General features: G+C 55.6%; 205 protein-coding genes, 1 other RNA gene, 8 pseudogenes and 1 riboswitch (1 of these 215 only partly in view). Of the genes and pseudogenes, 115 read left to right on the top strand and 99 right to left on the bottom strand.

Features of this window, described 5'->3' with window-relative positions; all coding sequences use genetic code 11:
• Positions 1-23: 23 nt before the first annotated feature.
• The 5 genes from EBA31_RS20305 to EBA31_RS20285 all read right to left on the bottom strand — a co-directional run bounded on the left by EBA31_RS20305 (position 24) and on the right by EBA31_RS20285 (position 4,594).
• On the bottom strand, positions 24-1,475 hold the full coding sequence (locus tag EBA31_RS20305; RefSeq protein ID WP_122080065.1) for an efflux transporter outer membrane subunit: 1,452 nt from the start codon (positions 1,473-1,475) through the stop codon (positions 24-26).
• 24 nt (positions 1,476-1,499) lie between these two features.
• Positions 1,500-2,021 carry a transcriptional repressor MprA gene (mprA, locus tag EBA31_RS20300; protein WP_020828318.1) on the bottom strand — a complete coding sequence of 174 codons (522 nt, stop codon included), beginning with the start codon at positions 2,019-2,021 and terminating at the stop codon, positions 1,500-1,502.
• 159 nt (positions 2,022-2,180) lie between these two features.
• Complete coding sequence (gene ygaH, locus EBA31_RS20295) at positions 2,181-2,534, bottom strand: L-valine transporter subunit YgaH (protein ID WP_116691876.1); 354 nt, start codon at positions 2,532-2,534, stop codon at positions 2,181-2,183.
• Positions 2,524-3,270, bottom strand: a complete 747-nt coding sequence (locus EBA31_RS20290) for an AzlC family ABC transporter permease (RefSeq protein ID WP_116691877.1) — start codon at positions 3,268-3,270, stop codon at positions 2,524-2,526. Before EBA31_RS20290 ends, ygaH begins: the two co-directional genes overlap by 11 nt.
• A 124-nt stretch (positions 3,271-3,394) precedes the next feature.
• Entirely contained in the window at positions 3,395-4,594 is a 1,200-nt protein-coding gene (locus tag EBA31_RS20285) for an MFS transporter (RefSeq protein WP_048761032.1), read from the bottom strand.
• Positions 4,595-4,695: 101 nt separating this feature from the next.
• Here EBA31_RS20285 and EBA31_RS20280 point away from each other — a divergent pair, with 101 nt between their 5' ends.
• The gene (locus tag EBA31_RS20280) at positions 4,696-5,574 is read left to right on the top strand and encodes a LysR family transcriptional regulator (protein WP_020828314.1); all 879 of its coding nucleotides are present in this window, start codon (positions 4,696-4,698) and stop codon (positions 5,572-5,574) included.
• Positions 5,575-5,603: 29 nt separating this feature from the next.
• Here EBA31_RS20280 and proX (EBA31_RS20275) read toward each other — a convergent pair whose 3' ends face one another.
• The 6 genes from proX (EBA31_RS20275) to EBA31_RS20250 all read right to left on the bottom strand — a co-directional run bounded on the left by proX (EBA31_RS20275) (position 5,604) and on the right by EBA31_RS20250 (position 12,731).
• Positions 5,604-6,605: a glycine betaine/L-proline ABC transporter substrate-binding protein ProX gene (gene proX, locus EBA31_RS20275; RefSeq protein WP_020828313.1), complete on the bottom strand. Its 1,002-nt coding sequence runs from the start codon at positions 6,603-6,605 to the stop codon at positions 5,604-5,606.
• A gap of 50 nt (positions 6,606-6,655) precedes the next feature.
• On the bottom strand, positions 6,656-7,651 hold the full coding sequence (gene proX, locus EBA31_RS20270; RefSeq protein ID WP_115058161.1) for a glycine betaine/L-proline ABC transporter substrate-binding protein ProX: 996 nt from the start codon (positions 7,649-7,651) through the stop codon (positions 6,656-6,658).
• A gap of 63 nt (positions 7,652-7,714) precedes the next feature.
• A complete protein-coding gene (proW, locus tag EBA31_RS20265; protein ID WP_122080064.1) occupies positions 7,715-8,833 on the bottom strand; it encodes a glycine betaine/L-proline ABC transporter permease ProW in 1,119 nt (372 codons plus the stop codon).
• Entirely contained in the window at positions 8,826-10,028 is a 1,203-nt protein-coding gene (gene proV, locus EBA31_RS20260; RefSeq protein WP_020828310.1) for a glycine betaine/L-proline ABC transporter ATP-binding protein ProV, read from the bottom strand. The genes proW and proV overlap by 8 nt, the downstream gene beginning before the upstream one ends.
• A gap of 406 nt (positions 10,029-10,434) precedes the next feature.
• The gene (locus EBA31_RS20255) at positions 10,435-11,121 is read right to left on the bottom strand and encodes a response regulator (protein ID WP_122080667.1); all 687 of its coding nucleotides are present in this window, start codon (positions 11,119-11,121) and stop codon (positions 10,435-10,437) included.
• Positions 11,122-11,132: 11 nt separating this feature from the next.
• Positions 11,133-12,731, bottom strand: a complete 1,599-nt coding sequence (locus EBA31_RS20250; RefSeq protein WP_020828308.1) for a sensor histidine kinase — start codon at positions 12,729-12,731, stop codon at positions 11,133-11,135.
• A 326-nt stretch (positions 12,732-13,057) separates the two neighbouring features.
• On the opposite strand from EBA31_RS20250, the gene EBA31_RS20245 reads away from it, so the two are divergent.
• Together EBA31_RS20245 and EBA31_RS20240 are read left to right on the top strand one after the other, a co-directional pair.
• Positions 13,058-14,413, top strand: a complete 1,356-nt coding sequence (locus tag EBA31_RS20245; protein ID WP_020828307.1) for a 2-hydroxycarboxylate transporter family protein — start codon at positions 13,058-13,060, stop codon at positions 14,411-14,413.
• A 134-nt stretch (positions 14,414-14,547) separates the two neighbouring features.
• Positions 14,548-15,492 carry an MBL fold metallo-hydrolase gene (locus tag EBA31_RS20240; RefSeq protein WP_046372793.1) on the top strand — a complete coding sequence of 315 codons (945 nt, stop codon included), beginning with the start codon at positions 14,548-14,550 and terminating at the stop codon, positions 15,490-15,492.
• Positions 15,493-15,497: 5 nt separating this feature from the next.
• On the opposite strand, the gene EBA31_RS20235 is transcribed toward EBA31_RS20240, so the two are convergent.
• On the bottom strand, positions 15,498-16,391 hold the full coding sequence (locus EBA31_RS20235) for a LysR family transcriptional regulator (protein WP_122080063.1): 894 nt from the start codon (positions 16,389-16,391) through the stop codon (positions 15,498-15,500).
• Positions 16,392-16,514: 123 nt separating this feature from the next.
• On the opposite strand from EBA31_RS20235, the gene EBA31_RS20230 reads away from it, so the two are divergent.
• Together EBA31_RS20230 and EBA31_RS20225 are read left to right on the top strand one after the other, a co-directional pair.
• On the top strand, positions 16,515-17,255 hold the full coding sequence (locus tag EBA31_RS20230) for an SDR family oxidoreductase (RefSeq protein ID WP_115058164.1): 741 nt from the start codon (positions 16,515-16,517) through the stop codon (positions 17,253-17,255).
• Positions 17,256-17,328: 73 nt separating this feature from the next.
• Positions 17,329-17,541, top strand: a complete 213-nt coding sequence (locus tag EBA31_RS20225) for a DUF1289 domain-containing protein (protein WP_122080062.1) — start codon at positions 17,329-17,331, stop codon at positions 17,539-17,541.
• A gap of 76 nt (positions 17,542-17,617) precedes the next feature.
• Here EBA31_RS20225 and nrdF read toward each other — a convergent pair whose 3' ends face one another.
• From nrdF to EBA31_RS20200, 5 genes are all read right to left on the bottom strand, one after another.
• Positions 17,618-18,589, bottom strand: coding sequence for a class 1b ribonucleoside-diphosphate reductase subunit beta (nrdF, locus tag EBA31_RS20220; protein WP_020828302.1), 972 nt, complete (start codon positions 18,587-18,589; stop codon positions 17,618-17,620).
• Between the two features lie 8 nt (positions 18,590-18,597).
• Complete coding sequence (gene nrdE / locus EBA31_RS20215) at positions 18,598-20,742, bottom strand: class 1b ribonucleoside-diphosphate reductase subunit alpha (protein ID WP_122080061.1); 2,145 nt, start codon at positions 20,740-20,742, stop codon at positions 18,598-18,600.
• Complete coding sequence (gene nrdI, locus EBA31_RS20210; RefSeq protein WP_020828300.1) at positions 20,724-21,128, bottom strand: class Ib ribonucleoside-diphosphate reductase assembly flavoprotein NrdI; 405 nt, start codon at positions 21,126-21,128, stop codon at positions 20,724-20,726. The genes nrdE and nrdI overlap by 19 nt, the downstream gene beginning before the upstream one ends.
• 8 nt (positions 21,129-21,136) lie before the next feature.
• Complete coding sequence (nrdH, locus tag EBA31_RS20205; RefSeq protein ID WP_020828299.1) at positions 21,137-21,373, bottom strand: glutaredoxin-like protein NrdH; 237 nt, start codon at positions 21,371-21,373, stop codon at positions 21,137-21,139.
• A gap of 281 nt (positions 21,374-21,654) precedes the next feature.
• Entirely contained in the window at positions 21,655-22,086 is a 432-nt protein-coding gene (locus EBA31_RS20200) for a carboxymuconolactone decarboxylase family protein (protein WP_116691886.1), read from the bottom strand.
• A gap of 96 nt (positions 22,087-22,182) precedes the next feature.
• Between EBA31_RS20200 and EBA31_RS20195 the strand changes: the two genes are divergently transcribed.
• Complete coding sequence (locus EBA31_RS20195; protein ID WP_122080060.1) at positions 22,183-23,616, top strand: PLP-dependent aminotransferase family protein; 1,434 nt, start codon at positions 22,183-22,185, stop codon at positions 23,614-23,616.
• A gap of 66 nt (positions 23,617-23,682) precedes the next feature.
• Here the strand turns inward: EBA31_RS20195 and EBA31_RS20190 are convergent, their stop codons facing one another.
• A complete protein-coding gene (locus EBA31_RS20190; protein ID WP_020828296.1) occupies positions 23,683-23,991 on the bottom strand; it encodes a YqjD family protein in 309 nt (102 codons plus the stop codon).
• Between the two features lie 231 nt (positions 23,992-24,222).
• On the opposite strand from EBA31_RS20190, the gene asr reads away from it, so the two are divergent.
• A complete protein-coding gene (asr, locus tag EBA31_RS20185) occupies positions 24,223-24,645 on the top strand; it encodes an acid resistance repetitive basic protein Asr (protein WP_122080059.1) in 423 nt (140 codons plus the stop codon).
• 196 nt (positions 24,646-24,841) lie between these two features.
• Here asr and EBA31_RS20180 read toward each other — a convergent pair whose 3' ends face one another.
• Positions 24,842-25,222, bottom strand: a complete 381-nt coding sequence (locus tag EBA31_RS20180; RefSeq protein ID WP_048761063.1) for a cytoplasmic protein — start codon at positions 25,220-25,222, stop codon at positions 24,842-24,844.
• The gene (locus EBA31_RS20175) at positions 25,219-26,601 is read right to left on the bottom strand and encodes an MFS transporter (RefSeq protein WP_122080058.1); all 1,383 of its coding nucleotides are present in this window, start codon (positions 26,599-26,601) and stop codon (positions 25,219-25,221) included. The genes EBA31_RS20180 and EBA31_RS20175 overlap by 4 nt, the downstream gene beginning before the upstream one ends.
• 106 nt (positions 26,602-26,707) lie before the next feature.
• Between EBA31_RS20175 and EBA31_RS20170 the strand changes: the two genes are divergently transcribed.
• Entirely contained in the window at positions 26,708-27,604 is an 897-nt protein-coding gene (locus EBA31_RS20170) for a LysR family transcriptional regulator (protein ID WP_116691891.1), read from the top strand.
• Here the strand turns inward: EBA31_RS20170 and EBA31_RS20165 are convergent.
• The gene (locus tag EBA31_RS20165) at positions 27,564-28,604 is read right to left on the bottom strand and encodes a dienelactone hydrolase (protein WP_122080057.1); all 1,041 of its coding nucleotides are present in this window, start codon (positions 28,602-28,604) and stop codon (positions 27,564-27,566) included. The genes EBA31_RS20170 and EBA31_RS20165 overlap by 41 nt on opposite strands.
• A gap of 138 nt (positions 28,605-28,742) precedes the next feature.
• Between EBA31_RS20165 and EBA31_RS20160 the strand changes: the two are divergent.
• Positions 28,743-29,746 (top strand): annotated as a pseudogene (locus EBA31_RS20160) (helix-turn-helix domain-containing protein).
• A 267-nt stretch (positions 29,747-30,013) separates the two neighbouring features.
• Positions 30,014-30,352 (top strand): DUF2002 family protein, encoded by a 339-nt coding sequence (locus tag EBA31_RS20155; RefSeq protein WP_020828289.1) that lies wholly within the window; start codon positions 30,014-30,016, stop codon positions 30,350-30,352.
• A gap of 27 nt (positions 30,353-30,379) precedes the next feature.
• On the opposite strand, the gene EBA31_RS20150 is transcribed toward EBA31_RS20155, so the two are convergent.
• Together EBA31_RS20150 and EBA31_RS20145 are read right to left on the bottom strand one after the other, a co-directional pair.
• A complete protein-coding gene (locus EBA31_RS20150) occupies positions 30,380-30,826 on the bottom strand; it encodes a DUF1198 family protein (protein WP_020828288.1) in 447 nt (148 codons plus the stop codon).
• 66 nt (positions 30,827-30,892) lie between these two features.
• Positions 30,893-31,231 carry an MbeD/MobD family mobilization/exclusion protein gene (locus EBA31_RS20145; RefSeq protein WP_020828287.1) on the bottom strand — a complete coding sequence of 113 codons (339 nt, stop codon included), beginning with the start codon at positions 31,229-31,231 and terminating at the stop codon, positions 30,893-30,895.
• A 173-nt stretch (positions 31,232-31,404) separates the two neighbouring features.
• On the opposite strand from EBA31_RS20145, the gene smrA reads away from it, so the two are divergent.
• On the top strand, positions 31,405-31,977 hold the full coding sequence (gene smrA / locus EBA31_RS20140; protein WP_041415633.1) for a DNA endonuclease SmrA: 573 nt from the start codon (positions 31,405-31,407) through the stop codon (positions 31,975-31,977).
• Between the two features lie 49 nt (positions 31,978-32,026).
• Here smrA and EBA31_RS20135 read toward each other — a convergent pair whose 3' ends face one another.
• On the bottom strand, positions 32,027-32,440 hold the full coding sequence (locus tag EBA31_RS20135) for a DoxX family protein (protein ID WP_020828285.1): 414 nt from the start codon (positions 32,438-32,440) through the stop codon (positions 32,027-32,029).
• Positions 32,441-32,558: 118 nt separating this feature from the next.
• Between EBA31_RS20135 and EBA31_RS20130 the strand changes: the two genes are divergently transcribed.
• Positions 32,559-32,837, top strand: a complete 279-nt coding sequence (locus tag EBA31_RS20130; protein WP_020828284.1) for a GNAT family N-acetyltransferase — start codon at positions 32,559-32,561, stop codon at positions 32,835-32,837.
• A 211-nt stretch (positions 32,838-33,048) separates the two neighbouring features.
• On the top strand, positions 33,049-33,555 hold the full coding sequence (locus tag EBA31_RS20125) for a DUF1543 domain-containing protein (RefSeq protein ID WP_046372804.1): 507 nt from the start codon (positions 33,049-33,051) through the stop codon (positions 33,553-33,555).
• Positions 33,556-33,659: 104 nt separating this feature from the next.
• On the opposite strand, the gene EBA31_RS20120 is transcribed toward EBA31_RS20125, so the two are convergent.
• Positions 33,660-34,394 (bottom strand): bifunctional 2-polyprenyl-6-hydroxyphenol methylase/3-demethylubiquinol 3-O-methyltransferase UbiG, encoded by a 735-nt coding sequence (locus EBA31_RS20120; RefSeq protein ID WP_122080056.1) that lies wholly within the window; start codon positions 34,392-34,394, stop codon positions 33,660-33,662.
• A gap of 161 nt (positions 34,395-34,555) precedes the next feature.
• Between EBA31_RS20120 and EBA31_RS20115 the strand changes: the two genes are divergently transcribed.
• On the top strand, positions 34,556-35,008 hold the full coding sequence (locus EBA31_RS20115; protein WP_020828281.1) for a GNAT family N-acetyltransferase: 453 nt from the start codon (positions 34,556-34,558) through the stop codon (positions 35,006-35,008).
• Between the two features lie 26 nt (positions 35,009-35,034).
• Here the strand turns inward: EBA31_RS20115 and EBA31_RS20110 are convergent, their stop codons facing one another.
• Positions 35,035-35,706, bottom strand: coding sequence for a winged helix-turn-helix transcriptional regulator (locus EBA31_RS20110; RefSeq protein WP_122080055.1), 672 nt, complete (start codon positions 35,704-35,706; stop codon positions 35,035-35,037).
• A gap of 264 nt (positions 35,707-35,970) precedes the next feature.
• Between EBA31_RS20110 and EBA31_RS20105 the strand changes: the two genes are divergently transcribed.
• Entirely contained in the window at positions 35,971-36,756 is a 786-nt protein-coding gene (locus EBA31_RS20105; RefSeq protein WP_052730602.1) for a MipA/OmpV family protein, read from the top strand.
• A gap of 190 nt (positions 36,757-36,946) precedes the next feature.
• Here the strand turns inward: EBA31_RS20105 and EBA31_RS20100 are convergent, their stop codons facing one another.
• Positions 36,947-37,882, bottom strand: a complete 936-nt coding sequence (locus EBA31_RS20100; RefSeq protein ID WP_020828278.1) for a LysR family transcriptional regulator — start codon at positions 37,880-37,882, stop codon at positions 36,947-36,949.
• Positions 37,883-38,018: 136 nt separating this feature from the next.
• Here EBA31_RS20100 and EBA31_RS20095 point away from each other — a divergent pair, with 136 nt between their 5' ends.
• From EBA31_RS20095 to EBA31_RS20065, 7 genes and pseudogenes are all read left to right on the top strand, one after another.
• Positions 38,019-38,672: a DUF3313 domain-containing protein gene (locus EBA31_RS20095; protein WP_115058173.1), complete on the top strand. Its 654-nt coding sequence runs from the start codon at positions 38,019-38,021 to the stop codon at positions 38,670-38,672.
• A gap of 40 nt (positions 38,673-38,712) precedes the next feature.
• Positions 38,713-39,063, top strand: coding sequence for a DUF3302 domain-containing protein (locus EBA31_RS20090; RefSeq protein ID WP_046372809.1), 351 nt, complete (start codon positions 38,713-38,715; stop codon positions 39,061-39,063).
• Between the two features lie 6 nt (positions 39,064-39,069).
• Positions 39,070-40,206: an HlyD family secretion protein gene (locus EBA31_RS20085; RefSeq protein ID WP_122080054.1), complete on the top strand. Its 1,137-nt coding sequence runs from the start codon at positions 39,070-39,072 to the stop codon at positions 40,204-40,206.
• Positions 40,207-40,691: 485 nt separating this feature from the next.
• Positions 40,692-40,898: pseudogene (locus tag EBA31_RS20080) on the top strand (helix-turn-helix domain-containing protein); the annotation flags it as partial.
• Positions 40,899-41,075: 177 nt separating this feature from the next.
• Entirely contained in the window at positions 41,076-41,750 is a 675-nt protein-coding gene (locus EBA31_RS20075; RefSeq protein WP_122080053.1) for an abortive infection system antitoxin AbiGi family protein, read from the top strand.
• A gap of 83 nt (positions 41,751-41,833) precedes the next feature.
• Positions 41,834-43,006: a hypothetical protein gene (locus EBA31_RS20070; RefSeq protein ID WP_122080052.1), complete on the top strand. Its 1,173-nt coding sequence runs from the start codon at positions 41,834-41,836 to the stop codon at positions 43,004-43,006.
• A 356-nt stretch (positions 43,007-43,362) separates the two neighbouring features.
• The gene (locus EBA31_RS20065; RefSeq protein WP_122080051.1) at positions 43,363-43,710 is read left to right on the top strand and encodes a DUF6404 family protein; all 348 of its coding nucleotides are present in this window, start codon (positions 43,363-43,365) and stop codon (positions 43,708-43,710) included.
• 402 nt (positions 43,711-44,112) lie between these two features.
• Here EBA31_RS20065 and EBA31_RS20060 read toward each other — a convergent pair whose 3' ends face one another.
• The 6 genes from EBA31_RS20060 to EBA31_RS20035 are packed head-to-tail and all read right to left on the bottom strand — an operon-like array spanning position 44,113 to position 48,107.
• The gene (locus EBA31_RS20060) at positions 44,113-46,446 is read right to left on the bottom strand and encodes a primase-helicase zinc-binding domain-containing protein (RefSeq protein WP_122080050.1); all 2,334 of its coding nucleotides are present in this window, start codon (positions 46,444-46,446) and stop codon (positions 44,113-44,115) included.
• 12 nt (positions 46,447-46,458) lie between these two features.
• On the bottom strand, positions 46,459-46,797 hold the full coding sequence (locus EBA31_RS20055; protein WP_107227513.1) for a DUF5375 family protein: 339 nt from the start codon (positions 46,795-46,797) through the stop codon (positions 46,459-46,461).
• Positions 46,794-47,057 (bottom strand): hypothetical protein, encoded by a 264-nt coding sequence (locus EBA31_RS20050; RefSeq protein ID WP_122080049.1) that lies wholly within the window; start codon positions 47,055-47,057, stop codon positions 46,794-46,796. The genes EBA31_RS20055 and EBA31_RS20050 overlap by 4 nt, the downstream gene beginning before the upstream one ends.
• Positions 47,054-47,599, bottom strand: coding sequence for a host cell division inhibitor Icd-like protein (locus tag EBA31_RS20045; RefSeq protein ID WP_122080048.1), 546 nt, complete (start codon positions 47,597-47,599; stop codon positions 47,054-47,056). Before EBA31_RS20045 ends, EBA31_RS20050 begins: the two co-directional genes overlap by 4 nt.
• A gap of 5 nt (positions 47,600-47,604) precedes the next feature.
• On the bottom strand, positions 47,605-47,850 hold the full coding sequence (locus tag EBA31_RS20040; RefSeq protein ID WP_122080047.1) for a hypothetical protein: 246 nt from the start codon (positions 47,848-47,850) through the stop codon (positions 47,605-47,607).
• Positions 47,847-48,107 carry an AlpA family transcriptional regulator gene (locus tag EBA31_RS20035; protein ID WP_122080046.1) on the bottom strand — a complete coding sequence of 87 codons (261 nt, stop codon included), beginning with the start codon at positions 48,105-48,107 and terminating at the stop codon, positions 47,847-47,849. The genes EBA31_RS20040 and EBA31_RS20035 overlap by 4 nt, the downstream gene beginning before the upstream one ends.
• 544 nt (positions 48,108-48,651) lie before the next feature.
• Here EBA31_RS20035 and EBA31_RS20030 point away from each other — a divergent pair.
• Together EBA31_RS20030 and EBA31_RS20025 are read left to right on the top strand one after the other, a co-directional pair.
• Entirely contained in the window at positions 48,652-49,377 is a 726-nt protein-coding gene (locus EBA31_RS20030; RefSeq protein WP_122080045.1) for an NAD-dependent aldehyde dehydrogenase, read from the top strand.
• Entirely contained in the window at positions 49,374-49,628 is a 255-nt protein-coding gene (locus EBA31_RS20025; protein WP_122080044.1) for an ogr/Delta-like zinc finger family protein, read from the top strand. Before EBA31_RS20030 ends, EBA31_RS20025 begins: the two co-directional genes overlap by 4 nt.
• A gap of 286 nt (positions 49,629-49,914) precedes the next feature.
• On the opposite strand, the gene EBA31_RS20020 is transcribed toward EBA31_RS20025, so the two are convergent.
• The 4 genes from EBA31_RS20020 to smpB form a co-directional block, all read right to left on the bottom strand.
• On the bottom strand, positions 49,915-51,600 hold the full coding sequence (locus EBA31_RS20020; RefSeq protein WP_122080043.1) for an AIPR family protein: 1,686 nt from the start codon (positions 51,598-51,600) through the stop codon (positions 49,915-49,917).
• Between the two features lie 3 nt (positions 51,601-51,603).
• Entirely contained in the window at positions 51,604-52,812 is a 1,209-nt protein-coding gene (locus EBA31_RS20015) for an integrase domain-containing protein (RefSeq protein WP_122080042.1), read from the bottom strand.
• Positions 52,813-53,004: 192 nt separating this feature from the next.
• Positions 53,005-53,368, bottom strand: a transfer-messenger RNA (tmRNA) gene (gene ssrA, locus EBA31_RS20010).
• A gap of 49 nt (positions 53,369-53,417) precedes the next feature.
• On the bottom strand, positions 53,418-53,900 hold the full coding sequence (gene smpB / locus EBA31_RS20005; RefSeq protein ID WP_020828274.1) for an SsrA-binding protein SmpB: 483 nt from the start codon (positions 53,898-53,900) through the stop codon (positions 53,418-53,420).
• A 161-nt stretch (positions 53,901-54,061) separates the two neighbouring features.
• Here smpB and EBA31_RS20000 point away from each other — a divergent pair, with 161 nt between their 5' ends.
• Both EBA31_RS20000 and EBA31_RS19995 read left to right on the top strand, forming a co-directional pair.
• Entirely contained in the window at positions 54,062-54,496 is a 435-nt protein-coding gene (locus tag EBA31_RS20000; RefSeq protein WP_020828273.1) for a type II toxin-antitoxin system RatA family toxin, read from the top strand.
• A complete protein-coding gene (locus EBA31_RS19995) occupies positions 54,489-54,773 on the top strand; it encodes an RnfH family protein (RefSeq protein ID WP_020828272.1) in 285 nt (94 codons plus the stop codon). The genes EBA31_RS20000 and EBA31_RS19995 overlap by 8 nt, the downstream gene beginning before the upstream one ends.
• Positions 54,774-54,887: 114 nt before the next feature.
• Here the strand turns inward: EBA31_RS19995 and bamE are convergent, their stop codons facing one another.
• The 3 genes from bamE to nadK all read right to left on the bottom strand — a co-directional run bounded on the left by bamE (position 54,888) and on the right by nadK (position 57,966).
• Positions 54,888-55,226 carry an outer membrane protein assembly factor BamE gene (bamE, locus tag EBA31_RS19990; protein ID WP_012146393.1) on the bottom strand — a complete coding sequence of 113 codons (339 nt, stop codon included), beginning with the start codon at positions 55,224-55,226 and terminating at the stop codon, positions 54,888-54,890.
• Between the two features lie 113 nt (positions 55,227-55,339).
• A complete protein-coding gene (recN, locus tag EBA31_RS19985) occupies positions 55,340-57,001 on the bottom strand; it encodes a DNA repair protein RecN (protein ID WP_020828271.1) in 1,662 nt (553 codons plus the stop codon).
• A gap of 86 nt (positions 57,002-57,087) precedes the next feature.
• Entirely contained in the window at positions 57,088-57,966 is an 879-nt protein-coding gene (gene nadK, locus EBA31_RS19980; protein ID WP_020828270.1) for an NAD(+) kinase, read from the bottom strand.
• Positions 57,967-58,090: 124 nt separating this feature from the next.
• On the opposite strand from nadK, the gene grpE reads away from it, so the two are divergent.
• Complete coding sequence (grpE, locus tag EBA31_RS19975) at positions 58,091-58,663, top strand: nucleotide exchange factor GrpE (RefSeq protein ID WP_020828269.1); 573 nt, start codon at positions 58,091-58,093, stop codon at positions 58,661-58,663.
• A gap of 51 nt (positions 58,664-58,714) precedes the next feature.
• Here the strand turns inward: grpE and ung are convergent, their stop codons facing one another.
• Complete coding sequence (ung, locus tag EBA31_RS19970; protein ID WP_020828268.1) at positions 58,715-59,398, bottom strand: uracil-DNA glycosylase; 684 nt, start codon at positions 59,396-59,398, stop codon at positions 58,715-58,717.
• 346 nt (positions 59,399-59,744) lie between these two features.
• Here ung and grcA point away from each other — a divergent pair, with 346 nt between their 5' ends.
• The 3 genes from grcA to EBA31_RS19955 all read left to right on the top strand — a co-directional run bounded on the left by grcA (position 59,745) and on the right by EBA31_RS19955 (position 62,025).
• Entirely contained in the window at positions 59,745-60,128 is a 384-nt protein-coding gene (grcA, locus tag EBA31_RS19965; protein ID WP_020828267.1) for an autonomous glycyl radical cofactor GrcA, read from the top strand.
• A gap of 186 nt (positions 60,129-60,314) precedes the next feature.
• Positions 60,315-61,277 (top strand): DUF2974 domain-containing protein, encoded by a 963-nt coding sequence (locus EBA31_RS19960; protein ID WP_122080041.1) that lies wholly within the window; start codon positions 60,315-60,317, stop codon positions 61,275-61,277.
• On the top strand, positions 61,270-62,025 hold the full coding sequence (locus EBA31_RS19955) for an ankyrin repeat domain-containing protein (protein WP_122080040.1): 756 nt from the start codon (positions 61,270-61,272) through the stop codon (positions 62,023-62,025). The genes EBA31_RS19960 and EBA31_RS19955 overlap by 8 nt, the downstream gene beginning before the upstream one ends.
• 58 nt (positions 62,026-62,083) lie before the next feature.
• On the opposite strand, the gene srmB is transcribed toward EBA31_RS19955, so the two are convergent.
• On the bottom strand, positions 62,084-63,409 hold the full coding sequence (gene srmB / locus EBA31_RS19950) for an ATP-dependent RNA helicase SrmB (protein WP_020828264.1): 1,326 nt from the start codon (positions 63,407-63,409) through the stop codon (positions 62,084-62,086).
• Positions 63,410-63,508: 99 nt separating this feature from the next.
• On the opposite strand from srmB, the gene EBA31_RS19945 reads away from it, so the two are divergent.
• Positions 63,509-64,291, top strand: a complete 783-nt coding sequence (locus EBA31_RS19945; protein WP_122080039.1) for a tRNA1(Val) (adenine(37)-N6)-methyltransferase — start codon at positions 63,509-63,511, stop codon at positions 64,289-64,291.
• A gap of 42 nt (positions 64,292-64,333) precedes the next feature.
• On the opposite strand, the gene nadB is transcribed toward EBA31_RS19945, so the two are convergent.
• Positions 64,334-65,935, bottom strand: a complete 1,602-nt coding sequence (gene nadB, locus EBA31_RS19940; protein ID WP_020828262.1) for an L-aspartate oxidase — start codon at positions 65,933-65,935, stop codon at positions 64,334-64,336.
• Between the two features lie 213 nt (positions 65,936-66,148).
• On the opposite strand from nadB, the gene rpoE reads away from it, so the two are divergent.
• From rpoE to rseC, 4 genes are read left to right on the top strand one after another with little or no spacing between them, the layout of a single operon-like run.
• Positions 66,149-66,724, top strand: a complete 576-nt coding sequence (rpoE, locus tag EBA31_RS19935) for an RNA polymerase sigma factor RpoE (protein WP_012146382.1) — start codon at positions 66,149-66,151, stop codon at positions 66,722-66,724.
• 30 nt (positions 66,725-66,754) lie between these two features.
• The gene (gene rseA / locus EBA31_RS19930) at positions 66,755-67,408 is read left to right on the top strand and encodes an anti-sigma-E factor RseA (RefSeq protein ID WP_122080038.1); all 654 of its coding nucleotides are present in this window, start codon (positions 66,755-66,757) and stop codon (positions 67,406-67,408) included.
• Complete coding sequence (gene rseB / locus EBA31_RS19925; protein WP_020828260.1) at positions 67,408-68,367, top strand: sigma-E factor regulatory protein RseB; 960 nt, start codon at positions 67,408-67,410, stop codon at positions 68,365-68,367. Before rseA ends, rseB begins: the two co-directional genes overlap by 1 nt.
• Positions 68,364-68,840: a SoxR-reducing system protein RseC gene (gene rseC / locus EBA31_RS19920; protein ID WP_046372820.1), complete on the top strand. Its 477-nt coding sequence runs from the start codon at positions 68,364-68,366 to the stop codon at positions 68,838-68,840. The genes rseB and rseC overlap by 4 nt, the downstream gene beginning before the upstream one ends.
• Here rseC and EBA31_RS19915 read toward each other — a convergent pair.
• Positions 68,837-69,675: pseudogene (locus EBA31_RS19915) on the bottom strand (hypothetical protein). The gene rseC and the pseudogene EBA31_RS19915 sit on opposite strands and share 4 nt — an antisense overlap.
• Before the next feature lie 542 nt (positions 69,676-70,217).
• On the opposite strand from EBA31_RS19915, the gene lepA reads away from it, so the two are divergent.
• The 7 genes from lepA (at position 70,218) to acpS (ending at position 76,720) form a co-directional block, all read left to right on the top strand.
• Positions 70,218-72,017 (top strand): translation elongation factor 4, encoded by a 1,800-nt coding sequence (lepA, locus tag EBA31_RS19910; RefSeq protein ID WP_020828257.1) that lies wholly within the window; start codon positions 70,218-70,220, stop codon positions 72,015-72,017.
• Between the two features lie 32 nt (positions 72,018-72,049).
• Positions 72,050-73,027, top strand: coding sequence for a signal peptidase I (gene lepB / locus EBA31_RS19905; protein ID WP_122080036.1), 978 nt, complete (start codon positions 72,050-72,052; stop codon positions 73,025-73,027).
• A 182-nt stretch (positions 73,028-73,209) separates the two neighbouring features.
• The gene (gene rnc / locus EBA31_RS19900; protein ID WP_041414862.1) at positions 73,210-73,890 is read left to right on the top strand and encodes a ribonuclease III; all 681 of its coding nucleotides are present in this window, start codon (positions 73,210-73,212) and stop codon (positions 73,888-73,890) included.
• Positions 73,887-74,795, top strand: coding sequence for a GTPase Era (gene era / locus EBA31_RS19895; protein WP_020828254.1), 909 nt, complete (start codon positions 73,887-73,889; stop codon positions 74,793-74,795). Before rnc ends, era begins: the two co-directional genes overlap by 4 nt.
• An 8-nt stretch (positions 74,796-74,803) precedes the next feature.
• Positions 74,804-75,535, top strand: a complete 732-nt coding sequence (gene recO, locus EBA31_RS19890) for a DNA repair protein RecO (protein WP_020828253.1) — start codon at positions 74,804-74,806, stop codon at positions 75,533-75,535.
• A 73-nt stretch (positions 75,536-75,608) separates the two neighbouring features.
• Positions 75,609-76,340 (top strand): pyridoxine 5'-phosphate synthase, encoded by a 732-nt coding sequence (gene pdxJ, locus EBA31_RS19885; protein WP_020828252.1) that lies wholly within the window; start codon positions 75,609-75,611, stop codon positions 76,338-76,340.
• Positions 76,340-76,720, top strand: coding sequence for a holo-ACP synthase (acpS, locus tag EBA31_RS19880; RefSeq protein ID WP_020828251.1), 381 nt, complete (start codon positions 76,340-76,342; stop codon positions 76,718-76,720). Before pdxJ ends, acpS begins: the two co-directional genes overlap by 1 nt.
• A gap of 63 nt (positions 76,721-76,783) precedes the next feature.
• Here acpS and EBA31_RS19875 read toward each other — a convergent pair whose 3' ends face one another.
• The 3 genes from EBA31_RS19875 to EBA31_RS19865 all read right to left on the bottom strand — a co-directional run bounded on the left by EBA31_RS19875 (position 76,784) and on the right by EBA31_RS19865 (position 79,694).
• Positions 76,784-77,044, bottom strand: coding sequence for a YfhL family 4Fe-4S dicluster ferredoxin (locus EBA31_RS19875; protein ID WP_044554541.1), 261 nt, complete (start codon positions 77,042-77,044; stop codon positions 76,784-76,786).
• 128 nt (positions 77,045-77,172) lie between these two features.
• On the bottom strand, positions 77,173-78,711 hold the full coding sequence (locus EBA31_RS19870; protein WP_122080035.1) for a phosphoethanolamine transferase: 1,539 nt from the start codon (positions 78,709-78,711) through the stop codon (positions 77,173-77,175).
• Between the two features lie 134 nt (positions 78,712-78,845).
• Positions 78,846-79,694, bottom strand: coding sequence for a MurR/RpiR family transcriptional regulator (locus tag EBA31_RS19865; protein WP_041414843.1), 849 nt, complete (start codon positions 79,692-79,694; stop codon positions 78,846-78,848).
• A 168-nt stretch (positions 79,695-79,862) separates the two neighbouring features.
• Between EBA31_RS19865 and murQ the strand changes: the two genes are divergently transcribed.
• The 3 genes and pseudogenes from murQ (at position 79,863) to yfhb (ending at position 82,807) form a co-directional block, all read left to right on the top strand.
• Positions 79,863-80,756 (top strand): N-acetylmuramic acid 6-phosphate etherase, encoded by an 894-nt coding sequence (gene murQ, locus EBA31_RS19860; protein ID WP_122080034.1) that lies wholly within the window; start codon positions 79,863-79,865, stop codon positions 80,754-80,756.
• Between the two features lie 18 nt (positions 80,757-80,774).
• Positions 80,775-82,147 (top strand): annotated as a pseudogene (locus EBA31_RS19855) (PTS transporter subunit EIIC).
• 3 nt (positions 82,148-82,150) lie between these two features.
• Positions 82,151-82,807: a phosphatidylglycerophosphatase C gene (gene yfhb, locus EBA31_RS19850; protein WP_020828194.1), complete on the top strand. Its 657-nt coding sequence runs from the start codon at positions 82,151-82,153 to the stop codon at positions 82,805-82,807.
• Between the two features lie 40 nt (positions 82,808-82,847).
• Here the strand turns inward: yfhb and yiaY are convergent, their stop codons facing one another.
• Positions 82,848-83,999 (bottom strand): L-threonine dehydrogenase, encoded by a 1,152-nt coding sequence (gene yiaY, locus EBA31_RS19845; RefSeq protein ID WP_122080033.1) that lies wholly within the window; start codon positions 83,997-83,999, stop codon positions 82,848-82,850.
• Positions 84,000-84,198: 199 nt separating this feature from the next.
• A pseudogene (locus EBA31_RS19840) lies at positions 84,199-85,250 on the bottom strand (DUF2157 domain-containing protein).
• 183 nt (positions 85,251-85,433) lie between these two features.
• Between EBA31_RS19840 and tadA the strand changes: the two are divergent.
• The gene (gene tadA / locus EBA31_RS19835) at positions 85,434-85,946 is read left to right on the top strand and encodes a tRNA adenosine(34) deaminase TadA (protein WP_044554547.1); all 513 of its coding nucleotides are present in this window, start codon (positions 85,434-85,436) and stop codon (positions 85,944-85,946) included.
• Here the strand turns inward: tadA and mltF are convergent, their stop codons facing one another.
• Positions 85,947-87,407, bottom strand: a complete 1,461-nt coding sequence (mltF, locus tag EBA31_RS19830; RefSeq protein WP_122080666.1) for a membrane-bound lytic murein transglycosylase MltF — start codon at positions 87,405-87,407, stop codon at positions 85,947-85,949.
• 276 nt (positions 87,408-87,683) lie between these two features.
• Here mltF and purL point away from each other — a divergent pair, with 276 nt between their 5' ends.
• The 15 genes and pseudogenes from purL (at position 87,684) to EBA31_RS19755 (ending at position 110,305) form a co-directional block, all read left to right on the top strand.
• On the top strand, positions 87,684-91,577 hold the full coding sequence (gene purL, locus EBA31_RS19825) for a phosphoribosylformylglycinamidine synthase (protein WP_202914229.1): 3,894 nt from the start codon (positions 87,684-87,686) through the stop codon (positions 91,575-91,577).
• A gap of 808 nt (positions 91,578-92,385) precedes the next feature.
• Positions 92,386-93,822: a HAMP domain-containing sensor histidine kinase gene (locus EBA31_RS19820; RefSeq protein WP_046372891.1), complete on the top strand. Its 1,437-nt coding sequence runs from the start codon at positions 92,386-92,388 to the stop codon at positions 93,820-93,822.
• 2 nt (positions 93,823-93,824) lie between these two features.
• Positions 93,825-94,694, top strand: coding sequence for a two-component system QseEF-associated lipoprotein QseG (qseG, locus tag EBA31_RS19815; RefSeq protein ID WP_020828187.1), 870 nt, complete (start codon positions 93,825-93,827; stop codon positions 94,692-94,694).
• Positions 94,691-96,028, top strand: a complete 1,338-nt coding sequence (gene glrR, locus EBA31_RS19810) for a two-component system response regulator GlrR (RefSeq protein WP_020828186.1) — start codon at positions 94,691-94,693, stop codon at positions 96,026-96,028. The genes qseG and glrR overlap by 4 nt, the downstream gene beginning before the upstream one ends.
• A gap of 128 nt (positions 96,029-96,156) precedes the next feature.
• Entirely contained in the window at positions 96,157-97,779 is a 1,623-nt protein-coding gene (locus tag EBA31_RS19805; protein WP_115058250.1) for an NAD+ synthase, read from the top strand.
• Positions 97,780-97,789: 10 nt separating this feature from the next.
• On the top strand, positions 97,790-98,128 hold the full coding sequence (gene glnB / locus EBA31_RS19800; RefSeq protein WP_004847623.1) for a nitrogen regulatory protein P-II: 339 nt from the start codon (positions 97,790-97,792) through the stop codon (positions 98,126-98,128).
• A gap of 669 nt (positions 98,129-98,797) precedes the next feature.
• A complete protein-coding gene (locus EBA31_RS19795) occupies positions 98,798-99,721 on the top strand; it encodes a LysR substrate-binding domain-containing protein (protein WP_020828183.1) in 924 nt (307 codons plus the stop codon).
• Between the two features lie 116 nt (positions 99,722-99,837).
• Complete coding sequence (locus EBA31_RS19790; RefSeq protein ID WP_020828182.1) at positions 99,838-101,301, top strand: gamma-aminobutyraldehyde dehydrogenase; 1,464 nt, start codon at positions 99,838-99,840, stop codon at positions 101,299-101,301.
• Between the two features lie 247 nt (positions 101,302-101,548).
• Positions 101,549-102,703, top strand: coding sequence for a putative ABC transporter substrate-binding protein YdcS (ydcS, locus tag EBA31_RS19785; protein ID WP_020828181.1), 1,155 nt, complete (start codon positions 101,549-101,551; stop codon positions 102,701-102,703).
• Positions 102,704-102,757: 54 nt separating this feature from the next.
• Positions 102,758-103,786 carry an ABC transporter ATP-binding protein gene (locus tag EBA31_RS19780; protein ID WP_044554556.1) on the top strand — a complete coding sequence of 343 codons (1,029 nt, stop codon included), beginning with the start codon at positions 102,758-102,760 and terminating at the stop codon, positions 103,784-103,786.
• A gap of 7 nt (positions 103,787-103,793) precedes the next feature.
• Positions 103,794-104,731 (top strand): annotated as a pseudogene (locus EBA31_RS19775) (ABC transporter permease).
• Positions 104,721-105,527: an ABC transporter permease gene (locus EBA31_RS19770; RefSeq protein WP_122080031.1), complete on the top strand. Its 807-nt coding sequence runs from the start codon at positions 104,721-104,723 to the stop codon at positions 105,525-105,527. The pseudogene EBA31_RS19775 and the gene EBA31_RS19770 overlap by 11 nt, the downstream one beginning before the upstream one ends.
• A 172-nt stretch (positions 105,528-105,699) precedes the next feature.
• Positions 105,700-107,124: an aminobutyraldehyde dehydrogenase gene (gene patD, locus EBA31_RS19765; protein ID WP_122080030.1), complete on the top strand. Its 1,425-nt coding sequence runs from the start codon at positions 105,700-105,702 to the stop codon at positions 107,122-107,124.
• A gap of 86 nt (positions 107,125-107,210) precedes the next feature.
• A complete protein-coding gene (locus EBA31_RS19760; RefSeq protein ID WP_046372897.1) occupies positions 107,211-109,121 on the top strand; it encodes an FAD/NAD(P)-binding protein in 1,911 nt (636 codons plus the stop codon).
• A complete protein-coding gene (locus tag EBA31_RS19755) occupies positions 109,118-110,305 on the top strand; it encodes a cytochrome c (protein ID WP_122080029.1) in 1,188 nt (395 codons plus the stop codon). Before EBA31_RS19760 ends, EBA31_RS19755 begins: the two co-directional genes overlap by 4 nt.
• Positions 110,306-110,468: 163 nt before the next feature.
• Here EBA31_RS19755 and hmpA read toward each other — a convergent pair whose 3' ends face one another.
• Positions 110,469-111,659 carry an NO-inducible flavohemoprotein gene (gene hmpA / locus EBA31_RS19750; protein WP_020828174.1) on the bottom strand — a complete coding sequence of 397 codons (1,191 nt, stop codon included), beginning with the start codon at positions 111,657-111,659 and terminating at the stop codon, positions 110,469-110,471.
• A gap of 373 nt (positions 111,660-112,032) precedes the next feature.
• On the opposite strand from hmpA, the gene glyA reads away from it, so the two are divergent.
• Positions 112,033-113,286, top strand: coding sequence for a serine hydroxymethyltransferase (gene glyA / locus EBA31_RS19745; RefSeq protein ID WP_044554563.1), 1,254 nt, complete (start codon positions 112,033-112,035; stop codon positions 113,284-113,286).
• 155 nt (positions 113,287-113,441) lie between these two features.
• Positions 113,442-114,593: a 3-phenylpropionate MFS transporter gene (locus EBA31_RS19740; protein WP_122080028.1), complete on the top strand. Its 1,152-nt coding sequence runs from the start codon at positions 113,442-113,444 to the stop codon at positions 114,591-114,593.
• On the opposite strand, the gene csiE is transcribed toward EBA31_RS19740, so the two are convergent.
• Positions 114,590-115,855, bottom strand: coding sequence for a stationary phase inducible protein CsiE (gene csiE, locus EBA31_RS19735; RefSeq protein ID WP_122080027.1), 1,266 nt, complete (start codon positions 115,853-115,855; stop codon positions 114,590-114,592). The two genes, EBA31_RS19740 and csiE, sit on opposite strands and share 4 nt — an antisense overlap.
• Before the next feature lie 144 nt (positions 115,856-115,999).
• Here csiE and EBA31_RS19730 point away from each other — a divergent pair, with 144 nt between their 5' ends.
• The gene (locus EBA31_RS19730) at positions 116,000-116,668 is read left to right on the top strand and encodes a DUF1007 family protein (protein WP_122080026.1); all 669 of its coding nucleotides are present in this window, start codon (positions 116,000-116,002) and stop codon (positions 116,666-116,668) included.
• A complete protein-coding gene (locus EBA31_RS19725) occupies positions 116,659-117,681 on the top strand; it encodes a nickel/cobalt transporter (protein ID WP_122080025.1) in 1,023 nt (340 codons plus the stop codon). Before EBA31_RS19730 ends, EBA31_RS19725 begins: the two co-directional genes overlap by 10 nt.
• A gap of 175 nt (positions 117,682-117,856) precedes the next feature.
• Here EBA31_RS19725 and suhB read toward each other — a convergent pair whose 3' ends face one another.
• Positions 117,857-118,660: an inositol-1-monophosphatase gene (gene suhB / locus EBA31_RS19720; RefSeq protein ID WP_020828168.1), complete on the bottom strand. Its 804-nt coding sequence runs from the start codon at positions 118,658-118,660 to the stop codon at positions 117,857-117,859.
• Between the two features lie 119 nt (positions 118,661-118,779).
• Between suhB and trmJ the strand changes: the two genes are divergently transcribed.
• The 11 genes from trmJ (at position 118,780) to sseB (ending at position 127,860) form a co-directional block, all read left to right on the top strand.
• Positions 118,780-119,514, top strand: a complete 735-nt coding sequence (trmJ, locus tag EBA31_RS19715; RefSeq protein WP_020828167.1) for a tRNA (cytosine(32)/uridine(32)-2'-O)-methyltransferase TrmJ — start codon at positions 118,780-118,782, stop codon at positions 119,512-119,514.
• A 195-nt stretch (positions 119,515-119,709) separates the two neighbouring features.
• A complete protein-coding gene (gene iscR, locus EBA31_RS19710; RefSeq protein WP_020828166.1) occupies positions 119,710-120,204 on the top strand; it encodes a Fe-S cluster assembly transcriptional regulator IscR in 495 nt (164 codons plus the stop codon).
• A 55-nt stretch (positions 120,205-120,259) separates the two neighbouring features.
• Positions 120,260-121,474: an IscS subfamily cysteine desulfurase gene (locus EBA31_RS19705; protein WP_020828165.1), complete on the top strand. Its 1,215-nt coding sequence runs from the start codon at positions 120,260-120,262 to the stop codon at positions 121,472-121,474.
• A 24-nt stretch (positions 121,475-121,498) separates the two neighbouring features.
• The gene (gene iscU / locus EBA31_RS19700; protein ID WP_020828164.1) at positions 121,499-121,885 is read left to right on the top strand and encodes a Fe-S cluster assembly scaffold IscU; all 387 of its coding nucleotides are present in this window, start codon (positions 121,499-121,501) and stop codon (positions 121,883-121,885) included.
• 125 nt (positions 121,886-122,010) lie between these two features.
• Positions 122,011-122,334 (top strand): iron-sulfur cluster assembly protein IscA, encoded by a 324-nt coding sequence (iscA, locus tag EBA31_RS19695; protein ID WP_004952089.1) that lies wholly within the window; start codon positions 122,011-122,013, stop codon positions 122,332-122,334.
• A 62-nt stretch (positions 122,335-122,396) separates the two neighbouring features.
• Positions 122,397-122,918 (top strand): co-chaperone HscB, encoded by a 522-nt coding sequence (gene hscB, locus EBA31_RS19690; protein ID WP_020828163.1) that lies wholly within the window; start codon positions 122,397-122,399, stop codon positions 122,916-122,918.
• A 219-nt stretch (positions 122,919-123,137) separates the two neighbouring features.
• A complete protein-coding gene (gene hscA / locus EBA31_RS19685; RefSeq protein ID WP_122080024.1) occupies positions 123,138-124,988 on the top strand; it encodes a Fe-S protein assembly chaperone HscA in 1,851 nt (616 codons plus the stop codon).
• Between the two features lie 2 nt (positions 124,989-124,990).
• Positions 124,991-125,326 carry an ISC system 2Fe-2S type ferredoxin gene (fdx, locus tag EBA31_RS19680; RefSeq protein ID WP_004952086.1) on the top strand — a complete coding sequence of 112 codons (336 nt, stop codon included), beginning with the start codon at positions 124,991-124,993 and terminating at the stop codon, positions 125,324-125,326.
• A 32-nt stretch (positions 125,327-125,358) separates the two neighbouring features.
• Entirely contained in the window at positions 125,359-125,559 is a 201-nt protein-coding gene (gene iscX / locus EBA31_RS19675) for a Fe-S cluster assembly protein IscX (protein ID WP_020828161.1), read from the top strand.
• 83 nt (positions 125,560-125,642) lie between these two features.
• The gene (pepB, locus tag EBA31_RS19670; RefSeq protein ID WP_162302907.1) at positions 125,643-126,938 is read left to right on the top strand and encodes an aminopeptidase PepB; all 1,296 of its coding nucleotides are present in this window, start codon (positions 125,643-125,645) and stop codon (positions 126,936-126,938) included.
• A gap of 91 nt (positions 126,939-127,029) precedes the next feature.
• A complete protein-coding gene (gene sseB / locus EBA31_RS19665) occupies positions 127,030-127,860 on the top strand; it encodes an enhanced serine sensitivity protein SseB (RefSeq protein WP_020828159.1) in 831 nt (276 codons plus the stop codon).
• Positions 127,861-127,917: 57 nt separating this feature from the next.
• Here sseB and EBA31_RS19660 read toward each other — a convergent pair whose 3' ends face one another.
• From EBA31_RS19660 to EBA31_RS19650, 3 genes are all read right to left on the bottom strand, one after another.
• Complete coding sequence (locus tag EBA31_RS19660) at positions 127,918-129,102, bottom strand: MalY/PatB family protein (RefSeq protein WP_122080023.1); 1,185 nt, start codon at positions 129,100-129,102, stop codon at positions 127,918-127,920.
• A gap of 1 nt (position 129,103) precedes the next feature.
• Positions 129,104-130,543 (bottom strand): Na+/H+ antiporter NhaC, encoded by a 1,440-nt coding sequence (gene nhaC, locus EBA31_RS19655; protein WP_020828157.1) that lies wholly within the window; start codon positions 130,541-130,543, stop codon positions 129,104-129,106.
• Between the two features lie 123 nt (positions 130,544-130,666).
• Positions 130,667-131,704, bottom strand: coding sequence for a LacI family DNA-binding transcriptional regulator (locus EBA31_RS19650; RefSeq protein WP_122080022.1), 1,038 nt, complete (start codon positions 131,702-131,704; stop codon positions 130,667-130,669).
• A gap of 370 nt (positions 131,705-132,074) precedes the next feature.
• Between EBA31_RS19650 and ndk the strand changes: the two genes are divergently transcribed.
• The 11 genes from ndk (at position 132,075) to EBA31_RS19595 (ending at position 143,190) form a co-directional block, all read left to right on the top strand.
• Positions 132,075-132,500 carry a nucleoside-diphosphate kinase gene (gene ndk, locus EBA31_RS19645; protein ID WP_004952077.1) on the top strand — a complete coding sequence of 142 codons (426 nt, stop codon included), beginning with the start codon at positions 132,075-132,077 and terminating at the stop codon, positions 132,498-132,500.
• Positions 132,501-132,737: 237 nt separating this feature from the next.
• Positions 132,738-133,934 carry a bifunctional tRNA (adenosine(37)-C2)-methyltransferase TrmG/ribosomal RNA large subunit methyltransferase RlmN gene (locus EBA31_RS19640; RefSeq protein ID WP_020828155.1) on the top strand — a complete coding sequence of 399 codons (1,197 nt, stop codon included), beginning with the start codon at positions 132,738-132,740 and terminating at the stop codon, positions 133,932-133,934.
• Positions 133,935-134,019: 85 nt separating this feature from the next.
• Positions 134,020-134,769 (top strand): type IV pilus biogenesis/stability protein PilW, encoded by a 750-nt coding sequence (pilW, locus tag EBA31_RS19635; protein ID WP_041414833.1) that lies wholly within the window; start codon positions 134,020-134,022, stop codon positions 134,767-134,769.
• Entirely contained in the window at positions 134,759-135,736 is a 978-nt protein-coding gene (gene rodZ, locus EBA31_RS19630) for a cytoskeleton protein RodZ (protein WP_020828153.1), read from the top strand. Before pilW ends, rodZ begins: the two co-directional genes overlap by 11 nt.
• Positions 135,737-135,783: 47 nt before the next feature.
• Positions 135,784-136,905, top strand: a complete 1,122-nt coding sequence (gene ispG / locus EBA31_RS19625; RefSeq protein ID WP_020828152.1) for a flavodoxin-dependent (E)-4-hydroxy-3-methylbut-2-enyl-diphosphate synthase — start codon at positions 135,784-135,786, stop codon at positions 136,903-136,905.
• 138 nt (positions 136,906-137,043) lie between these two features.
• Positions 137,044-138,318 carry a histidine--tRNA ligase gene (gene hisS / locus EBA31_RS19620; RefSeq protein WP_020828151.1) on the top strand — a complete coding sequence of 425 codons (1,275 nt, stop codon included), beginning with the start codon at positions 137,044-137,046 and terminating at the stop codon, positions 138,316-138,318.
• 13 nt (positions 138,319-138,331) lie between these two features.
• A complete protein-coding gene (locus tag EBA31_RS19615) occupies positions 138,332-138,952 on the top strand; it encodes a YfgM family protein (RefSeq protein ID WP_046372904.1) in 621 nt (206 codons plus the stop codon).
• An 11-nt stretch (positions 138,953-138,963) separates the two neighbouring features.
• Complete coding sequence (gene bamB, locus EBA31_RS19610; RefSeq protein WP_122080021.1) at positions 138,964-140,145, top strand: outer membrane protein assembly factor BamB; 1,182 nt, start codon at positions 138,964-138,966, stop codon at positions 140,143-140,145.
• A gap of 254 nt (positions 140,146-140,399) precedes the next feature.
• Entirely contained in the window at positions 140,400-141,887 is a 1,488-nt protein-coding gene (gene der / locus EBA31_RS19605) for a ribosome biogenesis GTPase Der (protein WP_020828148.1), read from the top strand.
• A gap of 99 nt (positions 141,888-141,986) precedes the next feature.
• Positions 141,987-142,943 (top strand): AEC family transporter, encoded by a 957-nt coding sequence (locus EBA31_RS19600; protein ID WP_020828147.1) that lies wholly within the window; start codon positions 141,987-141,989, stop codon positions 142,941-142,943.
• 13 nt (positions 142,944-142,956) lie between these two features.
• The gene (locus EBA31_RS19595; protein WP_122080020.1) at positions 142,957-143,190 is read left to right on the top strand and encodes a zinc ribbon domain-containing protein; all 234 of its coding nucleotides are present in this window, start codon (positions 142,957-142,959) and stop codon (positions 143,188-143,190) included.
• A gap of 46 nt (positions 143,191-143,236) precedes the next feature.
• Here the strand turns inward: EBA31_RS19595 and EBA31_RS19590 are convergent, their stop codons facing one another.
• The 3 genes from EBA31_RS19590 to EBA31_RS19580 form a co-directional block, all read right to left on the bottom strand.
• On the bottom strand, positions 143,237-143,578 hold the full coding sequence (locus EBA31_RS19590) for a protealysin inhibitor emfourin (RefSeq protein WP_046372907.1): 342 nt from the start codon (positions 143,576-143,578) through the stop codon (positions 143,237-143,239).
• Complete coding sequence (locus EBA31_RS19585; protein ID WP_115058262.1) at positions 143,578-144,603, bottom strand: M4 family metallopeptidase; 1,026 nt, start codon at positions 144,601-144,603, stop codon at positions 143,578-143,580. Before EBA31_RS19585 ends, EBA31_RS19590 begins: the two co-directional genes overlap by 1 nt.
• 82 nt (positions 144,604-144,685) lie before the next feature.
• Positions 144,686-145,768, bottom strand: a complete 1,083-nt coding sequence (locus tag EBA31_RS19580) for a LacI family DNA-binding transcriptional regulator (RefSeq protein WP_020828142.1) — start codon at positions 145,766-145,768, stop codon at positions 144,686-144,688.
• 365 nt (positions 145,769-146,133) lie between these two features.
• Between EBA31_RS19580 and EBA31_RS19575 the strand changes: the two genes are divergently transcribed.
• A complete protein-coding gene (locus tag EBA31_RS19575; RefSeq protein ID WP_122080019.1) occupies positions 146,134-147,441 on the top strand; it encodes an MFS transporter in 1,308 nt (435 codons plus the stop codon).
• A gap of 11 nt (positions 147,442-147,452) precedes the next feature.
• Positions 147,453-149,819 (top strand): TIM-barrel domain-containing protein, encoded by a 2,367-nt coding sequence (locus tag EBA31_RS19570; RefSeq protein WP_122080018.1) that lies wholly within the window; start codon positions 147,453-147,455, stop codon positions 149,817-149,819.
• 131 nt (positions 149,820-149,950) lie between these two features.
• Here the strand turns inward: EBA31_RS19570 and xseA are convergent, their stop codons facing one another.
• Positions 149,951-151,327: an exodeoxyribonuclease VII large subunit gene (xseA, locus tag EBA31_RS19565; RefSeq protein WP_122080017.1), complete on the bottom strand. Its 1,377-nt coding sequence runs from the start codon at positions 151,325-151,327 to the stop codon at positions 149,951-149,953.
• A 170-nt stretch (positions 151,328-151,497) separates the two neighbouring features.
• Between xseA and guaB the strand changes: the two genes are divergently transcribed.
• The 5 genes from guaB (at position 151,498) to EBA31_RS19535 (ending at position 158,622) form a co-directional block, all read left to right on the top strand.
• Positions 151,498-152,961 carry an IMP dehydrogenase gene (gene guaB, locus EBA31_RS19555; protein ID WP_020828138.1) on the top strand — a complete coding sequence of 488 codons (1,464 nt, stop codon included), beginning with the start codon at positions 151,498-151,500 and terminating at the stop codon, positions 152,959-152,961.
• Positions 152,962-153,137: 176 nt separating this feature from the next.
• A complete protein-coding gene (guaA, locus tag EBA31_RS19550; protein ID WP_020828137.1) occupies positions 153,138-154,715 on the top strand; it encodes a glutamine-hydrolyzing GMP synthase in 1,578 nt (525 codons plus the stop codon).
• Positions 154,716-155,113: 398 nt separating this feature from the next.
• Entirely contained in the window at positions 155,114-156,391 is a 1,278-nt protein-coding gene (locus tag EBA31_RS19545) for an MFS transporter (RefSeq protein WP_202914210.1), read from the top strand.
• A gap of 109 nt (positions 156,392-156,500) precedes the next feature.
• The gene (locus EBA31_RS19540; protein WP_122080016.1) at positions 156,501-157,637 is read left to right on the top strand and encodes an NAD(P)/FAD-dependent oxidoreductase; all 1,137 of its coding nucleotides are present in this window, start codon (positions 156,501-156,503) and stop codon (positions 157,635-157,637) included.
• Positions 157,638-157,731: 94 nt separating this feature from the next.
• Positions 157,732-158,622 carry an alpha/beta hydrolase gene (locus EBA31_RS19535; protein ID WP_122080015.1) on the top strand — a complete coding sequence of 297 codons (891 nt, stop codon included), beginning with the start codon at positions 157,732-157,734 and terminating at the stop codon, positions 158,620-158,622.
• A 93-nt stretch (positions 158,623-158,715) separates the two neighbouring features.
• On the opposite strand, the gene EBA31_RS19530 is transcribed toward EBA31_RS19535, so the two are convergent.
• A complete protein-coding gene (locus tag EBA31_RS19530; RefSeq protein ID WP_020828133.1) occupies positions 158,716-159,090 on the bottom strand; it encodes a helix-turn-helix domain-containing protein in 375 nt (124 codons plus the stop codon).
• A gap of 123 nt (positions 159,091-159,213) precedes the next feature.
• On the opposite strand from EBA31_RS19530, the gene EBA31_RS19525 reads away from it, so the two are divergent.
• Positions 159,214-160,047 carry an enoyl-CoA hydratase/isomerase family protein gene (locus tag EBA31_RS19525; RefSeq protein WP_115058269.1) on the top strand — a complete coding sequence of 278 codons (834 nt, stop codon included), beginning with the start codon at positions 159,214-159,216 and terminating at the stop codon, positions 160,045-160,047.
• An 80-nt stretch (positions 160,048-160,127) separates the two neighbouring features.
• On the opposite strand, the gene EBA31_RS19520 is transcribed toward EBA31_RS19525, so the two are convergent.
• Together EBA31_RS19520 and EBA31_RS19515 are read right to left on the bottom strand one after the other, a co-directional pair.
• The gene (locus EBA31_RS19520) at positions 160,128-161,909 is read right to left on the bottom strand and encodes a hybrid sensor histidine kinase/response regulator (protein ID WP_122080014.1); all 1,782 of its coding nucleotides are present in this window, start codon (positions 161,907-161,909) and stop codon (positions 160,128-160,130) included.
• Positions 161,906-162,538 (bottom strand): response regulator transcription factor, encoded by a 633-nt coding sequence (locus EBA31_RS19515; RefSeq protein WP_122080013.1) that lies wholly within the window; start codon positions 162,536-162,538, stop codon positions 161,906-161,908. The genes EBA31_RS19520 and EBA31_RS19515 overlap by 4 nt, the downstream gene beginning before the upstream one ends.
• A 178-nt stretch (positions 162,539-162,716) precedes the next feature.
• Between EBA31_RS19515 and EBA31_RS19510 the strand changes: the two genes are divergently transcribed.
• Together EBA31_RS19510 and EBA31_RS19505 are read left to right on the top strand one after the other, a co-directional pair.
• Positions 162,717-163,031 (top strand): lipoprotein, encoded by a 315-nt coding sequence (locus tag EBA31_RS19510; RefSeq protein ID WP_041414827.1) that lies wholly within the window; start codon positions 162,717-162,719, stop codon positions 163,029-163,031.
• 219 nt (positions 163,032-163,250) lie between these two features.
• The gene (locus EBA31_RS19505; protein ID WP_122080012.1) at positions 163,251-166,319 is read left to right on the top strand and encodes an autotransporter domain-containing protein; all 3,069 of its coding nucleotides are present in this window, start codon (positions 163,251-163,253) and stop codon (positions 166,317-166,319) included.
• Between the two features lie 94 nt (positions 166,320-166,413).
• On the opposite strand, the gene rluF is transcribed toward EBA31_RS19505, so the two are convergent.
• Positions 166,414-167,199: a 23S rRNA pseudouridine(2604) synthase RluF gene (gene rluF / locus EBA31_RS19500; protein ID WP_122080011.1), complete on the bottom strand. Its 786-nt coding sequence runs from the start codon at positions 167,197-167,199 to the stop codon at positions 166,414-166,416.
• Between the two features lie 166 nt (positions 167,200-167,365).
• Between rluF and EBA31_RS19495 the strand changes: the two genes are divergently transcribed.
• Positions 167,366-167,620 carry a type II toxin-antitoxin system Phd/YefM family antitoxin gene (locus tag EBA31_RS19495; protein WP_122080664.1) on the top strand — a complete coding sequence of 85 codons (255 nt, stop codon included), beginning with the start codon at positions 167,366-167,368 and terminating at the stop codon, positions 167,618-167,620.
• Positions 167,621-167,944: 324 nt separating this feature from the next.
• Here the strand turns inward: EBA31_RS19495 and EBA31_RS19485 are convergent, their stop codons facing one another.
• Entirely contained in the window at positions 167,945-168,394 is a 450-nt protein-coding gene (locus tag EBA31_RS19485) for a helix-turn-helix domain-containing protein (protein ID WP_122080010.1), read from the bottom strand.
• Positions 168,395-168,487: 93 nt separating this feature from the next.
• On the opposite strand from EBA31_RS19485, the gene EBA31_RS19480 reads away from it, so the two are divergent.
• The 4 genes from EBA31_RS19480 to EBA31_RS19465 all read left to right on the top strand — a co-directional run bounded on the left by EBA31_RS19480 (position 168,488) and on the right by EBA31_RS19465 (position 172,983).
• Positions 168,488-169,720: an MFS transporter gene (locus EBA31_RS19480; protein ID WP_122080009.1), complete on the top strand. Its 1,233-nt coding sequence runs from the start codon at positions 168,488-168,490 to the stop codon at positions 169,718-169,720.
• Positions 169,721-169,915: 195 nt separating this feature from the next.
• Positions 169,916-170,623, top strand: coding sequence for a GntR family transcriptional regulator (locus EBA31_RS19475; protein WP_046372922.1), 708 nt, complete (start codon positions 169,916-169,918; stop codon positions 170,621-170,623).
• A gap of 9 nt (positions 170,624-170,632) precedes the next feature.
• Positions 170,633-171,610: a sugar phosphate isomerase/epimerase gene (locus tag EBA31_RS19470; RefSeq protein ID WP_122080008.1), complete on the top strand. Its 978-nt coding sequence runs from the start codon at positions 170,633-170,635 to the stop codon at positions 171,608-171,610.
• Between the two features lie 107 nt (positions 171,611-171,717).
• Entirely contained in the window at positions 171,718-172,983 is a 1,266-nt protein-coding gene (locus EBA31_RS19465; RefSeq protein WP_122080007.1) for an MFS transporter, read from the top strand.
• Between the two features lie 46 nt (positions 172,984-173,029).
• On the opposite strand, the gene EBA31_RS19460 is transcribed toward EBA31_RS19465, so the two are convergent.
• Positions 173,030-173,455 carry a GNAT family N-acetyltransferase gene (locus tag EBA31_RS19460; protein ID WP_046372925.1) on the bottom strand — a complete coding sequence of 142 codons (426 nt, stop codon included), beginning with the start codon at positions 173,453-173,455 and terminating at the stop codon, positions 173,030-173,032.
• Positions 173,456-173,523: 68 nt separating this feature from the next.
• Positions 173,524-173,625: riboswitch (TPP riboswitch) on the top strand.
• Positions 173,626-173,661: 36 nt separating this feature from the next.
• On the opposite strand from EBA31_RS19460, the gene thiM reads away from it, so the two are divergent.
• The 4 genes from thiM to EBA31_RS19440 all read left to right on the top strand — a co-directional run bounded on the left by thiM (position 173,662) and on the right by EBA31_RS19440 (position 177,191).
• Positions 173,662-174,456, top strand: a complete 795-nt coding sequence (gene thiM, locus EBA31_RS19455) for a hydroxyethylthiazole kinase (RefSeq protein ID WP_122080006.1) — start codon at positions 173,662-173,664, stop codon at positions 174,454-174,456.
• On the top strand, positions 174,453-175,253 hold the full coding sequence (gene thiD, locus EBA31_RS19450) for a bifunctional hydroxymethylpyrimidine kinase/phosphomethylpyrimidine kinase (protein WP_122080005.1): 801 nt from the start codon (positions 174,453-174,455) through the stop codon (positions 175,251-175,253). Before thiM ends, thiD begins: the two co-directional genes overlap by 4 nt.
• 86 nt (positions 175,254-175,339) lie before the next feature.
• Positions 175,340-175,798 carry an inhibitor of vertebrate lysozyme family protein gene (locus EBA31_RS19445; RefSeq protein WP_115058278.1) on the top strand — a complete coding sequence of 153 codons (459 nt, stop codon included), beginning with the start codon at positions 175,340-175,342 and terminating at the stop codon, positions 175,796-175,798.
• A 358-nt stretch (positions 175,799-176,156) separates the two neighbouring features.
• The gene (locus tag EBA31_RS19440) at positions 176,157-177,191 is read left to right on the top strand and encodes a methyltransferase (RefSeq protein WP_061069179.1); all 1,035 of its coding nucleotides are present in this window, start codon (positions 176,157-176,159) and stop codon (positions 177,189-177,191) included.
• Positions 177,192-177,248: 57 nt separating this feature from the next.
• Here EBA31_RS19440 and gutQ read toward each other — a convergent pair whose 3' ends face one another.
• The 16 genes and pseudogenes from gutQ to EBA31_RS19360 all read right to left on the bottom strand — a co-directional run bounded on the left by gutQ (position 177,249) and on the right by EBA31_RS19360 (position 193,275).
• Positions 177,249-178,220 carry an arabinose-5-phosphate isomerase GutQ gene (gene gutQ, locus EBA31_RS19435; protein WP_020828113.1) on the bottom strand — a complete coding sequence of 324 codons (972 nt, stop codon included), beginning with the start codon at positions 178,218-178,220 and terminating at the stop codon, positions 177,249-177,251.
• A complete protein-coding gene (locus EBA31_RS19430; protein ID WP_020828112.1) occupies positions 178,213-178,986 on the bottom strand; it encodes a DNA-binding transcriptional repressor in 774 nt (257 codons plus the stop codon). The genes gutQ and EBA31_RS19430 overlap by 8 nt, the downstream gene beginning before the upstream one ends.
• 83 nt (positions 178,987-179,069) lie before the next feature.
• Positions 179,070-179,426 (bottom strand): transcriptional regulator GutM, encoded by a 357-nt coding sequence (gutM, locus tag EBA31_RS19425; RefSeq protein ID WP_122080004.1) that lies wholly within the window; start codon positions 179,424-179,426, stop codon positions 179,070-179,072.
• A gap of 52 nt (positions 179,427-179,478) precedes the next feature.
• The gene (gene srlD, locus EBA31_RS19420) at positions 179,479-180,258 is read right to left on the bottom strand and encodes a sorbitol-6-phosphate dehydrogenase (RefSeq protein WP_020828110.1); all 780 of its coding nucleotides are present in this window, start codon (positions 180,256-180,258) and stop codon (positions 179,479-179,481) included.
• A gap of 10 nt (positions 180,259-180,268) precedes the next feature.
• Positions 180,269-180,631 carry a PTS glucitol/sorbitol transporter subunit IIA gene (gene srlB, locus EBA31_RS19415; RefSeq protein WP_115058282.1) on the bottom strand — a complete coding sequence of 121 codons (363 nt, stop codon included), beginning with the start codon at positions 180,629-180,631 and terminating at the stop codon, positions 180,269-180,271.
• 22 nt (positions 180,632-180,653) lie between these two features.
• Entirely contained in the window at positions 180,654-181,631 is a 978-nt protein-coding gene (locus tag EBA31_RS19410) for a PTS glucitol/sorbitol transporter subunit IIB (RefSeq protein ID WP_020828108.1), read from the bottom strand.
• Between the two features lie 15 nt (positions 181,632-181,646).
• Complete coding sequence (locus EBA31_RS19405; RefSeq protein WP_020828107.1) at positions 181,647-182,195, bottom strand: PTS glucitol/sorbitol transporter subunit IIC; 549 nt, start codon at positions 182,193-182,195, stop codon at positions 181,647-181,649.
• 264 nt (positions 182,196-182,459) lie between these two features.
• A complete protein-coding gene (fbaB, locus tag EBA31_RS19400; protein WP_012146277.1) occupies positions 182,460-183,509 on the bottom strand; it encodes a class I fructose-bisphosphate aldolase in 1,050 nt (349 codons plus the stop codon).
• 205 nt (positions 183,510-183,714) lie between these two features.
• The gene (locus EBA31_RS19395) at positions 183,715-184,401 is read right to left on the bottom strand and encodes a GntR family transcriptional regulator (RefSeq protein ID WP_122080003.1); all 687 of its coding nucleotides are present in this window, start codon (positions 184,399-184,401) and stop codon (positions 183,715-183,717) included.
• A gap of 151 nt (positions 184,402-184,552) precedes the next feature.
• Positions 184,553-186,028 carry a mannitol dehydrogenase family protein gene (locus tag EBA31_RS19390; RefSeq protein ID WP_122080002.1) on the bottom strand — a complete coding sequence of 492 codons (1,476 nt, stop codon included), beginning with the start codon at positions 186,026-186,028 and terminating at the stop codon, positions 184,553-184,555.
• Between the two features lie 54 nt (positions 186,029-186,082).
• A complete protein-coding gene (locus EBA31_RS19385; RefSeq protein ID WP_020828104.1) occupies positions 186,083-187,372 on the bottom strand; it encodes an MFS transporter in 1,290 nt (429 codons plus the stop codon).
• 63 nt (positions 187,373-187,435) lie between these two features.
• A complete protein-coding gene (locus EBA31_RS19380; RefSeq protein WP_122080663.1) occupies positions 187,436-188,452 on the bottom strand; it encodes a Zn-dependent oxidoreductase in 1,017 nt (338 codons plus the stop codon).
• A 14-nt stretch (positions 188,453-188,466) separates the two neighbouring features.
• Positions 188,467-189,681, bottom strand: a complete 1,215-nt coding sequence (gene manD, locus EBA31_RS19375; RefSeq protein WP_020828102.1) for a D-mannonate dehydratase ManD — start codon at positions 189,679-189,681, stop codon at positions 188,467-188,469.
• A 212-nt stretch (positions 189,682-189,893) separates the two neighbouring features.
• Complete coding sequence (gene yegS, locus EBA31_RS19370) at positions 189,894-190,811, bottom strand: lipid kinase YegS (protein ID WP_020828101.1); 918 nt, start codon at positions 190,809-190,811, stop codon at positions 189,894-189,896.
• Positions 190,812-191,284: 473 nt separating this feature from the next.
• Positions 191,285-192,636: pseudogene (gene yegQ / locus EBA31_RS19365) on the bottom strand (tRNA 5-hydroxyuridine modification protein YegQ).
• 300 nt (positions 192,637-192,936) lie between these two features.
• Entirely contained in the window at positions 192,937-193,275 is a 339-nt protein-coding gene (locus EBA31_RS19360; RefSeq protein ID WP_020828098.1) for a YegP family protein, read from the bottom strand.
• 351 nt (positions 193,276-193,626) lie between these two features.
• Here EBA31_RS19360 and EBA31_RS19355 point away from each other — a divergent pair, with 351 nt between their 5' ends.
• Together EBA31_RS19355 and EBA31_RS19350 are read left to right on the top strand one after the other, a co-directional pair.
• Positions 193,627-193,890 (top strand): antitoxin, encoded by a 264-nt coding sequence (locus tag EBA31_RS19355; protein WP_020828097.1) that lies wholly within the window; start codon positions 193,627-193,629, stop codon positions 193,888-193,890.
• A 2-nt stretch (positions 193,891-193,892) separates the two neighbouring features.
• A complete protein-coding gene (locus EBA31_RS19350) occupies positions 193,893-194,279 on the top strand; it encodes a type II toxin-antitoxin system VapC family toxin (RefSeq protein WP_020828096.1) in 387 nt (128 codons plus the stop codon).
• Positions 194,280-194,285: 6 nt separating this feature from the next.
• Here the strand turns inward: EBA31_RS19350 and baeR are convergent, their stop codons facing one another.
• From baeR to EBA31_RS19320, 6 genes and pseudogenes are all read right to left on the bottom strand, one after another.
• Positions 194,286-195,002, bottom strand: coding sequence for a two-component system response regulator BaeR (gene baeR / locus EBA31_RS19345; RefSeq protein WP_020828095.1), 717 nt, complete (start codon positions 195,000-195,002; stop codon positions 194,286-194,288).
• On the bottom strand, positions 195,002-196,384 hold the full coding sequence (gene baeS, locus EBA31_RS19340) for a two-component system sensor histidine kinase BaeS (RefSeq protein WP_046372938.1): 1,383 nt from the start codon (positions 196,382-196,384) through the stop codon (positions 195,002-195,004). The genes baeR and baeS overlap by 1 nt, the downstream gene beginning before the upstream one ends.
• Positions 196,384-197,814: an MFS transporter gene (locus EBA31_RS19335; protein ID WP_020828093.1), complete on the bottom strand. Its 1,431-nt coding sequence runs from the start codon at positions 197,812-197,814 to the stop codon at positions 196,384-196,386. The genes baeS and EBA31_RS19335 overlap by 1 nt, the downstream gene beginning before the upstream one ends.
• 10 nt (positions 197,815-197,824) lie before the next feature.
• Complete coding sequence (gene mdtC, locus EBA31_RS19330) at positions 197,825-200,905, bottom strand: multidrug efflux RND transporter permease subunit MdtC (RefSeq protein ID WP_122080001.1); 3,081 nt, start codon at positions 200,903-200,905, stop codon at positions 197,825-197,827.
• A pseudogene (locus EBA31_RS19325) lies at positions 200,902-204,020 on the bottom strand (MdtB/MuxB family multidrug efflux RND transporter permease subunit). The gene mdtC and the pseudogene EBA31_RS19325 overlap by 4 nt, the downstream one beginning before the upstream one ends.
• Positions 204,020-205,267, bottom strand: coding sequence for an MdtA/MuxA family multidrug efflux RND transporter periplasmic adaptor subunit (locus tag EBA31_RS19320; protein ID WP_041415587.1), 1,248 nt, complete (start codon positions 205,265-205,267; stop codon positions 204,020-204,022). Before EBA31_RS19320 ends, EBA31_RS19325 begins: the two are co-directional and overlap by 1 nt.
• A 269-nt stretch (positions 205,268-205,536) precedes the next feature.
• On the opposite strand from EBA31_RS19320, the gene EBA31_RS19315 reads away from it, so the two are divergent.
• The gene (locus EBA31_RS19315; protein ID WP_122080000.1) at positions 205,537-206,490 is read left to right on the top strand and encodes an aldo/keto reductase; all 954 of its coding nucleotides are present in this window, start codon (positions 205,537-205,539) and stop codon (positions 206,488-206,490) included.
• Between the two features lie 5 nt (positions 206,491-206,495).
• Here EBA31_RS19315 and EBA31_RS19310 read toward each other — a convergent pair whose 3' ends face one another.
• A complete protein-coding gene (locus EBA31_RS19310) occupies positions 206,496-207,020 on the bottom strand; it encodes an AAA family ATPase (RefSeq protein ID WP_115058291.1) in 525 nt (174 codons plus the stop codon).
• 89 nt (positions 207,021-207,109) lie between these two features.
• Positions 207,110-208,462 carry a molecular chaperone gene (gene yegD, locus EBA31_RS19305; protein ID WP_020828087.1) on the bottom strand — a complete coding sequence of 451 codons (1,353 nt, stop codon included), beginning with the start codon at positions 208,460-208,462 and terminating at the stop codon, positions 207,110-207,112.
• A 166-nt stretch (positions 208,463-208,628) separates the two neighbouring features.
• Between yegD and alkA the strand changes: the two genes are divergently transcribed.
• On the top strand, positions 208,629-210,125 hold the full coding sequence (gene alkA, locus EBA31_RS19300; RefSeq protein ID WP_122079999.1) for a DNA-3-methyladenine glycosylase 2: 1,497 nt from the start codon (positions 208,629-208,631) through the stop codon (positions 210,123-210,125).
• 10 nt (positions 210,126-210,135) lie between these two features.
• On the opposite strand, the gene EBA31_RS19295 is transcribed toward alkA, so the two are convergent.
• The 4 genes from EBA31_RS19295 to EBA31_RS19280 all read right to left on the bottom strand — a co-directional run bounded on the left by EBA31_RS19295 (position 210,136) and on the right by EBA31_RS19280 (position 216,014).
• A complete protein-coding gene (locus EBA31_RS19295; protein WP_122079998.1) occupies positions 210,136-210,486 on the bottom strand; it encodes a DNA-binding protein in 351 nt (116 codons plus the stop codon).
• Positions 210,487-210,698: 212 nt separating this feature from the next.
• The gene (locus EBA31_RS19290) at positions 210,699-214,040 is read right to left on the bottom strand and encodes a diguanylate cyclase (RefSeq protein WP_122079997.1); all 3,342 of its coding nucleotides are present in this window, start codon (positions 214,038-214,040) and stop codon (positions 210,699-210,701) included.
• Between the two features lie 164 nt (positions 214,041-214,204).
• Positions 214,205-215,638, bottom strand: coding sequence for a magnesium transporter (gene mgtE / locus EBA31_RS19285; RefSeq protein ID WP_020828083.1), 1,434 nt, complete (start codon positions 215,636-215,638; stop codon positions 214,205-214,207).
• Positions 215,639-215,834: 196 nt separating this feature from the next.
• Positions 215,835-216,014, bottom strand: a complete 180-nt coding sequence (locus tag EBA31_RS19280; RefSeq protein ID WP_020828082.1) for a YfgG family protein — start codon at positions 216,012-216,014, stop codon at positions 215,835-215,837.
• 575 nt (positions 216,015-216,589) lie between these two features.
• Between EBA31_RS19280 and EBA31_RS19275 the strand changes: the two genes are divergently transcribed.
• The gene (locus tag EBA31_RS19275; RefSeq protein ID WP_238387478.1) at positions 216,590-218,809 is read left to right on the top strand and encodes an EAL domain-containing protein; all 2,220 of its coding nucleotides are present in this window, start codon (positions 216,590-216,592) and stop codon (positions 218,807-218,809) included.
• 31 nt (positions 218,810-218,840) lie between these two features.
• Here EBA31_RS19275 and ppx read toward each other — a convergent pair whose 3' ends face one another.
• Together ppx and ppk1 are read right to left on the bottom strand one after the other, a co-directional pair.
• Complete coding sequence (gene ppx / locus EBA31_RS19270) at positions 218,841-220,391, bottom strand: exopolyphosphatase (protein ID WP_020828080.1); 1,551 nt, start codon at positions 220,389-220,391, stop codon at positions 218,841-218,843.
• 10 nt (positions 220,392-220,401) lie between these two features.
• Positions 220,402-222,465: a polyphosphate kinase 1 gene (ppk1, locus tag EBA31_RS19265; protein ID WP_122079995.1), complete on the bottom strand. Its 2,064-nt coding sequence runs from the start codon at positions 222,463-222,465 to the stop codon at positions 220,402-220,404.
• A gap of 396 nt (positions 222,466-222,861) precedes the next feature.
• On the opposite strand from ppk1, the gene EBA31_RS19260 reads away from it, so the two are divergent.
• The 3 genes from EBA31_RS19260 to pstB are packed head-to-tail and all read left to right on the top strand — an operon-like array spanning position 222,862 to position 227,514.
• Entirely contained in the window at positions 222,862-225,024 is a 2,163-nt protein-coding gene (locus EBA31_RS19260; RefSeq protein ID WP_122079994.1) for an ABC transporter permease subunit, read from the top strand.
• Positions 225,021-226,673: a phosphate ABC transporter permease PstA gene (pstA, locus tag EBA31_RS19255; protein ID WP_122079993.1), complete on the top strand. Its 1,653-nt coding sequence runs from the start codon at positions 225,021-225,023 to the stop codon at positions 226,671-226,673. Before EBA31_RS19260 ends, pstA begins: the two co-directional genes overlap by 4 nt.
• A gap of 28 nt (positions 226,674-226,701) precedes the next feature.
• Positions 226,702-227,514 carry a phosphate ABC transporter ATP-binding protein PstB gene (pstB, locus tag EBA31_RS19250; protein ID WP_020828076.1) on the top strand — a complete coding sequence of 271 codons (813 nt, stop codon included), beginning with the start codon at positions 226,702-226,704 and terminating at the stop codon, positions 227,512-227,514.
• Positions 227,515-227,595: 81 nt separating this feature from the next.
• Here the strand turns inward: pstB and speG are convergent, their stop codons facing one another.
• The 3 genes from speG to purM all read right to left on the bottom strand — a co-directional run bounded on the left by speG (position 227,596) and on the right by purM (position 229,957).
• Positions 227,596-228,150 (bottom strand): spermidine N1-acetyltransferase, encoded by a 555-nt coding sequence (speG, locus tag EBA31_RS19245; RefSeq protein ID WP_020828075.1) that lies wholly within the window; start codon positions 228,148-228,150, stop codon positions 227,596-227,598.
• A gap of 131 nt (positions 228,151-228,281) precedes the next feature.
• The gene (purN, locus tag EBA31_RS19240) at positions 228,282-228,920 is read right to left on the bottom strand and encodes a phosphoribosylglycinamide formyltransferase (RefSeq protein WP_122079992.1); all 639 of its coding nucleotides are present in this window, start codon (positions 228,918-228,920) and stop codon (positions 228,282-228,284) included.
• The gene (gene purM / locus EBA31_RS19235; RefSeq protein WP_122079991.1) at positions 228,917-229,957 is read right to left on the bottom strand and encodes a phosphoribosylformylglycinamidine cyclo-ligase; all 1,041 of its coding nucleotides are present in this window, start codon (positions 229,955-229,957) and stop codon (positions 228,917-228,919) included. The genes purN and purM overlap by 4 nt, the downstream gene beginning before the upstream one ends.
• Before the next feature lie 255 nt (positions 229,958-230,212).
• On the opposite strand from purM, the gene upp reads away from it, so the two are divergent.
• Positions 230,213-230,686, top strand: partial view of a uracil phosphoribosyltransferase gene (gene upp / locus EBA31_RS19230; RefSeq protein WP_122079990.1) — the 5' portion only. 153 nt of this gene lie beyond the right edge of the window; the window shows 474 of its 627 coding nt (coding positions 1-474); the start codon lies at positions 230,213-230,215; its stop codon lies off the right edge, out of view.

Raw genomic sequence — 230,686 nt, 5'->3', positions numbered from 1 at the left:
TGTTCTCCAAGCTCTCTATTTTATTATGCTTTTGAACCCGTAGCGGCCGGGGCCTGATAGCCACCGCCCAGCGCACGGATCAGTCCTATCTTCGCCTGCAGCAAATTGCTGCTGGCATTCAGTTCCGCCTGCTGCTGCTGCAAAAGCTGCGTTTGGCTGGTCAACAACTGGTCGCGCCCGATAATCCCTGCCTGGTATCGAGCGTTAGCGACGCGGTACACCTGTTGCATCGATTCGGACGCAGATGCCGCCTGCAGCTGCTGTTGCGCAGTGCTTTGTTGGACGGTGATGGCATCGGCGGTTTCCTGCACGGCATTCAGGATGGTTTGGTTATAGGACTCCACCGCTTGGTCATACAGCGCGGACTCCTCACCCAGCTTGCTGCGCAGCGCACCGGCGTGAAAGATCGGCAATGAAATTGCCGGCATCACGTTCCAGGCCTGGCTGGCCGCTTCAAACAGATTCGGGCTGGTCCCACTGGTGTTGGTGGTGGTCAGGCCGGCAAAGGCTGAAATGGTCAGGCTGGGGTAAAATTCTTTACGGGCGGCGCTGACGCGCTGGTTATAGGACTCCACCAACTGGCGCTGTGCGGCGATATCCGGACGTTTGCCCAACAGATCGGCGGTCAGCTCACCTTTTGGCGCCATTAAATTGCTGGCGGGAAGGGCCACCGGGCGCAGGTGCTGCATGGCGTTCGGGCCCTGGCCTGCAAGCGCAGCCAGTTGGTGTCTGAGCTGTTCAATCTGCGATTGCAATTGCAGGATCTGCTGCTTGGCGCCGTCGGCTTGCGCCTGGGTTTGTTGCGGAACATCAACGCCGGTGATGCCGGCCTTGTATTGCTGTTGGCGCAAGTCCGCCAGGCGTTGGTTGTTGTCCACTTCCTGCTGCAACAGCTTTTCAAGCGCGAAATTGCTCTGCAACTGGTAATAGGCGGAGGCTACCGAACTGGTCAGCGTCAACGCGGCCTGTTCCTGCTCGGCGCGGGCCGCATCGACCTGTGCCTTGGCGGCGTTGACCTGGTTGCGGTATTTGCCCCACCAGTCGAATTCATAGGCCAGGTTTAGCCCCAGCGAGTTGGAGGTTTCGTAGATCGGTTGATGAGGATACCCCAGCCCCAGGTTCACGTTTTGCGGCACTTTTTGGCGGTTGCTGCTGGCGTTGAGATCCAGATTCGGCCCGTTGGCGGCGCTGGCTTCCCCCATTACGCTTTGTGCTTCGCGTACGCGTGCCGCTGCCTGTCGCAGCGAAGGGGAGCTTTGCAGCGTCTGGGTCATCAGCGCGTCAAGTTGCTGGTCGTTAAGCGCGCGCCACCACTGCGGGCTGACGTTCAACGAGCTGACCTTCGGCTGCGCAAGCTGCAGAGCCTGCGGATCCATCAGGGTGGATTGCGGGGCAATATTATCGGTAGACGCACACCCGGCCAGCAGTAATACGGCGAACAGTGGGGTGAATCTCCAGTTAAATGGGGATCGCATAGTATGTATGTACCTGAACAGAAATTATTGGGATAACTGTTCTGTAACTTCCATCTGGTCCAGGCGCGTCAGCAGCTTACGCGTCAGCTTTTCAAGCTGTTGCTGTTCATCATCGTTCAGCGTGGACCACAGGAAATGCAGACACTTGTGCTGCGGTGGCAGCAATTGATTGAGAAACTCTTCTCCCTGCGGCGTCATGTGCAGGTGCAGGCAGCGACGATCGTTGTCGCTTTCACGGCGTTCAATCCAACCGCGTTTCTCAAGTTCGTCGGCAATGCGCGTGGCATTGGTCCGTGACGAGCCCAGGGCAGAGCTTAGCTCAGAAGGCTGAATGCTGTGGCTTTCCTGCGCATCCAGAGTAATCAGCGCCATAAACAATGTTTCGTTAATCCCTTGTGCTTTTAGCATTTTATTGCGGTTTTCCAGCAGCTTGCTTTGCATGTGCATGCACAGGCGGGTCAGCAGGATTTCCTGGTAAGGGAAATCTTTCTGACGCTTGGCGCGGAAATTAAGCATTTGTTCAATGGGAGCAAACGAGCTTTCCATAATTTTGGGCCTCATTAGTTTCGTCCGAGATAGTAACGATAGTGATTAATAATGTAAATGTTCAGCAGGGTGATTAATTTAGCAATTCGTGTCATTTGTCAGCGGATTGTCAATAAACCCACTTTAAGCAAAAGGGTTAATGCGACGTGCTGCCTAAGATTAAAGGTTACCCTGACTGAAAATCATAAATAACTTTAATGTAATGCCAAAGGATGCCGCGCCAATCAGCGTCGACAAAATGATGCTTTTGGTTCGGTAAAAACACAGGCCCAGCGCGGCGAAACCGGCCAATGTCGGCCATAGCTTGTCCGGTTCACGCATCACTACCGGGGTGCTGGAAACCACCAGCAACGCGCAGATTGAGGCGATGCCGATGCTGTCGAGCAACAGTGCGGTTTTACCGCGTTTGATTCCCGGTTGTGCCCGCGCAGGCGCCAAACGCAAGGGTAAGTAGCGGAACAGATAATTAGCACAGCCGACCACCAGGCCGATCACCAGCACATCAGTGTTCATCAATGGACTCCGTTGCCGAGGGTTGGAACAGGGCTGCGATACAACCGGCGCTGATGCCGGCCAAAATGGCCACTGGGATAGAGAACAGCACTACGCCAAGCAGCGCACCGGCCAGCGCGGCGGCGATGGTCAGGCTTTGCGGGCGTTTGAATGCCGCCAGCAGGAAGCTGAGGAACAGCGCCGGCAACATAAAGGATAATGAGGCTTCAATCACCGGGAACTGCTCTAGTGGCCCATTGCCGAACACGGCACCCAGCGCGGTGCCTGCGACCCAAGACAGCCAGGAGCAAAGCGAGATGCCGATCATCCAGTTCTCGCTCCAACTGCGGTTATTGCGCATCAATTTAGCGGTGGCGGCGGCGAACACTTCATCAGTCAGGCCAAAGGCCCAGAGCGCAGTTTTGCCGCCCGACATGCGCGAGACGATGCGATGGCGCAAAGCAGGACCATACAACAGGTGCCGTATATCCATTGCCATCACGGTCAGCGCGGAAACCCACAGTGACATACCGGCGCTTAACAAGGCGGTGATCACGAACTGGCTGGCGCCCGCATAGATGATGCAGGAGAAGAAAATGCTCTCTAGCGGGGAGAACCCCAGCTTAACGGCGCTAAGGCCAAACGCAAAAGCCACCGGCACATAGCCGATAACGATCGGTAGACTGTCGACAATGCCGTGGGTGAAGGTGGAACTGACGGCTGGGGGATTGATACTTTCTGCAGCTTGGCTTTGCATAATGTATTTGAATCGCAGGGTATATAGGGAACCAATAGTTTATCCCCAGAACATTACCAGAGAGTAAGTAATGTTTATACCCTGCGCCGCTAATAAATTTCCGCTATGACTATTCGCGTGCTAATCAGATGGCCGCCGGTCCCTGGGGATCATGGCGCTTGCCCAACCACCAGGTGAGCAGGTTAAACAGGCACAAAATGCCCCCTGCTGCAGCGACCCCTGTCCACCCCGCGTGCTGATAGGCTGAGGCAGACAGCAGCGAACCCAGAGCGCCGCCGATAAAATAGCTGGTCATGTAGCCGGCCGTCAGGCGATTGCGCGCTTCCGGCATAATGCGATAAATCACGCTCTGGTTGGTAACGTGTACGGCCTGCACGGCCAGATCGAGGATCAGAATGCCGACGATCAGTGCCCACAGCGATTGTTTAGCGAAAGCGATAGGTATCCACGACAGCAGCAGCAGTACCAGGCCTACCGTAGTGGTTAATCCCGCCTTGCCCTGATCCGCCAAATGCCCGGCGCGGGAGGCGGCCAACGCTCCGGCGGCCCCCACCAGCCCGAACAGGCCGATGACCCCTTCGGAATAACCAAAAGGCGGGGCCGCCAACAGGAAGGCCATTGAGGTCCAGAGCACGCTGAAGTTGGCAAAGGACAGCGCACCGAGCACTGCACGGGTTCGCAGCAGCGGTGAACCGCAAAACAGGGTGAAAATAGACTTCAGCAACTGAGGGTAATTCAGTCCGGAGTGCTGTTTGTAACGTGGCAGCGCGCGCCACAAGATCAACGCCATCAGGATCATCAGCACGCTGGCCACCCAGTAAATGGTGCGCCAACCGCCGATTGATGCCAGTGCGCCCGCTACGGTACGTGCCAGCAGAATGCCGAGCAGCAGGCCGCTCATAATGATGCCAACGGTTTTTCCGCGTTTTTCCGGGTGTGCCAGCGTAGCGGCCAACGGCACCAAAATTTGCGCCACTACCGAGAACAACCCGGTGAGGGCCGTCCCCAGGATCATCATCGGCAGCGTGGTGGAGCTGGCGGTGATCAGCATGCCTCCGGCGGCCAGCAGCGTCATAAACACGATCAGCCCACGACGTTCAAACATATCGCCGAGCGGCACCAGCAGCAGCAGGCCTACGGCGTAGCCCATTTGGGCGGCGGTGACGATAAAACCGGCCTGATTGACCGATAGCCCAAAGTTTTGGGCGATGGTTTCCAGCAGTGGCTGCGCGTAGTAGTTACTGGCGACAGCCAAACCGGTGGCGATGGCGATCAGCACAATCAGTGCCGGGCTGAGGCCTGGAGGTGAATTTTGTTGGCTCATTGGTTTCAATCACAAGAAAAAGTGGTGCAAGTATCGGGCAGGACAGCGGGTTAAACCAATGTATAATTTTCATCTGATTAATCTCATTTAGAGATAAATGAATGAACCTGAAACAGATTCGTTTTGCGCTGGCGGTTGCCGAAGAGCAGAGTTTTACCCGGGCGGCGCAGCGCTGTCATACGGTGCAATCGGCGCTCAGCCACCAGATCGCCAAATTGGAAGAGGAGCTGGGCTGTGCATTGTTTGAGCGTACTTCGCGCCGGGTCAGGTTGACCACCGCCGGGCAGGCATTTATTCAACCGGCGCAGCGACTGCTGGCGGCAAAACAGATGCTGGTGGAAGAGGTTGTCGCCGCCAGCGGCACGGTTTCCGGTACCCTGACCATCGGCACAATTTCCACCATAAACGCGATTGATCTGACCGAAAAACTGGGTAACTTTCACCGCCATTATCCCGCAGTGAATATCCGGCTGTACGTGGGCATGAGTGAAGAGTTGTTGGAAGACGTTCGGCAGCAAAAGACCGATGTGGCGTTTGTCGGCCTCTGGCCGGGGGATATCGATATGCTGCCGGTGTCCCATCGGCAACTGACCGACGAGCCACTGGTGGCGTTGGTGTCACCACAACACCCGCTAGCCAGTCGGGAACGCGTGAATTTGCAAACCTTGTCGGAAGTGCCGCTGGTGGACTTTTACAGCGGGACCGGTGCCCGGCGCCAGACTGACCGCGCGTTTCAGGCTGCAGGCATCAAGCGTCACGTCAGTTTTGAGATTGACCATATCGAATGGCTGGAGAATTTGGTACGCCGTGGGTTGGCGACGGGCATTGTGCCGATTTCGACGGCGCAGCGCTTGAGCACGCTGGTGTCGATTCCGATAGAAGATGGTCCACGGCGTCAGGTGTACTGTGTTTGGCCGCAGCCGCTGCCACGGACCGCCGAGCGTTTTTTACAGTTTAGCGGGATTGAAATCAGCGAATAGGGCGCGACAGGCTGCCGCGCCCAGGGTAATTATTTCTTCGCGGCTTCCGCGGCGGTTTTCACCCAGCCGTCGAAGGTGGCCTGATGCGCCTTGATCCAGCCATTTACATGGTTTTGGATATCGGCTTCGGAGGCCTGGCCTTCATGCATCCGCAGGTTCTGCGCATTCACGTCGGCAATCGGCAGCTTCATGATGGCAAACAGCTTGGCGGCCGCCGGGTTGGCTTCGGCCCACTGCTTGTTGGCGGCGATGCGCATGGTGTTGACCGGGAAACCATAGTTGGCGCCGTTAGGCAGCTTGGTATCGAGGTTTTTCTGCTCGCCCGGCATGGCGGAGAACGGCACCTGCAACCAAACAACGTCGCGGCCCGGCACCAGCACGTCACTCACCCAGTACGGCGTCCAGGTGTAGTACAGCACCGGCTTACCTTCTTTGTAGCGAGTAATGGTATCGGCAATCATCGCCGCGTAGTTGCCCTGGTTGTGCTCGACGGTTTTCTCCAGGCCGTAGGCTTTGATGTGATGGTTAATGGCCGCCTCGCAGCCCCAGCCTGGCGTACAGCCGGTCAGGTCGGCCTTGCCGTCGCCATTGGTATCGAACAGCTTGGCAATATTGGGATCTTTCAACTGTTCAACGTTGGTGATGTGGTATTTATCGGCGGTTTTCTTGTCGATCAGATACCCCTGAGCCGCCCCGTTGACGTAAACCCCTTCACGGTAAAACTTGGCGTCGCCGCCTGCGGCTTTGTATTGATCGGCGTGCAGCGGATCCCAGTTTACCGCCAGGAAGGTCGCGTCGCCGGAGGCGATGGAAGTGTAGGCGACGTTGTAGTCCACTTCCCGGGTGTCTTTAACGTCATAGCCCAGCTTTTCCAGCGCCTTGCTGACCAGCAGCGTCTGGAAGGTCTCTTCTGAAATGGTGCTTTGCACCGGTTGAACGGTGACGCCTTTACCGGGCAAGTCGGCGGCGGAAACCGCCTGTGAGCTAATCAGTGTGGTAAGGGCAACCGCCCAGATTCCTGTAGTGCGCATAGTGAAATACCTTTTTATGTTATGAAGCCGGGATTTCCGGCACCCTGGGATTATTTCGCTGCTGCCGCAGCCGTAGTGATCCAGCCGTCAAAAGTGACCTGATGCGCTTTGATCCAGCCGTCTACGTGACGTTGTATGTCGGCGGCGCTGTTCTCGCCTTTGTGCATGCGCAGGTTCTGCGCGTTCACGTCCGCTAACGGCAGTTTCATGATGGCGAACAGTTTGGCGGCGGCCGGGTTAGCCTCGGCCCATTGCTTGTTGGCGACGATATGTTCGTTGTTGACGGAAAAACCGTAATTTTTGCCGTTCGGCAAGGCGGTATCGTTATCTTTCAACGAACCTGGGCTGGCGGAGAACGGCACGGTTAACCAAACCACATCACGACCCGGTGCCAGCTCATCGCTCACCCAGTACGGCGTCCAGGTGAAATACAGCACCGGTTTACCCTGTTTGTAGCGAGTCAGGGTGTCGGCGATGATGGCGGAGTAATTGCCCTGGTTTTGAGTGACGGTGTCGCTCAGGCCATAGGCTTTGATATGGGTGTTAATGACGTTGCCGCACACCCAGCCCGGTTCGCAGCCGGCCAGATCGGCCTTGCCGTCGCCGTCGGCATCGAACAACTTCGCCAGCTTGGGATCTTTTAACTGGGAGATATCGCTGATGTGGTATTGATCGGCGGTTTTCTTGTCGATCAAATAACCCTGGGCCGCATTGGTGATATAGGCTCCCTGACGATAGAATTTCTTGTCGCCGCCGGCGCTTTGGTACATGTCGGTTTGCAGCGGATCCCAGTTCACCGCCATGTAGGTGGCGTCGCCGGAAGCGATAGAGGTGTAGGCGATATTGTATTCCACCTCGTCGGTAGGCTGGACGTCATAGCCCAGCTTGACCAGGGCGCGGTTGACCAATTCGGTCTGGAAGCTTTCTTCGGCGAGGGTGCTTTGCAACGGTTTTACCGTGACGCCTTTGCCGGGTAATTCGACGGCGAACGCCTGTGTGCTTAGCAATGAAGTCAGGGCCAGAGCCCAAATTCCTGTCGAGCGCATAGTGGTTCCTTCGTTTTTATAAATGCTGTCGGTGCCCCCGACGTTTGGCCGGGGGCAGGGCGATTAAGGCTTTTTGATGAAGGGCCGGGTGACTAACCCGATCGGGCCGTGAGCATACCAACGGCCGATGCCTTTGCTGCGGCGATCGCGCCCCAGCGATTGGGTGAGGCGGTCGAGAATAATCGCCAGGATCACGATACCGACCCCGCCAACGGCGGCCAGCCCCATATCCAGACGACCGATACCGCGCAATACCATCTGGCCCAGGCCGCCAACGGCGATCATCGAGGCGATAACCACCATCGACAGCGCCAACATCAGCGTTTGGTTTACGCCGGCCATAATGGTCGGCATTGCCAGTGGCAGTTGCACTTTAAACAGCAGTTGGCGCGGGCTGGCACCAAAGGATTCGGCGGCTTCGATCAGATCCTCAGGCACTTGGTTAATGCCCAGAATGGTCAGTCGCACGATCGGCGGCAGCGCAAAGATAATGGTCACCACCACCCCCGGCACGTTACCGATACCGAACAGCATGACGATCGGCACCAGATAGACGAAGGCCGGCGTGGTCTGCATGGCGTCGAGCAGTGGCCGGATCACCTTGCCGGCATGTTTGCTGCGCGCCAGCCAAATGCCGAGCGGCAGACCGATGACGATACAGAAGAACAGGGCGGTCAGGACCAGCGCCAGGGTCACCATGGCTTGCGACCAGGCGCCAATCGCACCAATGGCAATCAGCGAGACCAGCGTCGCAGCACCCATACCAAGGCTGGAGAGCTGCCAGGCAATCAGCGAGAACAGCAGAATGGCGATCGGGGCAGGCATGCCGAGCAGCAGCTGCTGAAAGCCGCTGAGAATAAAATCGACCGGTACGCGAATGCCCTGAAACAGCGGGCGAAAGTGCAGCACCAGCCAGTCGATGCCGTGGGTCACCCAGGAGTCAAACGGCACCCAGGTTTTGTGGAACGGATCCAGCAGGCTGAAATGTTCCTGTTGGACCGGTGCGCTGTTAAGCCAGTCGGCACCCTGAGCGGCCTGATTGGCGGCGTCATGGGTTTCTGGTGGCGGTGTGCTGGACCAGGCATCGCCGGCGGGCGCTGTCGATGTTGCGGCGTCAGTCGCCGGTGCGGCGCTGGGGTCGGCAGGCGCAGTCGCCCATGGATCCTGTGTAGTGTCACTCATTCGCTGGGCCCTCTTTATCTAAGGCCTGCAACAGCATGGCCTTGGAAATAATTCCGATATAGTTATTTTCTTCGCAGACCACGGGGACCGCACAGGGCGCCAGGGCAACCAATGAAATCAGTTCGCTCAGCGGCATGTCGGCCGGGACCGGGGCAGGGGCTTCCAGCAGGGCGTCATCCAACGTCTGGTTGGCCGCCAGCGCCTGCTTGAGTGAATCTACCGACACCACGCCGATAAATTTCTTCCCACGTTCAATAACATAACCATAATCGCGGTCTTCATCGCGCAGCAGCTGTAGTGCTGAACGCGGACCAAAACCGGGGGTTTTGCGAATAAGGGCGACAGGACGACGCTGGGCGATATCCTTGGCGCTGAAAACGTGGCTGATATCGACGCCACGGAAGAAGGTGCGGACATAATCGTTGGCCGGATTATTTAATATTTCCTCCGGCGTACCGACCTGAATAACCTCTCCGCCTTGCATAATGGCAATACGATCGCCAATACGCATTGCCTCATCCAAATCATGGGAAATAAAGACGATGGTGCGCTGATGCTGGGCCTGTAATTTGACCAGCTCATCTTGCATCTCGGTACGGATTAATGGATCCAGCGCCGAGAAGGCTTCATCCATCAATAATATGTCCGGATTATTCGCCATGGCACGGGCTAATCCCACGCGCTGACGCATCCCGCCGGAAAGTTCATCGGGATAAGAATAGGCATAATTCTCCAGCCCGACCTGACGTAATGCCTCCAGGGCTTTTTCCTGGCGCTCCTGCGGTGGAATGCCGGCCAATTCCATACCGAACGCGGTGTTATTCAATACATTCATATGCGGCATTAAAGCGAATGATTGAAACACCATGCTGATCTTATTACGGCGTACGGCGCGCAGTGCGCTGTCGGATATTTTAGATATATCCTCGCCATCAATCAGCACCTGACCGCGGGTGGGTTCTATCAGACGATTGAGAAGGCGTACCAGGGTAGATTTTCCGGAACCGGAAAGCCCCATGATGACAAATATCTCGCCTTCTTCAATGGCCAGAGAGGCGTCTTTTACGCCCAGTGATAATCCGGTTTTTTCAAGCAATTGGTCTTTTGTCAGGCCTTTTTCAATCAGTTTGAAAGCGCGATCCGGATGTTCGCCAAATATCTTATACAGGTTCTTTACTTCGAGTTTAATTGCCATGCAATTTGCTGTTTCCTCTGATGAATTATCAAACGATAAAAATTTCCCAATAGAAAATAATAGTCCCCTATACCCTAACACAGTGAATATCTGAGACAACCCTCAATGTCCGATGAATGGGATATTGACGATTTACATCAAGTTTTCGATTAGTTATGGTAATGAGGTGAGTGCTCAATTATCAGTGACTGATATTTCCGATAAACGGTTGGTTTTAAGTAAGAATAATCCGCTCGGATTATTGCTGTTATTTGCCTGCCAAAGCCTGTTTTCGGACAATAAAAAACCCGACCAGAGGCCGGGTAAAAGTCATCAGTATTTCATCAATTTTCAACGACAGGTGCCGATATCGAGGGGATATCGCCGAAGTTATATTACCCCTTAAATATGACAGCCAGATGGCAGCTTATGCCTTGCGATACAGACGCCGCGGATGACCAATATTGCCGTACATCATTTCAACGCGCACAAACTGGGTGGCGACGCAGTATTCCAGATAACGTCGTGCCGTGGTTTTGCTGATCCCGACCTGTTCGACCACGTCTTCTACCGCATGCGCGGCTTCCGGTTGCTTGATAAACAGCGCCTGCACCAGCTCCAGCGTGTTGGTTTCAATGCCTTTGGCGCTGGGTTCGCTGGAGAACTGCTTGGATTGCAGGTTATACAGCGCGTCGACGTTGCTTTGGTCGATTACCTTGAAGGTGCGCTGGGTTTGCACAAACTGCATAAAGCGCTCCAGTGAGTTGCGCAGCCGCTTGTAGGAAACCGGTTTAATGATGTAATCGAAGGCGCCATTGCGGATCGCCTGGCTGCAGGTATTCATGTCGCTGGCGGCGGTAATAAAAATCACTGAACAGCCGGGGTTTTTCACCGCCGCTTCTTCCATCAGTTCAATGCCCTGGCCGTCAGGCAAAAAATTGTCCAGCAGGATCAGCCGTGGCTGGTGGGCATTGACTTTGACTCTGGCCTCGGCCAGCGTGGCGGCATAAGCCACCACCCGCAGAGCAAAGTTCTGCTCAATAAATTCCGCGTGCAGCGTCGCCAGCTGTGGCTCATCTTCCACGATCAAAACGTCCAGTGTTTCTGGTTGCATCATTCGGGTGCTCAAGATTGTTTAGGGATAAACAAAGAAAAAATAGCGCCGTGCGGATCGTTGTCCGACACTTCTATGCTGCCGTGCGCCTGCGCCACGTGGCTGGCAACCAGGTGCAGGCCGATGCCGTGGTCACCCTTGTCATCTTTGGTGGTGACGCCCTGTTCGAACAGCGTATCGCGCACCTCAGGGGCAATACCGGTGCCGCGATCGGCCACTTCAATCACCAGTTCATTGCTGCTGTCGCTGATATAAAGTTCTACCGCCTCATAGGGCGCACCGTAATGCAGCGTAGCGTCTACCGCATTATCCAGCAAATTGCCGATGATCGACATCAATTCGGTTTCATTCAATGCCGCAGGGATCTGCCGCAGCTGGCAGGCCGGGTCGAAGCGAAGCTCCACGCCTTTTTCCTTCGCGCTGGAGTATTTGCCCAGCAGCAGGCCGCATAATGCCGCCGAACTGAAACGCTGTGAGATAAAGTCGAGGATCTCCTGCGCACCTTCAGATTGCGCCTCCACATAACGGATGGCCTCGTCGTAGCGTTGCATATGCAACAGGCCGGCGAGGGTGGCGGTCCAGTTCAGCTGTTCGTGGCGCATGATGCGCAGGTTGTCAGCATAGCGCTTCACCTGGCTAAGCTGGCTGCTCAGGGTGTTGATGTCGTTTTTGTCGCGGAAGCTGATCACCCAGCCCTGCAGCTCTTCTTCCTGCATGATGCGTACCCGGCTGGCGATAACCCGGACATGGTTGAAGCGACAGACCTCGTCATGGGTGTCATGCCCTAACTGTGAGGCGCCGAAGAAATCCGGCTGGGATTGGATCACCTCACCGATTTCTCTGCCCATCAGGGCGGCGGCGGGCTGACGCAAATCCAGCAGTTCGCGGGCCGCGTGGTTAATGGTGATGATCCGCAACTGAGGATCGACGGCAATCACCCCTTCATAGATTGCTTCCAGCAACGCTTTCTGTTGGCGTACCAACAGGGCAATTTCTTTCGGTTCCAGCCAGAACATTTGGCGTTTTAAATTCTTCGATAACAGCCACGAAAATACGAACAGCGCGATTAATAAAAGCACTATCGATCCAAGAATTTGCGTCAGAGTTCTGGAATTTAAATTGTCGATATGTGATTTGAGATAACCCACCGAAACAATGCCGATGACGTTATTATTTTCGTCCAAAATGGGCGCTTTACTGCGCAATGAAATGCCGATGCCGCCTTTGCGAATGGAAATAATGCTTTTGCCTTCGAGAACCTCTTTATTATCGCCGCCGACCATCGGCGTGCCGATACGGTTGGCATATTCAGAGTGATAAAGATGCCGGGTTTGCTTATCGCCGATAACGATATAGCTGGCATCGCTGCTGGCGCGAATTTTCTTCATTAGCGCTGCAATTTTAACCGGGTCTTTTTTTTCCACTGCGGTGATCAGGGAAGGGATCAGGGCAATCTCTCGGGCCTGCACCTGCGCTCGCGCGCCGAGGTCGCGGTGCAGTTGCGCATCGAGCTGGTAGTAGGTGTAAGCACCAATAAACGTCAACAGCAGGCAGGAGAAGGCAACCAGGCACAGGAATAGCTTGATTTGAAATGAGAGTTTTATACGCATGACCGGGGTTCGCCCTGATAAATCCTGAAGGCTTACCCTATCATGAGTGGCCGTTAATGTAATATTGCGCCGGATCAACTTGTGATCGCAGCCACGGGATTATTCTTGTCTGGGTGGTTAATGCAGCAGCTGCAATAAAACTGATAATTCTTAAAGTAAAAATAACGTTAACACCATTAAAACCACGACAGATTTTACATAATCCTAATTAACACCATAGAAACCATAACCACCATTAAAAACCCTTTTTAACTTTGAACAAAATCACAGCAGATAATCCGTGCGTTTCTCTATGATGGCTGAACAAACTAATAAGAGGCCAGATTATGAGCACAACAGATGATTCTTTCCTCGCCGCCAAAGACAAAACCGCTGAAATACCGCTGCGGGAGAAATGGTGGCATATACTGGACAATTACAAAGTAGGAATTATTCCGTTGCCGTTCTTTGTTCTGGCCGGCGTACTTATTTTATTGGATTGCCTGGAAGGGAAATTACCGAGCGATATCGTGGTCATGGTTGCCACATTGGCGTTCTTTGGTTTTGCCTGCGGCGAGTTTGGCAAACGCCTGCCGCTGATCGGCAAAATGGGGGCCGCGGCGATCTGCGCCACCTTTATTCCTTCTGCGTTGGTGCATTACGGCTTGCTGCCGGACGTGGTGGTGGAATCGACCACCAAATTCTATAAATCGACCAATATTCTGTATCTCTACATCTGCTGCATTATCGTTGGCAGCATTATGAGCATGAACCGTCAGGTGCTGATCCAGGGCTTTCTGCGCATTTTCGCGCCGATGCTGTGCGGTGAGATTGTCGGCATGCTGGTAGGAATGGCGGTGGGCATGGCGTTGGGGCTGGAGCCGTTCCAAATCTTCTTCTTCCTGATTTTGCCGATCATGGCCGGTGGCGTCGGTGAAGGCGCGATCCCGTTGTCGATGGGGTACGCGGCGATTCTGCATATGGAGCAGGGGGTAGCCTTGGGGCGCATTCTGCCTATCGTCATGCTTGGCAGCCTGACCGCCATTGTTCTGGCCGGCTTGCTTAACCAACTGGGTAAACGTTACCCGCACCTGACCGGCGAAGGCAGCCTGATGCCGAGCAAGCAGGGCGAAAGCGAGATGAGCGCGGTGGAAAAAATCAGCGGTAAGGTGGATGTCAGCACCATCGCCTGCGGTGCGCTGCTGGCCATCCTGCTGTACATGGTAGGGATGTTGCTGCACCGCATGATTGGCCTGCCGGCACCGGTTGGCATGCTGTTCGCCGCGGTGGCGGTGAAGCTGGCACATGGCGTGTCCCCACGCATTCAGGAAGGTTCGCAGGTGGTCTATAAATTCTTCCGTACTGCGGTCACCTACCCGATTCTGTTCGCCGTCGGCGTAGCGATCACTCCGTGGCAGGAACTGGTTAACGCCTTCACCTTCCAAAATCTGGTGGTGATCGTCAGCACCGTGTCTGCACTGGTGGCGACCGGCTTCTTCGTCGGCAAGAAAATTGGCATGCACCCGATCGATGTGGCGATTGTCTCCTGCTGCCAGAGTGGGCAGGGTGGCACTGGCGATGTTGCCATCCTCACCGCCGGCAACCGTATGTCGCTGATGCCTTTTGCTCAGATAGCTACCCGTATCGGCGGCGCGATCAATGTCTCGCTCTCTTTGCTGGTACTGGCCAAATTCTTCGTATAACTCAAAAAAATCCTTAGTGTTTCTTTGCCTTTCCCCGCCCCCGCGGGGATTTTTTTATTCATTTTTTGCCTCCGGCAGGCGTCATTTCCGCTTTGGGTTAATACTTAGCGCTCAAATGACAACAAGGAGTCACCATGTTCTGGAAACGTTACCTGCTGGGGGCGGCGCTGGCCGTTATGTCGCTGCAAACCCTGGCCGCCGCACCGCAGGTGAAAACCCCCGCGCCGGGTTTTTATCGCATCATGCTGGGCAGCTATGAAGTCACAGCCTTGTCTGATGGCGTGCTCCGCTTGCCGGTTGACAGACTGCTGCTGAACAGTTCGCCAAAGCAGATAGAGACCGCTCTGGCTGAGCACCATCAGGGCCTGCCGGTCGTCACCTCTGTTAATGCCTACCTGATCAATACCGGCAGCAAGCTGATCCTGGTTGATACCGGTGCGGGTTCGCTGCTGGGGGACGGGTTGGGCAAACTGGTCGTAAACCTCAAGGCTGCCGGTTATCAGCCACAGCAGGTGGATGAAATTTACCTGACGCATATGCACCCGGATCATCTCGGCGGTTTGACGCAAAACGGTAAAGCTGCTTTTCCAAATGCAGTGGTGCGTGCCGGGCAGCAGGATGCGGATTTTTGGCTTAGCGAGAGTCGGTTGAAACAGGCGCCACCGAAGGAGAAAGCCTCGTTCGAGAATGTTATCGCCGCGCTCAAGCCTTATCAGGCCGCCGGACATTTTAAAACGTTCAGTAATGATGGTGAGCTGTCGCCGGGGATCAGTGCGTTTGCCGCCCATGGACATACGCCAGGCCACAGCATCTATCTGGTGGAAAGCCAGGGCAAAAAATTGTTGCTGCTGGGGGATTTGATCCACGTGGCGGCGGTGCAGTTCGCCCATCCGCGTGTCGCGATAAGTTTTGATAAAGATGCCAAAGCGGCAGTAGCCCAGCGGCTGCGGGTGTTTAGTGATAGCGCTCAGCGCAGTGTGCTGGTGGGCGGACCGCATCTGTCATTCCCCGGGCTGGGTTACCTGAATAAACAGGGCGAAGGCTACGACTGGGTGCCGCTGGAATATGGCGCCATGTAAGGCGTTTATCGGTTACGGGCGGCGAACACTTTGCTGAACCAGTCGATGAAGACCCGAACGCGCGGTGAAAGTTGGCGGTTGCGCGGGTAGAGCAATGAGACCGGCATCGGAGTGGAGGGGAATTGCGGCAGCAGGGGCAGCAAGCTGCCGTTGTCCAGGCTGTCGCGCAGGTGATAACGCGGCACCTGAATGATCCCCAGCCCCATGCGCGCCGCAGCAACCAGGCTTTCCGCCGCGCTGACCGACACCGTGCAAGGCAATGTCACCTGCCGCGCCTGGCCGGCCACAGTAAATTCCAGCGGCATCAGGGTGCCGCTGGCCGAGGAACGGAAGCCCACCATGCGGTGGCCTTCAAGTTCGCTGATGGAATGCGGCGTGCCAAAACGTTGCAGGTAGTCCGGGGCGGCGCAGGTAACCTCTTCAAGCTCGCCTAACCGACGCGCCACCATATCGCTGTCTTTCAGTTTGCCGACCCGCACCACGCAGTCGATACCTTCGCGCACCGGATCTACCAGCCGATCGCCCTCGCTCATAAAAAGTTCGATATCCGGATATTGCGTCAAAAAGTCGGGAAGTTCCGGCAGCAAAAAGTGCCGTGCCAACGTGCCGTGCACGTCGATGCGCAGCAGCCCACGCGGTTTGGCACCGGCAAACGCCATCTCGGCATCTTCGATATCCGCCAGAATGGTCAGGCAGCGTTGATAGTAAGCTTCGCCATCCAGGGTTGGGCTGACGTGGCGGGTAGTGCGTTGCAACAACCGCACCTGCAGCCGGGTTTCCAGTTGCTTGATGGCATCGGTCACCGTCGATCGCGGCAGGTTCAGATCCTGTGCGGCCTGGGTAAAGCTGCGTTGTTCCACCACGCGGGTAAACAAGCGCATGGCATCGATTCTGTCCATGGTTATTGTTCGCTAAATTCGGATAGTGATAACGAAGAGTAGGGGATTATTCGCCGGGGCGAAAGGTGCATGATGTTGTCACGCCGGTAAGTCGCCGGCGCATAGCCGACGAGGATAGAGAGCATGAACACCAAGACTCAGCAAGTTGCCATTGTCACCGGCGCATCGCGCGGTATAGGCGCGGCCATTGCCGAACGCCTGGCTGCCGACGGTTTTACCGTGATCGTCAACTATTCAGGCAATCAGGCATTGGCCGATGAGCTGGTGCGCAAAATTGAACAAAGCGGGGGGCGGGCGCTGAGCGCCAGGGCGGACGTCAGCGACGCCGCCGCCGTTGCCCAGCTGTTTGACCGGGCCGAGCAGGCTTTCGGCGGCGTGGATATCCTGGTGAATAACGCTGGGGTGATTGCGCTGGCTCCGGTCGCAGAAATGAGCGATGCCGATGTCGATCGGCTGATCGACATTAACCTGAAGGGGACCTTCAACACGCTGCGAGAGGCGGCGAAACGCCTGCGCGACAACGGGCGCATCATCAACTTTTCATCCAGCGTGGTCGGGCTGCTGCAGCCGAGCTACGGCATGTATGCCGCCAGCAAGGCCGCCGTCGAAGCGCTGACCAGCGTGCTGGCGAAAGAGCTGCGGGGGCGCAATATTACCGTCAACGCTATCGCGCCGGGCCCGACCGCCACCGGGCTGTTCCTGGACGGTAAAACGCCGGAGCTGATCGACCGGCTGGCGAAAATGGCCCCATTGGAGCGTCTGGGTCAGCCGCAGGATATCGCCGCGGCGGTGTCATTCCTGGCCGGTGCTGACGGTGCCTGGATCAACGGCCAAACCCTGCGGGCCAACGGCGGCATTATCTGATTTTACCGGGGCGGTTTCTCTCGCGGCAGGATCGGGTATCCTGTCGCGAGAAATCCACCGGAGGAAGCGCCTTATGGTAGGCCGCAGCAGAAGAAAAAAAACCGGCAGTCAGATTGACGATGGCGTGCGTTCACCCTGCAATAATGTTTGCCAGATCGACACCGAAAACGCGTGGTGCCGGGGCTGTTGGCGCACGCTGGAGGAAATCGCCGCCTGGTCGAGTGCCGATGACGAGGAAAAGCGGGCCATTTGGCAGCGCATCCGACAGCGTGCCGGAAATATCTAAACTGTAGGGGCGCGGTAGCCTGCGCCCGTTCAGCGGTTATGGTTTAGAGCGAAGTGATTCGCCCCCGCGATTTCACTCAGAAATCCCAGTCGTCATCTTCAGTGTTGACCGCTTTACCAATCACGTAAGACGAGCCTGAGCCGGAGAAGAAGTCGTGGTTCTCGTCGGCGTTTGGCGACAGCGCCGACAGAATGGCCGGATTGACCTGCGCCATCGACGGCGGGAACAACGCTTCGTATCCCAGATTCATCAACGCCTTGTTGGCGTTATAGTGCAGGAAGGTTTTCACGTCCTCAGTCCAGCCTACACCGTCGTACAGCTCTTCGGTGTAACGCACCTCGTTATCGTACAAATCCTGCATCAGATCGAAGGCGAAATTTTTCACCTGTTGGCGGCGCGCCGCGTCTACCTTCTCCAATCCTTTTTGGAATTTATAACCGATGTAATAACCGTGCACCGCCTCATCGCGGATGATCAGACGGATCAAATCGGCGGTGTTGGTCAACTTGGCGCGGCTCGACCAGTACATCGGCAGATAAAAGCCCGAATAGAACAGGAACGACTCCAGGAATACGCTGGCGACCTTCTTCATCAGCGGATCGTCGCTGCGGTAGTGGGCCAGAATGATGCTGGCTTTTTTCTGCAGCGCGCGGTTTTCCTCGCTCCAGCGGTAGGCATCGTCGACGTCCGGCGTCTGGCACAGCGTAGAGAAAATTGAGCTGTACGAACGAGCATGCACCGCTTCCATAAAGCTGATGTTGGAGTACACCGCCTCCTCATGCGGCGTAATCGCATCTTCGATCAGCGCCGGCGCGCCCACGGTATTTTGAATGGTGTCCAGCAGCGTCAGGCCGGTGAACACCCGAATGGTCAACTGCTGTTCCTTTGGCGTCAACGTTGCCCACGACGGAATGTCGTTCGACAGCGGCACCTTCTCCGGCAGCCAGAAGTTGGAGGTCAGGCGGTTCCACACCTCCAGATCCTTATCGTCTTCGATGATGTTCCAGTTGATCGCGCGCACCAACTGCGCCGGTTTAGGGGTATTCATAGATTGCCTCACAGTGCGCAGGACACGCAGCCCTGCACCTCGGTGCCTTCCAACGCCATCTGGCGCAGGCGGATGTAATAGATGGTTTTGATGCCTTTACGCCAGGCATAAATCTGCGCGCGGTTGATGTCGCGGGTGCTGGCGGTATCGCGGAAAAACAGCGTCAGCGACAGCCCCTGATCGACGTGCTGAGTGGCGGCGGCATAGGTATCGATAATTTTTTCCGGCCCTATGTCGTAGGCATCCTGGTAGTACTCCAGGTTGTCGTTGGTCATATAGGGCGCCGGATAATAGACGCGACCAATTTTTCCCTCTTTGCGGATCTCGATGCGTGACACGATCGGATGGATGCTGGAGGTCGAGTTATTGATGTAGGAGATGGAACCGGTGGGCGGTACCGCCTGCAGGTTCTGGTTGTACAAGCCGTGCATCATCACCGACTGACGTAGCGCCAGCCACTCTTCGCGGCCAGGGATGGCGATATTGGCGTCGGCGAACAGCGCGCGAACCCGTTCGGTTTGCGGCTGCCATTCCCGTTCGGTGTATTTGCTGAAGTATTCACCTGAAGCATAGGTCGACTCTTCGAAGCCGCCGAATGCGCTACCGCGCTCGATGGCCAACCCGTTAGAGGCGCGAATGGCGTGGTAAGCGACGGTATAGAAATAGATGTTGGTGAAATCAATCCCTTCTTCTGAGCCGTAGAAGATGCGTTCGCGAGCCAGGTAGCCGTGCAGGTTCATCTGGCCGAGGCCAATGGCATGCGAACTGCGGTTGCCTTCGGCAATCGACGGCACCGAGCGAATGTCGCTCATGTCCGCCACCGCCGTCAGCGCACGGATCGCGGTGTCGACCGCTTTGCCAAAGTCGGGGGCATCCATGGTTTTGGCGATGTTGAGCGAACCGAGGTTGCAGGAAATATCCTTGCCTACCTGGTCGTAGCTCAAGTCATCGTGATAGGTGCTGGCGCGGTTAACCTGCAAAATCTCGGAGCACAGGTTGCTCATGTTGATGCGCCCGGCGATCGGGTTTTCACGATTGACCGTATCTTCAAACATCATGTACGGATAACCGGATTCAAACTGGATCTCCGCCAGTACCTGGAAGAATTCACGCGCATTGATGCGTGATTTGCGGATGCGCTTGTCATCCACCATTTCGCGGTACTTCTCGCTGACGCTGATTTCCGAGAACGGCACGCCGTACACTTGCTCGACGTCATAGGGCGAGAACAGGTACATCTCTTCGTTATTCTTCGCCAGTTCGAAAGTGATATCCGGGATCACCACCCCCAGCGACAGCGTCTTGATGCGGATTTTCTCGTCGGCATTTTCACGCTTGGTGTCGAGGAAACGCAGAATATCCGGATGATGAGCGTTGAGATAGACCGCACCGGCACCCTGACGCGCGCCCAGTTGGTTGGCGTAAGAGAAGGCATCTTCAAGCATCTTCATGATAGGGATCACCCCTGAAGACTGGTTCTCTATGCGTTTGATCGGGGCACCGACCTCGCGAATGTTGGTCAGTAAGAACGCCACGCCGCCGCCGCGTTTTGACAGTTGCAGCGCAGAGTTCACCGCCCGACCGATGGACTCCATATTGTCTTCGATACGTAACAGAAAACAGGACACCAGTTCGCCGCGCTGCTGCTTACCGCAGTTGAGGAAAGTGGGCGTCGCCGGCTGGAAGCGGCCCGAGATCATCTCCTCCACCAAATCTTGCGCCAACGCAGTATCACCTGCCGCCAGCGTTAAGGCGACCATGCACACCCGGTCTTCGTAGCGTTCCAGGTAGCGCTTACCGTCGAAGGTTTTCAGCGTGTAGCTGGTGTAATACTTAAAGGCGCCGAGGAAGGTCTCGAAGCGGAATTTTTTCGCATAGGCCTGTTGGAACAGCTGTTTGATAAAGGCGAACTCGTACTGCGCCAACACGCTCTGTTCATAATAACCTTCCTCCACCAGATAGCGCAGCTTCTCCTCCAGGTTATGGAAGAACACGGTGTTTTGATTCACGTGCTGCAGGAAGTAGTGCCGCGCTGCTAACCGATCCTTGTCAAACTGGATACGGCCCTCGGCATCATAAAGATTGAGCATCGCGTTGAGCGAATGGTAATCCAGCGCGCTTGCGGCGGGCCGGGTCAGTTCTGTCGTTGCCAAAATGCGGTTACTCCCTGTCGAACGTTTGCAACGTCTTGTGTGGTGCCGAGCAGCTCAAAGCGGTAAAGAAAAGGCACCTGACATTTTTTGGCGATGATGTCGCCGGCAATGCCGTACGCTGCGCCGAAATTGGTATTCCCGGCGGCGATAACGCCGCGCAGGAAAGCGCGATTTTGTGGATCGTTGAGAAAGCGGATCACCTGGATCGGCACGGCTCCTACGGCGCTGCCGCCGCCATAGCTGGGCACGATCAAAATATAGGGTTTATCCATCAGCAGTTTGCTGCGGGCGCCGGCGATAGGGATACGTATCGCCGGCAATCCCAGTTTTTCAACGAACCTGTGGGTGTTCTCCGAACTGCTGGAGAAATAGACCAGCGGGTTCATGGGCAACCTCAGGACGCCAGGGCGTGGGCCAGCGCGCCGATTTTGTCCGGCCGGAAGCCAGACCAGTGATCTTCACCGGCGATAATCACCGGAACTTGCTGATAGCCAAGGGATTTGACATGGTTCAGCGCCTGCTGATCCTGGGTGAGGTCGATCACCTGATAACCAATCCCTTGTTTATCGAATGCGCGATAGGTGGCGTTGCACTGGACACAGTCTGGTTTACTGTAAATAATAATGCTCATGATTCGCATTTACCTTTTAGGCTGAAGGAAAGGCGGACAGGTCAGATAACGGAGCATTGAACGGCGTTTCTGACGGCGTTACCAACCGCTACATGTTCCCTGCGGTTGATGGGTTGAATACTATATGTGGATATTTAATTTATCAACCACGCTATATATGGTGTTTTGGCAGGATTCACGTTGAGGCCGCATCAGGGCTGGAAAAGCAGAGGGAAAAATTTTTTTTGGCGGTTGTTGGCGGGAAACCCCTCTCGGGCGAGAGGGGGATAAGTGCGGTTTCGTCATTGACGCATGCTGATGGCCAGGCGGTTAAAGGCGTTCATGATGCTGATGGCGAAGGTTAAATCGGCAATTTCCGCATCGCTAAAGTGCGTCTGCAGCGCTTCAAACGCGCTGTCCGGTGCGCCAGTTGCGGCGATCAGGGTCACGGAGTCTGCCCACTCAAGCGCCGCGCGCTCGCGGTCGCTGAACGCATGACTCACGCGCCAGCCCGCAAGTTGGTCCAGCTTGGCGTTGTCAACGCCACTTTCTCTCAGTGCTTTACCATGCATATCCAGGCAGTAGGCACAGCCGTTAATCTGCGATACGCGCATAAACATCAGCTCAATTGTCGCCTTGTCCAGCGCGCCTTTCTCCAGTGCCATCAGGGCGGTCACCATGCCTTTGTAAGGGGCGGGAGAGAGTTCGGAATATTTCAAACGTTGCTTAATCATGGTCAACCTCAGTTAGCGAACAGCAGAATAATGAGGCTACTTTAATGGCGATATGGACTATGCTATAGAGCCATAAAATGATTATTTAACCAGGCCATGATGCGTCAGTTTCTCTCCTCTTTGCGGCTGGATGCTCAGCTCGCAGATCCTTTGTACCGGCAGATTTATCTGCGAATTAAAGACGCCATTGCGCAAGGAAGCCTGCTGGCGGGCAGTCGGCTGCCTTCGGTGCGTGGGCTGGCGAGCGATCTGGGCGTGGCGCGGGCCACGGTGGAAAGCGCTTACGGCCAACTTATCGCCGAAGGTTTTCTGCAAAGCCGGGGACAGGCTGGCACTTATGTTTCGTCGCAGCTGCAGAATCTGCCGGTACGCGCAGCATTGACAACGGAAGTGTTGCTGGCGGTGGCGGCTAATCCATTGCATCCGAGTGGGGCAACGCAGCCTTTTCAATTGGGGCTGCCGGCGCTGGATGCTTTCCCGCGCGCACTATGGCAGAGGATTGTCGGTCGCCAATTGCGTACTGCTCCTTTGGCGGCCATGGCTCATCCGTCAACTCAAGGGTTGCCCGATCTGCGCGCGGCGATCGTGAATTATTTGCAGCTTTCGCGTGGTATCAATTGTCGACCGGAACAGGTTTTTATTTGTGCCGGCTATCAGGCATTGCTGGATTTGGTGATCGGCACTTTACTCAAGACCGGTGACGAGGTGTGGCTGGAAGACCCCGGCTACCCGGTGACCCTACCGCTATTTCGCGCCGCCGGCATGCAGCCAGTGGCCGTGCCGGTTGATGAGCAGGGGATGAATATCGCCGTCGGTGTTGCCGCTGCACGTCGAGCACGCATGGCGGTGCTGACGCCGACCCACCAGAGTCCCCTGGGCGTCTCGCTTAGCCTGGCGCGGCGCATGGCCTTACTGGAGTGGGCACAGCAGCAGGGGGCATGGATCCTTGAAGACGATTACGACAGCGAGGTTCGTTATCATGGTCGGCCGCTGCCGCCGTTGAAAAGTCTCGATCGTCAGGGCAGGGTGCTGTACGCCGGGACTTTCAGTAAAACCTTGTTTCCGGCACTGCGTATGGCTTATTTGGTCGTGCCGCTTGAACAGGTGGACGCTTTTGGACGCAGCAGCCGGTTACGCGGTTGCGGCTGCCCGCCACTGATGCAGGCTAGCGTGGCTGATTTTATCCATCAGGGGCATTTCTATCGCCATCTGAAACGTATGCGGCCTCTCTATCGCCAGCGCCGTGAATGGCTGGCGCAGGCGCTTGCACGACAGCTGGGGGAGTATTTGACGGTATCGTCGCAGGCCGGGGGCATTCAATTACTGGCACGATTGACGGCAAAAGGCTTGGATCGGAGGATCGCGCAAGAGGCCTGGCAACGCGGGTTGTCGATACAGGCACTTTCGGATTGGCACATAGCCAGTGCGGCGGGAGATGGCCTGCTGATGGGGTTTGCCAACTTTACCCAGCAGAGCGAGGCTGAGCGGGCAGTGGCCAGGCTAGCCGAGTTGTTTGACGCCACAAATTAAACGGCCCGCGGTTTCCCACGGGCCAGACGCACATCTGTTGTTTTATCTTTATGACTGCAAGGGGTGTTAACGCCGGGCCAGCAGAACGCCGAGGACGATGCCAACCGCGGCCCCGATCCCTACGCCCTGCCAAGGTTTGTCGCGCACGTAGCTGTCGGCTTGTTCGACGGCATCGCGGGCGTGCTGTGTCAGATTGCTGGAACCATTGAAGCGAGCACGGGCGTCGCGTAACACGCCTTTGGCTTTGCTGTGCAGCTCTTTCAGTTCCTCTTTGGTTTTGTCACCGGATGCACGTAGCACCTCATCCAATGTATCAGCCAAAAGAGTGACGTCCTGATCAATGTCGCGTTCTACTTTTTCTGATTTCTTAAACATTCGACTCTCCGTTTTTGACACATGTCTCTTAAGTGTAGACCATTTCTCAAAATGTGCCGGCGATCACGGTAAAATACCTGGTGGGATAACGTCACCGGCGATGCCTGTCTGTGTTGTACATTTGGTTACTCGGCGAAACCAATCACTCACGGAAGCGGCTCATCGATTCCTCTAGTATCTGCTTCAACGGCCCAACGGGGCTTACTGAAAAAACACTCTGAGGAATTAAAGATGAAAAAAGTATTAGCCCTGATCGTTGCTGCCACCATGGGTCTGTCTTCTGTTGCTTTCGCTGCTGATACTGCTGCAGCTCCGGCAACGGCTGCTCCGGCTGCAACCACCACTACCGCTGCGCCAGCTGCTGCTGAGAAGGCTCCTGCTAAAGCCACTCATCATAAGAAAGCGCACCACAAAGCGACCAAGAAAGCCCCAGCTCAAAAAGCTCAGGCCGCTAAAAAGCACCAAAAAGTAAGCAAAAAAGCTCCAGCACAGAAAGCTCAGGCTGCTAAAACTCACCACAAAGTAAGCAAAAAAGCGCCAGCTCAAAAAGCCCAGGCTGCTAAAAAACACCACAAAAAAGCGCCAGTGCAGAAAGCTCAGGCCGCTAAAAAACACCACAAAGCCACCAAAAAAGCAGCAACTCCAGCCGCTTAATTGAGTGAGGAATGCGGTGCCTGAGGGGGCCGCATCATCCCGACGTTATTGAGACACCCGGCTTGGCCGGGTGTCTTCTTTTGAGGGCTAGCTCATGATGATCAATCGCTATCTGTTCGAAGTGATTTTCAGCGCCGTCACCCTGTGTGGGCTGATCGTGGCCTGGGAACTGTTTCTGGCCGACGGTTTTCTCTGATTACTGCGCGATGGGCGTTTCATGCAGGTGCCGCCAGCCCAGCCCGGTTTCGGTTTGCTCAAACACCACGGTGGAATTGCGCAGCGTCGCCGCCTGTCCAGGCAGCCTCTGTTTCTCGCGATAGCTGACCACTGCCCCCGTCGGCCATTCGGCCACCAACGTCATCTCTTCTATGCTGATTGCCAACCCTGGTTTGGCGGCCCGATGCGCACGGAAAAACGCGCTCAGTGCGGCAAAATCCAGTCGGCTGCCGTTCAGCGCGATCATGCTGAAGGCGGGATCAAAACGCGCCAACAGCCCCTGTTCATCTCCGGCCCCTTTTTCCAGCCAGTTTTCAATGGCGACGTGTGCGTCGATCACTTCGGTAAAATATTGGTTCATTGGTGTTCCTGTTGAGTATTGAGACGGCGCACTATGGCGCGGTTTGCGATGCGCAGGCACAGCAGCATGGGGATCAGCGTGCTGGCGGCGGCCAGGTAAAAACAACTTTTGTAGGCGACGGCGGGGGTAAAATGTTCCAGCAGCAGGTTGAGTAATAAGCTGAGCAGGGCGACACCCAGGCAGAAGCTGAGCTGTCGGTTGATATTCCACAGCGCACTGGCGTCGGCCAATTGCTCATCGGCAATATGCAAAAATGCGCTGCTCTGCGCGGTGCTGCTGCACAGGCTGCCGCCAAAGCCCATCAGGGCGAAGGCCGCAACCTGCAATCCGTAATCCCCAGCGTGCGCAATCTGTGACAGCGCCAAAATGCCCAACCCTTGCAGCAGACAGCCGAAGATAAACAGCGGTTTCGGGCCAAAATGGTTAAATTTCCGGCCGGTCAACGTGATGGCCAGGAACGAGGCCAGCGACCAGGGCAGCATCAGGCTACCGACCTGCGCGGCACGCATGCCCAACTGATTTTGCAAATACAGCATGGCGATCAGGCTGACGCCGATAAACAGGCCGGGGATGCACTGATAAATCATCATCGACGTGCGCAACAGCGGATCCTGAACCAGGCGCAGATTCAGCAAAGGGTGGGTAATGCGCAGGCTACGGCGCAGGAAATAGGTCAAGGCGATCGCTCCTGCGGTCAACAGTAACGCGCCTTGCGCAAGGCCCCCGTTTTCCCCCAGTCGGGTGAGGCCCAGTAAGATCAGCGTCAGGGCCGTACAGGCGCTAAGCAACCCCTTGATCTCGAGCGGTCGACGTTGCGGATCGGGTTCCTGAGGACGCAGCCAGAGTGCGGCCAACAGCAGCGCCAGCGCGGCGAGCGGCAGGTTGGCAAAGAACACCCAGCGCCAGTCGAGCCGGTCGACAATAAGCCCCCCCAATGTCGGTGACAGTGCCGGGGCCAGCAGGCCTACCAGCATAATGGCGGCGGAAAGCCCCGCGCGCTCATGGCTACGGTACAGTTGGTAGGTCAGCGTTTGGCCGATCGGGATCAGCAACCCGCCGCCCATACCCTGCAGCACTCTCCAGCCAACCAGTTCGCCGATGGAATCGGCATAGCCCGCCGCCGCCGTTGCCAGCATAAACAAGGTTAACGACAGCAAAAACACCCGCCGTCCGCCAATGCGCTGCGCTAACCAGGCGCTGAGCGGGATCACCAGCGTCAGGCCGAGAATGTAGCCGTTACTGACCCAGGCCAATTCACCAACCGAAGCCTGCAGCGCATGGCCGATTGAGGGGTAAGCGACGTTGGCGATAAACATGTTGATCAGATCGACAAAAAATCCGAGCAGGTAGACGATTGCGACTTTGATGCGATAGGGCATGGTGCCTCCGGTTGAAGGCCAGCAGTGTAACGGGCGGGAAAGTGCGGATAAATCGGCTATGAGCGATTACACTGTCAAAATTATTTTGACAATAAGGGGCAACAACATGCTTAACCTGCAGCGTTTGGCTATCTTCGTGGCCGTGGTGGACGCCGGCAGTTTCACCGCAGCTGCGGTGGCGTTGGGACAAACCAAGGCGGTGGTCAGCTTCAATGTCAAACAGCTGGAGAGCGAACTGGGGGTGTCGCTGCTGGTGCGCAGCACCCGACGGCTGGCACTGACCGACGCCGGCGAACGTTTTTATCAACGTTGTCTGCGGTTGTTGCAGGATGCGGAAAACCTCTTGGATGACGTACGTCGGGATCACCATGGATTGAGCGGCGTATTGCGCATCACCACTACGCCGGAATACGGCGCTCAGGTGGTGGTACCGGCGCTGGCGGCGTTTTCCCAATTGCATCCGCGCCTGCGCATTCAGCACGTTTCCTCTTCCTATCATGCCGATTTGATTTCAGAGCGTTTCGACGTGGCCATCCGGCTGGGACAACTGGCGGATTCCAGCCTGCGGGCGGCACTGCTCGACAGCTTTGCTATTGTGCCGGTCGCCTCGCCAGCCTACCTGGCCCGCCATCCCATTGCGTCTCTGGCCCAACTGGCACAGGCACAGTGGATTGCCCACAGTCGCCTCAGTTCGCCGCTGAGTTGGCAGGTCATTACCCCTGAGCGCCAGGCGGTGCTGTTCAAGGTGGAAGATGCCGCCACGTTGATGGGCGACAGTGCCGCAGCGCTGTTGGCGTTTGCTTTGCACGGTGCCGGGGTGGCGCTGTTGCCCGAATGGCTGGTGCGGCCTGCCCTCGCCGAGGGCAAGCTGTGTCCGCTACTCACGGACCATCAGTTTCCTGCGCAGAGTATTTATGCGCTATACCCCAACACCCGCCACGTACCGGAAAAGGTGAGGGCGTTTATCGATTTCCTGCGGGCGCGGGTAGCCACGGATGAATAAATGCCATGATGGCGGCCAGCGTTTGCCGGTGTACGGTTTCGCGTTGTTCGCTGGAAGAGGCGCAAAGCACCGCCCCATCATCTTCTTCACTCGCCAGGATTTGCCGGCCTTTGGGCTGACAAACCGGCAGGAAATCGAAATGATTGCCGCTGGATAGCCTCAGTGCATGAATAGGTTGCTTTCCGTTATCCGCCGCCAGCGTGGCTCCGCCAAGCCCGGGTTCCTGGCCGTCGGGCAAAAAGTGCTGTGGCTCGACGATCAGTAACGGTGCGCTGAGCCGACGCAGGCTGGTCGGCAGCAGGTAGGGCACCATGCCGGGATCTAGAGCCACCGCAAAGCGAATGCGCGGGTCGGTGTAGTCGGCGTCAAATGCCCTGGCGGAAAGCTTCGTCAGTGCGACATTGGCTTGTGTATAAAACTGACAGTTGGGCGACTGCGGTGCTTGTCGGCAGCCATTGATGAAATCGCTCAGCCGGACTTTACCGCCGATAGCTGCAATGGTGCTGTAACCACCCTTGGAGTGGCCGATAACGCCAATCGCCTGAGGGTTGAGCATCGGCTTCCAGCGAGGGTCGGTGGTAACGCCGCTAATCAAGGCGGAAATATCGCTGGTTTGTAACCACAGCTCGGCAGATAAAGCCGGAACCGAGTTACCGGTAGTGCTGCCTGGGTGGTTGGCCGCCACCACGATCGCGCCTTGTTGGGTCAGCGCTGCCGCCAGCCAGGCCTGGCTGGCGTTATTGCCGCCGCTGCCGTGGCTGATCACGATCAGCGGAAAATGCCCACTTGCTGCCGGCGCGTCCGGCTGACTCTCAATGCCGGTAAAGACCCGGTTTGCACCGATGAGCTGCGGTTTAGCCGTTTCAGTGGTGGGGTAGTAAATTCGGCTGACTAACGAACGCGAGCCGGCCTGAAAGGTTTCATCGTGGGTGGCGACCTGATAGGGGGACGCGCTCGCAGTACCGCACCACAGCATCAATAACAACAAGGTTGTTTTCATTTTCACTCCTCAAGGTATCGAGATTGAGAGGGTGGCATTGGCGGTGCCATCCGGCGACCTCGATCGCGATCCGGGTCGTTAAATGATTGTTTTAACAGTACACTGTTGATTCCGTGTGCAAACGACAAGACCTTGATGATGCCGCTTATTCCTCTCACATTTCTGTTCGGTCTGCTGTGCCTGGGGCTGCTGTATCGCCTCGGTCGTCCAACGGCGCGGCGCTGGGTCTTTCAGCTATTGTTGTTGCTGTGCGCGTGGCAAAGCCTGCTGGTGGGTATCCGTTATGGCTACGGCATAACGCAATTCAATGGGCTGCAACCGTTCGGCGCGATGGCGATCCCTTCACTGGCTTATGTCGCGTTTTTGGTGAGTACCCAGGGCCGTTTGCGGCGGCGCGAACTGTGGCATCTGATGCCGCTGTGCCTGACGCTGTTGGCCAGCCTGACGGCGCCCTTTTTGCTGGATGCCATGATTGTCGGGGTTATCTGGGGTATGGAGCCGCATTGCTGTATGCGTTGCGGCGCGGTGAAAACGCTTTGCCGCAGGTGGCGCTGGCGGAAAGTTGGCTGAGCTATCGACTGTGGCGCGGTTTGGGGGGCTTGCTGATCATGGTGGCGGTAGCCGAAGGGGTGATTGCGCTCGACTTTTCCCTGTTTGACGGGCGGCACGCCGGTTGGCTGGCAACGATCGATAATCTGTTGGTGGCGTTGAGCCTATGCTTGGTGCTGTCGCGCAGCCGACCTGCGGAAAGCCCGGTTGAGGTCATATCGGAAACGGCGGATAGCGGGGGGGAAGATGAGGATCAACTGGCCGAGTGGTTTGAGCGGGTGCAACAACGGCTGCTGCAAGATGACTTCTACCTGGAGCCTGAGCTGAACCTGGCCCGGCTGGCGCGCAAGGTGGGCTTGCCGGCGCGACGGGTTTCGCAGGCTATCAATCGGCATACGGGAATGAATGTGTCGCAATATGTGAATCAACTGCGTATTCGTCAGGCGGCGCAGTGGTTGCTCGCCGGTGATGAGCCGGTGACTGATATTATGCAAAAGGCCGGATTCACTACCAAATCGAATTTTAACCGCGAATTCTTGCGCATTCAGGGTGTGAGCCCAAGTGAATGGCGCAGGCAACAACAGCGGCTTTAAATAATACTTTGTTATCCCTTGCCGGGTTTGGATCGGAGCTATGCTAAATGCTGTTGATGAGCCGTACGGGTGTGCCGTCAATCTCTTGATTTTGCGGTACTGAGGGTATTTCCGGGCGTGATGTTGACGCTGCGCCTGCTGTTGCAAAAACGGCAAAATACCTAGTTAAGGAATATTCCTAAACCCACATCCATACCGAAAAATTTATTGTTTCATCTCATGATTACGGTAAGGTCGCTCAGCGGTCCAGAACGAGAGGAGAAATCGATGTATTTACGGCCGGATGAAGTGGCTAGAGTGTTGGAGAATACGGGGTTTGAGCGTGATTATGTCACCGATCAAGCCTATGGTTACCGCAAGGGTGAGCACTACGTGTATGTGAATCGTGAAGCGCGGATGGGCAGAACCGCGTTGGTGATCCACCCGGCGCTGAAAGAGAAAAGCGTGCATTTCGCCACGCCGACCTCGCCGATACGCACCAGCGATCAGTACCTTGAGTTTCCCCTGGATTTAAGCAGCGATACCCCGAGTGCGCGTTATGGCATTCCCCACGGTTTCAGCTCGCGTGACGCGCTTTCGCGCTATATCTACAGCATGTTTCTGTAATGCCTCCCCCGCCTGCGGGGGACATCTTCACCAATTGGCAATGGCTTCCTGGTTAAAACGCTCGTTGTAGGCGCGGCGGAACTGTGCCAGCTCGAAAGCATCGATATCCAGATCGGCAAAATAAAACAGCGCGGCTTCGGTGTGCTCGGCATGTAACTCTGGCGACAGACCGGCACGCAGCAGGGTTTCCCGCCACAGGGCAATCTGGTGGTCGTCTGCCTGTTTGATAAAGGTCAGATAGATAAACAGCAAATAGGCCGCCTGGTGCATCTCTTCGGTGTAACCGTTATTCAGCATGCGGATAAAGGTCTGGCTGTTGCGGCTACCCATCTCCTGAATCATCGATTCAATCAGCATAGGTTTCACTTTCAACAGGTGGGCCAGAGAGTCAATGGCTTTGCGGGTATCGGAAGTCAGAATGCGGTAACCAATAATAAATACAACGATCAGGGCAGCGATGATGATCCAGGTCATTTATGATTTATTACACTCTCGGAACGCCAGTATTTGGCAGGAGGCGCTGCAGGACAGCGCCCGGTGTCAACGCTGTTCGCCGCTGAAATTGTCGGCTGCCCGCTGCTGATTGCGCAGGTGGTGGTTGAAGCTGGCGGCATCTTTGGCCAGTGCGTCCAGATGGGCGCCCAGCATTTTAATTTGCTTCACCAATGCGTGCTGCTCCGGCACTGAACTGGCGGTGCTCAGCTTGCGTACCAACTGTTCGTTCTGCATACGCAGTGCGACTTCGCGCTGTTTAGCCTCTTCCAGCAACTGCTGCAGGGCCTGATAGCTGTGCTGCCATTCACGGTGCTGCTTTTCGAAGCTGGCCTGCAACTCACTCATGGCATTTTGAAACTGGGTTTCCAGCTCGCGCATTTTCATGGGATCGATCCTTTGCGGCACTCAATAATGGTTTTGCAGTATAACGAAAACTGCACAGAACCTCACCCGTTGACGACGATTGCGGAAAATTCCCGGCTTGCAACCGGAGCTGTGGGTCTTACAATCAGGCTTATTCCGGCATGAAAGGCTTAGTGTCCAAGAGTGGCTTTGAGATGAGCAACCAAGACAAAGATTTTTTTGAACAGGCGATGGCGGATGTCATTCCGTTATCCCGCGGTCCCGAGACGTTGTACTTGAAGCCGCAGGAGACCATGGATAAGCGCGCGCGCCGTGAAGCGCAGGCGCTGCAGCAGGAAAACTTTCTCAGTACCGGCTTTCTCGAACTGATCCCCTGTGAGCAACCGTTGGAATATAAAGGCGAGGGCATTCAACAGGGCGTGCTCGACAAGCTGAGCCATGGCCGCTACCCGCCACAGGCCAGTCTGAACCTGTTGAAACAGCCGGTGGAGGCCTGTCGGCAAGCTCTGTTCCGCTTTATTGTGCAAGCGGAAAAGCAAAGTCTGCGTTCGCTGCTGATCGTTCACGGCCGTGGGCGAGATGATGAAAGCCACGCCAACGTGATCCGCAGCTATGTCGCCAAGTGGCTCGCTCAGTTTGAGCAGGTGCAGGCTTTTTGTCGGGCATTGCCGCGCGATGGCGGTGAAGGTGCCTGTTACGTGACGTTGCGCAAATCTGCACAGGCGAAAGCCGATAACTTCGAACGTCACGCCAAACGCAGTCGATAAACAGGGCAACAGAAGGCCAGCCGGTAGCGAGGCCACCGGCTGGTGGGGGTTATTTATTGAAGAATTTATAATCCAGCGAATAACGTCCGGCGCCGGTGACCGCCAGCAGCAACAGCCCGCCAATAATGCTGATGTTTTTGAAGAAGTTTATTTCATTGCCCATCATTTCCATGCCGGTCATTTTCCAGAATGGGTGGCCGATAAACGCGGTGCCGAGTACGTAAAGGGCAAAAATAACCGCGATAGGGCGGGTAAATAACCCAAGAATAAGCGCAATGCCGAAAAAGAACTCCACCACCACGGCGATAATCGCCGCTAAATAAGGCATGGGCGTGCCATACCCTTCCATTGCCGTGACGGTTGCACCAAAGCCAACCAGCTTCATCCAGCCAAATATGATAAACAGGATCATCAACAATATTCGGGATAGCAGAATAACGCCGTCTTTTGAGCTTTCACCCATTTTGAACTCCTCAGCCACTGTCACAATTATGTTGTGTTACTGATTAAAGAGTAGACTAATATTGGCTTTGTTGTAGCGACAACCGAGAGTTACGCACTTTTTTATAGGAATAAATTCTATGGATCTTAAATTTTTGGAAGATGAAAAGCGTTTCTATATAAACGATCAGCAGGGGAAGATGATTGCCGAGATATCTTTTGTGCCCAGCGGCGACAAATTAACCATCATTGATCACACCTGGGTTGACGAAGTGCTAAAAGGCCAAGGGGTAGGTAAAAAGTTGGTGGCGCTGGTGGTCGCCAAAATGCGCGCGGAAAACCGAAAAATCATTCCGTTATGCCCGTTCGCCAAACACGAATTCGACACCACGCCAGAATATCAGGATATACGCGCCTGAAACCTAGCGGGGCGTAACCACGTCCCGCTGCTCAGCGCATATCAAAGTTGCTACCACTGCGTTGGCCGGAACCTGCGGTCTTTGCGCGTAATCCATGCTGATAAGCTTTTCCCCCAATAGCGAACTCGCTCTTTGTGGCAGCGCTGGTTGCATAATAATCGCTATATAATATATTACATAACGATTATTAAAACAGAGGGATAGCAATCTAATGCCGGGATTATTGATGTTCTATGTGGGCGGCACCGCACCGGGTGCCAATATCGAATTGCACGACGTACAATTCGTTGCAGCGGAGCGGCCAGAACAGGCTTATCCCTTGCTGCGCGAGAAATGGTTTGGCGATAAGAACAAGGTGCATGTTGATGGCTATGCGCGTATTGAATGGGCGGATGGCTATGACGTGGCGCTGAGGGCTGAGCCGTTCGTCGGGCCGGAGAAGCTGTTCTTTGTTAACGTGGGCGGTTACCGCAGTGACGAGTTGGCTGAGCTGCACGAGTTTGGCCTGTTTGTCGCGCACAGTGCGGATGAAGCCAAAGAAAAAGCCAAGCAGACGTTACTGACCGGCAGCTTCAAGCAGCATAAGGATGATCTGGCTGAGGTGGACGATTGCCTGCTGTTGCAGTCACTGCAGGGTTACCATGTACATTTGCAGGCCAATGCGCAGGGTAAAGCGGCGCAACCGCTGTGGCAGGGCTATTTGCCGATCGGCGAGTAGAACGTGATAGCGGCACCGATGCCTGCAACCGCGCCCTAAGCCATTGGGGGGAGGCAGCCTCCCCAATATTGGATGTGTTCAGGATTTATTGCGGAAAAGAAGCATTAAGCAGGTTTATGAGCGGCGAGAATAAATATCATTGGGCGCTCTTTTTCTTCGTCCAGCGCCGGGTTTTCTGCGATTTGTTGAGCCGAAGGGCCCCATTCGCTCAGATAGCTAATAACGAAGCCTTGCCGGATCAGCAAGTTTACGTAGCTGCCAAGCGTGCGGTGCTGCTTGATGACCCCATCTGCCAACCAATTTGAAATCCGCTTACCTTCCTGCTGATAGCCATTAACCGGCCATGACTTCTGCCCGTTTTGATCGACCCACCATCCCTGATGCTGCGGTGCGGTATAAATGGGGTGCTCAGCGGTGAAGATAAACTGCCCGCCAGCCGTCAGCGCCTGATAAACCGTGGCGAACAACCGCGCCAGATCTTCGATGTAGTGCAGCGTCAGTGAGCTGTAGGCGATATCAAAAGACGCCTGCGGCAACTGAAGCTGCTCCAGATCCTGCTGGCGGTATTCAATGCCGGCATCCTGGGTCATCGACTGCGCTTTACCGAGCATTTTTTCTGAGACGTCCAACCCCAGTACGCTTACGGCACCTTGTTCACGAGCGCTGCGGCAGAACCACCCGTAGCCGCACCCGAGATCGACTACGCGCTTGCCGTGCAAATCTGGCAGTATGCTGCGGATAGTCGGCCATTCCGGTGCGCCGTCCAGCCCGTTCACCGAGCGGCTGAGCTGGGCATAGCCGTCGAAGAAGGCCTGATTGTCATAAATATTTTGCGTCATAATGACTCCTGTTTTGGTGAAATCGCTGCCGGTTAAGGGGCAGCGTCGCCATATTATCTGCCCACCCTGCTGATTTCCATGATAAAGGTCGTGCTAACCTCCACGGGTTACCGCATAATTTTACGCCAGAAAAAGAATGAAAAATCACCTCAGGAAAAGATATGAAGATTATTTCGGTGCGTCAGTCCCCCGAGTTTAAACAGCAAGCGATCGGTTATTTCCAACAACAATGGGCTTCGCAAGAAACGCTGATGATGTATGAGGATGCCATCACTCGTTGCATCGGTGCGGCTAATCCATTGCCGCAGTGGTATTTGCTGGTGGACAACAGTCAGATCCTGGGGTGCGCAGGATTAATCACCAATGATTTCATTAGCCGCGGTGAACTCTATCCATGGCTGTGCGCGCTGTATGTGGAGGAGGCCCACCGTAACCGCGGTTACGGCAGGTTGTTGATTAACCATGTGGCGCAGGAGACTCGTCAGCTGGGTTTCCCACAGTTGCATTTGTGTACCGATCTGGAAGGCTACTACGAGAAACAGGGGTTTGCCTTTAATGGGTTGGGTTACCATCCCTGGGGCGAGGCTTCGCGAGTGTATACGCGGGATCTGTAAGAGGATTAACGGGCTCTGATAGCCAGTTAATAACGCTTTGGCAGCCGGTTAACCGCCAGCAAAATACCTTTTTCGACGGTAATATAATCTCCCTTGCGCAGGTCAGATAATATTTTCATGATGCCACTGCGCGAGAGCTGCGTTCGTTGCTGAATATAGCGTGGGACCGTAGTGGATAAGCGAAAGGCTTCTTTTTCATTCATTAGCATCAGCAAGTGATTGCAGACAACCTCGTAGGCATCGTTGCCTGACAATAACCTGTCGCGGATGCTCAGAACTTGGATGACATAGGCTTGTATATGCACTAAGTTTTGCCAAAGGTTTTCCCGTGCCAGCGTTTCCAGCACATCACTTTCCTGGTACATCACCAGTTCAACCGGTGATTCGGCCAGGAAAAAGATCAACTCTTTAGGGAAGAAGGTTTCCGCGATACCGGCGAGCGAGGGTTCTCTAAAGTTGGCTATTTTCAAACCATCACTGTCGCGGCATGCGGACATTTCACCGGACTGGAGCAAGAACCAATGCCGAATGCCATTGTGAAATAAGCGAATTTTTTTGCCCGCTGGAAAAGAACATTTTTTACCATAGGGCATTAAGGCGTGCTTAATCGCCAAGATATGCTCTATCGGCTTATCATCTTTATTAAATAAAGTGGCTGAGTTTCTTTTCCCAAGAGTGAAGATAACGTCTGTTTCCATAATGTCATGTTCCAGGGGCGTAAATTTATTACGGTGAAGCCAGGGTCGAATTTTTCCGCATACTATATTATGCCTTGTAGCTATGCAATTATGCAGCTCTGTCTGGTGGGTGGTGGCGGGCAGTGAATGGTAAAATAGGGTGAATATGATTAAAAATCAATTTGTTGCCTGGTGTGCATTTTTGGACACTTAAGCCGCTATCAGACAATTACCCTGGTGGAGTAGTATGCACGGCGTTTGATGCTCCCACTATGGATGATAATAATGAAACCGTGCTCAGATTTTCTAACTCCTCGTATTAGGGGGAGTAAGTTTAGTATTTCGCTTTCGCTAATTTTCGCTTACCTTATTTATTCGCCTTTTTCAGTTGCAGCGAGCTGGTCCTTAGGGGCAGCTGCGATGGTGAATGATTATGGTTATGTTGATACCGATGCTAAAACCCAGGGATTGCCCACGTTAAACTATGAGAAAGGGAACTTTTATATTCACTCTTTGGCGGCGGGATATTATCTGCTGAATATGCCAAAGGATCAGATTTCGATCATCACCTATTATTCCCCCCTAGGTTTTGATCCGGATGATAGCAATAACAGCCAAATGAAAAAACTGGATAAGCGCGATGGCACAGTAATGGCCGGGATGGCCTTCACCCATAAAGAAAAATGGGGGGTTATTCGCGCATCGCTGGCTGGTGATACCCTTGATAACAGTAACGGTGTGGTAGGGGACGTGGCCTTCCTGTATCCAATCAAGGCGGGCAAGCTACGCCTTGTTCCCGGTATTGGCGCGGTCTACAACAACGGTAACCAGAACGATTACTACTATGGCATTGGCCATGCGGAGGCAAAAAGCAGCGGTTTCTCAACGTATTCGGCCGGAGAGAGCTGGAGCCCTTATGTGGAGCTGAGCGCCAACTACCAGTTTAACGAACATTGGTATGCCTTGGCGTCAGTGCGTGCCGTGCAGCTGAGCAGTGAAATCACCGATAGCCCAATGGTGGATAAAGATATCTCCAGCCAGGCTTTACTGGGCGGTGGATACCGATTTTAAGCTACATGTTAGTAAGCCTGTGCCGCCTTCAGGGCATGCGTGCCTGTCTGCTCTGGCGACGCGACCAGGTTGCGAGCGAAGTGACGATCGGGAAAGACCGGTAAACGAGTAACTGTCGACGATTCGGAAAGACGAACAGCATCACCTCGCTTCGGCGGGGTTTTGCTTTTAGTGTTTGTGGCCGTTATCGCTAAATCAGGCGCTGCTCATGCAATTTCATATTATGCATGATGCTGTCCATCATCACCTGAACCCTGTGGGGTAACACCCCACGCTGGCGATAAATAAGAAAGGCTTGCATATCGATACAGCGCTCACGTTCAATGCAAGGCATCAGTGACCCCGATTCCAGCGCAGAAGCGACGGAGTAATAAGGGGCATAGACGATGCCAAGCCCCTGTTTTGCCAGCTCGATGGCCGGCAGAATATTGTCGCATATGCTGCTGCCAGTGACTGCAACCTGCATCAATTGGCCCTGAGAACTATAACAGCTCCAGGTATTGTGGCTCCCTCCCAGCACCCGCAAGGTAATGCAGCGATGCGCTGTCAGCTCCTCTGGCTCGACAAGAGGGGCGTTTGCGATATAGTCCGGTGAGGCAAATAACCCGACGCGAAAACGGGTCAAGGGCCTGGCGATCAGGCTTTCATTTTGCGGCTGGAAGAAACTGATCAACAGATCGCAGTCACTGTCGAATACCGCACCGTACTTCTTCTCACGTTCATCCGGATTGCGGGTAACCAAATCGACGATCAGCTCCGGCGATTCGCGTAACAGCGGCGGCAGCAGATAACGGGTCAGGAATGAATGGATACCAATAGGTGCGCCCAGCGTCACCATGCCATTCAGACTGCGTTTATAGGTACCTGATATATCGAGCAGATCGTTATGCTCATCTAAAAGCTGAGTGGCTCGGCGTAAAAATTGTTCGCCAAACTCGGTTAGCGACAAGCTGCGCGGGGTGCGTAAGAAGATCTCCAGGCCAAGCCGGCGCTCCAGCGCCGTCAGGGTGCGCGACACATTTGACTGTGGCATGTCTAGCCGCTGAGCGGCCTTGCTGACGCTGGCCGTTTCGGCAATGCAGCGAACGATCCTGAGTTCGTCGATCTTGAAGTCTTTTGATTTCACTCTACGCGCCAGTCTGATTTTGTATATCAAAAATGATATACATTTTTGCCTGTATTGTCATATGACTTATCAGTCACTAGCGGGTACTATTTCGATTAATTATTTATTGCTTATTAAATTAATATTGGAAGTTATGATGAGAAAAAAACGTGCGGCCATTTTGCCCTTGGTATTCATTCTGGCCGCTTGTTCATCCAAGGTCACCGAAAAAGAAAAGTATTCTACGTTCCTGAATAATTACAATGATATTACCCAGGGGAAATCGGCCTCCGGTAAGGACGTTTTATATTGGAAACAAACTAACGTTGACTATTCTAAATATAAATATTTGGTTTATCAGCCGATGATCTATTTCCCGCGTCCGAAACCCACTGAGATGGTAAGCCAGCGCGCACTTGATAATATCCTGAACTACACCAACCAGCAGTTTAAGCAGTCCATGGCATCCCATTTTATCTTGGAGGATGTGCCACGTGAAAATACGCTTATTTTCCGAGGGGCTATAACGGCTATCGATACCCATAAAAAAGGGCTTCAGGTGTATGAGGTATTGCCAATCACGCTACTGGTGGCGGCAACACAGAGCGTAACCGGTCACCGCACCATGGAGAGCTCTGTGTATATGGAAGGCGAGTTTATCGATGCTTCGACTAATCAGCCGGTTATCAAAGTGGTGCGCAAAGCGTCCGGAAATAATTTGAATAATGAAAAGGCAAAACTCACCGTAGACGATGTTAAAAATGCCATTGATATCATTGCCAAAGATATCAAAGAGTATAAGACAACATAAGCCTCGATGTGTTATTTAGCGTTACCAGCCAGGGTGTAGCATGTTTCTAGATTATTTTGCTTTAGGCGTATTGATCGCCGTGTTTTTGATTTTATTTTACGGCGTGATAATTATTCACGACATTCCTTATTTGCTGGCCAAAAAACGGCAACATCCCCATCAGGATGCCATTCACGTGGCAGGCTGGGTAAGCCTGTTTACCCTGCATGCTATTTGGCCACTGCTGTGGATCTGGGCGACGTTATATCGGCCAGAGCGGGGATGGGGCATGAGCGAGAAGGCCGAACACCCTGAAGTGCTGCAAGCGCGAATTCATCAGTTACAAAGCGAGTTACAGCGAATGCAGATGCCCGTTGCAGATGAAAGCTCGTCGTCCAATAAAGGGTGTTGAAAGGGTATGGATCTCTTAATTATTCTCAGCTACGTAGCGCTGAGCTACGGCGTTTTCAAACTGTTCCGTATCCCCATCAATAAATGGACCGTGCCGACCGCAGTATTGGGCGGCATTTTTATCGTAGGAGCTTTGATTCTGGGGATGAATTACAACCATCCTTATACCTACCGGGCGCAGAAAATCGCTGTTTCGGTGCCCATTGTTCCCCAGGTATCGGGAGTGATTGTCGAGGTTACGGATAAGACCAATGTGCTATTGCATAAGGGCGATGTGCTGTTTCGCCTGGATGATACCCGCTACCGTGCCCGGCTGAACAAGCTGCAGGCAGATCTTGCCAGCGCGCAGGCGGATGTCAGAACACGACAGGCTACGCTAAATGAGTCCTCGGCCAATGTGCAGCGGGTTTATGCCGAGTATGAACGCACGCGCCAGGATTATCAGCGTTACGCCAAAGGCGCGGCAATGGCAGTTAACCCTTTCTCGGAACAAGACATCAGTCATGCCCGGCAGCAGTATCAAGCGCAATCTGCAGCGCTGCAGGCTGCCAAAGCTCAGCATCAGCAGGCGCAGGAGCGGCTTTCGGGCCACTACAATGGTGAGGACGCCCGCATTGCCAGCCTGAAATCACAGATTGCGGAAGCGACCTACAATTTGGAACAAACAACCATTCGAGCACCCAGCGAGGGTTATGTTACCCAGGTGCTGGCTCGGCCTGGCACCACCGCAGTGCGCTTGCCGTTCAAGCCGGTGATGATTTTTATTCCGCAGCAAAAACGGCAGGTGGTGGCGGTATTCCGTCAAAACTCGATCCTGCGTTTAACCCAGGGCGATAAAGCCGAGGTGGTATTTAACGGCTTGCCGGGGAAAATCTATGGCGGCTCGGTCACGCGGGTGCTGCCGGTAGTCCCCGACGGCAGCTATCAGGCCAGTGGTGTTATGCAAGGGCTAAACGTTGGCGCTCAGCAGGAGGGTGTTTACGTGATGATCGATTTAGACCCTGTTCCCGCGTTGGACAAATTGCCCGATGGCGTTACCGCACAGGCTGCGGTCTACACCGAGCACTTTGAGCATCTTTCCATCATGCGCAAAGTCCTGCTGCGCATGACCAGCTGGCTGCATTATCTCTATCTGGATCACTAACGACCAGTCTGCGCTACAGACACAAAAAAGCCCGCAACGTGAATTGCGGGCTTTTTCGTTATTGCCACCGGATCTATCTGGGGTCACCGGTGACCTATTTGGGCTGGGGGAGTCTGAATAACTAGATTAGCTTATTGTAATCATTGATAAAAAATGAGTTCAGACTTGTGAGATATACCTAAACGTATACCAATGCAGAAAAGTGACATCGATTTAGAGGGCGATTTTAGAATCCGGCATCAGCAGCTATCCCGCAGATGAGCCTGTTTTTGGATCTGCCCCATGATAGATCCAATCCGTCATCTCGCTCAGAAAAAAAAGATTTATAGAAAAACTAGTCACACTATTCACTTTTTATTTTTTTTGTTTAAAAACAATAAATTAATCGGTGGTTAGTTGATGATGAGTTCACCCCAACTGGTCACTTCCCGTGAACAGTCAGCCCAAACCGGCCTGAGCCGATTATTGAGTTGCTTCTCACTATGATGTCGGTGATTTCTGCCGTGGCGGAATTTGAGCGGGATCTGTTGCTTGAGCGCACGCACTCAGATGTTGCGAGGGCAAAAACAGCTGGAAAGCGATTTGGTCGTCTTTCGGCACTGAATGAAGAACAACAACTTGCTGTGATTACACGTATAAGCGCCGGGATCAGTATCAGCGCCATTTCACGGGGATTTAATATAACCCGGTAAACAATACTCCGGGTTGACAATTTGCTTTGTGCTAAAAGAGGACACCTGACCTTCCAATATGTCACTTAACTATTTATTACTTTAAATACTATTATCGAGTGAGTATCTTGCTAGGTACATAAAAGGGCATATAATAGTCTAAGCTAGGGGCTGACATTAAGTATAGGTGACAACATTATGATAACGCACTTCACTAGCGAATTTGAAAAGTTACTATGTATCATTTCATCCAATTCATTTATATTAGGGTATTGTGGCGAATATTTTGGTGACAAGAATGATAAGGTGGTTTCTAATGCTGCTCACCCCATGGTTTCATTCAGCGGTTATGATATTTGCGAGTTACCAACAAAAATAATAACATATGGTGGATATGGAATATCTCTTCACAAAAGTTGGGCCTTGAAAAACGGAATAACACCTGTGAACTATATAGAGAAAAATTCTCCAGTGGCATTGGGACTCATAGCCTTGTTAAGGTCACGTCAGTTGAAACAATTGCCTAATAATCTCAGATTGCCAGTCATTCAGTTGAAGTGTTTTACAAAGCATGTCTATGGATATAACAGCTATTTTAATCTTAATAATTATAATTTCGAGTATGAAAAAGAGTGGCGATATGTCCCAACGACTGAGCAAATCAAAAAGAATTTAATTTCCATTAATTTTTCAGCATACAAAAGACGGAAGGATTTTTATAATGCGAAAATAAAGAAGTTCCCTCTTGAATTCTCACGTGAGGATGTTAGATGCATATATATACAAAGTGAAAATGAGAGAGACAAGATAATGTCGATTTTTAGTTTCACTGAGGATAAAGTGATCATGGCACCTTGGAAAAAAGAAAAATAAAAGCATGCCTATTTTTACTCATCTAGAATATTTGGATGTTTTAGATTATTTCATTGGCCTATAAATAACTAGAGGTAATAATAATGGATCTTTTTTCAACAAAAATAGCCAAAAATAAGCTTAATGATAGTTTCAAACGTATTTACAAAGATCCGAAATTTTCCCCTGTAAGGGAAGTAATCCAATCTTGGGGGAACGGGCTGCAGCAACGCAGTGGTGAGAAAACTAAATTTGTTAATGAGTTTCAGACCACCTTCAACTCTGCATTTTGGGAGTTGTATCTGAATGAGATGTTTATTCGCCTCGGTTATTCAGTTGATTATACAAAAGATAGCCCTGATTTTAATGTTACCACTCCATCTGGTTACAATTTTAATGTAGAAGCAATGGTCTCTGACAAACCTCACAAACCTCCAATTGGTGATATTTTCAGCGAATCGAAGTTCAAGCATCAATCCACGCTAAAACTTCTCGGAAAGATTAAAGACAAGCATGAGCTTTTTACCGGTGTTAAGGGTAAGAAGTTCCCGTATTCAACAATGGAACACGTAGTCGGTAAACCATTCGTTCTAGCGCTTGCTCCATTTGATTCAGACTTATCACTAACTCAGAACAATACGATCATTAATCGAGTTTTATTTGGTATCGAAGAGCCTACGATGAGGGATCTTGCGATAGGTCAGCAGCGAAAAATCTTCTCGATTCAAAAAAATGAGCATAGCGAAATACCATTAGGTATTTTTACAAATGACTCATATAAAGAAATTAGTGCTGTTGTATTCTCAACAACGGGTACTTTCGGAAAGGCTGTTGTTCAAAGTGGAGTTGAACGATATATAAGGTCAACAAGATACCGTGCTCTTGATATAAATCATTTCATTGCCTCTGAAGGTATGAGGAATGAAGGGGTTCATACGAAAAAACTTGGTGTCGAGCATTATTTAACGACGCATCGGAATTTTTACAATAATGAAGTTGTTGGCGCGGATGTTGAGTTGTGTCATTCCAGCGAGTATACAGAAACACATTTTGATGGCCTGCACGTTTATTACAACCCAAATGCGATAGTGCCTTTGGATAAAGGCATTTTCTTCCCTCCAGAAATAACGCATAATTTTTATGACATGGCAAGTGATTCGCCTGTGCAGAATCATCCTGATAGAGCGCTGGTGTCGCGGCAGGTTTTTGAACCGTCTAAGGCCAATCTGAGATATATTGTTAAACACTGGTTCCCTGAGCATATCGGAGATCTGTAAGTCGGTCAGGGAGTCAGTCTAATAACCTGCTTTTGCATATATAAATATACAGGTATTTATTATGATTTACGGAAGCAGGTCTTTAGATATCTCACTTCCCAGAACAACTCGCTCTCGTTTTTACTTACCAAAACTTTAAGTATCCCGCTTAACTGAATCAGCTACTTTTTGCCTTTCCTACAACTCAGTTCAGTCAACGTCCGCTCCTCGCTAAAGCTGCCTGTCAGAACCTGTTTGCCTAAAAATTCTTAGAGTGGGATTTTTTCCGTTTTCCAAACAGCTCCCTCTATGGCTGACTCTGGATAAGGCATATTATTAGACAGTCTTTATAGATACCCAATGAAAGGATTCGGATGATGGCATTTGAAGATAAGAAGAAAAAGGCAATAGCCCTGATGGAAGATAAAAAGATGTGGCGGAGCAATTATGCGCCACCGATCTTGCGCCTGTTTTGGAAGTTGGGGGGTAAAATGCCACCGCCACCGTTTGCCCCCTTCTGGCTGAATACTCTGTTTTTCGCCGTCTGGTTTGGCCCTCTATGGGGCATTCTCATGTGGTTTAGTAGCTGGAAAAATGAAGGTGTCAGCGTACCAATCGCGGCGTTAAACGCCCTCATTGCCGGTTTGCTGTTTGGTTTATTCATGGCGTTAATCCACTATTGGCGCAAGCGTGCCAACAAACTGCCTGACTGGAAGAGTTTCTAACACGGCAATGCTCTAAACGGCAGAAAAAAAGATTTATAGAAAAACTGGTCACACTGTTCACTTTTGTTTTTAGTTGATTAAAAACAATTAATTAACCGGTGATTAGTTGGTGATGAGTTTGCCCTGACTGGTCACTCACCGTGAACAGTCAGCCCTATAAATGCAAAATACCGGCCTGAGCCGGTTGTTTATTGTGCTGTGGGTGAGCGGCAGGGAAAGATTTCAGGCAGAGAAAAGGCCTGCAATGCAGGCCTGAGTAGTCACCGCTACGGGTTTCCCTGGTGTTGGGTGTATGCGGTTTGTACCGCTCGACTATAAGCGGCCCCGCGCAACAGCGTCCAATGGGTTCGGCAGATCAATAACCGCGTATTGATCGGCAGAAACGATCGTGGCGCTATTCGCTTAACGCATTTCACACTTGGGGAGCCAGTCGGCTTCGCAGTCTTCGCTCAATATCAGGTTGGTCTGCATCCCCTGATTGGTCTTGCGTTTCAACAGCGCTATTTCGTACTCACGCAGGGTTTGCGGCACGGCACGCCCGAACGCGGTCAGATTCAATGGGTACTTGTGTCCCCGCGCTTCCATGTAAGAGAGGTACGCGTGATACAGGTATTTGCGTGGGTTCGCCGGGGTAATGTTGGCATTACCGATATAGAGGCCGTCGGGTGCACTGACTGCCAGCAGGTAGCCACAAAAATCGACCAGCGGATCGGCACTGCGTTTAATCTCCAGCGCTTCATCGGAATTCTGCTGCGCTTCCAGCAATGTGCGAGCGTCATTGGGCACGGCAAAACGCTGCATCAGGTGGCGCACGATCACCGCCAGCTCGCCGGTGATTTTTGCCAGCAACTGCGGGTCACGCTCGTTGGCCGGTATCACCTCCGGGAACGGCAGGATGACCCGGCGACGGGACACGCCGCCGCTGCGGTCACTGAACTGCATCGGGTTGTTGTTCACCGCCAGAATCACCGCCGGAATGTGCGTGGAGTAGGCATCCCGGTATTTCGGGTCAATAGCCACCGCATCGCCACCGGTGATCGCTTTGATGCCCGCACCGTCACCGCTCCATTTCTCTTGGTCAGGCAGGATAATCAGCGAAAACCCGACCACGGAGGCGCGCTCCCGTGAGGATTCCAACGTATCGATGGTGGCCGACGTGGTGTTGTCTTTCCCTGCCAGCAGGCTGGCTATCGCGGCCATCACGCTTTTACCGCTGCCACCGGGGCCGGTGACTTCAAGGAACAGTTGCCAGTCATAGCGGTTCGCCAGCACCATAAACAGCGCGGCAAGAATACGCGCCTGTTTTTCGGGTTGCTGCCCGGCAGCGCGGGTCAGCCAGCGCCAGAAGTGCGGGGCATGGTCGGCGAGATTTTCCCCGGCCTTGGGCAGCGTGTAGTCCACACTGTTGACGGTGCGCAGCCAGTGCGTTTTCTGGTGCGCACTGAATTGCCCGGTGGTGGTATCAAATACCCCGTTACGAAAGCCAATCAGGTGCCGTGCCGGCGTGCCCATTTGCGGCACCATCAGTCTGAGCGTATCCAGAATGCTGTTGATTCCTGCAGCCGAGAACGGGGCGCGGATTTTCTGAAACAGGGCGGCAATTTCGCGGCTAAGCACCCGGTATGGCAACACCTGCCATGCACCGTTTTCATAGCGGCACAGGTCTTCACCGACCTGTGGCACGGCCAACAGATGCTGGTAGTGCTCCGCCAGCAGTTCGGCTTTTTCACTGGCGCTCATGGCTTTCAGGTCGGCATCGCTGAGCGTATCGAACGGGCTGGGTTGCTTGGGCTGGCTAAAGGCCGTCAACTGCGCAAGCGCGGCCAGCTTGCCTTGTTGCTGGTATACGTCGTTCCAATCTCCCACCTCTGGTGGCAACGCCGGTTTACCGCCGCTCAGTTGCGCGGCTTCGGCGGCACGGGCCTGCCCGGTGCCGTTCTCATCATTGTCGGCTGCCAACAGCAACAACGCATCAGGATACTGAGCGCGCAACTGTTGCGCCATCGCGGGCAGGTTATTGGCGCTGAGCGCTACGCAGACGCTTTCCCCGGTCAGTTGATGCACGGTCAGGCCGGTAGCGTAGCCCTCAGTCAGCCAGATAACGGCATTATCCTGCCCCGGCAGGAAATGACAGGCGTGTTTTGCCTGCCCCCCGGCCAGTGTGCGCTTGTCGCCTGCTGCGTTGATCAACTGGACGTTGACCACGTCCCCGGCGCTGTCAGTCAGGGGCAATAGCAGGTCGCCGGGCTGGTAAGTGATACCGCCCACGCGCAGTGACGGCCCCTGTAATGTCAGGGTGTCGATATCCGGCCAGCCTTTGGCGGTCAGGTAGGTTTTTCCGGCCTGCTGCCGGGCGCTGGCGAGCAGTTGTCTGGCCTGCTGTGCTGCGTTATTTCGCGCCTGCGCTTTGTCCTGCTGTTCCTGCTGGGGATTGTATTCGGGCAAGGCGCTGCCCGACGGTTCACCCAATACCCCGGCCACCTTTACGGCGGCCTCTTTGGTGGTCACATCCAGTGCTTTTTCGACCAGATTCAGGCCATCGCCACCGCCACACTGGTTGCAGAACCATGTGCCGCGGCCCTGCAGATTATCAAAACGAAAGCGGTCTTTGCCGCCGCAGACCGGGCAGGGCTGCGCCCGGCCCCCTGCGGTGATGTGAATGCCCAGTGCCGGGAGCAACACCGGCCAGTGGCCGGTCGCTGCACGTGAGGTGTGAGAAACGCTTAATGCGGTCATTGTTTTGCCTCCTCAGTGCACGGTGGTGTTACAGGTGACGGCCATCCGGCCACAGCACAGCTCATCCATCATCTTTTGCCCGAGCGTGGTCAGGCGCGGCGGCGCCACCAGAATATCCGGCTGCACCATGTCACTGAGCATGGTGCAGGCCATGTCCATGCCCACTTCCGCGCCGTGCTGGCGGACAAAATAGCCCTCAATGTCCATCGCAATCGCCATTTGCAGTTCATCCAGCGTGTAGCCGGGATTCACCCGGTAAAACGCGCAGGTATCGAGATAGGCATGGGCCAATGCGCGGCGGTAAACGGCGGTGCGGACTTCAACGGGTAAACAAGACTGTGGGGTGTTCATGCGGCGGAAGCCTCCATGCTGGCGAGAATGTGGGAGTCACAGGTTTTGACGACCTGTCCGAGCTGGTCAGTGAGTACCGCAATGACAGACGCAAAGGCGGCTTTTTGAGCGACGTCCGGGCACTGGCCGGTCGATTCAAGGGTGTCCAGCATGTCGAGGAACAGCACGCCGGTAGAATGCGCGTGCTGAAGACGCAGGAAATCAGCATGCGGAATAGGATAGAAGGTTTCACTGTGGAAGCGGGCGGCCAGCGTATTCATGCCACCCCCTGTACAGGCAGACGGCCCGCAAACGACAAAATGTAGTCACGTGTCAGCAGGCGGCGGGCGCTGTGCTCGGAATCCGCCACGGTGCGCAGCATGCACGGGGCTGCCGTCAGGGCAGTACGGCGAATGGCCGCAAACAGGAAACAGAATTTAGGGTGAGTCGGGGTGAGGATAGTAGCCATGGTGGCAGCCTCCAATAAGTATTGGTTATTGCTACCACCGAAGTTTCCACGCTTATGGGTGGTAGCCCAGACGGGGGTGGAAATACCGGCCTTATTGGAAACCGGCCTGACCGAGGTCAGCCCCGCCTGAGCCACCATTGTTTGACAGCCACAGTAGCATAAATACCACTGTGCAAAAAATGAGTGCACTAAGGCTACGACATAAAAAAACACGCATGGCGCGTGTTGTGTCGCCAATAAGTTACACGGGTTTCCACGCCCGGCCGCCGATTGTGCGACAGCGGGGGGACTATAGCGCAGTGCCGGACGTGGGGGCAAGCCGTAAGACGCCCCCGGACGTTCAATCGATCGCATAGTGATCAACAGTCGGTAAGCTGGTCGTGGCGGGTATCGGCGGCGGCGCGGGTCAGCGGCACCGGCATGGCACGGAAAAGACGCGGTTCGGCCAGGCTGCTGGCCAGGTGGATCACGCCGTGCTTATCGCTGCGGTGTTCCGGTAAGGCAATATCCGGCTGCTTACGTTGCAACAGGATGGCTTCTGCGACAAACAGTGCGTCGGTATTGTTCAGGGTAAAGCTCTGTCGGCCGAGCGTTAACCGCATCATGCTGCAGCCTCCTGATGACGGTTGGCGATACGTTCAGCCATCCAGCTTTCGATTTCTGATTCGAGCCACGCCACGGTTTTACCGCCAAGGGAAACTTGGGCCGGGAACTGCTTGCGGCTCATCATCTCGTAGACGGTAGAGCGTGACAGCCCGGTGGTATACAGCACTTCCGGCAGGCGAATGAAACGCTCACGGGGCGTGTAATCGACCGGGACGGGCAAGAGTGTGGAAGGGGTCTGTGTGGCAACTGCAAACATGGAATGCTACCTCGTTTATACCCGGTGGGATCTCACCGGTGCTGTGTGGGTTCGTCTGGTAGCGCCCTATTATGAGAATATTTTGCGGGGAGGCAACAAGGGAATGTTGTGTGGAACCTGAGATTTTTTCTTGTTTTTCAATCAAATGGACGTATTGCCCTTTATTGCCTCATATTGACAATCTGTGACAATTAATGACAACTCCACTTACCAGTAATACCGATTGGTTTTCAGCGAATAAATAGATAAAAACATTAAATGCCAGCTAGCCAGAAAAAAGGCTGTTTTTAGCCGAGTGAACAGTAGTGAAAACTAGGTGACGAGTTTTAGAGAAACTGTTCACTGCTTTATTTACTGATTTATCTACCTTTTTTATTAAAGTGAACAGTAGTGAATAGTTTTATATAAAACTAAAATCTCCTTGATGGTTTTATCGTCAGTTTTTGGGGCTGTTGTCCTGCGGACAGTCCAACCGGGATGAATGGCGATGTTGTACGGCAGTCAGCAGAATAGCCTCACATTGACTGACACCGGAGATAACCCCATGAGCACGACTGCATTACCCCAGCACATCAACGACAAGCTGCAAGCCCTGCGTGATGCCCGCGCCGCCCACGACAAAAACTATCAGGCACTGACGGACGTCATTACGGGGATCGCCCGCTGTCATCAACAGAAGAAAGACACGGAAGTGGAAAGTCATGAGGCAGAAAGCCAGTGGCGCACCCTGTTTCGCAAACTGCGTGGGGAAATGACCCCAGAGCTACAAGCGCAACACCACAGCCGGATTTCCAAACGGGAGCTGGCGAAAGAGTTCGACGGTCTGGTTGAAGAAATGGAGCTGGACAAAACGGAGCTTCACCTTGATTGCGGCGCGTCGGCCCCGAAGGTGGTAGCCGCACATGAAGCAGCCCTTACGGCCTTTGCCGAACATGCGATGAGTAAGGCGGTGGATGCACTAAGCGCCGCGCTTATCAGTCCTGATGTCATCAAGGCTTGTGTGCTGGCGAAAGAAGCTTACGGCGTCTACGGGAATGACCCGATGAACATGATTGAGCAACGTCTGTTAGGGGCGTTGAACGGCCGTATACGTGTTGCAACGGCGCTACAGAGCATTGAACATCCGGTATTGAACGACATCGGGCTGACGAAGCCGGAAGAAACCGGGGTATTGCCAGAACTGCAAAACAGTCTAATGCGTCGAATGCAGGTTGCAACAGAGCTGAGAGCAAAACGTCAGCGCTTGCAGCAGCAAGGGGTCACATCATGATGCGTTGTCCGCTGTGCACCCATTCGTCTTATACCCGTACCAGCCGTTATGTGACCGAACAAACGAAAGAGGCCTATTACCAGTGCCAGAACATCGTGTGTTCCTGCACCTTTAAAACGGTAGAAAGCGTCGATAAGATTTTATGCCAGCCCATTCAAGCGGAGTCGGTGACCGGCGATGATTTACCACCGCCGGAAAAAAGGACATTAAACCGCTACCGCCGTTATAGCCGAAATCAAACACTCCATTGATTGAACTGGCCCCGCTACAATACTGATTTTGCAGCGGGGTTTTTACCCTTCCTCCAAGCCCGAAAACAGCCTTTTTTCTGGCTAGCCTGCTTCAAACTGCGCGTGCATGCATAGGGTGCATGATTTTGCATTAATTCCCAGCCTCTCAAAACAGCCGAAACCCCGCGCCACAAGGGCTTACAGGGCCTCTGAGTCATGCATGAAATGTGCATGATAAAGTCAGAGCGCGTAGGCGAGGGAGTATTGCGCGCGCGATGCTTCTAGGGTTCGAATGTGTAATAAATATTTAAAGCTCAGAAAGAATTTTAGGTGTAAGAACTGCACCCTTTGCAACTTGATCGTCAGCGCCTAATTCGACATAGTTTTTTTGTACAATCTGTAAGCTTTCATTAAAAATATCATCGCTGATTATTATTTGTGAAATATTGGCTAATGCGTTCAATATATTATCTTTAGTTCCTAAGTATTTTATTGCGGCTGTCATTGCCACATAATACTTAATGTTCGTTATCGTCTTCACATCTGGAGTATAATTTTCTCTTTCGCTTTTCAAGAAAGTTTCGGTAGCCTTAATAATTAAAATTACTTTTAAGTATGTGTCTATGCTTATATCCAGGCTGAATATTTTTTTATATTCTATATCTGAATTTATTAGCGTTGATGGCCGCGCTCGAGCGCTGTCAGGTCTAAATAATACTATAGTCATCATTGCCTGTGCTAAGTATGCGATGCTGATTATTTTAGATGCAGGTTTACCAATGTTTTTATAGAAGTTTTTCTTCCTGTCATAGTAAAAATCGTTTGCTTTTAAATAATCTTCAATATTCCTATGGATTTCATCTGAACTTCTTAGCGAGGCTGGGAGAATTGCTGTTTGGCTATTTGTTGCCCTAATGATTCTGTCTCTTGCTTCTTCATTTTCTTCACAGATTATTCTAATGAGTATTGAGCGATTATCATCATTTATTGAACTGAGTTCAGAGAAATGTCGATAGATTTCATGAGACGTTTGCAAGCCATTTACAATCTGTGGATCTTCTATAGTTATCTGTTTTCCAGCACTTACAGCTTTTGGAGTTATTATTGTTACTCCATTATTCAAATACCAAAAGTCATCTGAATTAATGTTATTTAAAGTTAAACGTATTCCAGTATTTACAGTTACGCTACCTTGATAATCTCGCACGTTTGATTCAAAAATGCTTCTAGCTAGGGCACCATTATCACTTACAAATGCATAGTATTTTGTCAAAGATGCAAGGCAAATATAACTTCCAGCAGATGTACTAATTGGTTGCTCCGATATCTCGAGTGTCCGGGAACTAGCAGGTATGTTTCTACTCATTTCTAATAGAGTATTCGCACCAATAAAATTGAACTCGAAATTCGCGCCACTAAATAGTTTATTTATATCCTCATGGAGCTTCACTGATTTATCAGATACATTGACATGAATGCCTGTGTCCATACCCTGTGTGGCATAAAAAAACCTTATAACAATGGTAGGAAATGTTTTTGCAAGTTTTGAATATGCATTTCTAAAAATTAAAACCTTCTCTAAAAGAAGAGCATTGTATCTTTGTTTGAATTTAGAAACGTCATTTGCTAAATTGAATAAATCTTGGATGGTTTCACGGAACTTAGTTATTGCATCTTCTTTAAATGTAGGTGAGGTTTTTGATTGGATAATGATTAATTCAATATGATTTTTCCTCGTTTGCATGTTTAATTGAGTATCTTCTTTCTGCAACTCTCCATTTACAAAAGTAAAAATTGAGTCTATTCCCCCATCACCTCCATTGCCGACCACGCCATAACCAATGTCATCGTAGGTAACATCGTAATCTTTTAAAATTTCAGATGCAGTGTACATTTCAAAAAAATCAGTATCAGATATTTCAATTCCTAATTCGCTTTTTTTATCTTTGAGTATTTGCTCTAAGATTATTTGGTCATTGGTTTTTTTAGACATTATTTAGTCCTTAATGTAATTTTTTGTGTTAACAACATATTTGCCCCACCATTTCATTAATGGCACACGCTGAGATAAATATGTTGAGCGATTATAAGCTTTTCTAACTTCATTTTTATCACTGTGTGCAAGTGCTGCTTCAATTATATCCGAGCTCAAATCAGCTTCATTCATTGCTGTACTGGCAATAGACCGTAACCCATGCGCGACTAACTTCCCACCATAGCCAATACGTTTTAAAGCTGCATTAGCTGTTTGGCTGTTCATCGGTTTTCGAGGATCGTTACGGCTAGGGAATACGTGCTCACGTCTGCCGCTGATAGGGTGCATGATTTCGAGTATTTCTAGTGCTTGGTCTGACAGTGGAACGATATGCTCACGCTTAGCCTTCATTCTTTCTGCCGGAATACGCCACTCACGGTTTTCTATATCGATCTCAGCCCATGCGGTTGCCGAGGCTTCTGCAGGACGTATAAGCGTAAGTAGCTGCCACTCAAGTAAGCAGCGGGTTGGGATTGATAAATTGCTCATCGAGATTGTGCGCATCAGCTTAGGCAGTTCTTCTGGTCGTATAGTCGGCATATGCTGCTTCTTAGGTCGTTCGAATGCATTACCAATACCAGAAGCCGGATTAGCATCAATCAAGCCAGTGTTGACTGAGTAGATCATGATTTCGTTAATACGCTGTACTAATCGGCGAACTGTCTCTAATGCGCCACGGGCCTTGATAGGTTCCAGCACTTGGATCAGCAAACGCGCTTTGATGTCCTGAACCGGGATATTTTCAATAGACGGTAATATGTCCTTCTCGAGAGAACGCCAGATATCTTCTGCATGCTTCGCGCTAACGCTGGCCTGCTTCAACGCGAACCATTGCTTTGCCACATTCAGGAAAATGCTTTCTTGGGCTACCTGCTTTTGTTCTGCTTCTTCTGCTTCTTTGGCCTGTGGGTCAATGCCTCTTGCCAGTATCGCGAGCTTTTCGGCACGTATTTGCCGGGCGTCGGCAAGTGACAGGGCAGGGTAGGCTCCGAGGCTAACCATAGTCCGTGAACTGGTGCCGGGGCGGAGGTAGCGGAAACGCCACAGTTTCTTGCCGGTGGTTTTGACTAACAGGAACAGGCCGTCACCGTCGTGCAGGGTGAGGTCTTTCTCTAGGGCTTTGGCTTTTTGTACTTCGGTATGTGTGAGGGGGCGTGTAGTCCGCGCCATGTAAGGGTTCTTCCATAATTGGTATACGTTTATGGCATACATTTTAACGTATACCTAAACGTATACCAATAAATCCCGGATTTAGCTGGATGTTCTCGGACTGCTACAGACACAAAAAAGCCCGCAAACCTAAGTGGGATGCGGGCTTTCCGTACTTCTCCGGACTTATCTGGTAATACCCGGATCATCATTTGGTGGAGCTGGGGGGATTTGAACCCCCGTCCGAAATTACTACACCGTCGGCACTACATGCTTAGTCCAATCTTTACATTCGCCGGTCAGCTGCGGATGGACACGCCACTAACAAACTAGCCTGATTGGATTTAACGCTTCAGCCCCAGGCAGGACATCCACGCGATCTCTTTTGGGTTTGACCTCTCTTGATCCCCGTCCTAAGAGCGGAGGCTAGGGAGAGAGGGCTCTTAGCAGGGTATTAAGCTGCTAGGGCGTAGTTTTCGTCGTTTGCGACTATTTTTTTGCGGCTTTTTACGAGGCCAACCGCCCCTCGGCATGCTCCTAGGGCTTCGCAAATCCCGTCGAATCCAGAATCAGCCCCAAGTAACTTTGTGCAGTATACCAGAAGTTTAACCCGTTAAGCCAGAGGCTTATCGGTTGGCGTGCTTCATGATACGGGCTTTCGCCGTCTGCCACTCACGATCTTTGATGTCATCGCGCTTATCGTGTTCTTTCTTGCCTTTGGCTACGCCGATTTTGACCTTGACCCAGGCATTTTTCCAATACATGGACAGGGCAACAACGGTATAGCCTTCGCGGTTAACGCGGCCGAACAGCGAGTCCAGCTCGCGCTTGTTCAACAGCAGTTTGCGGGTACGTGTCGGGTCGCAGACCACATGCGATGAAGCCACGCTGAGCGGCGTGATGGTGGCGCCAAAAAGATAGGCTTCACCGTCACGGAAGGTCACGTAGCTGTCGCTGAGGTTGGCTTTGCCGGCACGCAACGATTTGACTTCCCACCCTTGCAGGGACAGGCCCGCCTCGATTTCTTCTTCAATGAAGTATTCGAAACGTGCTCGCTTGTTTTGCGCAATGGTGGCTGAACCAGGTTTGTGAGCTTTTTTCTTTGTCATAGTGCGTTCATTATACTGGATGCGTCAGCGAAAGAAATCCTTTACCGCTCAGCACCTGCGCAATTTTTCGCATTTTTGGCTCCTGTCTTGCATAGCAGATTTTTTGTTTGCCGATAGATAAATGGTATGATTTGTATGTTTTGTGTCTCACAGGAAATGATATGCCCCAGATCAGTCGGTCTGCGTTAGTGCCGTTCAGCGCCGAGCAGATGTATCAGTTGGTTAACGATGTTCATTCTTATCCCGATTTTCTGCCAGGTTGTACCGGTAGCCGGGTGATTAACGCGTCCAACAATGAAATGACCGCCGCGGTGGACGTTGCCAAAGCCGGTATCAGCAAAACTTTTACCACGCGCAATACGCTGCTGGATAACCAGAGCATCAATATGCAACTGGTTGACGGCCCGTTCCGCAAGTTGATGGGGGGCTGGCACTTTACGCCGCTCAGTCCGGAAGCCTGTAAGGTTGAGCTGCACCTGGACTTCGAATTTACCAACAAACTGATCGAGTTGGCGTTCGGCAAGGTATTTAAAGAGTTGGCCGGCAATATGGTGCAGGCATTCACCCAGCGGGCGAAAGAGGTTTACAGTGTCTGAGATACGGGTTGAGGTGGTTTATGCCTTGCCGGAGCGTCAGTATCTGCGCAACGTGAAACTGGCAGAGGGCAGCAATGTTGAGCAGGCGATTGTGGCCTCCGGATTGCTGGAACTGCGCAGTGACATTGATTTGCAAAGTAACAAGGTGGGCATTTATAGCCGACCGGCCAAGTTGGGCGATGTGCTCAATGATGGCGACCGGGTGGAAATCTATCGCCCATTGATTGCCGATCCCAAAGAGCTGCGCCGTCAACGGGCAGAGAAGGCAAAAAAATAAGGCGCTGAGTGCGCCTTATTTTTTATCAGAATTTTATCTTCCGAGTTGCAGCCTGTGACTGTCATGAAGAACTTGATTCGTCCCTCACGGGCCGGACGACAGTTCCTGTACTGATTATTTGGTCAGCGCAGGCTTGTTCTGAATATCCGTCAATACGCCCGCGCTGTTAAAGGTCAGCGTCAGAGTTTGCTGGGTGATATTTTCATGACCCGGCTGCTGGCGGAACACATAGAACCACGTCTGAGTACCGAACGGATCCTGCAGCATTGGGGTTCCCAATGTATAAGCGACCTGTTGCTGGGTCATACCTTTTTGGATTTTAGCTACGTCGGTTGACGTCAGGTAGTTCCCTTGGTTGATGTCAGGCCGGTAAACCACCTTCTCAAAAGTAGAACAGCCTGCAGTCAGCATCACAAGAACCACAGCGGCGGCAGTCAGCGTTTTACAGCGCATAGTAATCACATTCCTTTAGGGCATAGGATGCCGATGATAATAGACCTTGCAGCAGTTGGAAACCTTTACAGGGCCCCAATATGACCTCAGGAAAGTAAAAAAGTTGAGCTTTTCTATGCAGCAAGCAGTTCTTTTGCGTTCGCCAGGGTGTTTCGGGTGACTTCGCTGCCGCCAAGAAGGCGCGCCAATTCTTGCAAACGAGCACGTTTATCCAACGGTGACATCTGCGTTTCGGTTTCCGTGCCGTCAGTCTGCTTGCTGACAAACAGGTGCTGATGCCCACAACCGGCCACCTGTGGAAGGTGGGTGACGCACATGACTTGGGTAGATTCTCCAAGTTGACGCAACAGGCGCCCAACAATGGCGGCCGTCGGGCCGCTGATGCCGACGTCCACTTCGTCGAAAATCAGCGCCGGGGTTTCCATCTTGCGAGCGGTAATCACCTGGATAGCCAGCGCAATGCGGGACAGTTCGCCACCGGAGGCCACTTTCGCCAGCGCTTGCAGCGGTTGACCTGGGTTGGTGGACACACAGAATTCGGTGCGGCTGGCCCCTTCAGCACTCAAATGCTGCGGCTCGAAGCGGACGTCGATATTGAATTTGCCGTGCGGCATGGAGAGGGCCTGCATGCTGTCGGTAATCAACGTGGTCAGCTCTGCAGCATAGTGCTGGCGCTTCTGGTGCAATTGCTCCGCTAACAGCAGCGCTTGCTGATGATGCAGAGTGACCGCCTCGTTAAGGTGTTCATGGTCGTTCTCTTGCTGCGACAGCAACTGCTGCTCATCCAGCATCTGTTGGTGCAGCTGTGGCAGTTCCTCTGGCGCAACGTGATGTTTCCGCGCCAGGTTAATTTGGCGCGACAGACGCTGTTCAAGTTCTTGCAGGCGGTTGGGGTCCAGATCCATGCGATCGGCATAGTGACGCAGTTCGTCGCTGGCCTCACTGATTTGGATCGACGCCTCTTCCAGCATGTCCAGCAGCCCGCTGAGTTTCTCATCCATGCCGACCAGCTCAACCAGCAGATGTTTGGCGGTGTAAAGCTGGCTCAGCATGTTGTTTTCTTCATCGTCAGCCAGCAATTGCAGGGTCTGCTGGCTGATGGTCAGCAATTGGCCGCTGTTGGCCAGGCGTTTGAACTCCGAATCTATCTGTTCGAACTCACCGGCCACGGGCGCAAACTCGTTCAGCTCTTTCAATTGGTATTGCAGCAACTGTTGGCGTGCGTCGCGTTCGATGGACTGTTGCTGATGATGGGCCAGTTCGCGACAGCTTTGGTGCCAACGCTGATAAGCCTGTTGCATCTGCGCCAACAGGGCAGGTTCGTCGGCATAGGCGTCGAGCAGTTGCTTCTGGTGATCGGGCTTGAGCAGCAACTGGTGGGCATGCTGACCGTGGATTTGAATCAGCAACTGACCGAGTTCGCGCAGTTGCGAAAGCGGTACGGAAGTGCCGTTGATAAAGCCGCGTGAGCGGCCGTCTGCATTGATGACCCGGCGCAGCAGGCACTCATTGCTGTCGTCCAGGTGGTTCTGTTCGAGCCATTGGCGTGCAGAAGGGGTATCTGCCAGTGAAAAACGGGCGCAGATATCGGCACGGGCGGCTCCCAGCCTGACGACGTTACCGTCGGCGCGGTTGCCGAGGCACAGCCCCAGTGCGTCGATGGCGATAGATTTACCGGCGCCGGTTTCACCGGTAATCGCCGTCATACCCGGTTGAAAATCAATTTCCAACTCACGAACGATAGCAAAATTGCTGATGGTCAATTGCGCCAGCATGGGAACCTTCCTGTGTATAAACACATAACTGTAGTTTCATACAGTATAAACTGGTTTTATATACAGTAAAGGGGCTGGCGATATTTTTAGAACAATTTTTTAGACCAGCCCAGCTTGGTGCTTAACGTGTTGAAATAGCTGTAGTCCTTTGGATGAATAAGATTCAAATGGAAATCGCTGCGGCGTATCAATACTTCCTCGCCTTCCTGGATAGGCAGTGCGATCTGGCTGTCGCAGCTGATTTCCAGATCGCTGCCGATCTGCGAAAACTTCAGGCGAATGGTGCTGTTGCCGTTGATCACCAACGGGCGGGCCGAGAGGGTATGCGGGAACATCGGCACCAGCGCGATGGCTTCCAGCGATGGCGTCAGGATCGGGCCGCCGGCAGAAAGCGAATAGGCAGTCGAACCGGTCGGGGTAGCGATAATCAGACCGTCAGAGCGTTGCGAGAAGGCGAAGCGATCGTCGATATACACTTCGAACTCGATCATGTGCGCCACTTTACCCGGATGCAGTACCACTTCGTTGATGGCAGTACTGATGCGGCACTGCTGGTTCTCTTTGTGCACGATGGTTTCCAGCAGGAAGCGCTGTTCATCGATGTATTCGCCCTCCAGCACGTCGGCCAGTTGCTGCAGTGCGTTGTCGGGGTCAAGATCGGTCAGGAAGCCGAGATTGCCGCGGTTAACGCCGATCACCTTGATGTCGTAGCGGGCCAGAACGCGGGCTGCGCCGAGCATATTGCCGTCGCCGCCGACCACTACCGCCAGGTCGGCCTTTTGGCCAATATCCGCCAGGCTGCCGGTAACCGCATCTTTTAACCCCAAATCCTGAGCGATTTGGCGTTCAATCATCACTGAATAGCCTCGGGCGACTAACCAGTGAAACAACATCTCATGCGTTGCCAGCGCCGAAGGGTGACGCGGGTGGCCAACAATGCCAATACAGGCGAATTTTTTATTCATTGTTGTGATTTTCCTCACCGGGACCAGTTTATGCCCCACATTGTGACCGGTTGACTTGAAACCCCGGTTTTGATCCCCATAATAAGCCAAGTTGCGAGATTAATGCTAAAACGCGGAGATATTCATGAGTAGTAAAGAACAGAAGACGCCAAACGAGCAAGTCTCGGAAGAAATGGAACAGCAGGAAGTCTTGCCGGAAGCGGCTGAGGGCGTCGATCTGCGGGATGAGCGCATTGCTGAGCTGGAAGCTCAACTGGCCGAAGCCCAGCAGCATGAACGCGACAGCCTGCTGCGTGCCAAAGCGGAAATGGAAAACGTCCGCCGCCGCACCGAGCTGGATATCGAAAAAGCACACAAATTTGCGCTGGAGAAGTTCTCCGGTGATCTGCTGCCGGTGCTGGATAACCTGGAGCGCGCGCTGGAACTGGCGGATAAAAACAATCCGGAACTGACGGCGATGATTGAAGGCATCGAGCTGACGCTGAAGTCCCTGCAGGACGTTGTGCGTAAGTACGGGATTGAAATCGTTGGTGATATTAACGTGCCGTTCAACCCGGATGTGCACCAGGCAATGAGCCTGATGGAATCTGCCGATCACCAGCCGAACCACGTCATGATGGTGATGCAGAAAGGCTATACGCTGAATGGTCGCCTGCTGCGCCCGGCGATGGTGGCGGTTTCCAAAGCCAAGGCTTAAGCCGAATTCAATAAGGAAAAGGCACCTGCGGGTGCCTTTTTTGCGTCTGGGTTATGCCTGCGGCAGTCGCGGTAGCCAGTCGATAGGCGCCAGCCCCTGCTGTTCCAACAGTTGGTTGGTTTGCGAGAAGTGGCGACAGCCCAAGAACCCACGGTGGGCGGAAAGCGGCGATGGATGTGGCGCTTTCAACACGTGGTGGCGGTTGCGATCGATAAAGTTGCCTTTTTTCTGCGCATGCGATCCCCAGAGCAGGAACACGATGCCTTCGCGGTTTTCATTCAGCGCGGCGATCACTCTGTCGGTAAAGGTTTCCCAGCCCAGTTTGGCGTGGGAGTGCGCCTGGCCGCCTTCAACGGTCAATACCGTGTTCAGCAACAGCACACCCTGTTCCGCCCAGCTTTGCAGGTAGCCATGGCTGGGGCGCTCAAAGCCCGGGATATCCGTCGCCAGCTCTTTGTACATGTTTACCAGCGAAGGGGGCGCGGGTACGCCAGGGAGCACCGAAAAGGACAGCCCGTGGGCCTGATTCGGGCCGTGATAGGGATCCTGACCGAGGATTACCACCTTCACGTCCGCTAGCTCGGTATAACGAAAGGCGTTGAACACGTCTTTTTGCGGTGGGTAAATGGTCTTACCGGCCTGGCGTTCAGCGGCAACAAAGGCAAGCGTTTCATGAAAATAGGGCTGCTCTTTCTCCTTGCCGATAACATCATGCCAGGTGAGGGAGGTGGACATAAACGCTCTCCTTTGTTTTCGTTAACAATTCACTGGGCATAGCTTACCGTTTAGTGCCACGCAGCGAAACCTGCTTTTCTTTTTCCGCCGCGCTCCTGCATATAAATATTTTTTAAAATTTACAAAAATAATTGCGATGTGCTCTACAGGGAAAATTGACATAAAACATAAACTTGCCCATTCTCGCTCTGTGGGTACCCCGTGAAAATTGACTTTAATCAAAGAATTGCCCCGGCCAGACTGGTATACAGAACAACAAGACAACAATGGTTTTACCAAATGGCCGAAACCAACATTGGGTTTTCTTTCGAAGTAGAATTTTTCGCCCTTGTACGGAGGCAACAAAATGATTACTGGTATTCAAATCACTAAAGCGAACGACCAGGCGCTGGTGAACTCTTTCTGGCTGCTGGACGACGAAACATCAGAAGCCCGCTGCGTTTGCGCTAAAGCCAACTATGCGGAAGATCAGGTGGTACCGGTCAGCGAACTGGGCCAGATCGAGTACCGTGAAGTGCCATTGGAAATGCAATCGACCGTTCGCGTAGAAGGTGGTCAGCACCTGAATGTGAACGTGTTGCGTCGCGAAACTCTGGAAGACGCGGTTAAGCATCCGGAAAAATACCCGCAGCTGACCATCCGCGTGTCCGGCTATGCAGTGCGTTTCAACTCGCTGACGCCAGAACAGCAGCGTGACGTGATTACACGTACTTTTACAGAAAGTCTGTAATTTTACGCACGCTTAATAAGGGAGCTTCGGTTCCCTTTTTTCTTGCCGCAACGGTCAGAAAGTGAATCCGGATCACATTCCTCGCAAAGATAATTCTTCTCATTACAGAACTGCTCCGACCTGCCGATAGCTACATCAGCACCCAATGAGGTGCGGCATTGATAAGTCTATCGACAAGGAGTCGGCATGAGTATGTCTTTGAGTTTTACCTCTGCGGTCAGCCCCGCGGCGATTCTGCCCCCGGCAACGCGTACGCTGCCAGAGCGTTTGGATCCTTCCCAGCCTACTGAACCCTCGGCATCAAAGGCCCCCGCGGCCACGCTTTCCCAGAATAGCCTGAATGCCCAGAACCTGCTGAACACGCTGGCGAGCGATTTGTCGGCAGCAGCGCCGGCGGCGGCGAATCAGGGCGTGACACGCGGTCAGCAGCCACAGAAGGGGGACTATACGCTGGCGTTACTGGCTAAAGACGTTTACAGCACCGGCAGTCAGGGCATCGAGGGGTTCAATCGGTTGAGTGCCGATGCTTTGCTGGGGGTCGGCATTGATCCTGCCAGTCTGCAGGATGCGGCGTCGGGTTTTCAGGCCGGGATCTACAGTGATAATCAGCAGTATGTGTTGGCCTTCGCCGGCACCAATGATATGCGCGACTGGTTGAGCAACGTGCGCCAGGCGACCGGCTATGACGATGTGCAGTACAATCAGGCGGTATCCCTTGCGAAAAGCGCCAAGACAGCCTTTGGTGATGCGCTGGTGATCGCCGGTCATTCGCTTGGCGGCGGTCTGGCGGCTACGGCAGCGCTGGCAACGGGTACGGTGGCGGTGACTTTTAACGCTGCCGGGGTTTCCGATTATACGCTGAATCGTATGGGGATCGATCCGGCAGCGGCGAAGCAGGATGCACAAGCCGGTGGTATCCGCCGTTACAGCGAGCAATACGACATGCTGACCAGCACGCAGGAATCCACTTCGCTGATCCCGGATGCCATTGGGCATAAAATCACGCTGGCCAATAACGACACCCTGAGCGGCATTGACGACTGGCGCCCGAGCAAGCACCTGGATCGCAGCCTGACTGCTCATGGGATTGATAAGGTGATCGGCTCGATGGCGGAGCAAAAGCCATGGGAGACGAAGGCCAATGCCTGAACGGCGGCGCCTATGGCAGACGTTAATGGTCGCCACGCTGGCGGTAATCGCGATCGCCGGTTTGCTGATGATGGCTAAGGAACAACAGATGAATCAGGAAATTTCTCCGTTTAACGGGCGCAGCAATCTGGCACTGGCTCAGGCAGTGGCGCGTGGTGACACCAACGGGATTGCCGAACAGGCAACTGAGGCGCGCCTGCATGAACAGGGGGACCGTCAGGTCACTTTGCTGCAATGGGCCATACTGTCGCAGCAAACGCAAAGCCTAAGCTCGCTGCTGGCGTTGGGGGCCGATGCGACCACTCCGGGCCTGGATGGCAATAGCGCGTTGCATACTGCCGCTGCGGTGCAGGACCCGCAGTATCTTCGATTGCTGTTGGCTCACGGAGTGCCGCTGAATCCGCGCAATGCGGTGACCGGTGCTACGCCGCTGGCAGCGGCAGTCTTGGCGGGGCGGGAGGAGCAAGTACGGCTGCTGTTGGTGTCCGGTGCCGATGTCACCCTTAGCGATCGGCTGGGGGATACGCCTTTGCACCTGGCGGCAAAAATCAATGCGCCGCAGTTGGCGCTGATGCTGTTGCAGGCGGGGGCGGACGCCAAAGCGCGCAATCAGCAAGGCGTGGCCTTCCAGTTCTACTTATCGCAGACGCCGACGGCATTGCAGAATGAAGAAATGCGCGATCGCTATCGTCAACTGAACGCCTGGTTGAAAGCCCATCAACAGGTGGCGCAATACGGACAGCAGTAACGGGGCATAAAAAAACCGCCTGCGGAAAAGGAGGCGGTTTTTATTCACTGCGGCGGTATTACTTCGCGCCGCTGCCCTCAGGCTTGGCCTTTGGCTGGCGGCGTTTGCCTACGTTTTTCGCATCGCGATGACGTACTTTCACCTTGGCTTTTTCTTTGTTCTTTTCTTTGTCTGACGCGCGTTTGGCCAGTACCTTCTTCGAAGGCTTGCCGTTGCTCTTTTCGCTTGGCACTTTGGTTGATGGACGCAGCTCATCGATCACGCGTGCTTTCAGCGGCTCGTTCAGATAACGGCCCACTTTGCCCAGCAGCAGGTGGTCGTGTGCTTCAACCAACGAAATTGCGGTGCCCTTGCGCCCGGCACGACCGGTACGGCCGATACGGTGCAGATAGGTATCTGCGGTGCGCGGCATGTCGAAGTTGAACACGTGGGTGATATCCAGGATATCCAGACCACGGGCGGCAACGTCGGTTGCGACCAGCACGTTCACACGGCCGTCCATCATACGTTTTACCGCTTCGTTGCGCTTGGCCTGCACCATTTCGCCTTCGAGGTAACAGGTGTTGATGCCTGCCTCGCGCAGCCAGCCGGCCAGCTCATGCACACGCTCACGTTTGCGCACGAAGATAACGGATTTCTGCACGTCCGGTTGCTGCAGCAAGTGCACCAACAGGGCGGTTTTATGCTGTACGTCGTCGGCGCGGTAGTACCATTGCAGGATCTTTTTACGTTCGCGGCGTGACGGATCGGCTTCGACCTCTACCGGTTCTTTCAGAATGCGTTCGGCGAATTCGCGGATGGCATCGCCTTCCAGCGTCGCGGAGAACAGCAGGGTCTGGTTACGCCAGCGGGTCTCGGCGGAAATGGTTTCGATGTCCTGCGCGAAGCCCATGTCGAGCATGCGGTCGGCTTCATCGAGGATCAGCGTCTCTACTGCGCGGCAGTCGAAGTTTTCTTCTTTAATATACTGCAGCAGGCGGCCGGTGGTCGCGACCACCACGTCCTGGTTTTCACTGAAGACTTCCGCGTGGTTCATATAGGCGACGCCGCCGGTGATGGTGGCGATATCCAGCGAAGTATGAGCAGCCAGTTCACGAGCCTGATCGGCTACCTGCATCGCCAGCTCGCGCGTCGGAGTCAGGATCAGTACGCGCGGTGGGCCGGACTTCTTACGTGGGAAGTCGAGCAGATGTTGCAATACCGGCAGCAAAAATGCCGCGGTCTTGCCGGTGCCGGTTGGCGCCGAACCCAATACGTCGCGCCCATCCATCGCAGGCGGGATCGCCTCGGCTTGAATGGCGGTTGGGCGTTCGTAGCCTTTATCGCGCAGGGCGTTTATCAGGCGTTCATCGAGTTCGAGTTCGGAAAAATTGGTTACTGTCATGGTCTACCTCTACTTGGGGCGCCGATTATAGACGGGTTGGCCGCGTTCTTCACCTATTTAAGCGGAAAGCATCTCTTTTCCCAAAAATCAGATTGCCTTATGCTACGCCAGTTTTGTCTTCAGGTGGTTATTGTGAGTACTCAATCGAAAGCAAATTTCACCCCGCGTCGCGGTGGTTTTACCTTTAAGCAGTTTTTTGTTGCTCACGATCGCTGTGCAATGAAGGTGGGCACCGATGGCGTGCTGCTCGGCGCATGGGCGCCCTTGGCGCAGGCGCAACGCGTGCTGGATATCGGCAGCGGTAGCGGACTGATCGCGCTGATGTTGGCACAGCGTTCAGCCGAGTCCGTGCTGATTGACGCCGTGGAGCTGGACGAGGCTGCCGCCGCGCAGGCGCGTGACAACGCTCAGGAATCGCCTTGGCCTGAGCGTATCCGGGTGCATGCGCAGGACATTCATCATTATGCCCAGCACCATGCCGGCCAATACGACCTGATCGTCAGCAACCCGCCATATTTTGAGCCGGCTGTCGCCTGCCGGGACCAGGCTCGTCACAACGCGCGTTATACTGAAACGCTTACCCACGATGCTTTGCTGGAAAGCGCGGAACGGTTGATTGCCCCACAGGGGAATTTTTGCGTAGTGCTGCCGCATGATATTGGTGAGGCCTTTGAAAGTAATGCACAACGCCGTGGATGGCATACTGCGCAACGGCTGAACGTCAGCGATCGCGCCGATACGCCGTTGCATCGCGTGCTGCTGGCCCTGACCCGTCAACCGACGGAACAAAAAGCGGCGCAAAGCCTGGCGATCAAGCTGGCTGATGGCAGTTACACCGAGGCGTTCCGCCGTTTGATTACCGATTTCTACTTGTTCTATTGAAATGAAAAGGGCGCCACAGTGGGCGCCCTTGCGGTGTCGCTGCTAGGGTTGCAGTATGGTCGGCAGCGCTTCCGGCAGCATATCCGGATAGTCCAGCGTAAAGTGTAACCCACGGCTTTCCTTACGCGCCATGGCGCTGCGTACGATCAATTCCGCCACCTGCACCAGATTTCGCAGCTCCAGCAAATTGTTGGAGATACGGAAGTTGGCGTAGTACTCATCAATTTCCGCCTGCAGCGTATTGATGCGGCGTAGGGCTCGCTCCAACCGTTTAGTGGTGCGCACAATACCCACGTAGTCCCACATAAATAGCCGCAACTCATGCCAGTTGTGCTGAATGACCACTCGTTCATCCGCGTCATCCACCCGGCTCTCATCCCACTGCGGCAGCTGTTTCGCCAGCTTGATAAACGGCAGGCGCATCTTGATGTCTTCTGCCGCTGACCAGCCGTAAACCAAGCACTCCAGCAGCGAGTTGGACGCCATGCGGTTGGCGCCATGCAGGCCGGTATAGCTGACTTCGCCAATGGCATACAGCCCATCCAGATCGGTACGACCATGCTGATCGACCATTACGCCGCCGCAGGTGTAGTGCGCGGCGGGTACGATAGGGATAGGTTGCGTAGTCAGATCGAAACCCAGCGTCAGCAGTTTTTCATGGATCATCGGGAAATGCTGAGTAATGAATTCAGCCGGTTTATGGCTGATATCCAGATACATGCAGTCCGCTCCCAGGCGCTTCATTTCGTGGTCGATGGCGCGGGCAACGACATCGCGTGGTGCCAGTTCGCCTCGTGGGTCAAAATCGGGCATAAAGCGGCTGCCGTCCGGGCGCTTCAGATAAGCCCCTTCACCGCGCAAGGCTTCGGTCAGCAGGAAGTTACGTGCCTGCGGGTGGAACAGGCAGGTCGGGTGAAACTGGTTAAATTCGAGGTTGGCGACCCGGCAGCCTGCGCGCCAGGCCATGGCGATGCCGTCTCCGGAAGAGATATCCGGGTTGGTGGTGTATTGATACACCTTGGCTGCACCACCGGTTGCCAGCACCACCGTTTTGGCACGATAGGTTTCTACCTGCTCCAGCTCGCGGTTCCAGACGTAGGCGCCGACGACTCTGCGGGTGCCCGGCAGGCCGATTTTGTTGGAGGTGATCAGATCGACCGCATTGCGGCGTTCCATCACGCAAATATTGGGGTGGGCGCTTGCTTTCCCTACCAGTGTGGTCTCTACTTCTTTACCTGTAGCATCAGCGGCATGCAGGATACGGCGGTGGCTGTGCCCCCCCTCCCGCGTCAGGTGGTAATGCTCTTCGCCCTGAGCGTTGACTTCGGTGTCGAACAAGACCCCTTGGTCAATCAACCACTGCACGCAGTGGCGGGCATTGCCAGCGATAAACTCAACGGCGTCTCTGTCACACAGGCCGGCTCCGGCAATTAAAGTGTCATCAACGTGTGAGGCAATACTGTCCGTTTCATCGAAAACCGCGGCGATCCCGCCTTGGGCATAGAATGTGGCGCCTTCGTTGAGCGGCCCCTTGCTGAGTACGGTAACCTTGCAATGCTGCGCCAGGCGCAACGCCAGTGACAAGCCCGCAGCACCGCTGCCGACGATCAGTACATCGCTAACATGTTCAGATGATGGTTGCATAACGTATGATGTGTGCAGAAGAAGAGTGAAATTCATGTTAGCCTAATTGTCCGGGCAAAAGCCACGGATGGGTGACATCAACATAAAAAACAATGGCAATACGGAACTTCGCGTTCTGTATGAACTCCAAGCGAGTGCTTGCTCAGGAAAATAATGTATGGCTGGCAGTACAATTTTACGCGTGGAGACGGATTTGGGGAGAGTTTACCTCGGATGAGCGAGCAGTTAACGGATCAAGTTCTGGTTGAGCGGGTCCAAAAGGGCGATCAGAAATCGTTTAACTTACTGGTAATTCGTTACCAGCATAAAGTTGCGAGTCTGGTTTCCCGGTATGTACCGCAGGGCGATGTGCCGGATGTGGTGCAGGAGTCGTTTATTAAAGCCTATCGCGCACTGGAATCATTCCGTGGGGATAGCGCTTTCTATACCTGGTTGTATCGAATCGCCGTGAACACGGCAAAGAATTATTTGGTTGCTCAGGGCCGTCGTCCGCCATCCAGCGATGTGGATGCCAACGACGCAGAAAATTACGAAAGTGCGGGTGCACTGAAAGAAATTTCGAACCCTGAGAACTTAATGTTGTCAGAAGAGCTGAGACAGATAGTTTTCCGTACCATTGAGTCTCTCCCTGAGGATCTTCGCATGGCGATTACCCTGCGGGAGCTGGATGGTCTAAGCTACGAAGAGATAGCGGCCATCATGGATTGCCCGGTCGGAACCGTACGTTCGCGTATTTTCCGCGCCAGGGAGGCTATCGATAATAAAGTTCAACCGCTGATTCAACGTTAGCAATGGCGGACACAGGAAGGGTACTTAGGCATGCAGAAAGAAAAGCTTTCCGCTCTGATGGATGGAGAATCGCTCGACAGCGAGCTACTGAGTTCATTGTCTAAAGACAGGGCGCTTCAACAAAGCTGGCAGAGCTATCACCTGATACGTGACACAATACGGGGTGATATCGGGCAAGTCATGCATTCCGATATCGCAGATCGTGTTGCTGCTGCACTTGAGAAAGAACCCGCACGTCTGGTTCCTTCTGCCGTGCCGGAGTCTCAGCCGCAACCGCACACCTGGCAGAAAATGCCGTTCTGGGACAAAGTTCGTCCTTGGGCCAGCCAGATCACACAGATTGGCATGGCGGCCTGCGTGTCGCTCGCGGTGATTGTCGGCGTTCAGCAGTACAACCAGCCGGCTGAGCAATCGGCTGCCGCTGAATCACCAGCGTTCACTACCCTGCCAATCATGGGGCAGGCGTCACCGGTTAGCCTCGGCGTGCCGGCAGACAGTTTCTCTACCGGCAGCGGACAACAGCAGCAGGTGCAGGAACAGCGCAAACGCATTAACGCTATGCTGCAAGATTATGAGTTGCAACGTCGTTTGCATTCTGATCAGCTGCAGCTTGAGCAAAGCACACCACAACAGGCTGCCGTTCAGGTTCCCGGAACTCAGTCTTTAGGAATGCAACAGCAGTAATGAAGCAAATTTGGTTCTCCGTCTGTCTATTGACGGGCAGCCTGCTCTACTCAAGCATCGCCCCGGCGCAGCCCACTGCGTCCGGGGCGTTGTTGCAACAGATGAGCAGTGCCAGCCGTTCGCTCAATTATGAACTCGCCTATATCAGCATCAGCAAGCAGGGGATTGAATCGCTGCGTTATCGTCATGCGGTGATCGATCAATTGCCGCTCGGTCAATTGCTGCATATGGATGGTCCACGTCGTGAAGTGTTACAGCGCGGCGGCGGGATCAGCTATTTCGAACCCGGTTTGGAACCCTTTACGCTGTCCGGCGATCATATCGTCGATGCGTTGCCGGCGATTGTTTATGCCGATTTCAGCCGCCTGGCGAAATATTACGATTTCATCTCCGTTGGCAGCACCCGTATTTCCGATCGTCCCTGCGAAGTGATCCGCGTGGTTGCGCGTGATGGCTCGCGCTATAGCTATATAGTCTGGATGGACGAAGATACCAAGCTGCCACTGCGGGTGGATCTGATCGATCGCGACGGCGAAACGCTGGAGCAATATCGGGTGATTTCGTTCGTGGTCGGGCCGCAAGTGCAGGGCGTGATGGAAGGGCTGATCAAAGCTAACCTGCCACCATTGCTGTCGCTGCCTGCGGTAGATAAAATCAAGCTGAGCTGGAGCACGGGCTGGTTACCGGCTGGGGTGGACGAGGTGGCGCGTAATCGCCGTAAACTGCCGAATGTGACAGAGCCGGTAGAGTCACGGCTTTACAGCGATGGTTTATTCAGCTTCTCGGTCAATATCAGCCCTGCGGGCAGCGGTGCGGGCCAGCAGTATTATCGTCAGGGTCGACGCACGATTCAAACCGAAGTGCGTAACGGCAATGAAATTACCATTGTTGGCGAATTACCGCCGGCAACGGCCAAACGTATTGCAGACAGTATTTCCTTCAAGGTATCACCACAATGATGAAAGAGTGGGCCACGGTCGTTTCGTGGCAACAGGGCGTGGCGCTGTTGCGTTGTGAGCCGAAAGCCGGATGCGGCAGCTGCACTGCTCGCTCTGGATGCGGTGCGCGCGCGTTAAACGAATTGGTGCCGGAAACCGAACACCAACTGCAGGTACGCATTGAGCAGCCGCTCGAGCCGGGTCAACGCGTCGAAGTAGGCATTGCAGAAGGCAGCTTGCTGCGTTCTGCGATGCTGGTTTATCTGACGCCGCTGGTGGGAATGATGCTGGGTGGCAGCCTGTTGCAATACTGGCTGGGTACTGACGCTTCTGCCGCGCTCGGTGCCTTGCTTGGCGGTGGCCTGGCTTTTATTCTGGCGCGTGGTCTGGCTCATCGTCTCGGCGAGCAAGCCAATTACCAACCTGTCGTTTTGCAAATTGGTTTACCGCCTGGGGCCATGCGCCTGCAGACGGAAAACGAACCTCTGCGTTAAAACTTCGGCCGCGTCACCGCCGGTTATGGTAGGCGGGGATGCGGCTGTAGATCATATGCTCTAACAGTGCGACAAACAGGTCTGCGCTGAGCAGCGAAAAATACCCTATCGTAAACAACGCATTCCCCTGGTTATCCAGCAGTCGAATGGTGCCACGTCGTGGATTATTCTCGAGTTCACGGATCTGTTCAATCGGGATTGATCCTTGTGCCGTGATAACCGCAGTTGCGCTCAACTGTAGCGTTTGAACCTGTTTTCCTTGTCGGTTTCCGGGCAATAAATGATTCAGCCAGCGAGCTCCGCAGCTGAGATAGTGAAACGACAGCACTTCCCCCTGATACAACGCATTCAGCGCCAGCGGCCCACGTTGCTGGATCTGCTGATTAATAATGGTATCCGCCAGCCGCCAGGAGTGAGACAGGTTGCTGAACACCGGGTACCAGGGGTGTTCAGCCGAGGCACGAAATGCCATTACGTCGAATAGCCCGCCAAACAGGCGCCCGCCGCGAAAACGATAAATATCCCCAATTTTTTCAAAGGGGATAAAGCGTTCTTTGTGACTATGTTGGTTTATCACCCTAACGCCATGTTCGTACAGACGGTAAGTCACCGCTGGCCGCAGATAGTGGCGTAGCGCCAGAAGAATACAGCCGAGTACAATAGTGGCTGCGCCGGTTTGCAGTAGGGTCAGTATTGCATTTTCATCCATATTGCTCAGCAGCGGCAGCAACAGCAGCGCCGCACCAATGGTTAACAGCAGCGCCGCTGCCGTCAGAATGCCCCAATTGACCTTAGAAAAATCGTGCCGGCTCAGCATTTGCCCTTTATCGATCATTTTGCACCTTCCAATCAATACGTAGAGATATGCTGGTGAACCCCGGTGGGCATGCCGATGTAGTGCCCTGAATTATGTTTTGTCACGGTGTTCACCTTCATTTCTATAGAAGCTACCGGGAGGCGTATATGGGTTTTTTCCTAAAGCCGGAGGGGTAGACTGCAATTCTAAGATATTGATCCAGATATTATTTAATCAATAACTCGGAGAGGGTTTATTGCGTTATTGGCGGTTATGTATTACTACCGGATCCCGCCGATGGCGGAGAAAGAAATGCAGAGGGCAACGGCTGTTGCAACGCGGTGTTGTGAGCACGCTGAGTTTTGTTAACATCAGCTTTCATAACCCGGGGCGCCCTGTAACATTAAAGTGCACATAATAGAATGCCTTCACTGCACCGATCGCTAGGTTTTCAGTGTTGTGACATGTAGAATGCAGCGATTCAGGCGCAAGACGGCCGAACCCATTCACTGTCGCTTTAGGTCCATGCGGGTTTCTATAGGCGAGTAATTCAGAAATACCAAGGCAGAAAAACTTTTATAATGAAGCATATACGAAATTTCTCCATTATTGCCCACATTGACCACGGTAAGTCGACGCTGTCCGACCGCATCATTCAAATTTGCGGTGGCTTGACCGAACGTGAAATGGCCGCGCAGGTGCTCGATTCTATGGATCTGGAGCGCGAGCGCGGTATTACCATCAAAGCGCAGAGCGTCACGCTGGATTATAAAGCGCAGGACGGTCAAACCTATCAGCTCAACTTTATCGACACCCCAGGGCACGTTGACTTCTCTTACGAAGTTTCGCGCTCACTGGCCGCCTGTGAGGGCGCGCTGCTGGTGGTCGATGCCGGGCAGGGCGTAGAAGCTCAGACTCTGGCTAACTGTTACACCGCGCTGGATATGGATCTGGAAGTGGTGCCGGTACTGAACAAAATTGACTTGCCGGCTGCCGATCCTGACCGCGCCGCGCAGGAAATTGAAGATATCGTTGGCATCGATGCGACCGACGCGGTGCGTTGTTCCGCCAAAACCGGTGTTGGCGTGCCGGAAGTGCTCGAACGCCTGGTGCGCGATATCCCGGGGCCGCAAGGCGATCCGGATGCGCCACTGCAGGCCCTGATCATCGACTCCTGGTTCGATAACTACCTGGGCGTAGTTTCCCTGGTGCGCGTTAAAAACGGCACCATGCGCAAGGGCGACAAGATTAAAGTCATGAGCACCGGCCAAACCTACAACGCCGATCGTCTGGGTATCTTCACGCCGAAGCGTGTCGATCGCGACGTGTTGAACTGTGGCGAAGTAGGCTGGTTGGTCTGCGCAATCAAAGACATCCTCGGTGCGCCGGTGGGTGATACCCTGACGTTGGCGCGGCAGCCGGCAGACAAAGCCTTGCCGGGCTTCAAAAAAGTGAAGCCGCAGGTTTATGCAGGCCTGTTCCCGATCAGCTCCGACGACTATGAGTCCTTCCGCGATGCGTTGGGCAAGCTGAGCCTGAACGATGCCTCCCTGTTCTATGAGCCAGAGAGCTCCACCGCGCTGGGCTTCGGCTTCCGTTGTGGCTTCCTCGGCCTGCTGCACATGGAGATCATCCAGGAACGTCTGGAACGTGAATACGATCTGGAGCTGATCACCACCGCACCGACGGTAGTGTATGAAGTGGAAACAACCAGCAAAGAGACGATTTACGTTGATAGCCCGTCCAAGCTGCCGCCACTGAACAATATCGAAGAGTTGCGTGAGCCGATCGCCGAATGTCACATGCTGATGCCGCAGGAATTCCTGGGTAACGTCATCACGCTGTGTATCGAAAAACGCGGCGTGCAAACCAACATGGTTTATCACGGCAATCAGGTTGCGCTGACTTACGAAATCCCGATGGCGGAAGTGGTACTCGACTTCTTCGACCGTCTGAAGTCTACGTCACGCGGTTATGCGTCGCTGGATTACAACTTCAAGCGCTTCCAGACCTCTGACATGGTGCGTGTCGACGTGCTGATCAACAACGAGCGTGTGGATGCGCTGGCGCTGATTACCCACCGCGACAATGCGCAATACCGTGGCCGCGAGCTGGTGGAGAAGATGAAAGAGCTGATCCCGCGTCAGCAGTTCGACATCGCCATTCAGGCGGCGATCGGCACCCATATCATCGCGCGCTCCACGGTGAAGCAGCTGCGTAAAAACGTTCTGGCAAAATGCTACGGCGGCGACGTCAGCCGTAAGAAGAAGCTGCTGCAGAAACAGAAAGACGGTAAGAAACGTATGAAGCAGGTCGGTAACGTAGAGTTGCCGCAAGAAGCGTTCCTGGCCATTCTGCACGTTGGCAAAGACAGTAAGTAAGAGCGATAAGTTCGCGTAACTAGGGAGTTTGCATGGCGAATATGTTTGCCCTGATCCTGGCGCTGGCAACGTTGGTCACCGGGATCATTTGGGCCTTTGAGCGCTTTAGATGGGCGCCTGCCCGCCGCGCCAAGATTGCGGCGGTGAATGCGCAGACTGCGGGTGCCGTGGACGACAAAACGCTGGCCAAAGTGGCAAAGCAGCCGGGTTGGATTGAAACTGGCGCGTCGGTGTTCCCGGTGTTGCTGCTGGTCTTTGTGGTGCGTTCGTTTATTTACGAACCTTTCCAGATCCCGTCCGGTTCGATGATGCCGACGTTGTTGATTGGCGATTTTATTCTGGTGGAGAAATATGCCTACGGCATTAAAGATCCTATTACCCAGACCACGCTAATTGAAACCGGCCATCCGAAACGCGGTGATATTGCGGTATTTAAATATCCGTTGGATCCTAAACTGGATTATATCAAGCGCGTAGTCGGCCTGCCGGGCGACCGTGTAAGTTACGATCCGGTCAATAAGCGCGTAACCGTTCAGCCATCCTGTAATAGCGGTCAGTCATGCGATACCGCATTAGCGGTGACTTACAACGATGCGCAGCCAAGCGACTTTGTTCAATTGTTCAGCCGCAGCGGTATGGGCGAAGCCAGCAATGGCTTTTACCAGATCCCACTGAGCGACAACGTGCCGCAGGGCGGTATCCGTCTGCGTGAACGCCAGGAGACGCTGGGCTCGGTTTCTCACCATATTCTGACCGTGCCAGGCACGCAGGATCAGGTGGGCGCTTACTACCAGCAGCCGGGTAAACAGTTGGCGGAATGGGTTGTGCCGGCGGGTCATTACTTCATGATGGGTGATAACCGCGACAACAGCGCCGACAGCCGTTACTGGGGCTTCGTACCGGAGAAAAATCTGGTGGGTAAAGCCACGGCTATCTGGATGAGTTTTGAAAAGCAGGAAGGCGAATGGCCTACCGGCGTAAGATTTAGCCGCATCGGTGGAATTCATTAATCAGGCGTCTATAAACGCAGCATTATATTTCCACTCGTTGTAGAATACCGGCTCGAGCGATAAAAAGTTGGCTCCCTGTTGGGAGCCACTGCAAACGAAACAGCTTTGGATTGGCTTTCGGCGAAGCAGGCCTGTTCCGTATGCTGCAAGTTTTTGACGCATTCTTGATCTATTGGTAACTCATGAACCCCATCGTAATAAATAGGCTACAGCGGAAGCTGGGCTACACTTTTCAACAGCAGGAGCTCTTACTGCAAGCGTTAACTCACCGTAGCGCCAGCAGTAAACACAATGAACGTCTTGAGTTTCTGGGTGACTCTATTCTTAGTTTTGTCATCGCCAATGCGCTCTATCATCGTTTTCCTCGCGTAGACGAGGGCGATATGAGCCGCATGCGTGCCACGCTGGTGCGCGGCAATACGCTGGCGGAGATGGGGCGCGAGTTCGATCTGGGCGAGTGCCTTCGCCTCGGGCCGGGTGAGTTGAAAAGTGGTGGATTCCGCCGCGAATCAATCCTGGCGGATACGGTGGAAGCTTTAATTGGCGGCGTGTTCCTGGATAGCGATATTCAAACTGTTGAACGACTGATTTTGGACTGGTATCGCAGCCGGTTGGACGAAATCAGCCCCGGTGATAAGCAGAAAGACCCCAAAACCCGTTTACAGGAGTTTTTGCAAGGTCGTCATCTGCCATTACCTTCTTATCTGGTGGTGCAGGTTCGCGGTGAGGCGCACGATCAGGAGTTTACTATCCACTGTCAGGTGAGTGGTTTGAGCGAACCCGTGATGGGTACCGGCTCAAGCCGTCGTAAAGCCGAGCAGGCGGCAGCGGAACAAGCGCTGAAAAATCTGGAGCTTGAATGAGCGAAGTAAAACAATACTGTGGTTTTATTGCGATAGTCGGTCGTCCCAACGTGGGCAAATCCACGTTGCTGAACCAACTGCTGGGGCAAAAAGTCTCCATCACCTCGCGTAAACCGCAGACGACCCGTCACCGCATTATGGGTATCGACACCGATGGCGCCTATCAGGCCATTTACGTCGATACCCCGGGTCTGCACATCGAAGAAAAGCGCGCCATCAACCGTTTGATGAACCGCGCCGCCAGCAGCTCAATCGGCGACGTCGAGCTGGTGATCTTCGTAGTTGAAGGCACTAACTGGACCGCCGACGATGAAATGGTGGTCAACAAACTGCGCAGCCTGAAATGCCCGGTTGTGCTGGCGATCAACAAGGTCGACAACGTCACCGACAAGTCCAAGCTGTTGCCGCACATTGCGTTCCTCAGCCAACAGATGAACTTCCTCGATGTGGTGCCAATCTCTGCGGAGAAAGGCATGAATGTCGATACCATCGCCGCTATCGCGCGCAAGGTATTGCCGGAAGCGGAACACCACTTCCCGGACGATTACATCACCGACCGTTCCCAGCGCTTTATGGCGTCGGAAATCATCCGTGAAAAGCTGATGCGTTTCCTGGGTGAAGAGTTGCCTTACTCGGTGACGGTTGAGATCGAACAGTTTGTGCCGAACGAGCGCGGCGGTTACAACGTGCACGGTCTGATCCTGGTTGAGCGCGAAGGCCAGAAGAAAATGGTCATCGGCAACAAAGGTGCGAAGATCAAAACCATCGGTATCGAAGCCCGTCAGGACATGGAACAGATGTTTGAAACCAAAGTGCATCTGGAACTGTGGGTGAAAGTGAAATCGGGCTGGGCGGACGACGAACGTGCATTGCGTAGCCTGGGCTATACCGACGATCTGAAATAACCTCTCCAATGGACGGCTGGGAGCGCGCTTTCGTCCTGCATGGACGACCGTACAGTGAAACCAGCCTGATGCTGGATATGTTTACGGAAGGTCATGGACGGGTGCGCTTGCTGGCAAAAGGCGCGCGCAGCCGTCGTTCTAATCTGAAGGGTTGTCTGCAGCCCTTTACCCCTCTGTTAGTCCGCTGGGGCGGTCGTGGCGAAGTCAAAACGCTGCGTAACGCCGAAGCGGTGTCCCTAGGTTTACCTCTCAGCGGCATGATGCTGTACAGCGGCCTCTACGTGAATGAGCTGCTGTCACGGGTGCTTGAGCAGGAAGCCAATTACTCGGTATTGTTCTTCGACTATCTGCAATGTTTGCAGGCGCTGGCGGCAGAAGACGTTTCGCCGGAGCAGGCACTGCGCCAGTTCGAATTGGCCTTGCTGAATCACCTGGGTTACGGTCTGGACTTCCTGCACTGCGCCGGCAGCGGTCTGCCGGTCGATGATGGTATGACCTACCGCTACCGTGAGGAAAAAGGCTTTATCGCCAGTCTGGTGGTGGATCACTACAGCTTTACCGGCCGCGAATTACGCGCGCTGGCGGAGCGTCAGTTCCCTGATGTGCAAACCTTGCGTGCCGCCAAGCGTTTTACCCGTATGGCGCTTAAACCCTACCTGGGCGGTAAGCCGCTCAAGAGCCGTGAGCTGTTCCGTCAGTTTGTCCGTAAACAGCCGGATACGCCGGTCGACGACGCCTGACCTTTTCTCCTTTTGCGCTACTGCACCCGCGTGTAAACTACCGCTACTGAAAATCGTTTTTTAGAGGGTTGTCATGGCTGATTTACTGCTGGGCGTCAATATCGATCACATCGCCACGTTACGTAACGCGCGCGGAACCCAATATCCGGATCCGGTTCAGGCGGCATTTATTGCCGAGCAAGCAGGGGCTGACGGGATCACGGTGCACCTGCGCGAAGACCGTCGTCATATCACCGATCGCGATGTTCGCATTTTGCGCCAGACCATCCAGACGCGCATGAATCTGGAAATGGCCGTGACCGATGAAATGGTGGATATCGCCGTTGAGCTGAAACCGCACTTTTGCTGTCTGGTACCGGAAAAGCGCGAAGAAGTGACGACCGAAGGTGGGCTGGACGTTGCCGGGCAGCAGGACAAAATGGCCATCGCCGTTGAACGCTTGGCGCAGGCCGGTATTCTGGTTTCGCTGTTTATCGATCCCGATCATCGCCAAATTGATGCAGCGGTCGCGGTAGGCGCCCCTTACATTGAAATTCATACCGGCGCCTATGCGGAAGCTGAAGGCGAACTGGCGGTCAAAGCCGAGCTGCATCGTATCGCCGTTGCCGCCACCTACGCCGCAGAGAAAGGCCTGAAGGTCAACGCTGGCCACGGCCTGACTTACCATAACGTTCAGCCGATCGCGGCCCTGCCGGAAATGCATGAGCTGAATATCGGTCATGCGATTATCGGCCAGGCGGTCATGTGCGGCCTGCCGGCGGCGGTGACGGATATGAAACTGCTGATGCGTGAAGCGCGCCGCTAATGGCCGTGCTGGGGCTGGGCACCGATATCGTTGAAATGGCGCGCATCGAAGCGGTCGTCGAGCGCAGCGGCGATCGTCTGGCGCGTCGCGTACTGAGCGATGCCGAATGGGAAGTGTATCAGCAGCATCAGCAGCCGGTGCGCTTTCTTGCCAAGCGTTTTGCGGTGAAAGAAGCTGCCGCCAAGGCCTTCGGTACCGGGATACGAAACGGATTGGCGTTTAATCAGTTTGAAGTGTTCAACGACGGTCTCGGCAAGCCGAATATCCGCTTGCATGCTCGCGCCGCCGAGCTGGCGCAGCAAATGGGGGTCACTTCCATTCACGTTTCGCTGGCAGATGAACGCCGTTATGCTTGCGCGACGGTGATTATCGAAGGGTAAGCCGGCGATCGGCCATGAAAAAAAGGGCGCCTGTTGGCGCCCTTGTCGATCTGAATTTCTGTGTCACAGCCGATCGGCATGATGCAGCACCACAAATTTGTCCCACAGCTGTTCGTTGGTTTCGCGGTGCTCTGGATTGACGATAATGGTGTTGTCGATCGGGCACACCTGCTGACAGGTTGGGATATCGTAATGACCGACGCATTCGGTACAGCGATCGGTATCGATCTGGTAGATATCATCGCCCATCGAAATGGCCTGATTTGGGCATTCCGGTTCACACATGTCGCAGTTGATGCATTTTTTGGTAATCAGCAGTGCCATTTCAGTTATCTTTTAATCGGTGCACACGAACAGGCGCGCAATCTATCATAAAGCCCATTTTATTGGGCGTTTTTCCACCGGCGCCCGCCAATGCGTTGCTGCAGAGCGCTCACCCCTTGAGATGGCCGTCATAATAACTCTGGCGGGTCATTGGCCAACTGATCGAAATCAACCATTTCCTGACCATTGAAAGTAGGCCGCTTACCAGGCCCTGCTACTCGCGTATTCAGTTCTGGATGAGTCACGACTATGCCTGCCTGTCGGGCAAAAAGACGGATAAACTCAAAGGCACTGTGTGGCTCGTCAACAAAGATACGTTGGCGATCGGTATCAGAAAGCACCAAGAGCGGGACTTCGTAATTCTGTCGTGTATCGCCGCTATGTCGCAGATACACTTTGCCATCAATAGTTCGCTGAGAGAGACCGTGATCAGAGAAATAGATTAATTTAAACGGTGAATGGGTATCTTGCAGCATTTGGTAAGTATGTTCGATGAACCTATCCGTCTTGCGGTAGGTGGAAAGGTAGCAGGCGAGCTCAGTATTGCTGCTGGTGAAAACCGGCGGCTCACCACCGAGTCGTTCGCAAAAGTCAGAATGCGAACCCATAATATGCAGAACATATAGGTTCCCCGGTGAGTTGTTAGCCAACGCGGTTTGTAACAATGGCAGCAGTTCATCATCATCGGTGTTACGCGATTGATAATCTCCTTTTTTCAGGAACTGATATTCATCACTGAACATGGCTATTTTGGATACCGGTGCATCAAATTGACCAAGCAGTCCCTGATTGGAAAACCAATAAGTATGTAATCCTGCTGCTTTTGCCAACGTGACAATATTATCTGAGATATAGCTGATTTTTCCGTCGCTCAGTGCCAGAGTTCTCGGCAGGGATTCGAAGGTGTTCGGCGCGGTAGAAATATAATTACTGTAAAAGGTGCCGTTTACGCGATCCAAAAATGGGGTCGTTGACGTCGGGTACCCAAATAAGGACATATAATCCCTGCGCATGCTCTCACCCACTATAATGACATAGTTAGTCTGATTACTATTTACGCTATCAATAGTCCAGCGGGGCTCGGCCAGCATGCCGGCATTGATTTCTATCATTTGCCGATTATAACTTTGGTATGAGGACATCAATGAGGAAAAGAAATCTATCAACTTAATATTTCCGGCGTTTCCACTGAGTATTCTGGCAAACAGTACCACAATTAAAATCAGAAAAAACGGCATAGCCTTACGCGCCGAGAGCGGTTGACGCCAGCAATAGCGGGCGAGAAGAAACAGCATCATCAGTGTAGCGAAGGGTAACAGATAACAGCCTGTCGGTATGGCATGCAGGAATTCAACGGCCTCGACCCTGTTGGTTTGAAACAGCGCCGAGACCACTGCAACGGAAGGTGGGCCATATATCATGCCGACAGGGGCATAGATAGCACAAAGTATAATGTAGGGAATGACCAGGAAATACCGAGTGAGAGGAGAAATAGACAATAATAATAGCGTAAGGGAAATAAAAATAATATCAACCCCTTTCCCGCCGCCGTAGCCCATCGATTTTATTAATATCAACGAAGTGACAACGAAAAGTAATAAATCTCGGAGTGCGTAAAGTGTTACGGATGTGTGGAGTTTATTTAGAATGGCTGTGTGTGTTTTCATTAAGCTCAGTTGTCAATTTATTGCTGTCCATGCCAGTTCAAACCCTGCTCGGAATTTGAACAATAAGAGCCACGTACTCTATTATTAGATAGGTTTTTTATACCTGGATATTTGTGGCTCGGACATTATACGACTCAGACGAGTTTTTTCATTAATTGTTCGCTGTGTTTGATGCGTTCGGGGGCGCGATCGAGATCGTGCTGAATTAAGGCCATAAACAGCAGGTCGGTGAGGGCATATTGAGCGGTACTGGAAGAAATGGCAGCGCTGCGGGTATTGGGCTCTTCGGCAATGGTATACAAACAGTGATCGGCACGTTGCTGCAGGCCGTTGGGTGAAAAACTGGTGAGCGCCAGCACTTTCGCGCCGGCAATGCGGGCTTCTTCCGCCGCCAGATTGATTTCCCGCCGTTCACCGCTGAACGAAATTGCCAGCAATAAATCCCGCTTATCCAGAGCCTGAACCGCCGCCAGCTGAACGTGCATATCCTGCTCGGCTACGGCAATAACGCCGATTTTCAACAGCTTGTATGAGAAGTCCTTGGCGACCAATCCGGAAGCGCCGATCCCCAATAAAATGACCCTCCTCGCCTGACGCAGCATTTCCAACGCTTGATGCAGGCGCTCTTCACTGTTGATATCCAGCGTGGCGCGCAGTGCAGCCTGCTTTTCCACCAACAGTTTTTCGCCGACGGCTTTCAATGAGTCGCTGCTGAGGATCTGGTTATGCACCGTGACCACAGGTTCTTTCTGCGGCTGGGCTAGCGTTTCACTCAGCGCCAACTTTAGCGCCGGGAAGCCTTTGTAGCCCATCTTCTGAGCAAACTTCACCACGCTCGACTGGCTGATGCCGGCCAGTTGAGCCAGCTTCTGCGAACTGAGATGGCGTGCCTGCTCCGCGTTATGCAGCAGAAAGTCCGCCAGCTTGCGGTCATTTTGAGCCAGCGTTGGATACATCTGGCGAATACGAAGAAGGGTACTCATTCATTTTTCCCTTGAGGCCAGCGGCCATTCTGCCACGTGGGAGGCGAAAACGCGCGGTGAAAATTTTTTGTGAGCGAGACTTTAAAATAGCAAAAAGCGCTCGCTTTGTTGAATAAAATATTCAAATAATGATTTTAGTTTGTGAATTAAAAATTCAAAGGTGAAGAGATGAATTTAGGCGCATTAGTATCCGAAAGCCGCAACCCGGCCACGCTTCGACTCGACGAGATGACAACGTTGGAAATGGTGAGTTGCTTCAATCAGGAAGACCGCAAGGTGCCGGAGGCGATAGAAAAGGTGTTGCCGGCTATCGCACAGGCAGTGGACCTGGCGGCGGCCGCATTGAAGGCCGGCGGTCGGCTGATTTATCTCGGTGCCGGGACCAGCGGCCGCCTTGGCGTGTTGGATGCCTCTGAATGCCCACCAACCTTCGGCGTGCCGCACGGCATGGTCATCGGGTTGATTGCCGGCGGTCCAGGTGCGTTGCTCAAAGCGGTAGAAGGCGCGGAGGATGATGCGGCGTTGGGTGAAGCCGATCTTATCGCACTGGATTTGACCGCGACCGACATGGTGGTGGGGCTAGCGGCGTCCGGGCGCACGCCTTATGTGATTGGTGCGCTGCGCTATGCGCGACAACTGGGCTGCCCGACGGCGGCAATCTCCTGCAATCCGGACTCACCGATCGCCCATGAAGCGCAGGTGGCGATTTCGCCGGTAGTGGGGCCAGAGGCCCTGACGGGGTCCACTCGGCTGAAGTCGGGCACCGCACAGAAGCTGGTGCTGAACATGTTGTCGACCGGGGCGATGGTCAAACTGGGGAAGGTCTACCAAAACCTGATGGTGGATGTAAAAGCCACCAACGTCAAACTGGTGGATCGTGCCTGCCGCATCGTGGTGGAGGCCACCGGTGCTGAACGCAGTCAGGCCGAAGCGGCGCTGACACAGACCGGTTTTGAGGTTAAACCGGCAATCCTGATGATTCTGGCCGGCGTCGACGCTGAAGAGGCGCAGTTGCGCTTAAAGCAGCACGACGGCTATTTACGCGCGGCGTTGACGCGCTAACGACACCTGGGGCGGGCGATGGACAAAACAACGGCACTGGCAACACAGATTCTGGCAGGCATTGGTGGGGAAGGGAATATCCTCCGGCTGGAGAACTGCATGACACGGGTACGCGTCGAGGTTAGCGACGAGCAACGCCTTGATCTGGCGGCGCTCAAGCAGTTGCCAGGCGTCAAGGGCTACATCAAACAGGGCGAACAGCATCAGTTCATTGTCGGGCCCGGCGCCGCCGCCAAAGTGGTGGACGCGATGCGCTCATTGCTTACGGGGGCCCTGCGGTTGCAGTTGCGGCTGCCGGGGACAACATCGCCCGCAACAAGGCGCAGGCCAAGCAGAAATATGCCGCGCCGATGAGCGGCGCGCTGAAAAAGCTGGCCGATGTCTTTATCCCTTTGATCCCGGCTTTCATCGCCTCAGGCCTGATTACCGGCATCATCAACCTGTTGAAGCGGCCGGACATTGCCGGCGAACTGGCGGTGAATTACCCCAACGTGCTCGGGCTGCTGGCCATTTTCGGCAGCGCGGTGTTTGCCATCATGAATATTTTGGTGGGGGTTAACGCCGCACGGGTGTTTGGCGGTTCGCAGGCGATGGGCGGTGTGATGGCCGGGATTCTTTCAAGCCCGGCATTGGCGCAGATCACTTTGTTCGGCGAAGCGCTGCAGCCGGGACGCGGCGGGGTGATTGCCGTGCTGTTGGTGGTGGCGTTGATGTGCTGGGTAGAAAAACGCCTGCGCAACTGGCTGCCGGAGTCGATTGAGCTGATCCTCAACCCGCTGATCACCACCTTGGTGACCGCATCCCTGGCTATTGTGATCCTGCAGCCGTTGGGCGGTTATATTTCAGACGTGATTGCCCACGGCGCCAATCTGGCGATCGATAAAGGTGGCTTACTGGTGGGCGCGGTGCTGTCCGGGCTGTTTCTGCCGCTGGTGCTGTCCGGTTTGCATCAGGGCCTGGTGCCGATCCACGTCGAACTGGTTCAGGCGCATGGTTCCAACCCGTTATTGCCTATTTTGGCGATGGCCGGGGTTGGGCAGGTCGGGGCCGCGTTGGCGGTATTGATGAAAACCCGCAATGCGCGCCTCAAAAAGGTCATCAAAGGGGCGTTGCCGGTCGGCATTCTCGGTATTGGCGAACCCTTGATTTTTGGTGTCACTCTGCCGCTGGGCAAACCTTTTATTGCCGCCTGTCTCGGCGGTGCGGTGGGCGGGGCGCTGATCAGCTATTGGAAAGTGGCAACGGTGATCACCTTTGGCATCTCGGGTTTACCTTTGGCGTTAACCATCGTCTCGGGTAAGGTGATGTTGTATCTGACCGGCCTGGTGATTACCATTGCCGCTGGATTTATTTTCACCTGGATAATGGGATTCAACGATCCTGAGGAGTAGCCCTTGAGCGAGAAACAGAGCCAGCAGGCCGGGGAAGGCCGCCGCGTGGTGTTCTTTGATCTGGACGGCACGCTGCATCAGGAAGACATGTTTGGCAGTTTCTTGCGTTTTTTGCTGCGCCATCTGCCGTTGAATCTGCTGCTGGTGGTGCCGCTGCTGCCGGTTGTCGGGTTGGCGCTGCTGGTGATGGGCCGTGCAGCCCGTTGGCCAATGAGCGTACTGCTGTGGTCGATCACCTTTGGGCGTTCGGAGGCCAGGTTAAAGGCGCTGGAGCAGCGTTTTGTGACTTATTTCCGCAATAAGGTGACCGCTTTCCCGGTGGTGCAAATGCGTTTGCGGCAGTACCTCGAGGCGCATGATGCGCAGGTATGGTTGATTACCGGTTCACCGGAGCGGCTGGTGGAGCAGGTGTATCAGGATTCGGCCTTTCTGCCGCAGATTCACTTGGTGGGCAGCCGCATCCTGCGGCGTTACGGTGGTTGGGTGCTGGCGTTACGTTGCCTGGGTGTCCAGAAGGTGACGCAGTTGGAACAACGTCTAGGCACGCCGCTCAAGCTGTATAGCGGCTATAGCGACAGCAAGCAGGATAACCCGCTGTTGTATTTCTGCGAGCACCGCTGGCGAGTCAGTAAACTGGGTGAGCTGCAGCAGTTGGAATAACCAAAGGGCGGATTTTCCGCCCTTTACCGTTTTTGTTGGCTTACATTGCCGCGCGGAAAATGGCGACAATCTGCGCGTGAGTGGCCTGTATTGGGTTAGTGAAGCCACAAGCGTCTTTCAGCGCGTTGGTGGCCAACGTATCCAGATCCTGTTCTTTCACCTGCAAATCACGCAGCCCGGCTGGGATGCCAACGTCTTGCGCCAGTAACCGAATGGCGGCAATACAGGCCGCGGCACCCTGCTGATCGTTAAGGTAGCTCACATCCAACCCCATGGCGGCGGCGATATCCTTCAGGCGAGACGCACAAACGCTGGCGTTAAACTCCTGCACGTGTGGCAGCAACACCGCATTACACACCCCATGCGGCAGGTCGTAGAAACCGCCGAGCTGGTGCGCCATCGCATGCACATAACCGAGAGAAGCGTTGTTGAAGGCCATCCCAGCCAGGAATTGGGCATAGGCCATATTTTCGCGCGCTTGCATATTGCTGCCGTCGGCAACGGCGTCGCGCAGCGATTCGGCGATCATGGTGACGGCCTTCAACGCACAGGCGTCGGTAATCGGGTTGGCGGCGCTGGAAACGTAGGCCTCAATCGCGTGGGTTAAGGCATCCATGCCGGTGGCGGCGGTCAGGCCTTTCGGCATCCCGGCCATCAGATGCGGATCGTTTACCGACAGGATCGGCGTAACGTGTTTGTCGACAATCGCCATTTTTATGTGGCGTGCTTCATCGGTGATGATGCAAAAACGGGTCATTTCAGAGGCGGTGCCGGCGGTAGTGTTAATGGCGATCATCGGCAACTGCGGTTTTGCAGAGCGGTCTACGCCTTCATAGTCCTTGATGTCGCCGCCGTTGGTGGCCAGCAACGCGATGCCTTTGGCACAATCGTGCGGTGAGCCGCCCCCCAGGGAGATCACGCAGTCGCATTGATGCTCTTGCAGCAGGGCCAGGCCCTGTTTCACGTTCAGCGTGGTGGGGTTAGGGTGAGTGCCGTCATAAACGCAGCTTTCGATTTGCTGCGCGGCGAGCAACTGTTGAACCTGGGCGACTACGCCAATGTTATTCAACACTTTGTCGGTCACGATCAACGCCTGACGCAATCCCTGCTGTTTCAGGGTTTTTGCCGCTTGGTCCAGACAGCCGGAGCCAATCATGTTGACGGAAGGGATAAAGAAAGTTGAGGCAGCCATAAGTCACTCCTGGATAAAAGCTTTATTGCTTGCCCCAAACACTACTCCGCTAATTATTAAGTCATCATGATCTATCGCAACATCACAGAGATTAGGTCAGGTGATTGATTTAGTTTTAGTTTAACCATTTACACTTTGTGGGTTTGGCCCGGCCAGAGTCAAACCCAGCAGTAACTCTTACCGTTAAAACCGGCGAGCCTTAATCATCGGTTTGGTCATGCGGTTTACGGCCCCATTGCCAGACTTTTTCCGCGTAATGTCCCAGCGCCCACAGGCTCAGGCCGAGCACCACAAAGAAAATCGCCTTGGGCATGGCGTCCCAGAAAAATTCGAAGAAGCGGGTATAGAGGTTAATACCGAGGAAGGTCAACCCAAACCCACGTAGCATGGCGTCGTCGCGTTTCAGCCCCAGCCAGATGCACCCGACGGCGGCGAGGCCGAACAACAGACTCCAGTGGAGCAGTTCAATCTGACGTGCGTTATACCAGCTGTCGAGATCGCCATAATTCCCGAAAATCGACAGCAACCATAGGGCGATGAACAGATACAGCAAGCCCATCGCCAGCGAAACTCGCTCCAGTCCACGGCGAGCGAGCAGTGGTTGCAACAGCAATGCTGCGGCGATCAGCACCACGCCAAAGGCGATAAAGCGAATCGGGAAGCTCATGCCCAGCCAATAAGCCCCCAGCCGGACAGATAGCCGGTCTCGGCACCAAAAGCATTGCCGAGCGACAGCAGGGCAAACCACCACACCAGCCCGGAACGGCTGCACCAGCCAATCACGCCATACAGCAGCGCGGCGAACGTCAACAGCAACGAGACCCGGCCACTGCCGTTATCCAGCCAGACGCCCATTTGCCACAGGGCGCAGGCGGTGAACAGCACGGCAACGAACAAGGCGGCTTCATTACCGTAGCGTTTCTCCGGATGCCGACGGCGGCGTCTCAGCGCCCAGACATAGCAAAGCGCGGCCACTACGGCGGCGATCGCCATACGTACTGGCGCATCAAAGCGGAACAATTCCCCCAGGCGATAAAGCAATTCGCTGTCAGCGAACAGGCTGCTGATGGCAATCACCAGCGAAGCCAGCGCGGCGAGAAACGCATAACGTGCCAGCCGTCGCCAGTCGAAGGGTTGTACCTCAACGTGTTGCAGCAGCTGTTGCTGCTGTTGCGCCGTCAGCGCACCTTCATCTACCCAGCCGTCCAGCGCTTTGCGCACGACGGTGGCGTTTTTCTTGCTGAGTTTCATGTTTCCTGTCCCTGAAAAACACCGTGATTCAATCAGTATATACCCGTTGTATTTCAAGCCGCAGTGAGTCATTTCTCCGCCGCTGAGAAGGGACGGCTATATTTTCCCCGGTTAACACGGGCGCAGCATGCAGCGCCGCTACTGTGTATAATGCCCGCCGCAAAGTGCACGAGGAATAATGCAATGACTGAATATAACGATGAATACTGGATGCGTCAGGCATTGCGGCTGGCCCTGCGTGCGCAGGAAGAGGGAGAGGTGCCGGTCGGGGCGCTGTTGGTACTGGACAATCAGGTGATTGGCGAAGGCTGGAACCGGCCGATTGGCCGCCACGATCCGACCGCGCATGCAGAAATCATGGCGCTGCGGCAGGGCGGGGCCGTGTTGCAGAATTATCGCCTGTTGAATGCGACCTTGTACGTGACCCTGGAGCCGTGCGTGATGTGTGCGGGGGCGATGGTGCATAGCCGCATTCGTCGATTGGTTTACGGTGCTGCCGATGTGAAAACCGGGGCAGCGGGATCGCTGGTGGATATTTTACGCCATCCCGGAATGAATCATCAGGTGGAGATCCTCTCCGGCGTGCTGGCCGAGGAATGCGCGGCTACCTTGAGCAACTTTTTCCGCATGCGCCGTGAACAGCAAAAGGCGTTGAAGCAAGCGCAACGCGCGCAGGCAGATAAGGATCCCGAATAATCAGAAGTTAAGTGCCAACTCCGGCGCCACTGCCGGATAGCCTTTCCCCAGCTCCGCCTGTTCGGCCGCTTCCTGCGCCGCCTTTCTTTCCCTTTCTTGCAGATACCCCACCAGGCTGACCTGATAGCGGCGGATGTTTTCCACGTAGTTATAGGCTTCGCGTCCGCGCGCATAGCCGTAGGTCAACTGCGGGTAGTAGCGCTTCTGGCTGAGCATCGGCAGGCGCTGTTTGACGTCGACCCAACTGTCCGGGTTGCCTTTTTGCATTTTGGTCAGCTTGCGGGCGTCGAGCATATGGCCCCAGCCCATGTTGTAGGCCGCCAGCGCAAACCAGATACGCTCATCTTCCGGCACGGTGTCGGGCACCTTGGCCATCAGCCGCTGTAAATAGAGTGCGCCCCCCTGAATGCTCTCCTCGGGATCGAGGCGATCGTTAACCCCCAGACCGTCGGCGGTGGCCCGCGTCAGCATCATCAGACCACGAACGCCGGTGGGTGAAGTGGCCTGCGGGTTCCAATGCGATTCCTGATAGGCAATGGCGGCCAGCAGCTTCCAGTCGATCTCGCTGGCGTATTTTTCAAACAGCGAACGGAAGGTGGGCAGTACAGAATCTATCGCCGACAGGAAGGTTTTGGTATCAACGTAATCGAAACTGCCCACGTGGCCGAGGTATTTTTCTTCCAGCCGCGCCAGCGTGCCGTCGTCCACCATCTGGCTGTAAAAATCCAGCATGGCCGCATACAGGCTGTCGTCGGTGCCGCGTTTCAGGTACCAGGTGACAGGTTCTTCATCGGTGACGTCGAAAGCCACCGCCAGCTGCGGATGGATGCGCTGCAGCAGGGCGATGGTCACGGAGTCGCCGAGGGTGTAATCCAGTTTGCCGTCGGCGACCTGCTCGAGCAGCTCTTTGGAGGTGAGATCGCTGGAAGCTTCCCAACTGAGGTCCGGGAACTTACTTTGTTTGAGCTGTTTCAGCGTACTGACGTGGGCCGAGCCGGAGGCGACCGCCAGCTTGCCTTTAATATCGGCAAAGTTTTTGGGGCGTGCGGTGCCCAGGCGATAAACCAACTGCTGGGAAACGGAATAGTAAGCCGGGCCGGTTCGGGCGCGGCTGAGGCGATCCTGATTGTAGATCAGGCCGGCGGCCAGCAGGTCGGCATCGTCATCGTCCAGATCGTCGAACAGGTCGTTGATGTTCTTATGCGGGATCACCACCAATTTCACCCCCAGATAGTTGGCGAAACGTTTCGCCAACTCGTAGTCGAGACCACTTGGCCCCTGCTTGGTGGTGAAATAGGTTAACGGCGAGTTTAGCGTACTGATACGCAACTCGCCGCGGGATTTGATCTCTTCGAGTTGCCCGCCCTGGCCGCCGCGCCAGGTAATATTGGGCCACAGGGCGAGCGCCAGAAGCAGGGTGACAACACCGATTAGAATGTAGTTTATTTTAAGGCGTTTCAAATAGTTATCCAGTGGTGGCACAGGTGCACTGCCGATTGTCATCCCGCTTTTTCTTATGGTTAAATCACCAGTGCCGGGGCATTTTGCGCAACAAAACGCCAGCGTGCAACTTTATTGATACGTTATGACAATTCGATGGCGCGAACAGCTTTTATCAATAATAGCTACGCAAACGGTTTCGTCTGTCGCGCAGATTCTCTATAATGGCGCGCGTTTTCCCCCTGTTGCGCCCAATGAAGTGCTGAAGTCAGTTGCTTCGAAGACGAGAGAACTTTGATTATGGAAATACTGCGTGGTTCGCCCGCTTTGTCGGCTTTTCGTGTTACCAAACTGTTGTCCCGCTGTCAGGACGCCCAACTTCCGGTCAGTGATATCTACGCCGAGTACGTCCACTTTGCCGATGTCAGCGCACCGCTCAATGCCGAAGAACACGGCAAGCTCACGCGCCTGCTCAAGTACGGTCCCTCTCTCGCCGAACATGCCCCTGAAGGTCGCCTGCTGTTGGTGACACCGCGTCCGGGCACCATTTCTCCCTGGTCTTCCAAAGCCACCGATATCGCCCATAACTGCGGTTTGAAGCAGGTGGTGCGGTTGGAGCGCGGTCTGGCGTTTTACGTCAAGGCACCGACGCTGACTGAAGCGCAGTGGCAACAGCTTGCCGCATTGCTGCACGACCGGATGATGGAAACCGTCTTCAGCAGCTTGCAACAGGCAGAACAGCTGTTTGCTCAGCATCAGCCGGCGCCTTATCAGGCGATCGATATGCTGGGGGAAGGGCGCAGCGCGCTGGAACAGGCCAACCTCAAGCTCGGTCTGGCGCTGGCCGAAGACGAAATCGACTATCTGCTGAATGCCTTTACCGGGCTGGGGCGCAACCCGACGGATATCGAACTCTATATGTTCGCGCAGGCCAACTCGGAGCACTGCCGTCATAAAATTTTCAACGCCGATTGGATCATCGACGGCGAACAGCAGCCGAAGTCGCTGTTCAAAATGATCAAAAACACCTTCGAGCAGACGCCGGATTACGTGCTGTCGGCTTATAAAGACAACGCCGCCGTGATGGAAGGTTCGCAGGTTGGCCGTTTCTTCGCTGCGCCGCACAGCGGTCAGTATGACTATCATCAGGAAGAGGCCCATATCCTGATGAAGGTGGAAACCCATAACCACCCGACGGCGATCTCCCCGTGGCCGGGTGCCGCTACGGGTTCCGGTGGCGAGATCCGCGACGAAGGCGCTACAGGTCGCGGTGCCAAACCCAAAGCCGGTCTGGTGGGCTTCTCGGTTTCCAACCTGCGCATCCCCGGCTTCGAGCAGCCCTGGGAGCAGGATTTTGGCAAGCCGGATCGCATCGTAACCGCACTGGATATCATGACCGACGGCCCACTGGGCGGCGCGGCGTTCAATAATGAATTTGGCCGTCCGGCGCTGGTGGGATACTTCCGTACCTACGAAGAACAGGTTAACAGCCATAACGGCGTCGAGCTGCGCGGTTATCACAAACCGATCATGCTGGCGGGCGGTATCGGCAACATCCGCGCCGATCACGTGCAAAAAGGTGAAATCACCGTCGGCGCCAAACTGGTGGTGCTGGGTGGCCCGGCGATGAACATCGGTCTGGGCGGCGGCGCAGCCTCTTCTATGGCCTCCGGCCAGTCCGACGCCGATCTGGATTTTGCCTCGGTACAGCGCGACAACCCGGAAATGGAGCGCCGCTGCCAGGAAGTGATCGACCGCTGCTGGCAGTTGGGCGAACAGAACCCGATTCTGTTTATCCACGATGTTGGGGCGGGCGGTTTGTCTAACGCCATGCCGGAGCTGGTCAGCGACGGTGGCCGCGGCGGCCGTTTCGAACTGCGCGATATCCTTAACGACGAACCGGGCATGAGCCCGCTGGAAGTCTGGTGCAATGAATCACAGGAACGCTATGTGATGGCGATTGCCCCGGCACAGATGGCGCAGTTCGACGAGATTTGCCGCCGTGAGCGTGCCCCTTATGCGGTGATCGGTGAAGCCACCGAAGAACAGCATTTGACGCTGAACGACAGCCATTTCGACAACCAGCCGATCGACATGCCGTTGGACGTGCTGCTGGGCAAAACGCCGAAGATGACGCGCGACGTGACTCGTTTGCAGGCTAAAGGCCAGCCGGTACAGCGCGACAACATTACTCTGGCCGATGCGGTAAAACGCGTTCTGCACCTGCCGGCAGTTGCCGAGAAAACCTTCCTGATCACTATCGGCGACCGTACCGTGACCGGCATGGTTGCACGCGATCAGATGGTCGGGCCATGGCAGATCCCGGTAGCCGACTGCGCGGTTACCACCGCCAGTCTTGACAGTTACTACGGTGAAGCGATGTCGATCGGCGAACGTGCGCCGGTTGCCCTGCTGGACTTTGCCGCTTCCGGCCGTCTGGCGGTGGGGGAAGCGCTGACCAACCTGGCGGCGACCGAGATTGGCTCGCTCAAGCGCGTCAAACTTTCCGCTAACTGGATGGCGGCAGCCGGTCACCCGGGTGAAGATGCCGGCCTGTATGAAGCGGTAAAAGCGGTGGGCGAAGAGCTTTGCCCGGCGCTGGGCATCACCATTCCGGTGGGCAAAGACTCAATGTCGATGAAAACCCGCTGGCAGGAAGGCAACGAGCAGCGCGAAATGACGTCGCCGTTGTCCCTGGTGATCACTGGTTTTGCCCGCGTGGAAGATGTTCGCCACACCGTGACGCCACAACTGCGTACCGACAAGGGCGACACGGCATTGCTGCTCATCGACCTGGGTAACGGCCATAACGCGCTGGGCGCCACTGCGCTGGCACAGGTTTACCGTCAACTGGGCGACAAACCGGCCGATGTGCGTAACGTCGAGCAACTGGCAGGCTTCTTCAACGCGATGCAACAATTGGTCACCGACCGCGCACTGCTGGCCTACCACGACCGCTCCGATGGCGGCCTGTTGGTGACGCTGGCGGAAATGGCGTTTGCCGGCCACTGCGGGGTACAGGTAGATATTCAAGGGTTGGGCGACGACGCGCTGGCAGCGCTGTTCAACGAAGAGTTGGGCGCGGTGATTCAGGTGACGGCCGATCGGCTTGAAGCGGTCCAACAGGCGTTTGCTCAGCATGGCCTGACGGACAATGTGCACCACATCGGCAGCGTACAGGCCGGCGATCGCTTTGTGATTACCCAGGGCGACAAACCGGTGTACAGCGAAAGCCGTGCCACGTTACGCACCTGGTGGGCGGAAACGACCTGGCAGATGCAGCGCCTGCGCGATAACCCTGAATGTGCCGATCAGGAGCACCAGGCCAAGCAGAATGAACGCGATCCTGGCCTGAACGTCAAACTGAGCTTCGCACCTGAAGAAGATATTGCGGCACCTTATATCGCCAAGGGGGCTCGTCCTAAAGTGGCGGTACTGCGCGAGCAGGGCGTTAACTCCCACGTTGAGATGGCGGCAGCATTCCATCGCGCCGGTTTTGATGCGGTGGACGTTCACATGAGCGATCTGCTGGAAGGGCGCCGTGACCTGCAGGACTTCCATACCTTGGTGGCCTGCGGCGGTTTCTCTTACGGTGATGTGTTGGGCGCAGGCGAAGGTTGGGCGAAGTCGATTCTGTTCAACGAGCGCGTGCGCGACGAGTTCGAATCTTTCTTCCACCGTCCGCAGACCCTGGCACTGGGCGTGTGCAACGGCTGTCAGATGATGTCGAACCTGCGCGATCTGATCCCCGGAGCCGAACATTGGCCGCGTTTCGTACGTAACCTGTCAGACCGTTTCGAGGCCCGTTTCAGCCTGGTGGAAGTGGCGGCCAGCCCGTCGCTGTTCATGCAGGGGATGGCGGGTTCGCGTATGCCGATTGCGGTATCGCATGGTGAAGGTCACGTCGAAGTGCGCGATACGGCACATCTGGCGGCGCTGGAGCATCATGGTCTGGTGGCGTTACGCTTTGTCGATAATGCCGGTCAGGTAACGGAAAGCTACCCGGCCAACCCGAACGGTTCGCCGAACGGTATCACCGCCGTCACCAGCGCCAATGGGCGTGCGACGGTAATGATGCCGCATCCGGAGCGTGTGTTCCGCACCGTGAGCAACTCATGGCATCCGGAAGAGTGGGGTGAAGACAGCCCGTGGATGCGCATGTTCCGCAACGCCCGTAAGCAGCTGGGCTAAGCGATAACGCTGTGCTAGCCGAAAGGGACGCAAGAGATTGCGTCCCTTTTCAATTTATTTATGGCCATGGTTAAGACGATGGCGATTGTCTGCATTTTGCGACAGAGGGTATTTTCATTGTCTCTAAAAAGAGACACGTAACTTATTGATTTTTAATGACCAGAAATTAATTGGCTTAAGTTGTCGGTTTTTGGCGACAGGGCGGTGTTTTTTTCTTCGCCAGCACATCTGAAAATGAGAGTGCTTTGGCATGGGTTTTGTTTTTTTTATTTTAAATTCAGTTGGTTAATAAATTCATTGAAAAGTTGGCACGTTAAGTGCATTATTCTGCTCAGTTGCTCATTCAACTTTTTATGACGGCCCCGTAAATAGACGGAACAGTTGCCTCATAAGCCCCCGAATGATGCCAAAGAAATGGTGCCTATCGTCCAACTAAACCGATAATAGCCGCGTAAGCGCTTTATCAAGCATCGGGCGACACGTGGAGTGAGGCACCGCCTGTATCCAACTGTGATGAGTGTTCATCAATTCCGGATACTTACGGATGCTATTCGTCCTGTTCGATGCCAGCCCTTGGGCTACATCACCCTGGGGACGAGAAATTAAGGGCATCCACACTTTCTTGCGATGGGGCAGTCTTGCCCCAACGTCAAATACCAAAGCATGCTTACCACTCTTTACCGATAAGTTCTGACCCGTACTCCCTACCTATGGCCTGATTCTCCTTATTTCCTGACGCTCCGCTGAACGCCGGGCTTTCCTCTCATCGGCGACTCGGTTAGCATCGAAGCAGACTAGAGACAATGAGATGATTTCGTTGAAAAGATGGCGTTTATTTCCCCGTTCGCTACGTCAACTGGTGTTGATGGCGTTCTTGCTGGTGCTGTTGCCGCTGCTGGTGTTGGCCTATCAGGCTTACCAGAGCCTGGATCACCTCAGCGCCCAGGCGGCGGACATCAACCGCACTACGTTGGTGGATGCACGACGCAGCGAGGCGATGACCAGCGTGGCGTTGGAAATGGAGCGTAGCTATCGCCAATATTGCGTGCTGGTGGATCCCACACTGGCGCGCCTCTATCAGAATCAGCGCAAACAGTATTCGCAAATGCTGGATGCCCATGCCCCAATCCTGCCGGATGAACGCTACTATCAAACCTTGCGCGATCTGTTGACTCAACTGGCAGCGATTAAATGCCAAAGCAGCGGTCCGGATCCGCAGGCTTCCACGCTGTTAGAATCGTTTTCACGCTCCAATGCCGAGATGGTACAGGCGACGCGTGCCGTGGTGTTTTCACGTGGCCAGCAGCTACAGCAGGCGATTGCCGAGCGCGGCCAGTTCTTCGGCTGGCAGGCGCTGATGCTGTTTTTAGTCAGCGTGATGCTGGTGGTATTGTTCACCCGCATGATTATCGGCCCGGTCAAGGCGGTAGAGCGAATGATCAACCGTTTGGGGGAAGGGCGAGCCTTGGGCAGTACGGCTTCCTTTAAGGGGCCGCGTGAATTACGTTCGCTGGCGCAGCGCATTATTTGGTTGAGCGAGCGCCTGGCCTGGCTGGAGTCGCAGCGCCATGAGTTCTTGCGCCATATCTCGCATGAACTGAAAACGCCGCTGGCCAGCATGCGTGAAGGCACCGAACTGCTGGCAGATGAAGTGGCAGGGCCGCTGACCTCCGATCAAAAAGAGGTGGTGACCATCCTCGATCAAAGCAGCCGACACCTGCAGCAACTGATTGAACAACTGCTGGATTACAACCGCAAACTGGCCGATGGCCCGGCGGAACATGAAAATGTCGAGTTGACCGAAATGGTCGAGATGGTCGTGGCTGCGCACAGTTTGCCGGCCCGGGCAAAAATGATCCGCACCGAGATCCAACTGGATGCGGAAATATGCTGGGCAGAGCCTACTCTATTAATGCGCGTGCTGGATAATCTCTACTCCAATGCGGTGCACTACGGCAAGGAATCCGGTAACATTTGGATCCGCAGCCGTCAGGTTGGACAACGGGTGCAGATTGATGTCGCCAACAGCGGCACGCCAATCCCCGAGGCCGAGCAAACCATGATTTTCGAGCCTTTTTTCCAGGGTAGCCACCAGCGAAAAGGGGCGGTAAAAGGAAGCGGTCTGGGGCTGAGCATCGCGCAGGATTGTATCCGCCGGATGCGCGGTGAACTGCAGCTGGTTGAAGTCGCCGGCGCAGACGTCTGTTTCCGTATTGAATTGCCATTAACCGCCGAGAATGAATAATAATGTACACATGGTCTAAACGCCTTCGTCTTACGCAGACCGAACGTTCACCGCGTGCCGCACTGGGTACGCCACTCGGCAAGCGTCGATTTTCTTTTTTAGGCAGCGTGCTTTTTATGCCGTTTCTGTTGGCAGGCTGTGTCGATCGCGCAGTCAGCGGTGGTCTGAATCAACCGCAGCAGGAAGCGATCCCGGACACCAAAGTGGTGGATTACCGCATTGCGGCCTGTGACAGTCTGTGGGCGCTGGATGATAAAGATGCGTTGAATAATTCACTGTACTGGCTGCGCGCTATGGACTGTGCCGATCGTATCGGTTCAACCCAGGCACGTGCGCTGGCGAAAACTCTACCCGGCAACAGCTGGGACGGCATTTTCAAACAGAGCATTCTGCTGGGCAGCGCCGAACCGACTTCGGGCGAGCGCCGTCAGATTATCGATCGCCTGAACAGCTATCGCCTGGAGTTCCCAAGCTCGCTGCGCCCGCTGCTGCAGTTGTGGCGTCAACAGCAGGTACTGCAGGTCACCCTGTTTGATGAAAAAGCACGTTATCAGCACCTGCAGGAAAGCTCCGACAGCCAGATAGATCTGCTACGCCAGAATCAAATACGCCTACAAGCGCAGCTGCAGGATACGTCACGCAAGCTGGAAAACCTGACCGATATTGAGCGTCAGCTCTCTTCGCGCAAGCAACTGCAAAGTGAAATCCCGGATAACAGCGGGACACAGCCAAAAACCGACGCAGCGGGCAAGAAAGTGGCGCCGGCCAAGGCCGAAGAATCGGACGCCGAGCCGGAAAAGGGCACAGCCCTGCCGGTCGAGCCGGAAGATACCTACGCGCCGCCCGTTAATAAGGAGTCTCACGCGCAATGACAGCACGCAAACCGGCCAATTTGTTATTGGTTGACGACGATCCCAGCCTGCTCAAGCTGTTGGGCATGCGCCTGACCAGCGAAGGGTTTCATGTCACCACCGCCGAAAGTGGCCAGGAAGCGCTACGTCTGTTAGGGCGCGAGAAGATTGATCTGGTGATCAGCGATCTGCGGATGGATGAAATGGACGGCATGGCGCTGTTTGCCGAAATCCAAAAGCACCAACCGGGCATGCCGGTGATCATCCTGACCGCCCACGGTTCGATCCCGGACGCGGTGGCGGCCACTCAGCAGGGAGTGTTCAGCTTCCTGACCAAACCGGTGGACCGCGATGCGCTCTACAAAGCCATCGACGAAGCGCTGTCCCAATCATTACCGGCCGGTGACGACAGCTGGCGTGAGGATATCGTCACCCGCAGCCCTATTATGCTGCGCCTGCTGGAGCAGGCGAAAATGGTGGCGCAGTCAGACGTCAGCGTCTTGATCAACGGCCATAGTGGCACCGGTAAAGAAGTGTTGGCACAGGCGATCCACGGCGCCAGCCCGCGCGGCAAGAAGGCGTTTATCGCCATTAACTGCGGTGCGTTGCCGGAGCAACTACTGGAGTCCGAGCTGTTCGGTCATGCCAAAGGGGCGTTTACCGGCGCGGTCAGCAGCCGTGAAGGTTTGTTCCAGGCGGCGGCAGGCGGGACGCTGTTCCTAGACGAGATTGGCGATATGCCGCTTTCGCTGCAGGTGAAACTGTTGCGTGTATTGCAGGAGCGCAAAGTGCGTCCGCTGGGCAGTAACCGCGATCTGGACATCGATGTACGCATTATTTCCGCCACCCACCGCGATTTGCAAAAGGCGATGGCGAAAAACGAATTCCGCGAGGATTTGTATTATCGCCTCAACGTGGTGAACCTGAAGATCCCGGCGCTGAACGAGCGGGCCGAGGATATTCCGCTGCTGGCCAATCATCTGCTGCGTGAATCCGCCAAGCGACACAAGCCGTTTGTCCGCAGCTTCTCTTCGGACGCCATGAAACGCCTGATGACCGCCACCTGGCCGGGCAATGTGCGCCAATTGGTGAACGTGATCGAGCAGTGCGTGGCCCTGACTTCCGCACCTGTTATCAGCGAAGCGCTGGTAGAGCAGGCGTTGGAAGGGGAAAACACCGCCTTGCCGACCTTTGTCGAGGCGCGTAATCAGTTTGAATTGCATTACTTACGCAAGCTGTTGCAGATCACCAAGGGTAACGTCACCCAGGCCGCGCGCATGGCGGGCCGTAACCGTACCGAGTTTTATAAATTGCTGTCGCGCCATGAGCTGGACGCCAACGATTTTAAAGAATGATGTTTTCCGCCGCGGCCTGCGCACGCAGGTTCTCAACAAACGCGGCGGAATGATTTACACTCCGTTCTCAATTGCTGGCATGACCAAACGCAAAGCACCATGGAACGTATTAAGCGGGACCCTAAACAATGAGCAGATCACTTTCCATCGCACTGGCCCAGTTGAATCTGTTGGTCGGTGACATCGAAGGCAACACCGAACGAATGTTGCAAACCGTGCAACAGCAGCAGAAGGCGGGAGCCGATCTGGTCATGTTCACCGAACTGGCGCTGTCCGGTTATCCGCCGGAAGACCTGCTGTATCGCAACGATTTTTACCAACGTTGTGACGAGCAGCTTCTGCGTTTGCAGCAGGCCTCCACCGACGTGGCGATCCTGGTCGGCCACCCGTGGCGCGAAGGCGACAAACTCTATAATGCGCTGTCGCTGTTTTCTGAAGGGCAATTGCTGGCGCGTTACTTCAAGCAGCAGTTGCCGAACTACGGCGTATTCGACGAGAAGCGCTACTTCCAGGCCGGTAACGACACCTGCGTGGTTGAGCTGAAAGGCTACCGTTTGGGCCTGCTGATTTGCGAAGATCTATGGTTCCCGGAGCCGGTGGATGCCGCCAAGGCCGCCGGAGCCGAAATGATTCTGTCGATCAACGCCTCGCCTTACAACCGCGAAAAACCGTACATCCGTAAAACCCTGATGGCCGGTCATTGCCAGCGCACCCATTTGCCGTTGGTCTATCTGAACCAGATTGGCGGACAGGATGAGCTGATTTTTGACGGTTGTTCGAAAGTCTTCGACGCGGCCGGCAACATGACCCATCGCCTGGCAGCGTTTGCCGAGCAGGTAACCCTGCTGGAATTCAACGAGCTGGACGTGGTGCCGATGACCGCTCCGGCCGCCGAGCTGCCGCAGTTGGCACAGGTCTATGAAGCCCTGGTGCTGGCGGTGCGCGATTACGTGACCAAAAACGGCTTCAAGGGTGCCGTGCTGGGGCTTTCCGGCGGTATCGATTCGGCGTTGACGCTGGCGATTGCCGTCGACGCGCTGGGCAAAGACAAGGTGCAGGCGCTGATGATGCCGTTCCGTTATACCGCGGACATCAGTATTGCCGACGCCAGGGAAGAAGCGGAAATCCTGGGCATTGAATTCGATATCGTTTCGATTGAGCCGATGTTCGACGCCTTTATGGGCCAGCTGACGCCAATGTTCGCTGGGACCGAGCGTGATACCACGGAAGAGAACCTGCAGGCGCGCTGTCGCGGCGTGGTGTTGATGGCGCTCTCCAACAAGCGTCGCAGCATCGTGTTGACCACCGGCAACAAAAGCGAGATGGCCGTAGGTTACGCCACGCTGTATGGTGATATGGCCGGTGGCTTCGACGTGTTGAAGGACGTGCCTAAAACGCTGGTGTTCAAGCTGTCCGAATACCGCAATACCGTCTCTTACGTGATCCCGCAGCGCGTTATCGATCGTCCACCGTCCGCCGAGCTGGCGCCGGATCAGCTCGATCAGGACAGCCTGCCGCCGTACGACATTCTGGATGCGATTCTGGAAGGTTACGTCGAGCGCGATAAATCGGTTGCCGATCTGGTGGCCGAAGGCTTCGACGAGGCGATCGTTCGCAAGGTGATACGCCTGGTGGATATTAACGAATACAAGCGGCGTCAGGCCGCCGTCGGGCCGCGCATCACCGCCCGCAATTTCGGCAAAGACCGCCGCTACCCAATCACATCCGGCTTTGGCCGCAAAAATTGGTAAAGGAAAGAAGATGAAAAAGATCGACGCTATTATCAAGCCGTTCAAACTGGATGATGTCCGTGAAGCGCTGGCTGAAGTTGGCATTACCGGGATGACCGTGACCGAAGTGAAAGGCTTCGGCCGTCAGAAAGGGCACACTGAGCTGTACCGTGGCGCTGAGTACATGGTCGATTTTCTGCCGAAGGTGAAAATTGAGATCGTCGTGGCCGACGATATCGTCGATACCTGCGTGGAAACCATCATGCAGACCGCGCAGACCGGTAAAATCGGCGACGGTAAAATCTTTGTCTTCGACGTGGCGCGCGTAGTGCGTATCAGGACCGGCGAACAAGACGAAGAAGCTATTTAATGTGATCCTCTACCGAGCACCGCCAGCTTGAGTTTGGGCTGTGCTCGGCCTCCTCGTGTACTGCGTGTACACTCCGGGGCACTGCGCGCAGGCCGCACCCAATCTGGCTGGCGCTCGCTACGCCCTTGATTCCCGAGTCTGTGATCCTCTACCGAGCACCGCCAGCTTGAGTTTGGGCTGTGCTCGGCCTCCTCGTGTACTGCGTGTACACTCCGGGGCACTGCGCGCAGGCCGCACCCAATCTGGCTGGCGCTCGCTACGCCCTTGATTCCCGAGTCTGTGATCCTCTACCGAGCACCGCCAGCTTGAGTTTGGGCTGTGCTCGGCCTCCTCGTGTACTGCGTGTACACTCCGGGACACTGCGCGCAGGCCGCACCCAATCTGGCTGGCGCTCGCTACGCCCCAAATCTCCTTCAACCTCTCCGCTGTTCTGATTGTTTTCATCATTAGCATTCTAAAAAAGCGAAGGCTATCGCGTTTTTGATACTTTTCCCGATCGCTTTACGCGCGGCGTCTACACTCAACTCAACTATTTTGATTAAGGCGATCCCCAATGAATTTCAGGTTGCGGCTAGGCGGCAAGGGCGTGCATCCCCAGGAGCTTACTCATGTAAGTGACTGGGGTAAGCGCACGCAGACAACAACGCAGTGGCTTGAAAGGCGATGGGGATGATGACGCTGCGCCAAATCCGCCATTTTATCGCGGTGGCCGAAACCGGCTCGATCTCTGCCGCCGCCCAGGCGGTGTTTGTTTCCCAGTCTTCGCTGACGCTGGCTATTCAGCAGTTGGAAACCGACATCGGCGTACGTCTGTTTGAGCGTCACGCCAAGGGCATGAACCTGACGCATCAGGGTCACCAGTTTCTGCGCCAGTCATATCTGATCCTTGCCACGGTGGACAACGCCAAGCGCAGTTTGCAACTGGGAACCGAAAGCCTGACCGGCAAGCTGACCATCGGTGTGACCAGCCTGGTAGCGGGCTACTTTTTGGTCGAGCTGCTTAAGCGATTTAAATCGGCATACCCCAACGTCACCATTCAGGTGATTGAAGACGAGCGGCCCTATATTGAGCATTTGCTGGTCAGTGGGGAAATCGATATCGGCGTGCTGATCTTGTCGAACATCGAAGACCGCGATGCGCTGCAAAGCGAAGTCCTGATGCATTCACCTTATCGCCTGTGGTTACCGCCGCTGCATCCACTGCTGGATCATGAAAGCATCAGCCTGGCGGATGTGGCGAAGCTGCCGCTGATCCAGCTTAATGCCGACGAAATGGACGTGCATGCGCGGCGTATCTGGGCGCGCGCAGGCTTAAAACCGGAAATAGCCATGAAAACCGCTTCAACCGAGGCGGTACGCAGCCTGGTGGCGGCGGGAATGGGCGTTTCTATCTTGCCGGATATGGCCTACCGTGCCTGGTCTCTGGAAGGCAATATGATTGAGGCGCGCAAGCTGGCGGATCTGCTGGAACCGTTGGATATCGGTTTGGCATGGCGGCGCGGCAGTGCGCGGCCGGAGCTGGTTACGCCATTTCTCACTATTGCGCGTGAAAACGGCAATATGCACGCGGCTGGGCTGAAGCATTCGATTTAATCGAACGCGTCGTTCAGTATTTAGAATTTGTTGGCTGCCTGATGCTCGCTTAGTCTGATTAAAACTAACTTATTTCACATTTAGTTAACGTTTTTGTCACTCAGAGGCGATACGCAATGGCAGATGTGCACCTCCTTTCAGGTTTATCCTGTCAGCAATTTATTAACGGTCAATCGGTCGAAGGCGAAGGCCAGCAAGAGTGCATCGTTAATCCGGCGAATGGCGAGACGCTGGTCTCGATCACCGAAGCCTCATCTGTCCAGGTCGGCAACGCAGTAAAAGCAGCGCAACAGGCGTTCGCTTCCTGGTCGCGGACTACCCCCGCCTACCGCGCGGCTATTCTGTTGCGTATTGCCGATGCCATCGAGCGTCAGGCCGAGCGCCTGGCCGGTCTGGAGGCGCTCAACTGCGGCAAACCGCTGCATCAGGCGCTTAATGACGACCTGCCGGCGGCCATCGACGTCTTTCGCTTCTTTGCCGGCGCGGTGCGCACCCAGCAGGGGCAGTTGGCCGGGGAATATATCGAAGGGCACACTTCAATGATCCGCCGTGATCCGATCGGCGTGGTGGCCTCTATTGCGCCCTGGAATTACCCGTTGATGATGGCGGCGTGGAAAATTGCGCCAGCGCTGGCCGCGGGCAACACCGTGGTATTCAAACCTTCCGAACACACCCCTCTGACCATTTTGGCGCTGGTGCCCGCGTTACAGGAGATCCTGCCGCCGGGGGTGCTGAATATCGTCTACGGCGGCGGGGAAGGGGTCGGCAGCCATTTGGTCGGCCACCCGCAGGTACGGCTGGTTTCGGTCACCGGCGATATCGTTACCGGGCAGAAAATTCTGCAGGCGGCGGCGAAAAGCGTCAAACGCACGCACCTGGAGTTGGGGGGCAAGGCACCGGTGATTGTCTGCGATGACGCCGATTTGGACGAGGTGGTCAACAGCATTCGCACCTATGGCTACTACAACGCCGGGCAAGACTGCACCGCGGCCTGCCGTATCTACGCGCAGGCGGGGATCTATCCGAAGCTGGTGGATGCGTTGGGCGAAGCGGTTGCCAGCCTGCGCTTTGCCCGCAAACGCGATGAGGATAACGAAATCGGTCCGCTGATCAGCAGTCGCCAGCGCGATCGCGTCGCCAGCTTTGTCGAACGTGCGCTCAGCCAGCCACACATTGAATTGATCACCGGCGCCGCCGCGCATTCCGGCCCGGGTTTCTATTACCAGCCCACGCTGCTTGCCGGCTGTCTGCAAAGCGATGAAATCGTCCAGCGGGAGGTGTTTGGCCCGGTGGTGAGCATCACCCGCTTTGAACATCTGGAGCAGGCGGTCAACTGGGCAAACGATTCCGAATACGGCCTGGCCTCATCGGTCTGGACGCAGAATATCGATCGGGCGCTGCACATCGCCGCTCATCTGCAATACGGCAGTACCTGGATCAACACCCATTTCACCCTGGCGAGTGAAATGCCGCACGGGGGCCTGAAACGCTCCGGCTACGGCAAGGATCTTTCCAGCGATTCACTGCAGGACTACAGCGTTGTCAGGCATGTGATGGCGAAATTTAAAGCCAGCTTCTAAAGGCAGCATACCCGTCGCTTTTCAAGCTGCAGCGATGTTACCTGCACTCATCCCAGTGGCTTACTCAAGTAAGCGCCTGGGGATGAGTGAGCTGGTCGCCTGGCTGTGCTGTACAGGGATGTACAAATGCCGCGAGCGCATGGACGCGCTAGAGCGGCCAACTTGAAATTCATAGGGTAAATAAAATGAGACTAGGGCGGCAGCCGTTCCCTGCCGCACACAGATAGGCCACACAGGGGTAATTACGATGGGAAAAACTACCGCAGTCACCACCACAGTTTCCGCACTTTGTTTCACCGTACTTTGCGGTTTGGCCCAGGCGGCCGATCTGCCGCAGGCGCTCGGCAAGGGCGAAGGGCGACTGGATATCATTGCCTGGCCCGGTTACATCGAACGCGGTCAGTCCGATAAAAACTACGACTGGGTCAGCCAGTTTGAAAAGCAAACCAGCTGCGCGGTGAATGTGAAAACCGCCGCCACTTCCGACGAAATGGTCAGCCTGATGGCCAAAGGAGGCTACGACCTGGTCACCGCTTCCGGCGACGCTTCGCTGCGGCTGATTTTCGGCAAGCGGGTGCAGCCGATCAATACCGCGTTGATCCCTAACTGGAAAAACATCGACCCGCGCCTGTTAAACGGTGCCTGGTACACCCTGGACGGCAAAACCTACGGCACGCCCTATCAGTGGGGCCCGAACCTGCTGATGTATAACACCAAAACCTTCCCGACACCGCCGGACAGCTGGGCAGTAGTGTTCCAGCAGCAGAACCTGCCGGATGGCAAAACCAATCAGGGCCGGGTTCAGGCCTACGATGGGCCAATCTATATCGCCGATGCGGCATTGTTCCTGAAGGCCACGCAACCGCAGCTTGGCATCAGCGATCCGTACCAGCTTAACGAAGAGCAGTATCAGGCGGCGTTGAAGCTGTTGCGTACCCAGCATGCACTGATCCACCGCTACTGGCATGACACCTCGGTACAAATGAGCGATTTCAAAAACGAAGGCGTGGTCGCCTCCAGCGCCTGGCCGTATCAGGCCAATGCCCTGAAAGGGGAAGGCCAGCCGATCGGTACGGTATTCCCGAAAGAGGGGGTGACCGGTTGGGCCGACACCACCATGCTGCACGCCGATGCCAAACACCCGAACTGCGCCTATCTGTGGATGAACTGGTCGCTGGAACCGAAAGTGCAGGGCGACGTTGCCGCCTGGTTCGGTTCTGTCCCGGCGTCACCGGCGGGTTGCAAGGCCAGCACGCTGTTGGGTGATAAAGGTTGCGAGACCAACGGTTTCAACCAGTTCGACAAGATTGCCTTCTGGAAAACGCCACAGGCGCAGGGCGGAAAATTCGTGCCCTACAGCCGCTGGACTCAGGATTACATCGCCATCATGGGCGGTCGGTAACCCGTGCGGGCGTAGTTCGCTACGCCCGATTAACGTCAATCAGGAGCGCAGATCATGACCATTGCCGTGCAATTTATCGATGTTTCGCGAAGCTTCGGCGAGGTTCGCGCCGTGGACCGGGTTTCAATCGAGATACAAGACGGGGAATTCTTCTCCATGCTCGGGCCTTCCGGCTCGGGGAAAACCACCTGCCTGCGGTTGATCGCCGGTTTCGAACAGCTTACTGCCGGCTCGATTCGTATTCACGGGCAGGAGGCCGCCAATTTGCCGCCGTATCAGCGCGACGTGAATACCGTCTTCCAGGATTACGCGCTGTTCCCACATATGTCGGTGCTGGAAAACGTCGCTTACGGGCTGATGGTTAAAGGCGTCGCCAAGCGAGAACGCCTGGCCCGTGCGCAGGAAGCGCTGGACAGCGTGGCGTTGGGATTTGTAGCCGAGCGCAAACCGGCGCACCTTTCCGGCGGCCAGCGGCAGCGTGTCGCACTGGCTCGCGCACTGGTCAATCGGCCGCGGGTGCTGCTGTTGGATGAACCGCTCGGCGCGCTGGATCTCAAGCTGCGCGAGCAGATGCAGGGGGAGTTGAAAAAGCTGCAGCGCCAGCTCGGCATTACCTTTATTTTCGTCACCCACGATCAGAGCGAAGCATTGTCGATGTCCGACCGGGTGGCGGTGTTCAACAATGGCCGTATTGAACAGGTGGACGCGCCGCGCGAACTCTACATGCGACCGAAGACGCCGTTTGTCGCCGAGTTTGTCGGCACCTCTAACGTGGTGCGCAGCGATTTGGCGCAGCGGCTGTTGGGCCAGGCCGCCACCTTCTCGATCCGTCCCGAGCATATTCGGCTCGCGGATCAGGCCGGCGCGGCGCAGGGGGAAATTCAGGTGCAGGGTACGCTGCAGGAGATCCATTACCAGGGGGCGGCGACGCGCTACGAAATTGCCTTGAACAGCGGTGAGAAACTGCTGGTCAGCCAGGCGAATCCTCAGTGGCACGCCGACGGGCAGCCGCATCTGATCGGCCAACCGGTCACCGCCTGCTGGTCGCGTGAGGCGATGGTGCCATTGCTGGAGGCGAGGTGAAATGGAGATGAGCATCGATTATCCCGCGCCGCGCCGCGGTACCTTGCGCACCCTGTCGACCTACCTCTATCGCCGGCCGACGCTGTACCTGCTGCTGTTACTGGTGCCGCCGCTGCTGTGGTTTGGCGCGGTCTACCTCGGCTCATTGCTGACGCTGCTGTGGCAGGGCTTTTACACCTTCGACGACTTCACCATGACGGTGACGCCGGACCTGACCTTCGATAACCTGCGGGCGCTGTTCAATCCGGCCAATTACGACATCATTCTGCGCACGCTGACGATGGCGATACTGGTGTCCCTGGCCAGCGCGGTGCTGGCGTTTCCCATTGCCTATTACATGGCACGCTACACCAGCGGCCGCACCAAGGCGTTTTTCTACATCGCGGTGATGATGCCGATGTGGGCCAGCTATATCGTCAAGGCCTACGCCTGGACGCTGCTGTTGGCGAAGGATGGCGTAGCACAATGGTTCCTGCAGCATCTCGGGCTGGAGCCGTTGCTGGCGGCGATCCTGACCGTACCGGGTGTCGGCGGTAACACGCTATCCACCTCCGGGTTAGGCCGTTTTCTGGTGTTTGTTTATATCTGGCTGCCGTTCATGATCCTGCCGATCCAGGCGGCACTGGAACGCCTGCCCCCTTCGCTGCTGCATGCCTCGGCGGATCTGGGCGCACGCCCTGCGCAGACCTTTCGTTACGTGATCCTGCCGTTGGCGGTGCCGGGGATCGCCGCCGGATCAATCTTTACCTTTTCGCTGACGCTAGGGACTTTATCGTGCCGCAACTGGTGGGGCCGCCGGGCTACTTTATCGGCAGCATGGTGTACGCCCAGCAAGGGGCGATCGGCAATATGCCGATGGCTGCGGCCTTTACTCTGGTGCCGATCGTGCTGATCGCGATTTATCTTTCCATTGTGAAACGTCTGGGGGCTTTCGATGCACTCTGAACGCGCGCCGTTAGGGCTAAAACTGGCCGCCTGGGGCGGACTGATTTTCCTGCATTTCCCGTTGGCGATTATCGCCATCTACGCCTTCAACACCGAGGATGCGGCTTTCAGCTTCCCGCCGAAGGGGTTTACGCTGCATTGGTTCAGCGTTGCCGCCGGGCGGCAGGACATTATCGATGCGATGCTGCTGTCCGCGCAGATTGCCGCGCTGGCCACCGCCGTGGCGCTGGTGCTGGGCACGCTGGCGGCAGCGGCTCTCTACCGGCGTGACTTCTTCGGCAAAGACAGCATTTCATTGTTGCTGCTGTTGCCGATCGCGCTGCCGGGCATTGTCAGTGGCCTGGCGCTGCTGGCGGCGTTCAAGGCACTGAATATTGAACCGGGGGTGCTGACCATCGTTATTGGTCATGCCACCTTCTGCGTGGTGATCGTGTTCAACAACGTGATTGCCCGTTTCCGCCGAACCTCCTACAGCCTGATCGAGGCCTCTATGGATCTCGGTGCCGACGGCTGGCAAACCTTCCGCTACGTGATATTGCCCAACCTTGGCTCGGCGCTGCTGGCCGGGGGCATGCTGGCGTTCGCGTTGTCGTTTGATGAAATCATTGTCACCACCTTCACCGCCGGCCATGAGCGCACGCTGCCGCTGTGGTTGCTGAACCAGCTCGGTCGCCCACGTGACGTGCCGATCACCAACGTGGTGGCGCTGTCGGTGATGCTGCTGACCATGATCCCGATTTTGGGGGCCTATTACCTGACCAAAGGTGGCGAAAGCGTCGCCGGCAGCGGCAAATAGCTTTCCCCTTCGTCTTTCAAGCTGCAGCGTTGTTGGCTGCGAGCGTAAACCCCAGTCACTTATTTTGTATAAGCTCCGGGGGATTTACGCTCTTGCCGCCTAGCTGCAACTTGAAATCCATTGGGGAAAGGGATCATGTCGCTAAAAATAAATAACTGAGGGGTTCGTCTATATGCAAAGCCAATTGTTGATTAACGGCCAACTGGTTGCCGGCCAGGGGGCGTTGTTGCCGGTGTATAACCCGGCGACCGGAGAGGTGGTGGTGCAAGTGGCAGAAGCCAGTGTGGAGCAGGTCGATCAGGCGGTGTTGGCAGCCGACGCCGCGTTTGTCGAATGGGGCCAGACCACACCGAAGGAGCGTGCCGAGCACCTGTTGAAGCTGGCGGACCTGATCGACCACCATGCGGAAACCTTTGCCCGTCTGGAGTCGCTTAACTGCGGCAAACCTTACCACTGCGTATTGAACGATGAGTTGCCGGCGGTGGCGGATGTGTTCCGCTTCTTCGCCGGTGCCAGCCGTTGTCTGAGTGGGCTGGCGGCCGGTGAATACCTGGCCGGGCACACGTCGATGATCCGCCGCGATGCGTTGGGGGTGGTTGCTTCAATCGCTCCCTGGAACTACCCGCTGATGATGGCGGCGTGGAAGCTGGCTCCGGCATTGGCGGCAGGTAACTGCGTGGTGCTTAAGCCTTCGGAACAAACCCCGCTGACCACCTTCAAGCTGGCGGAGCTGGCCGCCGATGTGTTCCCTGCGGGCGTATTCAACGTGCTGTTTGGCCGCGGTGCTAGCGTCGGTGACCGGCTGACCGGCCATGACAAGGTGCGCATGGTGTCGCTGACCGGCTCAATCGCTACCGGTGAACACATCATTGCCCATACTGCGCCCGGCATTAAACGTACCCATATGGAACTGGGCGGCAAGGCACCGGTACTGGTGTTCGACGACGCCGATCTGCAACAGGTGGTGGACGGCATTCGCAGTTTTGGTTTCTACAACGCTGGCCAGGATTGCACCGCCGCCTGCCGGATTTACGCCCAGAAAGGCATTTACCCGCAGTTGGTAAAGGCCTTGGGTGAGGCTATCGGCAGCCTGAAGATAGGCCCGCCGGAAGATCCAGACAGCGAACTGGGCCCGTTGATCACCGCTCAGCATCTGGAGCGGGTGGTGGGTTTTGTCGAGCGAGCCAAGGCGCTGCCGCACGTGCAGGTGGTGACCGGCGGTAAGCGCGTTAACGGCCCCGGCTACTATTTCCAGCCAACGCTGCTGGCCGGTGCGCGTCAGGAAGATGAGATTGTGCAGCGTGAAGTGTTCGGGCCGGTGGTAACCGTCACGGAGTTCGATGATGAGGCGCAGGTATTGGCCTGGGCCAACGAGTCACAGTATGGCCTGGCGTCGTCGTTGTGGACCCGGGATGTTGGTCGGGCACACCGTCTAAGCGCTCGTCTGCAGTATGGCTGCACCTGGGTGAATACCCATTTCATGCTGGTGAGCGAGATGCCGCACGGTGGCCAGAAGCTGTCCGGCTACGGCAAGGATATGTCGATGTATGGCCTGGAAGACTACACTGCGATACGCCATGTGATGTTCAAACATTGATTTTACAGTATTTATCCGCAAAATAACGCGGCCTTCAGACCGGCCCCGCCGGTCTGATGATAATAAAAACTGAAAGGAAGCCAATTATGGGTATCACCAGACGCGATTTTCTTAATGGGGTGGCGATCACCATCGCTGCCGGGCTGACGCCGATGCAGATCCTGCGGGCATCGCCGCAAACCGCCAATCAAACCCTCTACTATCCGCCGACGCTGACCGGACTGCGGGGCAACCACCCCGGTTCCTTTGAACATGCGCACCAATTGGGGCGTGACGGCCGAGCCTTCGATTTTGCCGCCGTACCGGCGACGGAAGAGTTTGATCTGGTGGTGGTCGGTGCCGGGATCAGCGGGCTGGCCGCGGCCTGTTTCTGGCAGCAAATGAAGGGGACGCAGCAGCGTATTTTGCTGATCGACAACCATGATGATTTTGGTGGCCATGCCAAACGCAATGAGTTCAGCAGTGAGAACGGGACCATCCTCGGCTATGGCGGCAGCGAGTCGCTGCAGTCGCCGCGTTCCAACTTTAGCCCGGTAGCGATGGGGCTGCTGAAAAAACTGGGTGTCAGCATCGACAACCTGGAAAAGGCTTTTGACACCACTTTTTACCCCAATCTGAACCTGAGTCGCGGTGTCTATTTCGACCGTAAGAACTTTGGCGTCGACAAAGTGGTGAGCGGCGATCCCGGGCGTATGGTGGCGGACGATATTCCGCATGACCGACTCAACGGCCGTTCCTATGAGGCTTTTATCGGCGATTTCCCGCTGCCGGAAAGCGACCGTCAGGCGCTGATTGCACTGCATACGGTGGACAAGGACTACCTGCCGGAAATGAGCCAGGAGCAGAAAAGCGAATGGCTCGACAAGCACAGCTATACCGAATTCCTGCGTGAAAAGGTGGGGCTGAGCGAAATGGCTATCCGCTATTTCCAGCAAACTACCAGTGATTTCCAGGCGGTGGGCATTGACGCGACTTCATGCAGCGACGCCCGTATTTGTGACCTGCCGGGCCTGAACGGTATGAACCTGCCGCCGCTGGACGAAGAGTCGCAGGCGGATCTCGACGATCCTTACGTGTTCCACTTCCCGGACGGCAACGCTACCCTGACGCGTCTGATGGTACGCCATCTGATCCCGGCGGTTTCACCGGGCGGCAAAGACATGAATGACATCGTTCTCGCCAGGTTCGATTACAGCCAGCTAGACCGGGCCGATTCGCCGGTAAAACTGCGATTGAACAGCACCGGATTGCACGCGGCCAACGTCGGTGACAAGGTCGAAGTGACCTATATGACCGGCGAGAAAATGACCAAGGTGCGCGCCGGGCAGGTGGTGATGGCCGGGTACAACATGATGATCCCGTACCTGGTACCGGAAATGTCGGCCGAACAGCAAGAGGCGCTGAAGCAGAACGTGAAGTCACCGCTGGTGTACAGCAAAGTGGTGATCCGCAACTGGCAGCCGTTTATCAAACTGGGCGTACATGAAGTTTACTCCCCAACCGCCCCTTATTGCCGCGTGAAGCTGGATTATCCAGTGAGTATGGGCGGCTATCAGCACCCGCGCGATCCCAACCAGCCCATTGGCCTGCATATGGTATACGTGCCGACGTTGGCGGGCAGCGGACTCAGCCCGCGCGAACAGTCACGTAAAGGCCGTGCCTTACTGTTGGGTACGCCATTTGAAGTGCATGAGCAGATGATCCGCGAACAATTGCAGGGCATGCTGGGGTCGGCCGGATTCGATCACCAGCGTGATATTGAAGCCATTACCGTCAACCGCTGGTCGCACGGTTACTCCTATTTCCTCAACGGCTTGTTTGACGACGAGGACGAAGCGAAGAAAATCATTGAGACGGCGCGCCAGCCGATCGGCAAAATCGTGATTGCCAACTCGGATTCAGACTGGAGCCCGTACGCCAACTCGGCGATCGACCAGGCATGGCGTGCGGTCAATGAGCTGGCCTATGGCAAGGTTGCCGCGAAGGAGGGAGCATGAGAATGCGTTCACTGTATTTGCTGACCTTACTGGCGGCGGGCGGTTCGGCCCAGGCGATGTCGGCCGGGGAATACGTGGCCAAGGCCGGTGACTGTACCGCCTGCCATACCTCGCCAGGCGGCGCATTGTTTGCCGGCGGCATGAAGTTCCCGACGCCGCTGGGCAATATCTACGCCACCAATATCACGCCGGACAAACAGCAGGGCATCGGCGCTTATTCTTTTGATGAGTTTGACCGCGCCATGCGCCAGGGGATCGCCAAAGACGGCCACCGGCTTTATCCGGCGATGCCGTATACCTCTTACGCCAAAATGAATGCGGAAGATATGCGCGCGCTGTATGACTACCTGATGAACGAAGTGCCGGCGCAGAATACCGCCAACCGCGCCAGTGACATCAGTTGGCCGTTGTCGATGCGCTGGCCGCTGGCGGTATGGAATCAGCTGTTCCATGACGATACGCCTTACCAGCCTGACCACAACCAGAGCGCAGAGTGGAATCGCGGCGCCTATTTGGTTCAGGGGGCGGGGCACTGCGGCAGTTGCCATACGCCGCGTGGCTGGGCGATGCAGGAAAAAGGTCTGGACAGCAAAGAGCTGGCCTTCCTGAGCGGCGCCGAGCTGGACGGTTGGTACGCTTCCGGGTTACGCGGAATGAAGCAGGACGAAGTGGTTGCCCTGTTGAAAACCGGGCGCAGCCAACATGCCGCGGTTTCCGGGCCGATGAGCGAAGTGGTGAGCCACAGTACGCAGTATCTTACCGACGGCGATCTGAACGCTATTGCCACCTATTTGCACAGCCTGGCGGCGGAGCAACCCGCGGCGCAGAAAGTGACGCCGCTGGCCGCCGACCATCAGCAGGCGGGGCAGCGCAGCTATGCGATGTACTGTTCAACCTGTCATGGCAATAAGGGCGAGGGCAGCGCCAACACCATTCCTGCGCTGGCGGGCAACACGACGGTGACGGCGGAAAATCCGATCACTGCGCTACGCGTGGTGCTGGAAGGTGCACACACGCCAATCACCCAGCACGCCACCGCGATCGCCATGCCGGGCTACGCCTGGACGTTGAACGACCAGCAGGCAGCCGATCTGATGAGCTATCTAAGAGGCAGTTGGGGGAATCAGGCTGCACCGTTGACGGCGCAGCAGGTGCAGGAGACACGCAAGCTGGCGGAGAAATAATCATACCCGTCATACTTGAAGCTGCCTCTTTGTTGGCTGCCTGCGCTTACCCCAGTCACGTACTTATTGTACATTTCTGGGGATGCGCTTAGTTGCCGCCGCGATGCAACGCCAATTATTTAGCGTATAGGGCGCGGTTGTGGATGAACTGCGCCCTTTTCAATTACATCACCTTGTGTGGGCCGAAGCATTCGTAGTGGATACGATCGGCGCTGACGCCCATCTCCAGCAACTGTTTGCCCACGTGTTGCATAAACGGCACCGGTCCGCAGAAGTAGTAATGCATCTGCGGGGTGCTGAGCGTTTCGCGCAGGGCGCTGAGATCCATCAGGCCACGGCTCTGATAGTCTCGGCCTTCCACATCATTAGCATTCGGTTGGTTGTACCACACGTGGCGGCTCAGGTTTGGCATGCGCCCGGCGATGTCCGCCACTTCATCGGCAAAGGCGTGAACGCTGCCATTTTCCGCCGCGTGCAGCCAGTGCACGTCCGCCTGATGCTGGTTATCGTGCAGGGTATTGAGCATGCCGAGCATAGGCGTTTGGCCAACGCCGGCGGAGATCAACGCCACTGGAGTATCCGGCTTGGCTTCGAGGAAGAAATCCCCGTGCGGCGGAGCAAGGTAAATTACGTCGCCTTCTTTGGCCTGCTGATGCAGGAAATTCGAAACCTTACCCTGATCTTCGCGCTTTACCGCAATGCGATAGTATTCGCCGTTCGGTGAGGTGGTCAGCGAGTATTGGCGAATCTCCTGATTCTCCATGCTGTCGTGCTTGATATAGACCGCCAGGTATTGCCCCGGTTTGAAGTCGATCACCCGGCCACCGTCAACCGGCGCCAGCACGAAGCTGCAAATCACCTCGCTCTGCGGCTGTTTTTTGACGATGCGGAAAGCGCGCAGATCGCGCCAGCCACCGTCGGCGCTTTCGCTGGCCTGATAAATCTGGCCTTCACGCTGGATAAACACGTCTGCCAGTACGCCATAGGCTTTGCCCCAGGCGTCCAGCACTTCCTGACCCGGGCTGAACATTTCGTCCAGGGTCGCCAGTAAATGGCCACCGACAATCTGATATTGATCCGGCTGAATATTCAGGCTGGTGTGCTTCTGGGCAATACGTTCTACCGCCGGTAGCAGCGCCGCCAGATTTTCGATATTCGCGGCATAGGCGCAGATCGCATCGAACAGCGCCTGACGCTGATCGCCATTACGCTGATTGTTCATATTGAACACGTCTTTGAGCTCGGGATTGTGCTCGAACATACGATCGTAGAAATGTGCGGTCAGCTTCGGCCCGGTAGCGGCCAGCAGGGGAATAGTAGATTTTACGGTGGCGATGGTTTGGCTATCCAGCATGGCAGCGCTCCTTGGTCGATCATTATTGGAATAATGTAATGATGTATTTTAAATGCATCTTTAAGTTTAAGCGCATCCTAACGGTTTCTGTGGTGGCTGTAAATACCCCTGTTTTTGTTGCGGGGTCGGCGAGCGGCGATCCCGCTCACAGAACATGAAAAAACCGCATTCCCAGCATGAGTAAAAGTCCGTTGCCGAATGGGGAGATTTATCGGATCAAAGCCTTGCCGCGCCTAATGCCAATCGTTTGCGTAAAAACCTCTGTCAAGGCCTATCCTCGGTGGGGGGAAACAGTTTACACTGTGCCCCAGAACCCAAACGGGTAGTTATTTGGTGATTTTTTAGTTAGCCGATTTAAGTCAGGAGAAGCCGGATGTTAAAGCGTGAAATGAACATTGCTGATTACGATGCCGAACTGTGGCGTGCAATGGAGCAAGAAGTGGTGCGTCAGGAAGAGCACATTGAGCTGATTGCGTCTGAGAACTACACCAGCCCGCGCGTGATGCAGGCTCAGGGTTCCCAGCTGACCAACAAATACGCTGAAGGTTATCCGGGCAAGCGTTATTACGGCGGCTGCGAATACGTGGATATCGTTGAGCAACTGGCTATCGACCGTGCCAAAGAGCTGTTCGGTGCCGATTACGCCAACGTACAGCCGCACTCCGGCTCCCAGGCTAACTTCGCCGTTTACACCGCGCTGCTGCAGCCGGGCGACACCATTTTAGGGATGAACCTGGCGCACGGCGGCCACCTGACCCACGGTTCACCGGTTAACCTGTCCGGCAAACTGTATAACGTGGTGCCTTACGGCATCGACGAAAAAGGCCAAATCGATTACGAAGACCTGGCCAAGCAGGCGCAAACCCACAAGCCAAAAATGATCATCGGCGGCTTCTCTGCCTTCTCCGGTATCGTTGACTGGGCAAAAATGCGTGAAATCGCCGACAGCATCGGCGCTTACCTGTTCGTTGATATGGCGCACGTGGCGGGCCTGATCGCCGCCGGCGTTTATCCGAACCCGGTTCCACACGCTCATATCGTGACCACCACCACCCACAAAACCCTGGCGGGTCCGCGCGGCGGCCTGATCCTGGCGAAAGGCGGTGATGAAGATCTGTACAAGAAGCTGAACTCCGCCGTGTTCCCGGGCGGCCAGGGCGGCCCGCTGATGCACGTGATTGCTGGTAAAGCGGTAGCGCTGAAAGAAGCGATGGAGCCTGAGTTCAAGATCTACCAGCAGCAAGTGGCCGATAACGCCAAAGCGATGGTGGAAGTGTTCCTGGAGCGCGGCTACAAAGTGGTTTCCGGTGGCACCCATAACCACCTGTTCCTGTTGGATCTGGTTGACAAGAACCTGACCGGTAAAGAAGCTGACGCCGCCCTGGGCCGCGCCAACATCACCGTGAACAAAAACAGCGTGCCAAACGATCCTAAGAGCCCGTTCGTCACCTCTGGCGTGCGCATCGGTACTCCGGCAGTGACTCGCCGTGGCTTCAAAGAAGCGGAAGTGCGTGAGCTGGCCGGTTGGATCTGCGACGTGCTGGACAACATCAATGATGAGGCCACCATCGAACGCACCAAGAAGAAAGTGTTGGATATCTGCGCCCGCCTGCCGGTTTACGCTTAATTCCGCTTTCTGTTTAAAAACCCGCTTCGGCGGGTTTTTTTATGCCCGTGGCAGGCAAACTGTGAACTGCTTAGCAGTCTATGGCCTCGTACCTGAATGTACATTGCTAGCCAGTGTGAGCTCTGTCAAAGTATTGCCTTCACACCGGAGGGATCATGGTTCTGCAATCAACGCGTTGGCTCGCTCTCAGTTATTTCACCTACTTCTTTTCTTACGGCATTTTCTTACCCTTTTGGGGCGTTTGGTTAAAAGGCGAGGGGATACCCCCTGAAACCATCGGTATTCTGCTCGGTGCCGGGTTGGTTGCGCGTTTCCTCGGAAGTTTGCTGATTGCTCCCCGGGTTAAGGATCCCTCTCATTTGGTGACGGCTTTGCGGCTGCTGGCATTGCTGACGCTGGCTTTTGCCATCGGGTTCTGTTTCGGTAACGGCTGGGGCTGGCTGATGCTGGTGATTGCCGGTTTCAACCTGTTCTTTTCGCCGCTGGTGCCGCTGACCGACGCACTGGCTGCGACCTGGCAAAAACAGATCACCATGGATTACGGCCGGGTCAGACTGTGGGGCTCGCTGGCGTTTGTCATCGGTTCGGCGCTGACCGGACAGATGGTTTCCGTCTGGGGGCATAACGCGATCCTTTACAGCCTGATCATCAGTATTTTGGCGATGCTGTTGGGCATGATGCTGAAACCGAGCGTGATGCCACAGGGAGAAGCGCGCAGCCACAGCGAAGCCGACCGTTCATTGTGGGAGATGTTAAAAGAGGGGCCGGTCTGGCGCTTCCTGCTGTGCGTCACCTTGTTGCAGGGCGCACATGCCGGCTATTACAGCTTCGGTTCGATCTATTGGCAGGAAGCGGGGTATTCGGCTTCGACCATTGGCTACCTGTGGTCGTTGGGTGTGGTAGCGGAAGTGATCATTTTCGCTAGCAGTAATTTCCTGTTCCGTCGCTGGAATGCACGCAATCTGCTGCTGCTTTCCGCCTGCTGTGGCGTACTGCGCTGGGGCCTGATGGCGTCCAGTACCGAACTGGGGTGGTTGCTGGTGATCCAAATTCTGCATTGCGGCACTTTCACCGTTTGCCATCTGGCGGCCATGCGTTTTATCGCCGCGCGCAAGGGGCCGGAAGTGATCCGGTTGCAGGCGGTCTACTCGGCGCTGGCGATGGGCGGCGGCATTGCGATTATGACGGTGATTGCCGGTTTCCTGTTCGAACATCTGCAGGGCGGGGTGTTCTGGGTGATGGCAGCGGTGGCTCTGCCGGCGATGTTTATTCGCCCGCCGGCGGTGTCAGTCAGCGGCAGCCGTTAAGAGGTTTCCAGCAGCGCACGGATGGTTTTGCGCTGCTGGCGTTCCAGCGGTAATTCGGTGTAAATCAGCGGTGGCTCCGACTCGGTGTGTTCTGCGTCATAAGGGGTAATCACCAGCGTGATGCCCTGCGGCGCGCCAGAGCGCAGATAATCGCGTAGCGGCAAATATTTGATGTTCAACGGCAGCAGCGTTAATTCACGGATTTGATACTCCACTTGCTCTTCCAACTGCGGGTTGTCCAGCGTCAGCAACAGCACCTGCTTTTCCTGCAGCGCATTGCCCTGCATCAGCCAGGCGCCAAAACTGATGGCGACCAAGCCCGCCTCCTCACTGGAAAAATGAATATCGTACTCCTGCTCCAGCGGCGCCAGTGCCTCCTGAGCGGTACGCATCAGGCGTGGATACTTACGTTCGACCTCTTCCAGCAGTTGGTTATCGATGCCAATCTCAAAGCGACAGCGCTCCACCGCCGGCGCCAAATGAGCAAATAACTGGCTAATCAAATCCTCTTCACTGCTGAAGGTCATGCCGGAGATCTGTTGGAAGCGATCGACCATGTTTTTTATCGCCGCCATCAGCCGCAGATCTTCCGCTGAGTCGTTGCTGTGGTAACTGTGGTTTTTCAACATGGTGAACGTCAATACCAAAAAGTCACTTTCGTTGGCCACGGGCGGCAGGGTAAAGAGCTGATTTAACGAATGATGCAGCAAAGTGGCCGCCTGGTATTCCGGTTTCTGATGCAGCCAGTCGTGCTGAGCAGGGGTGAAAACAGGGTGTCGTTGGCGCTGGTTTTCCCAGACACAAAAGCGCAGGTAGTGCTGCAGAAACTGACGATCGCGTCGATCAAAACTGCGGTTGAGCAACGCTTCGCATTCGCCGATGCACTGCTCCAACTCTGGCGTCAGCTCTGCACCTCGTCCCAGCGCCTGCTGTAACCATTGGGAAAAGTGACGTTCGACAAACTCCGGGCTACAGCGCAGGGCTCGTCGCAGCCAGTGGATCAGGCAGAGGCGTTGGTTGAGCGCGCTGCCTCTGATCCGGTAGCCTTCGTCGGGATTGCCGTCAATTTCCAGGTGATGGAAACGCTGGATTTCACTGGCAACCTCGGCTATATCTTGCCGGGTGATGAGGGGGGCGACGCCATTAATTTGGCTGATAGTCTCCAGTTGTACTGCGGGCACCGGCGCGTACAGCATCAATAACAGATGGCAGCGTCGCTGTTGACCGGAGAGCTCAGGCACGGGGGAAGTGTCCAGGCTCATATCACCTTCTGGCGGGTAACGATTAAATTATGAATAAGCATAGCAAAAGGCGATGCGCGGCGCGGCGACGGCACCCGGTTTTACTTCGGCTTACAACTTTCGTCACAATTATTGGCTGTAATGGCGACGGTTTAAGGTTGGTTGATGTTACTTTATAACAATAATGAGTATCGTTTGATGATGAAGTTACGATTTATTCTGGCCGGTTTTTTGACGCTTTTCAGCGCCGGTGCTGTCGCTCACCCACACAGCTTTATTGATATGAACACCACTTTCGTGGCTAAGGATCAACAGCTGGTTGGCTTGAAAATGGTTTGGGTTATGGATGAAATTACCTCGGCGGATCTGCTGTACGATGCGGAAAACGCCAAAGACGACTCGGAAGTGTGGAAGAAGTTGGCGGCGCAGGTGATGGCCAACGTGCTTGGCCAACACTATTTCACCGACATCTATCGCGACGGCAAACGAGTGAAGTACCTGAACCTGCCGACTGAATATCACCTGTCGCGTCAGGGGCATCAGGCGGTGCTGGAGTTTGTGTTGCCGCTGGCCGAGCCGCAGCCGCTGGCGGGCAAGCCGTTTGAAATCGCCACCTACGATCCCACCTACTTTGTCGATATGACCTATAAAGATAAAACGGCGCTGCATTTGCCGCCGGAAATGGCCGCTCAATGCAAGTTCAAGCTGATGACGCCAAAACCGAACTCCTCCTTGCAGGCTTATGCGTTATCCCTCGATAAGAACGATTCACCCGGTGAAGATATGGAGCTGGGGCAACAGTTTGCGCAGAAGGTCAGCCTGCAATGTCAGTAAATCTCAGCCAGCCCGCCACGCGTAAACGGCACTGGGTCTTCAGCCTGTGGCCGCTGTTGCTGTTTGCGCTGCTGCTGGCACTGGGGGCCCGGTTGGCGTGGCACTATTGGCCGCAGTTGCTGTTGCAAAGCGTGATGTGGCAAAAAGGATTGCATCTGCAGATGGCCGGTCTGTTGCAGCAGGTCAAAGCGGCACCGCAGCAAGCCGGATTGGCTTTGATGCTGTTCAGCCTGAGCTATGGGGTGTTGCATGCGCTCGGCCCCGGTCACGGCAAGGTAGTGATTGCCACCTATCTGGCTACCCATCCGGCGCGGCTGAAAAGCAGTCTGAAACTGACTTTTGCCGCCTCGTTGGTGCAGGGGCTGGTGGCTATCGCCCTGGTAACGCTGATGTTGGTGGTGCTGCAACTGTCATCACGGCAGTTGCATCAGAGCAGTTTCTGGTTGGAGAAGGGCAGTTTTGTTCTGGTGATGTTGCTCGGGGTGCTGCTCACTTGGCGCGCGTTGAAGCGTTTGTATCATGCGGTGAAAACCCTGCGTCCGCAACCGGCGTTGCGAATCAACAGCCTGCAACCTCTGCCGGCGGATCACGTTCACAGCGAGCATTGTGGCTGTGGTCACCGCCATTTGCCGAGTGATACAGAGCTGCAGGCCGGCAGCGATTGGCGTACACAGACTGCCATCGTACTGGCGATGGGTATGCGGCCCTGCTCGGGGGCGATTCTGGTATTGCTGTTTTCCAAAGTGATTGGCGTTTTCGCCTGGGGAGTGGTTTCCGCATTGGCGATGGCACTCGGCACTTCACTGACTATCTCGTTGTTGGCCTTGCTGGTGCATTACAGCCGCCGATTGGCGGTGCGACTCAGCCGCTCACGTGCGCCTGCCGCCTGGAGTGCGGTGGCCTGGGGTTCGCTGGCGCTGGCCGGCGGTTTGATTTTGCTGTTTGCCGGGTTGTTGTTATACGCCAGTGCCCAGCCGGAATTCGGCGGCGGCATTCGGCCTTTCTCCCGCTAGCAGGCATAAAAAAAGCGCTGCAGTGATTGCAGCGCTTCATTATTCAAAACAGGTTCAGGCGTGATGAGCGCAGGCAGTTTGGGTACGGCCAGCGCGGAGAACCCGGAGCGTACACGCAGTACGTGAGGAGTTCGAGCACTGCCCAAGCCTAAAATGGCCAGCGTAATAGCCTAAATTAACGCTTCAGCGCTTCGCTCAGTTCATCACGCATGGTAGAAAGCATGGCTTTCACAACGCGTGGGTTACCGGCTACCACGTTGCCGGAGCTGAAGTGGTTGTGGCCGCCAACGAAGTCGGTCACCAGGCCGCCAGATTCGCGCACCAGCAGTTCACCCGCGGCGAAATCCCATGGCTTCAGGCCAATTTCGAAGAAACCGTCCACGCGACCGGCAGCCACGTAGGCCAGATCCAGTGCGGCAGAACCGGTACGACGGAAGTCGGCACATTGGGTAAACAGCTTGCCAACCACGTTGATGTATGGCGTTGCGTGCTGCTTAACTTTGAACGGGAAGCCGGTTGCCAGGATGGTGCCATCCAGGTCTTTGGCGTTGGTGCCGCGCAGACGGTAACCGTTGAGCTGTGCGCCCTGACCGCGGGTAGCGGTGAACAGTTCGTTACGCATTGGATCGTAAACCACAGCGACTTCGGTACGGCCTTTAATGCGTACAGCGATAGAGACTGAGAAGTGTGGGAAACGTTTGATGAAGTTTGATGTGCCATCCAGTGGATCGATCACCCATTGTACGTCTTTATCTTCGCCGACCAATTCGCCGCGTTCTTCGGTAACAATAGTATGTTGCGGATAGGACTTGCGAATGACTTCGATGATCAGATGCTCTGCATCGCGATCGACGTTAGTGACAAAGTCATTGGTCCCTTTTTGACTCGCTTCTACAGCGTCTGGGGTTTCGTAGTTTTTGGCAATCAGGTTACCGGCCTTGCGCGCAGCGCGCACGGCGATCGTCAGCATCGGATGCATGGGTATCTTCCAACTAGGATGTTAAAGAACAGGAAACGGCGCGAAGTATAGCAGGTGTTCGGTAAAATGCCTACGGCTGTGTTAAGATGCTGTGATTTTCCGCTACGCTCAGAGTTTGTATGCTGCATAACATCCGCATTGTTCTGGTAGAAACCTCTCATACCGGCAACATGGGCTCGACCGCCAGAGCCATGAAAACCATGGGGCTAACCAACCTTTATCTGGTTAACCCGCTGATAAAACCCGATTCTCAGGCGATCGCCCTGGCCGCTGGCGCCAGCGATGTGATCGGCAACGCCACTATTGTTGACACTTTGGACGACGCCATTGCCGGCTGTAGCCTTGTGGTGGGTACCAGCGCGCGTTCACGCACTTTGCCGTGGCCGATGCTGGAACCCCGTGAATGCGGCGTACGCGCGGTGCACGAAGGTGAGCATGCGCCAGTGGCGTTGGTCTTCGGCCGTGAACGTGTCGGCCTGACCAATGACGAACTGCAAAAGTGTCATTATCACGTCGCCATTCCTGCCAACCCGGATTACAGCTCGCTGAATCTGGCGATGGCGGTGCAGATCCTGGCCTATGAAGTGCGCGTGGCTTATCTCGATCGTCAACAGGCGGGTGTGCCGCCGTTGGAAGAGACGCCGTATCCGCTGGTGGATGACCTCGAACGTTTCTATCAGCATCTGGAACAAACGCTGCAAAATAGCGGCTTCATTCGTCCGTCCCATCCGGGGCAGGTGATGAGTCGTTTACGCCGTTTATTCACCCGCGCACGGCCGGAAGCTCAAGAGCTGAATATTCTGCGCGGCATGCTGACGTCGATAGAGAAACAGGACAAACAGCAAGGTCATTAATTTTGGGGCTGCGTAACGGTTAAAGGTAATAGCATTAGTTATCCAAGGGTTATAACATGTATTTTATATGCATTTTGCATGGCTAAGTACAAAATGTGCTAATACTTGAGTAAATTACTAGGTTAAATAGTTGACTGATTTACTCGGGAATGTCAGACTTTCGGCCATGTTTGACCAACAGGTAACCACTTAGCTATGAGACTGACATCTAAAGGCCGTTATGCCGTAACCGCTATGCTTGACGTGGCATTGCACTCCCAGGAAGGGCCTGTCCCTCTGGCGGATATTTCTGAGCGCCAAGGTATCTCGCTCTCTTATCTGGAACAATTATTCTCCCGTCTGCGTAAAAATGGCCTGGTGGCCAGCGTACGCGGACCGGGCGGTGGTTATCTGCTGGGCAAAGACGCGGGTGAGATTGCCGTTGGTGCAGTTATCACTGCCGTCGATGAATCGGTAGATGCAACCCGTTGCCAGGGTAAAGAAGGCTGTCAGGGTGGCGATCGCTGCCTGACCCATACCCTGTGGCGCGATCTGAGCGAGCGCATCAGCGGGTTCCTGAACAACATTACGCTGGCTGAACTGGTGAACAACCAGGAAGTGCTGGTGGTGGCGGACCGTCAAAACAACGATACCCGCCGCACGGCCAACGGTCGTCCGCAAGAAACTATCAACGTTAATCTGCGCGCATAAGCAGCTGGCGATACTTTTTTTAGTTTTTGGAAGTGATATACGGAGCACAAGAGCAATGAAATTACCGATTTATCTGGATTACTCAGCAACGACGCCGGTTGATCCGCGCGTCGCTGAGAAAATGATGCAGTTTTTGACTCTGGACGGGACTTTCGGTAACCCGGCTTCCCGTTCCCACCGTTTCGGGTGGCAGGCGGAAGAAGCGGTAGATATCGCCCGTAACCAAATTGCTGAACTGGTTGGCGCTGACCCGCGCGAAATCGTGTTCACTTCCGGAGCAACCGAATCCGACAACCTGGCGATTAAAGGCGCTGCCAATTTCTATCAAAAGAAAGGCAAGCACATCATCACCAGCAAAACCGAACACAAAGCCGTGCTGGACACCTGTCGCCAGCTCGAGCGTGAAGGCTTTGAAGTGACCTACCTGGCACCGCAAAGCAACGGTATCATCAGCCTGCAAGCCCTCGAAGCCGCGATGCGCGACGACACCATTCTGGTTTCGATCATGCACGTGAACAACGAAATCGGCGTGGTGCAGGATATCGAAGCGATCGGCGAAATGTGCCGCGCACGCGGTATCATCTACCACGTTGATGCGACCCAGAGCGTGGGCAAACTGCCTATCGACCTGAGCAAATTGAAAGTCGATCTGATGTCCTTCTCCGGCCACAAGATTTATGGCCCGAAAGGTATCGGTGCGCTGTACGTGCGTCGTAAACCGCGTATCCGTATCGAAGCCCAGATCCACGGTGGCGGTCATGAGCGCGGTATGCGTTCAGGTACGTTGCCAGTGCATCAGATCGCCGGTATGGGTGAAGCCTACCGTATCGCCAAAGAAGAAATGCCGACCGAAATGGCGCGTCTGCGTACGCTGCGTGACCGACTGTGGAACGGCGTGAAAGATATGGAAGAAGTGTATCTGAACGGCGACCTGGAACACGGCGTTCCTAACATTCTGAATGTCAGCTTCAACTATGTTGAAGGTGAATCGCTGATCATGGCGCTGAAAGACCTTGCCGTCTCTTCAGGCTCCGCCTGTACCTCTGCCAGCCTTGAGCCATCTTACGTGCTGCGCGCGTTGGGTATGACCGACGAGTTGGCGCATAGCTCGATCCGTTTCTCCCTGGGGCGTTTCACCACGGAAGAAGAGATCGATTACACCATTCAACTGGTGCGTAAATCCATTGGCCGTCTGCGCGACTTGTCTCCACTGTGGGATATGTTCAAGCAGGGCGTGGATATCAACAGCATCGAATGGGCACATCATTAATTCTCAGGATTCAGGAGCAAGGTCATGGCTTACAGCGAAAAAGTAATCGATCACTATGAAAACCCGCGTAACGTGGGTTCTTTCGACAACGAAGATCCTAGCGTCGGTAGCGGTATGGTTGGCGCACCGGCTTGTGGCGACGTCATGAAGCTGCAGATCAAGGTCAACAATGAAGGCATCATTGAAGACGCGCGTTTTAAAACGTACGGCTGCGGTTCCGCCATCGCTTCCAGCTCGCTGGTGACCGAATGGATGAAAGGCAAATCTCTTGATCAGGCCGAAGCGATTAAAAACACCCAAATCGCCGAAGAACTGGAATTACCGCCGGTAAAAATTCACTGCTCTATCCTGGCGGAAGACGCCATTAAAGCAGCGATTGCCGACTACAAGAGCAAACATAACGCCAAGTAATTCTTGTGTAGGGGCGCCGTATGCCGCGCCCGCATTGATTGGGGCGAATATATTCGCCCCCTACACCGGTTAGCCCCCCAACATCGGTTTTGCTACAGGTTGGGAATATTGAGTATGAGGTTGTGATGTCAATTACCATGAGCGACAGCGCTGCGCAGCGTGTTCAGGCATTTATGAATAACCGCGGCAAGGGTCTTGGCCTGCGTCTGGGGGTGAGAACCTCTGGCTGCTCCGGGATGGCGTACGTGCTGGAATTTGTTGACGAAATGAACGATGACGACATCGTTTTTGAAAACAAAGGCGTTAAGGTGATCATTGACGGCAAGAGCCTGGTCTACCTTGACGGCACCGAGCTTGATTTCGTTAAGGAAGGCCTGAACGAAGGCTTCAAGTTCAACAACCCCAATGTCTCAAGCGAGTGCGGCTGCGGCGAAAGTTTCAACGTCTGACAGTCCGTCAAGCTCCCCCGCCGGCGCGGGGGAACTTCATCCGATAAAGCCCAGAGCACGCTATGGATTACTTTACTTTATTCGGGCTGCCAGTTCGCTATCTCGTGGACGGCAGCCTGCTTGCATCTCGCTATCAGGATCTGCAACGTCAATTCCATCCCGATCGCAATGCTCTCCAGCCGGAACGCGAACGCCTGATGGCGTTGCAACAGGCGGCGACTATCAATGAAGCCTACCAAACGCTGAAGCACCCATTAAAACGCGCAGAGTATATGTTATCTTTGCACGGTTTTGATTTGGGCAACGAGCAGCATACCCTGCGGGATACCGCTTTCCTGATGGAACAGCTGGAATTGCGTGAAGAGCTCGACGCCATTGAGCGTAAAGCGGAGGCGGAAAGCCTGCTGGCCGACTTTGGCGCGCGGGTGAACGAAACGGTCAAACAGCGCACTGCGCTGATGGTGCAGCAGCTGGATAACCAGCAGTGGCCCGAGGCCGCCGATACCGTGCGCAAGCTACGCTTTTTGGACAAACTCCAGCAACAGGTTGAACAACTCGAAGAAAAACTGCTGGGTTTTGAGTAAAACCCTATGAATTTCGAGTTACGGCTAGGCGGCCAGCTCGCTCATCCCCGGGCGCTTACTTAAGTAACCGGGGTGAGCGACAAATCTGTCGGGAACAGATTTGAACGCTGCTTGCAGCGGCCCTGAAAGGGCAAGGACCATGGATGGGCCTTGTAAGCAGCTAACAACGCTATAACTTGAAAAGCGACGGGTACACCTTCTGATTGTGGAAGCTTCAATATGGCCTTATTACAAATTAGTGAGCCCGGCCTCAGCGCCGCGCCGCACCAGCGCCGTCTGGCTGCCGGTATTGATTTAGGCACCACCAACTCTCTGGTCGCCACGGTCCGCAGCGGGCAGGCGGAAACGCTGGCCGATGCCCAGGGGCGCGATTTACTGCCCTCGGTGGTGCACTATCAGTCTGACACCTTGCGTGTCGGCTGGGATGCGCGCCAGCAGGCCGCACAGGATCCCGCCAACACCATCAGCTCAATCAAACGCATGATGGGCCGTTCTCTGGCCGACGTACAGCAGCGTTACCCGAACCTGCCGTACCAGTTCCAGGCCAGCGATAACGGCTTGCCGATGATCCTTACCGCCGCCGGTCCGGTTAACCCGGTAGGCGTTTCCGCCGATATCCTCAAAGCGCTTGCCGCGCGTGCGCAAACCGCGCTGGAAGGGGATTTGGACGGCGTGGTGATCACCGTTCCCGCGTATTTTGACGATGCACAGCGCCAGGGCACCAAGGACGCTGCGCGTCTGGCCGGGCTGCACGTGCTGCGCCTGCTGAACGAACCTACGGCGGCGGCGATTGCCTATGGCCTGGATTCCGGGCAGGAAGGCATCATCGCGGTTTACGATTTGGGCGGCGGCACCTTTGATATTTCCATTCTGCGGCTGAGCCGCGGCGTGTTCGAAGTGTTGGCCACCGGCGGCGATTCCGCGTTGGGCGGCGACGACTTTGACCACCTGCTGGCCGATTGGCTGCGGGAACAGGCCGGCGTGGCCGACCGTAGCGATCACGGGGTTCAGCGTCAACTGCTGGACGCAGCCATTGCCGCCAAGATAGCTCTGAGCGATGCCGACAGCGTGAGCGTGGAAGTTGCCGGTTGGCAGGGCGAAGTGACGCGAGCACAGTTCGACGCTTTGATCGCCACACTGGTTAAACGCACCCTGATGGCTTGCCGCCGTGCGCTGAAAGACGCCGGCGTCAATGCTGAAGACGTGTTGGAAGTGGTGATGGTTGGCGGTTCCACTCGCGTACCTTTGGTGCGCGAGCAGGTAGGCGCGTTCTTTGGCCGCACGCCGCTGACCTCGATTGATCCCGATAAAGTGGTCGCCATCGGTGCCGCCATTCAGGCCGATATTCTGGTGGGCAACAAGCCGGACAGCGACATGCTGCTGCTGGACGTGATCCCGCTGTCGCTGGGTCTGGAAACCATGGGTGGTCTGGTCGAAAAAGTGATCCCGCGCAACACCACCATTCCGGTGGCGCGTGCCCAGGAATTCACCACTTTCAAAGACGGCCAAAGCGCGATGATGATCCACGTGCTGCAGGGTGAGCGTGAGCTGGTGCAGGATTGCCGTTCGCTGGCGCGCTTCTCGCTACGTGGCTTACCGCCGCTGCCTGCCGGTGGCGCGCATATTCGCGTCACCTTCCAGGTGGATGCCGACGGCCTGTTGAGCGTTACCGCGATGGAGAAATCCACCGGCGTTGAGGCTTCGATTCAGGTTAAACCGTCGTACGGCCTTTCTGACGCCGAAATCGCCGGTATGATCAAAGACTCGATGGCCAATGCGCAGAGCGATGTTGGCGCACGCAAACTGGCAGAACAGCGGGTAGAGGCGTCTCGGGTGCTGGAAAGCCTGCAGGGCGCACTGGCAAGCGATGCTGCTTTACTGAGCGAGGCCGAAAGTACGGCGATCGCCGCTGCGGTGGACGCTTTGCAACAGGCGACGCAGGGCACCGATCCTGCCGCTATCGAAGCCGCAATAAAAACATTAGATGCACAAACGCAAGACTTTGCCGCGCGCCGCATGGATGCTTCCATTCGCCGTGCGCTGGCTGGCCATTCTGTGGATGAGGTTTAATCATGCCTAAAATTGTTTTCCTGCCCCATCAAGATTTATGCCCGGAGGGGGCGGTACTGGAAGCTGAGCAAGGGGAGTCAATCCTCAACGTTGCACTGCGCAACGGTATCGAAATTGAGCATGCCTGCGAGAAATCCTGCGCCTGCACCACCTGTCACTGCATCGTGCGCGAAGGCTTTGACTCTCTTGAAGAGAGCAGCGAGCTGGAAGACGACATGCTGGACAAGGCCTGGGGTCTGGAGCCGGAAAGCCGCCTGAGCTGCCAGGCGCTGGTGGCCGACGAAGATTTGGTGGTCGAAATGCCGCGTTATACCGTTAACCATGCGCGTGAGCATTAATTGCTAGCCGCGGCGCAGAGCTGGAGATAATAATGGGACTGAAGTGGACCGATAGCCGTGAAATCGGCGAAGCCCTGTACGACCAATACCCGGATACCGATCCGAAAACCGTACGTTTTACCGACATGCATCAGTGGATTTGCGATCTGGAAGATTTTGACGACGATCCACAGGCTTCCAATGAGAAAATACTGGAAGCGATCCTGCTGGTCTGGTTAGATGAAGCGGAGTAAATAGCGTAACGGGCTGCCATAGGCGGCCCGTTTATTTTGTATCCGACACGATTAATAAAAGAATAATCCGGAGTAAGAAGGCTATGACAACTGAATTCATGCAGGTAACGCTGTCGAACCAACCTGCCGACGCTCGCTGGGGCGAGAAAGCGCTGCTGAGCACTGATGATCGAGGAATGACCATTCACCTGATCGGCAACGACAAGCTGGGGGGCATCCAGCGTGCTGCCCGCAAGATTGACGGCCAAGGTGTCAAGAACGTCAAACTGGCCGGCGATGGCTGGGATCTGGAGAACAGCTGGGCGTTCTGGCAAGGTTTCCGCGGGCCAAAAGGCAAGCGCAGCGTCGAATGGGCAGAGCTGCCGGAAGCGGAACGCAAAGAGCTGGAACAGCGTCTGAAGATTGTTGACTGGGTACGCGACACCATCAATATGCCGGCGGAAGAGCTGGGGCCGGAACAACTGGCTACGCGCGCGGTTGATCTGATGTGTGACGTTGGCTGCGATGCCGTCAGCTATCGTATTACCAAGGGTGAAGATCTGCGCGAGCAAAACTACGCCGGTATTCACACCGTGGGCCGGGGCTCCGATCGTTCACCGGTGCTGTTGGCACTGGACTTCAACCCGACCGGCAACCCGGAAGCGCCGGTATTTGCTTGCCTGGTGGGCAAAGGCATCACCTTTGACACCGGTGGCTACAGCCTGAAGCAAAGTGCATTTATGGATTCCATGAAAGCGGATATGGGCGGTGCGGCCACCATTACCGGCGCACTGGCGCTGGCGGCGGCACGTGGTCTGAAACAGCGCGTGAAACTCTATCTGTGCTGCGCCGATAACATGGTTAGCGGCCACGCCTTCAAACTGGGTGACATCATCCGTTATCGTAACGGCAAAACCGTTGAGGTTATGAACACCGATGCGGAAGGGCGCCTGGTACTGGCTGACGGACTGATCGATGCTTCTGCACAAAACCCTGAGTTGATCATCGACTGCGCCACCCTGACCGGTGCGGCGAAAACGGCGGTGGGTAACGATTACCATGCGTTGTTCAGCTTCGATGATGCTTTGGCACAGGAACTGCTGACCAGCGCGGCTGCCGAGCAAGAGCCTTTCTGGCGCCTGCCGTTGGCTGAGTTCCACCGCAGCCAACTGCCGTCCAACTTTGCTGAACTGAACAATATTGCCGGTCCGGCCTATACTGCCGGTGCCAGCACCGCGGCTGCATTCCTGTCGCATTTTGTGCAGAATTATCAGAAAGGCTGGTTGCACATTGACTGCTCCGCCACTTACCGTAAGGGCGCGGTGGATCAATGGTCTGCCGGTGCGACCGGTCTGGGTGTGCGTGCCCTGGCCAACCTGTTGCTGAGCAAAGCCAAATAATGGCATGCCCGCCTTGGCGGGCGGCTTGAACGTCGTTTTATTGTCGGGGCCCAGCATGCTGGGCCCCGTTATTTGATTGCTGGAGTTTGTCATGAGTTCTCACCATCACGATACCGCCACAGGCGAAAACGAACTTGAACGCCTGCTGAAGCTGGCGGTGACCGAGCCGGCCCATCGCCCGGCGTTTTTCCGTGAGTTGCTCGACGCGACAGTGTTGATCCTCGGTGACAGCGAACAGGTACAGCATGGCGGTGACATCACGCTGAACGCCGATACGCCGGTGAATATTCAGCACTGGGAAAAACAGGACGGCGGCAGCATCATTCCGTTTTTTAGCTCGGTAGAAGCGCTGCAAAAGGCCGTTGAAGACGAACAGCCGTTTATCGCCATGCCGGCGCGGGTATTGTTCGAAATCACTCAGGGCGCGGATCTGTTCCTCAACCCTAAGGCCGAGTACGGCAAAGAGTTTTATCCTGAAGAAGTGGCAATGCTGCTGGCCACCGGTGGCGTAGCCAAACCGGCGGAACGTTATATCGACAAGGATACCCAGATCCTGTTGGGTCAGCCGGAGGAGTACCCATCGGCGATGGTCGATGCCTTGACCACGCTTTTCAGTCAACGCAAGCCGGTACGCCGTGCGTTTTTGGCGCTGATGCACGATCAGGCGGTCGACGAAAAACCAAATCTGTTGGTCGGACTGGAAGTGGACGGTGAGCCGGCGGAAATTGAAGCGCTGATCAACGAAGCAGGAAGCGTTGCCAGCGAAACTGCGCCCAATGACGAGCCGGTAGATTTTTGTCTGGTCTCTGAAAAGGAGCGTGGGGTCAGCCATTACCTGATCACCCATACCCAACCCTTCTACCAGCGCCGCTGGGGCAGTTGGCTGCGTAATATCATTCCTTCGACCGACAAAACCCAATAATCCTGCTTTTCGCTACCGGCGCGCATTCTGCCGGTAGCGCTTGCTTTTTCCTGCTGATCAAAGCGACGGTTTTAATCGCGCAAGCCCTGCAATGGCGCTTTCAAGATATTGACGCGGGCAGCCGAGATTGAGGCGGATAAATCCTTTTCCCTGTTCGCCAAAACTGACGCCCATGGAGGCAGCAATTTTTGACTGGTGGATCAGCGCCTGTTGAAGCGCATTGTCATCCAGGCCCAAAGCGCGACAATCCAGCCAGGCAAGATAGGTGCCTTCGGCCCGGGTCATTTTGCACCAGGGGGCGGCATAGGCTAAGGCCTGTTCAAACCAGCGCCGGTTGTCTGCCAGATATTGCTGCAGAGCATCAAGCCAGGTTTCCCCTTGCTGATAGGCGGCCGTGGCGGCGGTCATCGACAGCGCATTGAAGACATCCAACCCATGGGCATTGAGGCGTTCGACAAACGCATTTCGGGTTTGATCGTTGGGGATCAGGAAGTTTGAGATGCGCAGTGACGACAGGCCAAAGCTCTTGCTGGCGGAAGTCGCAGAAATCACATGGTCTTGCCAGCTCTCGTCCAGATGCAGCACGGAGGTGAAGGTCTCACCGGGCAGCAGCAGATCGGCCCAGATTTCATCGGAGATAACCGTTACGCCATAGCGGCTGCACAGCGTCATCAACTGCGTCAGTTCGTCGCGGGTCCAGCACCGGCCCGTTGGGTTATGCGGATTGCACAGCAGCAGCAACGGGGGCTTGCGCTGTTCAAAACACGCCTCCAGATGATCGAAGTCGAATTGATAGCCTTGCGGGCCGAGGGCTAAAGGATTTTCAAGCACCTCTCTGCCGTTCAGGGTAACGATCTTGGCAAAAGATCCGTAGTACGGCCCCTGGATCACGATCGGATCTCCGGGCTGGCTTAGCAGTTGGATCAGGATCGCCAGACCGGGAACCACGCCTTCGATGGAGGTGAACCACTCCCGCTGCAAAGGCAACTGGTGCCGTTTCGCGAACCAGTCCATCACCGCCTGGTAATACTGGTCATCGCGTTCGCTGTAACCGAATATGCCGTGTTCAACGCGGTGATGCAGCGCCTGTCGGACTTCCTGCGGACACTGGAAGTCAAAATCTGACACCCACATCGGCAGCAGGTCGGTTTCATCGAGTTGCAGATAGCGGTCGATAAAGTCCCATTTCACCGAGCCGGTGTGGTGGCGGTTGATGATCTGGTTAAAATCGGTTTTTTTCACGTCAGGCTTCCTTACGCTGTAAATCTTGCTGTGGCTGTATCTTGGCGATCCCGAACCCGGTAAACCCGTAAATCAGGGCGAATACCACGGCGGCGTAGCATTGGATGGCCCAGGGCAGCAAATCCAGCGTGCTGACCCCCAGGGTGGTCGCCATATAAATGCCTGCGGCGGTCCACGGGATTAACGGTTCAATGACGGTGCCTGCATCTTCTACGGTCCGCGACAGGTTTTTATTGTCCAGGCCCATGCGGCGATAGGCGCCTTTGAAGAGTTCAGCGGGGATCAGCAGCGCCAATTTGCCGTCGCTGGTGGCGCCGGTGACCAGAATGGTGGTTGCAACCGTTGCGGCGATCAGTTGGCCGGTAGTGTGAACCACTTTCAGCAGCCGATTGATGATGACGGTCAATGCCCCGGTCAGGGTTAATGCGCCCGCAAAGGAAAAGGCGCAGAAGACCAGCAGGATGGTGCTCATCATCGAAAACATACCGCCCCGGTTGAGCAGGCGAGGCACATCTTCGACGATACCGTTGATGCCGTGCCCTTGAGTGGCAAACATTGAAAGGTTAAAACCATCCATCAGCGCATTTAAGCCTTGTTGCAGACTGAACCCCTGCAGAAGTACGCCGATGGCGATAGCCAGCGCACAGGCTGCCAGCATGACCGGGATCACCGGGCGTTTGGTCACCGCGCCCCACAGCACCAAAACCGGGGGCAGGATTAGCAACAGGTTGAAGTGATAAAGGCTCTCTAGCGCCGTCACGATCTCGGTGACTTTTTCCGGTGTAGCCACGCTGCCGACGGCGCTGGTGTGTCCGGCAATCAGATACACCACCGCCGCTAAAATGAAGCTCGGAAGCGTCGTATACATCAGGTGCTGGATATGGCTGTAAAGGTCGGTGTCCGCAACGATGGCCGCGAAATTGGTTGAGTCAGACAATGGGGAGATTTTGTCGCCAAAATAGGCCCCGGAAACGACGGCGCCCGCGGCGGCGGCCAATGGCACATCCAGCCCGGCGGCTACGCCCATCAGCGCGACCCCGACGGTGCCTGCTGCCCCCCAGGATGTACCGGTACACACGGAAATCACGCTGGTAATGAAGAACGCGGCGATCAGGATATATTGAGGGCTGATCAGTTTGAGCCCCCAATAAACCATATAAGGAATGGTACCGCTGAACATCCAGGTGCCGATCAGCCCGCCCACACAAATCAATATCATAATCACCGGCATGGCTTTGGCCAGCTTGGCGACGATGGAATCAATGATGTCGTCCCAGCGATAGCCCTGCCAGTAGGCCAGCGCAGCGGCAATGCCGGCGGAAGCCAGCAGCAGCGGTTCGATCCGCAGACCCAGTTGGCCATAGCCTATGATAAGCAGCAACAGCATGGCCACAATGGGGAGCATCGCTAACCCCAGGTTGAGCTTCTTTTTGTCATTCATTTACAACTCCGGTTAAGGATGGGGAAGTGACGCAAGCCTAATGAATTTGCAGTGAATGAGGTGTGAGCGCGGGCCATTGGCGATGTAATCGATTACATGAAGGCGCGTTATGTGAGTGATCTCTCACTTGGCGGCCTTGTTTTCTTCAAATGGGGGATTTTTTTCCATAAAGGCCACCGAGTCCCGCAGGATCAGCTCAGCGGAAAACCGATTGTTCTGCGGCGTAACGGCGGTGCCTGAATTGAGTTGCAGCGCCAAATTGGCCGCGCGTCGGGCCATTTTCTCAATCGGATAATGCACGGTAGTCAACGGCGGGTGGAGGTATTTTGCCAGGGCTACGTCATCGAAGCCGACAATCGAGATATCTTCGGGCAGGTTCATCCGCCGCTGGCGAAAGGTGCGCATCATGCCGGCGGCCATTACGTCGTTGAATGTCAGCGCGGCGGTAAAAGCCTGCTTACTGGCGAGGATTTTCTCTGCCGCTGCTTCGCCCCCTTGCTCATTGAAGGGGACGCTGATGATCCAGTCACCCGGCACCGCAATCCCGGCTTCGGCCATCGCGGTTCGATATCCCTCGAGACGCTGTTTGCGGTCATCGATCGGCAGATCTGTGGTGATGCAGGCAATGTTGCGGTGTCCGCGCTCGATGAGCATTCGGGTGGCGGCCTGAGAAGCGCTGACGTTGTCCAGCCAGATGCAGCGATTGGCGATGGCGGGCAAATAGCGGTTGATCACCACCATCGCCGGAGTGTGGGCGGCATAACGCAGAATATCGGCATCGCTCATGCGGGTGACGTGGGCAACAATCGATTCGCAGCCTTGATTGATCAGGAAATCCAGGCCGTTTTTCTCCAGTTCGGCCTGATGGCCACCGCTGCAGACCATCAATTTTACACCGTCTTTGCGCGTGATATCTTCCACGCCTCGGGCCAGTCGCGAGAAAAACGGCTCGTCGAGGTTACCGGTCAGCAACCCCAGCATATTGCCGCTGCGTTTCGCCAGCGCCAGCGCGGCGGCATTTCGATGATAGTTAAACTCGCGCATGGCTTTTTCAACGCGTTCACGGGTGACGGGTTCAACATAAGCGGTGCTGTTGATCACCCTGCTGACGGTGGCGGTGGAAACGCCAGCGCGTCGGGCAACGTCTTTCATGGTGGCCATATCATTTCCTGCTGGTTTCGCGGCTGCCGAAATGGGCGGGGCCAAGTCTGGATGATTTTTATTATCTTTTTGTTTTAAAAGAATATAGTCATAAACTCAACTCAGAGTGTCACGCACTGTGATCGGCATGGCAGTTCATTGTGAAGCAGGGAAGGGTCGGTAACGGCAGCGCGTTTTGAGACTCGGTCCGTATGAGTTCGTACAACCTGTGCTCTGTGCCGCAAAGTGAAGAATCAGGATAATAATTTTTTAATGAAATGTTGATTTTCCCGTAGGCAAGCGTTAACGGCACACATATAATCTGCGCCACTTGAGAAGGCCGGCACCTGTTTTCAGACCGGCCTGTTTTGGAAGTTATACAGAGGCCATCATGACCGTAGAACGTACCTTTTCCATCATTAAACCAAACGCTGTAGCTAACAACGACATCGGCGCAATCTATGCTCGCTTTGAGCGTGCCGGTTTCAAAATCATCGCATCCAAAATGCTGCGTCTGACTCGCGAACAAGCCGAAGGCTTCTACGCTGAGCACAAAGGCCGCCCATTCTTCGATGGTCTGGTTGAATTCATGACCTCTGGCCCGATCGTGGTTCAGGTTCTGGAAGCGGAAAATGCAGTACAGCGCAACCGTGACATCATGGGCGCAACCAACCCAGACAACGCTCTGGCCGGCACCCTGCGTGCTGACTACGCGGACAGCTTCACTGCCAACGCCGTACACGGTTCTGACGCAGTAGAATCTGCTCAGCGCGAAATCGCTTACTTCTTCAACGAAAGCGAAATCTGCCCGCGTTAATTGCTGTCATTTCGACGCTGAAGTATGGCATTCACTGGCTGAAACAATAAAAATGCCCTGAATGCCTTTCAGACGTGGAAAGCAGCTACTAAAATTTGTACAATGCCGCGCCCCTGATGAGTCATCTTGTCAGGGGCGCGCTTTTAGCGCCGTCGCCCGATTTTTATGGGCTGAGCGACGCACTTACTTTCCACTCTTTCGCGCCATAAAGTGTAACAACGAGGCCAGAGATCAATTATGTTAGAACCCATCACGTCCGAGCACATCGTGTCTGAAAATAATTCGCTGACTACTCAATCCGTTAACGCGGAAAAACCGGCTGTGGCCAAAATTAATCTGCTGGATCTGAACCGTCAGCAAATGCGTGAGTTTTTCGCCAAAATGGGCGAGAAACCCTTCCGTGCCGATCAGGTGATGAAGTGGATGTACCACTATTGCTGCGATGATTTTGAGCAGATGACCGATATCAACAAGGTCCTGCGCAATAAATTGCAAAGCGTCGCCGAAATCCGTGCGCCAGAAGTGGCGGAAGAACAACGCTCAGCCGACGGCACCATTAAATGGGCTATCAAGGTGGGCGATCAGCAGGTGGAAACCGTGTATATCCCGGACGGCGACCGTGCGACCCTGTGTGTTTCTTCCCAGGTGGGTTGCGCGCTGGAATGCAAATTCTGTTCAACCGCTCAGCAGGGCTTTAACCGCAACCTGCGCGTGTCGGAAATCATCGGCCAGGTGTGGCGTGCGGCGAAAATCATCGGTGCACTGAAAGTCACCGGCGAGCGCCCGATCACCAACGTGGTGATGATGGGCATGGGTGAGCCCTTGCTTAACCTGACCAACGTGGTGCCGGCGATGGAAATCATGCTGGATGATTTCGGTTTTGGCCTGTCAAAACGCCGCGTGACCCTGTCGACCTCGGGCGTAGTGCCTGCGCTGGACAAGCTGGGTGATATGATCGACGTCGCGCTGGCGATCTCGCTGCATGCGCCGAACGACAAGATCCGCGATGACATCGTGCCGATCAACCGCAAATACAACATTGAGACCTTCCTGGCTGCGGTACGCCGCTATCTGGAAAAATCCAACGCCAATCAGGGCAGGGTGACGGTCGAGTACGTGATGCTGGATCATATCAACGACAGCACCGACGACGCACACCAGCTGGCGGAAGTCCTCAAGGACACGCCATGCAAGATCAACCTGATCCCATGGAACCCGTTCCCGGGCGCGCCTTACGGCCGCAGCTCCAACAGCCGCGTGGATCGTTTTTCCAAAGTGTTGATGGAATACGGCTTTACGACTATTGTTCGTAAAACCCGTGGGGACGATATCGATGCCGCCTGCGGGCAACTGGCGGGTGAAGTGATCGACCGCACCAAGCGTACCCTGAAAAAGAAAATGGCCGGGGAACCTATCACCGTGCGTGCGGTCTGAATCCTATAGCATGATTTTTGTTATCTTACAGTCTGTTATGTGAAAAGACGTCAAGGTAACATCTGACAAGGAAATGAATGCAGGCATGAAGCTGATTCTGTGGGGTACGTTGCTGGCGGCCGGGTTACTGGCCGGTTGTTCCGGTTCAGCGCCGGAAGAAAAAGACGCGCTGCCTGAAGCCAGTCAGACGCGATTGCAACTGGGTCTGGAATATCTGAAGCAGGGCGATTTAAACGCCGCGCGCCAGAATCTGGAGAAAGCGGCAGACGCCGCCCCACAGGATTACCGTACCCAATTGGGTATGGCGCTCTACGAGCAGCGGATTGGCGAGAACAGCGCGGCTGAACAGCGTTATCAGCAGGCGCTCAAACTTGCGCCGAACAATGGCACAGTGCTGAATAATTACGGTGCGTTTCTTTGCAGTTTAGGGCAGTATGTACCGGCACAACAGCAGTTTAGCGCAGCAGCAGTGGCACCGGATTACGGTCAGGTTGCCGACAGCCTGGAAAACGCAGGTTACTGTTTTCTCAAAGCCGGACAAAACGACGAGGCACGTATTTTGTTAACACGTGCTTTGAAGATCGATCCGGACAAGGGCACTCCACTGTTGGTGGAGGCAGAAAAGCAATTTGGAGAAGGGAAGCGCGCACAGTCGCAACTTTTATTGGATAGTTATCAACATGTTCTGCCGGCCAGCGCCGACAGCTTATGGTTACAGATTCGTTTCGCCGCGTTAGCCGGGCGCCAAGATAGCGTGCAACGTTATGGCAAGCAGTTATCGCGAAGTTTTCCACAATCCAAACAGTACCAGCAGTTCTTAGCTAATGAATACTGAAGCCTCCCAAGATAAAACCGTATCAATGACGACAGGCGAACGTCTGCGTCAGGCCCGTGAACAACTCGGGTTGAGTCAACAGGCCGTTGCAGAACGCCTGTGCCTCAAAATGTCTACCGTGCGCGATATTGAAGAAGACAATCTGTCCGCAGACCTGGCTTCAACCTTCGTGCGTGGTTATATCCGCTCTTATGCCAAGCTGGTGCGTTTGCCAGAGGATGAACTGCTGCCGATGCTGGCCAAGCAGGCGCCGTTGAAGGTCGCGAAAGTGGCTCCGATGCAAAGCTTCTCTCTGGGCAAGCGCCGTAAAAAACGCGACGGCTGGCTGATGAGCTTCACCTGGTTGATCGTTTTCGTGGTGGTCGGCTTGACCGGTGCCTGGTGGTGGCAAAATCACAAGGCCCAACAGGAAGAGATCGCCACCATGGCCGATCAATCTTCTGCCCAGCTTTCACAGAACAATGAAGGCCAATCCGTACCGTTGACCGACAGCAATGCCGACAACAGCGCACCTTTGGCCGACAATGGCTCCACACCGGTTGACACCGGTGCGGGCGCAGCAGCACAGCAATCACAGACTCCGGCCGTGACCGGCAGTGCAACCGCGCAGCAGCCTGCGGTGGTTTCACCAAGCCAAACCACGTTGCCTGAGACAACGCCTGCGGCGCCAACCGCACCGTTGCCGACGGCAGATGCGGGCGTAGCTGCACCGGCGGTTGATCCTAACGCGCTGGTGATGAACTTCACCGCCGACTGCTGGTTGCAGGTGACTGACGCCAGCGGCAAAACGTTGTACAGCGGTAGCCAGAAGAACGGCGGTAAGCTGAGCCTGGCGGGCACCGCGCCTTATAAACTGACCATTGGCGCACCGGCCGCAGTACAGATTCAATATCAAGGTAAGCCGGTTGATTTAAGCCGGTTTGTTAAGTCAAACCGTGTTGCTCGTCTGACCGTTGCCGCGCAGTAATTGCGCGGCCATTGTCGTTAAGTCAGAGCAACAATGGAGAGTAAGTAATGCATAACCAATCGCCCATCATCCGTCGAAAATCAACGCGAATTTACGTCGGCAATGTGCCTATTGGTGATGGTGCGCCGATTGCTGTGCAGTCGATGACTAACACCCGTACTACCGATGTCGAAGCCACGGTCAATCAGATTAAAGCGCTGGAGCGCGTGGGCGTCGATATCGTCCGCGTTTCAGTCCCCACCATGGATGCCGCCGAGGCATTCAAGCTGATCAAGCAACAGGTCAACGTGCCGCTGGTCGCCGATATCCACTTCGATTACCGCATTGCGCTGCAGGTGGCTGAATACGGCGTAGACTGCCTGCGTATCAACCCGGGCAATATCGGTAACGAGTCGCGTATCCGTTCAGTTGTGGACTGCGCACGCGATAAAAACATCCCAATCCGTATCGGGGTGAACGGCGGCTCGCTGGAGAAAGACATCCAGGAAAAGTACGGTGAACCTACGCCGGAAGCCCTGCTTGAATCCGCCATGCGCCACGTTGATATCCTCGATCGCCTCAACTTCGACCAGTTCAAGGTCAGCGTCAAGGCTTCCGATGTGTTCCTGGCGGTGCAATCCTACCGGCTGCTGGCGGCGCGTATCGATCAGCCGCTGCATCTCGGCATAACCGAAGCCGGTGGCGCACGCAGTGGTTCGGTCAAGTCGGCGATTGGCCTGGGTCTGCTGCTGTCGGAAGGCATTGGCGATACCCTGCGTATCTCGCTGGCGGCCGATCCGGTGGAAGAGGTCAAGGTCGGTTTCGACATTCTGAAGTCGCTGCGTATCCGCGCTCGCGGCATTAACTTCATCGCGTGCCCGACCTGTTCACGTCAGGAGTTTGACGTTATCGGTACGGTGAACGCGCTGGAACAGCGCCTGGAAGATATCATCACGCCGATGGACATTTCGATTATCGGCTGCGTGGTCAATGGGCCGGGCGAAGCGCTGGTGTCCACGCTGGGCGTTACCGGCGGCCATAAAAAGAGCGGCTTCTACGAAGACGGCGTGCGCCAGAAAGATCGTTTCGACAACGAGCAGATGATTGACCAGTTGGAAGCCAAAATTCGCGCCAAGGCGTCGATGATGGATGAGAGCAATCGCATCTCGGTCAACCTGCTGGAAAAATAAGCATTATACCGATACGGCGGGCTTTTTAGCCCGCTTGTTTATGAACCCGGGAGCAGAACTCTGCATTCGCGTTGAATACGGGACGGCAAAGTCCCTATAATCGGGTTCATTTTTATAGACAACGGACAGAGAACTCACGTGGCAAAGAACATTCAAGCCATTCGCGGCATGAACGACTACCTGCCGGAAGAAACGGCATTATGGCAGCGTATTGAAGGCATCCTCAAGCAGGTGCTGAGCGGCTACGGTTACAGCGAAATCCGCTTGCCGATTGTAGAGCAGACCCCGTTATTCAAACGCGCGATCGGCGAAGTGACCGACGTCGTAGAAAAAGAGATGTATACCTTCGACGATCGCAATGGCGAAAGCCTGACGCTGCGTCCGGAAGGGACCGCTGGTTGCGTTCGCGCCGGCATCGAACATGGTCTGCTGTACAATCAGGAGCAGCGTCTTTGGTACGTCGGTCCGATGTTCCGCTACGAGCGTCCGCAAAAAGGCCGCTACCGTCAATTCCACCAACTGGGTGCCGAAGTGTTTGGCCTGCAGGGCCCGGATATCGACGCCGAGCTGATCCTGCTGAGCGCCCGCTGGTGGAAAGCGCTGGGCATCGCTGATCACGTTAAGCTGGAGCTGAATTCCATCGGCTCACTGGAAGCTCGCGCCAATTACCGTGATGCTTTGGTGGCGTTCCTGGAACAGCATCAAGACAAGCTGGACGAAGATTGCAAACGCCGTATGTACAGCAACCCGCTGCGCGTGCTGGACTCCAAAAACCCGGAAGTGCAAGCGTTGTTGAACGATGCGCCGCGCCTGTCCGAGTATCTGGATGAAGAATCCAAAGCCCACTTCGAAGGTCTGTGTGAACTTTTGGCCCAGGCAGGTATCCCATATACCATCAATGAACGCCTGGTGCGCGGTCTGGACTATTACAACCGTACGGTATTCGAATGGGTGACCACCAGTCTGGGCGCTCAGGGGACGGTGTGCGCCGGTGGCCGTTATGACGGTCTGGTCGAGCAACTGGGCGGGCGTGCAACGCCAGCAGTCGGTTTCGCGATGGGCCTGGAGCGTTTGGTGCTGCTGGTTCAGGCGGTCAACCCAGAGTTTAAAGCTCCGGCAACCATTGACGTGTACGTGATCTCTTCCGGTGCTGGTACGCAGAGCGCGGCGATGCAGTTGGCAGAACGCGTTCGCGATGCCGCGCCGCAGTTGAAACTGATGACCAACTACGGCGGCGGTAACTTTAAGAAGCAGATCACCCGTGCGGATAAATGGGGTGCGCGCGTTGCCTTGATCCTGGGCGAGAACGAAGTCGCAGCCGAGCAGGTGGTCGTCAAGGACCTGCGCAGTGGTGAACAAGAAACGCTGGCGCAGAGCGAAGTCGCTGTGCGTCTGGCTTTGATGTTAGGTTAAGGAGAAGGACACCGTGGAAGTCTATACCACTGAAAACGAACAAGTCGACGCCGTGCGTCGGTTCTTTGCCGAAAACGGCAAAGCGCTGGCAGTGGGCGTGGTGCTCGGAATTGGTGCCCTGGTCGGCTGGCGTTACTGGCAGAGCCACGAGAACTCCAACATGATGATTGCGTCCCAATCTTATCAGGAAGCCAGCGATCGTCTGGCGGTCGGTAAACCAGACGACGTGGCCGCTGCGGAGAAGTTCGCCCAGGCCAACAGCAACAGCTACGGCGTGCTGGCCTCGCTGGAACTGGCGAAGCATTTTGTTGAGCAGAACGACTTTGCCAAAGCGGACCAACAGCTGGTGCTGGCTCAGGGCCAGACCAAAGATGAAAACCTGCTTTCGATGATTAACCTGCGTCTGGCCCGTGTGCAGTTGCAGGAGAAAAAGCTGGATGAAGCGCTGAAAACGCTGGATGGCGTGAAAGGCGAAGGCTGGGCGGCGATGGCGCAGGATACGCGCGGCGACGTGCTGTTGGCCAAAGGCGACACCAAAGGTGCGCGCGAGGCGTACAGCAAAGGCATTGAGTCTAACGCTTCTCAGGCGCTGCAGGTTCTGCTGCGCATGAAATTGAATAACTTGTCCAGCTAAGGGGAATTCCCATGCAATTGCGTAAAACACTCTTGGTCGGACTGGTTTCCGTTGCCTTGTTGAGTGGTTGCTCACTGTTCAACAGTGAAGAAGACGTGGTTACCATGTCGCCGCTGCCGAAAGTTGAAAATCAGTTCACGCCAAGCAAGGCGTGGAGTACCTCGGTCGGCGATGGCGTCGGTGAGTTCTATTCTCACCTGCGTCCTGCTTTCCAGGACAACACCATTTATGCTGCCGATCGCCACGGTCTCGTGAAAGCGATGGATGCCGACAGCGGTAACGAAAAGTGGAAGGTTGATCTCTCCGAGAAGACCGGCTTCTTCTCCAGCAACCTGCCGGCGCTGCTGTCGGGCGGTATGGCTGTTGCGGGCGACAAAGTTTATGTCGGCAGCGAGAAAGCCGTCGTTTACGCTCTGAACACCGCTGACGGTAAGGTAGCCTGGCAGACCAAGGTGGCCGGTGAAGCGATTTCGCGTCCGGTGATCAGCGACGGCATGGTACTGATCCATACCTCCAACGGTCAATTGCAGGCGCTGAATGAATCTGATGGCGCAGTGAAGTGGACGGTTAACCTGGATATGCCTTCGCTGTCGTTGCGCGGCGAGTCTGCTCCGGCCGTTGCCTTTGGCGCAGCCATTGTCGGCGGTGATAACGGCCGCGTCAGTGCCGTACTGATGCAGCAAGGTCAGCTGATCTGGCAGCAGCGTATTTCCCAGCCGAGCGGCGCGACCGAAATCGATCGTCTGAACGATGTCGACACTACGCCGGTGATTGTTGAAGGCGTTGTCTACGCATTAGGTTACAATGGCAACCTGACGGCGCTGGATCTGCGTTCCGGCCAGATTTTGTGGAAACGTGAACTGGGCTCGGTAAACGACTTTATCGTTGATGCAGGCCGCATTTACCTGGTCGATCAGAACGATCGCGTGGTCGCGCTGAGCACCGAAGGTGGCGTCACCGTATGGACGCAGAGCGAGCTGTTGCACCGCAACCTGACCCCGCCAGTGATGTATAATGGTTACCTGGTGACCGGTGACTCCGAAGGTTACCTGCACTGGATTAACACCACGGACGGCCGTTTTGTTGCCCAGCAGGAAGTGGATAGCTCCGGCTTCCTGTCTGCGCCGATGGTAGCCAGCGATAAGCTGGTCATCCAGGCGAAGGGCGGAAAAGTTTACGCTTTCACCCGCTAACGCCGCTCGTCGTGACCCTTCTTGCACCCGAAAGCTTTCGGGTTGCAGCCAGGCGGCAAGCGCATGAGTCCTCGGGAGCTTAGTGAACTAAGTGACCGGGGCGAAGGTGCGCAGACAACGCCGCTGTGGCGCGAAAGATGAAGGGGAAAACGGCTCCTGAGTGTTCAGGGGCCGTTTCGTATTTTATAAGCTGCACTTCTGGTGTCTATCCATAGTGCAGTAACGCATTGATTATTAAGTAATGAGGCTTCACAATGATACCTGTCGTCGCGCTAGTTGGGCGCCCGAATGTGGGTAAATCCACCTTGTTTAACCGTTTAACACATACGCGCGATGCGCTGGTGGCGGATTTCCCCGGGCTAACGCGAGACCGCAAGTATGGTCGTGCAGAAGTTGAGGGCAATGAATTCATCATCGTCGATACCGGGGGTATTGACGGTACCGAAGACGGCGTTGAAACCCGCATGGCTGGCCAGTCGCTATTGGCGATCGAAGAAGCAGACATCGTGCTGTTTATGGTCGATGCCCGCGCCGGTCTGATGCCTGCCGATCAGGGCATCGCCCAGCATCTGCGCAACCGCCAGAAAGCCACCTTCCTGGTCGCCAACAAAACCGACGGCATGGATCCAGACATGGCCACCGCCGATTTCTACTCGCTGGGGCTGGGTGACGTGCATGCGATTGCCGCTTCCCACGGTCGTGGCGTGGCGCAGCTGATCGAACACGTGCTGGTGCCGTTTGTCGGTGAAAAACCGGAAGAGGTCGAGCTGACCGAAGAAGAGGCTAACGCTGCTTATTGGGCCGAGCAAGAAGGTGAACTGCCTGAAGACGAGGAAGAAGAGCCGGAAGATGACTTCAACCCGCAAGATTTGCCGATCAAGCTGGCAATCGTTGGCCGTCCTAACGTTGGTAAGTCCACACTGACTAACCGTATCCTCGGCGAGGAGCGTGTGGTGGTGTACGACATGCCGGGCACCACCCGTGACAGCATTTATATCCCGATGGTCCGCGACGAGCGCGAATACGTGCTGATCGACACCGCCGGGGTGCGTAAACGCGGCAAGGTAACGGAAACCGTAGAGAAATTCTCGGTAATCAAAACCCTGCAGGCGATCGAAGACGCAAACGTTGTGCTGCTGGTCGTCGATGCGCGCGAAGGCATTTCCGATCAGGATCTCTCGCTGCTCGGCTTTATCCTCAATAGTGGGCGCTCACTGGTGATTGCGGTCAACAAGTGGGATGGCATGAGCGAAGAAGATCGCGAGCACGTCAAAGAGATGCTCGATCTGCGCTTGGGCTTTGTCGACTTCGCCCGTGTGCACTTCATTTCCGCTCTGCACGGCAGCGGCGTGGGTAACCTGTTCGAATCGGTACAGGAAGCTTACGAGTGCGCGACGCGTCGCGTGAACACCTCGATGCTGACCAAAATCATGCAGATGGCTGCCGATGACCACCAGCCACCGTTGGTGCGTGGCCGCCGCGTGAAGCTGAAATACGCGCACGCCGGTGGGTACAACCCGCCGATTGTGGTGATCCACGGCAACCAGGTAACCGATCTGGCCGACTCGTACAAACGCTATCTGATGAACTACTTCCGTCGTTCTCTGAAGGTGATGGGTACGCCAATTCGCATCCAGTTCAAAGAGGGTGAAAACCCGTTCGCCGGCAAGCGCAACCTGCTGACGCCGAACCAGATGCGTAAACGTAAACGCCTGATGAGCCACCTGAAGAAAAGCAAATAATCAGTACGAGGGGCGCGGTAACCATACCGCGCCCCTTTTTTATTGCGCCAAAATCGTTTTATTATCTGAAGATTACCGCCGTCAGCCTGAAGGAACACCATGTCCTGGGAAACCTGGAGTTTTGCGTTCAGCGTCACCGTACCCAATCTGTTAATGATGTTGCTGGGCGTGCTGCTACGCCACTGGCGGATGATGGACGACCGCTTTATTGATGGCGCCACGCGGTTGGTGTTCAATCTGGCGCTGCCTTGCTTGCTGTTCTTCAGCATTGCCACCAATCATCCGCAGCTGCTGGGTAACCTGTCGCTGGTGATCTACGGTGCGGTCGGCACCGTCGCCACTTTCCTGTTGCTGGAGATAGCCGCCGTCTGGCTGGTGAAAGAACCGCGTGAGCGCGGCGTCTTTGTTCAGGGTGGTTTCCGTGCCAATACCGCCATCGTCGGCCTGGCCTATGCCATGACCGCTTATGGCAGCGAAGGGGTTGCGCTGGGGTCGTTATACCTGACGGTCACGGTGATCCTGTTTAACGTACTGTCGGTGGTGACCCTGACCCGCAGCCTGCAGGGCGGAGAGGGTAAGAAGATCAGCCGGCTGTCGCTGTTGCGCAGTATCGTCACTAACCCGCTGATTATCGGCCTGGTGTGTGGGTTGCTGTTCGCCCAGACCGGGCTGGAAATCCCACAGGTTATCCGGCAAACCGGCAGCTATATCTCAGGGTTGTCGTTGCCACTGGCGCTGCTGTGCACCGGTGCCAGCCTGGATTTGCGCGCCATGTTCCGCTCGTCTAATGTGGCGGCGCTGTCCTCCAGCGCCAAACTGTTTCTGGTGCCGATATTGATGACGTTGGGTGGCTGGCTATGCGGTTTCCAGGGCGCGGCATTGGGGATTATCTTCCTGTTCTCGGCCACGCCAACCGCCTCCGGCAGTTATGTCATGACGCGCGCCATGGGCGGCAATGCCACGCTGGCGGCGAACATTATCGCCATCACCACCGTCGGGTCGTTTTTCACCACCGCGCTGGGGATCTATTTCTTACGCTCATGGGGCGTAATTTAACTCGGGAGAGTCTATGGAAGCGCTATGTCCGCAATGTCACCAGGCAATGCAGTGGGTGAGGGGTCACTATCATTGCGAAGCCTGTCACAGCGATTATCGCCAGTTGGCCGAGTGTCCGGAATGCCGGCAGCCGCTGCAAGAATTGAAGGCCTGCGGCGCGGTAGATTATCTGTGCCAAAATGGCCATGGGCTGATATCGAAAAAGCGCGTGTTGTTCAGCTATACACCTTGGGTAGAGGGCGAATAGATTCGCCCCGATTAACTCGCCGTTGCGTCCCTCACTATAGAACCGTTCACTCATCGACCTGACCGGTTTTCCAAAGGTCGATCAATGCCTGCGGGGCGCTGGTTTCCGGTATCAGCAGCACGATTTCACTACTCAATGTTTGGCTGTAATAGCTGATTTGCACGCGGAAGTAGCGCTGGTCGCCGCAGCCGGGAGAACCTGGCTGCCCCTCCTCTTGCGCGTAGGGCAGCGTCTGGTTCAACAGTTGATTCAGACGTTGCCGCTGTTCCGGCGTAATATCGGCCAGCGCAATGCGCCGCTGGCCAGCCAGTTTGGGAATAAAGGCGAAGCCGCCTTCACGTGCCAGCTCAATGACCGTGTCCTGATTGAGCGTCGGCAAGGGTTTCATTATTCCACCCCCACCTGATGCCAGGCCTGCTGCACCTTATCCGCCACGTCACCGTCGAAACGTTGTTGCGCATGTTTTACCGTAGTGCGGGCAAAGGTAGCGAAGTCGGCGTCCTGCGGCAGCGTCTTGTCGCAAAGCGTGTCGTACCAAATATAGCCCGCTTTTTCCCAGGCAAAACCCCCCAGTGCTTTAGCTGCCAGATAGAAAGCGCGGTTGGGAATGCCGGAGTTAAGGTGTACGCCGCCGTTATCCTCTTTGGTCTGAATATAGTCCTTCATGCTGGCCGGTTGCGGGTCTTTCCCCAGCAGCGGATCGTCGTAAGCCGTACCGGGGGCCGACATGGAACGCAGGCCCTTGCCGTTGATGCCTTTCGCCAGCAGTCCCTCGCCAATCAGCCAGTCGGCTTTATCCGCGGTCTGTTTGAGGTGGAATTGTTTAACCAGAGAACCAAACACGTCGGACAGCGACTCATTCAGCGCACCAGCCTGCTGGAAGTAAATTAACCCTGCTTCGCTTTCGGTAACGCCATGCGCCAGTTCATGGCCAACCACGTCGATGGCGATGGTAAAACGGTTAAAGATTTCGCCGTCACCGTCGCCGAAGACCATCTGCTGGCCGTTCCAAAAGGCGTTTTGGTATTCCTTGCCGTAATGTACGCTGCCGGTCAGCGGCAGACCGCGATTGTCCAGAGAATTACGTTTGAATGCCTGCCAGAAGAAATCGTAGGTCACGCCGAGGTAGTCGTAAGCTTCATCTACTGCGACGTCGTGGTTACTGGGTTGGCCCTCATTACGCACCTGTTTTCCGGGCAGTTGGGTACCGTTTTCGGCGTCGTAAATATCGCGAATAACCTGGCCGGCGCTGGCGGTTTTCGCGCCGGGCGCACGCAACGGCTTGTTACCGAGCAGGCTCTGGACGTGGTTCAGGGTGTGCAATGCGCAGTCGCGCTGCGGTAGGCTGCCGTGTTCGATGATTCGGCGCAGCATATAAGGGGGAATGACTGAACGTGCTGTCAGGGTCGGCATAGTGGCTCTCCTTAGGCAAAAAATTTAGCCCTCATCTTTCAAGCTATCGGGTATTTATAAATATTCTGCCACTAAGTGTAGTTCAGACATCGTAAAGGCGGTGGTCATGGGTGCTGACCGCCGGGCTGGTTTTATGGGGACTGATGCGTTTGACCGAGGCGCGTACCGCCAGTTTGCCGTGCAGCAGCAGGTTACAAGGCGGTGCATCGGCGCGCAGCATGCGGCGTTGCAGCAGTTGGATCGCCTCATAACCCAGTTCGTCGCGCGGTACCTGCACCGAGGTGAGCGGCACGTCGTGAATTTCCGCCAGATTGAAGCCGTCGGTGCTCATCACCGAGATATCGCCCGGCACGCTCAGCTGCAGCTTGTTCAGTGCTTTGACCGCGCCGACCGCCATGTAGTCGCCACCGGCAAGAATGGCCGTTGGCAGCTGCGAGCGGTGGCTCACCCGGTTGATAAAGGTGGTAAGCGCCTGTTCGGCCTCTTCGCTGCCGAAGCCGGAAGTAGTCACCAGATGGCGGCCGTCGTCAAAGGCGATATTGTGCCGCGCATAGGCTTGTTTAATACCCGCCAGCCGCAGTTCCATGGTGTGGCGGCGCAGGCATTGCAGATTCAAAATATGGCTATGCCCTTGTTGCATCAGATAGTTGGCGGAGAACTCGCCAATCAGTTGGTGATCGGGTGACACGCTGTCGAGCCGCATCTGGCGGTCGGTGCAGTTAATCAGTACGCAGGGTTTATTCAGGTCGGCGGCCAACTGGTGAATGTGTTCGTCGTCGATGCCGATAATCAGCGCCGCCTGAGTTTGCGGATCGCTCATTTTTTCCAGAAACAACGCGCCGTCGCTGTGCAGTTCTTCCAGCCCACAATAGCGGATCCGCACTTCATGCTCAGCTAATGCGGCGGAGATCCCCTGGATCACCTTGTAGTAGAAGATATCGGTGCGCACATCAAAAGCGCGCTGGGGGGCGAAGACCATCACGTTATTGAGCATCAGCCTGCCGCTGGAAATGCCCTGCAGAATGCCGTTCTGTTGAGCGCAGGCCAACACCTTTTGTCGAGCTTCGACGCTGGTATTGGACTTACCGGCTAATACACGTGAAACGGTGCTGATCGACAGCCCGGTTTGCCGGGCAATTTCCTGTATTTTCAGCTTTCCGTTCATTCTGTGATCTCCTTCAAATTCGGTAATGAAAATATTTTCACGGTGTTTTTTCAGCGTACTGTCAGGCTTCTGTCGCCATTATGGCGAGCTTTTATTCTATGCATGAGAATTTTTGCAAAAAACCTCGTTTCGCTCACGCTTCCGGCTGGTTAGTCTGAATTGGTATACCAACTTTATAGATTTATCAGTCCAATTAATGGACTGAATTATAAATAAAAAGAAAATAAATCATGTGGTTGTGATCGTGATGCGTTGGTCTTTGTCAGACATACCGCAGTTTTCCATGGCCCATACCTTCGATACCAAAACGTACCCTACCAAAAGGCGCGCTGTTGCACCGGGCAGCCGTCGTGGAGAGAAGACAGATGAGTGTTGAAATTAATCAAAGGGTCGCCGATACCGGCCGGCGCAAGTTCAAATCGCTGCGCTGGTGGATGTTGGCGCTGTTTTTACTGGGCGTAACGGTCAACTACATCACCCGTAATTCGTTGGGCATTCTGGCACCTGAACTGAAAACCAGCCTCAACATGACCACCGAGCAGTACTCCTGGGTGGTGGCGTCGTTCCAACTGGCCTATACGGTATTTCAGCCGATCTGCGGCTGGCTGATCGACGTTATTGGCCTGAAGATGGGCTTTCTGATCTGCGCCAGTATCTGGGCGGTCGTTTGCATGCTGCATGCCGGCGCGGGCAGTTGGGTTCAACTGGCTATCTTGCGGTTCTTTATGGGCGGGGCGGAAGCGGCGGCCACGCCGGCCAACGCCAAGGCGATTTCCGACTGGTTCCCTAAAAAGGAGCGGCCGATCGCCGCCGGTTGGGCGGGCGTCGGTTTCTCTATTGGCGCCATGCTAGCTCCGCCCATTATCGTGATTGCCCACGTTTCCTTTGGCTGGCAGGGCGCTTTTTTGTTCTCCGGCGCGCTGGCGTTGATCTGGGTAGTGTTGTGGTGGTTGTTCTATCACTCGCCGCAGCAGCACCCCAATCTGAGCCAGCAGGAACTGGATCTGATCCGCGAAGACAATGAACCGGAACTGCCCAGATTGCCGTTTCTCAAGTCGCTGGCGATTTTGTGCCGCAACAAAAAGTTCTATGGCATCGCCATTCCGGCCTTTCTCGCCGAACCGGCCTGGGCGGTGTTCAGTTTCTGGGTACCGCTGTACCTGGCCACCGAGCGCGGTATGGACTTAAAGCACATCGCCATGTTTGCCTGGCTGCCGTTTTTGGCGGCGGACATCGGCAGCGTCGCCAGCGGCTATCTCACCACCCTATACCGCAAATGGTTCGGCTTCAGCCGCGTCAACTCGGTGGTCGCCAGCTCGGTGACGGGCGCCTTTATGATGGTTTCGCTGGCATTTGTGGCGATCACCAAAGATCCCTACGTGGCGATCGCCCTGATCTCGATCGGTGGCTTCGGGCACCAGGTGATCTCCTGCATGCTCAGCGCGCTGGTGGTGGAGTCGTTCGATAAAAACCAAATGGCGACCGTCAACGGCATGCGCGGCTCCAGCGCCTGGATCGCCAGCTTCCTGTTTACGTTGCTGATCGGTGCGGTCTCCGACACCGTCGGTTTTAACCCCTTATTCATCGCCATGGGCTTCTTCGACCTGATCGGCGCCCTGTTCCTGATTGCTTTGATCGCCGAACGCGGCGGTAAAAAAACACTCAATAGTTAAGTTGGATGCCTATGAAAACCTTAAAAAACTGGACGCTGGCAGGACAGTATGCCGATCGTATTGAGCTGCTGGTCGATGAACGCCATCTGTTTTGCCTGTACGTGTTGGAAAACCACCTGTGTCGCGTGTTGATCAAGCGCAACGGAGAGCTGGCGCTGGACCGCACCTGGAGCATTGCGCCACAGGCAGATGTGCCCTGGGAAGGGCGCGATCGGCTGAGCGTCGACGGTTTCAGCCTGCCGGGTTACCAACTGCAACAGCATGAGGATCGGCTGGTGCTGACCACCTCCGCGTTGCGCGTGACCGTACATCAGCCGTTATGGCTGGAATGGGAGCACTGCAACGCCGCCGGCGAATGGCGTCCGCTGGCAGCCGATCGGCCAACCAGCGCCTATTTGCTTAATCCGCACGGTGACGGCGTGGCCCATTATCAACGTCGCCATGCCGCCGAACGCTATTATGGCCTGGGTGAGAAGGCCGGTGATTTGGAACGCAGCGGCCGCCGTTTTGAAATGCGCAATTTGGATGCGATGGGTTACAACGCCGCCAGCACGGACCCGCTGTACAAGCACATTCCCTTCACCATCACCCGTGGAGAAGAGGCCAGCTTTGGGCTGTTTTACGACAACCTGAGCAGCTGCTGGCTGGATCTGGGCAACGAGATCGACAATTACCACCTGGCCTATCGCCGCTATCAGGCCGAGGCGGGGGATTTGGATTATTATCTGTTCCTCGGGCCAAAGGTGCTGGATGTCACCAAGGCGTTTGTGCGTCTGACCGGCAAGACACACTTCGGGCCCAAATGGAGCCTGGGCTACAGCGGATCCACCATGCATTACACCGACGCGCCGGATGCTCAACAGCAGCTACGGCAGTTTATTGAGCTTTGTCACCAACATGACATTCCCTGTGACTCCTTCCAGCTGTCCTCGGGTTATACCTCGATCGGCAACAAGCGTTACGTGTTCAACTGGAACTACGACAAGGTGCCGCAACCCAAGCAGCTGAGTCAGGCTTTCCACGATGCCGGATTGAAATTGGCGGCCAACATCAAGCCGTGCCTGTTGCAGGATCATCCGCAGTATCAACAGGCGGCGCAGTTAGGGCTGTTTATCCGCGATTCAGAAAGCGATAGGCCGGAGCGCTCCAGCTTTTGGGACGACGAAGGCTCACATCTGGACTTCACCAACCCGGCGGCAGTGCACTGGTGGCAGCAGGGCGTGACTCAGCAACTGCTGGAGATGGGCATCGATTCCACCTGGAATGACAATAACGAATATGAAGTGTGGGACGGCGAGGCGCGTTGCCACGGTTTTGGCCGGCCGATCGCCATCAAACATATTCGTCCGGTGATGCCGTTGCTGATGATGCGCGCCTCGATGGAGGCGCAGCAGCGCTTTGCCCCTGAGCTGCGGCCGTACCTGATTTCACGCTCCGGCTGTGCCGGTATGCAACGTTATGTGCAGACCTGGAGCGGCGATAACCGTACCAGTTGGCAAACCCTGCGTTACAACATTCGCATGGGGCTGGGTATGAGCCTGTCCGGTTTGTACAACCTCGGGCATGACGTGGGCGGTTTCTCCGGCGACAGGCCGGACGCCGAACTGCTGGTGCGCTGGGTGCAAAATGGCGTGATGCATCCGCGTTTCACCATCCACTCCTGGAACGACGACGCCACGGTTAACGAACCCTGGATGTACCCTGCGGTGACGCCGGCAGTGCGCGAGGCGATTGCTTTGCGTTATCGGCTGATGCCGTATTTCTACACCTTGTTGTGGCAGGCCTGCGTCGACGACGAACCGATGCTGCGCCCGACCTTCCTCGACCACGAGCATGATGAGCGCACGCTGAACGAAACCGATGATTTTATGATAGGTCGCGATCTGCTGGTGGCCAGCGTGGTGGAGCAGGGGCAGCGTCAGCGGCCGGTGTATCTGCCGGATAACGGCGACGGCTGGTACTGCTTCTACAGCGGCCAATGGTTCAGCGGCGGCCAGGAGGTGCTGCTGGAAGCACCGCTGGAGCGCTTGCCGCTGCTGGTACGTGCCGGTGCCGCGATACCTTTGTCGTCGCGATTGGCGCATGTTGACGTGACGGCGGACGATCGGCGCGAGCTGAAGCTGTATCCGCTCAAAGGCTGTGGCAGCGCTTCTGGGCTGTTATTCGAAGATGACGGGGAAAGTTATGGCTGGCAGCAGGGCGATGCGCTGTGGCTGCGCTGGGAGATGCTCAGCGACACTCAACGCATCATGCTGAACATCACTGCCGAAGGCCGGTTCAAACCGGCGTGGCAGACGTTGGCCTGCAGTTTGCCAACTGGCGAGACGCGAGAACTGTGGATTAACGGCGTACCGGGCAGCCGTTTTACGCTGGAGTAGTAAAAGTTATACCCTAAATAATTGGGGTGGCATCAAGGCGGCAAGAACGTTCATCCCGACGAGCTTACTCAGGTAAGTGATTCGGGTGAGCGGATGAAGCCAACACAGATGCGGCTTCAAGTATGACGGGATTATTCGGCCGCGCGTTTCTTGCGCGGCTTTTTGGCAACGGTGATGGTTTTCACCTCGCTTTCCACCCAGCCATCCTGCAGGCGGGTTTTCAGCAGTTCGCCAACCTGAGCCTGCTTAGTGGTTTTCAGCAGTTCGCCGCGCGGGGTTTGCGTCACGCTGTAGCCTCGGGCCAGCGTCGCCAGCGGGCTGACGGCCTCGAGTTGGCTGCAGGCGACGCCGAAGCGCTGGCGCAGGCCGTTAAGCTGGCGATCCCATGCCTGCTGCAAACGGTATTCCTGTTGCTGCACGCGTTGTTGGTAGCGGTGAATACGCGCCTGCGGTTGCATCTGCGCCAGCCGTTGCTGAGCCCGCTCGCTGCGACGCGAAGACAGACGCAGTTGGTTTTGCATGCCGTCTTCCAACCGACGTTGCAGTTTGAACAACAGCGTTTGTTGGCGCGCCAGACGCAGGTGCGGGTGCTGCTGCTGCAAACGGTGGTTGATGCGGGTGAACTGCTGCTGGCGCTGCGCCAGGTAGTAGTCCATCGCCATTTCCATCCGCTGTTGCTGTGATTGCAACTGACGCAGCAGTTCCAACTGATTGCGACTGACCAGTTCGGCAGCGGCAGAAGGGGTTGGCGCACGCAGAGCGGCGACAAAGTCGGCAATGGTGACGTCGGTTTCGTGGCCGACGGCGCTGACAATCGGAATGCGGCTGGCGAAAATCGCCCGCGCAACGCGTTCGTCGTTAAAGCTCCACAGGTCTTCCAGCGAACCCCCGCCACGGCCGACGATCAGCACGTCGCACTCGTCACGGCGGTTGGCCGTTTCGATGGCACGTACAATCTGCAGGGGGGCTTCCGCGCCCTGCACCGAAGTAGGGTAGATAACGATGGGCAATGACGGATCGCGCCGTTGCAGCACCTGCAGCACATCGTGCAGCGCCGCGCCGCTGGCGGAGGTGACCACCCCGACGCGTTTGGCCGGGCTGGGCAGCGGCTGTTTGAACTGTTGGTCGAAAAGGCCTTCGGCGCTCAGTCGCTGTTTTAACTGATCGAACTGCTGTTGCAACAGGCCGTCGCCGGCGGGCTGCATGCTTTCGGCGATCAGCTGATAGTCGCCGCGCGGCTCATACAGCGTGATGCTGGCACGCACCAGCACCTGTTGGCCATTTTGCGGGCGGAAGGTAGTACGACGGTTAGTGTTGCGGAACATCGCGCAACGCACCTGCGCGCGGTCGTCTTTCAGCGTGAAATACCAATGACCTGAAGACGGCTGGGAGAAGTTGGAGATCTCGGCGGAGAGCCAAATCTGGCCCATTTCCATTTCCAGCAGCTGTCGAACCGTCTGATTCAGGCGGCTTACGGTAAAAATGGAAGGCGAAACAGGTATCGACATGTGACCCAGATCAAATTTCAAAACAAGCACTTAATTGGTCGATACTACATGGCTGAAAAAGGTAATCAAGAGTTTTTGTGAGAAAGTGCTGGAGGCAACCGATTACGCTCTGTATAATGCCGCGGCAATATTTTATCTTTTTCACAGCCCACTCTGGTGAGATATTGCCCATGCTACGTATCGCGAAAGAAGCACTAACGTTTGACGACGTTCTCCTGGTTCCAGCTCACTCTACGGTTCTGCCTAATACCGCTGAGCTCGGCACCCAACTGACCAAAAATATCCGCTTGAATATCCCTATGCTGTCCGCAGCCATGGATACCGTTACCGAATCCGGCCTGGCCATCGCGCTGGCGCAGGAAGGCGGTCTGGGCTTCATTCACAAAAACATGTCTATCGAGCGTCAGGCAGAAGAAGTCCGCCGCGTGAAAAAACATGAAAGCGGCGTGGTAACCGATCCACAAGCCGTAACCCCTGCCACAACCCTGAAAGAAGTGAAAGAGCTGACCGCACGTAACGGCTTCGCCGGTTACCCTGTCGTCACCGAAGAGAACGAACTGGTCGGTATCATTACCGGCCGCGACGTCCGCTTCGTCACCGATCTGAACCAGCCTGTTACCGCCGTGATGACGCCGAAAGAGCGTCTGGTTACGGTGAAAGAAGGCGAAGCGCGTGAAGTCGTGCTGCAGAAAATGCACGAAAAACGCGTTGAGAAAGCGCTGGTAGTGGACGACAGCTTCCACCTGCTGGGCATGATCACCGTAAAAGACTTCCAGAAAGCGGAACGCAAGCCAAACGCCTGTAAAGACGAGCATGGCCGTCTGCGCGTTGGCGCAGCGGTGGGTGCAGGTGCAGGTAACGAAGAGCGCGTTGATGCGCTGGTCGCCGCCGGCGTTGACGTGCTGCTGATCGACTCTTCGCATGGCCATTCCGAAGGCGTATTGCAGCGTATTCGCGAAACGCGCGCCAAATACCCGGATCTGCAGATCGTGGGCGGCAACGTGGCTACCGCAGCCGGTGCCAAAGCGCTGGCTGACGCCGGCGTCAGCGCGGTCAAAGTAGGTATCGGCCCTGGCTCCATCTGTACTACTCGTATCGTAACCGGTGTAGGTGTACCGCAGATCACAGCCATCGCCGATGCGGTTGAAGCGCTGGAAGGGACAGGTATCCCGGTCATCGCCGACGGCGGCATTCGCTTCTCCGGTGACATCGCCAAAGCTATCGCGGCCGGCGCATCCTGCGTAATGGTCGGCTCCATGCTGGCGGGTACCGAAGAATCACCGGGCGAAATCGAGCTGTATCAGGGCCGTTCGTTCAAATCCTACCGTGGTATGGGTTCACTGGGCGCGATGTCCAAAGGCTCTTCCGACCGTTACTTCCAGACCGATAACGCCGCCGACAAACTGGTGCCGGAAGGTATCGAAGGCCGCGTGGCTTACAAAGGCATGCTGAAAGCGATCGTACACCAGCAAATGGGCGGCCTGCGTTCTTGCATGGGCCTGACCGGCTGCGCCACCATCGACGACCTGCGTACCAAGGCTGAATTTGTTCGCATCAGCGGCGCCGGTATTCAGGAAAGCCACGTGCATGACGTGACCATCACCAAAGAGTCACCGAACTACCGCATGGGTTAATTTCAGGGGCTGCGGCCGGCGCATTTGTTCGCCGTCCGCTGCTCGCATTGCTCATTGACTTTATGTCAACTGCGCATGCTGTGCTGCGGGCGACCACCAACTGTTTGGCCTCGCCGACTGAAACTGTCCTAACGTTTTAGATTTTCCTTTTTCTCTGTTGCTGGAATTCGCCTCACATGACAAAAAATATCCATAAGCATCGCATTCTGATTCTGGACTTTGGTTCGCAATACACCCAACTGGTCGCCCGCCGCGTGCGCGAAATCGGCGTTTACTGCGAGCTGTGGGCCTGGGACGTTAGCGAAGAGCAAATCCGCGAATTCAATCCGAGCGGCATCATCCTGTCCGGCGGCCCGGAAAGCACCACCGAAACCAACAGCCCGCGTGCGCCAGAATACGTGTTCACCGCCGGTGTACCTGTGCTGGGCGTATGCTACGGCATGCAGACCATGGCAATGCAGCTGGGCGGCCATGTGCAAGGTTCCAACGAGCGTGAATTCGGTTACGCGCAGGTGGAAATTACCACCGACAGCGCACTGGTTCGCGGCATCGAAGACGCGCTGAGCCCAACCGGTAAACCGCTGCTCGACGTGTGGATGAGCCACGGCGACAAAGTGACCGCTATCCCGTCCGACTTCGTGACCGTTGCCAGCACCGATACCTGCCCGTTTGCCATTATGGCCAATGAAGAAAAACGCTTCTACGGCGTGCAGTTCCACCCGGAAGTGACCCACACCCGTCAGGGCCAGCGCATGCTGGAGCGTTTCGTGCTGGATATCTGCCAGTGTGAAGCCCTGTGGACCCCGGCGACCATCATCGAAGATGCGGTAGAGCGCATTCGTGAGCAGGTGGGCGAAGATCACGTGATCCTCGGCCTGTCCGGCGGCGTCGACTCTTCCGTAACCGCAATGCTGCTGCATCGCGCCATCGGTAAACGCCTGACCTGCGTGTTCGTCGATAACGGCCTGCTGCGTCTGAATGAAGCAGACCAGGTGCTGGAAATGTTTGGCGACCACTTCGGCCTGAACATCGTTCACGTGGCGGCGGAAGATCGCTTCCTGAGCGCGTTAGCCGGCGTTGACGAACCGGAAGCCAAGCGCAAGATCATCGGCCGCGTGTTCGTTGAACTGTTCGACGAAGAAGCCTGCAAGCAGACTGAAGTGAAATGGCTGGCGCAGGGCACCATCTACCCGGACGTGATCGAATCCGCCGCTTCCGCCACCGGCAAAGCACACGTGATCAAATCGCACCACAACGTGGGTGGTCTGCCGAAAGAGATGAAGCTTGGCCTGGTCGAGCCGCTGAAAGAGCTGTTCAAAGACGAAGTGCGCAAAATCGGTCTGGAACTGGGCCTGCCGTACGACATGCTTTACCGTCACCCGTTCCCGGGCCCAGGTTTGGGCGTACGCGTACTGGGTGAAGTGAAGAAAGAGTACTGCGATCTGCTGCGCCGTGCCGATGCGATCTTCATCGAAGAGCTGCACAAAGCCGATCTCTACAACAAAGTCAGCCAGGCATTCACCGTGTTCCTGCCGGTGCGTTCGGTTGGCGTGATGGGCGATGGCCGTAAATACGACTGGGTTGTTTCACTGCGCGCAGTGGAAACCATCGACTTTATGACCGCACATTGGGCGCACCTGCCGTACGATTTCCTCGGCCGCGTCTCCAACCGCATCATCAACGAAGTCAACGGCATTTCTCGCGTGGTTTATGACATCAGCGGTAAGCCACCGGCTACCATTGAGTGGGAATGATGAACCGCTAATCACTGACTATCAGTGATGATTTAAAAACCCCCGTTGCGGCTATGCTGTGCGGGGGTTTTCTTTTTCCGACACCCACAAAATATTCCCTTTGCGCGCCTCCTTGTATTCATTTTGGTTATACCAAAGATCCCTTTTTTGATTATTCCCTGATATCAGCACAGCCCTATACTCGATCAATCCCTGCTCTCTGGAAAACCTGCCCCTGCAGCGCTACCCAGTAAAACACCAGGCTATGCATAAGCTTCGGAACTGGCAGAAGGTAAATTATTACTAATCAGTATGTTGATGCCATTTCATTCATCGGTTAATCCCGGGCCGTGCTGCCGGTGGTGGCGTGCTTTTCATGATGCAAGGTAATACAAAAACAAGAAAAGAGGATTTTTGCCATGAACAAACAATCCGTCACCGACATTGTCGATCAAAGCCCGCTTGGCGGTTTGCAGATAATGACGCTGCTCTTGTGTTTTATTGTATTGATGATTAATGGTCTGGATGCCAGCGCGATGGGTTATATCGCCCCTGAATTGGCTCAAGAATGGGGGATTGATCGCGCCGAGTTGGGCCCGGCTTTCGCTGCCGGTCTGTTCGGCATGTTACTCGGCAGTTTCATTTGTGGCCCCGCGGCGGACCGTTATGGGCGCAAAACGGTGTTGCTGATCTGCTCGGTTATCGTCGCTTTAGGCACCCTGGGTTATGCCTTTTCCTCATCGATTAGCGTGCTTGTGGCACTGCGGTTACTGACTGGCATGGGACTAGGCGGCGTATTGCCCGGTTGCATTACTCTGGTGTCAGAGTATTCGCCCATTCGCTGGCGCATGTTGCTGGTCACCTTGAGCTTTTCCGGTTTTACCTTGGGTATGGCGCTCGGCGGCTGGGTGGCCGACTTGCTGCTGCCGGTGCTGGGCTGGAGAGGCCTGCTCTTTGTGGGCAGTATCGCTCCTTTGGTGATGCTGCCAGTGCTGTATTTCATGCTCCCTGAGTCGATCTGTTTCCTGGCCAACAGGCCGCAACAGAGAGCTAAATTACTGCGGATCGTCGAGCGGATTGGCGGCCATAGGAAGTGGCAGGACGTAATCTTTACCGACGGTATGGACAGAAAGCCCGGCGAAAAAAACCTGCAGCTGTCTCCCGTGGCGGCGCTATTTTCTGAAGGGCGAACCGAGCGTACGCTGCTACTCTGGCTGACCTTTTTCTGCTGCTTATTCTCGTTCTACCTGTTGAGCAATTGGCTACCTACGGTATTGCGCAGCAGCGGCTTTGACGCTCGGATGGCCTTATATGTTGCCGCAATGCTGCCGCTGGGGGGCATGATCGGTGGCATCATCACCGCACTTCTCATCGATCGAATCGGTATCGCCAAAATACTCCCTCCTTTAGCCTTATTGGCCTCGGTCGCGCTGCTGGTTACCGGCAGCCAGCTCGGCAGTTCTACCCGTTTATTGGTTTGCGTTTTTTTCGTGGGTTTTACCCTCACGGGAGCATTGAACAACATCAGTATTTTGAGCGCTGGCCTTTATCCCACCACGGCACGTGCGACCGGAGTGTCATGGGGGATCGGCTGGGTCATGTGGGTTCCATCACGGGGGCTTATCTTGGCTCTTGGCTATATACCGTGGTTGGTGATTTGCAGAATTTTTTCTACTGGATGGCGATTCCCGCATTAATTGCCGCTTTGGCGTTGTTCTGCATGACCAGGAGAAAGGATCTGTTTGCGGTACAGGCGGGTTCTTAACGACGGGTACGATCAAAAACAAACGGGGCTGAGGAGAGGGTATGAAGCAACTGCATGCAGAAATTGCTGGGGCAGGTATCGCCGGGCTTACGGCGGCGGCGGCGCTGGCTCAGCGTGGCTGGAGCGTGAGAGTGCATGAGCGTTCGGCAAACCTGCGCACCTTTGGTGCGGGCATCTATATCTGGAGTAATGGGCTGCGTGTGCTCGAGGCGATTGGAGCCTATGACGAAGCTATGGTGGGGGCACACGAAGGGGCCGTATTCCAGACCCGGGATCACGGCAACGCAACGATGGAGGATATTCCGATCAACAGCAGCGGTGCCCCACGTCTGGTTACCATCCTGCGCGAGCGGCTGCTGCTGTCTTTGCTCAATGCGGCTCGCCGCGCCGGTGCCGAAATTGTCAGCGATTCCGAGGCGGTGGGGGCGACACCGGAGGGAAAGCTGCTGATGGCGGACAAGCGAACGCTGTCAGCCGATTTGGTGATCGGCGCTGACGGTATCAACTCACGGGTGAGAGAATCTCTGGACCTGCTGATGTACCGCAAGCCGCTGCACTATGGCGCGGTCAGAATGATGTTGAAGCGCGATGACGATGACGTACCGCCTGCAGATCGCTCGAACTACATTGAGTACTTTTCAGGCACGAGGCGGATCCTTTATACGCCCGCCAGCGCGACCGATTTGTATGTCGCGCTGTGCTGCGCTGAGGACGATGTGGGTGCCTATCAGCTTCCGATTGCCCCGGAACTTTGGCGCAAATCCTTCCCACACCTTTCCGGCCTGATCGCACGTTTTGGCGAGGCCGGCCGCTGGGATGCGTTTGAGGTGCTGAAGCTCAAGGCCTGGAGCAAAGGACAGGTGGCGATCCTCGGCGATGCAGCCCATGCGATGCCGCCTTACCTCGGCCAAGGGGGCGGTTGCGCACTGATGAATGCTCTTGGATTGGCGGTCAGTCTGGAAAATAGCCGGGATATTCCGGCGGCGCTGGCAGCCTGGGAGGCGCAGGAAAGGCCGTTGACCGAACATACCCAAGACACGGCGGAACGCATGGGGCATATGAACCTGTGGCCAGACGACGTTCGATCGGCCGTTTTGCGTATAACCGGACGCTGCGAGCAGATCGGCGCAGAGCGTATGAAAACGGCGTTAAGCCTGCCGACGGGCACTTTGGCCTGATCATTGCTCCGGCCCGAGAAACGGGGCCGGGAGTAACCACTTTTTCATTCCGCAGCCGCTGGGATATGGCGGTGTTCATCAGGGAGGTTGAAAAATGACGCTTTTGGCAGACGAAGTGTTTATGGATCCGGCACGCCTCAATGAGGATTACGATGCACGCGCTACGGTAGGTGTCGACGGCTTTGCCAAAGAAATGGCGCGTTATCGCTCGCAGTCTGAAAAGATGAAACAGGCTTATGGCCTCCATTTTGATATCACCTATTTCCAGAAAAGTGGCCAGGCTCTGGATATTTATGGGCCAACGGTGAATGGAAACGGGCCGCTGCTGCCCGTTTTTCTTTTTATTCACGGGGGATACTGGCGAGCGCTGTCGAAAGCAGATTCCGCGATGATGGCGGGCACATTGGCGGCAAATGGCATTGCCACGGTGGTTATAGATTATCCGCTTGCGCCGGCAGCCGGCATCGGTGACATCGTCCATGCCGTACGCAGTGCGGTGGCGTTCATTTGGCGGCGGGGACATGAGTTTGGGCTGGATCCGCAACGGATCTCGCTGGGTGGCAGCTCTGCTGGTGGCCATTTGCTTGCAACACTATTAGCACCAGGCTGGCATGCTGCCTTTGGCGTGCCGACCGATGTGGTGAAGTTTGCTTTTCCCATCAGCGGGCTTTTTGAACTCGCACCTTTGATGAAGACGCCCGTGCAGGCATGGCTGGCACTCTCCGACACCAGCGTGGCCGATTACAGCCCGATGCGTCACATCCCTGCGCCGGGGTGCCCCATCACCGTTGCCTGGGCTGAAGGCGATCCGCCCGGCTTCAAGCGGCAGTCCGAAGCCTTTGCCGCTTTGTATAAAGCGGCCGGTGCGGAAACGGATCTGCTCGAGGTGCCCCATTGCAACCATTTCGATGTGCTGATGGAGTGGGCTGACCCGACTTCTCTGCTTTCCAGAACGCTGATCTCGGGAATATTCCGCAACCTCTGATCGCCTCCCACTCATTTCTAGAGTTTCGGTTATCGCCGGGTGATTACTGGATGTACGCGGCCATTCATCGCAAGGAAAAGTGAGGCAGGAGCCTCACTGTTCAAGCTGCTGGTTTTGCTCATCATATCTGCGCCGGCAGTCCTGAATAGCCTCCATATTCCCCATAGTCCACTCAAACAGAATAGAGAACGGCCCTTGCAATGACTGGCCGAGCGGCGTCAGCGAATACTCGACGCCGAGCACCCGCCCATCCAAAACCTTGCGGTTCACCATGCCGTTACGCTCCAGCTTGCGCAGCGTCTGGGTGAGCACACGTTGAGTGACGCCATCAAGGCGACGCTTGATCGCATTGAAGCGCCTCGGCTCACGCAGCACCTCCAGCACCATCATTGACCATTTGTCCGCGATCTGGTCGAGAATGATTCGGCTCGGGCAGTCAGCGCGGTAGACAGTTTCATTCGTCTCCATCGGTATCCTCCAGCATCCCTGGGATGCTTCAAGTGCGTAATTGACGCCAGGTATGCAAAGTATACCATTCGATCGGCGGCGCGAAAGTCCAGCGCCGATACCCTGACAAACAAGGACATCGACATGAAAGATACCGATTTCAGCAAACTCAGCTTGTCTCACGCAAAGGGGGTCATGACGATCACCCTCAATAATCCGCCGGTCAACGTGCTTGATGTGGCTTTGATGTCGGAAATCAGCCGCTTACTGCGTGCCGTGCGTGACGACCCGGATACTCGCGTGCTGGTTTTCCAGAGTGCGGATCCGGAGTTCTTCATCGCTCATGTCGACATGACCTTAATCGATGAACCGCACGCTTTCGATGAGCTGGCGCGTAATGCGCCGGAAGGGCTCAACCCGTTCCAGGCATTCGGTGAGTTGCTGCGCAGCCAGCCCCAGGTGACTATCGTTAAGCTTGCCGGGCTGGCGCGTGGGGGCGGCGCAGAATTCGTTGCGGCGGCCGACATGGCTTTTGCCGCCGAAGGGCGGGCAGGGCTGGCCCAATGCGAAGCCTTGATGGGCATTACGCCCGGTGGCGGCGCAACGCAGTACCTGACGAACCGCATGACGCGTGGTCGCGCGCTTGAAGTGGTCCTGGGGGCCGATCTTATCGACGCGGCGACCGCAGAGCGCTATGGCTGGATTAACCGCGCCTTGCCCGCATCCGAACTCGACGACTTTGTCGAACGCCTGGCGCACAACATTGCGGCACTGCCCGAAGGGGTTATCGCGGCGGCCAAGCAGGCGATGCCGGCGGCAGATCTGCGGGAAGGTTTTTATCGTGAGCATGAGGCCTGGGCGGGGCTTTTTGAACGTCCCGCAGCGGAGAGACTCATTCGGGGCGGACTGAAGGCGGGCGCCCAAACCAAGGTAGGTGAGCGCAACCTCGAAGGCCTGCTGCGCAATCTTGGTGCCTAAGCGGCAGTCTCAGCCGCAATCTTGCCGATGCCGGAAATGCAACGTCGGCAGGGTACAGCCCCGAACAGGCCTGGCGCCGGCTAGCAGGATGACCACTGCGACAGCAAGGCATGCAGCTTCGCGGGTTCCAGCGGCTTTCTTAATACCAGATAACCTTCCTGTTCGGCCTCTTGCAAAATGGGGGAGTTGAATTCCCCGCTGACCATGGCGCCGCTGGTGTCCGGCAGGCGTTCGAACAGCGCTTTCAATATATCGAAGCCGCTTTCACCGGAGCGGAGCCGTTGATCGCAAAGTACGGCGAAGGGGGTGAAGCCTGCGTCGATAATCGCAAAAGCCTCCTCGGCGGAAGCGGCGCAACGCACGGTGATCCCCCAGGTACTCATCAAACTCGACCAGGCGGAGGTGACCAGCGGATCATCATCCACCACCAGGCAGGCGCCGCTCAATGACTCATAGCGGGTAGGGATCTGGCTGTGGGTATAGGCGTTGAGGTTTTCTGGCGCTTTGACTTCGCCGGTATAGAGGGCAAAACGCATCCAGAAATGCGATCCCTTGCCCTCCACGGAGCGCATGCCGTATTTCACCTTCATCAATTTGGCGCAGCGGGCCACTACCGCAAGGCCTAACCCATGACCGGCGCTATCGATTTTCCACGCCAGTTCGGGGCGATAGTAGGGGGAGAAGATTTTGCCTTTCTCTTCGTCGGCTATGCCCACGCCGGTGTCCCAGACTTCGATCAGGCATTCTCCCTTTTGTGGGCGGATGGCAATCAATACGCCGCCTTTCTGGGTGTAGCGCAGCGCATTTTGTATCAGGTTAATCAGCGATTGTCGGATGAGCAATTGATCGCCCATCACGGCAATGCGTCGCTTGGGGCGCCATGTCCGCAGGGATAATCCCCGGCTGTTCGCTTCTTCACGGAACAGGGTTATCACCGAGTCAAGCAGGGTTCCAATATCGACATGGGTGGTCGCCGTACTGACGTTGCCGGACTCAATCTTGCTGAGATCGAGCAAAGAATTGAACATCAGGTGCACGGAGCGCACGCTCTGCTGCAGATCCAACAGCTGGGGGGTTAAAGAGGCATCGCGATTTTTATGGATGATGGCCTCGATCAGGAAACCCATGGCATGTACCGGTTGGCGCAAGTCGTGACTGGCGGTGGTCAGAAATTGGTTTTTATCGAGCAGGGCTTGTTCCGCCTCCTCTTTGGCCTGGCGGAATTGCTCCGCAAGGCGAGAGCTCTTCTCTTCGAGACGGGCTTGCTGAATAAAAAACTGATGAGAACTCAATGCGTGGCGGTAGATGGCGAACCCGTAAAGCAGGTTGAGCATCAACACAATGAGCATGACGTCGTTTAAACGCCAAATGATGCCAACGTTAAGCATGCCCCAGCAGGCAAAGAAAAACAGGGTAAAGGTACTGATGATGGGCGTCAAATGGGTCGCGTTCGCCGCGACGATGGCCGCGATGCTGATATTTAATAACAGGAAAAAATCGAAATTATTTATTTGTGGGGTTATTAAATATAATGAGGATATACCTATCCCATGTACGAAGGCGACTTTGTTGATATGTGGGAGCCAGCGGTTAAGAATAACGCCCGCATCCTCTTTCTCCGCTTCGCGTTGATATCTTTGGTGCCATAATCGGATAGCCAAAGCGCAGAATAAATACACTATTATCCAGCTGATTATCGGCCACAGTGGTTCACCCAGTAAATATATCCAAATAGCAAAGGGGATGCCGACGCAGGGCACAGCACTGAAACTAAAGACCAATCGAATAAACGTATTGTTCAATAATCGGATTTGCGCGTGCGACGAAATGCCATCATCTTGTAAAGATTGAAGTAGTTTCATTCGGACGGCCCCTGCCTGCCATGCAGTAACGTAATAGCTTCTACCCGACTGTTTACGCCTATTTTTTTAAGGATATTGCTGATGTGCTCTTTAACCGTAGGTTCGGAAATAGCAAGCTGAGAGGCTATTCTCTTATTGGGGAAGCCGCGCATCATCATGGTCAAAACGTCAATTTGTCGCGGCGTTAAATTGAAGTTTTGAAGATGGTTTTTGGCACTGGAAGCCTCCAATAGATTATCCATAGGAAACCAGCTTTGATTTTCTAACAGCGCAGAAACGGCTTTGGCGAATAATTCTGGCGGCTCATTTTTGAGCACGAAACCATGGCCTCCGGCATCACGTACCTTTTGGCCTATTTCATTATTTTCATCGCCGCTGACCACTAATAATCTTACCTGTGGGTAAAGCTGTCTGATCTCTTTGAGTAATTTTAATGCCGTGCCGTCGGATAACCAAAAGTCGATGACGATTAAACGCGGGGCGCCATTTTCCAGAATATGTCGATAACAACTCTCCTCGTTTGTCATCACGTAGGCGTGTTTAAATCGACAGTGCGTATTCAGGAAATTGGCGATGCCACTTGCCACCAACGGATGGTCATCAACGACCAACGCATAATCCTGCCCCAAGGGTATCTCCTTTTGCTAAAACCTATCAGATTGGTCTGACGACTTGTTATTTTCTACCCTCCCTACTTTAGGAGGGTTTTTTCGGTTAGGAAAGGGAAATATATTATTCAGGGATTTTGATAAGGTAAAACATAAAGCCATTCAGCATTTGGAACTGTTTGGTTACAAAGGACAATTTATGAGAAAACCACTTATCGCATTAACCGTTACGCTTCTGGTAGCTGGCTGTTCCACATTGAAAACCGATCAGGCAATACCGCTGCTGCAGGCGGAAACGGCCAAAATGCTGGGCCTGGGTTCATCGGATGAAATTACCGTCACCAATGTTAATGGTGCCCAACCCGACGCCCTTGGCGGGCAAAAACTTTCTTACCGTGCCACTACGGAGAAAGGACGAATCTTTGACTGTTCCTCGATGATGATGCCGGGTATTTTAGGTTCAGCCCCGTCGTTAAGCACACCAAGCTGTACCCCGGTCGTTACGCATAAATAATTCACCTGACGCGTTTAGCGAGGGTGGATGATCAATACCGATCCGCAGTTCCCATAATTTTGGCATCGAGACGTTAGCGCTGGGGGGCAATAAGCTAGTGTCTCGATGACAAATCAGCCTGTGTTCTCGCAAAACGCGCCGCGCATCCTCTAATGCATTGAGTTTTTCATATAAATAATAACTTTGATGGCATCAAGATAATTGGGCCGGAGAGAAAACATGAAAGATAAAACATCGCATAACTTAGCGGTAAGAAAACCGCTTTCGAAAGTTTACCTCGCACTTTTTTCCGCACCGTTGATATTGATTGGCCCAGCCGACGTGGCGCGTGCCGATGATGCTATTTTTGATGGTGAATCACGTATTACCGAATCTTTGACTTACACCGGGGATGTTTACGTCGGCCGTAATCAAAGCGGAAACCTGTTGATCGATAATGGCCAAATCAATGCCTATAACGTCAATATTGGCCGTCGTGCTAATGGCCAGATATACGAAAGCCTGGTCACGGTCAAAGGGCCGAATGCCGTATTAAATGCGATCAATGACCAATCCGTTATGCACGGCAGTCTGAATCTGGGGCTGGGGACGTTACGGGTAGAAGAGGGCGGATTGGCGACGGCGGAAGAGATTATCGTCGGCACCACCGGGGGGTATGACAGCCATCTTAATGTCAAAGGGGCCGGTTCCCAGGTGATCAGTGAGAGACTCGGTCTCGGCTTCGGACAGGGCGCACGTTCAACCTTGCTGATTGAAGATGGCGGGGTAGTGACCACCACGGCCGCCGCCAGAATCGACAGCGGTTTTCGCCCCGACGAGGCTGACAAGCTCAACCCCAAAGCCACGGTGACCGGCAATAACTCTCTGTGGAATATCACCCAGTCGCTCACCGCCAATGGCGATGTGGACGTGCTGAACGGCGGTGCGGTCAACGTTGGTAGCGCGGAGATTGCCGGTGTTTCAGGCTCAAGAAAAACCGCAGAGCTTTACATCGCCGGCAACGGCTCGCGCTTTACCAGTGCGGGCAATGTCAACGTAGGGGATTATGGCAATGGGGTGCTGTCGGTTGTTGATGGCGGCTCATTCTCTGCCGGCAGCAACGAATTGCGGCTGGGGGATACCGGGTCCGGCTCTAACCGCGGCGCGTTGATTATCGGCAGCCGCGGCAACATGGATACCGGCACCGGCTTGACCGAACCTACGCTCGGCGCGGCGGGTGGTGCGGGTACTGTCGATGCCCAAACGGTGGTCAATCTGCGTGGCGGTTTGTTCGGCAGCTACGTTTACTTTAATCACAACTCAGATAACTACGACTTCCGCAACAAGATGGTCGGCGAAGGCGAAGTCATCAACACGGCCGGCCAGACGACGTTGAGCGGCGACCTGACTCAACTCCAGGCGAATGTCACCGCACGCGGCGGCAAAATCACCATCGCCAGCGACATCAATACGCAGCAAGAAGACAACGTTTTCGATGTGCAGACGCTGAGCGCCGAGAATGACGGCACGCTGATCCTGAACGCCACTGCCGGTTCTGACGTCAGCAATGGCCTGGGTTACAGCAGCACCGCGTCAATCAAAGCCGGCGGGACGCTGGGCGGCAACGGCACCTTGGGGCAGACTGAAATCCAGTCCGGCGGCCATATTTCCCCTGGCGACGGCAACATCGGTACCCTGACGCTGAAACGCTATCTGAATTTCCTGGGTGAATCCTTCTATGACGTCGATATCGCCGGTGATGGCAGCAGCGACAAACTGGTCGTTTCAGGCAAAACCACCATCAGCGATCAGGCCAAGGTGCAGGTGACCGCGTTGGATCCGCAAACCAGCTATCAAACTGGCCAAAGCTATCGCATTTTGACCTCGGATGGTGGGATTGACGGTCGGTTTGCTGAAGCCGTCTCAAAATCTGCATTTTTGGACGTTGCGCTTAACCACAGCACCAACGCCGTGGATCTGACGATTGCACAAAAGGGCGGTAATCCAGGCGAAGGCGGCAACCCAGGCGAAGGCGGTAACCCAGGTGAGGGCGGTAACCCAGGTGAGGGCGGTAACCCAGGTGAGGGCGGCAACCCAGGTGAGGGCGGTAACCCAGGTGAAGGTGGTAACCCAGGCGAGGGCGGCAACCCAGGCGAGGGCGGCAACCCAGGCGAAGGCGGCAAGCCCGGTATTTTCCAGACGGTCGCGCAAAGTAGCAACCAGTGGAATACCGCCGGTGCGCTCTCGACGTTAACGCAAAGCGGTCCTTCGCTGGCCTTGTATAACTCTGTGCTGCTGTTGAGCGCACCGGAAGCGCGCGAGGCGTTCAATCAACTGTCCGGTGAAGTTTATCCGTCCATTCAGTCTAACCTGATCGCCGGCAGTAGCATGCTGCTCAACGTATTGAATCAGCGCATGCTTCGCGTATTTGATAATGATGCGCTGCCTGTTCCACCGATGGCGATGACGTTGGTTCAACCGGCTCAGGCTGAAAATAACGGCGTTTGGGGGCAGACGTTCGGCTCCTGGATGAGAAACAGCGGTAACGATAGCGTTGGTAAATTGGACGGCCACACCAGCGGTTTCCTGTTGGGCGCCGATCGTAAACTCGCTGACCACAGTATCCGCGTTGGGGGATACGTAGGCTATAGCCGTGGCGACTATGATGTCGATAGCCGTCGCTCCAGTTCCGACAGCGATAATTACCACCTGGGTCTGTACGCTGCAGGGCAGCAGGATGCCTTCTCCCTGCGCGGTGCGCTGGGCTATACCTGGCACCGACTCGAAAATGAGCGCAACGTTAATTTCGGCAATTACTCGGATCGGCTCAAGGCGGACTATGACGCAGACTCGCTGCTGGCGTTCACCGAAGCGGGTTACCGTTTTGGTCAGTTGGATGCGAATATCGAGCCATTCGTCAACCTGAGTTATATCCGTTTGCATACCGATAACTTCCAGGAGAAAGGCGGGGCAGCGGCGCTGAGCGTCCGTAATGAAACGATGAATACGTTCTATTCAACGCTGGGCGTGCGGGGATCTACCGAACTGCCGAAAAACGTCAGCCTTTACGGTTCATTAGGCTGGCAGCACGCTTACGGCGATAAAAATACGTCATCGCGCATGGCATTTGCCGGCAGCGACGCATTTATCACGCAGGGACAGGCGGTAGATGACAATCTGCTGGTGGCGGATGTGGGGGTGAGCGTGAAGCTGTCGCGTTCCACTACGTTGGCTCTCGGTTATCAGGGACAGTATGGTTCTGATACCCAGGTCAATTCGGTCAATGCCAATATCAGATGGTCGTTCTGATTCACTGAGGAAAAGGGCCTTTGGTCTTGAGATGTCGTTGGGCAACTTGCAGTTTTACCTGGTTGCCTGGCGATATCTCTGCTCCAGAAAACCTTCACTCCCTGTCGAGACTTTCGCTGACATCAGGCGCTAGCGAAACGGGCAGGCGAACATCCTCGCAAGATGAGTGCTCAATCAGCTTAAACAGCACGTTCTTTTCGTCACCGGTCAAATCTCGCCATTCGCCCAGCGGCAATCCTGTCAAATCGATATTCATAATGCGCACACGCTCAAGTTTGGTGACGTGATAACCAAAGTATTTGCTCATACGGCGGATTTGGCGGTTAAGGCCCTGAACCAGCGTGATGCGAAACATCTGCGGCGCGACTTTCTCCACCCGGCATTTTTTCGTCACCGTATCCAGGATGGGGACACCGGCGCTCATCCCCTGAATAAACGCGTCGGTCAGCGGCTTATCGACGGTAACCAGATACTCTTTTTCGTGGTTATTGCCGGCACGAAGGATCTTATTGACCAGTTCGCCGTGATTGGTCAGGAAAATCAGCCCCTGGGAATCTTTGTCCAGACGGCCTATAGGAAAGGTGCGTTTGTTGTGATTGACGAAATCACCGATGTTATTTTGCACGTGCTTTCCCATGCTGGTGATGATGCCCACCGGCTTGTTCAGCGCGATAAGCACCAAATCTTCCGCATTACGTGGCTCAATCCGCTGGCCGTTAACTTGCACCACGTCCCCGACAAATACCTGAGCGGCCACGGCGGCTACGTTGCCGTTGATGAAAACGTTGCCCTGTTTGATATGACGATCGGCACTGCGGCGTGAACAGATGCCGCTGTCGCTAATGTATTTATTAAGGCGAATGGATGATTGAGTCAGCATGATTTCCCCGTAAAACGCGGACTATACAGTAACCCTTGAGGCCTTGCGAAGGGGCATATGGGGTAATGCGTAAACCGAAAGATCGCCCCCAATAAAATCGTGTGAATAATTTTTGCTCAAGAAATCGAATGAGCGAATCGAACGATTCAGTCGAAAGGTAATGAAAATGCATATTCTGACAGCCAATGAAGCCAAAACCCAGTTTGGCGATTTGCTGCTTAAGGCTCAGCGTGAACCGGTACAAATCACCCGTAATGGCAAGCCCGTTGCGGTGACTGCCGAAGATTACGAGCAAATTGAAGCGATGAAACTCCAACTGTTACAAATGAAGATTCAGCGTTCCCAGCATGATATGGCGATCGGCAATGCCGTTGATGGCGAGACGTTTTTCTCTGAGCTGCTGGAGCAGGCTAAAGGATAAATGGCCAGTTAGCGACTGGCCGGTGAGGCGCAAAGCGATATCCGGGAGATTCGCGACTACATATTGAGCAACTGGGGCATGCAGCAATCCACAGATTACCTTGTAAGACTGCGCCAATGATTAACCAACCTGGCGGAAATACCAGGCATTGGGCTGCATCGAGTCGAGGATCCAGGGAACGGTGTTTATAGCTTTCCCTACCTCAGCCATATGATTTATTACGCTACAGCAAACAGCGAAATTACCATTCTTGCAGTTTTGCACCAAAGCCGCGTTCCAGCCAAACATCTGCCTCAGCGGCTCTAAGGTTCAACTAATGTGATTTTACTCTTCACCCACCTTTACCACCCGGGTATTCAGCGGTGTGAGCGTTTGCCCGACGCTGCCGGTCGGCGTCATGCGCGGGATCGGTTGGCCGCTGTCGCTTTCGACTAAGGTTGAATGCGCCTCTGGCTCGGCAAACAGATGGTCTTCCCCCCATTGGCGCAAGCCGACGATCACCGGGAACAGGGCTCGGCCCTTGTCGGTGAGAATATACTCCTGATAGGCGCTGCCGTCTGAGGCCGGTGCGATCTCCAGAATGCCCTGTGCCACCAGGGTGCGCAGACGGGTGGAAAGGATATTTTTCGCCATCCCCAGCCCCTTTTGGAATTCACTGAAGCGGCGCACGCCGTCGAACGCGTCGCGCACAATCAACAGTGACCACCAGTCGCCAATCACATCCAAAGTGCGTGCCACCGGGCACGGCGCATCTTCCAGGCTTTTACGTTTCACGTTATCCCTCCTGCCACACTATCTGGTTGCATTATAAAACCTCTGCGCGTAATGTCCATTAGGTTTAATAATGAAACCACTTTGGAGAAAACGATGAGTGACAAAACGCTGGATCCGATCTGCGTATCTCAGGCGAGGGGACTGAGTCGGCTGCCGGCTTCGCTGGTGTTGTTGCTGGCCGGCGCCAGCGCTTTTAGCGTGGCTAATGTCTATTACGCCCAGCCGTTGTTGGATGCCATAGCCCAGGAGTTTGCTATCAGCGTGGCGTCGGTGGGTATGGTGATCACCGCCACCCAGCTTGGTTGCGCGTTGGCGCTGGTATTGGTGGTCCCGCTGGGGGATCGCATTAATCGCCATCGGCTGTTAGCGGTACAGCAACTGTTGTTGATTGCCGCATTGTGCATGGTCGGTTGGGCAAACAGCAGCCTGCTTATGCTGATCGGCATGATGCTGGTGGGATTATTGGGCACCGCCATGACACAGGGACTCATCGCTTTTGCCGCCACGCTGGCGGCACCTCATGAGCGTGGGCGGGTCGTGGGGGCGGCGCAGGGCGGTGTGGTGCTGGGTCTGCTATTGGCGAGAACCCTGTCCGGCGCGTTGGCAGACGCAGGAGGTTGGCGCACGGTGTATTTTTTTTCCGCCGGAGTGACGCTGGTCTTGCTGCCGATTCTGGCACGTTTGCTGCCTGCACCGAGCACACCGCCTTCAACGCTTAGCTACACCGCCTTGCTGCGTTCGATGCTGACGCTGTTGCTGCGCGATCGCACGTTGCAAATTCGCGGCATGCTGGCGCTGTTGATGTTTGCGGCATTCAGCATCTTCTGGAGCGCATTGGTGCTGCCGCTGAGTCAGGCACCGTTCAACTTTTCGCATGCGGTGATTGGCGCCTTTGGCCTGGTGGGCGCGGTGGGGGCGCTGGCGGCGGTAAGAGCAGGGCACCTGGCGGACCGCGGCTTGGCGCAGGTGGCGAGCGGCATCTGTCTGATGCTGTTGGTGCTGGCCTGGCTGCCGCTCGGCATGCTGGGTTATGGCCTGGGGTGGTTGATTATCGGCATTGTATTGCTCGATTTGGCAGGCCAAGCCATTCATGTGTTGAATCAGAGCCTGATTTTCAGCGCACATCCGCAGGCGCATAGCCGGTTAGTGGGCGTCTACATGCTGTTCTATGCCATTGGCAGTGGGCTCGGCGCTTTTGCCAGCACTCACGTATTCGCCCTGGCAGGTTGGCAGGGGGTGTGCTGGCTGGGGGCGGGCGTCAGCTTTATTGCCCTGGTGTTCTGGGGGCTGACGCTGCGTGCGATGCCGACGGCGCCGGGAAAATGACGGCGTTCTTGATTCTGCCTGGCCCCTTGCTTAATCCGCAGTAAGAGAGGACCGGAGGGGGGATCTTGCCCAAGGTTGCCAAGATCCCTTCTGTTCTGGGACCGAAGTCACACATAAAATCCAATACCCCCATTGTTTGTCATAATTCACCGCGATACTGTTGTGCAATCTGGTTTAAACCAATTAGGTGTGGATATGGAAAACAGCTCAACCGTTGAATTGGCAAAGGCCAGGTTGAATGACTGGCTGAGCCAGGGGGCAATCGCCCCCGGTGACAAGCTTCCTTCGGAGCGAGAACTGGGAGAATTGCTGAACATCAAACGCATGACGTTACGTCAGGCGCTGTTGTTCCTGGAAAGCGAATCGAGGATTTTCCGCAAGGATCGACGGGGTTGGTTTGCGGCACTGCCGCGTTTTAACTATAACCCCAATTCCTCTACCAGTTTCAAACAGGCGGCTATCGAGCAGGGCCGTTGTCCCTCTTGGGACTATATGACCAAAGAGTGCGTATTGGCAGCTCCGGGGTTTATCAAAGAGTTATTGCAGGTCGACGCGGCGAGCGAGATCTACAAGATTTCTGGTTGGGGAGCGCTGGATAATCACATCGTGTTTTATCACGAAACCTTTATCAGCCCGCGAGTGGCACCCGGTTTTATCGAACGCCTGGGTGAGAACTCGTTTGCCGAGGTCTGGGAACAGGCTTATGGCACTTCCACGCGAACCCGTCATCTGGCCTTTAAACCCACCCGGTTATCCGGAGAGGCCTGCAAGGTGATGGGCGGAAACGCCAGCACGCCTGCGATTTTGGTCGAAAAGCATCGTGCCGATGCCGAACGCCGTATCGTGCAGGTGGATATCGAGCACTGGCGCTTCGAGTCGGTAGATTTCTTTATTAACTTATAGGTGAATATCATGGATCGCTTAACGGCGGAGAAAGTCCTTCTACGGGCGCATAACTTGCCCCTTTACCTGCATGCTTACGCCTTTCATCTCAATATGCGTATGGAGAAGATCCTGCCAGAGGATTTGCTGAGCATCGCCCATCAGCAGCGGTTGCGAGGGGTGAAGGTGCATGTGCTGGATGGGGAAAGTCAGGCGCTTTGCCATGCTGATGATTCCCGGCTGCGCCGTTTTGGCGAACAGGCTCGGCGCTATGGATTGGATATTCATATCGAAACCAGTGCCTCCGACTCACAAACTATCGATCAGGCGGTGAATATCGCGCTGAAATGTGGGGCCAGCTCAGTGCGTTTTTATCCGCGCTATCAGGGCCCTTTGCTAGAGGTGTTGGCGCGCATCGGTACGGATATTCAGTACATCAAACAGCGTTATCAACACAGCGGCCTGAGTTTTACTCTGGAACAGCATGAAGATCTCAAGAGCCATGAATTGGTCGGCCTGGTCCGGGCGGCAGATTTCCCTCAGCTTTCCCTGCTGTTTGATTTCGCCAACATGATTAACGCTAATGAAGAGCCGCTGCCGGCACTGGCGGCAATGAGTGGGGAAATCACCCAAGTGCACATCAAGGACGCAATTATTGTGCGAGAGAACAAGGGGATGGGGCATCGTGCCTGTATTTCCGGACAGGGAGATCTGCCATTCCGAGAACTGTTATTGGGGCTGATCTGTCTGGGTGAAGATCAACCGCAGGTCACCGCCTACGGGCTGGAAGAAGAGGTGGATTATTACGCACCGCCGTTTCGTTTCAGCGACGAAGGGAATAATCCTCCCATTCCATGGCGAGAAATGAGTGAAACAGCGTTACCGGAGCAAGGGTTGGAAGCGCGATTAAAGAAAGAAACTCAGGATGCTTTAAATCAAATTCACTATGTTCGCACCATCATTGACAGTTTAACGCAGCAAGCTCAGGAACTGCTAAATCCGGCATAATATAAAAATAAATCTATAAATCACATATTCTCGCTGATGAGCGATTAACGCTCGCCTCATTATCGGGTAAACAACACCGCTTATTAATTATTGGCTGTGAGGGGACTATGTTAACTAAAAAAAGATGGGCATTATTTAGCTTGTTGGTTTTATGTGGAGGGACAATCTATAAATTGCCTTCCCTTAAAGATGCTTTTTATGTTCCGATGCAACAATATTTTCACTTGAGTAACGGCGAAATAGGCAATGCCATGTCGGTTAACTCGATTGTGACGACCATTGGCTTCTTCTTATCAATCTATTTTTCCGATCGTCTGCCGCGACGTTTTACCATGTCGTTTTCGCTGATTGCTACTGGCTTGCTTGGTATCTACCTGTCCAGCATGCCGGGGTACTGGGGCATACTGTTTGTCTGGGCGCTGTTCGGCGTGACCTGTGACATGCTGAATTGGCCGGTGCTGCTCAAATCGGTGAGTATGCTGGGGGATAATACTCAGCAGGGGCGTTTGTTCGGCTTTTTTGAAACCGGGCGCGGGGTTGTCGACACGGTGGTGGCCTTTTCTGCGCTGGCGCTGTTTACCGCATTTGGTAGCGGCTACCTGGGTTTTAAAGTCGGCATATTGTTTTATTCGGCCATCGCTATTTGCGTAGGGGTTATTATTCTGTTGGTGATGAAAGAAAGCCCAGAGGAAAAGTTACCCGCTAAAGAACAACCCCCCGTTAATAAAAAACCGGGCATGGGCAGCGTATTGAAAAACAAAACGGTATGGCTGATTGCCTTCAGCGTTTTCTGTGTTTACGCGGTGTATTGCGGATTGACGTTCTTTATTCCTTTCCTGAGTCATGTCTATGCGCTGCCGATTGCACTGGTGGGTGCTTACGGGATCATTAATCAATACTGCTTAAAAATGGTGGGGGGGCCGATTGGTGGTCTTATTGCCGATAAAGTATTAAAGTCTCCCAGCAAGTATTTATTCTATACCTTTATTATCAGCGCCATTGCGCTGGCGCTATTGATCCTGTTACCGCATGAACAAATGCCGGTTTACTTGGGCATGGCCTGTACGCTGGGATTTGGTGCAGTGGTCTTTACCCAAAGAGCGGTGTTCTTTGCCCCCATCGGTGAGGCCGGCATTGACGAAGAACATACCGGTGCGGCTATGGCGCTGGGCAGCTTTATCGGTTATGCCCCGGCGATGTTCTGTTTTAGCCTGTACGGTCATATTCTCGATGCCTTCCCAGGACTGACCGGTTACAAGATCGTTTTCGGGCTGATGGGCATGTTTGCCTGTGCCGGGATCATAGTGTCGGGGTTGTTGGTCAGAAATATCCGCGCACGCGCAAAACTGACCCCGGCGGCTTCTGTCGCCTGAGCCGGGGGCTTTAATGAACGGGCACGGTTTGCGCTGTGCCCTTATTTTATTTTGCCGGGGAGTGCAGCAGGTAATATTCTTCCCCGCCGTCATTGCCAGTAGTGATGATTCGCCAACCGTGCTTGTGGTAGAACGCTAGCGCCTTCTCATTCTTCACCAGGCATTTCAGCGAACCGGTGGCGGTAAAGGTCTGTTCCGCCGCTTGTAACAGAGCGCTGCCGACGCCGAGCGGCGGCAGATGCGGATCGACATACAGGTTGTGAATAAAGTTGTCCTGGCGATAAATCGACACAAATCCCAGCCGCTTCCCCTGATCTTCCGCCACCCAAATATCTTCGCCCAGCGTTGAGCGATCGAAATCCTCCAGCCGGTAATCTTCGGTATCGCGCCACGGAAACGCCGCTTTACGCGAAGCCAGATACAGGGTGCGCAGGAAGGGGCGATCGGCCTCTTGGTATTTTCTTATCTGCATGGCGCCTCCTTTTTATTTTTTGACACTATAGCGCGATTGACCTCACCGGCGGCAACCCCAATAATGGCCGTCTTGACTCGGGGTGCCCTGCGCGATGCGCGGTGGCTGAGATTTTACCCGTATTACCTGATCTGGATTATGCCAGCGTAGGGAAGTCTCGGTGCCCCAACCGGTACCCGCCTTCTTGAACGCCGGTTGGGAGGAATATGCTCGCTCGACCTGATGTTTTCCCCGGCGCCCGCGCCGCGGCCTGTTTGACTCAATTTAAACGCCAATCGCCCCTGATCCATTGCCTGACCAACGAAGTGGTGCAGGAACTGACGGCTAACGTCCTGTTGGCGCTCGGCGCTTCGCCGGCGATGGTGGTAGAACCGACCGAAGCAGCGCAGTTCAGCCGACTGGCGGATGCGGTGCTGATCAACGTTGGCACCCTCAATGCATCACGCGCTGAATCCATGCTGGCTGCGGTGGAAGCTGCCAACGTGGCACAAACACCCTGGACGCTGGATCCGGTAGCGGTCGGCGGGTTGGTCTATCGCACCGCGTTTGCCCATCGTTTGTTGGGTGAGAAGCCGGCGGCGATCCGCGGCAACGCTTCTGAAATCATGGCGCTGAGCGGTTTGCAGGCTAACGGACGTGGCGTAGACAGTGCAGACGACTCGCTGGCGGCATTGCCGGCGGCGCGCGAATTGGCGCGCTGCAGCGGTGCGGTAGTGGCAGTAACCGGCGTTGTTGATTACATCACCGATGGCCAGCGTGACTGGGCGGTCACCGGCGGCGATGTGCTGATGACGCGGGTGGTCGGTACCGGTTGTGCACTTTCTGCGGTGGTGGCGGCATTTTGCAGTTTACCGGGCGATCGGCTCGATAACGTGGCGACCGCCTGCCGGGTGATGTCGCTTTGCGGTGAACGGGCCACGCGCCGTGCCGCCGGTCCGGGCAGTTTCACCCCGGCGTTCCTCGACGCACTGTATCAACTGCGCCCGGAGGAACTGCAATGAAACGCATTAACGCACTGACAATTGCCGGGACCGATCCGAGCGGCGGCGCCGGCATTCAGGCCGATCTAAAAGCTTTTTCTGCGTTGGGGGCCTATGGTGCCTCGGTGATTACCGCGCTGGTGGCGCAAAACACCCGTGGTGTGCAGTCGGTCTACAACATAGATCCGGCCTTTGTCGCCGCTCAGCTGGATTCCGTCTTCAGCGACCTGCGCATCGACAGCACCAAGATTGGCATGTTGGCCAACGCCGATATTGTGCAGGCGGTGGCGGAGCGTTTGCGCCATTATCAGCCGTCGTTTGTGGTACTGGATACCGTGATGCTGGCAAAAAGCGGCGATCCGCTGCTGGCGCCGGAGGCGGTGGATTCGATCCGTCGTGAACTGTTGCCGCTGGTGTCGATTATCACGCCGAACCTGCCGGAGGCGGCGGCGCTGCTGGCGTGCGCCCCGGCGGAAAATGAGCGCCAGATGCGCGAGCAGGGCCGGGCGCTCCTGGCGATGGGGTGCCAGGCGGTGTTGATGAAAGGGGGTCACCTTAGCGAAAGCGAAAGTCCGGATTGGCTGTTTACGGCCGAGCAGGAGCTGCGCTTTACCGCGCCGCGCGTGGCGACCCGACATACTCACGGCACCGGCTGTACGCTGTCTGCCGCCCTGGCGTCGCTGCGACCGCGTCACGACGACTGGGCCGGAACGGTCGCTGCCGCCAAGGACTATTTGCAACAGGCCCTGCTGCAGGCGGATACCCTGGAAGTGGGGCACGGTATTGGGCCGGTACATCATTTTCATGCCTGGTGGTAAGTCAACTTTTTGCTACCCTTGTGGTCTGACTAGATCCAGACCCGGCTTGGGCCGGGTGCAACCGAATTTTTTCTAGGGAGAAGGCCATGACAGGACAAAACGCACTTCGCGGCGCCATCTTCGGCGCGTTACTCAGCTTCAGCGTGGGTGGTTTCGCTCAGCAGATCGTCACCACCTCGGACGTGATCCAACAGCCGGGTTACCAGACCAGTTGGCAAAATATGGTCAAAGGTCAGGCTCGCTTGCCGGGTTGGGCGCGCAAGGGGATGGGAACCTCCACGCCGGCGCAGAGCCTGAGCTGGAAAGGGCAGAACTATCTGGTGGGCAATCTGTGCAAGCCGCATGACTGCGCCAACAACTTTATGATAGTGGCGTTTAAGGAAGACAAATCACAGGCCTGGGCCGTGCGCGTTGAGGTGGCGGATAAGCCGGAAGCGGTTGACCATCCAAAGAAATATGCCAAATACCAATGGTTGGGTAAGCCTGACGACAACATGAAGGCGTTGCTGAAACAACAGTTTGAGAATAATCCCGACTGGAAATAATCAGTTTTCGGCTGAAGGCATCTGCATTCAGCCGAATTTTTAAGGTATGTGTCTATTATTGAAATGAAATTTATATAAAATAAATCCTAGTGAGGAATATATTGCTTCATCATGAATTAATTATCTAATTGTATCTATGCTTTATCATTTTGTTTTTCTTGTTATATATATTCCTTTGTCATTTAATTGGTTGCATGATTTATGGTTATTTTTTCCTGATAACCTTGTTGGATTTATGGTTTTATTTTATTTAGTGTCTATGATCTTGTTTGGTGAATTTATTTCTCCTGAAATAAATAATCATTGTTAATTTTGCAATGGTGTCTGGGGTTAAATATCCAAACGGAGCATTATGATCATGGCAACTAATCACGTCACTCTTTCTGAAGATGAAAAAGCCTCTTTGTATTTGTTGGATCAAACGATGGGATTCACCGTGCAGGCCGCCTTGCGGGCTGCGGCTGAGCTGTGCGTGGCCGATCATCTGATCGACGGCCCCAAAACGGCCCAGGAGCTGGCAAGGAAGCTGGAAGTAAATAGCAGAATGCTGCATCGGGTCTTGAGTATTCTGGCATCGCGCAATATTTTTTCCGTTTCCGAAGACGGACGTTTCTCGCTTAACCCGGTAGCGCAATATTTACGTTCAGACTTGCCGGATTCACTGCGCGGCGGTGTAATGATGCTGACGGATGAAACAATGTGGCGTCCGTTGGGAAAATTGGCGGCAACGTTACGCGGCGAGCCGGTATTTAAACAAATATTCGGCATGCCATTCTATGATTATTGGTCGCAAGAGGATATTCCTGACGCGGAAAATGATTTCCATATCGGCATGGCATCGATGTCGGCGTTGGAAAATAAAATTTTGATGCGTAGTTATAAATTCCCCGAGCATTCTACGGTGGTAGATATCGCCGGGGGATTTGGCGGATTGCTGCTGAGCGTATTGCGCGCCAATCCGACGGTTAAAGGCATTCTTTTTGACCAACCGCAGGTATTGCCAAGAAACCGCCTTGGTGAATTGGGTGATGATTCGCGTTGGGAAACCTGCGCGGGCAGTTTCTTTGAAGCCTGTCCGACGGCAGACTTTTATCTGTTGAAATTTATCGTCATGGACTGGGCCGATGAGCCGGCCAGTCGCATATTACGCACCTGTCGTAATGCGATGCACCCGCAATCGAAGCTATTGCTTATTGAACCTGTAATAGTGCCGAATAACACCGCCTGGGACAGCTGCCGGGAGCTTGATTTGGTTCTGATGGGCAGTTTTGACGGTGGGCAGGTGCGCACCGAAGAAGAACTGAAGGCGCTGTTAGCCAGCGCCGACCTGAAGCTGAACCGGATTATCGATACCGGTTGTTATTTGTCGATCGTCGAGGCTGTACCGAATTGATACCCGAGATGAACCGGCAAGGAGGAACCCGCATTGCTGCGGGTTTCTTCAGTTTAATTAGCCGATCCCGGCCTGATGCAAATCGTGCAGGTTGATCGCTCCGACCAGCACGCCGTCCAGATTGACCACCGGTGCGGCACTGATATGCTGTTCGTGCAAAGCTTCCAGGGCTTCCCCTGCGCGCCACTGCTCCGGCAAGCGATAGCCAGGGCGGGTAATGGCCGGGCTCAACGCATCCTGCAGGCTATTGCCTTTTACCAGCCAGCGGCGCAGGTCGCCATCGGTAAATACCCCCACCACTTTCTGCTGTGCGTCGCACACCGCGACTAACCCCAGCCCGGTGCGGCTCAGTTCGAGCATGGCTTCCATCACGTTGGCGCTTTCACTGACTTTCGGCAGACGATCGCCGGTGCGCATCAGATGATGCACCCGGTTGAGCAAGCGCGCACCCAGGCTGCCGCCCGGATGTGAACGGGCAAAGTCTTCGGCGTTGAAACCGCGCTGGCGCATTAAAGCCATTGCCAATGCGTCGCCCATCATCAGCGTATTGACCGCGCTGGAGGTCGGCGCCAAACCCATCGGGCAAGCCTCGCGTTCGACGCTGATGTCCAGCATGCAGGCCGCAGCCAACGCCAGAGGTGACTCTTTGCCGCCGGTGATGGCAATCACCGGGATGTTATTTTCCGCCAGCAACGGCAGGATTAAATCCAGCTCTTTGGCGCGGCCGGAATAAGAGATAAACACCACCACGTCGTCGGCGCCAATCATGCCGAGATCGCCATGCAGTGCTTCTGCCGGGTGCACGAAGAACGACGGAGTGCCGGTACTGGCCAGCGAGGCGGCAATTTTTTTACCGATGTGGCCGGACTTGCCGATGCCGGAAATCACCGCCTTGCCCCGGCAGTTCAGCAGCAGTTCGCAGGCGCAGACGAAATTATCGTCCAGTCGCGCCAGCAGGCGTTGTGCTTCAGTTAGCTCAATCTCCAGCGTTTCGCGGGCAAAGGCCAGCAGGGCAGCGGCGTTACTCATCAAAATCTCCTACCAGAATGATATTGATCCCTTTCGCCTGCAATGCGGCGAGGTAATCCGGATTGATGTTTTTATCGGTGATCAGGGTATCCACGGCGCTCAGGTCGCAGACCACGTTCGGGCTTTTGCGGCCGAACTTTGACGAGTCCACCAGCAGGATAATGCGGCTGGCGGCTTCGCACATCGCCTTGCTGACGTTGTGCACTTCGTTAAAGGTGGTGACACCGGCATTAAGGTCCACGCCGTCCGCCCCGATAAACAGTTTGTCGAAGCTGAACTGCTGGAAAGCCGATTCCGCCAGGCTGCCGTGAAAGGACGCCGACTTTTTGCGATAGGTGCCGCCGGGCATCAGGATGGTTTGGTCGTTATCCAGCTCCACCAGCGCATTGACGATGTGCAGGCTATTGGTCATGACGGTGATGTTATTGAACTGCGCCAGATGCGGCACCATTTGCAGCACGGTGCTGCCGGCGTCGAAAATCAGCGAGTCGCCGTCGTTGATAAGCCCGATGGCGGCATAGGCGATCTGGCGTTTCTTTTCGGTATTGATATGGGTTTTGCGGTCGATAGGCTGATCGCCATCGTCGCGGCTGAGCACCACGCCGCCATAAGTGCGGATCACTTCACCTTCCTCTTCCAGCAGGGTGAGATCCTTGCGGATGGTGGTGCCGGTGGTGGCAAAGTGCGCTGCCAGGGCATCCACTGCCGTTTTGCCATGCCGCTGCAGATATTCAAGGATAGCGGCCTGCCGCTGCTTTGGTTTCATAGCCCGTCCTGTTCACAAGAGTTGCGCATTTCCCTTCGGCTAACAATTCAATATGAAAGGTAATGTCTTTTAATGTGAAAATATCATGATTTAGGGGCAATCGCTAACGATAGTGCAGTCTGGCATGCGGGATCCTCGGGGAAGATCACATCCGGGCGAAGATCGCGCTGATGCAGGCCGTGCAGCCGGGCGATAGGTTTCGGTTGGGCAAAGATGGTCAGGCCGCGCATTAACATGCTGCCGCAAACCCGCCGCTCGGAATCAAAGGCCAGCGCCAGCACCACCCGGGGTTGAAAGCGTCCGCCGGAACGCCCGACACCGACGGCACCCAGTCGGCACAGGCCGTCGAAGGCACGGTTGAAACGTTGGATCTGCCACCAGCCGAGGGCGATTTGCAGTAGCCAGGCCAGAACTGCGAAGGTGATCAATGCCTGAGTCATATAGCCTCCTGTTTGTTTTCCCTCTCCAGAAGGAGAGGGAGCGTTGACAAGATCAGAACATCACCTGACCGCCGGTAATGTTGATCGACTGGCCGGTGCAGTAAGAAGCCTTATCGCTGGCGTAAAACAGCAGGGTATTGAGCACGTCCTGATAGTCACATCCGCGTTTCAGCGGCACCTTGTCGGTGTAATACTTTTCAACCTGATCCGGCGCGATCCCCAGTTTTTGTGCGTACTGCGGCAGCAGCGACTGGAACATCGGCGACTTCAACAGGTTACCCAGCATTAAGGAATGCACGGTAATGCCGTATTCCGCCAGATCGAGCGCCAACGACTGTGTCAGCCCCACGCCGCCGAACTTGGCGGCGCTGTAGCCGGAGTTGTGCTTGCTGCCGACCTTGCCGGATTTAGAGTTGATCTGAATGATACGTCCGGCAATGCCGTCGCGGATCATCAGGCGAGAAAACTCGCGGGCACAGAGAAAATAGCCCACCAGATTGACCTGCAGCGAGCGGTCGAAATCCCCCAGCGGGAAATCGGTGATCGGTGCCGCCTTGGCGATACCGGCGCTGTACACCAGCAGGTTGGCCGGGCCGAATTCATCGTCAACCGCTGCCGCCAGCGCAATCACGCTTTGTTCGTCGGTGGCGTCGGCCTGGAAACCACGCGCGCTGCCCGCGCCGTATTGGTCGTTAATCTGTTGTGCTACCTGCCGGGCGTTATCCGCGTTTAAATCGGCGACCGCCACGCGATAGCCCGCCTGCGCCAGACCCTGGCACAGAAATGCACCCAACGTTTGGCCACCGCCAATCACTACAGCTACTTCAGACATGGTTTACTCCTTATGCGATAAATTTCAGCGTGCTGCCCAGCGGGATATCCGCCGGCGTGGTGCCGGATACGTGAATCGAACCGGGGAATTCGGCCTGCGGCTCGCCGTCGAAACGTACGGTGAGGTGACCCAATTCACGCAGGTTTTGAGTGGCGACGTCGCCGACGGCGGTGATCGGATAACGTTGCTCTGCCAGCTCCATCCACCCCCCGGGCTGCAATTCACCGGAGGTGTTGCCGTGCTGGTGGATGAAACAGAATTCTTCGATGTCTGCCGGTGCGCCTTCACGGAAGGTGATCAACATGTCATCTTGCAGCGCCTCGCGGGCGCAGTCGCCAATCTGGGTGATGGTGGTCTGGAAAATGGTATTCATAACGGCTCCCTGGCAAACGAAGTTATTGGTAGATGAAGGCGGATGCGGCCCAGGCGATCAGTACCGTCGGTGCGCCGGTCAGGAAACGTCCGACCAATACCGAAGGAACGCCGACCCGAACCGTATCCTGCTTGGCCTCCGCCAGCGACAGGCCGACGGGAATAAAGTCACAGGCGGCCTGCGCGTTAATCGCGAACAGCGCGGGCAGCGCCAGCTGCGGCGGAATATGGCCGAGGCCTATCTGCACCCCGACCAATACGCCGATCACCTGAGCGATCACCGCGCCAGGGCCGAGGAACGGCGATAGCAGTGGGAAGGAGCAAATCAGCGCCAGCGTCACCAACCCAATCGGGCTGTTGGCCAATGGCGTCAGGCCATGGGCGATAAAATCCCCCAGGCCGGAAGCCATGATGATGCCGATCAGCGCCGAGACGAACGCCATAAACGGCAGTATGGTCTTCAGCACCGTGTCGATGGTGTCGCGCCCGGCCTGGAAGAACACCGCCACCACCGATCCCATGCCCATACCCACTTTGGCCAACAGGCCGTCGCTCTGCTCGGTGATTTTTTTGCTGGTGTCGTAATCCCGTCCCTTGGGTTGCGACGTGGCTGTCGGGATCTGATCGGTAGCTGCTTCCACCCGGCTGATGTTGCTATCACGCACGCCGGAGACGTAAATATCCTCGAGGATAAACTTCGCCAACGGGCCGGATTGGCCGGTAGCGTGAATGTTGACCGTCGGAATACGGCGCTTCGGGTACAGGCCGCAACGCAGGGTACCGCCGCAGTCGATCACCATGACGCCAATTTCGTCTGCTGGCGGTTCGCCTTCTTTAAAGCCATCGACGGCAGGCCAGCCGGTCAGTTCGCTAATCCGGTCGACGATCGATGGGCGGGTACCGGCAGTGATGTACACCACTTTTTTGCCAGGTTCGATCGGCAACGTTAATGGGCCACCCCAGCCGCTGGCGCCTTTCTCAATACGGATATAAGCACTCATGCTGCACTCCACGAATTAAAGTTGCACTTGGCGATCCAGGCGGATCCCCATCTTGCGTTCGAACAGGCTGGTGGTGAGATCGGTGATCCAGCCGCGGAAAAAGTTGGTGAACAGCCCGACCAGAAAATAGCTCACCGCCAGCGGCCCCAGTGGCAGGCCGAGGGTGGTCAACCCGCTGGCAATGCCGAGATAAACGAAGAGTTCGCCAGGGTTGATATGCGGGAACAGACCGTTCATCGAGTGGCAACTGTAGGACGCTGCCGCGTAATAGCTGGGTTTGTATTTCTCCGGCATAAAGCGCCCTAGGCTGAGGGTCATCGGGTTGCAAAAAACAAAGGTGCCGATCAGCGGCAGCAGCAGATAACGAGAAACCGGGTTCCCCGCACAGCGCTGCGCCAAGCGTTCGATACGTTCCTGGCCTACAAATTTGATCAGCGCGTTCATAATGACCAACAGGCTGATTAACAAAGGTAAAATGCCCGTCACCATGCCGACAAACACTTCACCGCCTTTCTGAAACAGGCCGATAAACCATTCGGCTCCGTGGGTGATTAGCTCAATCATTATTATTCTCCTGTGATGGAAGGTATGGCCTGGAGCGAACGGCGGCTCTGTCGCCATGGGCCTTACACTAATCACTTTATGGATTCATTTGTTTTAAATAGATCACAATTTGAAAGATAAATATTTTATTGTGAAAGTTAATAATGAAAGAAAAATAACATTAAGCGGCGGGGGAGCAGAAAAGGGGAGCGGGGATCGACAGAAAAATGCGACAAAAAAGCCCGGCGAACCGGGCTGGAGAAACGAACTGGGTGTGGCTTGGGATCAGGCGATGGTGACTTTCTTGTCCAGGTAGGTGTCCTGAACGGCATTGATCAACGCCACGCCTTCTTTCATCGATTTCTTGAACGCCTTGCGCCCCAAAATCAGGCCCATGCCGCCCGCGCGTTTGTTGATGACCGCGGTGCGAACCGACTCCTGCAGGTCATTCTCACCGGCGGCACCGCCGGAGTTAATCAACCCGGCGCGGCCCATATAGCAGTTGGCCAGTTGGTAACGCACCAAATCGATCGGGTGGTCGGTAGTCAGCTTGCTGTAAACGCGGTCATCGGTATAACCGAATTTCACCGCGCGGTAGCCGCCGTTGTTTTCCGCCATTTTTTGCTTAACGATATCTGCTCCGATGGTGGCGGCAATGTGGTTGGCCTGGCCGGTGAGATCGGCACTGGAATGATAGTCCACGCCATCTTTGTTGAACGCCGGGTTGCGCAGATAGGCCCACAGCACGGTGACCATACCCAGCTCGTGCGCGCGCTCGAAGGCGCTGGAAATTTCTTCAATCTGGCGGCGTGACTGCTCGGAACCAAAGTAAATAGTGGCGCCGACCGCAACCGCGCCCATGTTGAACGCTTGCTCAACGCTGGCGTACAGCGTCTGGTCGTATTGGGTCGGGTAGCTCAGGGTTTCGTTATGGTTCAATTTGACCAGGAACGGAATTTTGTGCGCGTAGCGGCGCGAGACTGACGCTAGCACGCCATAAGTGGAGGCGACGCAGTTACAACCGGCCTCAATGGCCAGTTCGACGATATTTTTCGGATCAAAATACAGCGGGTTAGCGGCGAAAGACGCGCCGGCAGAATGCTCAATGCCCTGATCGACCGGCAGAATAGACAGGTAGCCGGTGCCGGCCAGGCGGCCATGGTTAAGCAGGCTTTGCATTGAACGTAACACGGTGTTGGGGCGGTTGTTATCGATCATTATCCGGTCAACAAAGTCGGCGCCCGGCAGGTAGAGATTTTCAGCAGGGATGGTAGTACAGCGGTGTTGCAACAGGTCTTCCGCTTCCTTTCCTAACAACTGTGCAATATCAGTCATGATTAACTCCCGATTTAGCTTCTTCATACACCGGCAACCTAAGGTATCTGACCACCGGCGTAGCAAAAAGCGGTGATTGAAGCTGATAGAACGATAGTAATGAAATCCTGATGGCAAGGAGAAACAATAGATGCGATTGAGAGGAATTGCCATTTGCGTGGCCAAATACGTGGGGACGATCGCCCCACGGAAGATTTGTGGCTGATTATTCGACTTCAAACCACTCGGTATTTTGCAGGGAGATAGGCGTGATGGAGTAAATCATCTCTTGCAGGTGCTCATGGATGGCGCGCTCGGCAGCGTCGGCATCCTGCGCTTTCAGCGCTTCAAAAATGCGGTAATGCTGTTGGATCAGGCTTTCCGGCGGCGAAACCTCGCTCAGGCTGAGAAAGCGCACCCGATCCATGGTGGCCTTGATGGTTTCGATGGTTTCCCAGGCCAGCGGGCAGTCGGCAAACTGGGTTAGCAACTGGTGGAACTCGTCGTCCAGTGCCAAAAACTCACGGGTTTGCCGATTTTGCGCCGCCAACGTCTGGCGATGCAAATTATGCTCCAGCGTCATCAGCTGCTCCGCCGTGATCCGTTCTGCGACACGACGAACAATCGCGCATTCCACTGCCTGACGAATAAAGCGCCCGTCGGCTACCCGCTTGGCGGAAATCTTCATCACGAAAGTACCGCGCTGCGGCAGGATCTGCACCAGTCCCGCTTCCGCCAGCTTGATAAAGGCCTCGCGCACCGGCTGACGTGAAACGCAAAAGCGGGTGGAGATCTCTTTCTCAGACAACAAGGTGCCGGGGGGAATGGTGCAATCGACGATATCCTTACGCAGGAACCGATAGATTTGCTGATTGACCGGGAGGTTGTTGGTAAGGCTGTAGGTTTCAGACATGGTGAAGATCGGTAATCTGGCTGAGATTCGGGTGCCACCATACTAGCAGATTATTCTTTGATGGCGGGCGGATTAATCCACCCGCTTAATATGATAACTCAATGATGCTCTCCGTCGGCAGGAGGGACATGCGGGAGGTCTGCCAGTATCGTTATTCCGTGACGGGCAGCGCGGCAACGGTGGCTTGAGCCCCCTGCGCCAGCAGCGTAAGGTAGGCATCGGTCACCGCCTTGACGAACCGTAAGCTGTCCGGCAGATCGCGCCCAAACACCGTTTCAAGCTGCAGCAGCGCCAATACCCGTTCGGCGCCTTCGCGGCTGTTGCCGACCCGTTCGGCAAGACGTTCACGCAGGGGATCGTTGATTTCGATAACCTGACCCTGTTCGTCCTGGCCGCCGACGTAACGCATCCAGGCGGCCACCCCTAAAGCCAGGCAGCTAAAATCGCTGCCCTGTGCCAGGTGCCAGCGGATGGCGTCCAGCAAACGCTGTGGCAGTTTTTGCGTGCCGTCCATGGCGATTTGTCCGGTGCGGTGCTTCAGCGCACCATTGCGATAGCGAGCCAGCAGCGATTCGGCGTACTGCGTCAGATCCACACCGCTGACTTGCAGCGTCGGCGCCTGTTCCGCCAGCATCAGATGGCGCGCCGCACCCACAAAATGCGCATCCTGCATGCAGTCGCTGATGTGCGCATAGCCGGCCAAATAGCCCAGATAAGCCAGAAAAGAGTGGCTGCCGTTGAGCATCCGCAGCTTCATTTCTTCGTAAGGCAGCACGTCGTGGACCAGTTCGGCGCCGACCTTTTCCCACGCCGGACGCCCCTGTGGGAAGTTATCTTCTATTACCCATTGGCTGAAGGGCTCGCAGGCGACAGCGACCGGATCGACGATACCACCCAGTAAACCTTCAATCTGCCGCAGCGTTTCCGCCGTCATCGCCGGAACAATACGGTCGACCATGGTGGAGGGGAAGGCGACATGCTGTTGAACCCACGCCGCCAGTTCCGCATCCTGTCGCTGCGCCAGTTGGCAGAGCAGGTTGCGGGTCACCTGACCATTGGCCGGCATGTTGTCGCAGGACATCACGGCGAATGCCGGCAGCCCACGCTCACGACGTAGCCGTAGCGCCGCCAGCAGCAAACCGGGAGCGGACTTTGGCCGCTGCGGGTGGGCGATATCATGCTGAATGTCCGGATGTTCAGCCAGCAACTGGCCACTGGCGGGATGATAACAGTAGCCTTTCTCGCTGATGGTCAGTGAAACGATAGCGACCTCCGGCTGCGCCATGGCTTCAAGTACGGCTTCCAGCCCGTCGACCTGCAGATGCAGTGCTTGCCTGATAATGCCGACAACCTGACCTCGCCAGGCGCTGTCGTCCATTTCGGCCACCGTATATAACAGGTCCTGACGTTGTATATCGGCGATTTTTTGCTGGCCGTTGTGCATGCTGATCACGCCGTAGCCCCAATCGCTGGCGTGATCCTTTGCCAGACGCTCGGCGTAAATCGCCTGATGAGCCCGGAAAAATGCGCCAAAACCGAGGTGTACGATTCGGGGTTTTAGCCGTTGGCGATCGTAGCCTGGTGCTGCAATTGCCGCCGGTAGCGCGGCGGTGCTGGAAAGCGTCATGTTGTCGTTCCTGAAGAAGGGGAAAGCGGGGCGACCTTGGCCGCCCCTGAAGCATTAAGATTTCGAGATTTGCGGCTGTACGGTGTTGCGCGGTGCCTTGATCACCAACAGCACCAGCACTGCACCCAGCGCAGCCACGCCGCCAGCCAACATAAAGGCGCTGTCGAACTTACCGGTGTTTTGCACAATGTAGCCGGTCACGATAGGGCCAATGATGCCGGAAACGCTGCCGACCAAATGGATAAAGCCGCTGGCACCGCCGACCCGGGACTTATGCACCACGTCCTGAATAATCGCCCAGTAAATGGCGCCGGTGATGTACAGGAAGAAGATCGACACCGACATCAGCACCACCGCCGGTACTACGCTGCTGACGGTACCCGCCAGGGCCACGCAGATGGCCGCCGCCAGCAGGCTGGTGACCAGCACGATCTTGCGCGACAGCAATAGCTTGCCGGTGATATTGAAAATCTTGTCGGAGATATAGCCGCCGAGCGCCAGCCCGACAAAGCCGACAATCCACGGGATCATGGTGGTGAGGCTCATTTCCTTGATGTTCAGGTTATGCGCCTGAACCAGATAGGAAGGGAACCAGCTCAGGAAGAAGAACAGGATGTAGTTGTAGCAGAAGAAAGCGAACGCAGTGACCAGGATGATCGGCTGTTTCAGGTAGTAACCCAGCCCGTGTGCCGCGTTGCTCAGCTCTTCTTCCGCGCTGTGGGTTTCCTGTTTCATCCGGTTGACCAGCGCAAGTTCCTCATCGCTGACGCGTTTGCTTTTCGCCGGATTATCCGCCACCACGAAGAACCACACCAGCATCCAGACGATACCGATCGAGCAGATAATCATAAACGCCGGTCGCCAGCCGAACGCCAGTGCCAGATAGCCGACGATTGGCCCGGCGACGGCACCACCCAAAGGTGAACCGGCGCTGAGCAGCCCCATGGCGGTTGCGGCCTGTTTCTTCGGGAACCAGCCGTTGATCATCTTATTGGCCGAGGCGCAGATTGGCCCTTCCGCCATGCCGAACAGCACGCGCAGGATCAGCATGGAATAGAAACCGGTGGCTAATGCCGTCATGCCGCAGAAAATCGACCACAGGCCAACGGCGACACCGAGCACCAGCGTCGGGCCGAACTTGTCTACCGCCAGCCCGCCGACAAAGTTGAAGATGGCGTAACCGAAGAAGAAGCTGCCGAAGATGATGCCGAACTGTTCGGCATTCAACATCAGATCCTTCTCGATCATCGGCACGGTAATCGACAGCGCAACGCGGTCGAGGTAGTTGATCATGTAGACCATAAACAGCAGGAACACTATGGTCCAACGCAGGTTTTTAAACATAAAATCACTCCACTTGGTGTTGTTTTAATTGCGAAGCTTCATGCCTCTGCCCTGGTAAATTCATCAGTCAAACTGCAGTAACACCTTGCAGCAGGTGCGCTGGTCTTGTTCGAACATCAGCATCGCCTGCTCAACCTCGCTGGCCGACACGCAGTGGGTAATTAATCGTTGCGGATCGATTTTGCCGCTGGCCATCCAATCGATGACCTGCGGGAAGCGCCCGCTGTTTAGGCGTGAGGAGAAAATCGACAGCTCCTTACTGGTGATGCTTTGCTGGGTCAGGGGGCAGGCCTCGCCGGAGAAGCCCATGATGCCGATACGCGCCGCCGGTGATGCCAGGTTAATCGCCTCCTGCAAAATGGCCGGATGGCAGGCGGCGTCGACGATCAGCGTCGGCTGGAGTCCGCGCCGCTTCAACTCGGCTTGCAGCGAGCCTTCAGCGTTATTGAAGGTCCAGTCGGCACCGTTTTCCTGCGCCATCACCAGGCGCTCACTGATGCGGTCGGTCACGATCACCTGCTTCACGCCGTAGACCCCTTTCAGCGTTTGGATCACCGTCAGCCCCATCGGCCCGGCGCCGTAGATCAGTGCGATGTCATCGGCAGTGGGTTGCAGGTGGGCGGTGATATTGGCGCCAATGGTGAAGGGTTCGACCATGGCGGCATGGCGATCGCTGATGCTGTCCGGGATGCGGTAGGCATTGTGCGCCGGGGCGCAGGCGTAGTTGCTGAATCCCCCGTCGCGGTGCACGCCGATTACCTGCAGCTCGGTGCAGACGTTAGGGCGGCCTATAGAGCAAGGGTAGCAATGCCCGCAGCTGACGACCGGATCGACCGCAACGCGTTCCCCGATGCGTTGTGGATCGACATCGCTCCCCACTTGGTCAATGACGCCAAAAAACTCATGCCCGATGACGCGCGGGTAGCGAGCGAAAGGGTTATGGCCATGGTAGATATGCACATCTGAGCCGCAAATACCGGCGAACTTTATCTTCACCCGCACTTCGTTGGCTGCCGGCTGCGGCAAGGGGCGTTGCTGGATAACCAGTTGGCCTGGTTTTTCAATGACCACGCTGTGCATGGTGCGTTCTTCTGTTACCAGTTCCATAATGTGCCATCCTCCAGGCGTGCGACCGGCAGATAAGCCGGTTCATAGGGATAACGGGCCGCCAGTTTTTCATCGAACTCGATACCCAGCCCCGGCTTGTTGCCCGGATGCATGTAGCCGTCGTTGAAGCTCCAGCTGTGCGGGAATACTTCGAGCATCTGTTCGGAGTAGCCCATGTATTCTTGTACGCCGAAGTTAGGGACCCACAGATCAAAGTGCAGCGCCGCCGCCATGCAGATAGGGGACAAATCGGATGGCCCGTGTGAACCGGTACGTACCTGATACAGCGAGGCAAAGTCGGCGATACGGCGCATGCCGGTAATGCCGCCGGCGTGGGTCAGGGTGGTACGGATATAGTCGATCAGCTGTTCTTCGATAAGTTGCTTGCAGTCCCAAATACTGTTGAAGACTTCGCCGACGGCGATAGGGGTCACGGTATGCTGGCGGATCAAACGGAAGCATTCCTGATTTTCTGCCGGGGTCGGATCCTCCATCCAGAACAGGCGGTATTGTTCAATGCTTTTACCGAAGCGGGCGGCTTCGATAGGGGTCAGCCGATGGTGCATGTCGTGCAGCAGGTGTTCGTCGAAACCGAAACGGTTACGTACTGCTTCAAACAGCTTGGGGGTGAAATCGAGGTATTTTTCCGTTGACCACAGCTGTTCTTCCGGCCAGTTGCCTTTGGTGGCGGGTTCATAAGCCAGGCCTTTGCCTTTGGCCATGCCGTAGGTGGTTTTCATGCCAGGCACACCGCATTGGGCACGAATGGCTTTAAAGCCCAACTCTTTATGTTTGGCGTAGTCGTCGAGCACTTCGTCGATGGAATGGCCGGTGGTGTGGCAGTACACCATGACGCCGGTACGCGATGCGCCACCGAGCAATTGGTACAGCGGCATATTGGCGGCCTTGCCCTTGATGTCCCACAGCGCCATGTCTACGGCAGAGATGGCGGACATGGTGACAGGCCCGCGGCGCCAGTAGGCGCCTTTATAGAAGAACTGCCATATGTCTTCGATCTGATGGGCATCCCGTCCGATCAACTGCGGACAGACATGATCTTTCAGATAGGACGCCACCGGTAGTTCACGGCCATTAAGCGTGGCGTCACCGATACCGGTAATACCCTCGTCGGTAGTGATCTTCAGCGTGACAAAATTCCTGCCTGGGCAGGTCACAAATACCTCTGCGTTAACAATCTTCATAACGTCTTTATCCTGTTCCCACGGGTCATCATATTGGACGGAAAATACGCCATGAACTAACTACCATACAAGTATGATTTAAAGGATTTGCCGGAGAGGATCACATTTCGATGCGGAATAAAGTGCAAGCGACAGGCGGTAAATTATCTGGGGGAAAGGGGCTGATGCTATGACGAGTGGCGCTCAGCCTTGCCGGTGAGCGCCATAGACGGTTATTCGGGGGTAGGGCCTTGACCCAGCAGCCCGCAGTTAGGCGGCAGGCGACATTCAATGGCATGCGGCAACACTTCAATGCGAAAATGCTTGCCCTTCAGGGGTTCACCGTCGAGGTTAAAGGTCATCTCGTGCGGGGCCTTGATTTCCAACCACGGCAGTGCGGCGCTGATGACGTTTTTGTTTTCTTCATCGTTAAACAGGCTGGCTACCAGCGCCGGCAGAAGTTCATCAGCGATCAACAGGCGCAGTTGCAGCAAGCCGTCGTTGATCAGCGCGTCCGGGCAGAGTTGCTGACCACCTCCGGCCTGTTTGCCATTGCCGATGCCGATGACCAACGCATTGCCTGCCCAGTGGAAATCCGGCCCGCGGATCTCGCAGCGGTCGGCCTTGAGCGTATCCATGCGCAACAAACCGTGGATAAAGTAGGACACGCCACCCAGTGCCGCCTTCAGTTTCTCTGGTGTTTCGGTGGTGATGCGTGTGCCGAATCCGCCGGTCGCCATATTGATGAAATAGCGTTCATCGTTCACTTTCGCCAGGTCTATCGGCACCGCGCGGCCTTTTACTGCCAACCGCAATGCCTGTTCCGGCATCAAAGGAATGTTGCAGGCCATGGCAAAGTCATTGGCGGTGCCCAGCGGCAGAATACCCAGTACCGGGCGCCCGGCCGCCGGCAAGGCCGTTAGCGCCGCAGCCACTTCGTTGATGGTGCCGTCACCACCACCGGCAATCAGCGTTTTCACACCCAGTTGGCAGGCTTCCCGTGCGTAACGCGCTGCGTCACCCTGTTCCCAGGTTACGCGAACGTGAAGAGGCTGGCCTTCATCTCGCAACTTTTGTACTGCAAGGCGAACCTCGTCGTTGCCGGCGCCTTTGCCGTTAATGATAAGAAGCGCTGGTGCTGGTGAATGCATTCCCGATATCTCCCGGCTGTAAACTATAGGGCAACGATAAACTACCCATCGGCGACAGGCCATCAGAATATTCAGTTAATTCTGATTAATCCTGACCTGGCAGAGATTATTTCTGCAGGATTGACTTAAATTAAGATATATCCGTGGGAAAGTTAGTGGTTTTTGTTAATGCATTAATTAATCGTTGTAGCTTTATTTTTATATCGCCATGACAACAGGCCGTAATGAAAAATAGGCAAGTCAGTGAATTGAAAGCTAATGGATATATTAGATAGGATTATTTTACGATATCAAAGAAAAAGCCAGTCCAAGGGAGATTGGACTGGCTAAGGAGGTGGTTCCTAGTATTGCTATGCAAATCTTTTTCGTTCTTAGTTTTAAGCAGCTTGATGTTAACCAAGCTGCGGAGTAATTGATGTGATCCAATTCTAATATTTGCTAAAAAATGCCATTAAAGGATCACTCCCTGCATTTTATGCCGCAGGAGTATTGGTATCCGGCAAATTTCGGATCAGCAACGCGTAATTGAGATCGATATCTTGCGGGATCGGCAAATAAACGATATGGCCGTTACCCGGCGCCACGTCGATCGCTTCGCCTTTCTTATTTTGCATGCTCTCCAGGGTAAACAAGACGTTACCTCCTGGGGTCATCATTTCTACGCTGTCGCCGAGCAGGAATTTGTTTTTCACGTCAACTTCAGCCCAGCCGTCACGCCGTACCCCGGTGAATTCGCCGACAAACTGTTGGCGCTCAGACAGCGATGAACCGTAATCGTAGTTTTGCTGCGCTTCATGTACGTGACGGCGCAGGAAGCCTTCGGTGTAACCCCGATGTGCCAGGCCTTCGAGCGTGGTCAACAGAGTGGGATCGAAAGGCTTGCCGGCGACGGCGTCATCGATGGCGCGACGATAGACCTGCGCGGTACGCGCGCAGTAGTAGAAGGATTTGGTGCGGCCTTCAATCTTCAGCGAATGCACACCAAGTTGCGTCAGGCGTTCCACGTGCTGGATGGCGCGCAAATCCTTCGAGTTCATGATGTAAGTGCCGTGTTCATCCTCAAAGGCGCTCATGTATTCACCCGGTTTCTGCGCTTCGGACAGCATGAACACCTTGTCGGTGGGGCCCCGATGCCCAGCGTCGGCTCGACGGTCTGTACCGGGATCGGTTCATGCATATGCACGATGTTGCCGGTCTCGTCTTCTTTACCTTCTTCCGCTTTGTACTGCCAGCGGCAGGCGTTGGTGCAGGTGCCCTGGTTAGGATCGCGTTTGTTGATATAGCCGGACAGCAGGCAGCGGCCGGAGTAGGCCATGCACAGCGCACCGTGGACGAAGATTTCCAGTTCCATCTCCGGCACCTGGGTGCGGATTTCGGCGATCTCTTCCAGCGACAGTTCACGCGACAGGATCACCCGCGTCAGGCCCATTTGCTGCCAGAATTTTACCGTCGCCCAGTTTACCGCATTTGCCTGCACCGACAGGTGGATATCCATCTGCGGGAAGGCTTCACGCACCATCATGATCAGGCCGGGATCGGACATGATCAGCGCGTCCGGGCCCATGTCGATCACGGGTTTAAGATCGCGCAGGAAGGTTTTCAGCTTGGCATTGTGCGGGGCGATATTCACTACCACGTAGAAGCGTTTTCCCAACGCATGGGCTTCGTTAATTCCCTGCGCCAGATTCTCGTGGTTGAATTCATTGTTACGTACCCGCAGGCTGTAACGCGGCTGGCCTGCATAAACCGCGTCGGCGCCATAGGCAAAGGCGTAACGCATGTTTTTCAGCGTGCCGGCTGGGGAGAGGAGTTCCGGTGTAAACATAATGAGTCTCGGTCTGATTTCAGGTCAGTATACCTCTGTCTTTCTAACCGCAGCGTTGTTGGCTGCATTCGTTCACCCCAGTCACTTGCTCTACCAAGCTCCCGGAGACTCACGAACTTGCCGCCTAGCTGCTGTATGAAAGCCAGTGGGTATAACGCGCCCCAAATGGCGCAGTAAAAGCGGGGAATTGTAGCCGCAGCGCGGCGAGAAATCAGCAGGTAACCGGATTTATTACAGGGAGATTGATCCTGGTCATAAGAAAAACGCGCGATGGCGGGCATCGCGCGCCTTACAGATGCATTAAGCGCTCAGATCGCGCACGTCGGTGGCCGGACCGTTTTTGATCACCGACTGAATACCGTTCTTTGCCGCAGTTTCAGAGCTGTACATCTCACTGACGCCGATCACCTGATGGTTTTTGGCTTTCAGCACGAAATAAGGCTGATTGCTGGTGCTGTGCTTCAGTTCGTATTGTGCTTCGTGGGGGGAATTGGTTTGCACCGAGGCAATGCCATTCTCCGCCGAGGCCTTGCTGGCGTACATCTCGCTGGCCAGAATGATTTCGCCATTGCTGGCTTTCAGGTTGAAGTGGTATTGCCCATTCTTTGCTTTTTTCAGCTCATAGTGACCGATTGCCATGGTTCTTCTCCTGTGGGTTCCGATTAGTGATGTAAGTGTAGCCAATGGCTTGAAATTGAGCGGCTAATAAACCGGACTTGAGAAGGGTAGCGCAAAAAAAACGCCATTTTTTTGCGCTGACAGGGAGTTTTGTGCAGCGGATACTGCTGTAGCACGGGAAGCTAACGGGGGATTGTCATGCCGAAAGTTTGCGCAGCCCGCCGCATTCTTGAGCACGCAGTCTTTCAACCGCAACCTGGGAAGGCTAGGGTGAGGCCGTTGCATTATTGCGGTCAAAAAATAAGCGCCGCATATTGGCATCTCCCCTTAACAGGCATATGCTTAGGCCTATGCCTGTTAAGGGGGATGGAAATGGAAAGGGTCGCGAAACTGTTTAAAAACGGCAGAAATCAGGCGGTGAGGTTACCCGTGGAATTCGAATTTGATACAGATCGTGTGTATATCCGCCGCGATCGGGAGGGAAACGTGATTTTATCTAAATATCCGGCCAAACCTGACAGCTGGGCTCCGCTGCTGCAAATGATCGAAAAAACGCAGGTACCGCATGACTTTCTGGCGGCTGATGAACGTCAGCAGGGCAGTGCCACCCGCGATCCGTTCGCCGGGGAAGAGTAAGCATGTATATGTTTGACACCAATACGGTCAGCCAACTGTTCCGTCGGCATCCCCGCTTGCTGAGCCTAATGGAAAAAATCCCGCCTTCTGCGGTATGCATTTCCAGCATTACGCAGGCGGAACTGCTTTATGGCGTAGCCAAGCGGCAGAACCTTGCGCTGAAAGCGACGGTCGCGGCATTTCTTGATTCCGTGACGGTATATGCCTGGGACAGTGAAGCCGCGCATTGCTATGGCACGCTGCGGGCGGAAATGACGCAAAAGGGGCGGGTGATGGGGGCCCTGGATCAGCTTATTGCCGCCCACGCGCAGAGCCGCGGAGCGACAATAGTGACTAACGACCGGGCGTTTGCCATGGTGCCAGGCCTGACGGTAGAAGACTGGACCTAGGGCCGATTAAAGCCCGTTCACCAGGCGGCAAGGTTCGGACTCCCAGCGGTAACCGACGCCGTACACGGAGCGGATAAATGATTTCTCGCCGTCGATCAGCTCCAGTTTGCGCCGCAGGTTTTTGATGTGGCTGTCGATGGTACGGTCGGTCACCACCCGGTAGTCGTCATACAGATTATTCAGCAGCTGCTCGCGCGAGAACACGTTGCCCGGCTGGCTGGCCAGGGTTTTCAACAGGCGAAACTCCGCCGGAGTGAGATCCAGCATCTGCCCCTGATAGCTGGCCTGAAAGCGCGGTTCGTCAATGTGAAGCTGCGTTTCTTCCTGCATATTGTCCAATGGGCGATAGCAGCGGCGCAGAATGGTTTTTACGCGCGCAACCACTTCACGCGGGCTGTAAGGTTTGCAGATATAATCGTCTGCACCGATCTCCAGCCCCAGCAGGCGGTCGATCTCTTCAATTTTTGCCGTCACCATCACCACCGGAATATCGGTGAAACGGCGCAATTCTCGGCATACCGTTAACCCATCGCTGCCCGGCAGCATCAGATCCAACAGGATCAGCGCCGGCGAATGTTCATGTACCGCCGGGACCACCTCGCTGCCGTTGGTCAGCCAGCGCGTGGCATATCCCGCCGCTTGCAGGTAGTCCACCAGCAGTTGGCCGAGCTTGGGCTCATCTTCAACAATCATAATTTGCAACGGTTGATTCTGGGTTTCCATCATGACGCCTTATTCATTACCGGGGTGGCGAATTCTACTGTAATCCGCACGCCGCCCAAAGGCGAGTGCTGGGCGTAGATCGTCCCGTTGTGTGCTTCCACTATGTTTTGACAGATTGACAACCCCAGACCGGAGCCGCCACTGGCGCGGTTACGCGAACCTTCGGTACGGTAAAAACGTTCGAAAATGCGCGCCAACTGATCGTCATTGACGCCCGGCGCGCTATCCTGCCAGTAAATCAGCAGGCGGCCTGGCTGCGTCTGGGCGCCAATCTCCAGCTTGCCGCCGGCGTCGGTGTAACGCAGGCTGTTTTCCAGCAGGTTGTTGAATAGTTGGTTAAGCCTGTCTGGGTCACCAAACAGCGGTGCCTGTTCTGGCAGTTGGGTCACGATGTCCAACCCTTTGGCGTGAAAACGCTCGCGGAAGCTGGCAACCGCGATTTGCAGTAAATGCACGCAATCAACCTGCGATTTACGGTAGGCGAGCGCACCGAGATCGGATAACGACAGTTGATGCAGATCGTCCACCAGTTTGGTCAGGGTGGAGACTTCGGCCTGCAAGGATCCCAGCGAAGCAGCCGTAGGCTGACGTACGCCGTCCTGCAGTGCCTCCAGCTCACCGCGCAGCACCGCCAGCGGGGTACGCAACTCGTGCGAGACGTCGGCCATCACGGCGCGCCGCATCTGCTCATTTTTTTCCAATGAGGTAGCGAGCTGGTTGAAGTCATGCGCCAGCCGTCCCAGTTCATCCTGGCTGCTGACGGCTACGCGGGTGCTGAAATCGCCAGCCGCCAGCCGATGGGTACCGGCTACCAGCCGTTTGACCGGTGCCAGCAACCCGCGCGACATCAGCCAAGTGACCGCCGCTGCCAGCAGGGTGGACAGGGCGACAATCATCCAACTGGTGCGTCTTTGCTGCTGATCGAAACTGATGTCGGTATTACGTGTCAGCCTCTCTATGGGCGTCGTAATTACCCAGCCGACGATTTCATTGTTGTAGCGAATCGGATGACGCGGGCCCTCCTTCGGTACCGGGCCGGAGTGCCCCACCAGCCGGTTGTACTGGCTGTCCACCACCCAAAACTGGGTGCGCCAGCCTTTGGGCGGCAAATTGTGGCTGCTGTCGCTGTTTTGTTCGAACGAACGCATGATCTGGTAAATCACCTGATCGTTATTACGCAGAAAAACCCAGTTACCGTGACGACTGTACTGTTCTTCCAATGCTTCGCTCAGCATGTTGATGCGCTGCTCGTTGCTGTTTTTGATGTAGTCGATAAAACCGCGCTCGAAGCTGATGCGAACGCCCCAATGCATGGTAATGAGCACCAACATGCAGGTGGCGAAAATGGCCATGAACAGCTTGCCGGTGATGCCTATTTTCATTATTGCAACCTCGTGGAGCCGGTCCCCGGCTCTTTGGTCAGCGTACGGTTGGGGGCGGTATCGGCCGGAACGCGGGCGAAGGCCAGCGCGGGCAGCGCGATGATCAACGCCATGCAACAGTAGCTGTAAATAAATGCGCTATGGATGGCCGGGCTGTCGGTAACCACCTGATGATGGGCAAAGCTGCCGATCAGAATACCGGCGATGCTGACGCCAAGGCTCATCGACAGCTGCATCACCATCGACAGCAGGCTGTTGCCGCTGCTGGCCAGCCGATCCGGCAGATCTTTCAGCGTCAGGGTGTTCATGGCCGAGAAGCGCAATGAGTTGACCATGCCCTGGAAGAACAGTACTACCGGCAGCAGCCAGATCCAGCCCAGCATCGCCACCAGCGGGAAACTCAGGCTGATCAACGCCAGCATCAGCGTGGCGGCAACCAGCACGTTACGGTAACCGAAACGGTTAACCACCCGCACCACAATGCGTTTCATTCCCATGCTGCCGATAATCATCGGGATCATCATCAGCCCGGCGTGGAACGGGGAGAAGCCCATGCCGACCTGCATAAACAGCGGTGTCATAAAGGGCAACATGCCGCTGCCGATACGGCCCAGCAGGCTAGCCGTCAGCCCCACTTTATAGGTTTGGGTTTTGAATAACCGCAGTGAGAACAATGCGCGGCTGTTGCCATGCGCATGCCACCAGTAACCCGCCAGTGCCGCGATGCCGGCAACCACCAGCGCGGCGATGGCGGGAGAGGAGAGCCCCATCCCTTTGTGGCCGTCGAGCGCCAGCGTCAGCGTCGCCATGCCGATCGCCAGCATGATAAAGCCGCTGATGTCGAAGCGACGGGTCTGCATGCGGTAATTGGGCATCAGCAGCAACGTGGCGATGGCACCGGCGATCCCCACCGGGATATTGATTAGGAAAATCCAGTGCCAACTGGCGTACTGCACCAGAAAACCGCCCAACGCCGGCCCCATTAACGGGCCAATTTGGCCGGGCAGGGTGACGAAGGTCATCGCGGCCATATACTGTTCGCGCGGGACGATTTTCATCACCGTCAGGCGACCCACCGGTACCATCATGGCGCCGCCGATGCCCTGGATCACGCGCGAGGCGATCAGCTCATTCAGCGTCTCAGAACGGGCGCACAGAATGGACCCCAGAGTAAACAACACGATGGCGCTGAAGAACACCCGCTGCACCCCAAATCGATCCGCCAACCAGCCGCTGGCAGGCAGCATCACCGCCACCGTCAGCACATAGGAGACAATCACCGACTGCATGCGCAGCGGGTTCTCCCCCAGGCTGACGGCCATCGACGGCAGGGCGGTGTTGACGATAGTGGTGTCCAGCGTCTGCATAAAGAAGCCGAACGCCACGATCCAAAGTTGCCATTGTACGGAGGCGGTGTGTTTTATCAGCATCGGGTGGCCATTATTGAGGCAATGGATCCAGTTTCTTGCCGCGACGGAATTTCATCTGCAGCCGGTCAAAATACAGGTACACCACCGGGGTGGTGTACAGCGTCAACAGCTGGCTGACGATCAGGCCGCCGGCGATGGTGATGCCAAGCGGTTGACGCAGCTCGGCGCCGTCGCCGTGGGTCAACACCAGCGGCAATGCGCCAAACAGCGCCGCCAGGGTGGTCATCATGATTGGCCTGAAGCGCAGCAGGCACGCCTGGAAAATGGCGTCATGTGCGCTGATGCCGCCATTGCGCTGCGCGTCGAGGGCAAAATCGACCATCATGATGGCGTTTTTCTTCACGATACCGATCAACAGCATAATGCCAATCAACGCTATCAGGCTGAACGGCGCACCGAACAGCTCCAGCGCCAGCAGGGCACCCACCCCAGCGGAGGGCAGGGTGGACAGAATGGTCAGCGGATGAATGTAACTTTCATAAAGAATGCCCAGCACGATATACACAGTAGCGATGGCGGCGGCGATCAGCAGCAACTGAGATTTCAGCGTTTCCTGGAACACCTGGGCGGTCCCGGCAAAAGCGCCGCGTACGGTGGAAGGCACGCCGAGCGCCGTCATGGTTCGCTCTACGGCGGAGGTGGCGTCCGACAGGCTGCCGCCGTCCGGCAGGTTAAACGAAATAGTCGACGCGGCCGACAGACCCTGATGATTGACCGACAGCGGTGCATTGGCGGGGCGCCAACTGGCAAAGTAGGACAGCGGGATTGCCTTGCCGTCTTTGTTGATCACAAACATTTTGTCCAGTGAACTGACGTCCTGGGTGTATGGGGGGGCGACTTCCATCACCACTTTGTACTGATTGAGCGGTTGATAGATAGTCGAAATCTGACGTTGGCCAAAGGCGTTATTCAGCAGGTTGTTGGCATCGGAAACCGAAATACCCAAACGGGCCATGGTCTCGCGATCGTAAACCAGATCCATTTCTGAACCTTTGTCCTGCTGATCGGAGTTGACGTCTGCCAGCTCTGGCAGTGCAGCCAGCGCAATACGGATTTTCGGTTCCCATTCGCGTAGCGCGGCGAGATCGTCCGCCAACAGCGTGTACTGGTAACTGGCGTTAGCCTGCCGCCCGCCGACGCGGATATCCTGCACCGCCATCAGGAACAGACTGGCTCCCGGTTCTTTCGCTAACCGGGCACGCAGCCGGGCAATCACTTTCTGTGCATCGTCGCTGCGCACTGACAGCGGTTTTAACGAGATAAACATCGATCCGCTGTTGGTGCGTGAACCGCCGGTGAAACCGGTGACGTTTTCCACATCCGGATCTTCACGCACGATCTTCATGAAATCTTCCAGCTTAACGCGCATAGCCTGGAAGGAGATGCTCTGGTCTGCCTGGATAAAGCCCATCAGTCGGCCGGTGTCCTGCTCCGGGAAGAAGGTTTTCGGAATGCTGATATACAGCCAGACATTGAGCGCGATGGTGGCGAGAAATAGGGCCAATACCCAGCGTGAATGGCCAAGCACCCAGCTCAGCGAGCGTCCATAGCCTTTTTGCAGCGCCAGCAGCATTTTACCGAAACCACGAATGCGCCGCTGCGCTCGCGGCGGCTGGTGACGCAGCAGGTAGGCGCACATCATCGGCGTCAGCGTCAGAGAGATAATCAACGACAGCCCGATCGAGACTGACAGAGTGACGGCAAACTCGCGGAACAGCCTGCCGGGCAGGCCTTCCATCAGCAGCAGCGGGATAAATACCGCCACCAGCGACACGCTCATCGACAGCACGGTAAAGCCGACCTCCCGAACCCCCTGCAACGCGGCGTTGAGCGGTTTCATGCCGGCTTCGACGTGGCGCGAAATATTTTCCAGCACCACGATGGCATCATCGACCACAAAGCCGGTGGCGATGGTCAGCGCCATCAGCGACAGGTTATTCAGGCTGAAGCCGCACAGGTACATCGCGGCAAAAGAGCCGATCAGCGACACCGGTACTGCCACCGCCGGGATCAGCGTTGCGCGCCCGGACCGCAGGAAGATGAACACCACCAATATCACTAGCCCAATGGCGATCACCAGCGACTGTTCCACTTCCGCCAGCGAAGCACGGATGGTTGGCGAGCGATCCTGCGCGATATTCAGCTGAATGGACGCCGGGATGTTGTCTTGCAAGGCGGGCAATTCGGCGCGAATGCGATCGACGGTTTCGATGATGTTGGCGTCCGGCGCCCGGCTGATGGCCAGAATAATCGCCGGTTTGGCGTTGGTCATCCCGGCATTGCGTACGTCCTGTACCGAGTCTTTGATCTCGGCCACGTCGCTCAGGCGTACCGCCGCGCCGTTGTTGTAGTGGATAATCAGCGGGCGGTAAGCCTCGGCAGTTTTCAATTCATCGTTGGCCTGGATCTGCCAGCGCTGCTGCTGATTGTCTACCGAGCCCTGCGGCCTGCGTACGTTGGCATCACTGATGGTTTGGCGCACCGCATCGAGCGATATCCCCTGATTGAACAGCGCACTTGGGTTAAGTTCGACCCGCACAGCAGGCAGTGAACTGCCGCCGACCGAGACGTCGCCTACCCCTTCGGTCTGGGCGATTTTTTGCGCCAGCTGAGTCGAGGCGAAGTCGTAAAGCTGGCCCTGGCTGTAGGTGTCGGAGGTCAGCGTCAGGATCATGATTGGCGCATCTGATGGATTGACCTTACGGTAGCTCGGGCGGCTCGGCATGCCGGTGGGCAACAGGCTTTGCGCCGCGTTGATCGCCGCCTGCACGTCACGGGCCGCGCCGTTGATATCACGGTCGAGATCGAACTGCAAAATGACCCGGGTGCTGCCGAGTGAACTCATCGAGGTCATTTCATTGACCCCGGCTATCCGGCCCAGAGCGCGTTCCAGCGGCGTAGCCACCGACGAGGCCATGGTTTCCGGATCGGCCCCCGGCAACGAAGCGCTGATCGAAATCACCGGATAGTCGACCTGTGGCAGCGGCGATACTGGCAACAGGCTAAAACCAATCACACCGCTGATGGCAATTGCCAACGTCAGCAGCGTGGTGGCCACCGGTCGGTAGATGAACAGGGCGAAGAATTTCACGGCAGCTCCTGCACATCCGGCTGCCGGCGAGTGTTACGCGCCAGCTTGTCAAACAGCAGATAGATCACCGGGGTGGTGAACAGCGTCAGGATCTGGCTCATTACCAGCCCGCCGACCATGCAAACCCCGAGCGGGTGTCGCAGTTCCGCGCCGACGCCGGTGCTGAGCATCAGCGGCAGTGCCCCCAGCAACGCCGCCAGCGTGGTCATCAGTATCGGCCGGAAACGCAGCAGGCAGGCCTGATAAATCGCATCGTACGGCGTCATACCTTGCTCACGTTCGGCGGCCAGCGCGAAGTCGATCATCATGATGGCGTTTTTCTTCACGATGCCGATCAGCAAGATGATGCCGATGATGGCGATCACATCCAGTTCGCTGCCGGCCATCATCAGTGCCAGCAAGGCACCGACCCCGGCGGTGGGCAAGGTAGAAAGAATGGTAACCGGATGAATAAAGCTCTCATACAGCACGCCCAGCACGATATACATCGCTACCACCGCCGCCAGAATCAGCCACAGGGTCCCCCCAACGCCGCCTGGAACGCCAGCGTCGCGCCCTGGAACTGGGTGGTGATATCTTTCGGCATATCGAGATTTTTTTCCGCCAGGGTGATGGCGTCGACCGCTTCCCCAAGCGAATAATTGCCGGCCACGTTAAAGGAGATGGTGGCCGCCGGGAACTGATCGAGATGATTGACCGATAGCGGTCCGAAGCGCTCTTCGATTTTGGCAATGGTGTTCAGCGGCACGATGGTGCCGTTGCTGCTGGTCAGGCGGATTTCACTCAGCGCCGCCAACCCTGGCGTGGTGCTGACGTCATGTTCCAGCACCACCCGGTACTGATTGGCCTGGGTGTAAATGGTGGAGATCAACCGCTGGCCGAAAGCGTTGTACAGGGCGTTATCCACGTCACTCATGCTGATGCCGAGGCGGGAAGCCGAATCGCGATCGACGTTCACGTAGGCCACCAGTCCTTGATCCTGCCAGTTACTGGTGACGTCCGCCAACTGCGGTGCCTGTTTCAATTCCGCCATCAGCTGCGGTACCCACAGGCTGAGCTCGTCCAGCGACATGGCCTGCAGGGTAAACTGGTACTGGGTGCGGCTGACCTGGGTGTCGATGGTCAGATCCTGCACCGGTTGCAGATACAGCTTCACGCCGGGGAACTGTGCGCTCTGCTGCTGCAGACGAGTGATGATGGCCGGAATACGGTCGCTGCGTTCGCTCAAGGGTTTGAGGTTGATTTGCAGCCGGCCGCTGTTGAGCGTGGCGTTGCTGCCATCGACGCCAACAAACGACGTCAGGCTCTCCACCGCCGGATCCTTGAGGATTTCTGCCGCCACCTGCTGTTGGCGCTCGGCCATATTACTGAACGACACCGACTGCGGCGCCTCCAGCGTGCCCTGAATAATGCCGTTGTCCTGTACCGGGAAGAATCCTTTCGGGATCAGCAGGTAAAGCAAGACGGTGAGCACCAGCGTGCTGAACGCCACGCCTAGCGTCAACCAGGGATGATTCAGCACGGTTTTCAGCCATTTGCCGTAGCGGGCGATGACCCGGTCAAAGAAGCGCTCAGAAGCGGCGGAAAAACGGTTCTGCTTGCGCAAAGATTCGTGGCTCAGCATGCGTGCGCACATCATCGGCGTCAGCGTCAGCGAAACCACCGCCGAAATCAAAATCGCCACCGCCAGCGTCACGGCAAATTCACGGAACAACCTGCCAACGATATCGCCCATAAACAGCAAGGGGATCAGCACGGCTACCAGCGAGAAGGTCAGTGAAATAATGGTGAAGCCGATTTCGCCGGCGCCTTTTAAGGCGGCGTCGAGCGGTTTCTCGCCCTTTTCGATATAGCGTGAAATGTTCTCGATCACCACGATGGCGTCATCGACCACAAAACCGGTGGCGATGGTTAGCGCCATCAGCGTCAGGTTATTGATCGAAAAGTCCAAAAAGTACATGGCGGCGAAGGTACCGATCAACGACAGCGGTACGGCGACGCTGGGAATAATAGTGGCCGGGACATTGCGCAAGAACACGTAAATCACCATCACCACCAGCGCTACCGCCAAGAGCAGCTCGAACTGCACGTCGCTGACCGAGGCGCGAATGGTGGTGGTTCGATCGGTCAGCACCTTGACGTCGACCGACTTGGGCAGGCTTTTAATCAACTGAGGCAACATCTCGCGGATGCTGTCGGCGGTGGTGATGACGTTTACGCCTGGCTGGCGCTGAATATTGAGCACGATGGCCGGCTGCTTATTGGCCCAGGCCGCCAGCCGGGTATTTTCCGCGCCTTGTTCGATGGTGGCGATATCCTGCAGGCGGATAGCCGCACCGTTCTGGTAAGCGACAATCAGCTGACGATAGTCGTCGGCTGATTTCATCTGGTCATTGGCCGAAAGGGTGACCGAACGCGTTGGGCCGTCCAGGCTACCTTTGGCAGAGTTGACGTTGGCGTTGCTGATGGCGGTGCGGATGGTTTCGCTGTCCAGACCGTAGGCGGCAACGGCCGCCGCATTGAGCTTCACGCGGACCGCCGGCCGTTGGCCACCGGAAATGGTCACCAGTCCGACGCCGGTGACCTGAGATATTTTCTGCGCGACACGGGTTTCCACCATGTCTTCCACCTGGGTCATCGGCATGGCGCTGGAGGTCACGGCCAGCGTCAGGATCGGTGGATCGGCCGGGTTAACCTTGCTGTAAATCGGCGGGTAGGGCAGATCGTTCGGTAACAGGTTAGTGGCGGAGTTGATTGCCGCCTGCACTTCCTGTTCGGCGACGTCGAGCGGCAGCTCAAGCTGGAATTGCAAGGTGACGACCGAGGCGCCACCGGAACTTTGCGATGCCATCTGCTTGAGGCCGGACATCTGGCCAAACTGACGCTCCAGCGGAGCCGTGATCGCCGAGGTGACCACGTCCGGGCTGGCTCCGGGATACAGCGTGACCACCTGAATGGTCGGATAGTCGACCTCCGGCAGGGCGGACACCGGCAGAGCGCGATAACCGATGATCCCCGCCAGCAGGATCGCCAGCATCAACAGCGTGGTGGCAACCGGCCGCAGTATAAACAGGCGGGATGGACCGCCGCCGGCGTTAGGTGGCATCACCTGCATCAGGATTTCCCCTGGGTGCGAGGTGAGTGGATTGGTTTGCCGGCCGCAGAAGCCGCCTGCGGCGTGACCACCTCAACCTGCATGCCTTCGGTCAGGCGATCTATGCCGTCGGTCACCACCCGGTCACCGGCGTTCAGCCCGGCGTTAATCACCACTTTTTGGCTGTCCTGCACGCCGGTGGTCACCAAATGTTTACTGACCTTGTTATCTTCGCTCAGGGTCCAGACGAAGTTGCCTTCGTTGCCCATCTGCAAGGCCGCCGTAGGGATAACGATCGCATCCAGCAGCGTTGCCACTTTCAGGCGTGCATTAACAAATTGGTTGGGGAACAGCGCGTCATCCTCGTTGGTGAAGCGCGCTTTCAGTTTGATGGTGCCGGTGGTGGTGTCGATTTGGTTATCCAGGCTCAGCAGTGAACCGGTCGACAGCAGATTTTGGTTGGTGCGATCCCAGGCTTCGACGCTGACCGGGCCAGCTTTTTGCGCTTTGATCAAATCGCTGATAGTAGCCTCAGGCAGGGTAAATACCACATCGATAGGGTGAGTTTGGGTGATCACCACAATGCCGGTGGTGCTGCCGCTGGTGATGTAATTACCGACGTCCACCAGCTTCAGACCGACACGACCGTCAATTGGTGCGGTGATACGGCTGTAGGTGATTTGCAGCTTGGCGCTGTCGACGGAGCCCTGATCGGCTTTGATTGCGCCTTCGGTCTGTTGCACCAGCGACAGCTGAGTGTCCAGATCCTGCCGCGACACCAGATTGGTTTTGGCCAGTTGCTGATAACGTGCCAGATCGCGCCGGGCATTGGCGAGGGTGGCCTGATCTTTGGCCAGTTGTCCCTGCGCTTGAGCCAGCTGTACCTGGAACGGACGCGGGTCAATTTCAACCAGCAAATCGCCGGCTTTGACCTGTTGCCCTTCGGTGAAGTGGATCGCCATCAGTTGGCCATCGACCCGGCTGGTGACGGTCACGGTGTTGGCGGCGGTAGCCGTGCCCAGCCCGGAAAGGTAACGCGGCACCGTTTGCTGTGTGGCGGTCGCAGCCTGTACCGGTGACATTGGCGCTCCCCGTCGTCCTGCGCCTGCCGCCGCTTTGCCCCCACCGGCGTGACGCGCTCCAGGGGCAGCATTGTCGGCCGGCTGCGGAGCGCTGAAGTGACGCCATATCAGCACGGCGGCAATAGCCACAATAACCACCACCAACAGGCGCAGTAACAGTGAACGACGTGGGTTTTTTGCATTCATGGTGGCGAAAATCTCTCCAAAAGGCAGGCGTGCGGGCACTCATTGCCAAAAAAGTTACACTCCTTACAGAATACTAGTTTAGCGAGGAAAGACGGCATAAAAATGAAGGAAATATGGAGGAACCGTCAGCATTGTCCGAATAAGTTGTAGATTTGATCATGCTATGTTTATAAGCGTTGCCATCCGGCTTATAGCGAATGCGTTTTAGCGGATTTCCTGCTTTCGCGCTAATAATTATCCTGCGAATCATCAACTCCATGGAGCATGCAATGAGTCATAAAGAACTGGGCCGTTCGGGCATCAAAGTGCCGGCATTGACCTTCGGCGGTAACGTGTTTGGCTGGACGGCGGATCGCGAAACTTCATTCAGCCTGTTGGATGCGCTGGTGGAAAATCAGCTCAACTTTATCGATACCGCCGACGTGTACTCGAGCTGGGTGCCGGGCAATCAGGGCGGTGAATCGGAAACCACCATCGGTCAGTGGCTGAAAAAGAGCGGCAAGCGTGACCAGGTGATCATCGCTACCAAAGTCGGCAAGCCGATGGGCGAGGGTAAGCAGGGGCTGTCACCACGCTATATCCAGCAGGCGGTAGAGGATTCACTGCGGCGTTTGCAGACCGATTATATCGACCTTTATCAATCGCATGACGACGACCGGGACACGCCGTTGGCGGAAACCCTGGCGGCGTTCGACGGCTTGATCAAGGCCGGTAAGGTGCGGGCGATAGGCGCTTCCAACTATCAGGCCGATCGTCTGGAGGAGGCATTGAAAGTCAGTGAAGAGAATGGGTTGGCGCGCTATGAGACCCTGCAACCGGAGTACAATCTTTATGCGCGTGAGGAGTATGAACGCAGCCTGGCGCCGGTGGTGCAGCGCCATGGATTGGGCGTGATTAACTTCTTCTCGCTGGCCAGCGGTTTCCTGACCGGCAAATACCGCAGTGAAAAAGATATCGGCAAGAGCCAACGTGGTGACACCATCGTTGAGCGCTACCTTAATCCACACGGTTTCAAGATTTTGGCTGCGCTGGATCGGGTTGCGGAAAAACACCACATCTCGCCAACGCAGGTTTCACTGGCCTGGCTGATAGCGCGGCCGGACATCACCGCGCCGATCGTCAGCGCCACGTCGCTAAAGCAGTTGGATGAGCTGATCAGCGCTACCCGGCTGCGGCTGGATGCCGAGGATATCCGCATCCTGAACGACGCCAGCGCCTGGTGACCTGCTCAGTTGCCGACGGCGTTAATCAAGGACAGCAACTGAGCCACGCTGGCTTCCACTGGCTGGCCTGCGGTATCAATACGGGCCACCGGGGTATGCCAGGGTAGGTAATCGTGGCGGGTGACGCTGTGCCAGTTAGGGAGGCGCAGTCCGGCAACGTCCCCGTCGCGGGTTTCAACCCTGCGACGGTGTTCGGCACTGTCTGAGCAAACCACCTCAAAATCTATGCAGGCTACACCAGCCCGTTGTGCGACGTTATGCCAGGCTTCGCGAGTGACCGGCAACGGGTTGACCGAGTCGGCAATCACCCAGTGGCCCAGACGCAGGTTATCTTCGGCAACGCCATAAGCGGCAAAATACCCGGCGGGGCCGACGTCATCGGCCAGGGAGCCACTGTTACGGATAGCTTGTTCAAGGGTATCGATGCGCAGATGCATTGCCGGTAATGCGCGAGCCAGCGCCCGTGCGAGCGTAGTTTTACCACTGCCTGGCAGCCCGGAAAGAACGATCAGCATTGTTGTTCCTGCCATGATTATGGTTCCAGCCGATACAGTACCTGATTTCGCAGCGAATGGCTTGGCGGCGGGGCGCGGCATTGAGCTACCGCGCCCTGGTGCCCTTAACGGAACAGCGTCTGCGCCCAGCGAGCCAACCCGGCGGTGACCGAGCCGAAGTCGTTGCCGCCGACGATAGGAATGCCCGGCAACTGCTGTTGTAGCGCGGCGCGCAACAGCGGGGAACGTGCGCTGCCGCCGGTGAGATAAATCACCTGCGGTGCGGTCTGGCTACTGGCCAGCGCGGCGCTGACCTGTTCCTGAATGCGCAGCAGCGGCTGTGAGATGGCCTCGGCAAGCTGATCCTGGCTGATGGTTTCTGCCAAATCAGTCTGGACGAAGGCCAGCGGAGCGCTGATGTTTTGCTGTGCCGACAGGGCGATTTTACTCTCCTCCGCGGCGCGCACCAGACGGTAGCTCAGGCGTTGCTGATGCACTTTCAGCAGGCGTTTAACTTTTTCAGGCTCGGCGGCATCGCGGATCAAATCGCGCAGCATGCGGCCATTGGCAGCGCTGTAAAAGTCGATCTGCGCCGGAACGTCGTTGGTGGCTACCGCGTTCCAGTAAGGCAACGCAGGCAAAGCGATGCCTTTTTCAGTTTCGCCACCCATACCGAACAGCGGCATCAACTGTTTGAACGCCAGCATGATGTCCAGATCGTTACCGCCAACGCGGCAACCGCTGTGGCCCAGCAGGCTTTGCTGGCGATCGGCACGGTCACGCCATTGCGGCCCCATCAACAGCACTGAACAGTCGGTTGTCCCGCCGCCGATATCCACCACCAGCACGGTTTTTTCTTCTTCCAGAGTCGCTTCGAAATCCAGGCCTGCGGCGACCGGTTCGAACTGGAATTCAATGTCTTTGAAGCCTGCACGCTCGGCAGCGCGGTGCAAAATACCCTGCGCCTGGCGGTTGGCTTCTTCGCCACCGATGCCCTGGAAGTTGATCGGACGGCCGATCACCGCCTGGCTGATGCTGTCTTGCAGTACGTTTTCCGCCTGACGTTTGATGTGGAACATCATGGCGCACACCAGATCCTCAAACAGCGCGATCTGTTGTGGTTTCAGGCCGTTGGCGCCGAGGAAGGATTTCGGTGAGCGGACAAAATACACTTCTTCCGGATCTTCAACGTAGTGCGCCAGCGCCTGCAGGCCAAACAGCACGCTGTCGCTGGCGACCGGGATATCTTCTTCGCGGTTATAGTTGATTGCCCGGCGCAGAAGTTGCTGGTTTTCCTCGCTGGCGGTCGGCACCTGCCAGTGGCGGTGCAAACACTCGCTGACGGCTTCGCGCGTCGGAGCACACAGCATCGACGGCAGATAGGGTTCGTTGTTTTCCAGCGTCAGCAGCTCGGGGCCATTTTCTCGCATCACTGCGACGGAACAGTTGGCCGTTCCGTAGTCAAATCCAATAAACATGTCTTTTCTCTATCCCCATGCCAATGAAGGGGGGCGACTTTACCCGAGACTCGGCCCCTGGGCAATCTGAGAGCGCTTAACTGACGAAAAATTTAGCGGCGACGGCGCTAGCATGCTTAACTTAATGTCCGAATCCCGCACGTCAGCGCACCCATCGAGTCGCATAATGCACAAAAAACTGACCCCGAGCGTGGCTATGAAAAACCAACAGCAGGCGTTGTATGAAGCACTGAGTGCACGCGATCGCAAATTTGACGGTCGCTTCTTCGTCGGCGTTTCGTCGACCGGTATTTATTGTCGCCCGGTGTGCAGCGCCCGTACGCCAAAAATTGAAAACTGCACCTTTTACCCGAGCGCGGCGGCGGCGGAATTGGCGGGGTTTCGCCCCTGCCTGAAGTGTCGGCCGGAATTGGCGCCGGGGTTGGCATTGATCGATCTCGGCAATCGCTATGCTCAGGTGGCGGTGCAGTTGATCGAGCAGGGGTATCTGTCGGAGCACAGCTGCGAGCAACTGGCAACGCGGCTAGGCATTTCCGATCGCCACCTGCGGCGTATTTTTGCCGATCAGTTTGGCGCCTCGCCGATTGATTATGCCCAGTCGCACCGGCTGTTGCAGGCCAAACGCCTGCTGGCGGATACCGATATGCCGCTGAGTGAGGTGGCCTTTGCCGCCGGTTTCGGCAGCCTGCGGCGTTTTAACGAACTGTTCAAGGCGCGCTACCGGCTGATCCCCTCGGCACTGCGCAGCAGCAGCGGCCGTAACGAACGTACCGTCGCCAGCGGGCTGGTGTTTCATCTGAGCTATCGACCGCCTTATGACTGGTCGCGCATGCTGGGTTTTTTGCAAACCCGTGCGGTGAGCGGTGTGGAGCGGGTGGAGGGGCAACACTACCTGCGGGCGATAGCCATCACTCAGGGCGGTATCGAATATCGTGGCTGGGTCAGCGTGCAACCGGAAGAGGCGCATAATCGGGTACGGGTGGAAATTGCACCTTCCCTGAGCCGGGTGACGACGGAAGTGCTGCGCCGCACTCGCCAACTGTTTGATCTCGACGCCGCGCCGGACCTTATCGCTCAGGCGTTGGGGCCGTTGGCTGCCGAGGCGCCGGGCCTGCGGCTGCCTGGCTGCGTCAACGCATTCGAACAGGCGACCCGCGCGGTGCTTGGGCAGTTGGTCAGCGTCAAAATGGCGGCGACCTTTGCCGGACGGATGGCTGAACTCTGGGGCACCCCGCTGGAACAGCCCTACGGTGGCATTACCCACGTTTTTCCCACTGCCGAACAGATTGCGCGATTACAGCCTGAGGCGCTGCGCCCCTTGGGCGTGCAACTGAAACGAGCGGCGGCGTTAATCGGTATTGCGCAGGCGGTGACCGCAGGGCGGTTGCAATTGGAGAACGTGCTGGATATTGAGCAGGGGATCAAGGCGCTGACTGCGCTACCGGGGATTGGCAGTTGGACCGCCAGCTATATCGCCATGCGAGCCTGGTCGTGGCCGGACGTGTTCCTGGCGGGGGATTATCTGATCAAACAGCGTTTTCCCGGCATGACGCCACGCCAGATTGAGCGCTATGCTGAAAGCTGGCGACCCTGGCGTTCCTACGCCACGCTGCATCTGTGGCATAACGATGGCTGGGCGCCGTCAACGGAGGCTGTCGGGTAGCGGCTACGGACTAGTCTTTGACGGCAATGCGCGTCAGCAGGCCGTCTATTCCTTCGCGCATCAGGAAGGCCAGTACCTTCTCGCGCTCGCTTTCACTCAGATGATGGTAATACTCAATCCACACCGCCAGCGGATCCTGGCGTTCAACCTGATATTCGGCAGGATCTTCTTGCAGTATCAGTAAGCTGCGCGCTCCGGTCGGCAGGCTATTGATGTGGTATTCCACCGCTTTGCCCTGCACGCCTTTGCGCCGGCGACTGATCCAGCCTTCGCGGCGGGCCATTAAATTGATGCCCTGTGGCGAGGAGGGCAGTCCTGCAATGCCGGTCAGCTCTCTGGCGGCAAACCACTCTTTTTTCATAGCCATTCATCCCTGAACAATTAGGTGTATTGAGAGAGGAAAAAATTAATTCGCATGCTGATTTCCGTATCGAGGTGTTATGCAAGCGATTAACTTTGACCTGTTAGTTATACCACTAACCTCAGGCGGGCTAAGCAAAAAAAGCAGAATGGATGAGATGCGGCGGCGAGGCCGCCGCTCGAAAGGCAGGGGGATATTGCTGGGAATGGCGACTAGCGGATACCAAAGTAACCGCCGCTGAGCAGTTCCGTCAGCGATTGTTCCAGTGCGATGGCGTCGCCGTCCGACAGATCGATGCCAATCGCCTGCAGGGTGTTCAGCGTTATCTGCTGGTGTGCCGGGCCGGCCAGCGTTTGGGCGTGCACCCGATGCGTCGCCCCATTGAGCATCGACACCATCAGTTCGTCCATCTGGTTGCAGTGCACGTTGGTGATGAAGCGTTCGTCGACGCGGATATAGTCAATCTTTTGGCCATGCAACTCGTCAAAGGCGTTGAGGCTGTGCCCAAAACCGTTAACGATCAGCTTGCAGCCCCGTTGCTGCAACTGATGGAGGAACGGCCTGCAAATACCGGCGTGCTCCAGCACCACCGCATCATCGACCGCCAGCAGCAATGCTCCTGGTTGCAAGGGGGAGGCGTCCAGCGCTGCCAGCAGATCGTCCTGGAAGCTGGCGTCCAGCAGGCTGTCGGTTGTCAGCGGCAGCGCGATGGACAACCCCTTGCGGGCAATATCAGGGGCGCGCTGCGTCAAAATCTGCCCGATGATCCAGCGGTCAACCTCTTGCGTCAGATCGTATAGCCGGGCAGCGGAGATAAAATCGTCGCTCGCCAGCGCCTGACCGTCCTGATCCCTCACCTGCAGTTTCAACTGATAGAAACAGACCGCCAGCGGCGTTTTTGGCGGTGCGACCGCCCTGACATGCAGCAACAATTGCCCATCGTTGATGATGTCCGTCACTTCCTGACGCGTCAGCAGTTCATGCTGACGTTCCAGGATCATTTTTTGACGCGCCTCATAGAGATAAACCTGGCCACGTCCGCGATGCTTGGCGGTATAACAGGCAATATCCGCCTGCGCCAGCAGCTCGCTGCTCTTGCCGGCATCGGCATCAATACGGGTTACGCCTGCACTGGCGCCGACGTGGTAAATCTTCCCTTCCCAAAAGAACGGGTGCTGGCTGATGTGATTAACCAATTGCTGTATCAGCGACTGGGCCTGTTCCCGCGTGCAGTCGAACAGGATCAGCCCGAACTCATCGCCGCCAAGCCGGGCCAGACAGTCGCTGTTACGCAGATGGTGCCGCATCAACAGGGAAAGATCTTTCAACAGCGCGTCGCCCGCGGCGTGGCCGGCATTGTCATTGACCGCCTTGAAACGGTCGAGATCGAGGAACACCAGCGCGTGCTGCAGTCTTTTTTCAGTGGCGTTGGCGATAGCGGCCTTCAGGCGCTTTTCAAAACTGGTGCGATTGGGCAGCGTGGTCAGGGCATCGTGCGACGCGCTGTAACTCAACTTCTGCATCAGTTCGCGCGAGGCCGTGACATCCTGCAGTACCATCACCGCGCCCATGACGTTGCCGTCGATCGTTTTCAATGGCGATACCGACTGCTGGATGTCAAAACAGCGACCGTCGCGACCATGCAGCACCAGGGCATAGTCTGCGGACAGCTGCCGGTTTTCCTGCAGGCAGCACTGGATCGGGTTTTCTACCTCTTCGCCGTCTTTGCCGTTGGTCATTCGAACCACGCCGGCGACGGGCATGCCGATCGCCAGACTGAGCGGCCAGCCGCACATTTGTTCGGCCACCGGGTTCATAAAGGTAATGTGCATTTCGTCGTCGGTGGATATCACCGCTTCGCCGATCGCATCGAGCGTAATGTGCAGGCGCTCTTTTTCTTCGTGCAGTGCTTCGGTCAGATTACGGACTTCCGTCATGTCGATATTGGTGCCGATCATGCGCAGCGGCAGACCCTGAGCGTCTAAAATAACGTTACCCTGGCCGCGGATATGCCGCACTTTTCCCTCGCGGGTGAGCAGTCGGAACTCCAGTACAAAGGGGCCCGGCCGCTTCAACAATGTGGCCATCTCACGGTCGGTGCGTTCACGATCCTCCGGTACCAGCAGCGTCCGCCATAGCGAAAACGTTGGCGTCTGGTCCGGGCTGAGGTCGTAAAGTTCAAACATACGCTTGTCCCAGGTGAGCTCTTCGCCGTGCATCATCCATTCCCAAACGCCGATGCCGCCAACTTTATTCGCCAGCGTAATGCGCTCCATCAGTCGATGGTTCTCTGCGGCCGTGCGTTTCAATTCGCTGATGTCTTCTACCTGCGAAATAAAATACAGCGGCAGCCCTTCGGCATCGCGCACCAGCGATACGGCCAGTAGCGCCCAGACGTGCTCGCCGTCGCTGCGAATATAGCGTTTCTCCAGGGTGTAACTGCTGATATGCCCGTCGAGCAGATCGTGCAGCTGCGTCAGATCGGCGTTCAGATCGTCCGGGTGGGTGATTTCCTGGAAAGTCAGGCGCCGCAGAGCCTCCGGGGTATAGTCGAGCAGTTTGCACAACGCCTGATTGACCTGCAGCCATTTCCCCTGCGGCGACACCAGCGCCATGCCGATGGCCGAATATTCCAACGCATTACGAAAGCGAGTTTCACTCTCGACGATATGCTGTTTCTCCACCCGGAAGGCGTGCATCACCATGGCCATCGAATGCGCCGGGATCAAAATCAACAGGATCGGCAGGTAAATCTCGATATCGCTGAACGGACCGGTGGGCGCATGAAAATGCAGCAACCCGATGGAAATCATCACGGTGATCATCAGCGTAGTGCAAAAGCAGATGACGAAAGCCTCGAGCCGCGGCAGCGCGATTGCCGCCCACAGCAGCGGCAGAATGACGAAGGTGAACGGAAAGGGCAGGTAGCTCAGCGCCAGATAGCTGAAGGTCAGCGCGACTATCAACGTCAGCAGCAGAGTGTACAGATTCAGCGTATCCAGCATGCGACGGCGATAGACCAGCCCGATGGGCGTCAGCGACAGGACGCCGATGGCTTCTGAAATAAACCAGGTACTGAAGGGGTGCCAGAAAGGGTGACCCGGGGCGGGAACCCACCAGGCGGCCAGCAGGGCGCTGAACAAAGGGGTGAATATCACCGCGCAGACGACAAATTTAAGCCAACTGGCCAGGCTGTTCAGCGGATCGTCCTGCAGCAGCATGCGGCGCAACAGCAGGGTGCAAACCACGGCTTCCAGCAGGTTGATCAGGGTCAGTTTTACCGGAAACCAGCTGAAGCCGAACAGCGTGACGCTGGCGGCCACGATGCCAACCCCGCATGCCAGCAGCGGTAACCCCCATTGGCGTGGCGAGTGGCGAAACAGCACGGCAATAATGGCGGCAGTGGGGAACCACAGCGGGGTAAAGTGGCTGGATTCGTTCGACAGCGTCAGGCACAGCAATGCCAGTAAAAATACCGCCATCGCCGCCAGCAGGCTGTGCGTCAACAAGGCGCCCTGACGCGTGATGAGATGATTCGGTGCGCTGATATCCATAGACAACCCTTAACTCTGGCATCTGTCACTGAACGAGGTCATGACGCGAATGAGATGGAAAGTTTATTGGCAAAGGGTAGTACAGCGCGGCAATAAAACCCACTGAATCAGACAGCTTTAGTGAGCAAGCGCAAAAGCCGGCGCGTGGCCGGCCTTCTGGAGGTTTAAAGCAGGAACAAGGTGGCCAGTCCGAGGAAGATAAAGAAGCCGCCGGTATCGGTCAGAGCGGTGATCAATACGCTGGAACCTACCGCCGGATCGCGCCCCAGTTTGAGCATGGTCATCGGGATCACCACCCCCATCAGCGCGGCTACCAGCAGGTTGAGGATCATCGCCAGCGTCATGACGCCGCCCATCGCCCAGTCGCCGTACAGCAGCCAGGTCACGACTCCCATGATGCCGCCCCAGACCACGCCGTTGATAATGGCCACCCCCAGTTCTCTGAACATCAGGCGGGAAATGTTGCCGACCTCAATTTGGTGCAGTGCCAGCGCGCGTACGATCATGGTGATGGTCTGATTACCGGTATTGCCGCCGATCCCCGCGACGATCGGCATTAACGCCGCCAGCGCCACCAGTTGTGAAATGGTGTGTTCGAACAGACCGATGACGCGCGAGGCGATAAACGCGGTACACAGGTTGATGGCCAGCCACGCCCAGCGGGTTTTCACCGCCTTGCTGACCGGGGCAAACACATCTTCTTCCGGGCTTAAGCCCCCCATGCGGCGCAGGTTACTGTCGCTTTCTTCATTGACCACGTCGACGATCTCTTCGATGGTCAAACGGCCCATCAGCTTGCCCTTGGCGTCGACCACCGGGGCGCTGATCAGGTCATAACGTTCGAATGCGCTGGCTGCCGCTTCGGCCTTGTCATCCGGCTGGAAGCTGGTAGGGTCGCTGTCCATCACCGTCTGGACCAGGGTTTCCGGGTCATTAAGCAGCACGGCGGTGAGCGGCAGTTCACCCAGCAGAGTATTTTTACGATCGGTGACGAAGAGTTTGTCGGTGGCTTCCGGGATGGTTTTGCGCAGGCGCAAGAAGCGATGTACGGCACCGATAGTGACGTCGGGGCGTACCGTGACCAGTTCAAAATCCATCATCCAGCCGACGGTGTCCTTGCCGTAGTGGATCATCTCGCGCACCTGTGCGCGTTGATCCGGCTCCATGGAGGTCAACAGGCGGCCCATCAGGTTACGCGGCAGGTATTGTGCCAAATAGGCTTGTTCATCGACGTCCAACGTCTTGATCGCTTTGAGCAGGTCCTTGTCGCTCATCTCTTCGATCAGGCTGTCCCACACGGGCTCGGCAACTTCCACCAGCGTTTGACCGCGTTTGGCGTTCCCCACCAGCCGCCACAGTGCCAGTCGCTCGTCTTGGGGCAGCGCTTCCAGCAGGTCCGCCAGGTCAGCGGCGTGCATGTCGTCCAGCAGGCCGGTGATTTCTGCTGTCTGGTTTAGCAGCTCGCTTTTGCTGAGGGCGTTCTCATCCCCTGGCCGGCCGAGAATGCCATCGACCAGATCTTTGTTGTTTAACAGCAGAGAAAGAATGCGCTGGCGGTACTCAGCGACTTTTTTAACGTTATGTGTTGCAGCTGACATGGTCTTCCTTACTGGCACTCAGTGATCCTTAAGACCCACTCTGGACTAGATAGAGCATAGTGAATGCAGGCGTCATTTTTATGAAATGGGAGCAGTTGCTGAGGAATAAGTAAGGGGTCTGGCGCGCCGAGATACTGGCCGACGGCAGGCTGCTTAACTATTCGCAAGCCCTGCGGGATAACTTGAATCTGTGAGTTCAGGGAGTGGTGTCCCGGTTTTCGTCGCTCATCTCAGTGGTGCTTTGCTGAGGGGCGAGTTTTTTTTCCTGATGGTGGGGCACCGCGACGACCGCGGCATACAGCAGACGGCCGACTAAAATGATAAAGCTGACAAACAGCACTATTTTGGTCATCTGTCCGGTGGATTTTCTACGCATATATCACCCGGCATGCCGGTTTCCTGTGTTATGCCCGCCATCTTTCACGCTGGCCGTGCTGCGGCCACTTGAAATTTATAGAGATATTGAACGCTGATGCAGGCCTATAGAGTGTAAACGGAATTCTAGCCATTGATGACAAATATTGTCTATACCCGTCATACTTGAAGCTGCATCTTTGTTGGCTTTCCTCACTCACCCCAGTCACTTACTAGTGTAAGCTTCTGGGGATTCGCTGCGTTGCCGCCTCGATGCAACTCCAATTATTTAGAGTATATATTTCCGGGCAGCAAACCCCGGTATCTCGCCGCTGTTTAGCTTAAGTTTGGCTTTATCTGTCGGATCAGCAGCTTAAGATGAGACAAAAAATAGGCTTACACATTTTTACCCAACTTTTCCTCTTTGGTTGATCGGAGTCAAGCCTCACCCCCGCCTGGCGCCTAAAATTTCCGCCATTCTCCTGTCGCATATGATACTTTCAGCTTGCCTCATGAATGGATAGAGGTACGAAAAGGAACCTGCCTTGTTACCCGAACGCGTGAATGGAATTACGCCCTGACGGACTCGTTATTTTTATGATCAAGCCAACATTCTGGAAGCATTTACGCGAGCGCTGGTGGGGGTGTCCCCTCCTCTGGAGCCTGTTATTGATCCCGTTCGCCGGTTGGCTATCGCCGCGGATAATGCTGCCTGAAGGCAAAGTCTATCTGCTCTATCTACCGCTCACCGCCTGTATTGCGCTGTTGATGGTCTACGACTGGCGGGCGCTGCCGGGTATTGCCCTCGCGATCATGCTGCGTTACGCCCACCGGCTGGGCCTGGAAAGCGGCCTGCTGGTGACGTTGCTGTACCTGTCTTGCCTGAGCCTGTGTTGGCTGGGGTATCGCAGGCAAACGCAACGCCGTTGGTGTGCGGCCCCAGGTGGCGCGGCGCTGGTGAAGGAGCGGCTAATCTGGCTGGTGGTGCTACCGGCATTGCTGTTTGTCTTCGGCCTGAAACTGCTGGTCGCCTTTGCCCGGTTGCCCGACGAACTCGGGATGATGCCCGGCGATAACAGCTACCTGATGGCGCTGGTTAATTTTCAAGCGCTGCTGCTGGGCTGTCTCTCCGCCATGCCCTTGCTCTACATCATGTTGCGCATCTTGAATAAACCCCGTTTTGCCCTGACGCTCTGGCGACGCTTTGGTCGTGAAATGGCGCCAAACGTCGATAAAAAAGAGCTGTCGCTGTGGCTGTTGGTGCTGGTGGGGATGGTGGCGGTGCTGTCCCATCACGCTAAAGAGGCCATTCCCCTGTTGCTCGGGGGGTACGGACTGGTCTTACTGCTGCCGGTAATGCTCTACGGTGCGATGCGTTTTGGCTATCAATTCAACTGCCTTATCTGGTCTGCCACTCTGTTGGTGCTGTTTTTTCATTATCCCGGCGCTTCACAGCCCGACAACCTGTTGCATAACCTGGCGGTCATCTCTTCGATGATGGTGGTGTTCACCCTGTGCATTTTCCTGATGTCGGCGCTCAATACTCACCAACGGTTAAGCCATGCCAGGGCACAAAGCGCCTCGCTGCAAGATCCGGTAATTGGCCTGCCGAACCTGCGTGCCCTCAAGCGTGATCTGGCTCAGTCTCCGCCTTCAACCCTGTGTTTCCTGCGCGTCAGCGAACTGGATTTGCTGAGCCGTAACTATGGCATGCAGCTTCGTATTCGTTTCAAACAGCAACTGGCGGCGCTGCTGCATCAGGTATTGGCCCCTGGTGAAGGGGTTTATCATCTGCCGGGCTATGACTTGTTGCTGCGAGTGGATGCGGACAATAGCGAAGAAAAGGTCGAAGCGATTTACCGCGCGTTGGAAAAATTCCGCCTGATCTGGAACGGTTTGCCGCTGCACCCCCCGCTGGGATTAGGGTATTGTAGCGTGCTGCCCGATTTTGAACACCTCTACCAGTTGCTGGGGGAGCTTAGCGCGTTGGCGGAAGTATCTCTGACCAGCGGTAAGCCGGAGAATGTGCAGAGCAGCGGCAATTTGGTGCAGGATGAAGTCAAACGCAAGGTGGCGCTCTTGCATGGGGTACAACGTTCGTTGGATAACGACGGCTTTATCTTAATGGCGCAGCCGATAGTGGGCCTGCGAGGTGATCGTTATTATGAGATTCTGCTGCGTATGCGCGACGATCAGGGGAACACAGTATCGCCGAATGATTTTCTGCCGGTGGCGCATGAGTTTGGCCTGGCTTATCGTCTGGATCTGTGGGTGCTGAGCAATACGTTGAAGTTTATGGACCAGCACCGTATCGATCTGCCCAGTGCACGCTTTGCGGTGAACTTGTCGCCTTCTTCGCTGTGCCGACCGATGCTGAGCCAGGATGTAGACAACCTGTTACAGCGGTACCGAATTGAGCCATATCAACTGACGTTGGAAGTGACCGAGTCGCATCTGCTGCAGAATACAGATTACGCCGGCGCCAACCTGCAGGCGCTGCGTGAAATGGGCTGCCGCATTGCTCTGGATGACTTCGGCACCGGCTATGCCGGTTACGATCGGCTCAAGATGTTGCCGGTTGATATGCTGAAAATCGACGGCAGCTTTGTACGTGACATGCTGACCAGCGCGGTGGATTTCCAGGTGATTGCCTCTATCTGTAAAGTCGCGCGAATGAAGCGCTTGACCATTGTGGCGGAATACGTAGAAAGCCTGGAGCAGTTGGTCGCGTTGAAAGGGGTGGGCGTAGACTATATGCAGGGGTATTTCGTCGGCGAACCACAACCCTTGGCGACGTTGCTATCAGAACAGAATTGATTGTCGCCCCCGCAGTACGGGGGCGACAGACTCAGGCTGAGCGCTGCTCGTCTTGCGAACCTTCCTCTTCGCAAATCAGTTTCCAGCCCACGACGTCGTTCCAATAGGCCTGTTCACGTTCGAGATCCAGTTGCACCAGGTTGTTCAGCGCCAGATAACCGGCCGGGAAGCGCAGCGTCCAGTGGTTATCGTCGGTGCTCAGGCGCAGCGTTTCCGGCGTGGTGGTCGACTGGCGCTGGTTGTTGAGCAGGGTACTCAGACGCAACAGTTGGATCAGCGGCAGGTAATGCTTTTTCTTGAACAGGTTCAGGCGCGGCAATTCTTCCAGCTTGATACCCTTGCGATGGAAGCGTACCAGCGCTGACAGCAGCAACTGCTGCTCCTGGTTGAAGCCTGGCAGGTTGGTGTTTTGCAGAATGTAGGCCGAGTGGCGATGCATGCCGCTGTGGTTGATGCTCAACCCCACTTCGTGCAACATCGCTGCCCATTTCAGCAAGGCTTCCAACTGCGGGTTCGCCAGCTTGGTATTTTGCGCCATCCACTGCGCATACAATAGCTCAGTGGTATCCAGCACCCGTTTGGCCTGCTCGCGGTCGATATTGTAGTGATCGGCCAGGCTCTTGGCGGTGCGGCTGCGAATGTCCTGATGACGGAAACGGCCTTCCATCTCATACAGCACGCCTTCGCGCAGCGCACCGTCGGAAAGGCGCAGGTCGCGGATCGCCAACGCATCGAACACGCCGCACAGGATTGCCAACCCCGGCACAAACACCGACTGGCGGTCTTCCGACAGCCCCGGCAGGCTCATTGCGCTGAAATTTTTAAACTGCAGCACCTGTTCCGCCATCATTTCCAGTCGCTCGAGGGTGATCAGGCCATCTTTTTCGCCCATTGCCACCAGCACTTCGTGCGCGGCCTTGATGGTGCCCGACGCGCCCAGAGCATATTGCCAGCCCTGAATGCGGTACTGCCAGGCCAGCGTTTCCAGCTTCTGTGCCGCCGCCAGGCGTGCGCGTTTGAAGTTGTTTTTGCTGATTTCTCCGCCCGGGAAGAACTGTTGGGCGAAGCTGACGCAGCCCATGCGGCGGCTTTCCGCCAGCAGGGGTTCAAAATCTTCTCCGATCACCAGCTCGGTAGAACCGCCGCCGATGTCGATCACCAGCTTGCGACCTTTTTCCGGTTGGGTATGTTCCACACCCATAAAGATCAGGCGCGCCTCTTCCTGCCCGGCGATGATTTCGATCGGGTAGGGGATCACTTTGGCTGCGCGCTTGAGGAATACCTCGGCGTTCACCGCCTGGCGCAAGGTATGGGTACCGACGATGGTGACGTTATCCGCCGGGAAGCCTTGCAGCCGTTCGGCGAACAGCGCCAGGCAGGCCAGGCCACGTTCTATTGCCTCTTCACTGAGCACATTGTTGCTGTCCAATCCATCGGCGAGGTGGACCCGCTGTTTTAAACGCCCCAATACCTGTAAGGCGCCATTGACGACGCGGGCAATCACCATGTGGAAGCTGTTCGACCCGAGGTCGATGGCAGCGATTTCCTGCGGTTTGTTCGTTGCAGTGCTTTTTAGCGGCATAGTTGCTGGCCTACTGTCCTGGTTGTTCCAGAGCTTTTAAATACTCGTAAATGGCAACCTGAGAACGGACTTTGCGGCGGTTGCCGCGCGGCACGTACTGGTTGCTCAGTTCTTTATCGAGGTAACGCGCCTTGACCGTGTCGCTGAACAGGATTTCCAGAATATCCAGAACCCGTTGTTTCAGCGTTGGATCCAGCAGCGAGACCGCGACTTCGATGCGGTAATCTATGTTACGGGTCATCCAGTCGGCAGAGGACAGATAAACCAGTTTGTCACCTTTGTTTTCGAAAACGTAAACCCGATCGTGTTCCAGATAGCGGTCGACGATGCTGATTATCTGAATATTGTCACTGATCCCCGGCAGGTTGGGAATCAAAGAACACATCCCGCGCACCAACAGGCGGATTTTTACGCCGGCGCCGGAGGCGGTATATAACCGATCTACCAGCCCTTTATCCACCAGATTGTTGATTTTCAGCATAATGCCGGCCGGAAGCCCGGCTTCGGCGTTGGCAATTTCGTTGTCGATCAACTCATACAGTTTCAGACGCGAGTTCTGCGGCGACACCATCAGGTTGTCGAAGGTTACCGGCCGGTACGGGTTTTCGATAAAGTTGAACACCCGGCGTACTTCGTTGGTGATGCGCGCATCGGCGGTCAGCAATGAATAGTCGGTGTAAATGCGCGCGGTTTTCTCGTTAAAGTTACCGGTGCCGATATGAGCATAGCGCACAATCTCGTCGCCTTCACGGCGTGAGATCAGGAACAGTTTGGCGTGAATTTTCAAGCCAGGCGCGGAGAAAATAACGTGCACCCCGGCTTCCGTCAGGCGCTTGGCCCAGTGGATATTGGCCTCTTCATCAAAGCGCGCCTGCAGCTCCACCACCACCGTGACTTTTTTGCCGTTATGGGCGGCGTGGATCATCGATTCGATGATGCGCGAGTCTTTTGCCACGCGGTAAATATTGATTTTGATCGCCAGCACGCTGGGGTCGAACGACGCCTGGCGCACTAGCTCCAGCACGTGTTCAAAGGTGTGGTACGGGTAGTAAAGCAGCACGTCGTGCTCGCGAATGGCGTCAAACCCGTTGCGGAATTTTTCGAACCAGGTATGGCGCAGGCGCGGCAGCGGTTTGTTGACCAGGTTGGCCTTGCCGACGTTCGGAAAACCGATGAAGTCTTTGAAGTTATGGTAACGGCCGCCGGCAATGACCGAATCATAGTTGGAAATACCGAGCTTGCCGCGCAGCAGTTCCACCATTTCATTGGGCATGTCGCGCTGATAAACAAAGCGCACCGGCTCTGCAGTCAGGCGCTGCTTCAGGCTGGAAGACATCAGTTCCAGCAGGCTGGACTCCATCTCGGTAACCAGATCGTATTCCGCATCGCGGGTCATTTTCATCGAATAGGCGTTGAGCGCGTCGTAATCGAAGAAGCCCTTGAAGATGTCGTCCAGGCAGTAGCGAAGAATGTTATCCAGCAGGATCATCGGCTTGCGGCGACGAGGGGCTTCCGGCGGCAGGTTGACGAAGCGCGGTACCTTGTCGGACGGGATCTCCAGCAGCGCGTAATCGATGCGCGTACCGCGGATAATCTCCACCGCCAGATAGGTGTAATCGTCTTTCAGGAACTGCACCAGGTTGGTTTCATTGTTGATCAGGATCGGCGTGATGTGCTGGCGCAGATGCTGTTTAAAGTATTGCCGCAGCCAGATTTGCTGGTTTTCCGACACCTGGCGTTCGTTGATCAGGAAGATCTGGTTGCGTGCCATTTCCAGCAGCAAATCGTTATACAGGCTGTCGAATTCTTGATCGGTTTTTAATACCTTGGCCTGGATCTTTTTCAGCAGATGGCGTGAAGCGCCGCCAGAGCCCTGTTCTTCGCTGATCAGAATGCGTCGTTTGAGATCGGCAAAGCGGACCTTATAGAACTCGTCAAGGTTATTGGAATAAATGCCCAGAAAACGCATGCGCTCAATCAGGGGATTGCTCTTATCTGCGGCTTCCTGCAACACGCGTTCATTAAAGGATAACCAGCTTAGTTCTTTTTCGATGTAGAGCTTTTCCTGACCCATTGCCACTCCAGTTCAATTTTAGAAAAGGATCCGGGACGCAGCGCCCGGATGCCGCTCTAGTGTCCTTCATCATTATTGCGAGAGATTGACAGGAAAGTCCAACATATCCATTACCTTGGGGCGAGGCATTTTAAGGCGTAAAAATATTCTCTGCGGCGTTCGGGGCGTTGAACATGTCGGAGCAATATAAAATGAAGACAATAATGCTAAATATCTCTACAGATGATCGGCTTAATCATCATTTTTCAGCAATATATAGGGTTAATAATGCTAATGAATAGCGTTAAATTCGATATTGGCGGCAGGCAACTTTGTCATGCAAACGTCACAAAACTGACATAAGATGCCCGGTTATTCTATGGCGCAAGCCTGCTTACATCAGCGACAGCGAGAGACATGGCACAAACTACGGTAAACCAACATCCCCGGGATCGCCTGCGCGCGCGCATCGACCGTAGCGTTCAGGCGGCGGTTACCGTCAGCGGGCTGCTGGTGTTGATGACGCTGATGCTGATCTTCGTTTACCTGCTGTTTGCGGTGCTGCCGCTGTTTAAACCGGCGGCAATGGGGCAGGCGAAACCGCTGACGATCAATGCCTCTGCACCTGCGCTGGCGCTGGGTATGGATGTGCAGCAGCGGATAGGTTACCGCATCGATGCGCAAGGGCAGGGGCAGTTCTATCCTCTGACGCAGCAGAACGCCCATCCTCTGACGCAACAGACGCTGCTGGCCAAACCGACGCTGCTGACTCAGGCGGCCGGCGAACGCGATCTGTTTGCTTTGGCACAGGCCGACGGCCGGTTTATCGTCGCCAGTGCGGACTTCGCAGCAGCCGGGGCGTCGGCACCGCAGTGGTTGTTTCCGCTTGGGCAACGACCGCTGACGTTGGATAAACAGGGGCGAGCATTAACGCTGCTGACGTTGGCTGAAGCACGCCGTGGGCAGTACCTTCTGGCCGGTGTGACCGAAGATCGTCGTTTGGTGTTTGGCCGTTTCGGCAGCGACCACCCGCCGCAGCTAAGTGAGATCACGCTGGACAGTGCGGTGCAGCAGTTGGTATTGACGCCCGACGGTCGCCAATTGTATCTGCTGGCGGGGAATCGGCTGGCGCGCTACCAAATTAATGACACGCAGCTGCAGCTAAAAGAAACGCGTACGCTTGGCGAACATTCTCCTTATCAACTGACGGCGTTGCCTGGCGGCAGCGCGTTGCTGATCGAAGCGCCTGACGGCAGCGTACGCGAATGGTTTGATGTCGAAAAAGATCGGCGCTGGCAACTGACGCCGGTGCAGCATTTCGACCACCAGTCCGAGCCGCAGGATTTGCTGGTGGCCGAACCTTATCGCCGGGTGTTCGCCACCCTGAGACCGGACGGCGGTTTCTCGCTGTTTTCCAGCATCCAGCCGCAGCCACTGTTGAACGGCAGGCTGAGCGCCGGGGTACAGCAGATGGCGTTCGCTCCACGCGGTGATGGCCTGCTGCTGGAAACGGCACAGGGCTGGCAACATTATGCGATCGACAACCCTTATCCCGACGTCACCTGGCGCTCGCTTTGGCACAAGGTGTGGTACGAGAATTACCCCGAACCGGCTTACGTCTGGCAATCCACCTCTGGCGAGGACAGCTATCAGGCCAAATTCAGCCTGATGCCGGTGATTTTTGGCACCTTCAAGGCCGCGGCCTATGCCATGCTGTTCGCCATTCCGCTGGCGCTGGCCGGGGCAGTTTATACCGCCTATTTCATGTCGGCCGGACTGCGGCGGGTGATTAAACCGGCGATTGAGGTGATGGGGGCTTTACCGACGGTGGTAATCGGGCTGGTGGCGGGCATCTGGCTGGCGCCGGTGATTGAATATTATCTGCTGGCGGTGTTGTCGCTCCCCTTGCTGTTGGCGGCGATGGTGCTGGCATGCGGTGCGCTGATGAACCGGTTTGCCCCGCGGCGCCTGCCGCCGGGCGTCGATCTGCTGATCCTGTTGCCGCTGATTGTACTGACCGTCTGGCTGGCGTTTAGCGTGGGGCCCTGGCTGGAAGTGAAACTGTTCGGCGAGCCGCTGCATTTCTGGCTGGGCGATGATTATGACCAGCGCAATGCGCTAGTGGTTGGCGTGGCGATGGGCTTTGCGTTAGTGCCGATTATTTTCTCTTTGGCGGAAGACGCGTTGTTCAGCGTACCGGCAACCCTGAGCCAAGGGTCGCTGGCGTTGGGGGCGACCCAGTGGCAAACCGTGATACGCGTGGTGCTGCCTTCGGCCAGCGCCGGCATTTTCTCGGCGCTGATGATTGGCTTTGGCCGCGCGGTGGGGGAGACCATGATTGTGCTGATGGCGACCGGAAATACGCCGGTTATCGACGGCAGCCTGTTCCAGGGCCTGCGCGCCCTGGCGGCCAATATCGCCATAGAAATGCCGGAAGCGGTCGCCGGCAGTAGCCATTACCGGGTGCTGTTCCTGACTGCGCTGGTGCTGTTTATTTTCACCTTTGTCTTCAACACGCTGGCGGAGGCGATCCGACTGCGGCTGCGTGAGCGCTATACCCTGAACCAGGAGGCGCCATGAAGCGCTGGGCGAAGAGCGGTTCGCCGTGGATCTGGCTGACCGCCGGGTCGGTGGCCGTCAGCCTGTTGGCGCTGCTCGGCATTATGCTGCTGCTGGCCGGACAGGGGATGCGCTATTTCTGGCCGAGCCCGGTCTATCAGTTTGAGCTCAACCAGAGTGCCGCAGGGCCGGTGACGATGATCGGCGAGCTGTATCAGCAGCAAAGCATTCCGCGCCGGCAACTGCTGGAGTCCGGTATCGCACTGCCGCCGGGGAATGCGCAAAGTTTTGAGCGCTATCTGATCAAGGTGGGCAACCGCGAGAGCGAAGGACAAGACTTCCGTACGCTGCTGGCCGGTGACATTGTTCGCCAAAGCACGCCGCGCGATCTGCTGGTGCTGGAACGTAATAACAACGGCACCGCTTACGGTTATCTGGCCGGTATGCTGGAGGATGGTCAGCCGCTGACTGGCCGCAATCTTAGCCAGGCGCTGCTGCAACGTTTGCCGCAGATTGCCGCGCTTTCGCGTCAGGCCCATGATATTCAGTTTCGCGATATGGCGCGCATTAATCAGCGGTTCGATACGCTGCGTCTGCGAGAGAAAAGCTTACAGCGGGAAGATAAGCTAGACGCCCGCGCACAGGCGTCAATCAACGCCGAGCGGCTGGAACTGCAACGTCAATATCGACTGCTTTCCGATCGTCTGGAAGGTTTGAACCGCGATCGCCATCGCGATGCGCTGTTGCTGCGTGACATGCATGGCCAGACCCATACCATTGCGCTAAGCCAGGTGCGCGATGCCTGGTACCCCAACGCGATGAATACCACGCAAAAGTTGGTGCACTGGGGCGAACAGGTGAAGAAATTCCTCAGCGACAGCCCGCGAGAGGCCAATACCGAAGGCGGCGTATTCCCGGCGATTTTCGGCACGGTGCTGATGGTGATCCTGATGTCGATCGTGGTGATGCCGTTTGGCGTGATTGCCGCCGTTTACCTGCATGAATACGCAGGCAATAATCTGCTGACGCGGCTGATCCGCATTGCCGTGGTTAATCTGGCCGGCGTACCGTCGATTGTCTATGGCGTATTTGGCCTTGGCTTCTTCGTCTATATGATTGGCGGCACGCTCGATCAGCTGTTCTACCCGGAGTCGTTGCCTAACCCGACCTTTGGCACGCCGGGCGTGCTGTGGGCGGCCTTGACGCTGGCGCTGTTGACGTTGCCGGTGGTGATTGTCGCTACCGAAGAGGGGCTGTCGCGCATTCCTGCTTCGTTGCGCCAGGGCTCGTTGGCGCTGGGCGCCAGCCGGGCGGAAACGCTGTGGCGTATTGTGTTGCCGATGGCGGCGCCGGCGATGATGACCGGCCTGATCCTGGCGGTGGCGCGAGCCGCCGGGGAGACGGCACCATTAATGCTGGTGGGGGTAGTGAAATCCGTGCCGGTGCTGCCGGTAGATGATATTTTCCCGTATCTGCATCTGGAGCGGAAGTTTATGCACCTGAGCTTCCAGATCTACGATATGGCCTTCCAGAGCCCGAGCGTGGAGGCAGCCCGGCCGCTGGTGTTCGCCACCGCCTTCCTGCTGGTGGCGATTGTCGTGGGCTTGAATCTGGCGGCGATGGGCATTCGCCATTCGCTGAGGGAGCGGTACAGAGCATGGTCGCAGTAACAACGATGTTATTCCTGGGGAGTGCCTAATGAGTTTGATGACGCCAGGCAGTTTGCCCCGGTTGGATGTCCAGCACCTTGATGATGAACATACCGCGCTGGCGGTAAACGACCTCAACCTGTTTTATGGCGAAAAACAGGTGCTGCACGATATCTCGCTGCGTATTCCCAAGCACCGGGTGACGGCGCTGATCGGCCCGTCCGGCTGCGGCAAATCCACGCTGCTGCGCTGTTTCAACCGTATGAATGATTTGGTGGACAACTGCCGGATTGAAGGCGATTTGCAACTGAACGGTCAAAGCATTGGCGGCGCGCAAATCGACGTTGCGGCGTTAAGACGGCGGGTCGGCATGGTTTTCCAACGGCCGAACCCTTTCCCGAAATCGATTTATGAAAACGTGGTTTACGGCCTGCGTCTGCAGGGCGTGCGTGACCGACGGATCCTCGATGAGGCGGTGGAGCGTTCGCTGCGTGCCGCCGCGCTGTGGCACGAGGTCAAAGACCGGCTGCGCGAGAACGCGTTTCGTCTTTCCAGCGGCCAGCAGCAAAGGTTGGTGATTGCACGGGCGATAGCCATCGAGCCGGAAGTGCTGCTGCTGGATGAGCCGACCTCGGCGTTGGATCCGATCTCCACATTGACCATTGAAGAGCTGATTTCCGCGCTGAAGCAGCAGTACAGCGTGGTGCTGGTGACGCACAACATGCAGCAGGCGGCACGCGTCTCCGACTACACCGCCTTTATTCATCAGGGGCGGCTGGTGGAGTACAACGACACCGATGACATCTTTACTTCACCGCGCCAGCGCCGCACCGAGGATTATATTACCGGACGCTATGGTTGATGCCGCAGCTGTCTTTTCCTGCCGTTGGGATAATCCCAAATATCATGATAGTAAAAACCCGCTCTCGCGGGTTTTTTATTGTCACTTAACCAAAGGTTGATCGCTGGCGGCGGTTTTGAATTTCGCCATGTACTGCGGCTGGAAGATGCACATGCGCAGCACGGTACGGTATTCACCGTTAACGAAGAATTCGTCAATCAGCTCGCCTTCGACTTCAAAGCCCAATTTGCTGTAGATGTGGATTGCCTTCGGGTTTTCTTTATCGACGATCAGGTACAGCTTGTACAGGTTCAGTACCGAGAAACCGTAGTCCATCGCCAGCTTGGCGGCGATAGTGGCGTAGCCTTTGCCCTGATGCGTCGGGTCGATGATGATCTGAAATTCCGCGCGGCGGTGGATATGGTCGATCTCCACCAGTTCCACCAGCCCGACCTTGGCACCCTGGTGTTCGATGATAAAGCGGCGTTCGCTCTGGTCGTGGATATGTTTGTCGTAGAGATCGGAAAGTTCTACGAAGGCTTCATAGGGTTCTTCAAACCAGTAGCGCATCACGCTGGCGTTGTTGTCCATCTGATGGACAAACGTCAAATCATCCCGTTCCAGTGGGCGTAGCCTGACGTTGGTAGTGCTGGACATGGGGGTTCCTCAATGTCGTTATAGATAGGGGCGGTTGCCACTGTGGGCAAGTATAACGTCGGCGATGGGTTGCGGCGAAAAAAAAACGGCGCCGTGAGCGGCACCGTTTAGAAGGGGTTAAGATTGGCTTTTTAGTCTGCCGCATGCCCTTGTTCGGGCAGGCGCTCGCCATCCAGCCAGGCGGCGTTATCGCGCATCGCCAGGCGGCCTTCGACAAACCAGTTCACCACCAGCGGGTAAAGGGTATGTTCCTGAGCCTGTACCCGTTCAACCACCTCGTCTTCCTCGTCACCGGGGAAGATTGGCACCTTGGCCTGCAGGATCACCGGGCCGCCGTCGAGCTGTTCGGTCACGAAGTGCACCGAAGTGCCGTGTTCGCTGTCGCCGTTGTCGATGGCCTGACGGTGAGTACGCAGCCCTGGGTATTTGGGCAGCAGGGAAGGGTGGATATTCAGCATGCGTCCGGCATAGCGCTGCACGAACTGAGGGCTGAGAATGCGCATGTAACCGGCCAGCACCACCAGATCCGGTTGGTATTGGTCGATGGCATCCGCCAGGGCGACGTCAAACGCGGCCCGGTCGGCAAAGGCCTTGGCGTCCAGTGCATGAGCGGCAATACCTGCCGCTTCTGCACGTTGCAAACCGTAAGCCTGCGCCCTGTTGCTGAACACCGCCACAATCTCGCCGGCAACTCTGCCCTGCTGGCAGGCGTCAATCAGCGCCTGGAGATTACTCCCCTGGCCGGAGACCAACACCACGATCTTTTTCATCCGTTGATGACCACTTGTTGTTCGTCAGAAGAAGCGGTCAGTTTACCGATCTTCCACGCTTTTTCACCGGCTGCGGTCAACAATGCGATGGCGGGTTCCACGGCTTCTTCCGGCAGCGCGATCACCATGCCCACGCCACAGTTAAAGGTGCGGTACATTTCGTGACGGCTGACGTTGCCGTTTTGCTGCAGCCAGTTGAAGACGGCCGGCCATTGCCAGCTGGATTCTTCGATCACGGCCTGCATGCCTTCCGGCAGCACGCGCGGGATGTTTTCCCAGAAGCCGCCACCGGTCAGGTGGGCGATAGCGTGCACGTCGATTTTCTCGATCAGCTCCAGCACCGATTTCACGTAAATCTTGGTCGGCGCCAGCAGGTGGTCCGCCAGCGGTTTGCCTGAAAGTAAGGTAGTGGTCGGGTCGGTGTTGCTGACTTCCAGAATTTTGCGTACCAGCGAGTAGCCGTTGGAGTGCGGGCCGGAAGCGCCCAGGGCGATCAGGGCGTCGCCGGACTGCACCTTGCTGCCGTCGATAATCTCGGACTTTTCGACCACGCCGACGCAAAAGCCGGCCACGTCGTAGTCTTCGCCGTGGTACATGCCCGGCATTTCAGCGGTTTCACCGCCCACCAGAGCACAGCCAGACTGCTTACAGCCTTCGGCGATACCGGTGATCACGCTGGCCGCGGTGTCCACGTCCAGTTTGCCGGTGGCAAAGTAATCCAGGAAGAACAGCGGCTCAGCGCCCTGAACCACCAGGTCGTTCACACACATTGCGACCAAATCGATGCCGATGGTGTCGTGTCGTTTCAGGTCCATCGCCAGACGCAGCTTGGTGCCTACGCCGTCGGTACCGGAAACCAGTATCGGCTCGCGGTATTTCTGCGGCAACGCACACAGGGCGCCAAAACCGCCCAGACCACCCATCACTTCCGGGCGGCGGGTCTGTTTTACTACACCTTTGATGCGGTCTACCAATGCATTGCCAGCATCGATATCGACACCTGCGTCTTTATAGCTGAGAGAGGTTTTGTCGGTCACTGCGCGATCCCCACGACGGTTTGCGGTTTGAATACTGTGCTTCCGGCATTGATTCCGGAATAAGGCGCGGCAATTCTAACAGCGCAGGCAAACGTTTGCGAGTGGCTTGTGAACCAGCTCCGCTTTTTCGTCATCTATACTGTTATTCAAACTTTTGTTGATCCCGATCGGGCTATTGTGGGTGGCGCAGTCGGCAAAAGGAGGTATAATCCGGCGATTTTTTTGGCCGTAAACCACCTTAATAGGAGAAAAATGATGAAGATCGTTGAGGTGAAACACCCGCTGGTGAAACACAAGCTTGGCCTGATGCGTGAAAATGATATCAGCACCAAACGCTTCCGTGAGCTGGCCTCAGAAGTGGGTAGTTTGCTGACCTATGAAGCGACCGCCGATCTGGAAACAGAGAAAGTCACCATCGATGGCTGGTGCGGCCCGGTTGAAATAGACCAGATTAAAGGGAAAAAAATTACCGTTGTGCCTATTCTGCGTGCCGGTCTGGGCATGATGGAAGGGGTACTGGAAAACGTACCGAGCGCACGTATCAGCGTGGTTGGCGTTTACCGTGACGAAGAAACTCTGGAGCCGGTGCCGTATTTCCAAAAGCTGGTGTCCAACATCGAAGAGCGTTTGGCACTGGTTGTCGACCCTATGCTGGCTACCGGCGGCTCGATGATCGCCACTATCGATCTGCTGAAGAAAGCCGGCTGCAACAGCATCAAGGTGCTGGTG

The sequence above is a fragment of the Serratia sp. P2ACOL2 genome, assembly GCF_003691565.1.
Classification (GTDB): Bacteria; Pseudomonadota; Gammaproteobacteria; order Enterobacterales; family Enterobacteriaceae; genus Serratia; species Serratia liquefaciens.
Note: the sequence above shows the minus strand (reverse complement) of the source record. Positions and strands in the feature narration are given on the sequence as shown.

Bases quoted from the DNA above. Each gene is read 5' to 3' on its own strand.
- glyA (WP_044554563.1), top strand. From the start codon at position 112,033: ATGTTAAAGCGTGAAATGAACATTGCTGATTACGATGCCGAACTGTGG.
- EBA31_RS19870 (WP_122080035.1), bottom strand. From the start codon at position 78,711: ATGAAAACACACACAGCCATTCTAAATAAACTCCACACATCCGTAACA.
- pstA (WP_122079993.1), top strand. From the start codon at position 225,021: ATGAAGCGCTGGGCGAAGAGCGGTTCGCCGTGGATCTGGCTGACCGCC.
- EBA31_RS19545 (WP_202914210.1), top strand. From the start codon at position 155,114: ATGAACAAACAATCCGTCACCGACATTGTCGATCAAAGCCCGCTTGGC.
- EBA31_RS19595 (WP_122080020.1), top strand. From the start codon at position 142,957: ATGGAAGCGCTATGTCCGCAATGTCACCAGGCAATGCAGTGGGTGAGG.
- proV (WP_020828310.1), bottom strand. From the start codon at position 10,028: ATGGCAATTAAACTCGAAGTAAAGAACCTGTATAAGATATTTGGCGAA.
- EBA31_RS20180 (WP_048761063.1), bottom strand. From the start codon at position 25,222: ATGAACCAATATTTTACCGAAGTGATCGACGCACACGTCGCCATTGAA.
- EBA31_RS20225 (WP_122080062.1), top strand. From the start codon at position 17,329: ATGGTAGGCCGCAGCAGAAGAAAAAAAACCGGCAGTCAGATTGACGAT.
- EBA31_RS19790 (WP_020828182.1), top strand. From the start codon at position 99,838: ATGGCAGATGTGCACCTCCTTTCAGGTTTATCCTGTCAGCAATTTATT.
- EBA31_RS19480 (WP_122080009.1), top strand. From the start codon at position 168,488: ATGAGTGACAAAACGCTGGATCCGATCTGCGTATCTCAGGCGAGGGGA.
- EBA31_RS19760 (WP_046372897.1), top strand. From the start codon at position 107,211: ATGGGTATCACCAGACGCGATTTTCTTAATGGGGTGGCGATCACCATC.
- rodZ (WP_020828153.1), top strand. From the start codon at position 134,759: ATGAATACTGAAGCCTCCCAAGATAAAACCGTATCAATGACGACAGGC.
- ung (WP_020828268.1), bottom strand. From the start codon at position 59,398: ATGTCCACCTCCCTCACCTGGCATGATGTTATCGGCAAGGAGAAAGAG.
- ndk (WP_004952077.1), top strand. From the start codon at position 132,075: ATGACCGTAGAACGTACCTTTTCCATCATTAAACCAAACGCTGTAGCT.
- nadB (WP_020828262.1), bottom strand. From the start codon at position 65,935: ATGCAACCATCATCTGAACATGTTAGCGATGTACTGATCGTCGGCAGC.
- rseA (WP_122080038.1), top strand. From the start codon at position 66,755: ATGCAGAAAGAAAAGCTTTCCGCTCTGATGGATGGAGAATCGCTCGAC.
- csiE (WP_122080027.1), bottom strand. From the start codon at position 115,855: ATGAGCCTGGACACTTCCCCCGTGCCTGAGCTCTCCGGTCAACAGCGA.
- pdxJ (WP_020828252.1), top strand. From the start codon at position 75,609: ATGGCTGATTTACTGCTGGGCGTCAATATCGATCACATCGCCACGTTA.
- EBA31_RS19430 (WP_020828112.1), bottom strand. From the start codon at position 178,986: ATGAAACCAAAGCAGCGGCAGGCCGCTATCCTTGAATATCTGCAGCGG.
- EBA31_RS20285 (WP_048761032.1), bottom strand. From the start codon at position 4,594: ATGAGCCAACAAAATTCACCTCCAGGCCTCAGCCCGGCACTGATTGTG.
- EBA31_RS20150 (WP_020828288.1), bottom strand. From the start codon at position 30,826: ATGACCTGGATCATCATCGCTGCCCTGATCGTTGTATTTATTATTGGT.
- EBA31_RS19440 (WP_061069179.1), top strand. From the start codon at position 176,157: ATGGCAACTAATCACGTCACTCTTTCTGAAGATGAAAAAGCCTCTTTG.
- EBA31_RS19580 (WP_020828142.1), bottom strand. From the start codon at position 145,768: ATGAACGGAAAGCTGAAAATACAGGAAATTGCCCGGCAAACCGGGCTG.
- EBA31_RS19540 (WP_122080016.1), top strand. From the start codon at position 156,501: ATGAAGCAACTGCATGCAGAAATTGCTGGGGCAGGTATCGCCGGGCTT.
- EBA31_RS19535 (WP_122080015.1), top strand. From the start codon at position 157,732: ATGACGCTTTTGGCAGACGAAGTGTTTATGGATCCGGCACGCCTCAAT.
- thiD (WP_122080005.1), top strand. From the start codon at position 174,453: ATGAAACGCATTAACGCACTGACAATTGCCGGGACCGATCCGAGCGGC.
- suhB (WP_020828168.1), bottom strand. From the start codon at position 118,660: ATGCATCCGATGCTGACGATCGCCGTGCGCGCTGCGCGCAAGGCCGGT.
- EBA31_RS20025 (WP_122080044.1), top strand. From the start codon at position 49,374: ATGATGCGTTGTCCGCTGTGCACCCATTCGTCTTATACCCGTACCAGC.
- ppk1 (WP_122079995.1), bottom strand. From the start codon at position 222,465: ATGGGTCAGGAAAAGCTCTACATCGAAAAAGAACTAAGCTGGTTATCC.
- EBA31_RS19960 (WP_122080041.1), top strand. From the start codon at position 60,315: ATGAGTATGTCTTTGAGTTTTACCTCTGCGGTCAGCCCCGCGGCGATT.
- EBA31_RS19590 (WP_046372907.1), bottom strand. From the start codon at position 143,578: ATGAAACCCTTGCCGACGCTCAATCAGGACACGGTCATTGAGCTGGCA.
- EBA31_RS19650 (WP_122080022.1), bottom strand. From the start codon at position 131,704: ATGGCCACCATGAAAGACGTTGCCCGACGCGCTGGCGTTTCCACCGCC.
- rnc (WP_041414862.1), top strand. From the start codon at position 73,210: ATGAACCCCATCGTAATAAATAGGCTACAGCGGAAGCTGGGCTACACT.
- srlB (WP_115058282.1), bottom strand. From the start codon at position 180,631: ATGAATACCATTTTCCAGACCACCATCACCCAGATTGGCGACTGCGCC.
- EBA31_RS20290 (WP_116691877.1), bottom strand. From the start codon at position 3,270: ATGCAAAGCCAAGCTGCAGAAAGTATCAATCCCCCAGCCGTCAGTTCC.
- EBA31_RS20105 (WP_052730602.1), top strand. From the start codon at position 35,971: ATGAAACCGTGCTCAGATTTTCTAACTCCTCGTATTAGGGGGAGTAAG.
- hmpA (WP_020828174.1), bottom strand. From the start codon at position 111,659: ATGCTGGATAGCCAAACCATCGCCACCGTAAAATCTACTATTCCCCTG.
- EBA31_RS19310 (WP_115058291.1), bottom strand. From the start codon at position 207,020: ATGGCAGGAACAACAATGCTGATCGTTCTTTCCGGGCTGCCAGGCAGT.
- EBA31_RS19275 (WP_238387478.1), top strand. From the start codon at position 216,590: ATGATCAAGCCAACATTCTGGAAGCATTTACGCGAGCGCTGGTGGGGG.
- EBA31_RS20070 (WP_122080052.1), top strand. From the start codon at position 41,834: ATGGATCTTTTTTCAACAAAAATAGCCAAAAATAAGCTTAATGATAGT.
- EBA31_RS19335 (WP_020828093.1), bottom strand. From the start codon at position 197,814: ATGCTGATAAAACACACCGCCTCCGTACAATGGCAACTTTGGATCGTG.
- EBA31_RS19470 (WP_122080008.1), top strand. From the start codon at position 170,633: ATGGATCGCTTAACGGCGGAGAAAGTCCTTCTACGGGCGCATAACTTG.
- pilW (WP_041414833.1), top strand. From the start codon at position 134,020: ATGAAGCTGATTCTGTGGGGTACGTTGCTGGCGGCCGGGTTACTGGCC.
- proX (WP_020828313.1), bottom strand. From the start codon at position 6,605: ATGCGCACTACAGGAATCTGGGCGGTTGCCCTTACCACACTGATTAGC.
- fdx (WP_004952086.1), top strand. From the start codon at position 124,991: ATGCCTAAAATTGTTTTCCTGCCCCATCAAGATTTATGCCCGGAGGGG.
- EBA31_RS19395 (WP_122080003.1), bottom strand. From the start codon at position 184,401: ATGTCTGAAACCTACAGCCTTACCAACAACCTCCCGGTCAATCAGCAA.
- smpB (WP_020828274.1), bottom strand. From the start codon at position 53,900: ATGACAAAGAAAAAAGCTCACAAACCTGGTTCAGCCACCATTGCGCAA.
- EBA31_RS20055 (WP_107227513.1), bottom strand. From the start codon at position 46,797: ATGAACACCCCACAGTCTTGTTTACCCGTTGAAGTCCGCACCGCCGTT.
- EBA31_RS20120 (WP_122080056.1), bottom strand. From the start codon at position 34,394: ATGACGCAAAATATTTATGACAATCAGGCCTTCTTCGACGGCTATGCC.
- EBA31_RS19355 (WP_020828097.1), top strand. From the start codon at position 193,627: ATGGAAAGGGTCGCGAAACTGTTTAAAAACGGCAGAAATCAGGCGGTG.
- EBA31_RS19260 (WP_122079994.1), top strand. From the start codon at position 222,862: ATGGCACAAACTACGGTAAACCAACATCCCCGGGATCGCCTGCGCGCG.
- EBA31_RS19525 (WP_115058269.1), top strand. From the start codon at position 159,214: ATGAAAGATACCGATTTCAGCAAACTCAGCTTGTCTCACGCAAAGGGG.
- hscA (WP_122080024.1), top strand. From the start codon at position 123,138: ATGGCCTTATTACAAATTAGTGAGCCCGGCCTCAGCGCCGCGCCGCAC.
- EBA31_RS19295 (WP_122079998.1), bottom strand. From the start codon at position 210,486: ATGAAAAAAGAGTGGTTTGCCGCCAGAGAGCTGACCGGCATTGCAGGA.
- EBA31_RS20280 (WP_020828314.1), top strand. From the start codon at position 4,696: ATGAACCTGAAACAGATTCGTTTTGCGCTGGCGGTTGCCGAAGAGCAG.
- nhaC (WP_020828157.1), bottom strand. From the start codon at position 130,543: ATGAATGACAAAAAGAAGCTCAACCTGGGGTTAGCGATGCTCCCCATT.
- EBA31_RS19350 (WP_020828096.1), top strand. From the start codon at position 193,893: ATGTATATGTTTGACACCAATACGGTCAGCCAACTGTTCCGTCGGCAT.
- EBA31_RS19505 (WP_122080012.1), top strand. From the start codon at position 163,251: ATGAAAGATAAAACATCGCATAACTTAGCGGTAAGAAAACCGCTTTCG.
- EBA31_RS20000 (WP_020828273.1), top strand. From the start codon at position 54,062: ATGCCCCAGATCAGTCGGTCTGCGTTAGTGCCGTTCAGCGCCGAGCAG.
- EBA31_RS20245 (WP_020828307.1), top strand. From the start codon at position 13,058: ATGAGCACAACAGATGATTCTTTCCTCGCCGCCAAAGACAAAACCGCT.
- EBA31_RS19495 (WP_122080664.1), top strand. From the start codon at position 167,366: ATGCATATTCTGACAGCCAATGAAGCCAAAACCCAGTTTGGCGATTTG.
- mprA (WP_020828318.1), bottom strand. From the start codon at position 2,021: ATGGAAAGCTCGTTTGCTCCCATTGAACAAATGCTTAATTTCCGCGCC.
- sseB (WP_020828159.1), top strand. From the start codon at position 127,030: ATGAGTTCTCACCATCACGATACCGCCACAGGCGAAAACGAACTTGAA.
- EBA31_RS20235 (WP_122080063.1), bottom strand. From the start codon at position 16,391: ATGGACAGAATCGATGCCATGCGCTTGTTTACCCGCGTGGTGGAACAA.
- baeS (WP_046372938.1), bottom strand. From the start codon at position 196,384: ATGAAAATAGGCATCACCGGCAAGCTGTTCATGGCCATTTTCGCCACC.
- era (WP_020828254.1), top strand. From the start codon at position 73,887: ATGAGCGAAGTAAAACAATACTGTGGTTTTATTGCGATAGTCGGTCGT.
- asr (WP_122080059.1), top strand. From the start codon at position 24,223: ATGAAAAAAGTATTAGCCCTGATCGTTGCTGCCACCATGGGTCTGTCT.
- EBA31_RS19290 (WP_122079997.1), bottom strand. From the start codon at position 214,040: ATGGATATCAGCGCACCGAATCATCTCATCACGCGTCAGGGCGCCTTG.
- EBA31_RS20135 (WP_020828285.1), bottom strand. From the start codon at position 32,440: ATGGGTGAAAGCTCAAAAGACGGCGTTATTCTGCTATCCCGAATATTG.
- rseB (WP_020828260.1), top strand. From the start codon at position 67,408: ATGAAGCAAATTTGGTTCTCCGTCTGTCTATTGACGGGCAGCCTGCTC.
- EBA31_RS19315 (WP_122080000.1), top strand. From the start codon at position 205,537: ATGAGTCATAAAGAACTGGGCCGTTCGGGCATCAAAGTGCCGGCATTG.
- EBA31_RS20095 (WP_115058173.1), top strand. From the start codon at position 38,019: ATGAGAAAAAAACGTGCGGCCATTTTGCCCTTGGTATTCATTCTGGCC.
- rseC (WP_046372820.1), top strand. From the start codon at position 68,364: ATGATGAAAGAGTGGGCCACGGTCGTTTCGTGGCAACAGGGCGTGGCG.
- EBA31_RS20040 (WP_122080047.1), bottom strand. From the start codon at position 47,850: ATGATGCGGTTAACGCTCGGCCGACAGAGCTTTACCCTGAACAATACC.
- thiM (WP_122080006.1), top strand. From the start codon at position 173,662: ATGCTCGCTCGACCTGATGTTTTCCCCGGCGCCCGCGCCGCGGCCTGT.
- proW (WP_122080064.1), bottom strand. From the start codon at position 8,833: ATGAGTGACACTACACAGGATCCATGGGCGACTGCGCCTGCCGACCCC.
- bamE (WP_012146393.1), bottom strand. From the start codon at position 55,226: ATGCGCTGTAAAACGCTGACTGCCGCCGCTGTGGTTCTTGTGATGCTG.
- EBA31_RS19725 (WP_122080025.1), top strand. From the start codon at position 116,659: ATGTCAGTAAATCTCAGCCAGCCCGCCACGCGTAAACGGCACTGGGTC.
- EBA31_RS20200 (WP_116691886.1), bottom strand. From the start codon at position 22,086: ATGATTAAGCAACGTTTGAAATATTCCGAACTCTCTCCCGCCCCTTAC.
- gutM (WP_122080004.1), bottom strand. From the start codon at position 179,426: ATGACTCAGGCATTGATCACCTTCGCAGTTCTGGCCTGGCTACTGCAA.
- tadA (WP_044554547.1), top strand. From the start codon at position 85,434: ATGACTGAATATAACGATGAATACTGGATGCGTCAGGCATTGCGGCTG.
- EBA31_RS20085 (WP_122080054.1), top strand. From the start codon at position 39,070: ATGGATCTCTTAATTATTCTCAGCTACGTAGCGCTGAGCTACGGCGTT.
- acpS (WP_020828251.1), top strand. From the start codon at position 76,340: ATGGCCGTGCTGGGGCTGGGCACCGATATCGTTGAAATGGCGCGCATC.
- EBA31_RS19475 (WP_046372922.1), top strand. From the start codon at position 169,916: ATGGAAAACAGCTCAACCGTTGAATTGGCAAAGGCCAGGTTGAATGAC.
- yegS (WP_020828101.1), bottom strand. From the start codon at position 190,811: ATGCATTCACCAGCACCAGCGCTTCTTATCATTAACGGCAAAGGCGCC.
- EBA31_RS20030 (WP_122080045.1), top strand. From the start codon at position 48,652: ATGAGCACGACTGCATTACCCCAGCACATCAACGACAAGCTGCAAGCC.
- hscB (WP_020828163.1), top strand. From the start codon at position 122,397: ATGGATTACTTTACTTTATTCGGGCTGCCAGTTCGCTATCTCGTGGAC.
- EBA31_RS20035 (WP_122080046.1), bottom strand. From the start codon at position 48,107: ATGTTTGCAGTTGCCACACAGACCCCTTCCACACTCTTGCCCGTCCCG.
- lepB (WP_122080036.1), top strand. From the start codon at position 72,050: ATGGCGAATATGTTTGCCCTGATCCTGGCGCTGGCAACGTTGGTCACC.
- lepA (WP_020828257.1), top strand. From the start codon at position 70,218: ATGAAGCATATACGAAATTTCTCCATTATTGCCCACATTGACCACGGT.
- trmJ (WP_020828167.1), top strand. From the start codon at position 118,780: ATGCTGCATAACATCCGCATTGTTCTGGTAGAAACCTCTCATACCGGC.
- EBA31_RS19520 (WP_122080014.1), bottom strand. From the start codon at position 161,909: ATGAAACTACTTCAATCTTTACAAGATGATGGCATTTCGTCGCACGCG.
- recN (WP_020828271.1), bottom strand. From the start codon at position 57,001: ATGCTGGCGCAATTGACCATCAGCAATTTTGCTATCGTTCGTGAGTTG.
- nrdF (WP_020828302.1), bottom strand. From the start codon at position 18,589: ATGAATACCCCTAAACCGGCGCAGTTGGTGCGCGCGATCAACTGGAAC.
- grpE (WP_020828269.1), top strand. From the start codon at position 58,091: ATGAGTAGTAAAGAACAGAAGACGCCAAACGAGCAAGTCTCGGAAGAA.
- nrdI (WP_020828300.1), bottom strand. From the start codon at position 21,128: ATGAACCCGCTGGTCTATTTCTCCAGCAGTTCGGAGAACACCCACAGG.
- EBA31_RS20155 (WP_020828289.1), top strand. From the start codon at position 30,014: ATGTATTTACGGCCGGATGAAGTGGCTAGAGTGTTGGAGAATACGGGG.
- EBA31_RS20165 (WP_122080057.1), bottom strand. From the start codon at position 28,604: ATGAAAACAACCTTGTTGTTATTGATGCTGTGGTGCGGTACTGCGAGC.
- glrR (WP_020828186.1), top strand. From the start codon at position 94,691: ATGACAGCACGCAAACCGGCCAATTTGTTATTGGTTGACGACGATCCC.
- yiaY (WP_122080033.1), bottom strand. From the start codon at position 83,999: ATGGCTGCCTCAACTTTCTTTATCCCTTCCGTCAACATGATTGGCTCC.
- rpoE (WP_012146382.1), top strand. From the start codon at position 66,149: ATGAGCGAGCAGTTAACGGATCAAGTTCTGGTTGAGCGGGTCCAAAAG.
- grcA (WP_020828267.1), top strand. From the start codon at position 59,745: ATGATTACTGGTATTCAAATCACTAAAGCGAACGACCAGGCGCTGGTG.
- EBA31_RS19585 (WP_115058262.1), bottom strand. From the start codon at position 144,603: ATGCCGACCCTGACAGCACGTTCAGTCATTCCCCCTTATATGCTGCGC.
- EBA31_RS20240 (WP_046372793.1), top strand. From the start codon at position 14,548: ATGTTCTGGAAACGTTACCTGCTGGGGGCGGCGCTGGCCGTTATGTCG.
- pstB (WP_020828076.1), top strand. From the start codon at position 226,702: ATGAGTTTGATGACGCCAGGCAGTTTGCCCCGGTTGGATGTCCAGCAC.
- EBA31_RS20305 (WP_122080065.1), bottom strand. From the start codon at position 1,475: ATGCGATCCCCATTTAACTGGAGATTCACCCCACTGTTCGCCGTATTA.
- gutQ (WP_020828113.1), bottom strand. From the start codon at position 178,220: ATGAGTAACGCCGCTGCCCTGCTGGCCTTTGCCCGCGAAACGCTGGAG.
- EBA31_RS19755 (WP_122080029.1), top strand. From the start codon at position 109,118: ATGAGAATGCGTTCACTGTATTTGCTGACCTTACTGGCGGCGGGCGGT.
- manD (WP_020828102.1), bottom strand. From the start codon at position 189,681: ATGAAGATTGTTAACGCAGAGGTATTTGTGACCTGCCCAGGCAGGAAT.
- EBA31_RS19875 (WP_044554541.1), bottom strand. From the start codon at position 77,044: ATGGCACTGCTGATTACCAAAAAATGCATCAACTGCGACATGTGTGAA.
- EBA31_RS19805 (WP_115058250.1), top strand. From the start codon at position 96,157: ATGAGCAGATCACTTTCCATCGCACTGGCCCAGTTGAATCTGTTGGTC.
- EBA31_RS19575 (WP_122080019.1), top strand. From the start codon at position 146,134: ATGAGTGTTGAAATTAATCAAAGGGTCGCCGATACCGGCCGGCGCAAG.
- srmB (WP_020828264.1), bottom strand. From the start codon at position 63,409: ATGACAGTAACCAATTTTTCCGAACTCGAACTCGATGAACGCCTGATA.
- EBA31_RS19570 (WP_122080018.1), top strand. From the start codon at position 147,453: ATGAAAACCTTAAAAAACTGGACGCTGGCAGGACAGTATGCCGATCGT.
- speG (WP_020828075.1), bottom strand. From the start codon at position 228,150: ATGTCCAGCACTACCAACGTCAGGCTACGCCCACTGGAACGGGATGAT.
- glnB (WP_004847623.1), top strand. From the start codon at position 97,790: ATGAAAAAGATCGACGCTATTATCAAGCCGTTCAAACTGGATGATGTC.
- guaA (WP_020828137.1), top strand. From the start codon at position 153,138: ATGACAAAAAATATCCATAAGCATCGCATTCTGATTCTGGACTTTGGT.
- EBA31_RS20255 (WP_122080667.1), bottom strand. From the start codon at position 11,121: ATGCAACCAGAAACACTGGACGTTTTGATCGTGGAAGATGAGCCACAG.
- EBA31_RS19380 (WP_122080663.1), bottom strand. From the start codon at position 188,452: ATGCACAGCGTGGTCATTGAAAAACCAGGCCAACTGGTTATCCAGCAA.
- EBA31_RS19410 (WP_020828108.1), bottom strand. From the start codon at position 181,631: ATGAGTGCTTATATCCGTATTGAGAAAGGCGCCAGCGGCTGGGGTGGC.
- iscU (WP_020828164.1), top strand. From the start codon at position 121,499: ATGGCTTACAGCGAAAAAGTAATCGATCACTATGAAAACCCGCGTAAC.
- purN (WP_122079992.1), bottom strand. From the start codon at position 228,920: ATGAAAAAGATCGTGGTGTTGGTCTCCGGCCAGGGGAGTAATCTCCAG.
- EBA31_RS20130 (WP_020828284.1), top strand. From the start codon at position 32,559: ATGGATCTTAAATTTTTGGAAGATGAAAAGCGTTTCTATATAAACGAT.
- nadK (WP_020828270.1), bottom strand. From the start codon at position 57,966: ATGAATAAAAAATTCGCCTGTATTGGCATTGTTGGCCACCCGCGTCAC.
- EBA31_RS20115 (WP_020828281.1), top strand. From the start codon at position 34,556: ATGAAGATTATTTCGGTGCGTCAGTCCCCCGAGTTTAAACAGCAAGCG.
- EBA31_RS19820 (WP_046372891.1), top strand. From the start codon at position 92,386: ATGATTTCGTTGAAAAGATGGCGTTTATTTCCCCGTTCGCTACGTCAA.
- EBA31_RS20145 (WP_020828287.1), bottom strand. From the start codon at position 31,231: ATGAAAATGCGCGAGCTGGAAACCCAGTTTCAAAATGCCATGAGTGAG.
- guaB (WP_020828138.1), top strand. From the start codon at position 151,498: ATGCTACGTATCGCGAAAGAAGCACTAACGTTTGACGACGTTCTCCTG.
- EBA31_RS20230 (WP_115058164.1), top strand. From the start codon at position 16,515: ATGAACACCAAGACTCAGCAAGTTGCCATTGTCACCGGCGCATCGCGC.
- EBA31_RS19730 (WP_122080026.1), top strand. From the start codon at position 116,000: ATGTTACTTTATAACAATAATGAGTATCGTTTGATGATGAAGTTACGA.
- EBA31_RS19740 (WP_122080028.1), top strand. From the start codon at position 113,442: ATGGTTCTGCAATCAACGCGTTGGCTCGCTCTCAGTTATTTCACCTAC.
- murQ (WP_122080034.1), top strand. From the start codon at position 79,863: ATGAATTTAGGCGCATTAGTATCCGAAAGCCGCAACCCGGCCACGCTT.
- EBA31_RS19865 (WP_041414843.1), bottom strand. From the start codon at position 79,694: ATGAGTACCCTTCTTCGTATTCGCCAGATGTATCCAACGCTGGCTCAA.
- bamB (WP_122080021.1), top strand. From the start codon at position 138,964: ATGCAATTGCGTAAAACACTCTTGGTCGGACTGGTTTCCGTTGCCTTG.
- EBA31_RS20065 (WP_122080051.1), top strand. From the start codon at position 43,363: ATGGCATTTGAAGATAAGAAGAAAAAGGCAATAGCCCTGATGGAAGAT.
- qseG (WP_020828187.1), top strand. From the start codon at position 93,825: ATGTACACATGGTCTAAACGCCTTCGTCTTACGCAGACCGAACGTTCA.
- EBA31_RS19510 (WP_041414827.1), top strand. From the start codon at position 162,717: ATGAGAAAACCACTTATCGCATTAACCGTTACGCTTCTGGTAGCTGGC.
- EBA31_RS20175 (WP_122080058.1), bottom strand. From the start codon at position 26,601: ATGCCCTATCGCATCAAAGTCGCAATCGTCTACCTGCTCGGATTTTTT.
- EBA31_RS20015 (WP_122080042.1), bottom strand. From the start codon at position 52,812: ATGGCGCGGACTACACGCCCCCTCACACATACCGAAGTACAAAAAGCC.
- EBA31_RS19955 (WP_122080040.1), top strand. From the start codon at position 61,270: ATGCCTGAACGGCGGCGCCTATGGCAGACGTTAATGGTCGCCACGCTG.
- EBA31_RS19405 (WP_020828107.1), bottom strand. From the start codon at position 182,195: ATGATTGAGCTAATCACCCACGGAGCCGAATGGTTTATCGGCCTGTTT.
- EBA31_RS20090 (WP_046372809.1), top strand. From the start codon at position 38,713: ATGTTTCTAGATTATTTTGCTTTAGGCGTATTGATCGCCGTGTTTTTG.
- baeR (WP_020828095.1), bottom strand. From the start codon at position 195,002: ATGGAAACCCAGAATCAACCGTTGCAAATTATGATTGTTGAAGATGAG.
- EBA31_RS19465 (WP_122080007.1), top strand. From the start codon at position 171,718: ATGTTAACTAAAAAAAGATGGGCATTATTTAGCTTGTTGGTTTTATGT.
- srlD (WP_020828110.1), bottom strand. From the start codon at position 180,258: ATGTCTGAAGTAGCTGTAGTGATTGGCGGTGGCCAAACGTTGGGTGCA.
- mgtE (WP_020828083.1), bottom strand. From the start codon at position 215,638: ATGTCAGCTGCAACACATAACGTTAAAAAAGTCGCTGAGTACCGCCAG.
- xseA (WP_122080017.1), bottom strand. From the start codon at position 151,327: ATGTCGATACCTGTTTCGCCTTCCATTTTTACCGTAAGCCGCCTGAAT.
- EBA31_RS20110 (WP_122080055.1), bottom strand. From the start codon at position 35,706: ATGGAAACAGACGTTATCTTCACTCTTGGGAAAAGAAACTCAGCCACT.
- EBA31_RS19795 (WP_020828183.1), top strand. From the start codon at position 98,798: ATGATGACGCTGCGCCAAATCCGCCATTTTATCGCGGTGGCCGAAACC.
- alkA (WP_122079999.1), top strand. From the start codon at position 208,629: ATGCACAAAAAACTGACCCCGAGCGTGGCTATGAAAAACCAACAGCAG.
- EBA31_RS19390 (WP_122080002.1), bottom strand. From the start codon at position 186,028: ATGACGCTTTCCAGCACCGCCGCGCTACCGGCGGCAATTGCAGCACCA.
- iscA (WP_004952089.1), top strand. From the start codon at position 122,011: ATGTCAATTACCATGAGCGACAGCGCTGCGCAGCGTGTTCAGGCATTT.
- yegD (WP_020828087.1), bottom strand. From the start codon at position 208,462: ATGTTTATTGGATTTGACTACGGAACGGCCAACTGTTCCGTCGCAGTG.
- der (WP_020828148.1), top strand. From the start codon at position 140,400: ATGATACCTGTCGTCGCGCTAGTTGGGCGCCCGAATGTGGGTAAATCC.
- EBA31_RS19945 (WP_122080039.1), top strand. From the start codon at position 63,509: ATGCTACGCCAGTTTTGTCTTCAGGTGGTTATTGTGAGTACTCAATCG.
- EBA31_RS20045 (WP_122080048.1), bottom strand. From the start codon at position 47,599: ATGCGATCGATTGAACGTCCGGGGGCGTCTTACGGCTTGCCCCCACGT.
- nrdH (WP_020828299.1), bottom strand. From the start codon at position 21,373: ATGAGCATTATTATTTACAGTAAACCAGACTGTGTCCAGTGCAACGCC.
- EBA31_RS20020 (WP_122080043.1), bottom strand. From the start codon at position 51,600: ATGTCTAAAAAAACCAATGACCAAATAATCTTAGAGCAAATACTCAAA.
- ppx (WP_020828080.1), bottom strand. From the start codon at position 220,391: ATGCCGCTAAAAAGCACTGCAACGAACAAACCGCAGGAAATCGCTGCC.
- ygaH (WP_116691876.1), bottom strand. From the start codon at position 2,534: ATGAACACTGATGTGCTGGTGATCGGCCTGGTGGTCGGCTGTGCTAAT.
- EBA31_RS19640 (WP_020828155.1), top strand. From the start codon at position 132,738: ATGTTAGAACCCATCACGTCCGAGCACATCGTGTCTGAAAATAATTCG.
- EBA31_RS19770 (WP_122080031.1), top strand. From the start codon at position 104,721: ATGCACTCTGAACGCGCGCCGTTAGGGCTAAAACTGGCCGCCTGGGGC.
- pepB (WP_162302907.1), top strand. From the start codon at position 125,643: ATGACAACTGAATTCATGCAGGTAACGCTGTCGAACCAACCTGCCGAC.
- proX (WP_115058161.1), bottom strand. From the start codon at position 7,651: ATGCGCTCGACAGGAATTTGGGCTCTGGCCCTGACTTCATTGCTAAGC.
- EBA31_RS20060 (WP_122080050.1), bottom strand. From the start codon at position 46,446: ATGACCGCATTAAGCGTTTCTCACACCTCACGTGCAGCGACCGGCCAC.
- EBA31_RS20125 (WP_046372804.1), top strand. From the start codon at position 33,049: ATGCCGGGATTATTGATGTTCTATGTGGGCGGCACCGCACCGGGTGCC.
- EBA31_RS20075 (WP_122080053.1), top strand. From the start codon at position 41,076: ATGATAACGCACTTCACTAGCGAATTTGAAAAGTTACTATGTATCATT.
- patD (WP_122080030.1), top strand. From the start codon at position 105,700: ATGCAAAGCCAATTGTTGATTAACGGCCAACTGGTTGCCGGCCAGGGG.
- EBA31_RS19385 (WP_020828104.1), bottom strand. From the start codon at position 187,372: ATGTTTAAAAACCTGCGTTGGACCATAGTGTTCCTGCTGTTTATGGTC.
- EBA31_RS20050 (WP_122080049.1), bottom strand. From the start codon at position 47,057: ATGAATACGCTGGCCGCCCGCTTCCACAGTGAAACCTTCTATCCTATT.
- iscX (WP_020828161.1), top strand. From the start codon at position 125,359: ATGGGACTGAAGTGGACCGATAGCCGTGAAATCGGCGAAGCCCTGTAC.
- EBA31_RS19320 (WP_041415587.1), bottom strand. From the start codon at position 205,267: ATGAATGCAAAAAACCCACGTCGTTCACTGTTACTGCGCCTGTTGGTG.
- EBA31_RS19530 (WP_020828133.1), bottom strand. From the start codon at position 159,090: ATGGAGACGAATGAAACTGTCTACCGCGCTGACTGCCCGAGCCGAATC.
- EBA31_RS20190 (WP_020828296.1), bottom strand. From the start codon at position 23,991: ATGTTTAAGAAATCAGAAAAAGTAGAACGCGACATTGATCAGGACGTC.
- recO (WP_020828253.1), top strand. From the start codon at position 74,804: ATGGACGGCTGGGAGCGCGCTTTCGTCCTGCATGGACGACCGTACAGT.
- EBA31_RS19280 (WP_020828082.1), bottom strand. From the start codon at position 216,014: ATGCGTAGAAAATCCACCGGACAGATGACCAAAATAGTGCTGTTTGTC.
- EBA31_RS20170 (WP_116691891.1), top strand. From the start codon at position 26,708: ATGCTTAACCTGCAGCGTTTGGCTATCTTCGTGGCCGTGGTGGACGCC.
- fbaB (WP_012146277.1), bottom strand. From the start codon at position 183,509: ATGACTGATATTGCACAGTTGTTAGGAAAGGAAGCGGAAGACCTGTTG.
- ispG (WP_020828152.1), top strand. From the start codon at position 135,784: ATGCATAACCAATCGCCCATCATCCGTCGAAAATCAACGCGAATTTAC.
- smrA (WP_041415633.1), top strand. From the start codon at position 31,405: ATGAGCAACCAAGACAAAGATTTTTTTGAACAGGCGATGGCGGATGTC.
- EBA31_RS20195 (WP_122080060.1), top strand. From the start codon at position 22,183: ATGATGCGTCAGTTTCTCTCCTCTTTGCGGCTGGATGCTCAGCTCGCA.
- EBA31_RS19460 (WP_046372925.1), bottom strand. From the start codon at position 173,455: ATGCAGATAAGAAAATACCAAGAGGCCGATCGCCCCTTCCTGCGCACC.
- EBA31_RS19780 (WP_044554556.1), top strand. From the start codon at position 102,758: ATGACCATTGCCGTGCAATTTATCGATGTTTCGCGAAGCTTCGGCGAG.
- ydcS (WP_020828181.1), top strand. From the start codon at position 101,549: ATGGGAAAAACTACCGCAGTCACCACCACAGTTTCCGCACTTTGTTTC.
- EBA31_RS19360 (WP_020828098.1), bottom strand. From the start codon at position 193,275: ATGGCAATCGGTCACTATGAGCTGAAAAAAGCAAAGAATGGGCAATAC.
- EBA31_RS19445 (WP_115058278.1), top strand. From the start codon at position 175,340: ATGACAGGACAAAACGCACTTCGCGGCGCCATCTTCGGCGCGTTACTC.
- iscR (WP_020828166.1), top strand. From the start codon at position 119,710: ATGAGACTGACATCTAAAGGCCGTTATGCCGTAACCGCTATGCTTGAC.
- EBA31_RS20250 (WP_020828308.1), bottom strand. From the start codon at position 12,731: ATGCGTATAAAACTCTCATTTCAAATCAAGCTATTCCTGTGCCTGGTT.
- EBA31_RS19600 (WP_020828147.1), top strand. From the start codon at position 141,987: ATGTCCTGGGAAACCTGGAGTTTTGCGTTCAGCGTCACCGTACCCAAT.
- EBA31_RS19705 (WP_020828165.1), top strand. From the start codon at position 120,260: ATGAAATTACCGATTTATCTGGATTACTCAGCAACGACGCCGGTTGAT.
- rluF (WP_122080011.1), bottom strand. From the start codon at position 167,199: ATGCTGACTCAATCATCCATTCGCCTTAATAAATACATTAGCGACAGC.